234 protein-coding genes and 3 tRNA genes (1 of these 237 running past the window's edge) are annotated in these 230,686 nt (G+C 36.2%); 64 read left to right on the top strand and 173 right to left on the bottom strand.

Translation table 11 applies throughout. The annotated features are described in order from the left end of the window. Nucleotides 1–19: 19 nt before the first annotated feature. The 11 genes from ACWPKD_RS04010 (at nucleotide 20) to ACWPKD_RS03960 (ending at nucleotide 15,051) form a co-directional block, all read left to right on the top strand. Nucleotides 20–835, top strand: coding sequence for a M48 family metallopeptidase (locus ACWPKD_RS04010; protein ID WP_455411391.1), 816 nt, complete (start codon nucleotides 20–22; stop codon nucleotides 833–835). Between the two features lie 59 nt (nucleotides 836–894). Further along, a complete protein-coding gene (locus ACWPKD_RS04005) occupies nucleotides 895–2,184 on the top strand; it encodes an MFS transporter (RefSeq protein WP_455411390.1) in 1,290 nt (429 codons plus the stop codon). Between the two features lie 62 nt (nucleotides 2,185–2,246). Next, nucleotides 2,247–3,014, top strand: a complete 768-nt coding sequence (locus ACWPKD_RS04000) for a hypothetical protein (RefSeq protein ID WP_455411389.1) — start codon at nucleotides 2,247–2,249, stop codon at nucleotides 3,012–3,014. A 192-nt stretch (nucleotides 3,015–3,206) separates the two neighbouring features. Beyond that, on the top strand, nucleotides 3,207–5,660 hold the full coding sequence (gene lon, locus ACWPKD_RS03995) for an endopeptidase La (protein WP_455411388.1): 2,454 nt from the start codon (nucleotides 3,207–3,209) through the stop codon (nucleotides 5,658–5,660). A gap of 120 nt (nucleotides 5,661–5,780) precedes the next feature. Next, a complete protein-coding gene (porQ, locus tag ACWPKD_RS03990; protein WP_455411387.1) occupies nucleotides 5,781–6,800 on the top strand; it encodes a type IX secretion system protein PorQ in 1,020 nt (339 codons plus the stop codon). A 5-nt stretch (nucleotides 6,801–6,805) separates the two neighbouring features. Next, a complete protein-coding gene (gene cmk, locus ACWPKD_RS03985; RefSeq protein WP_455411386.1) occupies nucleotides 6,806–7,492 on the top strand; it encodes a (d)CMP kinase in 687 nt (228 codons plus the stop codon). Between the two features lie 187 nt (nucleotides 7,493–7,679). Further along, a complete protein-coding gene (locus tag ACWPKD_RS03980; protein WP_455411385.1) occupies nucleotides 7,680–8,933 on the top strand; it encodes a nucleoside permease in 1,254 nt (417 codons plus the stop codon). Nucleotides 8,934–9,300: 367 nt separating this feature from the next. After that, nucleotides 9,301–11,064: a 30S ribosomal protein S1 gene (gene rpsA / locus ACWPKD_RS03975; RefSeq protein ID WP_455411384.1), complete on the top strand. Its 1,764-nt coding sequence runs from the start codon at nucleotides 9,301–9,303 to the stop codon at nucleotides 11,062–11,064. A gap of 160 nt (nucleotides 11,065–11,224) precedes the next feature. Next, complete coding sequence (locus ACWPKD_RS03970) at nucleotides 11,225–13,180, top strand: DUF7619 domain-containing protein (protein WP_455411383.1); 1,956 nt, start codon at nucleotides 11,225–11,227, stop codon at nucleotides 13,178–13,180. Between the two features lie 142 nt (nucleotides 13,181–13,322). After that, nucleotides 13,323–14,360, top strand: a complete 1,038-nt coding sequence (locus ACWPKD_RS03965) for a T9SS type A sorting domain-containing protein (protein ID WP_455411382.1) — start codon at nucleotides 13,323–13,325, stop codon at nucleotides 14,358–14,360. Between the two features lie 124 nt (nucleotides 14,361–14,484). Next, entirely contained in the window at nucleotides 14,485–15,051 is a 567-nt protein-coding gene (locus ACWPKD_RS03960; RefSeq protein WP_455411381.1) for a fasciclin domain-containing protein, read from the top strand. A gap of 49 nt (nucleotides 15,052–15,100) precedes the next feature. Here the strand turns inward: ACWPKD_RS03960 and ACWPKD_RS03955 are convergent, their stop codons facing one another. The 6 genes from ACWPKD_RS03955 to ACWPKD_RS03930 form a co-directional block, all read right to left on the bottom strand. Beyond that, on the bottom strand, nucleotides 15,101–15,817 hold the full coding sequence (locus tag ACWPKD_RS03955; RefSeq protein ID WP_455411380.1) for a hypothetical protein: 717 nt from the start codon (nucleotides 15,815–15,817) through the stop codon (nucleotides 15,101–15,103). 137 nt (nucleotides 15,818–15,954) lie between these two features. After that, complete coding sequence (gene pheT, locus ACWPKD_RS03950) at nucleotides 15,955–18,381, bottom strand: phenylalanine--tRNA ligase subunit beta (protein WP_455411379.1); 2,427 nt, start codon at nucleotides 18,379–18,381, stop codon at nucleotides 15,955–15,957. A gap of 138 nt (nucleotides 18,382–18,519) precedes the next feature. Then, a complete protein-coding gene (locus ACWPKD_RS03945) occupies nucleotides 18,520–19,551 on the bottom strand; it encodes a proline iminopeptidase-family hydrolase (RefSeq protein WP_455411378.1) in 1,032 nt (343 codons plus the stop codon). Nucleotides 19,552–19,573: 22 nt separating this feature from the next. Beyond that, nucleotides 19,574–20,437: a bestrophin family protein gene (locus ACWPKD_RS03940; protein ID WP_455411377.1), complete on the bottom strand. Its 864-nt coding sequence runs from the start codon at nucleotides 20,435–20,437 to the stop codon at nucleotides 19,574–19,576. Nucleotides 20,438–20,522: 85 nt separating this feature from the next. Beyond that, a complete protein-coding gene (recG, locus tag ACWPKD_RS03935; RefSeq protein WP_455411376.1) occupies nucleotides 20,523–22,625 on the bottom strand; it encodes an ATP-dependent DNA helicase RecG in 2,103 nt (700 codons plus the stop codon). A gap of 51 nt (nucleotides 22,626–22,676) precedes the next feature. After that, on the bottom strand, nucleotides 22,677–23,411 hold the full coding sequence (locus tag ACWPKD_RS03930) for a Dph6-related ATP pyrophosphatase (protein WP_455411375.1): 735 nt from the start codon (nucleotides 23,409–23,411) through the stop codon (nucleotides 22,677–22,679). A 104-nt stretch (nucleotides 23,412–23,515) separates the two neighbouring features. Between ACWPKD_RS03930 and ACWPKD_RS03925 the strand changes: the two genes are divergently transcribed. Next, nucleotides 23,516–25,582: a M1 family metallopeptidase gene (locus tag ACWPKD_RS03925; RefSeq protein ID WP_455411374.1), complete on the top strand. Its 2,067-nt coding sequence runs from the start codon at nucleotides 23,516–23,518 to the stop codon at nucleotides 25,580–25,582. A 69-nt stretch (nucleotides 25,583–25,651) separates the two neighbouring features. After that, complete coding sequence (locus tag ACWPKD_RS03920) at nucleotides 25,652–27,409, top strand: hypothetical protein (protein WP_455411373.1); 1,758 nt, start codon at nucleotides 25,652–25,654, stop codon at nucleotides 27,407–27,409. A 36-nt stretch (nucleotides 27,410–27,445) separates the two neighbouring features. Here the strand turns inward: ACWPKD_RS03920 and ACWPKD_RS03915 are convergent, their stop codons facing one another. Continuing rightward, nucleotides 27,446–27,964 (bottom strand): DUF7935 family protein, encoded by a 519-nt coding sequence (locus ACWPKD_RS03915; protein WP_455411372.1) that lies wholly within the window; start codon nucleotides 27,962–27,964, stop codon nucleotides 27,446–27,448. Nucleotides 27,965–28,059: 95 nt separating this feature from the next. Between ACWPKD_RS03915 and ACWPKD_RS03910 the strand changes: the two genes are divergently transcribed. From ACWPKD_RS03910 to ACWPKD_RS03895, 4 genes are all read left to right on the top strand, one after another. Beyond that, nucleotides 28,060–29,232: a carboxypeptidase-like regulatory domain-containing protein gene (locus ACWPKD_RS03910; RefSeq protein WP_455411371.1), complete on the top strand. Its 1,173-nt coding sequence runs from the start codon at nucleotides 28,060–28,062 to the stop codon at nucleotides 29,230–29,232. 31 nt (nucleotides 29,233–29,263) lie between these two features. Beyond that, nucleotides 29,264–30,442 carry a carboxypeptidase-like regulatory domain-containing protein gene (locus ACWPKD_RS03905; protein ID WP_455411370.1) on the top strand — a complete coding sequence of 393 codons (1,179 nt, stop codon included), beginning with the start codon at nucleotides 29,264–29,266 and terminating at the stop codon, nucleotides 30,440–30,442. 126 nt (nucleotides 30,443–30,568) lie between these two features. Next, on the top strand, nucleotides 30,569–32,899 hold the full coding sequence (locus tag ACWPKD_RS03900; RefSeq protein WP_455411369.1) for an ATP-dependent helicase: 2,331 nt from the start codon (nucleotides 30,569–30,571) through the stop codon (nucleotides 32,897–32,899). A 249-nt stretch (nucleotides 32,900–33,148) separates the two neighbouring features. Continuing rightward, entirely contained in the window at nucleotides 33,149–33,769 is a 621-nt protein-coding gene (locus ACWPKD_RS03895) for an L-threonylcarbamoyladenylate synthase (protein WP_455411368.1), read from the top strand. Between the two features lie 106 nt (nucleotides 33,770–33,875). On the opposite strand, the gene ACWPKD_RS03890 is transcribed toward ACWPKD_RS03895, so the two are convergent. The 3 genes from ACWPKD_RS03890 to ACWPKD_RS03880 form a co-directional block, all read right to left on the bottom strand. After that, complete coding sequence (locus tag ACWPKD_RS03890) at nucleotides 33,876–34,709, bottom strand: OmpA/MotB family protein (RefSeq protein ID WP_455411367.1); 834 nt, start codon at nucleotides 34,707–34,709, stop codon at nucleotides 33,876–33,878. A gap of 78 nt (nucleotides 34,710–34,787) precedes the next feature. Further along, nucleotides 34,788–35,783 carry a glycosyltransferase family 2 protein gene (locus ACWPKD_RS03885; RefSeq protein WP_455411366.1) on the bottom strand — a complete coding sequence of 332 codons (996 nt, stop codon included), beginning with the start codon at nucleotides 35,781–35,783 and terminating at the stop codon, nucleotides 34,788–34,790. A gap of 29 nt (nucleotides 35,784–35,812) precedes the next feature. After that, nucleotides 35,813–36,262, bottom strand: coding sequence for a type I restriction enzyme HsdR N-terminal domain-containing protein (locus ACWPKD_RS03880; protein ID WP_455411365.1), 450 nt, complete (start codon nucleotides 36,260–36,262; stop codon nucleotides 35,813–35,815). A 45-nt stretch (nucleotides 36,263–36,307) separates the two neighbouring features. On the opposite strand from ACWPKD_RS03880, the gene holA reads away from it, so the two are divergent. The 4 genes from holA to ACWPKD_RS03860 all read left to right on the top strand — a co-directional run bounded on the left by holA (nucleotide 36,308) and on the right by ACWPKD_RS03860 (nucleotide 39,159). Then, a complete protein-coding gene (gene holA / locus ACWPKD_RS03875) occupies nucleotides 36,308–37,312 on the top strand; it encodes a DNA polymerase III subunit delta (RefSeq protein WP_455411364.1) in 1,005 nt (334 codons plus the stop codon). 27 nt (nucleotides 37,313–37,339) lie between these two features. Continuing rightward, nucleotides 37,340–38,401, top strand: a complete 1,062-nt coding sequence (locus ACWPKD_RS03870; RefSeq protein WP_455411363.1) for a tetratricopeptide repeat protein — start codon at nucleotides 37,340–37,342, stop codon at nucleotides 38,399–38,401. A gap of 80 nt (nucleotides 38,402–38,481) precedes the next feature. Then, nucleotides 38,482–38,910 (top strand): hypothetical protein, encoded by a 429-nt coding sequence (locus tag ACWPKD_RS03865; RefSeq protein WP_455411362.1) that lies wholly within the window; start codon nucleotides 38,482–38,484, stop codon nucleotides 38,908–38,910. A gap of 72 nt (nucleotides 38,911–38,982) precedes the next feature. Continuing rightward, the gene (locus ACWPKD_RS03860; protein ID WP_367230457.1) at nucleotides 38,983–39,159 is read left to right on the top strand and encodes a CAL67264 family membrane protein; all 177 of its coding nucleotides are present in this window, start codon (nucleotides 38,983–38,985) and stop codon (nucleotides 39,157–39,159) included. A 59-nt stretch (nucleotides 39,160–39,218) separates the two neighbouring features. Here the strand turns inward: ACWPKD_RS03860 and ACWPKD_RS03855 are convergent, their stop codons facing one another. The 3 genes from ACWPKD_RS03855 to ACWPKD_RS03845 form a co-directional block, all read right to left on the bottom strand. Further along, nucleotides 39,219–40,739, bottom strand: a complete 1,521-nt coding sequence (locus ACWPKD_RS03855; protein ID WP_455411361.1) for a carboxypeptidase-like regulatory domain-containing protein — start codon at nucleotides 40,737–40,739, stop codon at nucleotides 39,219–39,221. Nucleotides 40,740–40,824: 85 nt separating this feature from the next. Beyond that, nucleotides 40,825–41,214, bottom strand: a complete 390-nt coding sequence (locus ACWPKD_RS03850) for a ribosomal maturation YjgA family protein (protein ID WP_455411360.1) — start codon at nucleotides 41,212–41,214, stop codon at nucleotides 40,825–40,827. Between the two features lie 67 nt (nucleotides 41,215–41,281). Further along, on the bottom strand, nucleotides 41,282–41,566 hold the full coding sequence (locus ACWPKD_RS03845) for a hypothetical protein (protein ID WP_455411359.1): 285 nt from the start codon (nucleotides 41,564–41,566) through the stop codon (nucleotides 41,282–41,284). Between the two features lie 119 nt (nucleotides 41,567–41,685). Here ACWPKD_RS03845 and ACWPKD_RS03840 point away from each other — a divergent pair, with 119 nt between their 5' ends. Continuing rightward, entirely contained in the window at nucleotides 41,686–42,459 is a 774-nt protein-coding gene (locus ACWPKD_RS03840) for an oxygenase MpaB family protein (protein ID WP_455411358.1), read from the top strand. Here the strand turns inward: ACWPKD_RS03840 and ACWPKD_RS03835 are convergent. The 92 genes from ACWPKD_RS03835 to ACWPKD_RS03380 form a co-directional block, all read right to left on the bottom strand. After that, on the bottom strand, nucleotides 42,449–42,946 hold the full coding sequence (locus tag ACWPKD_RS03835; RefSeq protein ID WP_455411357.1) for an SRPBCC family protein: 498 nt from the start codon (nucleotides 42,944–42,946) through the stop codon (nucleotides 42,449–42,451). The genes ACWPKD_RS03840 and ACWPKD_RS03835 overlap by 11 nt on opposite strands. A 151-nt stretch (nucleotides 42,947–43,097) precedes the next feature. Continuing rightward, nucleotides 43,098–44,195: a serine hydrolase domain-containing protein gene (locus ACWPKD_RS03830; RefSeq protein ID WP_455411356.1), complete on the bottom strand. Its 1,098-nt coding sequence runs from the start codon at nucleotides 44,193–44,195 to the stop codon at nucleotides 43,098–43,100. A 159-nt stretch (nucleotides 44,196–44,354) separates the two neighbouring features. Continuing rightward, on the bottom strand, nucleotides 44,355–44,963 hold the full coding sequence (locus ACWPKD_RS03825; RefSeq protein WP_455411355.1) for a hypothetical protein: 609 nt from the start codon (nucleotides 44,961–44,963) through the stop codon (nucleotides 44,355–44,357). Nucleotides 44,964–45,022: 59 nt separating this feature from the next. Continuing rightward, nucleotides 45,023–46,081, bottom strand: a complete 1,059-nt coding sequence (locus ACWPKD_RS03820) for an outer membrane protein assembly factor BamB family protein (protein ID WP_455411354.1) — start codon at nucleotides 46,079–46,081, stop codon at nucleotides 45,023–45,025. A gap of 26 nt (nucleotides 46,082–46,107) precedes the next feature. Then, entirely contained in the window at nucleotides 46,108–46,437 is a 330-nt protein-coding gene (locus ACWPKD_RS03815) for a hypothetical protein (RefSeq protein ID WP_455411353.1), read from the bottom strand. A gap of 59 nt (nucleotides 46,438–46,496) precedes the next feature. Beyond that, nucleotides 46,497–47,288, bottom strand: a complete 792-nt coding sequence (locus tag ACWPKD_RS03810; RefSeq protein ID WP_455411352.1) for a hypothetical protein — start codon at nucleotides 47,286–47,288, stop codon at nucleotides 46,497–46,499. A gap of 28 nt (nucleotides 47,289–47,316) precedes the next feature. Then, nucleotides 47,317–48,099 (bottom strand): fatty acid desaturase family protein, encoded by a 783-nt coding sequence (locus tag ACWPKD_RS03805; protein WP_455411351.1) that lies wholly within the window; start codon nucleotides 48,097–48,099, stop codon nucleotides 47,317–47,319. A 48-nt stretch (nucleotides 48,100–48,147) separates the two neighbouring features. After that, entirely contained in the window at nucleotides 48,148–48,723 is a 576-nt protein-coding gene (locus ACWPKD_RS03800; RefSeq protein WP_455411350.1) for a hypothetical protein, read from the bottom strand. 422 nt (nucleotides 48,724–49,145) lie between these two features. Next, nucleotides 49,146–49,895: a hypothetical protein gene (locus ACWPKD_RS03795; RefSeq protein WP_455411349.1), complete on the bottom strand. Its 750-nt coding sequence runs from the start codon at nucleotides 49,893–49,895 to the stop codon at nucleotides 49,146–49,148. Nucleotides 49,896–50,040: 145 nt separating this feature from the next. Further along, nucleotides 50,041–50,484, bottom strand: a complete 444-nt coding sequence (locus ACWPKD_RS03790) for a DUF4262 domain-containing protein (protein WP_455411348.1) — start codon at nucleotides 50,482–50,484, stop codon at nucleotides 50,041–50,043. Between the two features lie 60 nt (nucleotides 50,485–50,544). Next, on the bottom strand, nucleotides 50,545–51,498 hold the full coding sequence (locus ACWPKD_RS03785) for an alpha/beta fold hydrolase (protein WP_455411347.1): 954 nt from the start codon (nucleotides 51,496–51,498) through the stop codon (nucleotides 50,545–50,547). A gap of 169 nt (nucleotides 51,499–51,667) precedes the next feature. Further along, entirely contained in the window at nucleotides 51,668–52,168 is a 501-nt protein-coding gene (locus ACWPKD_RS03780; protein ID WP_455411346.1) for a hypothetical protein, read from the bottom strand. Nucleotides 52,169–52,207: 39 nt separating this feature from the next. Next, complete coding sequence (locus ACWPKD_RS03775) at nucleotides 52,208–52,762, bottom strand: SMI1/KNR4 family protein (protein ID WP_455411345.1); 555 nt, start codon at nucleotides 52,760–52,762, stop codon at nucleotides 52,208–52,210. A gap of 9 nt (nucleotides 52,763–52,771) precedes the next feature. Continuing rightward, complete coding sequence (locus ACWPKD_RS03770) at nucleotides 52,772–53,089, bottom strand: hypothetical protein (RefSeq protein ID WP_455411344.1); 318 nt, start codon at nucleotides 53,087–53,089, stop codon at nucleotides 52,772–52,774. 63 nt (nucleotides 53,090–53,152) lie between these two features. Further along, nucleotides 53,153–53,716 carry a hypothetical protein gene (locus ACWPKD_RS03765; protein ID WP_455411343.1) on the bottom strand — a complete coding sequence of 188 codons (564 nt, stop codon included), beginning with the start codon at nucleotides 53,714–53,716 and terminating at the stop codon, nucleotides 53,153–53,155. Between the two features lie 63 nt (nucleotides 53,717–53,779). Continuing rightward, nucleotides 53,780–54,517, bottom strand: a complete 738-nt coding sequence (locus tag ACWPKD_RS03760; protein ID WP_455411342.1) for a hypothetical protein — start codon at nucleotides 54,515–54,517, stop codon at nucleotides 53,780–53,782. 106 nt (nucleotides 54,518–54,623) lie between these two features. Then, nucleotides 54,624–55,343, bottom strand: a complete 720-nt coding sequence (locus tag ACWPKD_RS03755) for a hypothetical protein (RefSeq protein WP_455411341.1) — start codon at nucleotides 55,341–55,343, stop codon at nucleotides 54,624–54,626. A gap of 26 nt (nucleotides 55,344–55,369) precedes the next feature. Beyond that, the gene (locus ACWPKD_RS03750; RefSeq protein ID WP_455411340.1) at nucleotides 55,370–55,708 is read right to left on the bottom strand and encodes a c-type cytochrome; all 339 of its coding nucleotides are present in this window, start codon (nucleotides 55,706–55,708) and stop codon (nucleotides 55,370–55,372) included. A gap of 194 nt (nucleotides 55,709–55,902) precedes the next feature. Beyond that, nucleotides 55,903–56,418: a hypothetical protein gene (locus tag ACWPKD_RS03745; RefSeq protein WP_455411339.1), complete on the bottom strand. Its 516-nt coding sequence runs from the start codon at nucleotides 56,416–56,418 to the stop codon at nucleotides 55,903–55,905. 33 nt (nucleotides 56,419–56,451) lie between these two features. Then, nucleotides 56,452–56,895, bottom strand: a complete 444-nt coding sequence (locus ACWPKD_RS03740; protein ID WP_455411338.1) for a hypothetical protein — start codon at nucleotides 56,893–56,895, stop codon at nucleotides 56,452–56,454. 31 nt (nucleotides 56,896–56,926) lie between these two features. Further along, nucleotides 56,927–57,577, bottom strand: coding sequence for a murein L,D-transpeptidase catalytic domain-containing protein (locus tag ACWPKD_RS03735; protein WP_455411337.1), 651 nt, complete (start codon nucleotides 57,575–57,577; stop codon nucleotides 56,927–56,929). A 61-nt stretch (nucleotides 57,578–57,638) separates the two neighbouring features. Continuing rightward, entirely contained in the window at nucleotides 57,639–59,252 is a 1,614-nt protein-coding gene (locus tag ACWPKD_RS03730) for a hypothetical protein (RefSeq protein WP_455411336.1), read from the bottom strand. A 21-nt stretch (nucleotides 59,253–59,273) separates the two neighbouring features. Beyond that, complete coding sequence (locus ACWPKD_RS03725) at nucleotides 59,274–59,870, bottom strand: hypothetical protein (protein ID WP_455411335.1); 597 nt, start codon at nucleotides 59,868–59,870, stop codon at nucleotides 59,274–59,276. Nucleotides 59,871–59,929: 59 nt separating this feature from the next. Continuing rightward, nucleotides 59,930–60,229: a hypothetical protein gene (locus tag ACWPKD_RS03720; RefSeq protein ID WP_455411334.1), complete on the bottom strand. Its 300-nt coding sequence runs from the start codon at nucleotides 60,227–60,229 to the stop codon at nucleotides 59,930–59,932. Nucleotides 60,230–60,389: 160 nt separating this feature from the next. Further along, nucleotides 60,390–61,022: a hypothetical protein gene (locus ACWPKD_RS03715; protein ID WP_455411333.1), complete on the bottom strand. Its 633-nt coding sequence runs from the start codon at nucleotides 61,020–61,022 to the stop codon at nucleotides 60,390–60,392. Between the two features lie 70 nt (nucleotides 61,023–61,092). Then, nucleotides 61,093–62,028, bottom strand: a complete 936-nt coding sequence (locus ACWPKD_RS03710) for a leucine-rich repeat domain-containing protein (RefSeq protein ID WP_455411332.1) — start codon at nucleotides 62,026–62,028, stop codon at nucleotides 61,093–61,095. A gap of 61 nt (nucleotides 62,029–62,089) precedes the next feature. Then, nucleotides 62,090–62,584, bottom strand: coding sequence for a hypothetical protein (locus ACWPKD_RS03705; protein ID WP_455411331.1), 495 nt, complete (start codon nucleotides 62,582–62,584; stop codon nucleotides 62,090–62,092). A gap of 49 nt (nucleotides 62,585–62,633) precedes the next feature. Beyond that, nucleotides 62,634–63,470: a hypothetical protein gene (locus ACWPKD_RS03700; RefSeq protein WP_455411330.1), complete on the bottom strand. Its 837-nt coding sequence runs from the start codon at nucleotides 63,468–63,470 to the stop codon at nucleotides 62,634–62,636. Nucleotides 63,471–63,670: 200 nt separating this feature from the next. Continuing rightward, entirely contained in the window at nucleotides 63,671–64,072 is a 402-nt protein-coding gene (locus tag ACWPKD_RS03695) for an OsmC family protein (RefSeq protein ID WP_455411329.1), read from the bottom strand. An 89-nt stretch (nucleotides 64,073–64,161) separates the two neighbouring features. Beyond that, complete coding sequence (locus ACWPKD_RS03690) at nucleotides 64,162–64,569, bottom strand: hypothetical protein (RefSeq protein ID WP_455411328.1); 408 nt, start codon at nucleotides 64,567–64,569, stop codon at nucleotides 64,162–64,164. A 138-nt stretch (nucleotides 64,570–64,707) separates the two neighbouring features. Next, on the bottom strand, nucleotides 64,708–65,250 hold the full coding sequence (locus ACWPKD_RS03685) for a hypothetical protein (protein WP_455411327.1): 543 nt from the start codon (nucleotides 65,248–65,250) through the stop codon (nucleotides 64,708–64,710). Between the two features lie 27 nt (nucleotides 65,251–65,277). After that, on the bottom strand, nucleotides 65,278–66,240 hold the full coding sequence (locus tag ACWPKD_RS03680) for a hypothetical protein (RefSeq protein WP_455411326.1): 963 nt from the start codon (nucleotides 66,238–66,240) through the stop codon (nucleotides 65,278–65,280). 19 nt (nucleotides 66,241–66,259) lie between these two features. Then, a complete protein-coding gene (locus tag ACWPKD_RS03675) occupies nucleotides 66,260–66,667 on the bottom strand; it encodes a carboxypeptidase-like regulatory domain-containing protein (protein ID WP_455411325.1) in 408 nt (135 codons plus the stop codon). A 2-nt stretch (nucleotides 66,668–66,669) separates the two neighbouring features. Further along, on the bottom strand, nucleotides 66,670–67,242 hold the full coding sequence (locus tag ACWPKD_RS03670; RefSeq protein ID WP_455411324.1) for a hypothetical protein: 573 nt from the start codon (nucleotides 67,240–67,242) through the stop codon (nucleotides 66,670–66,672). A gap of 15 nt (nucleotides 67,243–67,257) precedes the next feature. Next, the gene (locus ACWPKD_RS03665) at nucleotides 67,258–68,373 is read right to left on the bottom strand and encodes a hypothetical protein (protein WP_455411323.1); all 1,116 of its coding nucleotides are present in this window, start codon (nucleotides 68,371–68,373) and stop codon (nucleotides 67,258–67,260) included. Between the two features lie 37 nt (nucleotides 68,374–68,410). Next, on the bottom strand, nucleotides 68,411–69,061 hold the full coding sequence (locus ACWPKD_RS03660; protein ID WP_455411322.1) for a hypothetical protein: 651 nt from the start codon (nucleotides 69,059–69,061) through the stop codon (nucleotides 68,411–68,413). Nucleotides 69,062–69,084: 23 nt separating this feature from the next. Beyond that, nucleotides 69,085–69,417 carry a hypothetical protein gene (locus tag ACWPKD_RS03655; RefSeq protein ID WP_455411321.1) on the bottom strand — a complete coding sequence of 111 codons (333 nt, stop codon included), beginning with the start codon at nucleotides 69,415–69,417 and terminating at the stop codon, nucleotides 69,085–69,087. Nucleotides 69,418–69,788: 371 nt separating this feature from the next. Then, nucleotides 69,789–70,235 carry a VOC family protein gene (locus ACWPKD_RS03650; protein ID WP_455411320.1) on the bottom strand — a complete coding sequence of 149 codons (447 nt, stop codon included), beginning with the start codon at nucleotides 70,233–70,235 and terminating at the stop codon, nucleotides 69,789–69,791. A gap of 132 nt (nucleotides 70,236–70,367) precedes the next feature. Then, entirely contained in the window at nucleotides 70,368–71,129 is a 762-nt protein-coding gene (locus ACWPKD_RS03645; protein ID WP_455411319.1) for a hypothetical protein, read from the bottom strand. A gap of 13 nt (nucleotides 71,130–71,142) precedes the next feature. Beyond that, the gene (locus ACWPKD_RS03640) at nucleotides 71,143–71,757 is read right to left on the bottom strand and encodes a hypothetical protein (RefSeq protein ID WP_455411318.1); all 615 of its coding nucleotides are present in this window, start codon (nucleotides 71,755–71,757) and stop codon (nucleotides 71,143–71,145) included. Between the two features lie 128 nt (nucleotides 71,758–71,885). Next, nucleotides 71,886–72,446 (bottom strand): hypothetical protein, encoded by a 561-nt coding sequence (locus ACWPKD_RS03635; RefSeq protein ID WP_455411317.1) that lies wholly within the window; start codon nucleotides 72,444–72,446, stop codon nucleotides 71,886–71,888. Between the two features lie 136 nt (nucleotides 72,447–72,582). Further along, nucleotides 72,583–73,194: a hypothetical protein gene (locus ACWPKD_RS03630; RefSeq protein ID WP_455411316.1), complete on the bottom strand. Its 612-nt coding sequence runs from the start codon at nucleotides 73,192–73,194 to the stop codon at nucleotides 72,583–72,585. Between the two features lie 141 nt (nucleotides 73,195–73,335). After that, the gene (locus ACWPKD_RS03625; RefSeq protein WP_455411315.1) at nucleotides 73,336–73,902 is read right to left on the bottom strand and encodes a hypothetical protein; all 567 of its coding nucleotides are present in this window, start codon (nucleotides 73,900–73,902) and stop codon (nucleotides 73,336–73,338) included. Between the two features lie 10 nt (nucleotides 73,903–73,912). Next, a complete protein-coding gene (locus ACWPKD_RS03620) occupies nucleotides 73,913–74,359 on the bottom strand; it encodes a DUF6438 domain-containing protein (RefSeq protein ID WP_455411314.1) in 447 nt (148 codons plus the stop codon). Nucleotides 74,360–74,368: 9 nt separating this feature from the next. Then, a complete protein-coding gene (locus ACWPKD_RS03615; RefSeq protein WP_455411313.1) occupies nucleotides 74,369–75,166 on the bottom strand; it encodes a DUF6896 domain-containing protein in 798 nt (265 codons plus the stop codon). A 96-nt stretch (nucleotides 75,167–75,262) separates the two neighbouring features. Then, a complete protein-coding gene (locus ACWPKD_RS03610) occupies nucleotides 75,263–76,414 on the bottom strand; it encodes a hypothetical protein (RefSeq protein ID WP_455411312.1) in 1,152 nt (383 codons plus the stop codon). A 165-nt stretch (nucleotides 76,415–76,579) separates the two neighbouring features. Continuing rightward, nucleotides 76,580–76,969, bottom strand: coding sequence for a hypothetical protein (locus ACWPKD_RS03605; RefSeq protein ID WP_455411311.1), 390 nt, complete (start codon nucleotides 76,967–76,969; stop codon nucleotides 76,580–76,582). Between the two features lie 69 nt (nucleotides 76,970–77,038). Continuing rightward, entirely contained in the window at nucleotides 77,039–77,764 is a 726-nt protein-coding gene (locus ACWPKD_RS03600; protein ID WP_455411310.1) for a hypothetical protein, read from the bottom strand. Between the two features lie 41 nt (nucleotides 77,765–77,805). Further along, nucleotides 77,806–78,561, bottom strand: a complete 756-nt coding sequence (locus ACWPKD_RS03595) for an XAC2610-related protein (RefSeq protein WP_455411309.1) — start codon at nucleotides 78,559–78,561, stop codon at nucleotides 77,806–77,808. A 61-nt stretch (nucleotides 78,562–78,622) separates the two neighbouring features. Beyond that, complete coding sequence (locus ACWPKD_RS03590) at nucleotides 78,623–79,048, bottom strand: cytochrome c oxidase assembly factor Coa1 family protein (protein WP_455411308.1); 426 nt, start codon at nucleotides 79,046–79,048, stop codon at nucleotides 78,623–78,625. Nucleotides 79,049–79,168: 120 nt separating this feature from the next. Next, nucleotides 79,169–79,726 (bottom strand): hypothetical protein, encoded by a 558-nt coding sequence (locus tag ACWPKD_RS03585; RefSeq protein WP_455411307.1) that lies wholly within the window; start codon nucleotides 79,724–79,726, stop codon nucleotides 79,169–79,171. A 160-nt stretch (nucleotides 79,727–79,886) separates the two neighbouring features. After that, nucleotides 79,887–80,261 (bottom strand): hypothetical protein, encoded by a 375-nt coding sequence (locus ACWPKD_RS03580; RefSeq protein ID WP_455411306.1) that lies wholly within the window; start codon nucleotides 80,259–80,261, stop codon nucleotides 79,887–79,889. 121 nt (nucleotides 80,262–80,382) lie between these two features. Continuing rightward, nucleotides 80,383–80,946, bottom strand: coding sequence for a dihydrofolate reductase family protein (locus ACWPKD_RS03575; RefSeq protein ID WP_455411305.1), 564 nt, complete (start codon nucleotides 80,944–80,946; stop codon nucleotides 80,383–80,385). A 215-nt stretch (nucleotides 80,947–81,161) separates the two neighbouring features. Continuing rightward, nucleotides 81,162–81,869, bottom strand: a complete 708-nt coding sequence (locus ACWPKD_RS03570; protein WP_455411304.1) for an SIMPL domain-containing protein — start codon at nucleotides 81,867–81,869, stop codon at nucleotides 81,162–81,164. Nucleotides 81,870–82,126: 257 nt separating this feature from the next. Further along, entirely contained in the window at nucleotides 82,127–82,663 is a 537-nt protein-coding gene (locus tag ACWPKD_RS03565) for a GNAT family N-acetyltransferase (RefSeq protein ID WP_455411303.1), read from the bottom strand. A 153-nt stretch (nucleotides 82,664–82,816) separates the two neighbouring features. Then, a complete protein-coding gene (locus ACWPKD_RS03560; protein WP_455411302.1) occupies nucleotides 82,817–83,332 on the bottom strand; it encodes a DUF4199 domain-containing protein in 516 nt (171 codons plus the stop codon). A gap of 91 nt (nucleotides 83,333–83,423) precedes the next feature. Beyond that, nucleotides 83,424–83,834 (bottom strand): DUF1801 domain-containing protein, encoded by a 411-nt coding sequence (locus tag ACWPKD_RS03555; RefSeq protein WP_455411301.1) that lies wholly within the window; start codon nucleotides 83,832–83,834, stop codon nucleotides 83,424–83,426. Between the two features lie 96 nt (nucleotides 83,835–83,930). Then, complete coding sequence (locus ACWPKD_RS03550; protein ID WP_455411300.1) at nucleotides 83,931–84,569, bottom strand: hypothetical protein; 639 nt, start codon at nucleotides 84,567–84,569, stop codon at nucleotides 83,931–83,933. Nucleotides 84,570–84,657: 88 nt separating this feature from the next. Next, complete coding sequence (locus ACWPKD_RS03545) at nucleotides 84,658–85,113, bottom strand: glycosyl-4,4'-diaponeurosporenoate acyltransferase CrtO family protein (protein ID WP_455411299.1); 456 nt, start codon at nucleotides 85,111–85,113, stop codon at nucleotides 84,658–84,660. Between the two features lie 128 nt (nucleotides 85,114–85,241). Then, on the bottom strand, nucleotides 85,242–85,562 hold the full coding sequence (locus tag ACWPKD_RS03540; protein WP_455411298.1) for a hypothetical protein: 321 nt from the start codon (nucleotides 85,560–85,562) through the stop codon (nucleotides 85,242–85,244). Between the two features lie 142 nt (nucleotides 85,563–85,704). Continuing rightward, the gene (locus tag ACWPKD_RS03535; protein WP_455411297.1) at nucleotides 85,705–86,415 is read right to left on the bottom strand and encodes an XAC2610-related protein; all 711 of its coding nucleotides are present in this window, start codon (nucleotides 86,413–86,415) and stop codon (nucleotides 85,705–85,707) included. Nucleotides 86,416–86,575: 160 nt separating this feature from the next. After that, the gene (locus ACWPKD_RS03530) at nucleotides 86,576–87,166 is read right to left on the bottom strand and encodes a hypothetical protein (protein ID WP_455411296.1); all 591 of its coding nucleotides are present in this window, start codon (nucleotides 87,164–87,166) and stop codon (nucleotides 86,576–86,578) included. A gap of 89 nt (nucleotides 87,167–87,255) precedes the next feature. Continuing rightward, nucleotides 87,256–87,951, bottom strand: a complete 696-nt coding sequence (locus tag ACWPKD_RS03525; RefSeq protein ID WP_455411295.1) for a cyclase family protein — start codon at nucleotides 87,949–87,951, stop codon at nucleotides 87,256–87,258. Between the two features lie 123 nt (nucleotides 87,952–88,074). After that, the gene (locus ACWPKD_RS03520; protein ID WP_455411294.1) at nucleotides 88,075–88,545 is read right to left on the bottom strand and encodes a hypothetical protein; all 471 of its coding nucleotides are present in this window, start codon (nucleotides 88,543–88,545) and stop codon (nucleotides 88,075–88,077) included. A 168-nt stretch (nucleotides 88,546–88,713) separates the two neighbouring features. Further along, nucleotides 88,714–89,283, bottom strand: coding sequence for a hypothetical protein (locus ACWPKD_RS03515; RefSeq protein ID WP_455411293.1), 570 nt, complete (start codon nucleotides 89,281–89,283; stop codon nucleotides 88,714–88,716). A gap of 103 nt (nucleotides 89,284–89,386) precedes the next feature. After that, entirely contained in the window at nucleotides 89,387–90,280 is an 894-nt protein-coding gene (locus ACWPKD_RS03510; protein ID WP_455411292.1) for a carboxypeptidase-like regulatory domain-containing protein, read from the bottom strand. Nucleotides 90,281–90,331: 51 nt separating this feature from the next. Next, complete coding sequence (locus ACWPKD_RS03505) at nucleotides 90,332–90,724, bottom strand: hypothetical protein (protein WP_455411291.1); 393 nt, start codon at nucleotides 90,722–90,724, stop codon at nucleotides 90,332–90,334. A 129-nt stretch (nucleotides 90,725–90,853) separates the two neighbouring features. Continuing rightward, nucleotides 90,854–91,537: a DUF4919 domain-containing protein gene (locus tag ACWPKD_RS03500; protein ID WP_455411290.1), complete on the bottom strand. Its 684-nt coding sequence runs from the start codon at nucleotides 91,535–91,537 to the stop codon at nucleotides 90,854–90,856. 159 nt (nucleotides 91,538–91,696) lie between these two features. Then, nucleotides 91,697–92,323 carry a DUF4304 domain-containing protein gene (locus ACWPKD_RS03495; protein ID WP_455411289.1) on the bottom strand — a complete coding sequence of 209 codons (627 nt, stop codon included), beginning with the start codon at nucleotides 92,321–92,323 and terminating at the stop codon, nucleotides 91,697–91,699. 138 nt (nucleotides 92,324–92,461) lie between these two features. Then, entirely contained in the window at nucleotides 92,462–93,091 is a 630-nt protein-coding gene (locus tag ACWPKD_RS03490) for a hypothetical protein (RefSeq protein ID WP_455411288.1), read from the bottom strand. 134 nt (nucleotides 93,092–93,225) lie between these two features. Next, nucleotides 93,226–93,723 (bottom strand): hypothetical protein, encoded by a 498-nt coding sequence (locus tag ACWPKD_RS03485; protein WP_455411287.1) that lies wholly within the window; start codon nucleotides 93,721–93,723, stop codon nucleotides 93,226–93,228. Between the two features lie 195 nt (nucleotides 93,724–93,918). Then, nucleotides 93,919–94,566 carry a hypothetical protein gene (locus ACWPKD_RS03480; protein WP_455411286.1) on the bottom strand — a complete coding sequence of 216 codons (648 nt, stop codon included), beginning with the start codon at nucleotides 94,564–94,566 and terminating at the stop codon, nucleotides 93,919–93,921. 153 nt (nucleotides 94,567–94,719) lie between these two features. Then, entirely contained in the window at nucleotides 94,720–95,499 is a 780-nt protein-coding gene (locus ACWPKD_RS03475; protein WP_455411285.1) for a DUF3667 domain-containing protein, read from the bottom strand. Between the two features lie 17 nt (nucleotides 95,500–95,516). Then, nucleotides 95,517–95,885, bottom strand: a complete 369-nt coding sequence (locus tag ACWPKD_RS03470) for a hypothetical protein (RefSeq protein WP_455411284.1) — start codon at nucleotides 95,883–95,885, stop codon at nucleotides 95,517–95,519. 140 nt (nucleotides 95,886–96,025) lie between these two features. Beyond that, entirely contained in the window at nucleotides 96,026–96,385 is a 360-nt protein-coding gene (locus ACWPKD_RS03465) for a TfoX/Sxy family protein (protein WP_455411283.1), read from the bottom strand. Nucleotides 96,386–96,411: 26 nt separating this feature from the next. Next, on the bottom strand, nucleotides 96,412–96,816 hold the full coding sequence (locus tag ACWPKD_RS03460; RefSeq protein ID WP_455411282.1) for a hypothetical protein: 405 nt from the start codon (nucleotides 96,814–96,816) through the stop codon (nucleotides 96,412–96,414). Between the two features lie 32 nt (nucleotides 96,817–96,848). Beyond that, nucleotides 96,849–97,151 carry a hypothetical protein gene (locus ACWPKD_RS03455; RefSeq protein ID WP_455411281.1) on the bottom strand — a complete coding sequence of 101 codons (303 nt, stop codon included), beginning with the start codon at nucleotides 97,149–97,151 and terminating at the stop codon, nucleotides 96,849–96,851. A 66-nt stretch (nucleotides 97,152–97,217) separates the two neighbouring features. Continuing rightward, nucleotides 97,218–98,279, bottom strand: coding sequence for a hypothetical protein (locus tag ACWPKD_RS03450; RefSeq protein ID WP_455411280.1), 1,062 nt, complete (start codon nucleotides 98,277–98,279; stop codon nucleotides 97,218–97,220). A 230-nt stretch (nucleotides 98,280–98,509) separates the two neighbouring features. Next, nucleotides 98,510–98,866, bottom strand: a complete 357-nt coding sequence (locus ACWPKD_RS03445) for a hypothetical protein (protein ID WP_455411279.1) — start codon at nucleotides 98,864–98,866, stop codon at nucleotides 98,510–98,512. Nucleotides 98,867–99,062: 196 nt separating this feature from the next. Beyond that, nucleotides 99,063–99,542, bottom strand: coding sequence for a hypothetical protein (locus ACWPKD_RS03440; protein ID WP_455411278.1), 480 nt, complete (start codon nucleotides 99,540–99,542; stop codon nucleotides 99,063–99,065). 164 nt (nucleotides 99,543–99,706) lie between these two features. Next, nucleotides 99,707–100,342 (bottom strand): Pr6Pr family membrane protein, encoded by a 636-nt coding sequence (locus ACWPKD_RS03435; RefSeq protein ID WP_455411277.1) that lies wholly within the window; start codon nucleotides 100,340–100,342, stop codon nucleotides 99,707–99,709. Nucleotides 100,343–100,358: 16 nt separating this feature from the next. Further along, nucleotides 100,359–100,844, bottom strand: coding sequence for a hypothetical protein (locus ACWPKD_RS03430; protein WP_455411276.1), 486 nt, complete (start codon nucleotides 100,842–100,844; stop codon nucleotides 100,359–100,361). Nucleotides 100,845–100,996: 152 nt separating this feature from the next. Next, complete coding sequence (locus tag ACWPKD_RS03425; RefSeq protein WP_455411275.1) at nucleotides 100,997–101,500, bottom strand: hypothetical protein; 504 nt, start codon at nucleotides 101,498–101,500, stop codon at nucleotides 100,997–100,999. 195 nt (nucleotides 101,501–101,695) lie between these two features. Then, the gene (locus tag ACWPKD_RS03420) at nucleotides 101,696–102,160 is read right to left on the bottom strand and encodes a DUF1772 domain-containing protein (protein WP_455411274.1); all 465 of its coding nucleotides are present in this window, start codon (nucleotides 102,158–102,160) and stop codon (nucleotides 101,696–101,698) included. Nucleotides 102,161–102,165: 5 nt separating this feature from the next. Beyond that, nucleotides 102,166–102,843: an O-methyltransferase gene (locus tag ACWPKD_RS03415; RefSeq protein WP_455411273.1), complete on the bottom strand. Its 678-nt coding sequence runs from the start codon at nucleotides 102,841–102,843 to the stop codon at nucleotides 102,166–102,168. A gap of 225 nt (nucleotides 102,844–103,068) precedes the next feature. Further along, on the bottom strand, nucleotides 103,069–103,680 hold the full coding sequence (locus ACWPKD_RS03410; RefSeq protein ID WP_455411272.1) for a YdeI/OmpD-associated family protein: 612 nt from the start codon (nucleotides 103,678–103,680) through the stop codon (nucleotides 103,069–103,071). After that, a complete protein-coding gene (locus ACWPKD_RS03405; protein ID WP_455411271.1) occupies nucleotides 103,667–104,047 on the bottom strand; it encodes a DoxX family protein in 381 nt (126 codons plus the stop codon). The genes ACWPKD_RS03410 and ACWPKD_RS03405 overlap by 14 nt, the downstream gene beginning before the upstream one ends. 27 nt (nucleotides 104,048–104,074) lie before the next feature. After that, a complete protein-coding gene (locus ACWPKD_RS03400) occupies nucleotides 104,075–104,482 on the bottom strand; it encodes a VOC family protein (RefSeq protein ID WP_455411270.1) in 408 nt (135 codons plus the stop codon). Between the two features lie 89 nt (nucleotides 104,483–104,571). Further along, on the bottom strand, nucleotides 104,572–105,150 hold the full coding sequence (locus ACWPKD_RS03395) for a Crp/Fnr family transcriptional regulator (RefSeq protein WP_455411269.1): 579 nt from the start codon (nucleotides 105,148–105,150) through the stop codon (nucleotides 104,572–104,574). 165 nt (nucleotides 105,151–105,315) lie between these two features. Next, on the bottom strand, nucleotides 105,316–105,813 hold the full coding sequence (locus tag ACWPKD_RS03390) for a hypothetical protein (protein WP_455411268.1): 498 nt from the start codon (nucleotides 105,811–105,813) through the stop codon (nucleotides 105,316–105,318). 120 nt (nucleotides 105,814–105,933) lie between these two features. Then, on the bottom strand, nucleotides 105,934–106,560 hold the full coding sequence (locus ACWPKD_RS03385) for a hypothetical protein (protein ID WP_455411267.1): 627 nt from the start codon (nucleotides 106,558–106,560) through the stop codon (nucleotides 105,934–105,936). A gap of 82 nt (nucleotides 106,561–106,642) precedes the next feature. Beyond that, nucleotides 106,643–107,224, bottom strand: a complete 582-nt coding sequence (locus ACWPKD_RS03380) for a Crp/Fnr family transcriptional regulator (protein WP_455411266.1) — start codon at nucleotides 107,222–107,224, stop codon at nucleotides 106,643–106,645. Nucleotides 107,225–107,603: 379 nt separating this feature from the next. On the opposite strand from ACWPKD_RS03380, the gene ACWPKD_RS03375 reads away from it, so the two are divergent. Beyond that, nucleotides 107,604–108,341, top strand: a complete 738-nt coding sequence (locus tag ACWPKD_RS03375) for a hypothetical protein (protein WP_455411265.1) — start codon at nucleotides 107,604–107,606, stop codon at nucleotides 108,339–108,341. Between the two features lie 452 nt (nucleotides 108,342–108,793). Further along, a complete protein-coding gene (locus tag ACWPKD_RS03370) occupies nucleotides 108,794–110,341 on the top strand; it encodes a hypothetical protein (protein ID WP_455411264.1) in 1,548 nt (515 codons plus the stop codon). A 229-nt stretch (nucleotides 110,342–110,570) separates the two neighbouring features. Here the strand turns inward: ACWPKD_RS03370 and ACWPKD_RS03365 are convergent, their stop codons facing one another. The 5 genes from ACWPKD_RS03365 to ACWPKD_RS03345 form a co-directional block, all read right to left on the bottom strand. Continuing rightward, nucleotides 110,571–111,059 carry a phosphoribosylaminoimidazolesuccinocarboxamide synthase gene (locus tag ACWPKD_RS03365; protein ID WP_455411263.1) on the bottom strand — a complete coding sequence of 163 codons (489 nt, stop codon included), beginning with the start codon at nucleotides 111,057–111,059 and terminating at the stop codon, nucleotides 110,571–110,573. A gap of 168 nt (nucleotides 111,060–111,227) precedes the next feature. Next, on the bottom strand, nucleotides 111,228–112,478 hold the full coding sequence (locus tag ACWPKD_RS03360; RefSeq protein WP_455411262.1) for an erythromycin esterase family protein: 1,251 nt from the start codon (nucleotides 112,476–112,478) through the stop codon (nucleotides 111,228–111,230). A gap of 160 nt (nucleotides 112,479–112,638) precedes the next feature. Next, nucleotides 112,639–113,100, bottom strand: coding sequence for a GNAT family N-acetyltransferase (locus ACWPKD_RS03355; protein WP_455411261.1), 462 nt, complete (start codon nucleotides 113,098–113,100; stop codon nucleotides 112,639–112,641). Nucleotides 113,101–113,874: 774 nt separating this feature from the next. Then, nucleotides 113,875–114,564, bottom strand: coding sequence for a hypothetical protein (locus ACWPKD_RS03350; RefSeq protein ID WP_455411260.1), 690 nt, complete (start codon nucleotides 114,562–114,564; stop codon nucleotides 113,875–113,877). Nucleotides 114,565–114,751: 187 nt separating this feature from the next. Continuing rightward, nucleotides 114,752–115,168 carry a winged helix-turn-helix transcriptional regulator gene (locus ACWPKD_RS03345; protein WP_455411259.1) on the bottom strand — a complete coding sequence of 139 codons (417 nt, stop codon included), beginning with the start codon at nucleotides 115,166–115,168 and terminating at the stop codon, nucleotides 114,752–114,754. Between the two features lie 53 nt (nucleotides 115,169–115,221). Between ACWPKD_RS03345 and ACWPKD_RS03340 the strand changes: the two genes are divergently transcribed. Together ACWPKD_RS03340 and ACWPKD_RS03335 are read left to right on the top strand one after the other, a co-directional pair. After that, nucleotides 115,222–116,034, top strand: a complete 813-nt coding sequence (locus ACWPKD_RS03340) for an SDR family oxidoreductase (protein WP_455411258.1) — start codon at nucleotides 115,222–115,224, stop codon at nucleotides 116,032–116,034. Between the two features lie 12 nt (nucleotides 116,035–116,046). Further along, complete coding sequence (locus tag ACWPKD_RS03335) at nucleotides 116,047–117,048, top strand: NADP-dependent oxidoreductase (protein ID WP_455411257.1); 1,002 nt, start codon at nucleotides 116,047–116,049, stop codon at nucleotides 117,046–117,048. A gap of 167 nt (nucleotides 117,049–117,215) precedes the next feature. Here the strand turns inward: ACWPKD_RS03335 and ACWPKD_RS03330 are convergent, their stop codons facing one another. The 11 genes from ACWPKD_RS03330 to ACWPKD_RS03280 all read right to left on the bottom strand — a co-directional run bounded on the left by ACWPKD_RS03330 (nucleotide 117,216) and on the right by ACWPKD_RS03280 (nucleotide 126,879). Then, nucleotides 117,216–117,635 carry a hypothetical protein gene (locus ACWPKD_RS03330; protein WP_455411256.1) on the bottom strand — a complete coding sequence of 140 codons (420 nt, stop codon included), beginning with the start codon at nucleotides 117,633–117,635 and terminating at the stop codon, nucleotides 117,216–117,218. A gap of 187 nt (nucleotides 117,636–117,822) precedes the next feature. Beyond that, nucleotides 117,823–118,176: a hypothetical protein gene (locus ACWPKD_RS03325; protein ID WP_455411255.1), complete on the bottom strand. Its 354-nt coding sequence runs from the start codon at nucleotides 118,174–118,176 to the stop codon at nucleotides 117,823–117,825. A gap of 10 nt (nucleotides 118,177–118,186) precedes the next feature. Continuing rightward, the gene (locus tag ACWPKD_RS03320) at nucleotides 118,187–119,647 is read right to left on the bottom strand and encodes a DUF6973 domain-containing protein (RefSeq protein WP_455411254.1); all 1,461 of its coding nucleotides are present in this window, start codon (nucleotides 119,645–119,647) and stop codon (nucleotides 118,187–118,189) included. Nucleotides 119,648–119,934: 287 nt separating this feature from the next. Next, complete coding sequence (locus ACWPKD_RS03315; RefSeq protein ID WP_455411253.1) at nucleotides 119,935–120,303, bottom strand: hypothetical protein; 369 nt, start codon at nucleotides 120,301–120,303, stop codon at nucleotides 119,935–119,937. Between the two features lie 223 nt (nucleotides 120,304–120,526). Continuing rightward, on the bottom strand, nucleotides 120,527–121,624 hold the full coding sequence (locus ACWPKD_RS03310; protein ID WP_455411252.1) for a hypothetical protein: 1,098 nt from the start codon (nucleotides 121,622–121,624) through the stop codon (nucleotides 120,527–120,529). Between the two features lie 668 nt (nucleotides 121,625–122,292). Then, nucleotides 122,293–122,976 carry a hypothetical protein gene (locus ACWPKD_RS03305; protein ID WP_455411251.1) on the bottom strand — a complete coding sequence of 228 codons (684 nt, stop codon included), beginning with the start codon at nucleotides 122,974–122,976 and terminating at the stop codon, nucleotides 122,293–122,295. Nucleotides 122,977–123,160: 184 nt separating this feature from the next. Then, nucleotides 123,161–123,688 carry a DUF2199 domain-containing protein gene (locus ACWPKD_RS03300; RefSeq protein ID WP_455411250.1) on the bottom strand — a complete coding sequence of 176 codons (528 nt, stop codon included), beginning with the start codon at nucleotides 123,686–123,688 and terminating at the stop codon, nucleotides 123,161–123,163. Between the two features lie 220 nt (nucleotides 123,689–123,908). After that, nucleotides 123,909–124,517 (bottom strand): hypothetical protein, encoded by a 609-nt coding sequence (locus tag ACWPKD_RS03295; protein ID WP_455411249.1) that lies wholly within the window; start codon nucleotides 124,515–124,517, stop codon nucleotides 123,909–123,911. Between the two features lie 180 nt (nucleotides 124,518–124,697). After that, nucleotides 124,698–125,261: a DUF6843 domain-containing protein gene (locus ACWPKD_RS03290; RefSeq protein ID WP_455411248.1), complete on the bottom strand. Its 564-nt coding sequence runs from the start codon at nucleotides 125,259–125,261 to the stop codon at nucleotides 124,698–124,700. Nucleotides 125,262–125,432: 171 nt separating this feature from the next. Beyond that, nucleotides 125,433–125,882 (bottom strand): ankyrin repeat domain-containing protein, encoded by a 450-nt coding sequence (locus ACWPKD_RS03285; RefSeq protein ID WP_455411247.1) that lies wholly within the window; start codon nucleotides 125,880–125,882, stop codon nucleotides 125,433–125,435. A 226-nt stretch (nucleotides 125,883–126,108) separates the two neighbouring features. Continuing rightward, nucleotides 126,109–126,879: a hypothetical protein gene (locus ACWPKD_RS03280; RefSeq protein ID WP_455411246.1), complete on the bottom strand. Its 771-nt coding sequence runs from the start codon at nucleotides 126,877–126,879 to the stop codon at nucleotides 126,109–126,111. A gap of 454 nt (nucleotides 126,880–127,333) precedes the next feature. On the opposite strand from ACWPKD_RS03280, the gene ettA reads away from it, so the two are divergent. Together ettA and ACWPKD_RS03270 are read left to right on the top strand one after the other, a co-directional pair. Further along, the gene (ettA, locus tag ACWPKD_RS03275) at nucleotides 127,334–129,025 is read left to right on the top strand and encodes an energy-dependent translational throttle protein EttA (RefSeq protein ID WP_455411245.1); all 1,692 of its coding nucleotides are present in this window, start codon (nucleotides 127,334–127,336) and stop codon (nucleotides 129,023–129,025) included. A 129-nt stretch (nucleotides 129,026–129,154) separates the two neighbouring features. Continuing rightward, complete coding sequence (locus tag ACWPKD_RS03270; RefSeq protein WP_455411244.1) at nucleotides 129,155–131,392, top strand: response regulator; 2,238 nt, start codon at nucleotides 129,155–129,157, stop codon at nucleotides 131,390–131,392. A 51-nt stretch (nucleotides 131,393–131,443) separates the two neighbouring features. Here ACWPKD_RS03270 and ACWPKD_RS03265 read toward each other — a convergent pair whose 3' ends face one another. From ACWPKD_RS03265 to ACWPKD_RS03255, 3 genes are all read right to left on the bottom strand, one after another. Continuing rightward, complete coding sequence (locus ACWPKD_RS03265) at nucleotides 131,444–131,896, bottom strand: Hsp20/alpha crystallin family protein (RefSeq protein WP_455411243.1); 453 nt, start codon at nucleotides 131,894–131,896, stop codon at nucleotides 131,444–131,446. A gap of 95 nt (nucleotides 131,897–131,991) precedes the next feature. Then, entirely contained in the window at nucleotides 131,992–133,278 is a 1,287-nt protein-coding gene (locus ACWPKD_RS03260; RefSeq protein ID WP_455411242.1) for a DEAD/DEAH box helicase, read from the bottom strand. 61 nt (nucleotides 133,279–133,339) lie between these two features. Further along, nucleotides 133,340–134,374, bottom strand: coding sequence for a formimidoylglutamase (locus ACWPKD_RS03255; protein ID WP_455411241.1), 1,035 nt, complete (start codon nucleotides 134,372–134,374; stop codon nucleotides 133,340–133,342). 107 nt (nucleotides 134,375–134,481) lie between these two features. Here ACWPKD_RS03255 and ACWPKD_RS03250 point away from each other — a divergent pair, with 107 nt between their 5' ends. Further along, the gene (locus ACWPKD_RS03250; RefSeq protein ID WP_455411240.1) at nucleotides 134,482–135,357 is read left to right on the top strand and encodes a hypothetical protein; all 876 of its coding nucleotides are present in this window, start codon (nucleotides 134,482–134,484) and stop codon (nucleotides 135,355–135,357) included. Between the two features lie 74 nt (nucleotides 135,358–135,431). Here the strand turns inward: ACWPKD_RS03250 and hutI are convergent, their stop codons facing one another. Further along, on the bottom strand, nucleotides 135,432–136,667 hold the full coding sequence (hutI, locus tag ACWPKD_RS03245; RefSeq protein WP_455411239.1) for an imidazolonepropionase: 1,236 nt from the start codon (nucleotides 136,665–136,667) through the stop codon (nucleotides 135,432–135,434). A 70-nt stretch (nucleotides 136,668–136,737) separates the two neighbouring features. Between hutI and corA the strand changes: the two genes are divergently transcribed. Both corA and ACWPKD_RS03235 read left to right on the top strand, forming a co-directional pair. Continuing rightward, complete coding sequence (gene corA / locus ACWPKD_RS03240) at nucleotides 136,738–137,820, top strand: magnesium/cobalt transporter CorA (RefSeq protein WP_455411401.1); 1,083 nt, start codon at nucleotides 136,738–136,740, stop codon at nucleotides 137,818–137,820. Nucleotides 137,821–137,832: 12 nt separating this feature from the next. Further along, a complete protein-coding gene (locus ACWPKD_RS03235) occupies nucleotides 137,833–138,528 on the top strand; it encodes a DUF1003 domain-containing protein (RefSeq protein ID WP_455411238.1) in 696 nt (231 codons plus the stop codon). Nucleotides 138,529–138,858: 330 nt separating this feature from the next. On the opposite strand, the gene fumC is transcribed toward ACWPKD_RS03235, so the two are convergent. After that, entirely contained in the window at nucleotides 138,859–140,241 is a 1,383-nt protein-coding gene (fumC, locus tag ACWPKD_RS03230) for a class II fumarate hydratase (RefSeq protein ID WP_455411237.1), read from the bottom strand. Nucleotides 140,242–140,380: 139 nt separating this feature from the next. On the opposite strand from fumC, the gene ACWPKD_RS03225 reads away from it, so the two are divergent. Further along, on the top strand, nucleotides 140,381–140,545 hold the full coding sequence (locus ACWPKD_RS03225; RefSeq protein ID WP_455411236.1) for a hypothetical protein: 165 nt from the start codon (nucleotides 140,381–140,383) through the stop codon (nucleotides 140,543–140,545). 56 nt (nucleotides 140,546–140,601) lie between these two features. Here the strand turns inward: ACWPKD_RS03225 and ACWPKD_RS03220 are convergent, their stop codons facing one another. Together ACWPKD_RS03220 and arsC are read right to left on the bottom strand one after the other, a co-directional pair. Further along, the gene (locus ACWPKD_RS03220; RefSeq protein ID WP_455411235.1) at nucleotides 140,602–143,106 is read right to left on the bottom strand and encodes a TonB-dependent receptor domain-containing protein; all 2,505 of its coding nucleotides are present in this window, start codon (nucleotides 143,104–143,106) and stop codon (nucleotides 140,602–140,604) included. 95 nt (nucleotides 143,107–143,201) lie between these two features. Next, nucleotides 143,202–143,543, bottom strand: a complete 342-nt coding sequence (arsC, locus tag ACWPKD_RS03215; protein WP_455411234.1) for an arsenate reductase (glutaredoxin) — start codon at nucleotides 143,541–143,543, stop codon at nucleotides 143,202–143,204. 81 nt (nucleotides 143,544–143,624) lie between these two features. Between arsC and ACWPKD_RS03210 the strand changes: the two genes are divergently transcribed. Next, nucleotides 143,625–144,554, top strand: a complete 930-nt coding sequence (locus tag ACWPKD_RS03210; RefSeq protein WP_455411233.1) for a CPBP family intramembrane glutamic endopeptidase — start codon at nucleotides 143,625–143,627, stop codon at nucleotides 144,552–144,554. Continuing rightward, nucleotides 144,554–145,591: an AMP-binding protein gene (locus ACWPKD_RS03205; RefSeq protein WP_455411232.1), complete on the top strand. Its 1,038-nt coding sequence runs from the start codon at nucleotides 144,554–144,556 to the stop codon at nucleotides 145,589–145,591. Before ACWPKD_RS03210 ends, ACWPKD_RS03205 begins: the two co-directional genes overlap by 1 nt. Before the next feature lie 92 nt (nucleotides 145,592–145,683). On the opposite strand, the gene ACWPKD_RS03200 is transcribed toward ACWPKD_RS03205, so the two are convergent. The 4 genes from ACWPKD_RS03200 to ACWPKD_RS03185 all read right to left on the bottom strand — a co-directional run bounded on the left by ACWPKD_RS03200 (nucleotide 145,684) and on the right by ACWPKD_RS03185 (nucleotide 150,093). Beyond that, on the bottom strand, nucleotides 145,684–146,106 hold the full coding sequence (locus tag ACWPKD_RS03200; protein WP_455411400.1) for a DoxX family protein: 423 nt from the start codon (nucleotides 146,104–146,106) through the stop codon (nucleotides 145,684–145,686). Between the two features lie 96 nt (nucleotides 146,107–146,202). Further along, complete coding sequence (locus ACWPKD_RS03195) at nucleotides 146,203–147,822, bottom strand: M1 family metallopeptidase (protein ID WP_455411231.1); 1,620 nt, start codon at nucleotides 147,820–147,822, stop codon at nucleotides 146,203–146,205. Nucleotides 147,823–147,972: 150 nt separating this feature from the next. Beyond that, nucleotides 147,973–148,419 (bottom strand): hypothetical protein, encoded by a 447-nt coding sequence (locus ACWPKD_RS03190; protein WP_455411230.1) that lies wholly within the window; start codon nucleotides 148,417–148,419, stop codon nucleotides 147,973–147,975. Nucleotides 148,420–148,449: 30 nt separating this feature from the next. Then, complete coding sequence (locus tag ACWPKD_RS03185) at nucleotides 148,450–150,093, bottom strand: acyl-CoA carboxylase subunit beta (protein WP_455411229.1); 1,644 nt, start codon at nucleotides 150,091–150,093, stop codon at nucleotides 148,450–148,452. Nucleotides 150,094–150,275: 182 nt separating this feature from the next. Here ACWPKD_RS03185 and ACWPKD_RS03180 point away from each other — a divergent pair, with 182 nt between their 5' ends. Next, nucleotides 150,276–150,920, top strand: a complete 645-nt coding sequence (locus tag ACWPKD_RS03180; RefSeq protein ID WP_455411228.1) for a DUF47 domain-containing protein — start codon at nucleotides 150,276–150,278, stop codon at nucleotides 150,918–150,920. Nucleotides 150,921–150,932: 12 nt separating this feature from the next. Then, nucleotides 150,933–152,375, top strand: coding sequence for an anion permease (locus ACWPKD_RS03175; protein WP_455411227.1), 1,443 nt, complete (start codon nucleotides 150,933–150,935; stop codon nucleotides 152,373–152,375). 66 nt (nucleotides 152,376–152,441) lie between these two features. Here ACWPKD_RS03175 and ACWPKD_RS03170 read toward each other — a convergent pair whose 3' ends face one another. Both ACWPKD_RS03170 and prfB read right to left on the bottom strand, forming a co-directional pair. Then, entirely contained in the window at nucleotides 152,442–153,689 is a 1,248-nt protein-coding gene (locus ACWPKD_RS03170; RefSeq protein WP_455411226.1) for a hypothetical protein, read from the bottom strand. A 31-nt stretch (nucleotides 153,690–153,720) separates the two neighbouring features. After that, nucleotides 153,721–154,819 (bottom strand): peptide chain release factor 2 gene (prfB, locus tag ACWPKD_RS03165; protein WP_455411225.1). Its coding sequence is split into 2 segments (ribosomal slippage): nucleotides 153,721–154,755 and nucleotides 154,757–154,819, totalling 1,098 coding nucleotides; the frame shifts between segments, so codons are not numbered across the junction. A 48-nt stretch (nucleotides 154,820–154,867) separates the two neighbouring features. Here prfB and ACWPKD_RS03160 point away from each other — a divergent pair. Further along, nucleotides 154,868–155,893 (top strand): threonine aldolase family protein, encoded by a 1,026-nt coding sequence (locus ACWPKD_RS03160; RefSeq protein ID WP_455411224.1) that lies wholly within the window; start codon nucleotides 154,868–154,870, stop codon nucleotides 155,891–155,893. On the opposite strand, the gene ACWPKD_RS03155 is transcribed toward ACWPKD_RS03160, so the two are convergent. Together ACWPKD_RS03155 and ACWPKD_RS03150 are read right to left on the bottom strand one after the other, a co-directional pair. Beyond that, a complete protein-coding gene (locus tag ACWPKD_RS03155) occupies nucleotides 155,890–157,584 on the bottom strand; it encodes an RluA family pseudouridine synthase (protein WP_455411223.1) in 1,695 nt (564 codons plus the stop codon). The genes ACWPKD_RS03160 and ACWPKD_RS03155 overlap by 4 nt on opposite strands. 263 nt (nucleotides 157,585–157,847) lie before the next feature. Beyond that, nucleotides 157,848–158,171, bottom strand: a complete 324-nt coding sequence (locus tag ACWPKD_RS03150) for a YbaB/EbfC family nucleoid-associated protein (protein WP_455411222.1) — start codon at nucleotides 158,169–158,171, stop codon at nucleotides 157,848–157,850. 144 nt (nucleotides 158,172–158,315) lie between these two features. On the opposite strand from ACWPKD_RS03150, the gene ACWPKD_RS03145 reads away from it, so the two are divergent. Beyond that, nucleotides 158,316–160,376 carry a S9 family peptidase gene (locus tag ACWPKD_RS03145; protein ID WP_455411221.1) on the top strand — a complete coding sequence of 687 codons (2,061 nt, stop codon included), beginning with the start codon at nucleotides 158,316–158,318 and terminating at the stop codon, nucleotides 160,374–160,376. 81 nt (nucleotides 160,377–160,457) lie between these two features. Continuing rightward, complete coding sequence (locus ACWPKD_RS03140) at nucleotides 160,458–161,498, top strand: PLP-dependent cysteine synthase family protein (RefSeq protein ID WP_455411220.1); 1,041 nt, start codon at nucleotides 160,458–160,460, stop codon at nucleotides 161,496–161,498. A gap of 77 nt (nucleotides 161,499–161,575) precedes the next feature. On the opposite strand, the gene ACWPKD_RS03135 is transcribed toward ACWPKD_RS03140, so the two are convergent. Further along, a complete protein-coding gene (locus ACWPKD_RS03135) occupies nucleotides 161,576–162,019 on the bottom strand; it encodes a hypothetical protein (protein WP_455411219.1) in 444 nt (147 codons plus the stop codon). A gap of 371 nt (nucleotides 162,020–162,390) precedes the next feature. Beyond that, the gene (locus ACWPKD_RS03130; RefSeq protein ID WP_455411218.1) at nucleotides 162,391–163,101 is read right to left on the bottom strand and encodes a YebC/PmpR family DNA-binding transcriptional regulator; all 711 of its coding nucleotides are present in this window, start codon (nucleotides 163,099–163,101) and stop codon (nucleotides 162,391–162,393) included. A 121-nt stretch (nucleotides 163,102–163,222) separates the two neighbouring features. Between ACWPKD_RS03130 and ACWPKD_RS03125 the strand changes: the two genes are divergently transcribed. Next, on the top strand, nucleotides 163,223–163,804 hold the full coding sequence (locus ACWPKD_RS03125; protein ID WP_455411217.1) for a porin family protein: 582 nt from the start codon (nucleotides 163,223–163,225) through the stop codon (nucleotides 163,802–163,804). Nucleotides 163,805–163,867: 63 nt separating this feature from the next. On the opposite strand, the gene ACWPKD_RS03120 is transcribed toward ACWPKD_RS03125, so the two are convergent. The 6 genes from ACWPKD_RS03120 to thrA all read right to left on the bottom strand — a co-directional run bounded on the left by ACWPKD_RS03120 (nucleotide 163,868) and on the right by thrA (nucleotide 172,772). Beyond that, entirely contained in the window at nucleotides 163,868–164,905 is a 1,038-nt protein-coding gene (locus ACWPKD_RS03120) for an LIC11966 family surface protein (protein WP_455411216.1), read from the bottom strand. A gap of 4 nt (nucleotides 164,906–164,909) precedes the next feature. Next, the gene (locus tag ACWPKD_RS03115) at nucleotides 164,910–166,931 is read right to left on the bottom strand and encodes a S41 family peptidase (protein WP_455411215.1); all 2,022 of its coding nucleotides are present in this window, start codon (nucleotides 166,929–166,931) and stop codon (nucleotides 164,910–164,912) included. A gap of 6 nt (nucleotides 166,932–166,937) precedes the next feature. Then, the gene (gene gcvT, locus ACWPKD_RS03110; RefSeq protein WP_455411214.1) at nucleotides 166,938–168,020 is read right to left on the bottom strand and encodes a glycine cleavage system aminomethyltransferase GcvT; all 1,083 of its coding nucleotides are present in this window, start codon (nucleotides 168,018–168,020) and stop codon (nucleotides 166,938–166,940) included. 75 nt (nucleotides 168,021–168,095) lie between these two features. Next, on the bottom strand, nucleotides 168,096–169,385 hold the full coding sequence (gene thrC, locus ACWPKD_RS03105; protein WP_455411213.1) for a threonine synthase: 1,290 nt from the start codon (nucleotides 169,383–169,385) through the stop codon (nucleotides 168,096–168,098). A gap of 11 nt (nucleotides 169,386–169,396) precedes the next feature. After that, on the bottom strand, nucleotides 169,397–170,320 hold the full coding sequence (locus ACWPKD_RS03100; RefSeq protein WP_455411212.1) for a homoserine kinase: 924 nt from the start codon (nucleotides 170,318–170,320) through the stop codon (nucleotides 169,397–169,399). 10 nt (nucleotides 170,321–170,330) lie between these two features. Continuing rightward, entirely contained in the window at nucleotides 170,331–172,772 is a 2,442-nt protein-coding gene (thrA, locus tag ACWPKD_RS03095; RefSeq protein WP_455411211.1) for a bifunctional aspartate kinase/homoserine dehydrogenase I, read from the bottom strand. 357 nt (nucleotides 172,773–173,129) lie between these two features. Here thrA and ACWPKD_RS03090 point away from each other — a divergent pair, with 357 nt between their 5' ends. Continuing rightward, a complete protein-coding gene (locus tag ACWPKD_RS03090) occupies nucleotides 173,130–173,978 on the top strand; it encodes an NAD(P)H-hydrate dehydratase (RefSeq protein WP_455411210.1) in 849 nt (282 codons plus the stop codon). Nucleotides 173,979–174,035: 57 nt separating this feature from the next. On the opposite strand, the gene ACWPKD_RS03085 is transcribed toward ACWPKD_RS03090, so the two are convergent. Next, entirely contained in the window at nucleotides 174,036–175,400 is a 1,365-nt protein-coding gene (locus ACWPKD_RS03085; protein WP_455411209.1) for a redoxin domain-containing protein, read from the bottom strand. A gap of 130 nt (nucleotides 175,401–175,530) precedes the next feature. Between ACWPKD_RS03085 and hutH the strand changes: the two genes are divergently transcribed. Continuing rightward, nucleotides 175,531–177,039: a histidine ammonia-lyase gene (gene hutH, locus ACWPKD_RS03080; RefSeq protein WP_455411208.1), complete on the top strand. Its 1,509-nt coding sequence runs from the start codon at nucleotides 175,531–175,533 to the stop codon at nucleotides 177,037–177,039. A gap of 60 nt (nucleotides 177,040–177,099) precedes the next feature. Here hutH and ACWPKD_RS03075 read toward each other — a convergent pair whose 3' ends face one another. The 10 genes from ACWPKD_RS03075 to ACWPKD_RS03030 form a co-directional block, all read right to left on the bottom strand. Next, the gene (locus ACWPKD_RS03075; protein ID WP_455411207.1) at nucleotides 177,100–178,461 is read right to left on the bottom strand and encodes a WG repeat-containing protein; all 1,362 of its coding nucleotides are present in this window, start codon (nucleotides 178,459–178,461) and stop codon (nucleotides 177,100–177,102) included. 40 nt (nucleotides 178,462–178,501) lie between these two features. Continuing rightward, complete coding sequence (locus ACWPKD_RS03070; RefSeq protein ID WP_455411206.1) at nucleotides 178,502–179,401, bottom strand: TolB family protein; 900 nt, start codon at nucleotides 179,399–179,401, stop codon at nucleotides 178,502–178,504. 6 nt (nucleotides 179,402–179,407) lie between these two features. After that, the gene (locus tag ACWPKD_RS03065) at nucleotides 179,408–179,773 is read right to left on the bottom strand and encodes a DUF1304 domain-containing protein (protein WP_455411205.1); all 366 of its coding nucleotides are present in this window, start codon (nucleotides 179,771–179,773) and stop codon (nucleotides 179,408–179,410) included. 20 nt (nucleotides 179,774–179,793) lie between these two features. Then, the gene (locus tag ACWPKD_RS03060; RefSeq protein ID WP_455411204.1) at nucleotides 179,794–180,840 is read right to left on the bottom strand and encodes a methyltransferase; all 1,047 of its coding nucleotides are present in this window, start codon (nucleotides 180,838–180,840) and stop codon (nucleotides 179,794–179,796) included. Between the two features lie 170 nt (nucleotides 180,841–181,010). Beyond that, entirely contained in the window at nucleotides 181,011–181,202 is a 192-nt protein-coding gene (locus tag ACWPKD_RS03055) for a GldL-related protein (RefSeq protein ID WP_455411203.1), read from the bottom strand. Nucleotides 181,203–181,204: 2 nt separating this feature from the next. After that, the gene (locus ACWPKD_RS03050; protein WP_455411202.1) at nucleotides 181,205–181,633 is read right to left on the bottom strand and encodes an SRPBCC family protein; all 429 of its coding nucleotides are present in this window, start codon (nucleotides 181,631–181,633) and stop codon (nucleotides 181,205–181,207) included. 6 nt (nucleotides 181,634–181,639) lie between these two features. Next, nucleotides 181,640–182,221, bottom strand: a complete 582-nt coding sequence (locus tag ACWPKD_RS03045; RefSeq protein ID WP_455411201.1) for a TMEM175 family protein — start codon at nucleotides 182,219–182,221, stop codon at nucleotides 181,640–181,642. A gap of 4 nt (nucleotides 182,222–182,225) precedes the next feature. Then, nucleotides 182,226–182,729, bottom strand: coding sequence for a DUF421 domain-containing protein (locus ACWPKD_RS03040; RefSeq protein WP_455411200.1), 504 nt, complete (start codon nucleotides 182,727–182,729; stop codon nucleotides 182,226–182,228). An 86-nt stretch (nucleotides 182,730–182,815) separates the two neighbouring features. Then, the gene (gene rimK, locus ACWPKD_RS03035) at nucleotides 182,816–184,183 is read right to left on the bottom strand and encodes a 30S ribosomal protein S6--L-glutamate ligase (protein ID WP_455411199.1); all 1,368 of its coding nucleotides are present in this window, start codon (nucleotides 184,181–184,183) and stop codon (nucleotides 182,816–182,818) included. Nucleotides 184,184–184,259: 76 nt separating this feature from the next. Further along, entirely contained in the window at nucleotides 184,260–186,809 is a 2,550-nt protein-coding gene (locus ACWPKD_RS03030) for an ATP-dependent Clp protease ATP-binding subunit (RefSeq protein ID WP_455411198.1), read from the bottom strand. Between the two features lie 263 nt (nucleotides 186,810–187,072). Here ACWPKD_RS03030 and gyrA point away from each other — a divergent pair, with 263 nt between their 5' ends. Continuing rightward, nucleotides 187,073–189,616 carry a DNA gyrase subunit A gene (gene gyrA, locus ACWPKD_RS03025; protein ID WP_455411197.1) on the top strand — a complete coding sequence of 848 codons (2,544 nt, stop codon included), beginning with the start codon at nucleotides 187,073–187,075 and terminating at the stop codon, nucleotides 189,614–189,616. 16 nt (nucleotides 189,617–189,632) lie between these two features. Beyond that, nucleotides 189,633–190,952 carry a tetratricopeptide repeat protein gene (locus ACWPKD_RS03020; protein ID WP_455411196.1) on the top strand — a complete coding sequence of 440 codons (1,320 nt, stop codon included), beginning with the start codon at nucleotides 189,633–189,635 and terminating at the stop codon, nucleotides 190,950–190,952. Nucleotides 190,953–190,999: 47 nt separating this feature from the next. Here the strand turns inward: ACWPKD_RS03020 and ACWPKD_RS03015 are convergent, their stop codons facing one another. After that, on the bottom strand, nucleotides 191,000–191,761 hold the full coding sequence (locus ACWPKD_RS03015) for a C40 family peptidase (RefSeq protein WP_455411195.1): 762 nt from the start codon (nucleotides 191,759–191,761) through the stop codon (nucleotides 191,000–191,002). A gap of 89 nt (nucleotides 191,762–191,850) precedes the next feature. Next, on the bottom strand, nucleotides 191,851–193,029 hold the full coding sequence (locus ACWPKD_RS03010; RefSeq protein ID WP_455411194.1) for an acetyl-CoA C-acyltransferase: 1,179 nt from the start codon (nucleotides 193,027–193,029) through the stop codon (nucleotides 191,851–191,853). Nucleotides 193,030–193,307: 278 nt separating this feature from the next. Here ACWPKD_RS03010 and ACWPKD_RS03005 point away from each other — a divergent pair. The 3 genes from ACWPKD_RS03005 (at nucleotide 193,308) to ACWPKD_RS02995 (ending at nucleotide 193,692) form a co-directional block, all read left to right on the top strand. Next, nucleotides 193,308–193,391, top strand: a tRNA-Ser gene (locus ACWPKD_RS03005). 12 nt (nucleotides 193,392–193,403) lie between these two features. Next, nucleotides 193,404–193,478: transfer RNA gene (locus ACWPKD_RS03000), tRNA-Pro, on the top strand. A 140-nt stretch (nucleotides 193,479–193,618) separates the two neighbouring features. Then, nucleotides 193,619–193,692, top strand: a tRNA-Arg gene (locus ACWPKD_RS02995). 178 nt (nucleotides 193,693–193,870) lie between these two features. Here ACWPKD_RS02995 and ACWPKD_RS02990 read toward each other — a convergent pair. The 11 genes from ACWPKD_RS02990 to tsaD form a co-directional block, all read right to left on the bottom strand. Further along, a complete protein-coding gene (locus tag ACWPKD_RS02990) occupies nucleotides 193,871–194,632 on the bottom strand; it encodes a hypothetical protein (RefSeq protein WP_455411193.1) in 762 nt (253 codons plus the stop codon). A 346-nt stretch (nucleotides 194,633–194,978) separates the two neighbouring features. After that, nucleotides 194,979–195,545: a hypothetical protein gene (locus tag ACWPKD_RS02985; RefSeq protein WP_455411192.1), complete on the bottom strand. Its 567-nt coding sequence runs from the start codon at nucleotides 195,543–195,545 to the stop codon at nucleotides 194,979–194,981. Between the two features lie 2 nt (nucleotides 195,546–195,547). Next, nucleotides 195,548–196,726, bottom strand: a complete 1,179-nt coding sequence (locus ACWPKD_RS02980; protein WP_455411191.1) for a THUMP-like domain-containing protein — start codon at nucleotides 196,724–196,726, stop codon at nucleotides 195,548–195,550. 1 nt (nucleotide 196,727) lies between these two features. Then, nucleotides 196,728–197,816 carry an AI-2E family transporter gene (locus ACWPKD_RS02975; protein WP_455411190.1) on the bottom strand — a complete coding sequence of 363 codons (1,089 nt, stop codon included), beginning with the start codon at nucleotides 197,814–197,816 and terminating at the stop codon, nucleotides 196,728–196,730. 83 nt (nucleotides 197,817–197,899) lie between these two features. After that, nucleotides 197,900–198,853, bottom strand: coding sequence for a zinc metalloprotease (locus ACWPKD_RS02970; protein WP_455411189.1), 954 nt, complete (start codon nucleotides 198,851–198,853; stop codon nucleotides 197,900–197,902). Between the two features lie 290 nt (nucleotides 198,854–199,143). Continuing rightward, nucleotides 199,144–200,094, bottom strand: a complete 951-nt coding sequence (locus tag ACWPKD_RS02965) for a zinc metalloprotease (protein ID WP_455411188.1) — start codon at nucleotides 200,092–200,094, stop codon at nucleotides 199,144–199,146. 278 nt (nucleotides 200,095–200,372) lie between these two features. Further along, nucleotides 200,373–201,320 carry a zinc metalloprotease gene (locus ACWPKD_RS02960; RefSeq protein WP_455411187.1) on the bottom strand — a complete coding sequence of 316 codons (948 nt, stop codon included), beginning with the start codon at nucleotides 201,318–201,320 and terminating at the stop codon, nucleotides 200,373–200,375. A 168-nt stretch (nucleotides 201,321–201,488) separates the two neighbouring features. Beyond that, nucleotides 201,489–202,130 (bottom strand): DUF4159 domain-containing protein, encoded by a 642-nt coding sequence (locus tag ACWPKD_RS02955; protein ID WP_455411186.1) that lies wholly within the window; start codon nucleotides 202,128–202,130, stop codon nucleotides 201,489–201,491. A 1-nt stretch (nucleotide 202,131) separates the two neighbouring features. Beyond that, nucleotides 202,132–202,836 carry a 16S rRNA (uracil(1498)-N(3))-methyltransferase gene (locus ACWPKD_RS02950; protein WP_455411185.1) on the bottom strand — a complete coding sequence of 235 codons (705 nt, stop codon included), beginning with the start codon at nucleotides 202,834–202,836 and terminating at the stop codon, nucleotides 202,132–202,134. A gap of 7 nt (nucleotides 202,837–202,843) precedes the next feature. Next, on the bottom strand, nucleotides 202,844–203,818 hold the full coding sequence (locus ACWPKD_RS02945) for an alpha/beta hydrolase family protein (RefSeq protein WP_455411184.1): 975 nt from the start codon (nucleotides 203,816–203,818) through the stop codon (nucleotides 202,844–202,846). Nucleotides 203,819–203,821: 3 nt separating this feature from the next. Next, nucleotides 203,822–204,844: a tRNA (adenosine(37)-N6)-threonylcarbamoyltransferase complex transferase subunit TsaD gene (tsaD, locus tag ACWPKD_RS02940; protein WP_455411183.1), complete on the bottom strand. Its 1,023-nt coding sequence runs from the start codon at nucleotides 204,842–204,844 to the stop codon at nucleotides 203,822–203,824. 217 nt (nucleotides 204,845–205,061) lie between these two features. On the opposite strand from tsaD, the gene ACWPKD_RS02935 reads away from it, so the two are divergent. The 5 genes from ACWPKD_RS02935 (at nucleotide 205,062) to ACWPKD_RS02915 (ending at nucleotide 212,996) form a co-directional block, all read left to right on the top strand. Further along, entirely contained in the window at nucleotides 205,062–209,477 is a 4,416-nt protein-coding gene (locus ACWPKD_RS02935) for a translocation/assembly module TamB domain-containing protein (protein ID WP_455411182.1), read from the top strand. A gap of 136 nt (nucleotides 209,478–209,613) precedes the next feature. Continuing rightward, nucleotides 209,614–210,600: a 6-phosphofructokinase gene (gene pfkA, locus ACWPKD_RS02930; RefSeq protein ID WP_455411181.1), complete on the top strand. Its 987-nt coding sequence runs from the start codon at nucleotides 209,614–209,616 to the stop codon at nucleotides 210,598–210,600. Between the two features lie 111 nt (nucleotides 210,601–210,711). After that, nucleotides 210,712–211,713: a type I glyceraldehyde-3-phosphate dehydrogenase gene (gene gap / locus ACWPKD_RS02925; protein WP_455411180.1), complete on the top strand. Its 1,002-nt coding sequence runs from the start codon at nucleotides 210,712–210,714 to the stop codon at nucleotides 211,711–211,713. A gap of 61 nt (nucleotides 211,714–211,774) precedes the next feature. Continuing rightward, a complete protein-coding gene (locus ACWPKD_RS02920) occupies nucleotides 211,775–212,626 on the top strand; it encodes a BadF/BadG/BcrA/BcrD ATPase family protein (RefSeq protein WP_455411179.1) in 852 nt (283 codons plus the stop codon). Between the two features lies 1 nt (nucleotide 212,627). Continuing rightward, nucleotides 212,628–212,996, top strand: coding sequence for a methylglyoxal synthase (locus ACWPKD_RS02915; RefSeq protein WP_455411178.1), 369 nt, complete (start codon nucleotides 212,628–212,630; stop codon nucleotides 212,994–212,996). On the opposite strand, the gene ACWPKD_RS02910 is transcribed toward ACWPKD_RS02915, so the two are convergent. Together ACWPKD_RS02910 and ACWPKD_RS02905 are read right to left on the bottom strand one after the other, a co-directional pair. Beyond that, nucleotides 212,989–213,369 carry a RidA family protein gene (locus ACWPKD_RS02910; RefSeq protein WP_455411177.1) on the bottom strand — a complete coding sequence of 127 codons (381 nt, stop codon included), beginning with the start codon at nucleotides 213,367–213,369 and terminating at the stop codon, nucleotides 212,989–212,991. The genes ACWPKD_RS02915 and ACWPKD_RS02910 overlap by 8 nt on opposite strands. A 46-nt stretch (nucleotides 213,370–213,415) precedes the next feature. Beyond that, nucleotides 213,416–216,088, bottom strand: coding sequence for a putative LPS assembly protein LptD (locus ACWPKD_RS02905; protein WP_455411176.1), 2,673 nt, complete (start codon nucleotides 216,086–216,088; stop codon nucleotides 213,416–213,418). 122 nt (nucleotides 216,089–216,210) lie between these two features. On the opposite strand from ACWPKD_RS02905, the gene ACWPKD_RS02900 reads away from it, so the two are divergent. The 12 genes from ACWPKD_RS02900 (at nucleotide 216,211) to ACWPKD_RS02845 (ending at nucleotide 228,813) form a co-directional block, all read left to right on the top strand. Further along, entirely contained in the window at nucleotides 216,211–217,275 is a 1,065-nt protein-coding gene (locus ACWPKD_RS02900) for an N-acetylmuramoyl-L-alanine amidase family protein (RefSeq protein ID WP_455411175.1), read from the top strand. Between the two features lie 23 nt (nucleotides 217,276–217,298). Beyond that, nucleotides 217,299–218,414 (top strand): N-acetylmuramoyl-L-alanine amidase family protein, encoded by a 1,116-nt coding sequence (locus ACWPKD_RS02895; RefSeq protein WP_455411174.1) that lies wholly within the window; start codon nucleotides 217,299–217,301, stop codon nucleotides 218,412–218,414. Nucleotides 218,415–218,469: 55 nt separating this feature from the next. Continuing rightward, nucleotides 218,470–219,435 carry an MlaD family protein gene (locus ACWPKD_RS02890; RefSeq protein WP_455411173.1) on the top strand — a complete coding sequence of 322 codons (966 nt, stop codon included), beginning with the start codon at nucleotides 218,470–218,472 and terminating at the stop codon, nucleotides 219,433–219,435. A gap of 19 nt (nucleotides 219,436–219,454) precedes the next feature. After that, nucleotides 219,455–220,789 (top strand): 4Fe-4S dicluster domain-containing protein, encoded by a 1,335-nt coding sequence (locus tag ACWPKD_RS02885; protein WP_455411172.1) that lies wholly within the window; start codon nucleotides 219,455–219,457, stop codon nucleotides 220,787–220,789. A 68-nt stretch (nucleotides 220,790–220,857) separates the two neighbouring features. Further along, nucleotides 220,858–221,649 carry a (Fe-S)-binding protein gene (locus tag ACWPKD_RS02880; protein WP_455411171.1) on the top strand — a complete coding sequence of 264 codons (792 nt, stop codon included), beginning with the start codon at nucleotides 220,858–220,860 and terminating at the stop codon, nucleotides 221,647–221,649. Further along, complete coding sequence (locus ACWPKD_RS02875) at nucleotides 221,649–222,281, top strand: hypothetical protein (RefSeq protein WP_455411170.1); 633 nt, start codon at nucleotides 221,649–221,651, stop codon at nucleotides 222,279–222,281. The genes ACWPKD_RS02880 and ACWPKD_RS02875 overlap by 1 nt, the downstream gene beginning before the upstream one ends. A gap of 175 nt (nucleotides 222,282–222,456) precedes the next feature. Further along, nucleotides 222,457–223,071 carry a hypothetical protein gene (locus tag ACWPKD_RS02870; RefSeq protein WP_455411169.1) on the top strand — a complete coding sequence of 205 codons (615 nt, stop codon included), beginning with the start codon at nucleotides 222,457–222,459 and terminating at the stop codon, nucleotides 223,069–223,071. Between the two features lie 163 nt (nucleotides 223,072–223,234). Continuing rightward, entirely contained in the window at nucleotides 223,235–223,717 is a 483-nt protein-coding gene (locus ACWPKD_RS02865) for an ABC transporter ATPase (RefSeq protein ID WP_455411168.1), read from the top strand. Nucleotides 223,718–223,754: 37 nt separating this feature from the next. Beyond that, complete coding sequence (locus ACWPKD_RS02860) at nucleotides 223,755–226,664, top strand: glycoside hydrolase family 3 N-terminal domain-containing protein (protein WP_455411167.1); 2,910 nt, start codon at nucleotides 223,755–223,757, stop codon at nucleotides 226,662–226,664. Nucleotides 226,665–226,696: 32 nt separating this feature from the next. Next, the gene (locus ACWPKD_RS02855) at nucleotides 226,697–227,167 is read left to right on the top strand and encodes a DUF1801 domain-containing protein (RefSeq protein WP_455411166.1); all 471 of its coding nucleotides are present in this window, start codon (nucleotides 226,697–226,699) and stop codon (nucleotides 227,165–227,167) included. Between the two features lie 67 nt (nucleotides 227,168–227,234). Further along, nucleotides 227,235–228,386 (top strand): N-acetyl-alpha-D-glucosaminyl L-malate synthase BshA, encoded by a 1,152-nt coding sequence (bshA, locus tag ACWPKD_RS02850; protein WP_455411165.1) that lies wholly within the window; start codon nucleotides 227,235–227,237, stop codon nucleotides 228,384–228,386. Then, complete coding sequence (locus ACWPKD_RS02845; protein WP_455411164.1) at nucleotides 228,361–228,813, top strand: protease complex subunit PrcB family protein; 453 nt, start codon at nucleotides 228,361–228,363, stop codon at nucleotides 228,811–228,813. The genes bshA and ACWPKD_RS02845 overlap by 26 nt, the downstream gene beginning before the upstream one ends. Before the next feature lie 34 nt (nucleotides 228,814–228,847). On the opposite strand, the gene ACWPKD_RS02840 is transcribed toward ACWPKD_RS02845, so the two are convergent. From ACWPKD_RS02840 to ACWPKD_RS02830, 3 genes are all read right to left on the bottom strand, one after another. After that, on the bottom strand, nucleotides 228,848–229,351 hold the full coding sequence (locus tag ACWPKD_RS02840) for a hypothetical protein (protein ID WP_455411163.1): 504 nt from the start codon (nucleotides 229,349–229,351) through the stop codon (nucleotides 228,848–228,850). A 105-nt stretch (nucleotides 229,352–229,456) separates the two neighbouring features. After that, nucleotides 229,457–230,254: a hypothetical protein gene (locus tag ACWPKD_RS02835; protein ID WP_455411162.1), complete on the bottom strand. Its 798-nt coding sequence runs from the start codon at nucleotides 230,252–230,254 to the stop codon at nucleotides 229,457–229,459. 53 nt (nucleotides 230,255–230,307) lie between these two features. Then, nucleotides 230,308–230,686 carry the end of a UDP-2,3-diacylglucosamine diphosphatase gene (locus tag ACWPKD_RS02830; RefSeq protein ID WP_455411161.1) on the bottom strand. Its footprint extends 452 nt past the window's final position, so 379 of the gene's 831 nt are visible here — the last part of the coding sequence; the start codon falls outside the window, past its right edge — the gene reads right to left on this strand; it ends in the stop codon at nucleotides 230,308–230,310.

Here is a 230,686-nt window from a genome sequence, read left to right as displayed (position 1 = left end):
TTACTAAAAATCTTACGTTATGAATTTAAAAACCGCTTTAATAGTTGCAGGTTCATTGGCGCTGGTAATGTCCTGTGCGAAGAATCCGTTTACAGGTAAAAGTACGATGGCTTTGGTGTCCAACAGTGAAATTTTCCCTTCTTCTTTTCAGCAATACAACAAGTTTATTGGAGAAAACAAGGTGATAAAAGGTACTAAAGATGCACAACGGGTAGAATCGGTGGGAATCAAAATCAAAGTAGCCGCTGAAAAGTGGTTGAATGCCAATGGTTATCAGGGGTATTTGAAAGATTATAAATGGGAATACAATCTGGTTGATAGTAAAGAAGTGAATGCCTGGTGTATGCCCGGAGGTAAGATTGTTTTCTATTCGGGGATTTTACCTATTTGTAAAGATGATGCCGGAATGGCAACCGTAATGGGGCACGAGGTGGCTCACGCTTTGGCCAATCATGGTCAGCAGCGCATGAGTGCCGGAATGTTGCAACAATTGGGTGCTGTAGGTGTAGGAGTTGCAACGGGTGGAAAAAGTGAAGAAACTCAACAAATAGCAATGACTGCTTACGGAGCTACTACTCAATTAGGAGGAATGTTACCGTTTAGCCGTTCCCATGAAAGTGAAGCGGATATGATTGGGTTGACCTTAATGGCGATTGCCGGTTATAACCCGGATACAGCTGTTGCGTTTTGGGAAAGAATGTCGGCTAATGCAGGAGGACAGAAACCACCGGAATTCATGAGTACACACCCATCCGATCAAACCAGGATTGCTAAAATCAAGGAGTTAATTCCGCAAGCAAAAGCCGAAGCTGCCAAATTTGGAGTTAAGTTTTAAGTAAGAAAAAATATGTATATTCGAGCCGCACTTAGGTGCGGCTTTTTATTTTATATTCTATGAAACAACTTGAAAAAGGTAGCTCAAAACTTTTAAATGCATGGGCGTCTTACGATTGGGCGAATTCTGTTTACAGTCTGGTAATCGCATCGGCAGTTTTCCCGATTTATTATGGTCATTTATTTAAAGATAGAGGAATCCAGGAAATTGAAGTTTTCGGAATGGTTCTGAAAAATACGGCTTTGATAAGTTTTGTCACCGCCATTGCTTTTTTGGTTGTTGCCTTTATTTCTCCATTATTATCCGGAATAGCCGACTTTGTTGGGAATAAGAAGAATTTCATGCGTTTTTTCTGTTATTTAGGCGCTTCTTCCTGTATCGGATTGTATTGGTTTAATCTGGATAACATTTATTTCAGCTTAACTTGTTATTTCTTTGGGTTGATTGGTTTCTGGGGCAGTCTTGTTTTTTACAATTCGTATTTGCCGGACATCGCTTTTCCGGAGCAGCAGGACCGCATTAGTGCCAGAGGGTATTCTATGGGTTATATAGGAAGTGTGGTTTTACTAATTATTTGTCTTGTAATGGTTTTAACCAATAAGGGACAAGGATCGATTGATGCAATGAAACTTTCTTTTGTTTTGGTAGGAATCTGGTGGATTGTATTCAGTCAGTATGCTTTTTATCATTTGCCGGCCGGAAATGAAAATAAGGGAAAAGTACATTCGGGAGTTATTTTTAACGGCTTTAAAGAATTGCGAAAAGTTTGGTCGCAGCTAAAAGACAATCTTCGTTTAAAACGTTACTTGGGAAGTTTTTTCGTTTACAGTATGGCGGTTCAAACCGTGATGTTGGCCGCAACGTATTTCGGTGAACAGGAAATTGCATGGAGCAGCGATGATGAAAAAACAAAAGGTTTGATTATAAGTATTCTGGTTATTCAATTGGTTGCAGTTTTAGGAGCTGTAATTACTTCAAGGGCATCAGAGAAATTTGGAAATATTAGAACATTGATTGTAATTAACTGTATTTGGGTGGTTATCTGTATCGCAGCTTTTTTTGTAACGTTACCGGTTCATTTTTATGCAACTGCTGCATTTGTAGGTTTGGTAATGGGAGGAATACAGTCACTTTCGAGATCTACTTATTCTAAATTTTTGCCTGAAACACAGGATACTGCTTCCTTTTTTAGTTTTTATGATGTTTCTGAAAAAATAGGAATCGTTATCGGTATGGGATTGTACGGATTTATCGATCAGATTACCGGAAGTATGAGGAATTCAATTGTGTTTTTGGCTGTTTTTTTTATAACAGGAGTTATTCTATTAGTTAGAGTTCCAAAAAAATAAATATGAAAGAAAAATAATAGTATATTTGGCAAAATTTGAAAACAACAACTAACCTTATTTAAATGAGAACAATAAAATTATTTGCATTAGTTGCAATTATGATTTCTGCATTTTCAATCGTATCCTGTGAGGAGATTGAACCATTAGATCCTGCCTTGGTTGGTAATGATGGTGGAGGAAGTGGGAACGGAAACGGAAACGGTAATGGAAACGGAAACGGAGGCGGAACTTCTACAGGAGATTATTGGCCAACTGCGGTTAATAACCAGTGGGTTTTCAGTCAGAACGGTGTTCCACAATCACCTATGAAAATTATCGGTACCGATACTTTCGGAGGAGCTACTTACTACAAATTTAATCAAATGGCAGGTCAGGGAAGTACAGTTGGTGGAGCCGGTACTACATGGATTAAAAAGAGCAACGGTAACTATTATATCAAAATGGGTGATTTGGATATCAGCGGAGGCGGTATGACAGGAACCATGACCGGATACGAGTTTATCGTGTTGAAAGATTATCTGACAGCTAATCAGACTTGGGATGGTACTTATTCACAGACAACGACTTATACAGGTGTTCCGGCTATCACAACTAATACAGCTTATACAGGTAAGATATTAGAAAGAGACGCTACTGTAACGATAAACGGAGTTAGCTATACAAACGTTATTAAAGTTAGAATTCACCAGGTTGTTTCCATGATGGGGCAGGTTGCTTCAACAGCAGATACTGATTATTGGTTTTCTAAAAACGTTGGTCCTGTAAAAACGATATCAAGTATGCAAGGTTCGACCTTTACATCTGAATTGGATTCTTATATTCTACACTAAGAATATTTTCAAAAGATAATAAAAACCCGAAATATACTTCGGGTTTTTTTATTGGCATAAAGATTGACTAATACTAAGAAAGAATAGCAATAAAACGTAAATTTGTATTGATATTCAGTCTTCTAGCGGTTAGATTTATTCTTACAGCTAGTGGATTATTATTGTTTAATGACAAAAAGTCTTAAAAATACTATGTCAAATCAAAAAATACTTACTCTTGACAACTTGTCACTTCAGGAAATCGATACGGATGCAGAATTAATCCCGCTTCTTACCCCTGAAGATGAAGAAGAAATGAATAACGAATTGCTGCCGGCTGATTTAGCGATTCTTCCGTTGCGCAATACTGTTTTGTTTCCCGGTGTGGTAATCCCGATTACTGCAGGAAGGGATAAATCCATAAAACTGATTAACGATGCGAATTCAAGCGGAAAAGTGATCGGTGTGGTGTCTCAAATAGATGAGGAAATCGAAGATCCGACGCTTAACGACATCAACAGAATTGGAACGGTAGCTAGAATTTTAAGAGTTTTAAAACTACCGGACGGAAATACCACTGTTATTCTTCAGGGGAAAAAACGATTTGAGATTGATGAAATCACAACTGATGAGCCTTATTTGCGTGCAACCGTTAAAGAAGTTCCGGAAGTAAGACCCACTGAAAAAGATAAAGAATTTGCAGCAATCATAGATTCCATTAAGGAACTGGCGATTCAGATTATCAGGGAAAGTCCAAACATTCCTACCGAAGCTACTTTTGCGATCAAGAATATTGAAAGCAATCCTTTCCTGATCAATTTCGTATCCTCGAATATGAACCTGAATGTTCATGAAAAACAGGCGTTACTTTCCGTAAACAACCTTAAAGAAAGAGCTCTAGAGACGCTTCGTTTTATGAACGTGGAACACCAAAAGCTGGAGTTAAAAAATGATATTCAGTCGAAAGTGCGTTTTGATCTGGATCAGCAGCAACGCGAATATTTCCTGCACCAGCAAATGAAAACTATTCAGGAAGAATTGGGTGGCGTTTCGCACGATCAGGAAATCGAAGACATGCGCATCAAAGCCAAATCCAAAAAATGGGACGATAAAGCCAGTAAACATTTCGATAAGGAAATCAGTAAGTTACAGCGCATGAACCCGCAATCACCTGATTTTTCTATTCAGAGAAATTATTTGGAGTTGTTTTTGGAATTACCTTGGAACGATTATTCGAAAGATAAATTCGATTTAAAAAATGCCCAGAAAATATTAGACCGAGATCATTTCGGTTTAGAAGATGTTAAAAAACGCATCATCGAACATTTAGCCGTGCTGAAATTACGTAATGATATGAAATCGCCAATCATCTGTTTGTATGGCCCTCCCGGAGTTGGTAAAACTTCCATCGGAAAATCCATCGCAGAAGCATTGGGAAGACAATACGTAAGAATGTCATTGGGAGGTTTACGCGATGAAGCGGAAATCCGAGGTCACCGTAAAACGTATATTGGAGCTTTGCCTGGCAGAATTCTGCAGAACATCAAAAAAGCAGGAACTTCCAATCCGGTTTTTGTGTTGGATGAAATTGATAAATTGTCGTCAAGCCATAGTGGTGATCCGTCTTCTGCCTTATTGGAAGTACTGGATCCGGAGCAAAATTCAGACTTTTACGATAACTTCCTTGAAATGGGATACGACTTGTCGAAAGTAATGTTCATTGCCACAACTAATAGTCTTTCCAGTATTCAGCCGGCCTTACGAGACCGTATGGAAATTATCAATGTTAATGGTTATACGATTGAAGAAAAGATAGAAATTGCCAAACAGCATTTACTGCCGAAACAGTTGAAAGAACACGGTCTGACTTCGAAGGAATTACAAATCAGCAAAAAGGAGCTTGAAAAAATTGTAGTTGGTTATACGCGTGAATCAGGTGTTAGGGGCTTAGAGAAGAAAATTGCTTCGATGGTTCGAAATGCCGCGAAATCCATTGCGTTGGAAGAAGAGTACAATAAAAAAGTTACTACCGAAGATATTATAAAAGTATTAGGCGCACCACGATTAGAGCGTGACAAATACGAGAACAACGAAACGGCAGGTGTGGTTACGGGTTTAGCCTGGACAAGTGTCGGTGGCGATATATTGTTTATCGAATCCATTATTTCCAAAGGGAAAGGTAGTATGACTATGACCGGAAATTTAGGAACTGTAATGAAAGAATCGGTAACGATCGCTTTGGAATATATTAAAGCCAATGCCGAGGCCTTGGGAATTGATCCTGAAGTTTTAGCGAATAATAACGTACACATTCACGTACCGGAAGGTGCAACACCAAAAGACGGACCGAGTGCCGGAGTAGCGATGCTAACTTCATTGGTTTCCAGCTTTACACAAAGAAGGGTGAAAAAGAGTTTAGCCATGACAGGCGAGATTACCCTTCGTGGAAAAGTGTTGCCGGTAGGAGGGATCAAAGAAAAAATCCTTGCCGCAAAACGTGCGAACATCAAAGAGATCATCTTATGCCATGAAAACAAAAGAGATATCGATGAAATCAAAGTGGAATATCTGGAAGGACTAACGTTCCATTACGTGGATAAAATGAGTGAAGTGCTGGAAATCGCCATAACTTCGCAGAAAGTTAAGAATGCAAAGAAATTAAACTAATAAGAGTTTTTAATAGCCGATTCCAATTTAGCAATAAGTTGGAATCGCTTTTTTTGTGAAATACCATTTATAATTTTATCTTCGCAAGTGCGTTATATAGTCAGAAACGAAAAACCTAAAATGTCCAAAAAACCACTGATTCTGTTTTTTTTGCTTATTTGTGCCTTCAGTCATAGCCAAATAGGAGGAAAGTATACCTATCAGTTTCTGAATTTAGTAACCTCACCCCGTCAGGCTGCCCTTGGCGGAAAAATCCTAACGATACACGATCAGGATGTGAATCAGGCGATTTACAATCCGGCGACCATCAATCCGGAGATGGACAACCATCTATCAGTGAATTACGGAAGTTATTTCGGGGAAGTCACTTATGGAACCGCAGCCTACGCTTATACCTGGGACCGACATGTGAATACGCTTCACGCAGGTGTAAATTATGTGAATTACGGAACTTTTGAAGGTTATGATGAAATGGGTAAGCCGACTTCTGATTTTACGGGAAGCGAAATTGCCTTGTCTTTAGGATATGCCTATAATATTCCCTGGACACCGATTCATGTCGGAGCTAATATGAAATTTATTTCCTCCACGCTGGAAACCTATAATTCGTTTGGTGCCGCTGTAGATTTGGGAGCGTTGTATATTGATGAGGCGAACGATATCAACATTGCTCTCGCAGTAAGGAATGTCGGAACACAGATTACTACGTATGCCGGGCAACGTGAAAAACTGCCTATGGAAGTAATGGCAGGAATATCCCAGGAATTGGAAAATGTGCCTTTGCGTTGGCATCTTACTTTGGAAAATCTTCAGGAGTGGGATATTGCTTTTGCAAACCCGAACAGAACCGAACAATCTCTTGAAGGTGAGGGGAAAAAAGAAAAAGTGAATTTCGTTAAGAATGCCATCCGTCACGTAATTATAGGAGCAGAATTGTTTCCAAAGAAGAGTTTCAATGTGCGTTTAAGTTATAATTTCAGAAGAGGGGAAGAGTTGCGAATTGTAGACCAACGGAACTTCTCCGGTATTTCTGCCGGGTTCGGATTGCGTTTTAATAAAATTAAATTCGATTATTCGTATTCGCGATATACAATTGCGGCCAACATGAGCTTGTTCGGCTTAACCATTAATTTACAATAATAGTTTTGAAAAAAATTACCATAGCAATAGACGGTTTTTCTTCAACCGGAAAGAGTACCCTGGCTAAACAGCTGGCTGCGGCGTTAGGATATGTTTATGTGGATACAGGAGCCATGTACCGTGCCGTGACTTTGTTTGCGATGCAGCATGATTTTGTATCGGAAAGTAATTTAAACAAAGAAAGTCTTATTACGAGTTTGCCTCAGGTAAATCTAGAATTTCATTTTAATCCCAATTTAGGATTTGCAGAAATGTATCTGAACAAGGTAAATGTGGAAAATGAAATCAGAACATTGGAAGTGTCCCGTTTGGTAAGCAAAGTGGCTGAGATTTCCGAAGTTCGTGCCAAATTGGTGGAGCAGCAGCAGCAAATGGGAAATAACAAAGCCATTGTAATGGACGGTCGTGATATCGGAACCGTTGTTTTCCCGGATGCCGAACTGAAGATTTTCATGACAGCCAGTCCGGAAACCAGAGCAAAGCGCCGATTCGATGAGCTTTTAGAGAAAGGCCAATCGGTTTCTTTTGCAGATGTTTTGCAAAATGTAAAGGAGCGTGATTATATTGACACTAACCGAGAAGACTCGCCGTTAGTCCAGGCGGAGGATGCGATTGTAGTAGATAATTCTTCCATGACCCGCGAAGAACAGTTTGAATTGGTACTGACTATGGCAAAACAAAAAATCAATTAAGCTGTAACTGAAATTTTGATAAAAAAGTGGTTTGAAAACAATGTTTTAAAATCATATATTCTTCAAAAGCTGTAATATTTAATTAAAATCTTAAAACCAAAGTAAGTTCTGTCACAAAACCGGAATTTATTTTGGTTTTTTTGTTTTTAGTGTTAGATTTACCGGCTTTTTATTTACCAAAAACACTATGAATATTAAAATTAGATTGACTTTAATGAGCTTCCTGCAATTCTTTGTTTGGGGAGCATGGTTGATAACTGTTGGGAATTATTGGTTTGGGACCAAGCAGTGGAGTGGCGCAGAATTTGGAGCCATTTTTTCCACTTTGGGGATCTCTTCCATTATTATGCCGGCACTTACCGGAATTGTAGCTGATCGTTGGATAAATGCGGAACGTTTGTATGGCGTATTACATATTTTAGGAGGATTGGCATTGGCTTATATTCCTCAGGTTGATAATCCAACCACTTTCTTCTGGGTGATTTTTGCTTCGATGCTGTGTTATATGCCGACTATTTCACTTTCCAATTCGATTGGTTATACCATTTTAAAGAACAATAATTTTGATGTGGTTAAAGTGTTTCCTCCGATACGCGTTTGGGGAACTGTAGGTTTTATTGTTGCAATGTGGATCACTAATTTATCCGGGAACAAAGCTTCGGCTAATATGTTTTATATTTCTGCAATAGCGGCTGTTATATTAGGTTTGTATTCCTTTACCTTGCCGGCTTGCGAACCGCAAAACAAAACTTCTAAGGATGCTTCATTGGTGCAGTCGTTAGGTTTGAACGCTTTCAAGCTTTTTGCAGATTATAAAATGGCGTTATTCTTTATTTTCTCTATGTTTTTGGGAGGCGCTTTGCAATTGACTAATATGTATGGAGATACTTATTTGTCAGAATTTGAAAAAATCCCGCAATATGCCAATTCGTTTGTGGTGAAATATTCCACTATTATCATGTCGATTTCACAGATTTCGGAAACCTTGTTCATTTTGGCAATTCCGTTCTTTTTGAAACGTTTTGGAATCAAACAGGTAATGCTGATCAGTATGTTGGCTTGGGTATTGCGTTTTGGCTTGTTTGCTTTTGGTAACCCGGAAGGCGGCTTGTGGATGATTATCCTTTCCTGTGTCGTTTATGGTATGGCTTTCGATTTCTTTAATATTTCCGGTTCACTTTTCGTTGAGACCACTACGGATTCTAAAATACGTTCTTCTGCGCAGGGATTGTTCATGATGATGTCGAATGGTTTCGGGGCCTTCTTCGGAGGTTTAATCAGCGGATATGTGATTGATACGTATTTTACAGTTAACGGACAAAGAGACTGGCACAACATATGGTTGGCTTTTGCGGCCTACGCTTTAGTGATTGCGATTGCTTTTGCAGTGTTGTTCAAGCACAAACACAATCCGAAAGATGTAGAGAATATAGCTCATTAATGTACAAAACCCGATGTCTCATCGGGTTTTTTGTTGGCTGAAAATCAATACCGTTCCTCTAATAGCCCCGATGGGAGCAAGCTACCGTGTAGCGCGGACAGCGGGAATTACGTTTCCAAAAATGCCGGAACCACTCGCTTCAAAATTTTCTAAAATCTTTCCTCTTTGCTCTTGCTTCTTTGTTCTTGCTTCTTTTCTCTATTCTCTTTCTCAAAACTTTGGTAATTAAAGAATTATTTGTACTTTTGCACACCTTTTGGCGGGAAGTGTTTCCTTTAGGTATCAATAATTTATATGTAAAACGCTTCTGTTTTTTCTAACGCATTACGAAACACGAGAGAAACAGAATACAAATTTTTTATCAGACATGTCTGAAATTAATAAAACACAAGAAGAGTTTTTAGCGAATTTTAACTGGCACAACTTCGAAGAAGGTATTGATGCTGTAGATGCTCAGAACTTAAAAGAATTCGAAGATTTAGTTGCTAAAACTTTCATCTCTACAGATGCTGAAGAAGTAGTAGAAGGTGTAGTGGTTAGAATCACTGAAAGAGACGCTATCGTTGACATCAACGCTAAATCTGAAGGTGTTATCTCTTTAAACGAGTTCCGTTACAACCCGAACTTAAAAGTTGGTGACAAAGTTGAAGTATTAATCGACGTTCGTGAGGACAAATCAGGTCAGTTAGTATTATCACACAGAAAAGCACGTACAATCAAAGCTTGGGATAGAGTTATCGCTGCTAATGAGTCTGGAGAAATCGTTAACGGTTTCGTTAAATGCAGAACTAAAGGTGGTATGATCGTTGACGTATTCGGAATCGAGGCTTTCTTGCCAGGTTCTCAAATCGACGTGAAACCTATCCGTGATTACGATCAATATGTAAACAAAACTATGGAGTTCAAAGTTGTGAAAATCAACCACGAATTCAAAAACGTTGTTGTTTCTCACAAAGCGCTTATCGAAGCTGATATTGAAGTACAGAAAAAAGAAATCATCGGTCAATTAGAAAAAGGACAGGTATTAGAAGGTGTTGTTAAAAACATTACTTCTTACGGTGTATTCATCGACTTAGGAGGTGTAGACGGATTAATCCACATCACTGACTTATCTTGGTCTAGAATCAACCACCCGTCTGAAGTTCTTGAATTAGATCAGAAATTGAACGTGGTTATCCTTGATTTCGATGATGAGAAAACAAGAATCCAATTAGGTTTAAAACAATTAAACGCTCACCCTTGGGATGCTTTAGATGCTAACTTAGCTGTTGGTGATAAAGTAAAAGGTAAAGTAGTAGTTCTTGCTGACTACGGTGCTTTCATCGAGGTTGCTGAAGGTGTTGAAGGTTTAATCCACGTTTCTGAAATGTCTTGGTCTACGCACTTGCGTTCGGCTCAGGATTTCGTAAAAGTTGGAGATGTTGTTGAGGCAGTTATCTTAACTTTAGACAGAGACGAAAGAAAAATGTCTTTAGGTATCAAACAATTATCGCAAGATCCTTGGACTGACATTACTTCTAAATACCCAGTAGGTTCTAAACATACAGGTATCGTTAGAAACTTTACTAACTTCGGTATTTTCGTTGAGTTAGAAGAAGGAATCGACGGTTTAGTATACATCTCTGACCTTTCTTGGACTAAGAAAATCAAACACCCATCTGAATTCGTTAACGTTGGTGACAAATTAGATGTAGTTGTATTAGAATTAGACGTAGAAGGACGTAAATTGTCTTTAGGTCACAAACAAACTACTGCTAACCCTTGGGATCAGTATGAGGATGCTTTCGCTGTTGGAACTGTTCACAACGGAACAATCTCTGAAATCGTAGACAAAGGTGCTACTGTAGAGTTTGGTGATGATATCGTTGCTTTCATTCCTACCCGTCACTTAGAAAAAGAAGACGGTAAGAAATTGAAAAAAGGTGATACTGCAGACTTCAAAGTAATTGAGTTCAACAAAGAATTCAAAAGAGTAGTTGCTTCTCACACTGCTATCTTCCGTGAAGAAGAAGAGAAAAACGTGAAAGCTTCTGAGTCTACACAATCTACTTCTACTCAAGCTGAGAAAACCACTTTAGGTGATATCGACGCTTTAGCAGAATTGAAAGCTAAAATGGATAAAGGAGAGTAATCTTTAATATTCTTAAATATTCAAAATCCCAATCGGAAACGGTTGGGATTTTTTTGTTGATTTATTTAACAAAATACCGTGAAGGCATGATTTTATTTCTTTGTAAGAAAAAAGAATTTATTTTCTAATAAGATATATTTGTAGGTCTAAATCTTGCTAAATGAAGAAATTCTACTTTCTGGTAATAGCTTTTTGCCTTTTTAATGTATCAGGTGCACAAATTATTAACTTCCCGGATGCTAATTTTAAGGCGAAATTATTACAGGCCAATTTGACTAATGATATTGCTAAAGATAGTAATCTTAATAGTATTGTTGTTGATATAAATAATGATAATGAAATTCAAATTAATGAAGCGCTTTTGGTTTATTATTTGGATTTAACTTCTTCAAACATTAATTCAGTTGAAGGGATTAATAATTTTATTAATTTAAGATATTTATATGGCGGGAATAATTTATTGACCTCTTTTAATTCTCAAGGGTTAGTTAATCTTAAGTATTTATATCTTTTCAATAACCAATTCACTTCACTGGATGTTTCACATTTAATTAGCCTTTTGGATTTCGATTGTTCAAGTAATAACCTTTTGAATAGTTTGATTATAAAAAACGGAAGACAGGAAGTTATTTATTTTAATTATAATCCTAATTTAAGATATATATGTTCTGATTTAAGTGAGACTGCATACATTAATCAAAGAATATCGGAATACGGCTATTCGAATTGTTATATAAACACTTACTGTTCCTTTACACCTGGTGGAACCTTCTATACTATTCAGGGGAATACTAAATTTGACGCTAATAATGACGGTTGTGATATGGCAGATGTTTCAATTCCAAATTTAAAATATTCAATTTCCAGCGGAACTTCAAGCGGACTGTTAATTTCTAATACTTCAGGGAATTATTCCATTCCTGTGAATGCAGGAACACATACCGTAACTCCGGTTTTTGAAATCCCTGCTTATTTCAATGTAACACCTGCTTCCGTTTCGGTTGCATTCCCCGCACAGGCAAGTCCTTTTACACAGGACTTTTGTTTGACAGCAAACGGAAACCATCCGGACCTGGAAGTGGTTTTGCTTCCTGTTTCTCCTGCCAGACCCGGTTTTGATGCTCCATACAGATTAATCTACAGGAACAAAGGTACTAACGTCCAATCCGGAACTTTGAATTTGAATTATAGCGAAGCAGTTGTAGATTTTGTTTCAGCTAATCCAGTTACAACAAATCAAACTGTAAATAATCTTTCTTGGGATTTTACAAACCTGTTGCCTTTTGAAACAAGGGAAATAAGTGTTATGTTAAATATAAATTCCCCAACGGAAACTCCTGCTGTTAACGGAGGAGATTTTTTGCAATATAATGCAACAATTACATCAGCCGCAACAGATGAAACACCAGGTGATAATGGATTTTCATTCAAGCAGTTTGTGGTAAACTCTTTCGATCCGAATGATAAAACCTGTTTAGAAGGTACAACCATTCCACCAAGCGAAGTAGGGAAGTACGTGCATTACATAATCCGTTTTGAAAATACCGGAACTTTCCCTGCAGAAAATATTGTGGTAAAAGACATGATCGATGCTGCTAAATTCGATATCAATTCTCTAGTACCAATTGATGGGAGTCATAGTTTTGTTACGAAAATAGAGGGTAATAAAGTGGAATTCATCTTTGAGAACATTAACCTTCCTTTTGATAATGCAACTAATGACGGTTATGTGGCTTTCAAAATCAAAACGATACCGACTTTGGTAGCAGGCAATACCTTCAGTAATTCGGCAAGCATTTATTTCGATTATAACTTCCCGATTGTTACCAATACGGCAACTACAACTATTCAAGCTTTGAGTACTCATGATTTTGAGTTCGGACAGTATTTTAGTTTGTATCCGAATCCGGTGAACAATGTTTTGACGGTTGAAACAAAGCAAATGATTGAGGTTTCTTCCATTAGTATTTATAATCAGTTAGGGCAATTGGTTTTGGTGATTCCGAATGCAGAAAATATAGCAACTGTTGATGTTTCAGGTTTGGCTTCCGGAAATTATTTCATTAAGATTAATTCGGATAAAGGGACATCCAATGCGAAGTTTATTAAGCTTTAAGTTTTGAAAATACTTTATCAAAATCCCAACCGTTTCCGGTTGGGATTTTTTGTTTTTGAACTGTTATTTCTTCGTAAGAAAATTTAAATCAAATCTGAATTCGTAGTGTTTTATTTATCTTTGCGCCACAAAATTTTCCCAAATGAAGAAACTGTACTTTTTACTACTGGTTTTATTTGCCTCAGTTACTGTTAAGGCACAAATTATTACTTTTCCGGATGCGAATTTTAAAGCTAAACTATTACAAGCCAGTCCAGCAAATCAAATTGCAAGGGATATGTATGGTTTGTTGATTAAAATAGATGCAAACAATAACAGCGAAATTGAAATTAATGAAGCTCTTCTTGTATTTAGTTTAAATATTAATAATTCTTCTATCAATTCTTTACAAGGTATTTCATATTTTACTAACCTGCGTGGTCTGAATTGTGATTCTAATGCTATTAATTCAGTTGATTTGAGCAGTCTTGTTAATTTGAGAGATTTGAGATGCGCATATAATCATCTTACGATGCTAAATCTTAACGGATTAATTAATTTGGATAGGTTGTGGTGTAATAATAATTTATTGACAAGCCTTGATTTGAGTTTTGCACCAATGCTGAATGTTTTAAATTGTGACAATAATCAAATTTCATCACTTAGTACGATTGATTTAACAAATATGCAGTATTTAGCATGTGCTTATAATAATTTGCAGGTTTTAGACTTAAGCGGATTAGAGAATTTTCAATCTTTTGATTGTAGTAATAATCAACTTGTTACTTTAAATATTAAAAACGGTAGTAATGAAGGGTTTATGTTATTTCCGAATAATCCAACATTACAAAGTGTTTGTGCTGATGCAAGTCAATTGACAACAGTGCAAAATCTTGTTAATCAATATGGGTATACGAATTGTAATATTACTGAAAATTGTGGTTTAAATATTCAGGATTTTAATGAGTTTTTGTTTGTACTATACCCAAATCCGGTAAACAATATTTTGAATATTCAAACAAAGCAAACGATTGAGGTTTCTTCCATTAGTATTTATAATCAGTTAGGGCAATTGGTTTTGGTGGTTCCGAATGCTCAGGATATAAAAACGGTTGATGTTTCAGGATTGGCTGCGGGGAATTATTTCATTAAGATTAATTCGGATAAAGGGACTTCGAATGCGAAATTTATAAAGCAATAACTGCTTATCCTAATAGTTTTGATCCCGATTGCAAAAATTGTAATCGGGATTTTTTTTATTTTTTTAAAACCAAGAACAAAGTTCTCTCGTAAATGAAACTATAAACACATAAAAACTATCATTTATGAAAACTTCAAAAATTTTATCGGTTGCTTTGCTTGCTTTTTCGATGTTCGTAGGAACTTCGACTTTTGCCCAAAAAGAGAAAACAGTAATGGTTGGCGGAGCAGCAATGTATCCTTCCAAAAATATTGTGGATAATGCCGTAAATTCTAAAGATCACACCACTTTGGTTGCAGCGGTTAAAGCAGCGGGATTGGTGGAAACCTTGCAATCGGCCGGGCCATTCACCGTTTTTGCTCCAACCAACGATGCTTTTGCAAAACTTCCGAAAGGTACAGTTGAAACCTTATTGAAACCTGAAAACCTGAAAATGTTGCAAGCAATCTTAACCTATCATGTTGTGGCCGGAAGAATGAATGCTAAAGACATAGATAAGGCGATTAAAGCCGGAAACGGAAAAGCAGTATTGAAAACCGTAAGCGGCGGCACATTAACAGCCTGGATGAAAGGTAAAGATTTATACATCACAGACGAAAACGGAAACAGTTCCAAAGTTACCATTGCCGATGTAAACCAGTCTAACGGAGTCATTCACGTTGTGGATACCGTGGTTTTGCCAAAATCGTAATTGGTGATTATTTGATTGATGATAAAGCTGCGCTTCTGCGTGGCTTTTTTTATCCGCCAAAAGTACTGTTCCAAATGGCTGTGTTGAAGTTTTTTCCTTTTGAAACAAAATAGTAGATAGCAATGGCACACCAATATTTGAAGATGAACAAAAAGGAAATCAATCGCATGGAGGAAGTTTCTGCTTTGCCGTAAAAGTTTTCCGGTAGAGCAAAACTGCAAATCAAACTCAGAAGAAAAATGGAAACCAGTAACGTGCCTAAATTTCTGAAAGGCAGTACCAGCCATTTTCGTAAAGGCTGTAAATCGTCACCCCATTTATGAATCAGATAGTAATAGTCATTTCCGATAGGCGCGAACAAAATCGGGTCGTTGTATTTTTTTAACTGAAACACTTTGGAAGGTGCCATCAGTTTAAATCCGCTTAATTGCGTGTTATGTTCTCTTTCAAGGTATTTGATTTTGGTGACCACTTCTTCGGGAAACGGAACTTTATACAAATGGCTGTCCAGAAAGCGAAGACGGTAATCAATACAGATTTCTTTTATTTGATTGATGTGGAAAATATTCCCGGTCTCCATGAGGTCGAACACGAAATCATTCTCAGAAACAGGCGTTTTGGATTTTAACTGTTTGCGGATGGCTTGGCGTAGCATTTCGTCTTTGGCCAAAATTTCCTTAACAGATGCAAGCTGATCTGCCATTTCCCCCGATTGTTTTCTTTTCAAAATCAGTTTGTCATGAATATTTGTTCCTTTGAGTAACATTTCATGATGGTTTTGGTAACAGTCTCTAAGTTAGTTATTTATGAGCGTATAATCAAGCTATTGTTGTTAATTTTAGCAATAAAAAATCCTGTAAAACATTGTCTTACAGGATTCTAATTTATTTTGATAAAGGAAGATTATCGTAATGTTGCCCCGATTTCCTTTTCAAAACTCTGTTGCAGTTTGCTCATGATTTTGTCAATCTGAGCATCCGTTAAGGTTTTTGAACTGTCCTGAATCGTGAAACTTACCGCATATGATTTTTTGCCTTCCGGTAAATTATTGCCTTCATACACATCGAACAGGTTAACATCTTTCAATAACGATTTCTCCGATTGTTTAGCGATAGAGAATATTTGCTCGAACTGAACGGCGGAATCAACCAATAAAGCCAAATCACGTCTTACTTCCGGATATTTTGGAATATCTGTAAATTTTATTTTAGTGGAAATCAGTTTTAAAATCGCACTCCAGTTGAAATCGGCAAACAAAACTTCCTGTTTGATGTCGAAATGTTTCAGGATGGATTTTTTAACCGTTCCGAATTCCACTATGGTTTCTTTTCCAATCGAATAGCCGATACCTTCAGCAAAAACGTCATTTTCCAAAGGTTGGGTAGTGGTTTTATCTAATCCTAAACGTGATAAGATCGCATTTATATGGCCTTTGAATAAAAAGAAATCCGAAGGTTTCTGTGCTGTTGTCCAGTTTTCCATCAATCGGTTACCGGAAACAAAAAGCGTTAAGTGCTTGATCTCGTCATAACCGGACGGCATTTTGTGGTAGCTCTTTCCGAATTCAAACAATTTCAAATCCGAGTTCTTACGGTTGATGTTATACGAAACAGCTTCCAATCCGCTGAACAACAAGGATTGGCGCATAGCCGATAAATCATTGCTCAAAGGATTCAGCATTACTACGTTGAAGTCTTCTTTTAATTTCTCCGATAACTTAACGTACTCCGGAGACGTTAAGGAATTGGCCATCATTTCATTAAAGCCTTGTGAAACCAATTGATTTGCAATCACATTCTGAACTTTATAATCTTCCGTTCTTGACGAATTCGAGATAGAAGCATTAAGCTTTGTAGTGAAATTGATGTTGTTATAGCCGTAAATACGTAAAATTTCTTCAATTACGTCGATTTCTCTTTGTACGTCCACACGGTACGCCGGAATAGTCAATCCTAAACCTGCATCGGAAACACTGTTCACTTTAATGTCTAAAGACACCAAAATCTTCTTGATCGTTTCTTTCGGGATTTCCTGACCAATGATTCGGTTTACATTGTTGAAATTAAGTAAAACGGAAAAATCCTCAACCTTTTTAGGATATAAATCAACAGGATCTGAAGTGATTTCTCCACCGGCCACTTCCTGAATCAATAAAGCTGCACGTTTTAAAGCATATTCGGTAATAGTAGGATCGATACCTCTTTCAAAACGGAAAGATGCATCTGTGCTCAACGTATGGCGCTTAGCGGTTTTACGTACGGAAACCGGATTGAAATAAGCACTTTCAAGGAAAATAGCCGTAGTGTTTTCAGTAACTCCGGAATTTTTTCCACCGAAAACACCTGCAATACACATTGGCCCGTTTTCGTCACAGATCATTAAATCTTCTTCGTGAAGTGTTCTTTCCACTTCGTCAAGCGTAATGAATTTAGTTCCGGCCGGTAATGTTTTTACGATTACTTTATTGCCTTTTATTTTTGCTGCATCAAACGCGTGTAATGGTTGTCCTAATTCGTGTAAAACGTAATTGGTAACGTCTACAATATTGTTTTTCGGAGTTAATCCGATGGCTTTCAGACGGTTTTGCAACCAGCTTGGAGATGGTTTTACGGTAATCCCTGAAATGGTAACCCCACAATATCTTGGTGCTAATTTGATATCTTCGACTTTTATGTCAATTTTCAGCGTTCGTTTTTCAACTTTGAATTTACTAACGGACGGCGTCATCAATTCCGAATGGTTAATGCCTTTCTGAATCAATCCGGCACGTAAATCGCGCGCTACGCCCCAATGGCTCATCGCATCGGCACGGTTTGGCGTTAATCCGATTTCGAAAGCCTCATCTGTTTCGATATTGAAAACTTTGGAAGCCGGTGTTCCCGGAACCAGTTTTTCGTCTAAAACCATGATGCCGTCATGACCTTCACCCAAGCCTAATTCGTCTTCGGCACAAATCATTCCGTGGCTTTCTTCCCCGCGGATTTTTCCTTTTTTGATTTCGAATGCGTTACCTTCTTTGTCATACAATTTCGTTCCGATAGTCGCTACGGGAACTTTCTGTCCAACGGCAACATTCGGAGCACCACAAACAATCTGAACCGGAGCTTCAGCACCGATATCCACAGTGGTTACGCGTAACTTATCGGCATTGGAATGTTGCACGCAGGTTAGTACATGACCAACCACAACGCCTTCAAGGCCACCTTTTAAGCTTTCGTACTTATCAACACCTTCCACTTCCAGGCCTAAATCTGTAAGTAAAGCAGAAGTATCTTCCGAATTCCAGTCTAATTTTATGAATTGTTTTAACCAATTGTAGGATATGCGCATTTCTATATCTTTTTATAAGTCTGCAAAGATAATAAATGTCATGGACTTTCAGTGTCTTTTTGCGGTTTTCTGGTTCAGTTTTTTGCTAAAAAAAGCAATCATTTTTGGTTTGATTGCTTTTGGATTATAGTCGGTATTTTAGTGTGTTTTTTTAAAGAAAGCGAGTAAACCGTCGAAATAGTTTTTCTGGTCGTCGTACATACTCATGTGGCTGCCGTTCGGGCAATAGAGATAACTGCCTTTCGGAAGTTCTTTAGACATGGATTCCATGTGGTTGGGATCCATCGTATCGTATTTTGCACCAACGACTAAGGTTGGGATTGGGATTGTTTTCAGTCTGTCCCAACAAGTCCATTTTTCTAATTTCCCTGAAATCCCGAATTCACTTGGACCTTGCATGGTTACGTAAAGCGATTGGTTCATTTTTGCAAAAGAACGATTCATGGGCTCCGGCCAGTTGTTAAGCGGGATTCTGCAAATGTGTTTGTTGTAGAAATTCGGCAGCAATAATTCCATGTATTTCGGATTCGAAAAATCTTTCTTTTCTTCAATATCACGGATTTGTTTAAGCGCTGATGGATCCATTTGTTTAGCTAAAACGTCATTGGCATATTTGCCATAAGCGGGCGCATCTGACATCATGTTGGAAATGATTAGCCCTTTCATATTGTTTTGGTATTTCAATGCATATTCCATGGCTAAAATACCGCCCCAGGAATGCCCAAGCAGATAGAAGTTGTCTTTGTTTAAGCCAAGAGCTTTGCGAACCTGTTCCACTTCTTCCACATAGCGCGGCAAATCCCACATGGCAACATCATTAGGATTGTCGGAATTTCCACAGCCTAACTGATCGTAATAAATGAATTCGATGCCTTCTGCCGGTAGAAAACTTTCAAAGCATTCGAAATATTCGTGCGTGCAACCGGGCCCTCCGTTAAGTAATAAAACTTTGGTTTTAGGGTTGTTACCGATTCGTTTTGTCCATACGTTGAATTTGCCTTTAGGCGTTTCAATCGGAATTACTATTATCCCACCGGTCTGAATAGAATCGTCTGTTTTCTGAAAGTAATCCTGTTTTTCAGCAACTTCTTCAGTAGCTTTTTCTTTGCAATTGATCATGAACAATGATGCCAGCAAAGTAACCAGTATGATTGAGGATTTTCGTAACATGATGTGTCTTTTTTCTTTAAAATTAAAGAATTTCCGTCACATGTTTTTTAATATTCTCAGATATTTTCTTGGTTGGTAAATCGTTTTCGTCATTTCCGAAAGGATCTTCAATCTCTTCTGCAATCAATTCCAAACTGGCTAAAACATAAAAGATGAATACTACAACCGGAACGACATAATACCCTAATGAAAATGCATACCCAAACGGTAATGTCATCACATAGAAGAAAATGAATTTTTTAAGGAATGCACTGTACGAGTAAGGAATAGGCGTGTTTTTGATTCGTTCACAAGCACCGCAAATATCGGTAAACGACTGGATCTCTGCATTTAAAATAATAAGTTGATCGCCGGTTATTTTTCCTTCGGTATATAAATCGTTCAGTTTTTGAAACAGCATTTTTGCCACCTGGTTCGGACGGTGTTTTTCATGATCGATTTTTAAATCCAGGCCGTCGAAAAGCATAAGGCCGGTTTCCTCATTTTTAAGATGTTTGTTTAAGATAGAAGCATAACTAGGGATGGTTTTGCGGAAGAATGCCCTGTCGTTTTCATCTTTTAAAATGGCAGCCAGTTTTAAGGCGAAATTTCGACTGTTGTTTACTAAGCTTCCCCACATTTTTCGGCCTTCCCACCAGCGGTCATAAGCTGTGTTTGTTCTGAAAACTAGTAATAAGGAAATTACAAAACCCAACATACCGTGCATCGTACCAAGATTTCGGACGTAGCTGTTTTCAGGTAAATCAAAAACTTCGACTTCCAAAAAACCGACCAATCCGGAATAAAGACCAATGAAAAACATAATCGGTAATAATTGTCGAAACGTATCCGATTTGTGAAAACGAAAAATGAAAGTTATCCAGTCTTTGGTGTTGTATTGTACCATTTTGTGAGTTATGAATTATGAGTTTTAAGTTATAAGTTATGAGTTGAAAGTGTTTGCTCGATGCGTTTTTTAATTTTGCTTACTGCTAGCTTATATAATTCCAGATGTTCTTCTTCTTGCTGAGTTCTATAAATACTCTTCTCAGGGTTTGATGCTCCGGTTTTTCCATTGGGGCATCGTCTTTTAAAAGCTTAATGGCCTGATGTCTGGCATATTGTAATATCTCGCGGTCTTTCACCAAATCGGCAATCTGTAAATTTAAAACGCCGCTTTGCTGAGTACCCATAATGTCACCGGGGCCGCGTAGTTTTAAATCGACTTCGGCTATTTCGAAACCGTCATTAGTGGCACACATGGTTTCGATTCTGGTTTTTGTATCGTTGCTGAGTTTATGACCTGTCATTAGAATACAGTAACTCTGTTCTGCACCACGACCGACACGACCGCGCAACTGATGCAATTGAGATAAACCGAAACGTTCTGCGCTTTCAATAATCATTACGCTCGCATTCGGGACGTTAACCCCAACTTCGATAACGGTTGTGGCAACCATGATATTGGTTTTTCCTTCGGAAAAGCGTTGCATCTCGGCATCTTTTTCCACAGGTTTCATTTGGCCGTGTAATATAGAAACGGAGTATTGTGGCAAAGGGAAATCTCTTGTAATACCGTTATATCCGTCCATTAAATCTTTGTAATCCATTTTTTCAGATTCCTGAATTAACGGATATACGATGTAAATCTGTCTACCTTTGGCAATTTCTTCACGAATGAATTTCCACACTTTCAATCGGTTGTTGTCGTAACGATGTACCGTTGTGATAGGTTTTCTTCCGGGCGGCAATTCATCGATTACGGAAATATCTAAATCACCATATAAACTCATAGCAAGTGTACGCGGAATAGGGGTGGCGGTCATCACCAAAACATGAGGCGGCACTTCATTTTTCTTCCACAATTTGCTTCGCTGTTCTACACCAAAACGATGTTGTTCGTCAATAATGGCCAATCCTAAATTCTTGAATTGCACCTTATCTTCTAACAAAGCATGCGTTCCGATGATGATATGCAAACTACCGTTTTCAAGCTCTTCATGAATGATTTTTCTATCTGCAGTTTTAGTTGAGCCTGTTAATAGTTTTATGTTGATATTTAAGTCTTTAGCCAGTTCGGTAATTCCGTTGAAATGTTGCGTGGCGAGGATTTCTGTCGGTGCCATTAAACAAGCCTGAAAACCGTTATCCAAAGCCAAAAGCATGCTCATTAAGCCGACGATGGTTTTTCCGGAACCCACATCGCCCTGAAGCAAACGGTTCATTTGAGCGTTGCTGCCTAAATCGTTTCGGATTTCTTTCAACACCTTTTTCTGGGCATTGGTTAAATCGAACGGTAAATGATTGTTGTAGAAAGTCGAAAAATACTCGCCAACCTTATCAAACGGATGGCCTTTTATTTTATGCTTGCGAATCAGGTTTTTGGTAATCAGTTGCAGTTGAATGAAGAATAACTCTTCAAACTTCAATCGAAATTGTGCTTTTGCCAAGAGCTCCTGACTCTTCGGAAAATGAATGTTGAACAGTGCCGCATTTTTCGGAATCAATTTTGCTTCTTCCAGTAAATATCCCGGCAACGTTTCGGTAAACAACGATTGCGTTTCCATGAACAATTGCTGCATCATTTTTCCGATCACTTTGTTGGAAATGCCTTTGTTCGTTAGTTTTTCCGTACTTGGATATACCGGTTGCATGGCGCTTCGTAAGCTGGCTTTGTGTTCTTCCAGCAGTTCCATTTCCGGATGCGCCATGTTGAAAACGCCGTTAAATGAAGTGGTTTTTCCGAAAATCACATAACCCACATTTACTTTCAGGCTTTCCCGAATCCATTTATGCCCTTGAAACCAAACGAGTTCCATCTGACCTGTATCGTCAACAAATGTCGCCACCAAACGTTTCCCTTTTTTTTGTTCAACGGTTTTGATGTGGATGATTTTGCCGACAATCTGAACTTCTGAATTGCTGTTCTGCAGTTCGTTGATTTTGTAGTACCGTGTCCGGTCGATGTATCGGTTGGGATAAAGGCTGATTAAATCGCCATAACGATGAATGTTGAGCTCCTTGCGCAACAAATCCCCGCGTTGAGGGCCAACGCCTTTTAGGTATTCTATTGGAGTGTCGAGCAGGTTGTTCATTTTGGCTTGTAAATCGTAAGGCTAATATAAAATATAATTTTGAAATGATTTCTATTTCGGAATCAAATCACAGTACCAGAATCCGTAATTAAAAGCATCGGAATCGTTGGTATCGCAGGCAGTATTTGAGGAATCCGTTTTAGGTTTTTCGTATTTGCGGTACACGATTTCACCAATTTCGAAATCGATGGGTTTGGAGAAAATCGGGCCATCAAAGGTGAAGGTATGGAATTCACCATTTTCCCCGCAAACATCTACCGTATCGGGTAAATCATTAATGAATTGTTCGTCGATGATTCTTCCGACAAAACTTTTATCCAGATTGCGCTCGTTAACACAGGTTACAATGGTTTTAAAGCCCAAATCTAAAAACTCTCTGATTAAATCTTTAGTGTCTGTTTTCCAAAGTGGAAAGATACCTTTGAGTTGCATTTCGGCTAATTTGTCTTCACGGTATTTGCGTAAATCCTCCAGGAAAATATCACCGAAAATGGAGTGTGTAACGCCTTTATCTGTGTATTGTTTCAGGGTTTGTCGCATCACGTCTTCGTAAACTTCCATGGTAGGCATTTCGGGAATTTCCATTTTATGAAGCGGTAAGCCAATGCTTTCGGCTTGTTGTTCCAGTAATTCTGCACGGACACCATGCATGGAAATACGGTTGTATTGTTTGTTTACACTCGTTAAAAGCGAAACAATTTCAATATCAGGGTTTTGTAGTGTTTTATATAATGCCAGAGCCGAATCTTTACCGCTGCTCCAGTTGAAAATGGCTTTTGTTTTCACGAAAATTAATTTGAGTGTAAACTTACAAACTATTTAAAACATATAAGTCATATAAGTTTTTTGTGTGTATTAGTTTGTATTTTTGAAGTACTGATTTGTAAAACATGAAATATTTTTTCCTTCTACTCTCTACATTCGTTTTTGCCCAGCAAACCAAGAAAGTTGATTTTACAACGATGCAGGCTCAACTTGATCCAAATGCAGCTGAAAAGTCAATCCGTGGGAAAGTAACGTATGACTTTGTCGTGAAATCAAAAATTGATACCATTAGGATCGACGCCATAAAAATGGAATTCTCGGAAGTAAAGATTAACGGGAAATCGGTTGTTTTTAAAAACTCCGGAAAGTCGCTTAATCTGTATAAAGGTTTTAAGAAAGGGAAAAATAAGCTGGAGTTTAGGTACGCTGCAAAACCAAGGCAAACTATGTATTTTGTTGGTGAGCCTTCCACAGGCGCAGGACAAATCTGGACACAAGGACAAGGGAAGTATACATCGCATTGGTTGCCGAGTTTCGACGATATGAATGAGAAAGTGGTTTTTGATATTTCAGTTGAATACAGAAACGATTATACCGTACTGTCAAATGGTGTTTTGAAGGGAACAAGCAGCAATTCAAAAGGAAATCTGAAAACTTGGGAATATAAGATGCAAAAACCAATGAGCTCCTACTTGGTGATGCTTGCCATCGGGAAATTTGTCCATCAAAAGGAAACTTCATCTACAGGTACTCCGTTGGAATTTTATCTGAGGGAAGAAGACAAAGACAAATTTGGAGCTACTTATAAATATTCCAAAGAGATATTTGATTTCTTAGAAACGGAAATCGGGGTAAAATATCCCTGGGAAGTGTATCGTCAGACACCGGTGATGGATTTTTTGTATTTAGGAATGGAGAACACATCTTCGACACTTTTTGCTCAGGACTATGTGGTAGATGAGATTGGTTATAACGACCGAAACTATATCAGGATTAATGCCCATGAACTGGCACATCAATGGTTCGGGGATTTAATTACGGAAGAATCCGGTAAACATCACTGGCTGCAGGAAGGTTTTGCTACCTATTATGCTTTATTGGCTGAGAAAAAACTCTTCGGGGAAGATCATTTTAATTATGAATTGTACCAAACGGCCACTGCTTTACAACAAGCTTCCAAAACAGATACCATCCCGCTTATGAACGGAAAGGCGAGCTCTTTGACTTTTTATGAAAAAGGCGCCTGGGCGTTGCATTACCTGAGGGAAAACATTGGTGAAGATAATTTCAGAAAAGCGGTTAAAAGCTATCTGAACCAATACGGATTTAAAAATGTAAAGACCGACGATTTTCTTAATGAAATTAAGAAAGTTTCAAAATTCGATACTGAAGCTTTTAAGAAAACGTGGCTGGAAAAACCAGGTTTTGAAATTCAGGAAGCGATTGGTATTCTGAAAAAAAATAAGTTCATATCGGATTATCTTTCCTTAACAGAGCAATATGAAAAACCATTATCCGAAAAGAAAACCCAGCTGGAGGCCATCTTAAAATCGGATGCTTTTGAACCGTTGAAAGAAGAAGTGGTTTTACAATTGCAGGAAGTTCCCTTTGAAGAAAAGAAAGACTTGCTTCGTCTGGCCATGCAAACGGGTAACCTCAAAGTCAGACAGGCTTTGGCAGCAACATTAAAACAAATCCCAGTAGATTTTAAAGAAGAATTCAAATCGATGTTAAGCGACAATTCCTATGTTACTAAAGAAATTGTGCTTAAAAGTTTATGGGTGCAATTTCCGGATGAGCGGATCGATTTACTCAATAAAACAAATAGTTGGATAGGACTTAATGACCGAAACTTAAGGATAACCTGGCTGACTTTGGCTTTAGCTACCAAGGATTATGAAAAGGATAAAAAAGTTAATTTTTACGATGAGCTTTTGGGGTATTCGACTTCCAGGTATGAAGCAGGCACCCGTCAGTATGCGATTGTAAATCTTCTGTTTTTGAATAAAATGGATCAGAATGTGTTGCCGAATCTGGTAAACGCATTAGTGCATCATAAATGGCAGTTTACAAAATTTGCAAGGGATAAAATCCGCGAACTTGCCAAGCAGGAAGTCTTTAAGAAATATTTTCAGGAATTGCTTCCGAAATTGCCCGATAACGAGAAATTACAATTGCAGGGATTGTTGTAAGAATTTTGAGGTTTTAACGCAACTAAAAGGGATTTTTACCATCTTTAATTATAACAGATATCTTCATTTATGAAAAAGAACTTTTGGCAATTTGCACTGCTGTTACTTAGCCTTATTGTAATAAGCTGTAATCAGAACGATGATGTTTCAGTCGATAACCCTTCTGAATTTTCACAAAACTTTGGTAATCAGGTTTCCCGCGATTTTATCGGTCAGGTTGTGGATGAAAGCAATCAGCCGATTCAGGGCGCTACGGTAAAAATCGGAACATCGACAGTACAAACCGATGTTAACGGTGTTTTTATTATATACAGTGCCGTTGTCTACGAGAAATTTGCTTATATCACGGCAAAAAAATCCGGATTTATTGATGGTTCAAGAGCCATGGTTCCGACTTCCGGGAAGAACAACGTAAAAATTATGATGATTTCCAATGCGCCGGTTCAGACCGTTCAATCAGGAGAGGCTAGTGAAGTAGTATTGCCAAACGGTACGAAAGTAAATTTCGACGGTGCTTTTCAGGATGAAAACGGCGTAGCGTATTCCGGTTCGGTTCAGGTATCGATGTACCATTTGGAAGCTTTCGATGATAATCTGAGCAGTTTAATGCCAGGAATGTTATATGCCGAAGACCAAAATGGTAATGAAAGACTTCTGGAAACTTACGGTATGATGAATGTCGAACTGAAAGGAACAGGAGGTCAGAAATTACAGCTTGCCAACGGACACGTGGCGCAAATCAGAATGCCTATTGATAATGCTCAGTTGGCAACCGCTCCAAGTACTATTCCGTTATGGCATTTTGATGAGGTAAACGGTTACTGGAAAGAAGAAGGAAGTGCTCAAAAAGTCGGGAATCTCTATGTAGGAGCTGTTTCGCATTTTTCTTGGTGGAATTGTGATGCTCAGTTTCCTGTGGTTAATTTAACCGTAAATGTTACGGATCCTAATGGTAATCCTGTTTCAAATGTTGCTGTTCAAATTGTGAGAACTGCCAGTTTTGGTTCTATCAGTACCGCTGGTTTTACAGATAATAACGGACATGTCTCCGGATTAGTACCTTCAAATGAAGTGTTAACCCTGAATATTTTTGAAGCATTTGGGCAATGTAGTGTATACAGTGCAAACATTGGGCCGTTTAGTTCCAATACTGTCTTACCGACAATTGTTCTAAATAATTCCACTACCGTATTTAATACTCAGGTGGTTGGGGTATTAAAGAAATGTGATAATTCCAATGTGACAAACGGTTATGTAATGATGAGCAGAACCGGTAATTCATCCGCTTTTTGTCCGGTAAGCAATGGAGCCTTTACTTTTAATACAGTTTATTGCAATAATGATACAGGTTTTACCTTAAAAGGAGTCGATTATGATAACCTTCAAACGACCGGTTCCATAAATTATACGTTCACGGCACCTGTAACGAATATTGGTAATCTGACGGCTTGTACCGCGGTAACGGAATTCATTTCGTATCAGGTTGATAATGGAAATACCGTACTGATTTTAGAAAATCTGAATGGTAGTATAGGAGCAAACGGGCTACCAGGAGGGATGAGCGTCAACGGATCAAGTCAGAATGGAGCCATTTATATTTGGGGAAGTACCAATACACCTGGGATTTACACCACAAATGAGTTTTCAATTGAAGGACAGCATGTTGGTGTTATAACAAATGGTGTAACAAACACTGTTTCTTTTAATTTAAGTGCTTTTGGTGCAGTTGGCCAATACATCGATATGACATTCAACGGTACTTATAATGATGGGGCAGGTGTAGTTCACACTATAAATGGTGTAGCTCACGTAATCAGAGATAATTAGCAATAAAAAAAGCCCTGAAATTTCAGGGCTTTAAATTTATCCAATGATTTCGGTTATTTCGTTCTTTAGATAAGAAAGTGCTAAAACAGTTGGCGATTGTTTTTCCACCATTTCGGTTAGAATCTGTTCGCGCAGTTTGTCTGCATTTTCAGCTGTGATGGCATTTTTACGTATGGTTTGGATGATGGTGTTTTTTGCGGTTAAGATAACACCCCAACATTCATCACTTACATAAACCTGTTGGGTTAAGTTGTGTTCAAATTCCTGTTCGATCGTATGAATCAAAAGACTTTCGTAATCTTTAGCTTCAGAGGAAATCGGCGAAATACGAACCAACAATTTCCCGAGGTTGATTCGCTCTAAAAACAAAGCCATACGCTCGTAGGCATGTAAGCGAAGCGGTAACGAGTTTTTCTGTGCTTCTTTGTGCAGCAGGTAGCGTCTTCGGCTTTTTTCGTTCTTTATAAAACCATTAAAAAAATAATAAGCAACCGCTCCGGTTACCAAAGAAGGCAGCGTGTAGGCGGCAATATCAATAAGCTTTGTATAGTCCATTTTTGATCAAGTTTATGCAAATGTAAAATATTATTAGTATTTTTAATCATAAGTTCAATAGGCTTTACATATTTTTCAATTAACCTGTAAGGTGTATGAATAAACTATTACTTACTTTTTTACTGTTGTTTTCTTTAAGCGTTTTTTCGCAAAATACAGAGATAACAGTACTGTTAAAAGATTACCAGACCAATCTGCCTGTTGAGGGAGCTACCATTACAGTGTTGAATACCAACCAGGGTTTGGTAAGTAACGAAGAAGGTATTTTCAGGATTTCACTTGATAAACCTTCCAAAATACAGATTTCCCACACTTCTTATAAAACCTTGACGGTGAATTCCAGTGCTTTAAAGCTGAAAGAGAATATCATTTATCTGGAAAGTAGTACAAAAACATTGGAAGAAATTATCATCACCAAAAACCATCCGCAGGAAATCCTTAAAAAGCTGGTGGAAAATTCCTCGCAGAAACTTTCCGTTCCCATCAATCTGAAAATTTATGTTAGGGAATTTTTCAAAAGCAACAATAAGTATACTTCTTTCAACGACGGATTGCTTAATTTCTATGTTCAGGGTTCCCATAAAAACATTAAAGCTGATATCCTTGTAGAGCAGAACCGTTTCTATGGTTTAACAGAAGATATCGTTTATAAAGATATTTTGGGGTATAATTTAAACGATCTGATTCATAACTATTACGAATTCAAGTATCTGGAGAAAGTAATGGAGGCGTATTCCAAGAAAAAATACGAATACGAAATCAAAACTTTTCCCGGTAATGAAGATTATTACATGATGAACATCCGCCCGGTTGCAGGAATTGATGAATACCTACCGGATTATTTTGTGTTATATGATTATAAGAAAAATGTAATCATTGAAATCAATTCGTCTGTATTAACGGAACGCTATGATTTTAAAGGCGTAACCGATTTTGTTGTGATCAAAGGAAAAGTGTTTACCTCGGTTTTCAGTGCCACTTATAAATTTGACGGTGAAAATTATTATCTGTCCAATTCAAAAGAGGAAATCGGTTTTATCATCAGCAACAAGAAAAGAGCGGATGAACGCATAGAGGTTAAAAACAGTCTTGTGGTAACCAATTACAGCAACAAACCGGTGCCTTACGATAAAACAGATGTTTATAAAGACAAATCGCTTTTCAACAAAGAGAATACTGTTTTAACCAACTACTGGGAGTTTGATTCCGGACTGACACCTACCGATGAAGAAAAGAAAATTATTGAAAGTCTTGCCGATAAGCTGTAAAAAGTATTTATTTGTGCGAAAATAAACATAAATGAAATACTGTTTCTTTTTGCTTACGATGTTCTTGTGTGTAAGCAATCTACAAGCCCAGGAGAAAAATATTGAAGTAATCCTTAAAAATGCCGCTACTAAAGAAGCTATTTTCGGTGCTTCCGTTAGTGTGAAGAATTCCAATCAGGGAGCCGTTAGTAATGAAGAAGGACTTTTTAAACTGACGATTGCTTCTCCTTCAGAAATCCTGATTACCCATTTAACCTATAAAGCAATGGTTATTTCTTCAGGCGAATTAAAGCCGGGAGTGAATACCGTTTATATGGAAGTGAATGATGTAACGATGGAGGAAATGATCATTTCCAAAACTCCTATTTATGAAGTATTGGCTGCTTTGGTCGAAAACTCAAGATTGCATTTGTCCAATCCGATTCATTTGAATACCTATTGCCGTGAGTTTGTAAAGAATCATGGAAAATATACCCGTTTTACTGATGGTTTGGTTGATTTGCACATAAAGGGTAAACCGAAGAATATCGATGTTGATGCCATTGCGCTTCAAAACCGTTCTTACGGACTGAATGAAGAAGATAATACCTCTGAAATGCTTATTGGTTTCAGACTGGATGATATAATTGAAAAAACATACGAATTCGGTGTATTGAAAAAATTCTGCAATAAAAGCAGTACGGAAAACTATGATTTTGAAATCAAGAGCAATCCGTCAAACGAAAACATGTATGTCATCCATATCACTCCTAAAAAAGAAGTAGCGGAATTGCTTTATGAAATTAAAGTGGCCTACGACATCAACAAAAAAGTAATTCTTGCCATCGATTATAAAATAGCCGATTCTCACTTACAGTATTCAAAAGAAGTGAATTTGCTGATTGCAAGAGTATTGATCAAAAAGAATACTTTTAAAGCCAATTTCAGGTTTGAGAATGGCAAATATTTCCTTTCCAGCACTTTGGTTGATGCACATTTCAAATTCTGGAACAAGCGAAAAATCAATTACGATATGGAAGCTAAAAACGCTTTAATCGTGACAAATGCTTCGGATGAAACGTTTACTTACGATAAGAAACAGGTTATGCGAAAAGGCTTGTTGGTCAAGCGGGAAAACAATATAAAAACCAATTATTGGGAATTCGATTCCGGACTTACACCAACCGCAGAAGAACAGCAGGTTATCGAAAAACTGAGAACGAAATCATAATTATCAACAATTCTATACATAAAGGCATTCAAAACTTGAATGTCTTTTTTTTATGGTTATTTTTGTCCATTCGAATTCAGTAACATAAGTTAATCAGATATTTCAGGAGTGGCGACAAAAGATCAAATGCAGCAGATAATTAACCAGCTTAACGAGGCACAGCGCGCGCCGGTTTTACAGAAAGACGGCCCCATGATAGTAATTGCGGGTGCCGGTTCCGGAAAAACGCGTGTACTTACCGTTCGTATTGCCAATTTAATTCATTTAGGTGTCGATGCGTTCAACATCCTTTCACTAACGTTTACCAACAAAGCGGCCCGTGAAATGAAAAAGCGTATTACCGATATCGTAGGCGCCGAAGCCAAGAACCTTTGGATGGGAACCTTCCACTCGGTATTTGCGAAGATTCTGCGTATTGAAGCCGATAAATTGGGATACCCGAGCAATTTTACCATTTATGATTCTCAGGATTCCGTGCGTTTGATTGGCCAGATTATCAAGGAAATGCAGTTGGATAAGGATATCTACAAACCGAAGCAGGTTTTCGGAAGGATATCATCGTATAAAAACAGTCTGATTACCGTAAGAGCCTATTTAAACAATCCGGAACTTATTGAAGCCGATGCGATGAGCAAAAAGCCACGTATGGGGGAAATTTATCAGAATTATGTAGAGCGTTGTTTCAAATCCGGCGCGATGGATTTCGATGATTTGTTATTGAAGACCAATGAACTGTTAAATCGTTTTCCGGATGTTTTAGCGAAATACCAGGACCGTTTCCGATACATATTGGTAGATGAGTATCAGGATACGAACCATTCGCAATACCTGATTGTCCGTGCCTTGTCGGATCGTTTTCAGAACATTTGTGTGGTAGGGGATGATGCGCAGAGTATTTATGCTTTCCGAGGGGCGAACATCAATAACATCCTGAATTTTCAGAAGGATTACGAAGGCGTACAGACCTATCGACTGGAGCAGAATTACCGTTCGACCAAAAACATTGTAGAAGCAGCAAATACTATTATCGATAAAAATAAAGTAAAGCTTGAAAAAGTAGTTTGGACCGCAAACGATTTCGGACCAAAGATCAAAATACACCGAAGCCTGACCGATGGGGAAGAAGGCCGTTTCATTGCATCAACCATTTTTGAAGAAAAGATGCAACAGCAGATGCACAACGGTCAATTCGCGGTTTTATACAGAACCAATGCCCAATCCCGTGCCATAGAAGATGCTTTGCGTAAGCGCGACATTCCGTACAGGATTTACGGTGGTTTGTCGTTCTATCAGCGTAAGGAGATTAAAGACGTTTTGTGTTACCTGCGATTGGTTATCAATCCGAAAGATGAAGAAGCCTTGGTACGTGTTATCAATTATCCGGCAAGAGGGATTGGTAATTCGACCATTGAAAAATTAACGGTAGCGGCGAATCATTACAAGCGTTCCATTTTTGAAGTGATGGAACATATTGAGAAAATCGATTTAAAACTGAATGCCGGTACCAAAAACAAGTTGCAGGATTTCGTTACGATGATCAAGAGTTTCCAGATTATCAATGAGAATCAGGACGCTTTCTTTTTAACCGATCACGTTACCAAGAAAACCGGTTTAATTCAGGAGCTGAAGAAAGACGGTACGCCGGAAGGAATCGCCCGTTTGGAAAATATTGAAGAATTACTGAACGGTATCAAAGATTTCACCGAAGGACAAAAAGAAGTCGACGGCGCAAGAGGAGCTTTAGCAGAATTCCTTGAAGACGTAGCCTTAGCCACCGATTTGGATAACGATACCGGAGACGACGACCGCGTAGCATTAATGACCATTCACCTGGCTAAAGGTTTGGAATTCCCGACGGTTTTCATCGTTGGTATGGAAGAAGATTTATTCCCAAGTGCCATGAGTATGAATACCCGAAGCGAGCTGGAAGAAGAACGCCGTTTGTTTTACGTAGCGCTTACCCGTGCGGAACATCAGGCGTATTTAACCTATGCGCAATCGCGTTACCGTTGGGGGAAACTGGTTGACAGCGAACCTTCCCGTTTTATAGAAGAAATCGATCCGCAGTATCTGGAATATCTTACACCGGTAGAAACCAATTACCGCTACAAACCAATGATCAATGCCGATATTTTTGGTGATGTGGATAAATCGAAATTGCGTTTGTCTAAACCGGTTGCCGGAACACCTCCAAAATATATTACGGATAATGAGCCGAAGCCTAATTTAGACATCAGAAGATTAAAGCCGGTTTCAGGTTCTTCTCCAAACAGTAAAACGAATTTGTTTGATTCGAATTTAACTGTTGGCAATATTGTGATGCACGAACGTTTTGGAAAAGGACAAATCCTTAATCTGGAAGGAGCAGGAGCCGATAAGAAAGCGGAAATTAAGTTTGATGTAGGAGGTATTAAGAAACTTTTGCTACGTTTTGCTAAGTTGGATGTTATAGGGTAATGATGAGCAGGTCATTCAGAAAAACAAAAATATTCGGATATACTTTTGCAAAAACAGAAAAGGAAGAGAAAAGATTTGCAAACAGAAAACTTAGGAGAGTTGTTCGTCAAAAGATAAAAATCAGAAAAGATGAAGTTTTACCTAAACTGAGAGAAGTATCCAACGTTTGGGCTTTCAGTAAAGACGGTAAACGATATTTATCGAACATTGAAGATAAATATTTAAGAAAATAGTTTGTAACTTTAGAATATGGCACAATTCATTAAAATATATCCCGAAAACCCAAACGAAAAGGAAATCGCTAAAGTGATAAAAGTACTTCGTGATGGTGGTTTAATCATTTATCCGACAGATACGGTTTATGGTCTGGGCTGCGATATTACCAATACGAAAGCGCTGGAGCGAATTGCTAAGATAAAAGGAGTGAAGTTGGAGAAAGCCAATTTTTCCTTCGTTTGCCACGATTTAAGCAACCTTTCCGATTATGTGAAGCAGATTGATACTTCTACCTTTAAAATTCTTAAAAGAGCTTTACCGGGGCCTTATACGTTCATCTTGCCGGGGAACAATAATCTTCCGAAAGAATTCAAAAAGAAAACGACTGTTGGTATTCGTGTGCCGGATAACAATATTGCATTGGAAATAGTACGTCAGTTAGGCAACCCGATTGTTTCCACATCCATTCACGATGAAGATGAGGTAATTGAGTATACCACCGATCCCGAATTAATTTTCGAGAAATGGCAGAATCTTGTAGACTTGGTTATCGATGGCGGATATGGAGACAATCATGCATCCACGATAATTGATTTATCCGAAGGAGAACCTGTTGTTGTCCGTGAAGGAAAAGGAAGTTTGGATATTCTATAGTTTTCAGTCACAGTCGCAGTAAATGGTATAATAAAAAAGCGCCTTGAATTATCAAGGCGCTTTTTTATTAGTATATTCTTTCTGAAAAACTGCGACTGCAAACTGATTATTTACTCAAGCCCTTCATCTCTTTCTCAATCATATCATAGAACTGATCTATTTTCGGCATGATGATGATTCGCGTTCTTCTGTTTTTAGCTCTGTTGGCCGGAGAATCGTTATCGGCTAAAGGAATATAGTAACTTCTTCCCGCCGGAATCAACTGTTTAGGGTTTACGCCTAAGTCTTTCTGTAAAACACGTACAATAGAAGTAGCACGTTTTACGGATAAATCCCAGTTGTCTAACAATACTGCATTTTTAATCGGCACATTATCGGTATGACCTTCCACCATGCATTCAAAGTCAGGTTTGCTGTTGATTACTTTAGCAACTTTGCTTAAAACACCTTTAGCGCGGTCACTTACTTCATAACTTCCGGATTTGAATAAAAGATTGTCTGCAATAGAAATCATTACAACACCTTTTTCCACATTGATGTTGATGTCCGGATCGTCAATACCTACTTCGCGTTTTAAACTGGTCACCAAAGCTAAGGTAACACTGTCTTTTTTGGTTAAAGCATCCTGAAGGCGAGAGATTTTTAAGTCTTTTTCTTTTAAACTCTCTAATGATTTTTCAAGGTTTTGAGCGCCTTTTGTTGTTAAAACGGTAAGTTCTTTAGAGCTGTTAATTAAGTCGGAATTGTTCTTTTTAAGATATTCGTTCTGGCTGCTCAAAGCCTCTTTCTCTGTTAAGCAAGAGTTCAGTTTAACAGTACAGGTGTTAAGCAAATCCTGAATTTCTTTGTTTTTGGCTTCTAATTCGGCAATTTTCTTTTTGCTTCCGCAAGAAGTTAATGTAATTGCTACGGCTGAAAGGATAATAAATAATCGTCTCATGAGTAATGATTTTGATAAATAAGATACAAAGTTACTAAGTTCTGTAAGGGTTAAATAGTTTTAAACGATAAACTAATGTTAAAAATTAACATCAAAAATCTTACCGCTTTTTACAAAGTAACGATAAACAATGGAATTTAGTCTGAAGTAATTTTTGCCCTGATGATGGTTTCGTTTGCCTAAAAACTTGAAAATGTGATAGTAAAACGAAAAATGAGAGGTCAAAACCGCCCATAAATGTTTTGGTCTTCCCTGTGTTAAAAAACGTAAACCGGCAATTCCGTCTAAAACCAAACGGATAAAAAGTACCGGAAATAATTGCCCTTTAGGCAGATTTTTTAACAGCATCCAAAGGGAATTACGGAAATTCAGGTACGTTTTTTTAGGATTTCCGGCGTCCAGTGTAGCGCCACCTACGTGATATACCGTTGAGGTTCCGCAATATTTCGCAATATATCCTTTGTTGAAAGCTCGCCAGCATAAATCAATTTCTTCCTGATGTGCAAAGAAATCGGCGTCGAAACCTTCCAATTCCCGGTAAGCTTCTTTACGGATAAAGAAACAGGCTCCGGAAGCCCAGAAAATAGGCGTGATGTCGTTGTATTGTCCGTTGTCTTTTTCAATGGTTTCGAAAATACGTCCGCGACAGAACGGAAACCCGAATTTGTCGATAAAACCACCGCCGGCACCGGCATATTCGAAATAGTCTTTGTTTTTAAAATCGAGAATTTTAGGCTGAATAATGGCAGTTTCCGGTTCTTTTTCAAATAAGGAAAGGATTGGCTGTAACCAGTTTTCCGTCACTTCAATATCGGAATTTACCAAAGCATAAATATCTTCCTCAACAAATCGTAACGCTTCGTTATAACCTTTGGCATAACCAAAATTCCCCTTGTTTTCAATAATCCTGACAGTAGGGAAGTGCTCTGTAACATAAGCCACAGAGGTATCGGTCGAAGCATTATCAGCCACATAAATCGTAGCACCTTCTGAATGCTTCAGGACAGATGGTAAGAATTGTTCAAGCAATTTTACACCGTTCCAGTTTAATATGACAACTGCTATCTTGTTCAATGTAATGATTTGGTTATTCGGTAATTTGTTTATTTGGTTATGAAATCCGGAAGTTCTCTTAGAAACTGATATTGTTCCTTTTCGAAATCCATTTGGCAAAAATAATGATTTAGCCCGTTGGTCACCATTAAAAATTTGGCTTCTAAAGTCATGTTGTAGCGGGCAATCTGATCGAAGGTATTTTGCGAAATCTTAACTTCCGGGGCTTTGCATTCTACTAATAAATATATAGAGCCATTTGGTTGAAAAACAACAACATCATATCGTTTAATTAAACCGTTAATTTTAATGGATTTTTCAACGTTGATATATGATTTAGGATATTTTTTATCAAGTAGAAGAAACTGAACCACATGCTGACGTACCCATTCTTCCGGAGTAAGCACCACAAACTTTTTACGGATTTCGTCAAAAATCAAGACTTTATTTTCGCTATTTTTGAACCGAAAGGAATAAGCAGGGAAATTCAGTTTTTGCATTTAGCAAAGCTATCATCAAATAACCAAATAACCAAATAACCAATTTTGGACGAAGTACTAAGAATCATAAAGGATATACAAGCCGGTAACATTAAACCTATTTATTTTTTAATGGGGGAAGAGCCTTATTATATTGATAAACTGGCGGATTACATAGAAGATAACATCCTTCAGGAACATGAAAGGGATTTTAACCAAACGGTTTTATACGGACGTGACGTTTCCATCGAAGAAGTGATTGGGAATGCCAAACGATTTCCTATGATGGCCGACAGGCAGGTAGTAATTGTCAAAGAAGCCCAGGAATTGTCGAGAACAATTGATAAACTTGAATCGTATGCCGAGAACCCACAGCCATCCACGGTTTTGGTTATTTGCTACAAATACAAAACGCTTGACAAACGCAAGAAAGTCACCAAAGTGTTAGAGAAAAACGGTTTGGTCTTTGAAAGCAAAAAAATGTATGAAAATCAGGTAGGCACATGGCTTACGAGGGTTTTACAAGGCAAGAAACTGAATATTGAACCTAAAGCTTCCGCAATGTTTGTAGATTTTTTGGGTACTGATTTAAGCCGAATCGCCAATGAAATAGACAAACTGGCCATAATTCTGAAGCCCGGCGACACTATTACACCGGCCATAATCGAAGAAAATATCGGTTTCAGTAAAGATTTCAATCCGTTTGAATTGCGCAAAGCGATTGGGGAAAGGAATCAGCTTAAAGCGTACCAAATCGCCGATCATTTTGCCAAAAACCCGAAAGACAATCCAATTGTACTCACTATCGGACTTGTATTCAGTTTCTTTTCTCAATTATTGCAGTACCACGGTTTAAAAGATAAAAGCCAGGCGAATGTTGCAAAAACTTTAAAGGTGAATCCTTTTTTCGTTAAAGATTATGAAGCGGCGGCCAGAAATTTTCCAATGAAGAAAGTAAGCGCTATCGTAGGTTCATTGCGTGATATTGATGTTAAAAGCAAAGGAGTTGGTGCCAACAATTTAAAAGAAGACGATCTTCTGAAAGAGATGTTGGTTAAGATTTTTAATTAGTATTCAATAACCTTAAAAAAATAAGTAATGGTAAATAGGATTTCTGTACTGCTGTTGTTTTTATTGGGAATTTCAGTAAACGCACAAAATGTAGACGAGGCCCATAACCTTGTAGAAGAAGGCATTGTTCTGCACGATAAAGGCGATTTTAAAGGCGCAATTGCGCTTTACGATAAAGCGCTATCCGCGGATGTGAATAATTTATTTGCAATGGCAGAAAAAGTGATGACACTGAATGCCATGAGCCAATTTAAGGAATCAATAGAATTGGCAGAAAAAGCCATTAAGCTCTATCCCGGAAAAAACGATCTGAAGAATATTTACGTTAGTTGTGGCAATTCATACGACGCCCTCGGGATGCCGGACAAATCCGTTAAGATATACGAAAAAGGTATGAAGGAATTCCCTAACTACTACCAACTGTATTATAACAAAGGGATAACATTGGCTAAAACCAATAAAATAGAGGAGTCTGTCAAATGTTTTGAAAAATCGATTTCCCTGAATCCAAATCATCCGGGTTCGCATAATGCGCTGGCACGATTGTCGGATCAAAGCGAAACAAGGGTAAGAGCATTGCTGGCGTATTACCGATTTATGGTTCTGGAGCCGAAAAGCACACGTGGTAAAGAAAATATGAAATCAATTGTCAGAATAATGTCTGCCAATGTGAAGAAAACGGATGAGAACAGTATTACACTCAATTTAGATCCTGACATTCTGAAAGGGATTGATAAAAAACAGAAACCAAACAGTTTTAAAACCACGGATATGATATTATCTATGGATGCGGCACTGGATTTTGACGACAAATACAAAGATGAAACCGAAGTGGAACGATTCATCCGAAAATCATCCACCTTTTTTTCCTCATTGGCAGAAAGCCAGAAGGAGAACAGTGGTTTTTACTGGGAGTATTATGCACCTTATTTTATTGAAATGAAAAACAAGAATTTCCTGGAAACATTTGCTTACATAGCTTACTCAGGAACTGAAAACAATGAAATCCAACAATGGTTGAAATCCCACGAGAAAGAAGTTACTAATTTTAATAATTGGAGTAAAGAATTTATCTGGAAAGGATTGTAGGTTGAAAGAGAGCAAAATAGCGTTTGTGACAACCGTTGGAAAATCCTATATTGCATACCAACCAACCAAAAACAAAAACTATGAATCCAATCGTAAAAAACATTTTAGCTGTTGTAACCGGATTTGTTGTAGGCTCGGTCGTTAACGGAGCGCTTATTTCATTAGGGCATACAGTTATTCCTTTGCCGGAAGGCGCAGATGTATCGACTTATGAGAAGATGAAAGAATCCATGCATCTTTTCGGATCCGAACAGTTTATTTTTCCTTTCCTGGCTCATGCTCTGGGAACATTGGTAGGGGCTTTCGCAGCCGCCAGACTCGCAGCTACAAGTAAAATGAGAATCGCAATGGGTATCGGAATATTTTTCCTTTTAGGAGGTATAACGAACTGCTTTTTATTACCGGCTCCCATTTGGTTTATCATATTGGATGTGGTAGCAGCTTATATTCCAATGGGATATCTTGGCGGTAAATTAGGCTTGGGTGCTTCCGGAAATTCTCAATCTTAACAAAGGTGATTTTTCCAAAAGAATTAAAATGCTGATATTTGCACACCTGAATTTAAAACCGAAATCAAAATGATGAATAAGAATACCGTATTAGGATGGGCAACACTGATCATGATTATCATGGGAATTTTAATCGTAGGCTTAGCAGTTTACCGTTATGATGATGTAGCAGGATGGGGGTTTGGAGCTGTGGGAATCGGTTTCTTTGCCATTGCCTGGGTATTTAATGCTTTAAAAGGAAGAGTGTAAAAAGCATATAACACAAAAAAGCCGAATCATTATGATTCGGCTTTTTTGTTTGATAACTATCAATCCATAGCGCGGTACTCTTTCATGGCTTCCAAGGGTTCAATGGAAATGTGATTTTGCCAGACGGAAGGATCGTATCGTTTGAGTTGAATGTACTCGAAGTCAACTTCTTTATATGTATTAAAAGTTTCGTCCGATATATCGTTTTGTGCGATGTTCAGTAATTCTGATTTTTTTATAGAATTGCCTTCCACTTTTATATCCAAGGCAACGATGTCTTTATCTTCATTTGTAAGTTCAATGAATTTTAAAGGTCTGTTTACATAAAAATACATTCCGGTTTCTTCAAATGCGTAGTGGAGGTTGTAATGTTTCTTTTCAGGATCTTTTTTGAAAATGAGGGTTCCTGAGCTTACGTTTTCAGATGCCTTAACGCCTAACAATAGTCGTAGGTTGAAGCTGTTGACTTTTTTATCTTCTGCCAAAGTATAGTTGCATTTCAGCACTGCATAGTCGGTCTCTGATACATAGAGTGTTCCTGTATATATGGCACTTCTTTTCTTAGGTGAAAATTTGATAATGTAAACAACTTCATTTTCGGTATCGTCATAAAGTCGTTTCTCAAGTTGATAGGAATACAACTCCGGTGAATTGATGAATTCAAACTTTTCACTGCTCAATCGCTGCTCAAGTAAAAATGACTGAATGCTGCTCCTGCTGTTTGCGAGTTTACTGTTATCCTTTTTTTTGTTCTTCTTTTTGTTGTAGTTTTTATTTAAAGAGACTGTGTCGCGGGAGCCGAAAAGTCCACTTTTTATGCGATAAAATTTTGTGGTATCAAGATGTTTCAGAATAATTGAAGTTCCCACATCCTGCATATCATCCACAGAAGCAGTACTTTCATTTCCCCGGATGCTTGTTGCTTTAATTACTTCAAGTTTTGAAAGGAGATTAGTTTTATTGTCTTTTACCGTTTTGCCGTTATAATAGTTGCAAAGAATATCATTAAATTGTTGTGATGGATTATTAATGATCTTAGTTGTGAATTTTTCTAAATCAGTATTGGCTTCTTTTAATTGTTTTTTACTGAAACCGGTTGATTTATCGATTTCAATATTCATTTTAGAAGCTTTAAAGGCGGAGGATTCCCTAAAAAACAACTTCCTTTGCGAAGTGTTCTGATCGGTTTTGTAGTTCTCTTTAAGATGTTTTTTTACTTCAGCAATAATTTTATACGGATCAGGTTTGCTGTTGCTTATGGTCATGTTTTCGAGTTCGTAAACACCCGGAGTAAGTTTAATTGTTAAGTTTTGGTTTTTTAAATCAGCAATTGAAAGTTGCTTGCTGGTATACCCTAAAAATGAAACAGTTATGCTGCCGGATTCCCCTGATTGCTTTTCATTAAAATTGAAATAACCATCGTTGTTCGCGATCAGTTCGGTGGTACCGTTGATTTTGACTGTTGCATTTGGGAGAGGTTCACCGGTTTGTGAATCAGTCACTCTAGCTGTAATGTTTTGAGCGAAAACATAAGTTTGAACCGCAATAAGCAGTAAAGTGAAAATAGTTTTAAGCTTCATTTATTATTTTATAAGGTATTGTGTTTTTTGCTATTATTCTTACATACACGCAAACTTATAAAATAACTCATGCAAAAAAGAAAGCTTAAGTTTTTTTTATGATTTTTTGGGAAATCTTAACCTTCTCTACCAGTAAAGTTAAGCAGGCACCAGCTGTATAGGCGACCAGATCAAGCCATTCGAATGAACTTCCTATAACGATCCGGGCTACTTTTGAATGTCCCAGATTCAGTACTTCTACAATGTTAAAATACTGAAGCATTTCAATCAGGTAGGAGAAAAGCAAAACGCTAACGACAGCAGGCAGTACAGGTATTTTCAGAAATGATTTTACAAAACAATAGATCAGGATTACTACAAGTACATCGCCAAAATAGGGCCTGATAAAAGTATCTTTTACAAATAAAGCTATCATTACTTCAGTGTTGAAAATAAGCGTTGCAAGCAGGAAATAAGTTCTGTTAAAAGTCAGCATAATGTTCAAATGTTTTTTATCAGTTCCGCAAGTAATAATAGCTATTAATGAATCAGTTGTAAAGTTATTAAGATCCGGCTATTGGTGTTCCGAATATTCCTACTGCCAATTCTGCCCAAATCAAGAAAAGAGCCAAAAGTAATAATGCTATTAAAACTATTCGATTCCTTTTATTTGTAATTTTTCGCATTACAAATTCACACGTTAAGCCTGTTGCAAAAAGTAAAATACCAGCTATAATAAAGTCGAATGGTTTCCAGTCTACTTCATTGGTAAATTGCATGGCTATAAGCGGTATCGATAATAAAACCAATATTGTTGTTATGATTACTATCAGTCTTTTGTTTTTCATAATTGTTTGTTTTTAAGATTGATAAATGTTATTTCTTCGACAAATATATAAAACTTTGAAATGCAAAGTACTTTTTAAATGAAATTTATTTGTAATTTAGCCAAAACAATTTTTACGTTATGGATTACTTTGTAAATGAGAATTCGATTGTCAGAAAGATATGGGGAAAGAGCGATACAGTGCTTTTCATTTTTGCAGGCGCTTCCGCTGAATTTGCGCTTAACAAAGCCGTGGATTGGTTATACTTTACGGGCAAATTGCCTTCAGATCCGTTGGGACGGCTGTTTTCAACGGTTGGCTATGCGAGGAAGATAGTGTTTGCACCAAAAGAAGATGCCCATAAAGCAATAGACATGATGCGCCATATTCATTCCGCTGTAGAACAAAGCCGCGGGACATCCATTCCGGATTGGGCTTATCGTGACGTTTTGTTTATGCTTATCTATTATTCGATATCGGCTTATGAGTTGCTGGAAAAGAAATTAAACGATCAAGAGAAAGAGGAAGTATACAATGTGTTTTACAGAGTAGGGGTTCGAATGGGTTTAAAGGAATTGCCCGAAACTTATAAGGATTGGCTTCCGGTTCGGGATACCCATTTGCAGGATAATCTGGAGAAAGGCCATTATACCACAGATCTGTTCAGACAATACAAAAAACATCTTGGACCTTCACGCTACAAAGTATTGGTGGAAGGACAGAAATTAGTTGTGCCCAAAAGGGTGAAAGAATTAATGGATTTTAATGATTTTTCATTGCTTACTCCAATAGTTCCGATGTATAAAATGAGCAGAAAGATAAAGATGGATACACTGGTAAAAAGTATATTACTTCCATCCGAATACAAACAGCAAATTGACGATCTGGATTTATACAGGAAGATTAAACGCTAACCAAATGCAGCAAATCAAACAGCTGATTTAAAGCAATTCGGTAGCCTTCTTCAAAACCCATTTCCAGAATTTTGTTCAGGTCTTCAGTTTTTTCGAAAGACAAAGTGTTGGTAACTGTCGTAATCCCATTTTCATAGGAAAAGGTGTTTTGCCATGTCATTCTCGGAAAGTCATTGTTGATTACACGGTTTTCATCACAAAAAGCATCCAGAACCTGATACGATTTTAACGGCTCAATCTTGCTGTATTCGGCGATACAATAATGTTTTTCACCTTCCGGGGAAAGCATGTAATAATGCATGTACTTTCCGTTTTCAAACGTATTGGTTAAAACAATTGCTTTGTAAGGTTCCGGTGCCCACCATTGTTCAAGCATTTCGGTTTTGGTGAAAGCATCCCATACCGTTTCCGGAGTAGTCGGATAACTGTGTGTTACAATTATCTTTTTTTGCTCCGGTAATTTCTGAAATTCGATTGTCGTGTTCATACCGATATAGTTTAAAAGTTAGTACTCAGGTTGTCGGTACAAAATTACTTAACTTTCTGTAAATGAGGTTGCTGAAATGGTGTTTTAACGGCTTTATAACGTATGTGTTAACAAATGCCAAAAAGCTGGTTTTTCTGTAGCAGAACTGTTTTTAATTATCTTTTTTTAAGGATTTCAAAGTTAAGGTGGCAATATCTTTTACCAATTGCGTAGGGGAATTGCAGTCACAATTGCTCAATCCGATAACGTAAACATCTTCACCGGGAATATAAACACCCATTGTTTTAAAGCCGAATATACTGCCGCCATGTTCTCTTGACGGTTTTCCGTTCATATCTTTTAGATGCCAACCGTAGCCATAGGTGAATTCTTCGCCGGAATTTAATTTATATTTAGTGAAGGCTTTTTTTATGGTTTGACCGTTTACCAATACATTCTGATTTAAAGCCGTTTGCCATTTCAGCATATCTGTAGCGGTTGACATTAAAGCACCGGATGAGAAAGGAACACTGAAACTGATAGCCGTCTTATTCACATACCCGCTTTCTTTTTTCTGGTAACCGTACGCTCTTTTATTGATGATTTCCCGATCGCTTGCATAATACGATTGCTTCATGCCCGCTTTTTCAAAAAGGTTTTTCTCTATAAAATTTTCATAGGTTTCCCCGGAAACGATTTCAATGATATGACCAAGAACTACATAGCCGGAATTGTTATAGTCGAATTTTTCCCCGGGCTTGAAATCCACCGGTTCGTTTTTGAAGAAATCGACCATCATTTTAGGAGTCATTTCTTTTTGGGCAATATCCCGCAACGATTTCATTTTTGTAAAATCTTTGATGCCGGAAGTGTGTGTCAACAAATGATGAATAGTTATCTGATCTCCAGAAGGATAATCCGGAATGTATTTCGAAATCGGATGCATGACGTCTAATTTCTTTTGTTCTTCCAGCATTAGTATGGCTACGGCCGTAAATTGTTTTGTTATGGACCCTAACTGGAAAACATTGTCTGTAGTTAAAGCAGTATTCAGTTCCAGATTGGCTTTTCCAAAAGCTTTTTGGTAAATAGGTTTTCCTTTTTTTGCAACCAGAAAGACACCACCCGGACCGTTTTCGTCTTTAAATTCAGTTTTAATAAGACTGTCGATTTTCGTGTCAAGATTTTGTGCAACGGCTAAGTGTAAAGGATTGCAAACAATGAGGAATAACAGGAATGCCTCAAAAAGAAGTTGTTTTTTGATTGTCATTTTGATTGATTTAATTTCATAAAAGTGTTTAACCTTCTATGAAAGATTGATGATTATGACAAATATATAGAAAATGGTGAGAAATTACCTATTTAGAGAATAATGGTTTTAAAAATTATTTGTGGAACTGTTCTACCATTATCAGACAGGCAAGTAAATTTAATAAAACTTGTTTAAGTCTGTAATTTTCATCCAGCCTTGTGTGGTTTTCTTTCCATAATAATAGCAGTAAGCCCATTCGCCATCGAATTTTTCAATATAGACCACATCGCCTTTAACCAGATAGGATTTAAGTTTTTGGTCGCTTGATTTTTCTTTATGGAAATAAGATTTCTCAGAATTTATGTAGCGTACCTGAATCCAGTTATTGCTTTTTTCAAGCTCGAATTTTACCGGACTAGTCTTAAAATGCTGAACATTCCAGCAGCCACCATGATCTTCACCTAATTTAATCTCAACTGTTTTGTTACCGGTCACTTTTAAATAACCGTCAACCATATCTGAATCCATATCGTCAGTATAATACGTATGGATCAGCGCCACATCCTTATCAAGGGTTCCTTCAATATAGAAGAGGCACGAGAATCTCGGGTTTCCGTTTGCATCTTCCTCACCTACATAACTTTCAAAGAAGCCGGTAATTAATTTGGAATCAGGATCGTAAGCCAGATTTAAACCATCGTAATAGGTGCCTGAGGTAATACTCTGCTGACTAGACGCAACATTTGTAAACAATATTGAAAATAACGCAATAAATAGATTTTTCATTCCTTTGATTGATTTATGTTTTAAGAACAAATTAAACAACTTTTACTTTAAAAACGAAGTTAACGTAATTCATTTATCCGAAACAATCTCCCGTTTCCGTCGTTAATATAAACCTTGTCTTTGTATACAAACGGATTACCGATCCCATATTCAAAGTCAGTTTTAAAAATGATTTTTCCATCGGTAGAAATCCCGATCAGTTGTCTGTTTTGAGTTCCGAAAAAGATAATGTTTTTATAAAGAAGGAATTCTGTATCAGCTACATAAGATTTGTTTTTTAAAGACCAGACTGCTTTACCCGTAGTAGTATCTATGCAGGTAATCCCATTGTTATAGGAATTGATGAAAAGTCTGTTTTTATAAAGTAACGGCTTAAAAAATATCTCAGGATTTGTAGCAGTTTTCCAGAGTTGTTTCCCTGTTGAAAGCTCAATTTTATGCGTAAATCCTTTTGCATAAGATGAATCGGAATTAATGTAAACATAATTGTCCTCGAGCAATGCTTCACTGTACAAATAATTACTGTTCAGGATTTCCCATTTAAGTTTATTATGGTTGATATCGATGCAGGAAATGTCATTACCGTTTTTGGAATCATCTAAATTTGAAATTATTAGCAGGTTGTCTTTAATATTAGGCTTTGTTGTTGAAAGCAATTGTTCGGCTGGCTGAATTTTCCAGATAAGTTTGCCGGTTTCAAGGTCGTTTGCAAACAATCCGACGCCACTTCTGGAATTGAATACCACCGAATCGAATACAATCAGGTTGTTGGTTTTGGTATCGGTAACGTCTTCCCAGATTAAATTACCCTGCAAATCAAAAGCCTTTAAAGTTTCGCTTCCTCCAAAATAAATTTTGTTATTAAACACCAAGGGTTGCAATTTGGTGTAGTTTCCGGCAGAATATCTTTTCCACGCGACTTTTCCATTGGCGATATTCAGCTTAAAAATGCTGTCATCCATGGAATGGCCATATATAAAATTATCCTTTTCTACCAGTGAATTGGTGCTCCAGTTTATTTTTTTGTTCTCCCAAACCAGCTCTAATCCTTTGTGGTATTCGGTTTTTTTATCACAGGCAAGTAAGGATAAGAATAAAAGAAGGAGTAATTTTCTCATTGTTGAACTTATCGTTTGTTTCGCTTTTAATCGAAATACGTTGTTAGTAAACTTAGGATTGATAGACTTGAAATTGTTGCAGCGATGAGTATAATTTCTCTTTTGAGATGCTTCAGTACGTTTTCTTTTTTCAGCTTCAGATATACCGCAATTCCTGTTATGGTTGGGATGGAAAACAGTAATATAAATATTGTACTCATTACAGAAAAATAATTAAAGCCGTGAGCCTCTATTGCTCCGGATAGTAAAGTGATCAGACAGCTAAGAAAGACAAACCCAATTGAAAAACTAAGTAAAGCTCTTGTTACGTATTTCATTACTTCAAAGTCACGCACTTTATTTATCTGTTGTGTCATATTTTGAATTAGGTTGCTTAATAAATCGGTCTATCTGAGTATTGTAAAAGCCATTTCTTTTATTTATCGGTATTTTTAATCAACTTATTAATAACGTCTCTTTCAAAAATCTTCTTTAATAATTCTTTATTTTCTTCATCCAGTCCATCATCCTGATTAAAGATGTCTTCATCATATTGTATCGAAATGAGTTCTATAGCGGTTTGTCCGTTCTTGGTTTCATGTATATCGATGTCGAAAAATTCGATGGAATCATTATCAGAAAAAAGCCTGCAAAATTTGTACGGAGGCAAATTTTTATTTTCAGAATCAATACATTCCGCTTCTCCTGTGCTTTCCAGTTTTTTGACAATTGCCTGTTGCGTTTCCCGGACATGATAATATTCAAAATAGTGTTCTTCCGGTTCTACTTTTGCCCTGCTTGTTGCCATAAAAGCGAATGAAGCAGCCACAATGGGAATTATCGGATGTAACTGTATCGTTTTCAGGTTGTCTTTCTGGTTTTCAAACCAATAAGCAACAGGTAAAACCGTCAGTGCAATTAGGTCGAAATAGTCAACGGTTCGGTTTACATTCAGAAGGCCAAGACTATTCCACAGGTTTATTAATTCCTGACTAAATGGCGATTTCCAAAAAATAAACAATAACCCTGTCAGTGTAAATATTTTGTTTTTATGTGTCGGAAACAGTGCAGTCCAAAACAAAGAAAAAATGAAAAGCCCGGCAAAATCAGACAGTTTACCCGTGATGAAGTTTCCAAAGATTCCTTTTAGTACCAAATCGTTCAAAAGCAGCACAGTTAAAGCGATTATAAACCAAAGTGTCGTGAAGATTTTTAAATTTCGTTTCATTAGATGAAAGTTGTCAATGTAAAACGTGTTAAAAGGTTTGTTTCTTTTCAATATCCGGTAATGCCTGGTCAATCCGTTTGGCAAGTTCCGGAAGTTTGATTGTCGGAACCGCCGGAAATAAATGATGCTCCAGATGGTAAAACATGCTGAATGTAATTTTGTTTTTCCAGCCGCTTCTTTGTGTTCTTGCATATTCAGGACTGTCCTCAGTGTGGTGATGTACGGTCCAAACAGCAAAGAAAGCCATTAAAAATTCCCCGAAGATCATCACAATAATGTGATAAATCAGGAAATCAATTCTGAAGTAAAAAGCAAGAGTTACAACAATCGCAATGGAAATGAGTTCCAGCATGACATTCCGTTTGTAGTTTTTATTTCCAAGCTGAAAAGTGACCTTGTGGATCAGGAACATGTGCATCGGTCCGTATAAAATTGCGCCGTACCAGGTCATTCCAGCTGATTTGCCTTCGTAATCTTCATCAGACAAGCAATATTTATGATGTCTTATGTGGTTGAATTTAACGGCGTGAATCGACACCATCATTAAAATACTGTTTATGTACAGGGATAACCAGGTTAAAAACTTATTTGTCCCAAGGGAATTATGAAAACCGTTGTGAACCTGCCTAAGTCCGGTCAAAAAGAAAAATGCCGAAAAGGGTAAAGCAAGAATATAATAGCCGAAATAGGCGAGGGTCATTGAGATCAGAAACCAGGGGATTGTTAGATTGTTTTCAATTAACATTTCCCTGAAAGACAGGTTTTTCAGGTCTTTCCACTCAACTTTTTTTACTATTTCCTGATGTATCATTTTGGTTATCGGTTAAGGATGCTTGATGCATAGGGTTAACGGACTTTTCTATTTAAAATCGATGGATGATAAAATATCATCTCTAATTATTTTGGTTTCACGGTTCTGAATATTGTAAAGCATGAAGATATAAACTTCGCCTACAGTATCTTTTCGTATGGCAAACACTTCACAGTTTTTATAGCCTTCCCCAAATTTAGATTTCGGCTCGAAATAGGACCATAAACCGTAATCGGCATTGAAATCGTCTTTCATGATCTCCGGGCCGAACTTTTTGACATCGGGATAATTTGGCAGCACAAACCCTGATGTGTTTAATAAGGCGGAAACAAAGAAATTATAGGTTAAAGGGTCTTTATCATAGGAAGGATCATTCTGATAGAAAATCTTATAAGGCTTCACATAAAACCGGGCTTCAAAACCCGTAGTCGAATCTTTTATGGCATATTGGTATAAATGCCCGTTGTCACTAATGACAGGTGTTTCATTGAATCCGCGTGGTGTTTTATAGGTAATATTGCACTCCGTCAACAGTTCCTTAAAATTATATTTTCTGAATTCTTTCTTTTGGGAATAGGAGGTAAGTGATCCAAAAAACAATAAGGCTATTGCGAGATATTTCATAGTGAGGTTTTAGCAGTTAAGCATGTTATAATGAGGCTTTGTGCATTTGATGCAATTTACGAAAAATATGCTTTGCGAAACAGGAATTTGGTAAGAAGAAAAGTTATTCAAATTGAGCGTAATACAGGACCCAATACAATGTAAACAAGCTAATTGCAAAGCTAAGATGAATTATAAGTGCGCCTCTATTATATTCACCATCCTTACGGGCTAACATGCTTATCAGGTGATAGAAGGTCATTCCGAAGCTGAGGATAAACACAAGAAGCAAAAATAAATGATTCAGTCCTGGAGCATGTCTTGGTTCTTCCAGAAATACCGTCAATGCTCCATAAATTAGGGAACAGATTCCGTAGTAAATTAAAGTATGCTGAATTCCTTTTTTCAATGTGACGGGATGGTATTTATAGTGTTTTTCAGGATTAATAGTATTCGTAATGTCTGTAATGAAATTCCTGTGCTCTTCGTAAATAAAAATTGTCTGTGATTAGTTCATTGAGTTCATCAACAGTTTTGTTCAACTCTTTGTTTCGTTCTGTTTTCTCTTTTCCTAATGTATTATAGTCAATTTTGCTTTCGTCGGCTATAAGTTGTCGGAGTGATTTTATATAAAGCTCTTTTTGTTTTGTTATATCATACGTTTTTTCAATGTGGTTTCTGCTTTGTGAATAGAGATAAACGGAATATTCGGCATAACCTAAAATTCTTGAATGCTGATGTCCAAAGTATGTTCCACCGTATTGAAATCGTTGAAAAAGAGAATTTATATTTTGATAGATGCCGATTAGCTTTTTCCTCACGGCGCTGTTGTTGTCAATTCCATTCTTTTGTTTAAGGAAATAGGCATACAAACCATAGTACGAGTCTTGACCAACTTCACTTCCAAAGTCACCACTATTTGCATTGCAATAATACAATTGGTTAGGTTCCTGAGTATATTCACTGTATAATTCCGGATGATTGTCAACTATAGCATTAAACTCGTCTTTGCCATATTTTAAAGTGTCACCATTTTCCGAAACAATCAATAAGGTGTCTTTGGTTGTGTAGTATTTTTTTGAAGCTGAAGAGGTTTCTTCTGTATTGGCTTCAGGAATAGTTTCCTCAGATTGATTAGTCTGATTTTTGCATCCTAATGTAGCCAAAAGTACTATATAGATAATGTTCTTCATAAAATTGCCAATAATGTCACGCCGGCTTTATAAATCGACTTATTTTTATTGCTGATTTTCAAATTTAGCGAAAAGTTTGATTGATTCCAGTTGGTTCTATTATGGACTGGCGCTAATCATTTTATAAAACCGCTGTTGTGCGCGGTTATATCAATTCCCCAAATATTTCTTGATTATATAAATACCCGCTTTCGTTTGGGAAATTACCCTTTGTATCTGGATAGATTAGTTGTAAATATTTGTAATCGTCACCGTCATAAAACCTATCAGTTGCGTAAACATGTTCACTCAGATTTTTGTTGTCAATTTCAATAAAATAGATTGGAAAATTAAAGTCCTCTGAGAACGAATCTAACTTTTTATTAATCGGGACAATAATATTCTTGAATTTCTTTGCATAGTCACCAACCATAGTGAATGATAAGTTTTGAGGCAAACCAGAAATAAAAATTTCAGGAATATTATAATTCTTGTAAAGACCAGTTGAGTAACAAAAAGAGGGACCCGCTTCATCTTCTAATACATAAGTAATATGAAACCCATACTTGGCTACGTTTTCTTCAACTTTAGAATGATATTTTTCAGACATAGTTTTTTAATAATCGCGTACAACCCACAAATATACCGAAATGTTAATCAGTGTTTTATTTTAAAGATTTTTGTTCAGCCATTTTTCAATTCCCTTAAACGTTTCTTCCGGATTTTCAATCCAGGGGAAATGTCCGGCTTTGTCGATCAAAAGCAATGCGGATTTGGGTAACGCTTTCTGTAATCGCTCTGCAAATTCCGGCGGATTGTTTGTATCGTAAATTCCGTTAACAATAAGCGTTTTTACTTTGATTGAAGGAAACTTTTCCTGAAAGTTCAAATACTGTAAGCGGTCATTTTCAGTTTCAGCAGGGAATTTTCCATTTATGGGTTTTCTTCGTCCGGCCGCTGCAATCTGTCTGACAACCGGTATTACTTTTTGAAAGCTTTTTTCATCGTAACACCACCACTTTACGGGCGCTTCGGAAATGTCTTTTCCGGTTGGGTCTGTTTTTGTTTTATGTTCGTTCATATAATCCCAGTCTTTAATAACCTGGGCGAACCACTTCGATTCTTTAACTCTTTTTGCTTCGGAAGTTCTTCTGCGCCGGATACTTTCTTCTTGTGTGCTAACATAACTTGTTCCGGTCAAAATCAAGCCTTCCACATTTTTAGGATACTTTAGTGCAAATTCCAAAGCAATGGCACTCTGGTCTGAATGGCCGAAAATCCAAATTTTATCAGCATTTAAATGTTTTCTCAGGTTCTCAATTTCATACACAACCGAATCTTGTTTGTAACCGTCAAGACTGTTTGGTGTCTGAGATTTTCCGGTTCCGCGCGGATCGTAATACACCATGGTGAATTTATCTTCCAAACGTTTTAATGTGGTTTGATACCCGATTTTTCCGGAGTTTAAATGTCCGGCAATCATAATTGGGCCTTTTCCGCGAATGGAATAACTGATTTTTAACCCGCCGATGGTTTCAAAGTAATCTCCTTTTTTTAAATTTTGAGCCTTTGAAATGGAGAAAAAGAGGAAAAACAGAATAAGGCTTAATGCTTTAGTTTTCAATTGAATATGGGTTTTGTAATGGCTTGTAATGTTCAGAAAACTTTGTGTCAGTCTATAGATGCTGCTGACACCTACAAATATACAGAAAATGCTGAAATATTTTTTAGACCACGGAAGCCAATCGTCAGTTTCAAAAAGGAAAAGAAATTGTTTAACGGTCTGGCCGAAGTTATTTTTTGAGTATTGAAACGGCAAGTGATTCTTTATTTAAGATATGCGAAAACCAAATCCCTTTGCCCCATGTGTTTTTTCCGAAATATTCATTTGGGTATTTTAAACTTAAAAGAGTGGCGGTTCTGCTTTTTAACCGTGCAATTTTTTGCTCAATGGAAGTTACATTTGATGACACAAGCATTTCTACGGAACTCTCGTCAATATGGAGCATTTCTATTTTTAAACCATCAATAATACGGTCACTGTTTTCCAGACACAGTTCTTCAATATCTTTTTTTAATTGTTTTCTTGCATTATCATTGAGCTGTAATCGATTGGTTTTAGGTTTTTTGTTTAAATAATTGGTTTGTAATTCATGTGAAAAGGTACAAGTGATATCATGGTTTTTTAATTCCAGATAGCAGTTCCTGATTTTTTCCCAATTACCATTTTTATCCCAAACCGGGTATTCTTCAAAAGTTGTCCAAATGATATGGAATAATTGATTGTTATGCATAAGATAGTGGTAAAAAAAACAGCAGTCAGAAGTCGACGGTTATTTAACTATAAATCGTTTTGGGAATTTCTGTGGCGCTTCAACTTCAAAATAGTCGTCAAAATCTTCCTCAGGTGTTGTTTCGTAGTAGTTGTTTAACTGAATCAGGAAGCTTTCAAGATTGGGAGCAATTACATTTCGATCGTTATCGCTTTTCCAGAATTCGAGTAATTGTCCTTTCTCGCCGGTAAAAATTCCGCTTAAATCATAACAGATATAACTGCCGCCGTCGTTGTCAAAAACCGGAAGCCAGTTTTCATTCCACCAGTTTTCGATTTCAAAATCGGTCCCGATCATGGCAGTAAGCTCTTTAGCGATTGCAAGCGACTGATTTAAAGGAATAAACATTGAATTGTTTACAAACGAGTCATAGCAATCGTCGCTTTGTCCGTTTTTCCATTGGTAAAGTGCTTTTAAATCATCAGGAATCTGAACCTTGAATTTTTCTTCCAGTTTCGTAATCGCAGTTTCGTCCAAAGGTTTTTTCAAACAGTTATAAAAATCAGGTCTTAACGTTGAAATATTGTTGTCCAGTTTTTGGATTGTTTTTGTCATATTGGGTAACTATTCATTTTCAAATGCATTATTTCTGAAGTTCAGCTTTTTAAAAGTATTCGCAGCATCAATGTTCCATCCTAAAGCAATAGCGTTTTCAATGGATTTCCTGATGAAAGCCGGAGTAATGCTTTTAGGTTCAAAATCTTCGGGTTTGTTTTCCGGGTCATTCGCATAAAACCAGGGATCAAAATGTCCAAAATCGATTTCCAGTCTGTTCGAATGGTTGTGTTCGGGCTTGATTTCGATTATAGTTGAAAACCGCCAATAGTATACCTTTTCAGCAACAACAATTTTTCGGAAGCCTTTTTTCTTTTTTGGAATCATTTGGATTGTGTTAAAACCGTTATTGTATCGGTTACTTGTTTACATATCTGACCACTTCATTTTTTAATTGTTTAAACCGTTGGAGGTGTTTTTCCGATGCCAGGCTTCCACAATTCCTAAAAGAACGATTCCTAAAAGAAATCCCTGAAGCACAATCAAAAGTAAACCGGTCGGGAAATAATCAAGCCATTCGTTGCTGTTGCCCGGAAAATAATCCCTGTGCAGGCTTGTGACATAGATTACAAACATTTCAAAATACCTTCCTATTTTTAAAAAAACTGCAATGCACAGTAAATACAAAGGATTTAAGCCAAGTTTTTTAAAGAACAACGTGTAGGGTAACAATACCGCACCGCTGAACATCAGCCAATATGACCACCAGTAAGGGCCTGTTGCACGTGAGGTATAATCGTATTCATCGGAATGCAACAAGAAGCCGACCAGGGAAACTAACAGATACAATGTGGTGTAACTAATTATGGTATATCGGACAACGTTGAATGCTTTACCGGTTTGAAATCTGTTTTTGAAAAATAAATTGGTTAGCAGTAACGTCACTATCAGGGAAGGCAGACAAAAAATTATATTAACATCTATGATATTTATTATTCTGTTGATGGTTTCCATGTTGTGAATCGGTATGTGAATTTTGTAAAGCTGTTAATTGTCAGGTTCTTGTGGAAATGTTTGTTATTCCGGAACACGAAATTCATCAAAATCTTTAATTTCTGAAAGGTCGACCAGTTTGCTTGTTTTTACATCACTCCATGTCTCTTTAAAGATGTCCGTTTCATCACTTTCGAAAGTGTTTTGCTGGCGTAATCGTTTCTTAGTTAAATAATTAACACTAACTGTACTTTCCACAGTGCCCCCCATATTATCGCTGGAATCATAACCGATAAGTTTAAAGCCAGGTTTTTGAAATCTGAAAGTGTACGTCCAATAGCCATTTCTGCCGTGTGCGTAATGGATGTACAGATTTCCTTTTTCAATGCTAACGGATAATTCAGGAGCATAATACGCGCCACCTTCTTCGTTTTCAGAAGCAAAGCAGTCCTCATTTTTTTCCGCCAGTTCGTAGTTGTTGTTTTTGTTGAACAAAACGATTAAACCTCTTCGGTTGCGGTCTAACAGGCCTCTGCGTTCATCATTGACGAATTTGGTTTTATCAGTGCCTTTAATGATAATGATACAATCTTCCGTTTTGTCTTTATTCAGGTCGCCGTAAATTTTTTCAAAAACCACATAACCGCTCGGGATAAAATCAGTTATGGTTTTTCTTTGGTGCGCTTCATTTTCAGGTTCTTCAGCGGTGTTTTGCGGAATGTTTTTATCGTGAGTTGCTGTTTGTTCAGTCTTTTGGTTACTGCAACTTGTGGTTCCGATTAACAGCAATAGTGTTGCTATTTTGAGGATGTGTTTATTCATGTAAACTATCGAATTGGACTTTTTTATCGTTGAAGTATCAGGTGTTTTTGGTTTATTGTTTCCGAAAAGTTTCGTTAATATTCCCATTTATAAAGGCTTGCGGTAGTTAGTTGAATTTTTTAAAGTTCTTGGTCCAATATTTTTCAATAAAGTCCCATTTATCCTCAAATGTAGGAATATGTTTTAAATAGGGAAGGGTTTTCACTAACGTCATTTCTTCCTTATCGGAATTAACAACTTTGTAGATTTTTATCACCTGTGGATTTTCTTTTATTGCCTCATCACAGCCTTGCCCGGAGATATAACCGTAATCGACTAATTTATTGTTTTCAATCTTGCTTAAATTGCTTTCCCAGTTCATATCTGCGCATCCGGCCCGATTGTACGAATAATAGAAGTTGGTTCCCTTTATCTTACGGACGTCAAGCCAACAGTCCTCAATGATTTTAAAAGTTTTTTGTTTGCTGTCGAATAAATAATTGTCACAGGCATTGGGGATTTTGCCCATAAAGAAAAAAACGCGGATATCCTGAAAACCATCTTCATTGATATCTAAAATTTCTGCTTCAGAGTAATAATCTTCTGCTTTCACGATGGTGTCGCCTTTCAGTGAAACTAAAGATATGAAGTGATCGTCCTCTATTGTCTGAAGATATTTTTGATTGTTGATGCGCAAAGTATCGGTTCTAATAACAGCTGTTTGTTTTTGAGTTTTCTCTTTAGATACTGTCTTGTTAACCGGAACTGCATCAACAGTTTTGTTAGCTGTTTTTGAGGTGCAGGCGATTAAAAGTGATGTTAGGAATAATAATAATAATATCTTCATGAAATGATTGTGCCTCGTTAGTAAAATTATTCGCTTAAGTAAGTATAAATGCTTTTTAAATCTGTGATTTTAAAGTTTTGTCTGGATAAAGTTAAATGATAATCAATTCCTAACTTTTCTAGTTTTGTTGTGTCAATTTTTACATTTTGATAATAAAGCCATTTATGCAAAAGAACTGAATCTTTGTTTCGCAATGCCGGGCCGGTCGTGGCAGCATCCAATTTATGACAGGCGGCACAACTACTGTTGAAAAGCTGCTTTCCCCTGAGTGTCATTTCGGATGATTTTTTTGTACCGCAAAATGTTCCGACAGATGTTGTTTCACCGACAATTTGTTCAGACTCATCAGAATAATTCCAAAACAAAACGCAAAATACGGTTACCGTAAAGAGTAAGAAGACACTGGACAGAAGCAGGATTCGGGTTGATAGTTTCTTGAATAATTTCATTAGTACCGTGTTTGTAAATTTGCTGTTGAATCTTGTCGTATCAGATCAGGATTAGCTTTTTCATTGTTTCTGGTTGTATTAAAGCTTTGGCGGTTTATATTGTTATCAGGTTAATCATTTTTATACCCGTAATAATCTGCATAATATTCTAAGCTGTCAATAATGTCCTGATCAATATCTTTTTGAGATTTTATATATTGCATCACATTTGAATAGCCATTGTAAAAAAGCCGGTCTTTATATAATCCGCAATTTGCATCAAAACTACTGTCATCATTTGCTGAAAGCAGCAGCAGTATATCTTCCAGGTTTTTATAAGTAGCCAGATAGTCATAACAATTGTGTAGCGTAGTGCTTAAAAATTCAGCTTCAGAGCAGTTCTCGATTTCCTGTTTAAGTAAATAGCGCAATATTTCAAGGTAATCGGTATCTTTTTTTTCAAAATTCGGATACAAAGACACAGCAATTTCTGCTCTTGTTTTTTCATTGAGATCGAACCCGCCATCCCAAGTGGTTAATTCGTCATCATTCCATTTGAATTCGATGAGTGACAGGATTTCCTGATTTGGAAGCGATGGCTTGGCGTTGTTTATTTCGGCTATTATTTTCTCTGACATTGGTTCCATAATTCGATTAATTAAATGTTGAGGGCGAAGGCTTTATAATAAACTTTCAGGAACTTCATACGTTGCTGCGTAAAGCAGGTTTTTCTTTTCTTTTTTGAAATCTTCAAATGCTTTGGTGTACCAGTCAGGATTAAACGGATCGTTCCCAAAATCTTCAAAGTTTGCAGCATTACTGAACTCGCCATCAGACCAGGGTTTAATACTGCATATGCCAAGATTTGAACTTTCAACTCTTTGTAAAACCGTTTGAAAATCATCTTCTGAAAAGTACGTTATGGCATCAGCATCAAAACCGGTGTTGCGATTCTTTAGTCCGAAAAAAACATGATTATCCAAATAGTTCTGTTTTGTCTGGGAATTATCTTCTGCTTTGTTTTGCTGAAACCTTTCGATATCGGATTTCGCCTTTTTCCCGTTTTGATACGCGTAGAAGGCCCCGATGAGTATTACAATTATAAAGAGGATTTGTTGTGTCATGTTTTACGATGTTGTCTAATGTTCCGGATGTTTATTTTATAACCCACATCAGCACATTTTTGTTTGACATTTTGAGCATTTCATCAATAACTTTCATGGAAGCATTTGAAACGGCAGGGCAGCCCCAACCTTCGGCGGTTCCGGCAGGATAAATTTCTTCGTCGGTTACTTCTTCCCATGAATGCAGCACGATCTGGCGTTGTTGGGCATTACTGTTGGTCAGGTCTTTTCCGTGCAGAAGATAATTGACGTTTATGCCCCAATTGCTGTAACCTCTTTTCCCGATTACATATTTCCCGACAGAAGAAGCATGCGATCCGTTTGTATTGCTTATTTCGGGATTTTCCTTTGAATAGTCTCTTCCCCAGGGATTATTTCCGCAGCCATGACTTACCATGAAAGCGTTGGTAATGGTGTCTTTTTTGAAGTCCCACACATAAAACCTTTTTAATCCGGAGTGTTTTTTCAGATCAATCAGGAAATAGAAATCGGTATTTAGTTTTTTGGCCTCACAAAATTTCTTTGCCTCTTCTGATTTCCTTTTTAAATGGGAAATGCTTACTTCGTTTTTCGGCTCGTTAAGTGCAACCAACTTCGCAGGCTCTTTTTCATTGTTGGGAATACAGGCTACTATCACCAGAAGTGACGCCACAAATCCTAATATAACCACTGCTTTTTTCATAAAGAAGGATTGGGTATTCTTTTAAATTTTGTAAAGTTTTCCGGTCTGTGGAACTGCTGTTTTATTCCAATTCCTGTCCGTTAATCAGTCTTTTAATATTGTCTCTGGTTTCGTTGTTAGGTTCAATATTTTTCAGATGATTTACTTCTTTTTCAATTACTGCAGACCAGTTTTCTTTTGTCCATTTATCTAAAACGCTGATAGCCATATTTCTATTACGTGTAACCGGACAACGGAGTCCGGTCAAGATTATTTTTTCTCCTTTCCCGGGATGGTTTTCCAGAAAAGTGATAGCATAATCTAAGCACATGAATTTGCCATAATTCTCGCCAATTCCCATGGAATCTTTAGGGCCTGTTCCCAACTCATCGTGCGGTAACTCCTTAACGGCAAAATCAATAATAAGATCGGCATGTTCCGGTTTTCCGTAAAATGTAACATCATACCACGCTGTACTGTCCAATGGGGTTTCCTGAAGTTTTTGCCACACGGTGTCCCAAAGGTCAATGCCAAGTAGTTCAGCCGCTTGTTTCGCTTCCCAGTAAAGCATTCCGTTTTTACTTTTTAAGCCATCATAAACTAAAGGTTTCCAGTCTCTGCCGTTCAGGATTTCCACAATATCAATTAGGCAGTTTGAAATTAAATCCTGGTTCCAGCCGTTATTGTTTTGTGCGTCTGCATCATTAAGCAAGTCCGTTAAAAACTCCTTGACTTTATGTAATAAATTAAAATCAGAGATGTCACTTAGGTGTTGTTTGGCATGTCGGACAAAATTTTCTATAACATTAGCCGCTTCGGTGTAATCGTAAATATCACCGGACGGACTGTGTTCAACCACAAGCGCACCAAGAATATCAACTGTTGATTTAAAAAGTTTGTAATCGATTTGTTCCGCTTCAAGTTTTGTATGTAATTCTCCGTAAACAGCACAGGTCATGGCTAAATACTCATACATAATGTTGTTTTTATAGCCATCGGTAAGCAGCCAGCTTTTAATGGGTTCTGCTACTTCCGGATGGGCTAATCTGTCGACGATTTGGATTTTTCCCCAGCCGTCAACTTTTTTGGCTAATTCCCAAAGGTCGTTTACCGGATCGTCAGATAAATTAATAATTGAAATGGCTGAATAAACTGTAAATTCATCATGCAACCCTAAAATCTTTATATCATCCAGAACCGTTTTATTCTGACATAACCCTAATATTGCGATACCTAATTTGACGGCGTTCCTGTTATCGGTCCTTATGGTTAAATCTTTCGCAAATTTGAATAAGTAAGGTTCTGTCGGTAAGGCTTCATCAACGATTGTATCCATAAATTGATCAATTATCCCAATCACGTTTTCGTTGTTGGAAACAATTTGATAAAACTCCTGTTCACTGAACTGATCTCCGCTTTTGGCAATGTTTTTCATGAGTTTTGACAGTTCTTTGATTCTCTTTTTTGAATCGTCTGAATCGTCTGCTCCAAAAAGGGAATCCATAAGGCCCGGTGCAAATCCTATTTTGTTTTCGTCTCTTTTTTCGTCCGGCAGGTCTTCGATATCGGCTTTTAAACAGTTGTTGCTGTCCAGGTTCGAAATAAGGAATTTCAGAATCGAGTCGTCTGTTCTCCATTCCTTAAATTCATAGGTTTCTTTTTTTTCAAATATATCTTGTAACCACTTTTTAATCATAAGTAATTGTCTTTATAGCGTTTATGGCTTTATTTTTTTATAATAATTACGGTTATGCCAGGTTTTTGAATCCCCAAAGATAAAGAGTAAAGCGCCCGAACTATGATAGACTTCTTCAATTATCAGGTTTTCTGCAGGGTCCATTCCCAGTCTGATTTTTTTAATGTCAACGCCTCCGAAAAGATAGGGAATCCCTTGATAGAGACGATTTTTATTTTCTAAATATAAATAACCGTCGGGTTTTATCTCATAGGGCAGTTTTAATTGCTTTATTATGTTTTTGTTTTTCAGATATTTTAACTCGATTTCCGCTTCGTTTTTTATTTCCAGTTTTAAGGAATAGTCGTGTAATTTGCTTAATTTTAATGTATCACGTACTACACGTCCATATTTTCTGTAAAACTTTATAAACGCATTATTAAACTCATTATTAAACTCATTATCGGAAAAAGAACCAGTAGAATCTATTGGATAAATACTGTATTCTCCATTGATTCTGCTTATTGACTGCTTATCAAATTTAGTTGGGTTTTTATACGATTGATGAAATTTTGTCGCGCATCCGATAAAAAAGAAGGATGTTATGGAAATGACCAATAAGCATAATTTTTTTTTCATTTTGTTTCGTCGGGTTACTGCAAAATACTGCATAACGTTTAAATTCGGTTGCTACTGTTTTATTCCTGACAGTCTGATAGTTGATAGGTAATGTTTTCATTATCCAAATAATTCTTCAGTTTATCAAGATATGCAAATGGATGAGGGCTTTCATACTGGCAGATATAAATTCCATCGGCTTCAAAAATGATACCCGTATTCGGCATTTTTCCTTTATTGGTGTCTTTTCGTAATTCCCAAATTTCCTGACCGTTGCATTCGTATTTCTTATCAAAAGTCTTTTCGTTCTGCACGATGTTTTTGATTGTTTTTACTTGTTCCGCGGTTAACCGTGTTACTATTTTATATTCAAATCCCATGCCGATTTTTTAAATATTTTTTTGTTTTGGTCGGGCAATCTTTTTGCTTTTCGTTAAAGAAATTATCCTGAATCGTTTTTAGTGTTATTTAAATTTCATTGGATTTGGCGTGTTTGTTACTGTTAAAACCATGGTCAGAGCGGTTTTATTGTCTGGTTTCTTAATTATTCCATGCTTCCGTTAAATAATGGTTGAATTTGCGTAACGTCTCTTTTTGGGAGGCATTACAGTCGGCACATTTCTGATTCAGTTTTGAAACAAAAGTGTTCACGATATTCCTGTCGTTTTCGTTTTCAAATTGCAGGGAAAATTCGAGCAGTACTATTTTGGACCAGGTTTTGAGATCATTGTCGGTGAAGCATTTTTTATTCTCGAAATAAGCAATAAAGTCCAAAGTGTTTGTTTCCACATAATTAAGCCCTGAATAGCCAAGGCCTTCTGCATAAGCGCCGTCCGCAATATTATAGGAATTGGTAATGACTTTGAAATAAAAGCTTCGTTCGTTTGTGTCTGAACTTTTTAATTTTTCAAAGTAGGCCAGAGCCGCATCATCATTTTTGGCTTTATTCTCGAATAACGCTTTTGCCAGTTTTGGTGTTTTTGGATCGTTCAGGAATTTTAGCAGGTCACAGTCATCCTGTAAAGCCGGAGTTGTTTCAGTCTGGATCTTTTTATCCTCAACAGTTTTCATTTCAGCTGAAGTGCTTTTTCCCTGCTCTTTGGTGTAAACCTGTTCGTTGTTTTTGCAACTGATCATGGAAGCTAAAAGTCCTAAAACTATAAATTTGGTCATTTCTTATAAGGTTGCTATTGTTGTTGAAAGTACATTTTGGATTGTTCTGAAACCGTCGATTTTACAAGTATCAGTCTAAATACAACGGGATTTTTTTAAACTTTTTTTTTAGTTTCCGCTTAATTTTTCTTTTGAATTTATTTCCTTTCAAATGTAAATCGCCCAATGATTTCATAGTGAAAAAGGAGTCGGGCAGTAGTATCATATTATTGTTTTCAATAGTCAAACCATGTAAACTGGTTAAGTTGCCAAAAGTATCAGGTAAAGATGAGAATTTATTGTTACTGAGATTTAAGTACCCCAGATTTGACAGTTTTGTGAATGTTGCCGGTAAAGACGCAATTAAATTGTTTTCGGCATATAACCATGAAAGCTTTTCCAGATTATCGATTCGTTCTGATAATCGTATTATAGTATTGTTATTAAGCCGAAGGGTTACTAAGTTGTTGCAGTCCCAGAATGTTTCCGGAAGTACTTCCAGTTTATTGGAGGAAGCATCAAGAAAGTACAGGTTTTTCAGATTGCCGATGGATTCCGGGAAATACTTTATTTTGTTGCCGTTAAGCCTTACCTGAACCAAATTACGGAGCACGCCAAAGTTTTCAGGAAGCTTTTCAAGTTTATTTAGACTTAACCCCAAATGAGTCAGGTTTACCAAATCACAGAAATTATCCGGTAAATGTTCAATATTATTGTAGTCTAAGTTAAGCTCAACCAGATTTTTCAGTTTGCAAACGGCTTCCGGTAAATATTTTAAATCTTTTGAAGATAAATTCAGCGATTGTAAATTTTCCAATTCTTCCAAACCTTTGAAATCCGTAACGGTTTTATCCCTTGACAGATTTAATTTCCGAACCTCTTTTGGGTTTTTTAACGCTTCCGCTAATGAGGTAAATTCTTCTAAATCGTTAGGAAGTGAGCTTCCTTTGGACATAGTTACCTGAGAATACAGCGAAGTGGTTGCTGCAAAAAACAGTGTGATTATATAAAAGAATGTTTTTTTCATTTCTGAATTACATGCGTGTAAATTATTAGGGAACTTTCTGAAGGTTATTCAACAATAAACACTAGCAAATGTTTTTGGTTTTTAAAAACGAGCGAACCTCAATTTCATTGTTCTTAAGACGATTCATCTCCTGTTGAAATTCTTTTTCATTCAATACTTGTAAATCAACATCAGTAATTCCCACAGGACCTGAATTCGTTTCCGTGATATAATACCCATTTGATAATTTTATATAAGCCGAAAATTCAAAATCAATTTCGTTATCGTAGTAGCAGAATAAAAAGTCTTCGATCTTTTGTCCGATGATTAAATTTCGCCATGCAGTATTATTCAGGAAACTCCCTGTATTGAACTTTGTGGTGTAGTATTCTAAAACCTCCGGGTTTAATTCCAGATAGTCATCATCGTCAAATTTTGGAATACCGATAAGTTTCCCGTTCGCCAGTTTTATAAACGAATCAAATGTCTGCAAACCATATTCATTCTCCTGAACATAATGAAATTTAAGTTCAGCAATTTCCTGGCCTATTACGTTTGATAATTTTAGTATTTCCATTTGATGTTGGTTTTTTGGACTGATGATAAAACCTGATTTACAGCTGAAGTTATTGTTTTATAAGCTCATATCTCAGTTCTCCGGGTTCTGTTGAGTACTCACCATCTTCCGTTTCTTTTATGTCGAATAGTTTTATGGTAGTGCCATTTATCCGGTAAGTGTAACAACTTTGTTTGTCGGTTTGATTGTTAAAGCAAATAAGATCGGGGTAATTTTCTGGGCCGGCAACAAAATCGGTGATTACCTCATATTTTTTGTGGTTTTCAAAACCGGTTACAGCTCCGTTATCTGAAAAGGTCAAAGTCATTTTCTGGCCGGAATTTTCGATTGTTTCGTATGTTCCCGAAAATAAAGTTTTGTTAACCATATATTTTAAAACATCATCAGCGCCTTTAGGTGCTTTTTTGTATTTTACCTGTTTAAGCAGTTTTTTGTTTTTGTTGTAGCGATTGATTATCAGTGTGGTATCGCGGTTTGAAATGTCGTAACCCAGTTCAAAAAAGTCCGTTTCGCTATCATAATTGATAATGTTCGTCTTAACTGAATTTTTGGTCAGCCCTTGTTTAAACAGGATTTTGAAACCATAACCTTCATGAATACCCGGTGCACTAACTTCAAGTGAATCGCCGGTTATTTGTGCTGTATCAATGTCCAGTTGAACCATCCAGGCCAGCGCATTTTGGGACTGAAAAGGGGATTTCGTTTTTTTAAGATCTTCGATATAACCTGTTTCATACCATTCTCCGTTAATTATGGATTTGATTTCTTTATGCAGATCTTCTGCAGTGTTGCTTTTCTGTTGTGCTAGGTTGTCTGTTTTGGGTTCGTTCTTCTGACAGGAAATCAGAAAAAGAAAAGCGGCAAGGATTGAAAAGGTATGTTTCATTGTTTTGTTGATGCTAATGTACCGCGACTTTAAAGCGTTGTGATTTTAATTACTTTGCTTACAAATATACCGAAAAGTTGAAAAGAGAAAGTTGAAAAAAGGAGTAAAGGTTTACAACCAACTGTCCTATGTTAATAGCTTTATTTACTGATATTTTAGCCTACATTGTTGTTGTAAATACTAATAAACGTTTAATCTCTTTACTGATTTAACACAACGTTGATTCCTTTGCGCAAAGTAGCATGGATTTCTGCGATTGAGTCAACAAATTGTATGAGTTCCGCTATTTCACTTTCGGAATGATTATCGGCTTTTACATTAGCAGTATAGGAGATATTGACTGCCGGTTCACCTTCTTTTCCAAAAGTTCCCGAAACCGTAACGTCAACAGCATCTAAGGTCATTTTCCTTTTAGCAGCTTCCCTGTACAAATCATTGCAAAAGCAAGTGGCTAAAGCTAAAAAAAGCATTTCCCCACCATTAACCGATGATCCGAATCCTTCAGCTTTTGACGGTATTGTGATGCTTTTTTCAGCATTCTCGGTTTTTACAGTAATGTCATTTCTTTGAAATGAATTTTTCAATGTAGCGGATATATTCATAAACTTAGGATTTATGGCTTATTAAATCTGTTAAGCGGTTGTAATCTTTCCCAAACTTGCTTTCAACCTCTGCCACAGTCATAATAGTTTTATTTTACCCTGGCCAGTTTGATAATCGCCTCTTTATTATTTGGGATATTTGCTTTTCCTGACAAAGAATCTTTGGAGGTGATTTTGAGTTTGTAATACAGATAAAAGTTATCGGTATTCAGGTTTTGCATTTGAAATTGTAAAGAGTCATTTCTTAGAATGATATTGGAATACTTATAATTCTTTCTGTTTATACATTTAATCACAATGTTTTTTTGGCTGTCTATATCAATTTTGAGTGTATCAAGATAATCTACATCATTCGTGTCATCAATAATTGATACCCAGCTCTCCGTCCAGATACCGGTGATTTTTTTAGGATCGGTTCCGTTTGTTTTTTTTGTGGAAGTACAACTTAGGATTGCCAGACAAAAAAGGATTGTGATAAGGTTTTTCAAATTGATCATCTAAAAGTGGTTATGGGGTCCGATAGCCGTTACACCTTTGGTTTTTTAGCATTAACAGTAACAAATATACCGAAAATTCCGTAAGAAAAACAGGGTAGAAGTAAAGGGTTTTTTTGAATCAGTTTGGGTAATAAAACATTAATAGTCGGTGGGAACGGTTTTCTTTGTTTTGACTGATTTTATAAATTCAAACTGCTTTGTTTTTTCATTCCAGATGTTCACAAAGTATTCTTTTTGCTGAATATCCTTTTCATCTGTGTCATTGCTCTGAACGCAATACTGGGTTATAAAAAGCCTGCTGTCATCCTGAAATTCCAGGCAATCTTCACCTTCGTCAAATACACAACCATAAAAGTATCTGGATTCTCCCATTGGAACGTTATAGACCTTACCATTAGTAACATCAACCATTGCACCGTCAAGACAGCCTGTTCCGCAACCCCAGGTGCAAATTATGTAATGTCCTGCAAAATTTACTTTCCCCGATGTGTATTCATCCGCAATTGCCGTTTTATATCTTTTTGCGGTTTTATTACTGTTGAAATCTATTTTTGCTTTCTTTTTGTTAGTTGTTTTTTTGACCTTGTAATCACTAAACAAGAAGCCTTCAATGCTTTGTGCAGAAAGGAAATTTGTGGTCAATACTATAAACAGAAGCAGTGTGAAATTTCTAATCCTCATTTCTGATGTGTTGTTTGTGCTGTTGTATTATTTTTGTCCGAAGACTTTTTTAAAACCAATTTTCAATTTGTCAACTAAGGATTTTTTAGGTTTGACATTGTCGAAAAAGGCCGGGTTAAATTCAACATCGGTATTTTCCTGTTTGATGAATTCCGCCAGTTCAAAGGGATTGAAATTGTCATCATTTTGAACCATTTCTGCAAATTGCGCTTCAATTTCCTCTTTCGGTAACAATAGTTCTGAAGTGTCGATGCCCGCAAGTCTTAATGCTTCAATATAACCAAAGTCACCAAATACAAGGTCATAATCACTCCAAAAATCTTTACAGGATTCTGATAAGCCCAATGAACTCTCAGTGATGAAGACTTTTCTTTTTTCCTGATCAATAACGATGCATTGATAGCTTCCGTTTTCACCTTCTTTTGGTAAATCGTAGTTCTTTTTGTTTTTGATTTCTGGAATAATCTCCTGGCCGTAACTGATAATCTTTTCGAGGTTAAAATTCCCGATCATCGTTATGAACAGAGATAATTCTTCTTTTATAATTACGGATGTTGTGCACCAGTCAACCGGTTTGTCAACAAGTATTTCTTCTTTTGAAGCTCTGTCAATCGGTTTAAATTCCTGTTTTGAAATGTAATCAATGCCTAATACCTGTTCAGCATCGTACATTCTGTTTTTCAAAATATTGAGTTTCCAGCCGCTCCATTTTTTTGAAAGCTGATTCAGATAGTATTCAATCACTGAGGTATCCCTTGAGAATTCAAAAGACCAAAAATGTAACGCTTTATTGGTTTGGTCTATAATGACGCAGCCTTCAATCCAGGGCTCATCGATAATCTCATCGTCAAGTTGGCATTCCTGTACAAATTCTAAAAATTTTTTCTCTCCGAGGTAGAGGTCAGGTGCAATGCAATTCGCTCTCCAGTGATTGTAATGGATTGTCAGTTGATTACCGTCTTTTAGGATATAATTTGCTCTTTGGCCCATTTCTGTGTGTTACTTAAATTTATTTGGAACGTCCCTTCGGCTTGTCTGTATTTTTTATTTCTTCAGCCGTTATTTCTCTTGCGGGTGAGCTAATAGGGTTTCTTTTAGGAGGTCTGATAGGAGGGCCGAATTCTTCTTTCAGAAGATTCTCTTCATATATCAGTTTTACATCTATTACATTTTTAGTTGCGGCAATTTTTTGGGTCTTCATTCCGATGAAATTAAAAACCAAAGTATCGCTCGGTTTCGCTGATAAAGAATACTTTCCGTCAAAATCTGTAGTCGTTCCTTTTGATCGGTCAATTAGGATTCCGGCACCATATATCGGATTACCGGTTTCATCAGTAACTTTTCCGGAAACGATTCTTTCCTGTCCAAAGGAGAAAAAAGAAAAAAGAAAAAACGGTATGTAAAAAATAGGTTTCATTTTTACTTAATTGCAATTTTGATTTCTGCGTCAGTTTTTGTTATTCGGTCAGTTGTATAATCGCGGTCTTCAACAGTAAACGTAATGTGAGCCAAGTTATTTACTACATTGATTTCACAATTTTCTAAATCCTCATTATACTCACGGTTTTTGAATTCAGCCAGCCTCCTTTCAAAAATAAAGTATTTATGTTCCGTTAGTTCAAACTCGTTCGGCAGATTCAAGGGGCCACTGGATTTTGCGTATAAAATATAATTGTTTGAATTTGAAATCTCACTTTTAGGCCATATAAGAGCAATCATCATGAAGATAAAAACTATTCCGGCAAGGCCAAACAGTAAACTTAACAATGCAACTATCGGGGAAAAGATATAGATTGAAAAGTAGGCCTTAAGTTTTCTATTCACCAGAAAAAATAAAACAACTCCGGAAATCAGAAAACAATATTTAATGATTTGGGAATAAGCAAAATAGAGGGTAACCCCACAAACTTTATTTGAAACGAAATTCAATAAAAGAAGAATCCCGCAACTGATATGTAACGTAATCAGGATTTTCTTCAAAGGATACTTCATGATAAATTGTTGTTGTTAGTTTAAATCAAATAACTTTTCTATTTCATCCTGACTTGTTTCCTTAAGTGTCAGTTTAATGCTTTCCTTTGGTTTGATTGTCAACGCAGTTTTGTAAGCGTAAGTCTTTCCGTTTTTGATTGAAAATGCAATGAGTTGTGTCTTTGCACCAACAGGAATATCCCTAAATACTGAATTGTAATTTTTGTTTTTAACCGAAATGAAACTGTTTTGCATTACACTGTTCATGTCTTTAAAAATCAGATAAACAGTAGCATTTGAAACACTCTCCTTTTCATCGAAAGCGTATAGTAAATCCGTTTTTTTTGGGATGTCGTAAAATCTGTCGCAATTGATCCAACCGAATTGTTTTAAATTAATGGCTTTATAAACTTTGTTTTCAAGTATAGAATTTTTCTTATTGTCTCGAGCCGCTTTCTTTTCTTCTTTGGTCAAAGGCCTCTTATTATCTTTTTTCAGGTACGCATATAAATCGTCCATCTCCGGTTCAGTCAGTAGTGAATCTACTTCTGCTGGAGCCGTTTCAGCTGGCTGTTTTGGTTTGCTCACAAAATTCTGTCCGGCACTTTGCCAGTTGAGTTGCCTTAAAGAATCTCGCTCACCGTAAAATAAAGCCATCTCCTTTGAAGTGATCTTAGGGAATTCTACCGATAAGGTTTTACCTTCTTTTAGTTTTAGCTGTTCCCCGCCGGAAGTAATGTTGATATAGTAAGCACCACCGGACACAAGCAATTTTCCGTTTGAAGTGGTTGGTGCATTAGTCCGGAAAAGTTGTTCCTGATTGGTCAGTTCTTTTAATTCCACTTCAATGTTTTTCCCGATTGCCTGACCGTTTTCCATTACTAAGTCGGCAGGATTTATAGAAATAATTGTTCCTTGTTTGCCTATTACTTTTGTGGGTTTACCAGCCGTCACTTTGAAAACCTGTGACGGTTCTTCGTACTGCTTCAGAAAGTCATTGATTTTTTTAGATTCAGCTTTAAAATCGGCTGTTGCGACGTTGTTATCCGATGTTTCAATTTCGGATGTTTCTTTTTCGGAAACCGCTTGATTCTTGGTACAACTTACCAATGTGAACGTTACAAGGAGAAAAAGTCTGAAAATGTTTTTCATTATCGGTTGTCTTTTTGTTTTGAATTAGGGTGTTATTTTATTCTGACCTAAGTGTCGGACAATCATCTAAATTTAAAGCCGGCTTATTTTTATCTTCACAACCGTAATTAAGCTTTGCTCGTTGTTTTCCATTATCATCCAACTCGAATCCGATTCTTATGGAAAACCAGCAGTCGCCCGTTTTGTACCAATATTCCGAGCTTCCGTAACCGTCACCTGATTCGTCATCGGTGTCAATTTCTGAGGCAAAGAAAAACAACGAACCCAATATGGCTTTTCCCGATTTAGAATCAATAATTTTATTCTCCTTGTCCAAGAGCTGAAACTCGAAGTTTAGGTTTGTCAGATTACTTCTTGTAACGGCCAGTATGAATTTATTATTGTCTTTAGTTCCCTGGAAAACAGTTTTTTTGTTTAGGATAAGGTCAGTAGGGAAGTAGGTAGTGTCATTACTGGTTAGAATGTAGTTGTCAACGAGTTTGATTGGTTGGGTGTAGCTTGCAAGGCCTTTAATAAATTCCGGGTCATATTGTGATTTGTCTTTTATGTAAATGTCCTGCGGTTGCTCTTTAGTCGATACAATCTGTGTAGCAGAAACTGGTTTTTTGTTCGTTGTACTTTTTGTTGACTGTTTTTCACAGCTCCAAAAGACAAATGTTATTGTTACTGCGTAAAATAGGTATTTCATAGTAGTTTTTAAAATTGGCTGTTTTAGTAACGGGATTCTAAGTTCAATAGTAACTTCTCAAGTTTTTCAGTGATGATTTTTTGGGACTTTGAAGCTTCAGTAATAACTGGATTTTCCCAATCCTGATTTTCTATTACATATAATTTGAAGGTTCCTTTATTGCTGTATATTTCCCCGTACCAACCTAAATCAATTATTAAATTGAGCTTTTCATTTTTTAACTGTAATAAATCTTCGGAAAGATACAGTAGGTTTTCATTTTCACTGTAATCAGTTTCCGGATCATAGGTAAAAAAAACATTTTGTACGACTTTATAATTATCAGGAACAGTAAGCTTTTGCAATTCGTATTTCATGTTGTTTATTGATCCGTTTTGTGTTTGGGTAAATCGGTGTTTTTAGATTTTAAAATAAACTTGTGGTAAATAAAAATAATTACGGTTGCTGTAATCCAATAATACAAAGAAAAAACCCAAAAGTATAGCAAAAACCAAACGAACCACAGACCGATATATTCAAGCCAATGTTCCGGCCAATAATTTTCAATTAATACCCAATCATCTATGATGATGTAAATCCAATACACTACCGTAAATAAAATAGTCAGGTATTTGAAAATGTATGCCGCTTTTTTAAATCCTTTTTTCATATCGCCAAAACTGTCGATTTTTATTGCTGTTGCATACAAATATACAGAAAATAGCTACCGCTTAAACCAAGCCATAAGTTACTTAAGCGGCTGAGCAATTCCGATTAAAATCCCTTCCGGGCCACGAATGTAACAAAGTCTGTAAGCGTCTTGGTATTGCACTACTTCTTCAACAAGTTGTGCACCGTGTTTGTAAAGTCTGGCAAGTGTGTCGTCTATGTCTGCAACCGCAAACATAACGCGTAAATAGCCTAAAGCATTCACCGGCGCATTGCGATGGTCTTCAATAACTTTCGGGTTGATGAATCTTGATAACTCCAGCCGGCTGTTTCCGTCCGGTGTAACCATCATGGCAATTTCCACTGATTGATTAGCAACTCCAGTAACACGACTGGCCCATTCGCCCTCAATCATAGCTCTTCCTTCTAATTCCAGACCGAGTTCAAGAAAAAAAGCGATGGCATCGTCAAGCGATTCCACCACAATTCCGACATTGTCCATCCGAAGCAAATTATGTTTTGTCATGACCTGAAGTTTAGGGTTTAACGGATTTTAGTGCTGATACTTACAAATTTACCGAAAAGTTTCAAAGAAAAGCCGCATAGGAGTGAAGACTTTAAAGCGGAATTCTCTAATTCACACCTGTCTGAAAGTTATTTAATCCAGTAGCAGCGTTCCGTCTTCGGTTAAGATTACTTTTCCGTTTTTTTCAACTTCAAGTGTAATATCCGGAGCATCATCCGCTCCGATTATATTCCTGTAAATGTTGTATTTGTACTTGCCACTTTTGAAAGTGATCACATGATTTCCGCCGCTTCCCTGGATCTCCAATTCACCATTGGTTAAAATCAGGTCTGGTTTTGAAGATTCGTCCTGTACCGATTTCCAGGAAGCATATCGGTATTTGTCATTTGCCAGTTCGTCAATCCTGATCAGATAATTTTTGCTCTTTATTTTATAGGTAGGAGTTTTAAAAACTTTTAAGGATGGATGTACGCTTTCTATTTCTTTGGCAATTAAACCTTCTCTTAGTTTTTTTTCAGCCCTGCTCTCATAATTGACGCGGATTATTTTTCCTTTTTCACTGTCAATCCAAATAACACCATTATCTAACATGATTCCTCTCCAGCCAACTTCAGACCATTGTTCCGTTTTTGAATTGGCAATCGTGCTGATGATAACGCTGTCAAAAACATCATTGAACCGCTGCTTGAATTCTGCTTCGTTTTTAATGCTTTTTAACGGATATTCTCTGTATAACGGATAACGAATTATAGCTGAAATACCTTTGATGTTTTTCTGTTTGAATAATGCTATTATGTTTCGGATGTTTTCCGTTTTATACTCGTCAAGTTTTTCATTTTGACTATAACTCAGGTTGAATAGGAAAAACAGTAAAACCAATATTTTGAATTTCATTATGACGTAAATGTTATTTAAGTTTCACTTCAACTTTATATTCTTGATCATCGCCATCCACGAATTCCAATCCTTTCAGATAATATTTATTCTTGATTTTTATGACATGTGATTTTAAGGGTTCATCACTACATCGTCTGTAAGTAACTTTTGTAATTGGTTTCCATTCCTTTCCATTAAAACTGTATAGATAGAGACTTCCCCAACAACTTGTAAACCAATTTGGCGAAAAAATCAGTTCATTATAACCATCCTTGTTTAAGTCGCCTGCGTTGTCTACAGCTCCCCAAACGGAACCTTCAAAATAGATTTCAGGTATTTTACAGGAAAAGGTAATCTTGTTGAAACAATTGTTATCCACACAACCGAACTGGTATAGTATTTCCCCGTTTTCATCTACATGTTTAATAGTTGGCGGTGTGTAAATAAAAGCAGTATCTGTAATCTTGTCATTATTGATATCACCTAAAAGAACAGTATCGGTCATAGCCGCTTCGATCTCTTCTTTTTCTTTAACGGTATCTGTTGTTTTGGTAATTGTTTGAATTTCACTATTTCTGCCTTTCGATTTTGGGAAAAAACCAAAGATTACAACTAATACGATTATGAAGGCTAAGTACTTTTTCATGGTAGTTTTTATCGTCCGGCCGTTTTTTATATTGTGGTGAAAAGTTTGTTGGTGATGTTACAAATGTACCTAAAAGATTAATGAAAGGAGAGAAGGTCTGTCGAAAGTGTTTTTCTAATGTTTTTTCATTATTCACATTTTAACTTTCCATCAAAATAATTTTCGACAAAATATTTCATGTCAATTTTAGATTCTTTTCCAAATTGGCTGTTAAAACTTTTCAGACTTCTATTGATTTCTTTATTACAGATAAACGGTTTCGTATTTAAACCACCTGTATTAATGATTCCAAAAGACTTGATAAACCATTCTTTTTCGAATTTAAAATCCAAATAGCATATATCCGGACTGAAATCAGTATTTCGTTGTATTATTCTAAATCCTTTTTCATTAGTTTGAATGTTGTTAGCTTCTAAATAAACATTTTCAACACTTGGAGTTTTAGTTACAAAATCAGGATTATCGGTGCAATCAATACTGCAAATTTTTACTTTTTCATTACCGTGAAAAATATAAATATTTTTTATTTTTTTTGTTTGTAAATCGCTTTCAACTGATAAGGTTTCCAAAGCAGAATCATCTAAGACATCAAATAAATATTTAGGCTCTTTATCAATTGTCTGCTTATCTTTATTGTCGCATGAAATACAGACTAATAATAGAAATGATAACGTTATAAATGTTTTCATTTTATGTGTTTAATTTAAGCTAGTTTTTCTGAAAATAGTTACCAACGTTTCGCAGGCTTTACAAAGTGGAAGATTTTCCATTAATCACCAAGCTCCGCCATTTTATAAAACCGCCGTTAGCAGCTGGCTTTGATAATTAAGCTATTTTTTCAATTCGACAATTTTCACATTCCGGATTTGTTTTTACAAAATCCTCTATTGATTCTTTTATTTTTTCAAACGATTCACCATAAAAATATAAAGCTGTCTCAGTATTCCCTTGCCAGTATCGTATTATGTCAGTATCAATATCTGCTAATCTTTTGATTTCTAAAGCAATTGCTTCTGAATCAGAATTTTTATAAACTTCATCCGATAAGTTTATTCCGTCTAAGTATATCGCAAGACCTTCTTTCTTTCCAAATGAAAAGGTTTCTTTGGTTTTTTCTATCAATAAACTCGATCCTTTTGGTGCACCAAGTTCTTCTAATTTATCAATAATTTTATTTACAATTTCTGTATCAAATTTATCAGAATTAATGAATATTTCAATGTCGCAAAATTCAATTTCACCAGTTTCAAGTTGCATTGTTCCACCACCTGTTACTTCTCCATAATTGTTTATTTTTAAATAATCATCTAATGGATCCTCGTAAATATTTCCTCCATCTATAGGCATGATTTTGTCATTTAGTGTTGCCACTAAAAACATTCCTGAATTTTCACTTGCTTCTCTTTTAAAAATTTTTTTGAATAGATTTTTCAACATAATGTGAGGTTCTTTAAGCTTGCTGTTAACTCACAAATATACCTAAAACCCGCAAAGAAAAAGCAGAATAGGAGTGAAGACCTTAAACCGTAATCACCCCCAAATACCTAATCACGCTTCAATGAAACTATTGAGGGCTTTTTAGGCTTCTTTTAAAGCCCTTTCCAAAACATTTAGGTTTTCGATGTATTCACTTCTGTCTTCCCAATCCGTGGAAAGTTCTGCCCAGATTTTTTGCCTGTTGATTGCTAATTGTAGTAATGGTTTGTTTTTGGCGTCAATTATGCCTTCGTCTGCAAGTTGTGCAAATCCGGTTGCAATAACTGAAATGTCAACTGTAAAAATGTAGTGCTGATCGTCAAAAGAGTCGTCTTCTATTTTTTCTTTAATTGCTGTCCGGTCAAGTATTCTTTCGTTGTATTCGGATATAGCTTCTTCCGAAACGCCTTCAAGAGTCCATTTTAAACAGTCATATGTTTCTTTGTTTGGATTCTTTTTTCTCCAATCACGGAATTCAGACAAAGCCATATCGCCTTCATCTGATCCAAAAGGTGCCAGTTCATCAATGCAGGACCAAAAGAAATCTTCAGGAATTAATTTTACAGCTCTCGGGTGAGCATTTTCTTTGACAATTCCATAGGATTCTGCCTCTAAGTCTTGAGGGTTTTCTATGTTCTTTTTTCCAAATAGTTTTTTAAAAAAATTCATAAGCTGTGGGTCAAAATTTATACACTATTCTGTAAAGTTCTTTCAACGGATAGTCGCCTTCAAGGCCATAGTCATTAATCTCATATTTTGCATGGGTAGTATAAATAACGGCTCTGGAACTTGGCTGATCCGGCATTGTAACGTTGTATTCTGGTTTTAATTTTTGCACGTCCGAAATCTTAAGCAAGTGTATTATTTTTGTCATTTCTGTCTTGCTGAGCGAATAGGTCGAACCTTTATATTCCGGGTTGTAATAGGACTTCACACAAACACTTGTGCCTTTTGTAAAGTCAATATCAGCTTCTATGGAAGGAAAGCTGTCTGATTCCACGCCGAAAGCACTCAAATTCATTTCAATCTTCTCGATGACCTCAGTCTCAGATCGTGAATTTTGGCCACAACCGAATAAAGTCGTCAATACGATAAATATTGTTGGGATGAGTAATTTTCTTGTCATGGTAAAATGTTACTGCTGTTTTTTATTTAGTAATCCGATGATAAACTTCCAAAGGTTAAATTTTGATTTTACCGGTATTGGAGTAATCTGATCGAATGTTTTTATTTCCACTTTATTTCTATCGGTTACGACTATTCCGTAATGGTTATCAAAATTCGAATGAATTCGCTCAAATTTCCCAAGGGCCAGCATTTTTTCATTGATTCTTACTCCATCAGCATAGTCTTCATAGATATTTACTGGTAAAGGCTGATATTTTGAAGTAGACTTTATGTAAATGGAAAAGAAATAAGGATCTAAATCCCCAAATTCAAGGCTGAAAACAAGAGGGACTTCAATTTTTTGTTTTGTTTTTTTATTGCTGAACCTACAATGAAAACCATGCAGGAAATAGTTCCAATTTTCAAGAGTACCTGTTTGGTAATCATTGCCTAAGAATTTAGTAAATGTCATCCAAGGGCACTCTGGATTTATTTTTTTTCCAAGTTTATCGGCTAATTTATAAATCAGTATTTCGCCTAATTCCCTGTAATCTTTTGCACACTGTTCGAAGAATTTTTGATTCGCTTCAATTTCTTCATCGGTGATTAGTTTTGTAATATTTATTTCAGGTTCCAAAGTGTGTACGCCAATTTGAAAACCTTCAAGTTTGTCTTTTAAAAACGCGCCAATTCTTTCCCTTTGGTTTTCTAAAGCATCACTAAAAACAATTTTTAAGTTTTTTTCTCTTGGAATTGCTTTAATAGCTTCAATACTTGGGATTTCGTCTGTTGAATTTATTGAAATTATTTCAGTTGTTATTAGCACGATACTTTTGTTGTATATGATTATTGGTGTTCAGCTGTCTTTAATTAGTATTAACGCTAGGAGTAAAATATAATTTTATAATACAGTAATTTATAATCAGTATTCTAAATATTCTTTTAAATCATCATCGTTAAAAAGTATTTTATGATCCGGATTTTTGATGTAATTTTTTTGTTCCGATTCGCAGCGCTCGCCATCATCTGAAGCCCAGTCAATTTGCCTGAATTTAATGTGTTCGTGTTTTTTTTCGGCAGTGTTTTCTTCGCTTTTCCAATTTTCTAAATAACCTTGCCAGGTTTCGTTTTCGCAGCATTCACATTCCTCATTATAAACGGCCTGATAACCGCAAATTTCACAAAACGCCACCTCTTCAAACTTTCGGATATAACTATGAGCAGAGCTGTAAAAGTTTTTGGAAAGATGACTCAGCAAATTCCCGAATCCGATGGTGTTTTTTGAGATATACAATTTGTTATCACTCCATCCGGCATGTTTAACAATGCTTTTGTTTAATTCAATCAGCAAGAATCTATATCTCCCGTAATGGTCCGGATCTTCGAATGACCGCTCTTTAATTTCATCCCAATGATAATAAGTCCCGTTGTGGTTAAAGCCTTTGCTGTCAACGGTAATTTTGCCTCTGTTTTCTAAATAATGCTTTCTGCATGCTACATAATCCCATCCTGAATTATGCCTGATTTCTCCTTTCTCTCCGCAGGTTTCACAAACAGTTTGGGATTTGTATTCGTAACCATCAATAATTTTGTGAATATTGTCTCCATATTCACAATGCGTATAAAATCTCAGAGAAGCGTATTTTTCTTTAATACAGGTAACTTTTTTATCCCAGCCGTTAGCGTTTAACTCTTTGATGAGTTCCAGGGTCATCGGGTACCATGCCGGTGAAATCTGCAGACTGATTCCGTTTAGATCGGCAAGTTTTCTTAAATCAAAAGCGGTTATATCGTCATTGATTATAAATTCCTCAACGGTTTTACAATCTTTATTGATAAATTCTGCATCTTTATAAAAATCAGTTACTTGTTGATTCTCAAGTGAAAAATGCTCAATTGTTGCGCCATTGGATTTTGCAATTCTGGAGTGGATACTGTCAATCAAATCCTGATGCTCATAATTTCTTCGATACCTGTTTCGTTGTCTCGGTTCAGAAAGACCGATGTTTAAAACTAAAATTATGGCTGTCAGCGCTATAAAAATCCCAAATATAACTACGGCTGTTACTGTCATCTGCTTATTAAATTCAATTTTTTAATTTAAGCTAACGTCCCGCCGGCTTTAAAAAGGCGGAAATTTGTTGTTGATGTTCAAATATAGGGAAAGTTTGAATGATTCCGGCTTGTTCCCTTGTGAAGCGACACTTGCCATTTAATAAAATTGCTGTTTTATGCTGCTTTAATTTTTCAGATAATATAAAATAGATTTTATTTCATTATCATTTAATTTAAACTTATGTCTATAGGGAAAGTTGTTATATTCCTCATTCATCTTTATAGCAGTCTCATTACCATTTTTAATTAAACTGTCTTGATTGTTAATAAATGCTCTTAAAAAAACAAATTTGTATTTATCATTTTTAATTCCATAAACTAGGAAATTATCAGTTCCGTATTTATTATGACAGCCTTTACAATTATTTTCAAAATACACTTTGCCAATATTGAAAAGAAGCTTTTCTTTTTTCTCTTTTTCAAGATTTTCATAGAAGTCATTCCTTTCAATCTCTTTTTTACAAGAAATAGAAAGTAATAATAGAATCAGATATTTTAGATGTAGATTTTTCAAAAGTTGTGTGCAATTCCCAAATATACCTAAAGATTGTTCCGTTTCATAGCATATTAAGTACCATTTCTTTTATTTCCACCAATTTGCTTTTGGTTTTTTCTGCCATCCATTCATTTGGTATTTTTCGGAAACACTGAATTCTCCGGCGCCAATATCAAAATCACAATCTGAATTTGGAACACGATAATCGCCCCAGTTGCATTTTAAAATTTTATTGGCAGCATAACTTTTCCAGGTTCCCGTGAAACCATTATTGAAATAGCCGTCTGCAGCTATTCCAATGTCGTTATATTTTATACTGTTATCGTTATCTGTGTAAAATTTTGTTTCCAGTTTTCCTTTAAATGCCCCCGCATTTTTTTGCCCCCGGATTTCATAGAATACATACTCAGCCGTTAGTAAATATTGGTTTTTAATTTTTCCCTGATATTCATTATCTACTCCAAATCCGGCGTTTTTTACTTCTTTGATTTCTTGCAAAGTTATCATGCCTTTAAAATCGCAGTTATTCCCGTTCACGCTGGATTTTCCAACTATATAATATTCCTGGGAATTTAATTCATTCTTTTTAATTGAAATGAATTTTATTAGAAGTCTTCGGTTATTCTTCCCGATGACACCATAAATGTTTTGATTGTCTGTCTTTAACCAAAGACCGGAAAAGTTCTCTTTTTGAAATGCTGCAAGTAGGTTTTTTGAATCTGCTTTTCCTTCTTTTAGTATTTCTGTGTGACAGTTTTGGGAAAATAGATTTACAAAGAAAAGGAGTGTAAAGATTAGAAATTTTCCATTCATGGGAGCGTTCATTTTAGGATTGTGGCTAATAGCTATTTTCCTTATCGTTCAACTAAGGTGTCTTTTTGAATTAATTTACCGTTTGCATCAAACCTGGAAACTTCAACTTTATTTTCAAGTTCCATAATTCCGGTTGTTTTGCCAAGGTCAATTCTTTTTTCAATTAGTTTGAATTTATACTTGTCAATAGAATAAGTATGACTTTGCATGCTTGAATGACTGGTTATGTGCCGGTTTTTTAGCGATGGTTCAATATTTCTCAGTTCGGTCTTTTTATCATAAACCAGCGATTTTGTATCCGGATCATAAAATAAACAGAAATACGCAGATCCGTAAAACCCGCCGCTCGGAACTTCGATTAAAATGTCTTTGTAGCCATCCGTATTTATATCGGTTTTTTGAAGTTTAATTCCGTTTACACCAAGGTTACAGTCAATGCTTTGTATTTTCTTGTAGTGCTTGTTTGTGAACTTAAACGCCTTTACCGTTGAAGAATCAATAATTATTGAAAATTTCTCTCGGTTCAATTGAAAAATTGAAAAGTAAACCTGATCATAAACTTGTTTTTCCAACGAATCAATTTCCTCATAGAGTTCTAACGATTTTTCAAAACTGGAACTATAGATCTTTAAGGAATCATCCGGCAAATTTGATTCATCATCAGACTCACGATTATAGATGTAAAGTTGAAGTATACTGTCACTTTGGTTCTTATTCTTAGCAGCATTATTTTTGTCATTTGAGCTGCAGGCAGTCAAAAGGAGCAGTAGGAATGATATGAATATTGGTTGATTCACTTTGATATTTTGGTATTGCGGCTATGATCTGCAATATTGTTTTAAACCGATGGAAATTTAATTATTGTATAATTTTTATTTCTTCACCGGTTTTTTTTATTCTTATTCTGATATTTTTATATTCCCATTTTTCACCATTCTTATCGGCTGAAATATCCATTTTTCCGTTTCCATTTTTTCCAGAAACCCTAAATGTAGCAGTAACAGTTTTATTGTTGTTGGAATATACTGAATTGCCTTCCATAATTGCAAGCTTATCAATTGGTTCTAATTTTCCTAAACGTAGAATTACCTGATTGTTTTTATTTGCTTCATCAATGGCATTTTGGCAAAGGGAAGGATCGGCATAAGTTTGAGCAAAATCACTTAAACCACTTAGATTTGAATTGATTATAAGGATAAAAATTAAGACAAATCCAGACAGTGGGATAAACCATTTCCAGTTTTTTTTCCACCAATTTTTTTCAGTAATCAATTCGTTATCCATTTCTAAATTTTATTTTACAATCCAGGTTTATATTCAATTTTGGCTCACTTGCAGTTAATTCCCAAATATACCAATAAACACCTAAACGCCCTTGCATAAAACCGCTGTTGTGCGTAGTTTTTATTTCTTATTTAAGTAAATATATTTCAAATCACATTCAGCCAATTGGACATAGTAATTCATTGAATTTCCGGTGTTTTGAATTACTATTTGGTTTTCATAAAGTATTCCTTTAAGATCTTTTGGAAGTTCATACTCATTTTCAATTTCTTCACCATTTTCGTCGTATTCAATGGTGCCTTCATATTCACTCCATTGTATCCCTTTTAAACTTAAATAATAACCATCTTTTTTTTCATTTAGACTTACGGAAACCTCACCTGTCAAATCTTTTTTCGGTGTTTTGAATTTATATTTAAGAGTTTCATTTTCCTTGAAAATCTCAAGTTTGATTTGACATTCAATTTCATTTTCTGTGGTCAAATAAATTCCTTCGATGTTAAACAAAAATCCATTTTCACTTAAAAGCGGTTTTGTTTTAGGTTTTTCTTGAGCTTTCTTTTGTGTGTCAATTTGGGTAATAGCGCTATTTGAATTTTCGAATTTATTTTTTTCATTGGTACCGTTGCACGAAATCAAAATTAAAAACAAGATGAGTGTTGGGTTTAGTTTTAGCATTTTTCTTAGAATTATGTACAACGTCCCGCCGGCTTTAAGAAGTTGGGGATTTTTGTTCCCAAACCATTCCATTAAGACTGAAGCCAAATATACAAAAAGCTCTTTCCATTAAACACCGAAACCCCAATTTCTTAAAACCGCTGTTAGTGGCAGTCGTTAATTAATACAAATCGGCAACTTTAGTTTCAATTTTATCACAGTGAATAATTTCAGTCATTCTGTAACCACCTTCAATATATGATCCATTAGACTTAACTGTTTGCCCATCTTCAAAAATGACTATAATTCTGTATGAACTTTCTCCAGGAGAGTTAAAGGCAACATTAGCATTTTCATTATCAGCTAAATTTGTCATTTCAGTTTTGCCTCGTTCATGTTTTACCTCTATCGATTTTATGTTTTTTCCACTTCGATTTTTTAAAATTATACAAACATCTCCTTTTGATAAATTCTCACAAGAAGAGTTTGCCTTGTCACAAGAAAATAATACTAAGCAATTAATTATTAAAAGAGAAACGAATGCTTTTAAGTTCATATAGTTATATTTCTTAAGTATGGTTTTTCGCAACGTATTATACGATTGCCACTAACTCCCAAATATACCCAAAAACATCAAAAGAAGCTATTGGAATAAGTGAGAAGTAAATTCTGTAGAGTTACTTACTATCTCCATTCTCAGCAGGTTCATAATAAAGTAACATCGCTCCAGAATCAAATGGTTTTGACTTTATAAGTTTAAGAACGATCCTTTCGCTGATTTTTTTAAACAGGGGCAAGCCGCTTCCTGCGATTACCGGGTGAACACAAAGCTGGTATTCGTCTATTAAATTAAGCTTCGTCAATGCTGTAATTAAACTCGGGCTGCACACGAAAATGTCTTTACCGGCTTGTTGTTTAAGGGCAGAAACTTCTTCTTTAAGACCTTGCGTGGCCAATCTTGCACTTTTCCAATCTACTTGTTTCATAGTGTGGGAAAAAACGATTTTGGGCACCTTGTCCATTGCTACGGCAAATTCATCCATTGCTTTATCGCCGGTTGGATTTTGTACTATAGGCCTCCAATACTCCATTAGCTGATAAGTGATCCTTCCATAGAGAACAACGCCAGCTTTTTCTAACAGTTCGGCATAATAGCGATGTATTTCTTCATCCGGGTCAATTACGGTATGGTCGCAATAACCGTCAAGAGTCATGTTGATGGCAGCAATTACTTTTCTCATGGTGTCTTTTTTAAAGTCCTGTCGTTTGCTTGAGCGAGTGTTGTAACGTCCCGCCGGCTTTGTGTCAGACAAGGATTTTTGTTACTGATGTTTACAAATATACCTAAAAGTTTGAAGAGAAAAAGTGAAAATTAGGAGAGAAGTGCAAACACTGACCTTTACCAATAAATCCTAAAACTCCACTTGCACAAACCAACTGTTATAGCCAGTTTTTGTTATTCAAGCGTAAATCTGACACTAACTTGTGATTCAAATTTCAATTTTTGAAAATCCACTAAAATTGGTTCTGCTGCTCTACTGCCATAAATACTTGCTGCTCCTCTGATTTGTATACCAACTACTTGTCCCTGAAGTTGAGAAAGCACAGTGGCAGAATTATCAGATATAAAAATTGCTTTTCCTGCTTTTTGGCCGATTGGATTCGCAAGTTTGTTGGCATATTTTTTTGCTTTCAATATTGCTGAAGATTTTAAATTTTCAATCAGTTCTTCAGCTTTTGAGTATTCAGTTTTAGCAATTTCCACATTTGAAATGCCTACATTTTCAAGTTCAACCAAAACTTTTCCAGCTGTAACTGCATCATGAACCAATAATGAGTAATTTTTTACCTTTAAGATATTTTGACCTTTGAAAAAGTACTTTTTGAAATCACTATTATAATCAAGTAAACTAAGGTTTTTCTGTGTATTTATATTCAACTTTTTTAGGGTTTGCTCTAGTGTGATTTCTAACTCTTCAGTTGATTTTTTATTTTTACTATCATTTTCGTTGAGTATAATTGTTATATAGATATTGTCAGGAACAACTAAAGTATCTGATTTCGCTGTTGTTTCTATATAAGGATGATCAATAAAGTTTTTTTCTTGACTAAATACATTATAAGTTGTTAATAATGAGATTGCAATTAAAGAAAGTGTTTTCATAAATTTCATTTGATTAGTTTATTATAACTAAAGATGCTAATTTTTAGCAAAAGGTTGGGAGCAAGGTAAAAAAAATACCTATAACGTCCCGCCGGCTTTGTGTCAGGCAGGGATTTTTGTTACTGATTTTCAGATATACCTAAATGTTTAAAGAGAAAAAGTGAAATTAGAGCAAAGACTTTAAAGCGGAATCGTTCCATTAAGCACCGGGCTCTGCCATTTTATAAATCCGCTGTTAGCAGTAGTTATTATTGATTTTATTTAAAATTCTCGTTTTCTAAATTCCAATATTTCATTCCATTTTCCGTCTTTAATTCTATAAAATTAAATTTTGTCAGTAGATTTATGGAATTTGTATTTTCTGTCAAACAGTTTGCAGTGATTTCTTTTACCATTTCATTTGAGAAAGCCCACTTTATAATTTCTTTTACAGCTTCTTCAGCGTATCCTTTTCGTCTTTCTTCTTTAATTATTCCATAGCCAATATCAATGTTTCCTGCGTTATAATTGAATCCTTTAAAACCCAAATCTCCAATTATTTCTAACGTTTCTTTTTTGATTATCATCCAAGATTCGTAGCCTGTTGGATTTTTAACTTTTGATAAGTTATTAATTATTTTTGGCAATGTTTCAATGACATCATTGTCTGGCCAACTTTTTCCTTTTTTTAGATTCAAAATTTCCAAATCACTATAGTCGTCATTTAATAAATTCCTACAAATTTGTAATGTAAATGGAATGAGTATTAATCGGTCAGTTACTAATTTATCAATTTCAAGACTTTTAATTTTCACTATTTTGGCTTATTTATTTCTATTTAGGATTTTGTTGTGCTAAAATTACTGCTAACACACAAATATACCCAAAAGAGTAAAAGATGAAAGTTGAAAAGGAACGAAAGTTTTATTCCTTTCAACGTTACTTAGTGTAGTTAGCGGTTACTGTGATTAATGTTTAAGTCTTTTCGCAACAATTGTACCAATAAACGAATAAACAATGCCGGAAGTCATGCATACTAAGGTGTAAATTAATCCCCTTAAAGCAGGATTCATTTTTACGGATATTAACGAGTTGTCAATTTCTTCCTTTGACAATCCCGGGTTGTCTGAAAGAAGGGCCTGTTCACTAAATTGGGCTATTTTGGCAGTAAGCTCCGGATCAATATAATTATTAAGGATCACAATGTAGACGGTATATAGCAAACCGCTCAGTAAACCGGCAAACAGTCCAATTTTAACAGTTCGGTTAAATGAAAATGATGAAGAATCCAGCCTTTTAAACCGGAGAACGGCCAAGAATACCGTTATGGCAAAAATCATCCAGTAGACATAGCTTAGCGATTGATCACCTCTAAGTATCATCCCTGTTTTATATCTTATGATTCCGATACTGACTACTACAACTCCTAAAGAAGCACCACAGATCAAGCCCATTTTTAAAGGCAGGTTTTTATTTTGACTCATCTTATTTTCTTTTTTAAAGTAAGACGATAACGGGTGCCAAAATGTTACAGAAATTTATAAGATTTGTCTTAGAAGTCTTTCCTAACTTCATTTATTCAATTTTACTCCAACCCGGTAAATCCTTTGCTTGGGTTAACCACGAACGTAACTGCTCCTCATCAAACTCGGAGTCGTTATGGATATCGATTCTTCGTGCCTTATAGTCTGAGGTTCTGTTCCAGGGACCTGCCATTTTTGCCACCGGAGGTTCCGGGTTCAAAAGTGTTCCGGCAATAAAACCAACGCCAACAGAGTCTTTAAACGACCACATGGCAAACATCCAGCCTTTATCAGGAAGTCCGTAAAAAGGGATGCCAAGTGGTTGTGAAGGCTTATGCCACTTTGTGGTACATACTATGTCCGGAAGAATTTCCCGGATAAGTGTATCAACACGTATTACTGTTAAACTATGCTCAGGTTTTACACTGTCAATCCAGGCTTGAACACTTTTATTACCTTCCATGGTTTTTTAGATGTTTTATTTTAATAATTGGTGTTAACTCCGAAACATTTCTAAAAGTTCAAAAGAAGAAAACATTTAAATGGTACAGTAATACCATTACTGAGAATTCTTCCAATTGTTGTATTCAAGAACAACTGAAACGATTTCGTAATACGTCACTTTTTTAGATTCAATTTTGGCCGCAAGTTCCGGAAAATCTGCAAAGTATCTTGGTGCGCACAACCTAAAAACCACGTTGGGGTTTACTTGACCGTTAACGTAACTTGAAAGCACTGATGCAGCTGGCTCATCCATTCTTTTACCATAGTAAGTAACCCCTGTGGAAAAATAACTCATGCCGGCACCCATAGCGTGGGTTACATCCTGATAAGTGTCGTAATATAACGTTACCGGGCCGCGCATGCTGACCATCATAAAACGTGGTGACTTAGCAATTTTAGCCTGTCTTGGGCTTTTATAATAGGTTACGTTGTCAAAGGAAAGAGGAATGCCACTGTCGGTTTTTAGCACAATACCTTTTACGTCAATATTTGGAATTACTTCTTCGTTACCGTTTGCATCAATAAGGACTATCTTTTTATTCAGATTGAAGGGATGTTTAATTTTTCCTTCTTTGGTTGATCCGTCTTTCATCACAACAGTAAGTTCGCTGAATTTAGGGCCGGAGTTAGCGAAGGACTTCTGAAACCCTATAGATAAAATAGAAATCAATAAAAAGAATGCAATTCGTTTCATGTGTTTGGCATTGTGTTAATTGGTTTGTTATTGTTGTTGACTGGTTATTTCTGTTTGAAAATTAAAAGAGAAAAGGTTTTATTCGAAATCACTGCAACCCGAGTTTTTTCATCATTTTATCAATACGTCTTTTATTCTCTTGTTGCAATAGTGACGGGTACAAATTCATCAGGATGTTTATGATCATGATAGTGAACCCGAATAAGTACTGGGAATTATAACATTTTATGAAAACAAAAATGCTTACGAAAGCAAAACCGATTAAATGATCGATTTCTGAAATCGTCATTTCGGCACGTAATTTAGTTATATCCGCTTTTTCGACTTTCTTTTTCAGTTTCAGTTTTTGATTGAAAAATTTAAAGAATGTATTTTTTACGATCCACTTAAAAAGGTCCAGTCCGATAATTTTATTCAGTTTATGACTTTTGATAAAATTTAAATTGGATAAGTTATTGTGGTAGAACGCTGTTTTTCGCAATACAGCATTAATAATCATTCCAACCATCCAGGAAATAATGGCTATTGAAATGCTAAAGGACATATATTTATAAATCATGACAGACACTTATGACTAGCCACAAATATACCGAAAAGATTGAAAGAAAAAACTGAAAATAAAGGCTTTGTTTGATGGTGCAAGCAGGGCTAAGCCATTTTATAAAACCGCTGTTAGCTGCTGACTTTAATCATTAGAACTGTTTTTATATAAAGTTGAATTCCCATTATAATAAACATTAATAAAGTTACTATAAAACTTATACCAATAATCATAAACGGTGCTATTCCGCATTCAAATCCTCTAGCCTCTAAACTTTTTGAAGTGATATTAAATCCTAAAAAGGTTAAGAATATTTGAAATATAAAACTCAAAAAACAAACTTCTCTAAAACTTAAATCAGCAGTATTGGAAATAGTTTTTTTTTCATAGAAAATTTGAAAAATTATCGGTAAGATTATCAGTAAAAAAGATAAAATTATAAAGAAATCCATTGCTAAATATTGTTTTAAGCGTCTGTTTATTAAAATTACTGCTAACTCCCAAATATACCAAAAGTCTGGAAGAAGATTGTGATTAAATAGGAGAGAAGTGTTAGACTTGGTTCTTCAATTCCCCTTCATTTATAAAACCGTTTTATTGGCCCTTTTTCTCTTTCGCTAATATTTCTTTAATAGCCTTTTTGTAGTCAGCTTCGTAGGTGACTTTTCCGTTTTCATCTTCGCCATCATAGATTACAATATTAAAGTCTTTTATGGTATCGCCTACAATTTTGTAAAAGCTTGTCCAATTTCGGCCAGACATGACCATATTGTCAATAAGGTCATACTTGGGAAGGTAATTAGGGTTTTTTATTTCTTGAAAGCCTTTAATTTTTTTTATTGACGCTGAGTTTTTGTCGACAAGATATAAGTTGTAAGTCCAGTTACTTCTAACGTCGGAGATATTTTGAATTAGAATGTCTTTCACATTGTCATTGTTAAAGTCAGCAAACCTGACTTCCTGAACGGTGCTATCAATGGTGTCCCGATAGATTTCAGATTTTTTAGCATTTTGCTGCCTGTTTACAATAAAGATAAACTGATATCTTGGTTGGTGAAGCTTGTTCGTGTCCAGCGGAATTAGTTTTAATGATATTCCTTTATCTTTATAAACGGAATCACAATTTATTTCTTGTATTTCAGAATCGTTAACCGGATTATTTGTCAAACTATTTTGATATGTTTTTGTAGTGTCTATTTTTGTTTTTACACTGTCGATTTTGGAGGTTTCCGTATTTTCTCTGACTTTATTACAACTGGTTATCGTGGCAAGTAGTGTCAATATGAAGATTGATTTTGTAAACATTGTTGTTGGTTTTAAAATAGCTATAACGTCCCGACGGCTTTACTAAGTTTGGATTTTTGTTGCCAAAGCAATCCATTAGGACTGAAGCCAAATATACAAAAAGCGCATTCCACTAAACACCTAAGTCTTAATTTCTTAAAACAGCAGTTAGCCACAGTTTTTATCTCCAGGAAATCACTTTATACTTATTGTAATTGATATCCATATCATGCATTCTTTCATTTAAGGCAGAAATACCATTTTTTAAATAATTTACCTGCTCCTCATTTGTCAATTGATGAAAAATATCAACGCCAACAGCGATGTCTTTTGAAATCGAAATTTCATAAGTCAAATCTGGATTTTTGTATATCACGTATTCTAATCCTTTATAATCTATAACGATTCGATGTTTAGGTTTAATCCCATCAATGTTGATAAGTTCTCTACGAATTAGCCGATATTTTTCTTCTTCTTTCTGATTGATTGATTCTGTATAATGAAAAAAGAGAGTATTGCATTTTTTGCATTGAAAAATATCACAGCGATAATAAGGGTAAAAATCTAAATCAATCAGTGAGTTGGTTTCTGAATAAGTGAAATTTTCTGCTTGATTTCCATTTGCTTTAACGTATCCAAATTTAATGAGAGATGATTTAAAGTGCTCATTTCCATTATTCCATTCTAAATATTCAGAATGATCACAGCTACCAGAAGCAGTTTTATTTGATGCTAAAAAATGTAATAGGTTGTTTGAATCAATTATTTCCATAAAATTGTGGCTAACGTCACGCCGGCTTTCCTTCAGCAGTTGCTACGCTTGTGCATTGTATCGATATGTAAATTTAATTTTGCTGCTAATTATTTTTTCAGCTTAGCCATTGCTCTAACAGGAAATGTTCCGACACCTTTAAATTTTGGTGGAATTGCACTAAAAGTGAAACCGTCTTTTGGTAATAAAAAAAGATTGCAAAGATGTTCAACAATTAATATTTCAGCTCCTAAAAGTGTTGTATGAACGGGCCTTGTTTTACCTAATGTACTGTCAATATTATGAGAGTCGATCCCAACTAATTTAGCACCGGAATCTCTTAAATATTTGGCCGCTCCTTCTGTCAGGTAAGGATGATTCTCATAATACTTTTCGGTGTTCCAATTGCTGTCCCAACCTGTATGAATCAAAACGGCTCTGTTTTTAACTTCGTGATTTATTAAATGGGCTTCCGTTATTTCCAACGTTTCTGAATACGGTACACTAATTACAATTGCATCAAGATCCGTGAAGCTTTCTAAGCCAATTTCCGAAAGGTCTTTCCCGTGTTCAAATCTGTGAAAAGGACAATCGATATAAGTTCCGGTGTTTGCTACCATTTCAATTTTACCAATTTGAAATTGAGTTCCTTCGGCATAAAATTTCTTTGAGTCTTCTCTGCTCAAATAATCACAAATAATTGGTGCCGGTAAGCCTTTGTATGTTACAAGACCGTGTTCTATTGTATGGCTTAAATCAATCAATAGGCCAGTTTCTGTATGCTCAGATTTTACTGTTTTGTCCATTTTTCTCTTTTTTTGTTTGTGAGTTATGACTTAGATGCCGCTCTACAATGACCGTTACTACTCAAATATACAAAAAGATTAAAAGAATAGTGTAAAAGAGGGAAGGTTTTGTTTAAACCGTTGTTAGCAAAGGTTCGATTTTATTTTTTCAATATCTATATCGTTTACCCCGCTGATACTTAGGCCATATTTTACGCCAATAAAATATTTATGTTTAAAGTGTATTTTTAAATCACTTCCAATAAACTGAAGTTTTGTAATATAAAACTTTGTTAGGTATGAATAATTACTGCTTTCATTTGCTTTAAGAACAAAAGGACCAACATAAGTTTTAGGTAAAGAATTTCTTAAGTAAATATATACTTCATCATTTGTAAAAGTAAATTTTGCGTACTGATAATTTTCTCCAAAATCTATTATGAAGGTTCTTCTATACATTGCCCAGATTCTTAGGTCACTGGTTTCTATATAGTTTAATCCGAGTTTAGTCTTTATTTTTCTTCTGTCTTTATTTAAAAGTATAAGCCACTTTATTACAAAATAGAAAATTGTAATTGTAAAGATCAAAGAAAATAGTAATTGTAAGTATTTCATTTTTAGTTATCTGTGATGAATTTCTGCAAACTCCCAAATATACCAAAAAGTTAGAAAGAGGAATAGAGGCAAAGACTTTAAAACCTAATCACACCGGTTCCACAATTGTTTAAACCGCTGTTATTCGTTGGAGCTTTTATTTCTGAGTTGATGTTTTGAAGTTCAGCTTTAGTCAAGGATGTCTCTAACGTAAACTTTTGTGCTGTCTAAAGTAGTCCAAATAGTTTGAATATTTCTACTGTCAATTGTAGCGTATTCGTAAACCATAATTGTGTCGCCTAATTTCGTCGGGTTAAACCAGTCTAAAGTTTCACTGTGTGGAATTTTTCCATCCAATTTTGCCGTAGCGAGTTTTACTGCCGTGAATTCGTGTCTTGATAAAATTCGCTTTAATTCATTTGGGCAGGTTTCAAAATGCAGCCAGATTGCATAGTCAATTTTAGGAACAACCTGGTCTTGATAGTTTAAAATCTTAATGCAGTTCGTTTGTCGTTGGTCAAATAGTGCGTCATAAATTTCGTCACCCGTTCTTGGTTTTAAAGTTTCTGTCACTTTGTTGTAGGACTTATTTACAAACGTAAATACCGTCCAACCTGTCAAACCGATAAAAATAAAAAAGCATAAAAATGAAGTCACAATAAGTTTCTTTTTCTTTTTGGTCACCCCCAAAATAAATGTCACGAGGAAGAGCAGAAAACTCAGTCCTGAAATACTTATCAATAGTATTAATTCCTTCATCTTTTGTTTTGTGTTGTTGTCTGATTGCGTGTCGCAGTTGCCTGACCACTACCCCTCAAATATACTGAAACGTCACACTTCAAACTGCTGTCGTATAAAGTATTTAATCGGTTAGTGTTAATTCTACAGCCAAAACACCATAATTGTTTAAGTAGGGGGTTGGGGTGTTTCCGGCTAAGATTGCTTCTTTTTGCCATACGCCATTTTTATAAGTCCAGCTATTCATATTGGTTTTAGCAGGTAAAAGACCAACTTTTGGTTCGTATAGGCTTATTTCTTTTCTTTCCTTTGAATTTGGCATTTGAAAAGATGCTTTAAATTCGTTTTCATCTATAATCAACCATTCATAGCTTACGAAAAGTCCTTCTTTGGGGAACATTATATTTAAATCAGACAAATCAATTTCTATGTTATTCACTCCCTTTTTTACAATTCCGATTATATTTTGTTCGCTTAAAGTATAACCTGGCATGCCAAGTGAGTCGCAGGAATACAAACGGATATTGAATTTGGCGTTTTTTATGTCACTATAAATACGCAGTTTGATTTTATTTAAAAAAGGAGTTTTTAAGAGTGTGGGATCAAAAGGAAAAAATCTGGCTTTTATTTCAGGATTATTGTTAGCGGCATAATAATAGCTAATTTCAGAATCTTCAAATTTCCCAATTACATTTTTAGTTTTTCCTTTTTTTGAAGCAATGATTATTTCATTGAGTTCTACTACTTTGGGAGTTAGTTTAATTAAAGAGGGAATATCAGTTATGTTTATTTTTTTAGTTTCATATCCTACCGAAGATAATACGATTGTCTTTCCAATTGGGGTATTGATTATAAATTCACCTTTTTCATTAGCTGTTGTTCCAATTTGAGTATTCTCAACCCATATATTTACGAAAGGTATTCCGAGTAATGAATTTTGATCAACAACTTTTGCTTTTATTTGTCCTAAGCTAATAGTTGTTTTTAAAATAAATATAAATAGAATTAGTTGTTTCATACTATTGTGTACAACGTCCCGCCGGCTTTATAAAGTGGGAACCGTTTTTGTTTATTCTTTTTCGCAATTATTTTGAACCCAATTTACATCACTATAATCGGAGATTATTTTACCTTTTTGATTTAGACGCACGTAAATGTTTTTTTGATGATTGCTGTCAGTTTCCAATTGGGTTTTATAAACATCGACTGGCTCTGTGTGTAGTATATAACTATATTGATAAGTTGTATTCTCAAACAAATTTTGGGTATTGATGATTTTTACATCAGAACTTTTTTTCCATTTGTCAATTTTTATCTGAAGTACTGTTTCATAGGATTTGTTTAGCAGGATAGGTTTTACTTTAATCAATTTATCTAATCTGCCTTCACAACTATCAGGGATAAAATTTCCGTTTTGAACATATTCGGAAACATCAATCATTTCAGGAACCATATTGTTCATTTCATATTTTTTCTTCCCGTTACAGGACGAAATGAATAGAAAGACGGATAAGATCAATATTGATAATTTCATTATGCTGTGCTCAGTTTGTAAAATGGTAGTTAAACTCACGATGGCTTTAAACTGGTATTAATCAAACATTTTACTTGTTGCGTGTTGAATAATAAAATATAGGGTAATCGTTTGTTTGTCGCTAAGTTTAGCTTCAAGAATGTCAAGAAAGTTATTGTTTTTATCTCTGCCAGAACCCATAGTTCCGATTTTAGCTTTAACAAATTTGCGTATAAAATCCTGCCCATCTGCCGGGCCTAAAGCAAATGTAGGTGTTTCCGGAGTCGTACCATTACCACTGTAATACATTGCCTCAAATATTCTATATCCTTTATAGGCATAGTGTTCAGCTTTTCCTTCGTCACCAAGTTTATGGTAAGAATAGGCTATTTCAAAAAGCGTTTTAACACTAAATGGATGTGACTTGATAAATTTTAAACCTTCATCAAGTGCTTTTTGGTAATTATTCTCATCATTCAGATCATAAATTTCCCTTTCTTTATGAATGTCTTTGTAAGGTTTGTATTCAGATTTATTTGTGTAGCCAATTAGTAATGCTAAAACTTGATGATCAGTTAGTGTAGTGTCATTTACAAAAAAACGTTTTTGAAGATTGTCATAAAACAATTCGCTTTTTGGATCTTTTGTTTTTTCCAGAATGCTTTTAAAATCATTATGATAATTAAAAGTTGTTTGCCCGTAAAGAAATTGTCCAAAAGCTATGAACAAAAGAAGAGTTAATGTCTTGATTTTCTTTATCATTATGTTTGTTTTAAAATGGCTTCCAACGTCCCGCAGGCTTTATACAGTGATTGATTTTTGTTATTGAATTTCAAATATACCGAAAAGATTGATTGATTTCAGCTCGTTCTATCATGAACCGACGTTAGTTATTGTTTAAAACCGCCTTTAGCTTTAGTTTTATTCATTGTTTAATATGTCAATAATTGTTTCTTTTCGAGCATTTTCTTTTAGCAGTTCTGTTAGATTGCTTTCGAATATCGTCCAACGTTTTTCATTTCCAAAAGTGATATGGAGATGTTTGACAAAACGTTTTATGTCAGTTTGGTTATCTGTTAACAATAAATATTCAAATAATTCTTTGTAGTTATTCAGCCCATTTTTATCAATCATTAAATCTGTCAAATCGCTTGTCTGTTTTACATTTTCAAACATAACAATGACTGCTTTTAAGTCCTTATTAATTGTCAGGTTTAAAGGATGCAAGTCTGTTTCCTCTGTGATAATGTAACCGTCATTTGGCGATTTTGTAATTGAAGAAATTCTAGTCCCAAAATAACAGTCATACTCTTTAGGCTCTAAAAGTTCACCCCTGCCAATTACTTTGTCAATATTAGTTGAATGAATACCACAATTAACATAGAACTCTGTTTGGTCAAAAGTGTTACCATGACTATTTTGGAAATTTATCAAAAAAATTAAGTCATCTTTCCTTTTATAGAAATTCATTCCTTTTTTAGTAAAGCCATTTTGTTTTAGTAATGGTTTTACAACATCCGCAATTAGTTGATTAAATTTTTCCTTCATGTGTTTGGTCTGACAAAATTACCGCTAAAGTCCCGACAGCTTTAAGAAGTTAGGGATTTTTGTTTCCGAAGCATTCGATTAAGACTGAAGCTAAAAGTACGAAAAGATTGTTCTGTTAAACATTGAAACTTCAATTTTTTAAAACCGCTTAAATTTAGACTTTAATCTATTCCAGAAGGAATTACTACTTTGCTTCTGATTATCTTCTTGAGCATCTTTGGTTATGTTAAAAGTTATTGAAGATACTCTTCCATCAATATATTCAACTTTATCTGCTATTTCGGCACCTGCATCTAAAAATTCTTGAACAAGTTTTTCCGATATTTCTCTTGCGCCTTCCCAATCTTTGGAATCGTAAACTAAATCTCTACCTTCCGACAGGTTTATATTGAATTTATTTTTTAGCAACCTCATGGTTTCAATTGGGGAAGCTCCCAAAACTTTTAAGTCTGTTATAAAATCAGAATATTTATAAAATTCAGGATTGGTTTCTGTATTGATAAGTTTATCTTTCAGATATCTTTTAGCTATTTCTTCGGCTTTATTTCTCGACGCATTTCCTCCAATAAATCTTTGGTCATATTCATTGGAACTATCAATTTGGTTTTCGTCATCTAACATATCATAAACACACCACCACCAATAATCATCATCCATCCATTCGGCACGAAGTAATAAGCCAGCCCAATTTGCGGTGCAATCATCATTCAAATCACCTTTCCAAATGATAGGTTGGTGAAAATCCCTATTTAATATGTTTGTTTTCATCGTTTTCTGAAATGACATACAACCCCAAATATGCCCAAAAGTTCATAACAATGAAGCTGAAAGGTGGGAGGGCGTTGTTAAAACCGCTGCTATGGGCTGTCTTTCTTGTTTACCTGTTTGTAAATGTCCGGTTATTACTCACCCCACAAATGATAAATTTTCAATTCCGTTCCGTCTGTACTTAATACTGCAAAACCGTTTTCAAAAGTCTCACGGGTATTTCCCGGCTCAACTGCTAACCAAGTCGTTTTGAAAATAAATATTTTATTATCGCTTGATGTCAGTTTTGGTAAAATGTTATCGTTGAATAGGTCGAGTGAATAGTCGTCATTTTTCAGTTTAGAAAAACTGCTTTTGGTTAAAGTGTCTGCCGAAAACGAAATGCTGTCTAAAAGTTTCCAGTCATTTTTATCTGCAAATGCAATTAGTTCTTTATCAGTAAAAGTATTGTTTGTTTCACTTTCCCAGTTTATTTCTCTGTATCCGCCCCAAGGTCCCTGGTTGCTGTTATTAGTCAACATTAAGTCTTTATGAAAGTCTGTCCAGAAACCAGCAGGCATTGTCTTGCTGCAAGAAGTTACTAAAACTGACAAGCCAATGATGGTCAGTATATGTTTTATTGTCCGTTTCAAGATTGTCTGTCTTTTTAGGGTTGTGTCGTCTTTAAGGGAGGTGCTAATGTCCCACCGCCATTACGAAGTTGGGGGTTTTTGTCCCGAAACATTCGATTAGGATTGAAGTAAAATGTACAAATTAAACACTGAAACCTCAATTTATTAAAACCGTTGTTTGCGGCTGTTATTTTTTATTAATTCATTTAAAACTACTTATTTAATCAAAAGTAAATATTGAGCATCATCATGTAATCCAATTGTAAATATAAATCCTTTGTCATAATTGATAATCTCAAAAGCTCCTTCATTGTCTAGTTCCAGGAGTACTTCATGCACTGCATAATAACCTGCAAAAGTGTAGGCATTGTCAACTTCTATATATCCATCTATTCCATATTCTCCCTCATCTTCTAGTGTTTCTTGATATTCTTCGGGTAAATTATCATAATCTAATTGCTCAAGATTATCATAAAATGATAAGGTAATAGGGTTAGGGCCATAATAATCATAAACTACTTCATAAGTTTCTCCAAAGTCAATCTGTCCTAATTCAATTTCTATAGGTTCATCCGTAATAATTCCATAGGGGTTTGCTTGTGTATCTTTTTCATGATAAAAACTGCCATATTCAAAATGAATAGCATTTAATTTTCTCGGATCATCAGTGCTATGTTTTAAAGAATATTGTATGCCATCTAAAATCTCCTGTTTTAATTTTTTTTTGTATTTATCAAAATCATAATCTTTTAGTTGGTCAAAAATTTTTTTAAAAAAATCATCAACATTTTCAGTTGATTCAAAATCTGAATAACACTGATACTTTAAATTTCTAAGATGATTCGTTATGTCATTATTTGTCATTTTTTTAAGGTTTTGTTATAATTGAAGTTTGTGACCTGCCGGCTTTATAAAGTGACGGACTTTCCTTACTGATGTTCACAAATATACCGAAAAGTTAGGTAGAAAAAAGTTGAATAGAAGCAAAGACTTAAAAGTGAATCGTTCCATTAAGCACTAGCTCTGCCATTGTATAAAAGCCTGTAACATGATGTTACAACCCGAATGGTTCATGATGCAGATAATAATTAAACTAACTATTGCCATACTGATTAAGAAAATAATATGACTCATTAAAGAGAGAAAAATAGTTTTCCATCTTGGAAGCATATTGAAAAACTGAATATTTGTGACAAAATCAAAGACAATATCAAGTACATATATGAAAAAAATTATTTTTTTTATTTCTGTAGGTTCGTTAAAGTATAGAAGCAACGGAAGCGTTATAATGTGTATGAATAATCTTTGTGATGCTTTAAAGGTATTAAGTGTAAGAAATTCGACCAGGTTATATTTTGATCTGTGAAAACAAATATAAGTGCCTAAAGTGTAAAACAGGATGGTTCCAAGGGTAATCCAGGAAAAGTGAGTTGAAACCCATTCATTATAAGCTTCATAGTTAAACAAGTCATTTTGTTGATTAACAAATGGTTTTACATTGTCAACTTTGAAAGAATGATAAAGTAAACCATAAAAAACAGCGAGAACAATGGCTAATGAAACTGGCTTAAAATGTTTAACTCTCTTACCTTCAATGAATTCTCTGATGGAATGTCCGGGTCGCGTGAATAATTCTTTAAAAGAGTAAAGAATCCCCTTATCAAAATGAAAAAGCCCATGACATAAATCATGCCACAAGAAATGAAAGTCAAGACACTCACTATCAAACGGTTGTCCACATTTATTGCAAAAGTTTCCTTCGAAAATGTTTCCGCAATTTTTGCACTTGACTTTCATGAGCTGTCTTGTTGAATTTAATTTTCTGCTTTTTGATATTCTAATGTTCCCATTATGTCAGAAGTTATCACTCGCTTTTGAGTATCAAAATAGTCAATATGAAATTTTATGGGAATAATAAGTGTTGAGATAATAGTTAATTCTGAGTTGTCTTTCGAAAGTTTCCATTTACTTTTATGAATTTCATCACCAACAATGCTTTGGAATTCACCATTAGCTAAAAATAACTGGAAGACTTGATCGGATTTAAAGGTAGATTTAATATCTTTCTCTTTGCCGTGTTGTGTCCATTTTACCAATTTCCACTTTCCAATAAGTTCTTTAGAAGTTTGTGCAGTTGATGTAAATCCTACAAGGCAAACTAACAATAATAGAATTTTTTTCATTGTAGCGTTGTTTAAAGTTACAACATAAAGGTAAGATTTTTTTTCAATTTAAGCTAACTCCCAAAAATATCCAAAAGTTCAAAACAATGAAGCTGAAAGGAGGGAAGGCTTTGTTAAAAACGGTGTCACTTCTTACTGATTTATCGCTTCTTACTCGCTTTAGCTTCTGGATTAAAGTCGAGGCAAAGTTGTAGCCAATAATTTAAATCTTTAGTGCTTTTGTGTCCGTTTTCAGTAACGAAGACATAGCCTTTCATTGCTTTTCCGGTAAACGCCATCGGAATTACGTTTTCCATTTCCAGTGCTTTGGCGTAAACCTCTTCACCGATTCTGCAAAGCAAAAAATCTTCACCGCTTTCCTTGTCAATATGGGTTCCGCAACACATTTTATCATCGACCATGAAACAGACACCGCTAAACATTTTCTTCTCGTAAAAGTCAGCGTTCTTTTGTTGGAAGAATTCCCGAATCCGCTGAACGGTATTTTCGTTGAAAGCCATATTCCTTGGTTAATTATCTCATTATCTTAATCCTCCCCAATCTGCAAAGTCATTGCACTTTCTTCAGTAGGGTAAACCATTACTGCACGTTTATTTTTATCCAGTTTGCTTTCGTCCTCAATAATAATCTCGAAATCCAGCTTTCCGATTGTATATTTTGTTTCGTTGCCACAAATCATGGGTTTTTTTATCAGGGTATCTTTTGCAGTTATTACTTCAGCATAACAATACTGGTAAGTTTCTTCAAGTTTCAGCGGTGCTGTTGTTTCCCCTTTTTGTAAAGATTCGAAGTTAAATTCTTTATCGGCAATAATGACTTTAAGCTTTTTAATTTCTTCATTGCTCCGGTTTGTAAATTTTACTTCAACATGTGGCTTACAGGAAAAAAACAGGAAACTTAGAAGGAGTAAGAAGGGAAGGTTTCTTTTCATAAGATTGGGGAGTAGTGTCTAATTATCTCGTTTTATTTATAAATCTTTATGCCTAATCCGGCGACATTATAAACTTCATTATCACTTATCATTTTCCAAAAGTTTGTATTATCCTGCAATTTCGGCCTTTTCTTTATAAAATCCATTTGTTCGTTTTCTTCCTGTTCCCATATTTCGACCCCATTTAAAAATCGTGGTATTTCTATATAGGACATTCCCTGAAATTCAACTACAATATTTTCGTTGTCAAGTCCTTTGAATCGTAAGGTAGAATGTCCAAAATCAAATGATTCGAGTATTAGGATTTCAGGGGTTTTAAAAATTAAATTTTTCATATGGTTGAGCAGTATTGTCACATTATCTCATTGTTTTCAGCGAAAGGTATGCCGACATAATTTTCCTTATTTCAAATATTCAATCTTACGAATATACCTGCTTTTAGATTCTTTTTTTTCTTTTTGATTTGGATACGATTCCGTTACAGTTAATTCGATCCATTTTTTTTTAGCGTCAAATACATACTCCAACTGGTGGGTTATAAAATTGACATTATTTTCAAATAACCCTTCACTTATGAGAAATCCATTTTCATCATACTTTTTTTCTTTTTTTCTAGTTGAAGTGCCTATTATAGAATATTCATTAGTCTGAATTACTTTTTTTTCAGTGTTGAAAAATGTTTCTGTATTTGTACTTTTCTCTTTTTTCAGCATGTCATATTCAAAAACATCTTCCTTGTTCAGGCTTTTTGTTTTTGCGTAGGTGTAATGCGTTTTAAGAACAGTGTCGTTATAGGATTTACTTTCATATTGAAAATTACTTTCGTCGTATTTGTATAAATCTGTAATGGTTATAGGATGTTTCAAGTTTTTTGTAACTCTTTTAGTCAAATTTCCGTTCTTGTCATACTCGTACGATTCATCTATGGTTTGTGTATCATCGAAGTCGAACATTTTTACGCCGGTTATCTTATTCTGTTTGTTGAAAGTATTTTTGATTTCTGAAAGTTTATAACCTGATTCTGAAAATCTGGAAGAGGTTACAATATTTCCGCTTTTATCCAGATACTTGTAGGTGGCAAACTTGTTGGGTGCATTTCCTGTCCCGGCACCGTTACTGTTTTTTAATTCTGCCTTGTCTCTGATAACGAAATGGGTTATAAAATCATTTATATCGGCGCACCTGCATTCATAAGTTATGGTCAAGTCTTGTTTATAAATGTTTTTTTCCAGTTTGGTGCTCCCTCTTTGATTGTTTGTCTTTTTGCTTATGAGCCTGTTGGTCTTATCATAAACAGAAGCCTCAATTAAAATTTTTCCTTCAGTTGAATTTTCTCCAATTACTTTAAAAGTTTCAACAGATTTTACTTTGCCTTTTATCGGAACCAAATTCAGATACTCATTTTGGCCAAAGATGAAGTTAGATAGTAAAAAAGAGAATAGTAAAAATGCTTTTGTTTTCATTTTGTCTAATGTTGAATTAATACTACTTACTACCGTTTCTGAAGTATTTGTAAAACCATTTCGTCTCAACGGCTTTAAACAGCGTCGAAGTTTATCTTACTGTTACTTACAAATATACTGAAAAGTTGGGAAGAAAAACCCCACTTCGAAGAAGAATATTCCGTGAACATTAGTGATTAACACTGTAGCAGTTAATAGTACAAAACCGCTGTTAGCAGTAGTGATTGTATTTAATTCACAAAATCTAAATACCGTTTTCCTTTTTCGTCAGTATAGATTTTCAATTTCATATTCAGCTTCCCTGAGTTATGATATTTTTCTCCCATGTAATCGATAGGCATAAATGTTATTGTGTCTTTTTTGGTTATTACTTGAGCAAAACAATATGAGAATGAACCTGGGAGTTTTAAATATGTTGTTGATTCACCACTTTCTATATTTTCGAAGATTATATATTTTTTACCAGCATTAACCTTTAATGTTTTAAATTTCTCATTGCTTTGGTTTGTAAAAGTAACTTCAACTCCAGTTTTGCATGATGTTGTTATAATGAAAATTACAAATAGAATTATAGCGTTCTTTTTCATACTTAAGTTCTTGAATCATTACTGCTAACGTCCCGACGGCTTTATGCTGTGGCGGATTTTTTGTTACTGATGTTTACAAATATACCGAAAAGTTTGAAAGAGAAAAGTTGAAAAATTAGGAGAGAAGTGCAAGCACTGGCCAATCCAAAAAATCCCAAGCCCCGCCATAGCATAAAACCGCTGTTGTGCACAGTGACTAATTATTTTCAAAGTATGATCCAATTATTATTTCGTCCTTGGTGATTATTCCTCTAATACTTGAATTCCATTCAATTAACCATTCTGCAGCATAGCTTCCAGCTCCATCAGAAAATTGTGCTTTTAGTATATGGTAATTATCTCCGCTGTGAATAATTTTAAAAAACTTCTCGTTGATACCGTCACCAAACCAAGGATTATACATATTGTCAATTTGTAAATTATATGTCTTTTTCCCAATTTTTAATATGGCTTTTGATAATTTGAATTTAGGAATTTCTCCATCTGTCCCAAATAATGGTGTGTTATCTATCGATATAACAAAGTTATTGTTGTATTCTATATTGTGTTGCTTAGGATTAAAAACTTCTCTAAAGATTTCCAAGGAACAATTTTCATCAAGTATAATTTTTGCTGAATCTTTTTGACTCCAAGACGACAATGTAAAGAACAATAATATTAAGGATAATATTTTCATAGGTTTAGTTTTTTCGGCATTGTGCACAACTCACAAATATACCCAAAAGTTAGAAAGAAAAAAGTTGAATAGGAGCAAAGGCTTTAAAGCGAGCTCGTTCTATTATTAACCGGTGCTAGCCATTTTATAACCCGAGCGGAGCGAACTGACGAAGTAAACCGCTGTTAAGGGCTGGTTTTTATTTTTCTATTTTTTGTTGTCCATTTAGCAATCCAAATAAATAACATTGAGATGATAGTAAAAAGAGTTGTCATGATAATAATGTTTACTACTACTTTAATCAATCCAATGTTGGTTAGGTTTAGAAAAGGGTATGGAAAGAAATTGGAATAGTACCCTCGAATTAAAACATAAATTAAATATACTAAAGGGAATAGTAGCCAAGAAGGGATTTGTTGGTATTTTAGCGTGCTATTTTTTTGGTTTAAAAACCAGTAGACAATAACCAAAATTGGATTTACTGAATGAAGGAGTTCATCTACGATTTTTTGAGTTCCTGTTGGATTCCAAGTATGTCTTAAAATAATCTGATAAACCAATCCAACTATTGTTATATAAACTGTTATCGCGGTCAAAGTCCCCAAACTACTATGGATAGCCTTTTTATTTTTCAGGTAATTGTAAGTGAGATACGAAAAATAGACTGCAACAATACTATTCGTTAAAATGGTAAAGAAACTGAAAAAGCGAATGGTCGTTTCTAAAACGGAATTTGCCCTATTTGCCAACATTAAATCGTATTGAATAATAACGGCAAGCCAAGATGAAATAGCAATACAAAAAATCAGTATTTTACTCATTTTAGGTTGTTACTAATTATTTTATTTGGAATTGGATATCATTGTCAACACAATTTATTCGACTAAATTTTATTCCTTTTGAAAAATCAATGTTTGATTTATTTTTAAAGACAAATTTTCCATTTTTTTCTTCCATTTCACCAAAACCTTCTATTGCATTATTTTCGTTGAGAAGAAATGCTACTTCCCTAACTGATTCTTTGCCTTCAGAGGTAAAAGTATAGTCTGCAAATAGTTTATTGCCTTCTAACTTCCCTTCAAGGGTCCCTGTATTCTTATCTTTTCCTGAAATTTGATATTTTAATATTCCTGTTGCCACATTCTGAAACAGTTCAACTTTAAGCCAAATACTGTCTTTGTCCGATAACGAAGCAAAACAGTTGCTTTTGGGAATCATAATTTTTTGGGTTTCCGCAGAAGTGTTTTTGTCGGATTTATCCTGTTTCGTAACGCAGGAAAAAATGGAGAAGCTCAATCCTATAAATAAAATAATATTTCTCATGGTTTTAATGTTTTGTTTGTTCGCGTTATTTTAAACTTGCTGTTAACTCACAAATATACCGAAAATTTTGAAAGAAAAAACTGAATAGTAGCAAAGCTTTTAAAGAGAAATTGTTCGATTAAGCACTATTCCTGCCATTTAAAAAACCGCTGTTAGCCAACGTTTCTTTGAATCAGTATCTTTTCTAACTTCAATATATTTCTATAACATAGATACAGAAGAGCAAATCCAAAAACACCAAATGAACAATCGATTACTTGCCAATAGAAAGGAATTTCTCTTAGAGGTCCGGCAATAAATGCCAATGGAAAAACCATAAAACATGAAATCATTCCAAATTGAATTACCCAAATGTTTTTCAAAGGATCTCTCAAAGGTCCAATAAATGCAACTGCAATTACAATATGTGCAAAAGCAAGCCAATCCGTTCCATAACTTAAGTAAGGATAATTGTCATTGGTACTTTTTACGGCAACATAAACCTGGTTAATCCAGTTTTGGAAATATTGAGGGAAAGAAGAAATATTTGCATTGACTATTTCTAACTCTGTTTCGATAGGAAAAGCGGTAACGCCACTAAGCACCAGACTGATAATAAAAAATATGATTAAAAGTTTTATTCGCTTTCTTAATCTGCTTTCACTTTGCTCTGTCATAGCTATTCGATGTTTTGGTTCGCGTTGTTTTGAAATGTTGGCTAACACACAAATATACCGAAAAGTTGAAAGAAAAAACCTTACTTCGGAGAAGAATACTATGCACTGACCATTACCGATTAACACTGAACTTAGCCATAGCTCAAAAACTGTTGTTCGCTACCGTTTTCAATGTTTATATGAAGTCGTGTTCTTTTACTTTTTGTGTTGCATTGTTACTGAAGTCCATGCGATAATTACCAATGCAATTAGTTCAACAACTGTCCGCAAGATGTGAAACGTCCACCATTTGTCACGCATCTCAGTCCAATTGTCAGGTGGTGAAGCAATACTCCAGGAAAGTATCTCCGTTTGAATAGGCAAATTGCCGAACCGGGAAATAACTATACATGATGCAAGAAAAAAGGCTGCGGTGAGTAAAGAGACGAATGTAAACTTTTCTTGCCGTTGAAGAAAAGCGGAAACGATTGTAACAAGTGTAGCAATTACTACAAGTGCAGTCATTAAGGTGTTGAGTGAAGCAATAAGATGCTGTTGTTGTTCAATGTATGTAGATGCAGAATAGTTTAATGGATTGAAACCAACCCATATTCCAAAACTTGTCCCGGCAAGTAGGGCTACTAGAAGGATGTTGCAAAAGCGAATAATTGTTGCTGTCATATTCTTCAATAGTCAATTCTGTTTACTACCGCAATCGCCATTCCATCATATTCTTTCACGCCAACTGTGTGTAAAATTGTCGCTGTGACTTTCGTGTTTTCGCTAAGCATTTTGTTTAGTCGTTGTACACCTTGCACTTTTTCGTCAGTACTATTATTGTCAAGTACTTTGCCTTCTCTAATTACATTGTCACAGATAATTAGAGTTCCTGGCCTTGCAAGTTTTAAGGCATAGTCAAAATATTCTGTGTACGGTGGTTTATCTGCATCAATGAAAATCATATCAAAAGGTTTTCCATTTTCTGCAATGATTTGAGGTAAAATATCTAATGCCTTACCAACTCTTAAATCTACTTTTTCAGTAAGTCCTGCATTGTCAATATTTTTTTGAGCAACTTCTCCGTGTTGTTTGTCAACCTCAATAGTTATAACTTTTCCATCCTTAGGTAAAGCTCTTGCAATCCAAATAGTACTATAAGCACCCAAAGTTCCCAATTCCAAAACTTTAGTAGCGTTACAAGCTATCATCATTACTTGCAAAAATTTTCCTTGGTTTGCTGAAACACTATGTTGAGGCAGTCCTTCCGTGTCAAGTGATTTAATTGTGTCGGTTAATGCCTTGTCCTCTGGTGCAAGTAAACCACTAATGTATTTGTCAACCTGTGAAAATAATTCCGTGTCCATAAATAAATATCATTTGATTAGGTGTTGTTAAATGGTTGCGGCTAACGTTCCGACGGTCTTAAACTGTTGCGGACATTTTGTTACTGATGTATACAAATATACCGAAAAGTTAGAAAGAAAAAGTTGAATAGGAGCAAAGGCTTTAAAGACGAATCTTATCATTTAAAACGAAAGTGTCGCCATTTTATAAAACCGCTGTTACCTGCTGGCGTTTTTGTTCACCGATTATTTTTTGCCGTATTGCCAAAATCTTCCTTTTCCGTCTGCCACCCATTCCAAAGTTTGGTCAATTCTTTTTTGTCTCGTTGCGTCTGTTTTTGCATCAATAATCCAAACTAAATAGTCCTTACGAAATGCGTCAGATTTTGCGTCCCAAATAGCTTTTGCTTTTTTGTCTGCATTTAGTGCTTTTGCTAAATAGTCTGGTGTCTCTATAACTTTTGGTTTGTCGGAAACTGGAATTACTTTTTTAATTCCTTGCTCATTAATTGTCATTGCTTCTTTGATTAAAGAAACTAAAACTTTCTTTGAAGGCAATTCGCTAACAGATTTCAATTTGTCCATATAGCCAAATTTTTTGCCTGCTTTCACACTTTCGGCAATTTCTTTGTCTTTCAAAAACTCTGCTTTGTAAATGCTAAACGAACAATGATTTTTGAAACTTCCTAACATCAACAAATGGTCATCTTTGTAGGCATAGTGTGGTGTTCCCCATTTAATGTCTTCTTCTATTTGAGGACAAGTTTCAAAAATAATTTCTCTCAAAAACTCTAAAATTGGTTTTGCAAATTCTTGTGATTTAGCAATGTATTCATCTACTTTTTTATTTTGTGCCATAATAGTTTATTTTTTGGTTATAAATATATGAAACAGCAAGAATGCCTAAAAAAGCCAATGGCATAATCATATAGCCAATGTTTTTATCTACACAAGTATGACTTATAAATGCAAAAATGAATGTAAATCCAAGTCCTGCATAAGCCCATTCTTTGACATTTGTTGGTGTTTTGGGATATACAATAGCTATCACACCAAACACTTTTGCAATTACGAGTGAGTATGCAAAATAGTCTGGGTAAGAAAGTGCTTTTGTTCCAAAAGTCATATACTCTGGTGCAATAATCCAAGTGCTAATTGGCATTACTGCTTCCATTAAAGCAATAATGATGGTTGCTGTCCAAAAGATTATTTTATTCTTTTTCATTTTCTTGAAATTTTAAATGTTAAACAATTATTCTGTTGGAAATTTAGTAATGTCCATATACAAAACTTCCCATAGGTGTCCGTCTAAATCTTCGAAACTGTGTTGTTGCATAAAGCCATAATCTTTTGGCTCGTTGGTTTCTTTTCCACCTGATTTTAGTGCTTGTTCTATCATTGTATTTACTTCCTCTATACTATCTACAGAAACTGAATTGATAACAGAAGCTGTTGAATTTGTGTTGCTAATTTCTTTTTTGGTAAATTCTCTGAACTTTGGGAAAGTCAAAAGCATAACATAAATTTCTTCAGTCAGTACCATACAGGCAGCCGTTTCATCTGTAAATTGTGGATTGTTTATAAACCCAATTGCTGTGTAAAAGGTCATTGCCTTTTGTAAATCTGCTACAGGCAGATTGATAAAAATTTTCTTTGCCATTTTATTACTTTTTAAATTATTAATTAATGATGCAAAGATGAAGTAACCATTTCTACAAAACTTTTACATATGTTGAGAAAATGAAAAATTTATTTATTGATTAAGAAAATTCTGCTCAATTGAGTTGGTGTAATACCTAAATAAGATGCGATATGATGCTTTTTTAGCCGTTTAACAAGCATGGGATATTTATTTAAAAAGTCGTCATATCGTTTTGCTGAGGTTTCTGTACGTATTGCAATTTCTAAAGGTTCTTTTTCAATTATCCAATGACGTTCGTTGTATGCAATATAGAATTGGGCTATATCTGGGTGTTGTTTGAAGAGATTTTTAAATTCAAAAAAGTCGTATTCTAAAACAGTGGTATCTTCAATGGCTGTTATATAAAAGTCGCTTGGCTTGTTTGTCAGCATTGCAACCAAAGAAGCTGCAAATTTTTGTTCGGGGAAAAAGTGTTTTATAACAACACTTCCATCATCCAAAATAGCGTTCTGCGAAAAAAGTCCACTTATTACAAAAGCAACTTTCTTGGGATGTTGCCCAATTAAAATAAAATTGTCGTTTTTGCTGTACTTTTTCTTTTGTAAAAGATTTGTCCACGCTAATTCTGCCTGTTCAGAAATATTGTGATAAGTTCTAACTTTTTGAAAAAATATTTCTGTAATCATCTTGTCAACTATGTCAGTTTATTTTTTATAGGATGTATCTTACCCTTGCAGATAACTCACAAATATACCGAAAAGCCAGAAATATAAGTGCTGAATAGGAGCAAAGGCTTTAAAGACGAATCTTATCATTTAAAACGAAAGTGTCGCCATTTTATAAAACCGCTGTTATGCAACGCATTTAATTATTCCTTCTTTAAAATCTTCCATAATAAAATAGATAGAATCGTAGCCTTTATTGCTTGTCCATTTTTCGTCATTGTATAAAAGTGAAATATATTCACCGATAAAGGGTCTGGAATATTTACCCTTAATGCCGGCGATTACATATTCAAGTTCAATTATAAGTTCATCATTTTGCTTTGGTTCATATGCAAAATCAAAAACGGTAGTATTGTTTAGAAATTTTAGGATGCTTTCAGCGGTCATTTCATTTTTTAATTCTTGAGCTGCTCCTTGATATACCCAATCAATACCACTATTATTATCTTCTCTTATTCCAATAAACTTTCTGAGTTTCCACTTGATTACAATCGCTTCATATTCCTCCCTGCTTACTGTAATTTTAGTTTTATTACGACGGGAATTTTTGTTATGAGTTATAGGTTTGATCGCATCAACTTGAACTTTTTTTTGCTCAATTGTGATAAATTCAATTTGACTCATATAATTAGTTATAGTATTTGTAATATGTTGTCTAACGGTTTGCAGCTATGCGCAGGTGTTGTTGGTGGCAGGTGTTACATCTTTACTGTTTCAGTCCCATTTCTAACCTACGTAAAATTACTAAAAATTATACCCAAAATGAAGCCCAGGTTCATAACCAAAGTATTTTGGCCATTTACTTTCTTTTAATTCAAAAGATTGTGGTGTATTGGTTTTTACAGGCCAATGCGTCAAACCAATAGAGGGTTCTATAAAGAAACGGTTTTTAAATAGTTTAACCTGGTAACCCAAACGGTAGGTTATAAATAAGGTGTATCCTTTTGCAATCTTATTATTATCCTCATCATAATATTTTTGAAAAGCATTCATGGCATGAACGCCTGTGTAGAATCCTTTCCACCAAAAGCGATTGTATGCCAATCCAATAACATTTTGGCGTATATGTCCGGGATAGTTTTCTCCCGGTGCATCAAATGAGTCACCCCAAGGGATACCTAACGGGTAAGCAAACCTGGATTTTTTTAATTCTAAGAAAACAACATCTTTAGGTGTTATCCTGTATCCGAGATTTACTTGTATAAAATGAGGTGGATTTCGGTCATTAGGAATAAAATTTCCTAACATCAGGAAGGTACTTCCAACAAAATACTTTTTATAAGTACTGTCTTGTTCGGTATATTGGGCTTTAACATGTAGTGTACTTGCCATCATTAAAATCAAGGCGAACCATAAAAACTTCTTTTGCATGTCTTTTTCTAGTGTTAGATGATACAGCAAAAGTAGATTGGCAGGTAACTTAAATACGTTCACTAAAGTTAAGAAATCACGCTTAACCTTTATCTTTCTCCAAAATCCTTGCCCTTAACCTGCTTAAGGATTGTGGTTTTATACCAAGATAACTTGCTAACTGGTGTTGTGGTACACGTTGAACAAGGTCTGGTCGTGATTGCAATAAATTCAAATAGCGCTGTTCAGGGGAAGAAGTCTTAAACGCGTCAAAGTCTATTTGTTGTTTAGCTAAAAGTTCTTCGGATAATATTCTGCACAAGGTTTCAAATTTTGGAAATTTACTGTTTATTTCTGCTTCCATTTCAGAATTTGAAACGGTAAGAATACTGTCTTCAACACAACTGATGAAATATTCTGAAGGCGCTTTATTGATAACACAATGTGGTGTTAAGGCGTCCATTTCGGTGTAGAAAGCTGTTGTTTTTTCTTCTCCGTCTATTATGTAATACGTCCGGATACAGCCTTTTAAAACAAAGTAGCTGTCTTTCGAGGTTTGTCCTTCTTTGAGTAAAGTCGTACCTTTCTTTACCGAGCGAAACAGGTCTAACGAAAGTATTGCGTTCTTCTCCTCTTCTGTCAGAGAAACGTATTTTGATATAAAGTCAAATAATAAATCCTGCATTGTTTTTATGTTGTTACTGTCGTCTGTTGCACTTGTTATCAATTTCCCACCGGCTTAAAAAAGTGACGGAATTTTAGTACTGATTTTCAAATGTAGGGAAAAGTTTAAAGAGAAAAGTTAAATTAAAGCAAAGACTTTAAAGCGGAATTGTTCCATTAAACACAGAATCCTAACTTTCACAAAATCGCAGTTAGCGGAGTTTTAAATTTTTGAATTGTTTTTTTTCTTCAGGATTTTTATGTAAAGTTGTATTTCCATTATAATAGTAAAAAAACACGAGCTGTTTGTTTTTAAAATAATAGGGGATAACCTCTTTTCAGAAATACATTAGACGAATAGTAAAATTCCGTTAGTATTATTTTAATTTTAAGCAACCAAAATGAAAAAACATACAGAATCGACTTATTCAATACTAAAAGTGAATCATTCAAAACCCAATAGCCGAATAACAGCTGCCGATTTCTTACCTGATCCGGAATCTCGTTTAGATTCTGCACAGATGAAGTATAAGCCAATGTCAGCCTTTGATATTCCTTACAGAGACTTAACTGATGCTAAGACTAAACGAGAAAGCATTGGCCAATTAATTGACAAACTGGATGTTGTTAAAAACATTAGATACCAAAGAACAATAGAAGACACCTATTGTAATGTTTACTCTTACGATTATTGTCGTTTCTGCAAAGTGTATCTTCCTACTGTTTGGTGGACAGATCAGGCTCTGGAAAAAATATTGGAAGGACAGGAAGTAGAACCTATTATGGGAGAAACTGTAGATCACATTTATTCCAGTGCCATACACGATTGGTTTTTAAAATGGGGAGAAGATTTTGGATGGAAAAGAATGTTTACTGCCGAGGAAATTCAAAATAAAGTGAACACCGATGGTGGTGTCGGAATTATTTGTGCCAAAAGAAAAGAAAAAGGGCTCTCCGGACACATCGTTCCTGTTGTCCCGGAAACGAGCGAACATCAAGCCTACAGAGAGAATGGCATTGTAATATACCCATTGCAGTCGCAAGCGGGAAAGGTGAATTACAATTATTTTTCAGAAGTTAAAAAAGATTGGTGGAATGACGAACTATATTCCTCTTACGTGTTTTATTACCATGATTAAACGATATCTGAAACCAATTAATTCCAATAATAAATCAGACAATTAAAAGATTTTGTATTATTATTTGATTTTCAATGAATTAACCATATGAAATAAGATAATAATGAGTACCTTCGCAACCTGGAAAAAATAAGGACAGTAAAAGCTGTAACAGGGCAAATTTATCTGCTTAAATTATTGATATGAAGGTGATTAATGATAGCAGTGATTTTATAACTCCATTACAAAATTTTGCTTTTTATCAATCGTTCAGTCGATTCAAATGCAAAATTTCTGAGACTGAAATATAAATTCCTATAATTTAAAAATAAGAGAATGGATTTAATAATTTGTTTAATCCGTTTGAAGGATTGCTTTTGTTTTGATTTCTAGTAGATTAAACTTCATGCTTCCGAATAAAAAATAATGACTTTAAAAAGTTCAAAATAACCATAAAAAGAAAACTAGTATAAATGAAAGACAATCAGACAAAAAAATATTATTGGGGAATTGGATTAGAAAACGAAACCTACATGCAATTTGAAGAATCCCTAATAGTTTCTGGTGCGTTTATACAAGAAAAAATTGGTTTTGAGCGATACAGCATTGATTATAGAAAATGCTATAAACCCGAAAGCTTGACCCCTTTATTAAAAAAGGCTTTTGGTGGTAACAAAAACTACAAAGTGAGCAGAATGATTAATAGTCATTCGCTGGAAAAACTCGACATAAACTATCAGCACAAAACCTTACCGGAAGTTAAATCATTAGTAGGAAACACCGGAATAGATGAGGTGAAGCCAAAACCAGTTTCAAATCCGGAATATTTGGGGAAATCCATTATGGAACTTTTTCTTGAGGATCAACCGTACAATATTCAAAGTATGATTACCCAAAGAAATAAAACGATGGGATCTGTACATTTTGATGGGGATTCTATCGAATTTGTAACCAAATATTTTGAAAACAGAACAATTTCAGATTCCTGTAAAGAGTTGGAAGCCACCAAAAAGTTATTTCTGGATAAAATTAATGAATCGTCCGTACTAAATGGGAAATTAAACTTTCCGGATTACAATAACGGTCTTAATATGTTCATGACCAATCAGGAAAATCTTGTTTTGTTTAATAATGGCACCTATCATTTTCATATCACATTACCCTCACTAACAGAAAACAGTAGGATTGTAGATTATATTGATTTTGATAAAACGCACGCAAATGCCATTTATTTGTTGCAATGGTTTGAGCCTTTTTTTATAGCAACTCTTGGCAGTCCCGACATTATGGGAGTAATAAGCGATAAATATAGCTTAGACAAAAAATTTACTTTAGGTTCTATGAGAAATGCCATGTCCCGATACATAGGGGTAGGGACTTTTAACAAAGCGATGCCTAAGGGAAAAATTCTAACTTGCAAAGTGGATGATTTCAGAAAGTTGCTAAAGTTTGAAAAAGAAGAAAACATTTGGTGGCGAGATCAGATTGAATTAGAAATGGAATATGAATTGCTTTCTGAAGTGGGTCTCGATTTTAATCAGGAAAAAATGTACCAAAGCGGCTTTGAATTCAGAAGTTTTGATGAATTTCCTGCAGCGTATTTAAATGACGTTCTTTTTTCAATTATCTTAATTTGTGAGCATTCTTTAAATCTGCCGGATGTACAATGGGGACATGACAGTGTGGCTTGGAATAATTTAGTTTTTAAAACCTTAAAATATGGTTATTTAACGGAAATTAATGCCCTCGAAAAGAAAGAGGTTTTAGACCTGTTACAAATAATAACTCCCTCAGACAGCAACTACGATACGCTCAAAACAGAATTTGAAGCTATTGTAATGTTGGACGAATTTTTCTTTAAAATTTTGGCTGTTTTACATGAAAAGTACAAAGACCACAACGTATGTCTCGATGCTATGTATGGGCAAAAAACCAGTTTTCCTCCAAAATGGGATAACTTCAATAAATACCAAACAGAGCAACATCTGCAACAAATAGGAGCTTTCTCCACGATTCAATAAAGAGAAATTGTATCATTTGGTGCATTAAGTTATTGAAGTCTCCTTATTGGTACAAAATTACCGCTAACGTCCCGCCGGCTTTAATAAGTTGGGAATTTTTATTACTGATGTTTACAAATATACCGAAAAGAATGAATGAAAAAAGTTGAAATAAAAGAAGAAATCTAAGCCTGAACTCTTTCAATTACACACTGTCTCCGTCATTTTATAAAACCGCTGTTAGCAGTCGTTAAGTTATCAAGCCTTCGTTTTTCATTATTTGTAATGCTCTTTCAGTTTCTTTTTCTCCATCATTTAAAGAACCCGGAAGCATAATTAATCGTTTTTTTAATTTCCCGTTTTCATCGTTAAACATTACTTCGAATCTCGCGCGCGTTAACCCTTTTTTTCCGTCAAAGAATTTTATATGTGTTATTCTATTTCTCTCAATTATTGGAGTTGCAGAATTGTTTATACTTTTTACTATTCCATAGATTAAAAAAACAGTTAGTAAACTATAAAAAATGAAAGTCGGATTATCTTCTTTTTGAAAGCTTTTGTACGCATTGTAGATTAGAAAAATAGAAAGTAATGAATAAACTATTAATATTCTTGAAATTCCATTTCCTAAAGTGATTTTTGAAACATTTCCAATTATACCGTCTCTGGTTAAAATTATTTTCTCTGGTAAAATATGACAAAAACCGGTTTTAGTTTTAAATGTATTTTCGCTTTCCATTTCGTTTTAGAATGTTTTTTCGCATCGTTAGATTAATGACTGCTAACTCACAAATATACCGAAAAGAATGAAAGAAAAAAGTTGAAAAATAGGAGAGAAGTTCAAACACCGGCTCTTCCCGATAAACACCGAAACCCCACTTGCTCAAAACCGCTGTTAGCAGATGTTTTATTGTAGCGGCGTACCCCTTGTCAACTTTTTTACATAAATTAATCCATCAAACATTTCTGAATATTTTTCTGATGCTATCTGAAATTTCACATATTTAGGATTGAAGCCATAACCACCTATAACAACATAGTTTCGTTTTTGCTCAATAAAATTCTTCATCGAAAGATTCAATTTTGCAATATTGAAATCGAAATAAAATACTTCAGGTTCGGCGGTAAATAAAAATTCTGAATTGGTATTTTTTACGGGTTCATTAAGTACATTATTCTCCCACTTTTTTTCTTTTTGATTATAACCCAATAAAGTTCCAATTCCAAATTCAAAACCCATCGAATAGTAGTTGCTGCTGTATTTTTTAGAAAGATGATTTCCCATTGATGGAACATTCTCTTTGAATAATGAAGTTTTTTTTATGTGTTCATTATGTGCCCAGATGAATATTTTTTCACCACTTTTTTCATGGATTTTTTCTATTAATCTGGCCATACACTTATCTCTTGTAATTTGTGTAGGATTTACTATAAAGTCTAAATAGTTTGAAAAGCTTTCGACAACCAGAATTAAATCACTGTTAGCGTTTGAATTTGATTTTATTTCAGATACTAATTTTCTAGCTTGTGAAATTGTAGAATTATCGAAGTTTGAATAATCTTTAAGCGAGAATATCTCCTTTGAAAAATATTCCAGGACTTCATTTTGCTGCCCATCTGTTGCTATTTTACATTCCTGAAGTTTTTCTTTGATGATTGTTGCCAATCTATAATTGAACATGCAGTCGTTTCCATAAAAACAGATCCGGTTGTTTGATGGTTGGGAAGAATTGTAGTTTTTCATCCACTCAATAAGTGCATACATTTCTTCTGTTTTCCAAATATGCTGACGCAAATCTTTTATTAAGTTCCTGAGATTACTTTCTTTTCCGTTTATATATTCGTTAATGTCATGAGTCGAGCCAAAACTTTCTTCTAGAACAAATATTTTTACTCCTTGATGAAGTACTAGATATTTAAAAAATATGGACTTGAGATCGAAAAATTCTTTGTTATGATGCGTTGCTTCACCAAAGCCAAAAATTTTTGCATTACGGAATTCCAGACTCAATAAATTTCCGTCAATTCTGAACTCTTGATTTACGTTCAATTGTTCAAGATTGATAGAATTTTGATTCAACCAATCTTTTACATCTTTATTTTGAGCATCAGCAAAAAAGTTTATGAATAATAGGGAAATTGTAAGTAAAACTTTCATTTTGGTTTGTAGAGTTTAAAAATATCTGCTAACCCACAAATATACCGAAAAGTTGGAAAGGAAAAACCTCACTTCTTAGAAGAAGAATATTTACTGACCATTACCGATTAACACTGAACAAAGCCATAGCTCAAAACCGCTGTTAGTGGCTGGCATTATTTTAGATGTTAAACTGATAATATAGATATCCTGGTAAATATTCTTGCTTTACAAAACCAAAGCTTTCATAAAGTTTTTGGGCAGAATAATTGTCAGTTGCAGTGTTTAACGAAATGAAATTTGCGCCATCATTTTTTGCGAAATTTAAAGCTGTATTTAGTAATTTTTCTCCAATACCTTTTTTTCTTTGGTCTATTTCAACATATAAATCTCCGATATGCCAATTCTTTTTGGCGGAAACGGAAGAAAATTTTGGATACAACAGAGTAAAACCTATTGGCTTTGGATTTTCCTTTACGTATGCAACATAGATTTGTGCTTCATTTTGTTCTAAACGTTCTTTTATATATGTTTTTGCGAGTTCAATATCCGAAGGTTGTTTGTAAAATATTCGATATTTATCAAATAGTTCAATTACGATTTCGTTTTCTGAGGAATTAATTTTTTTGATTTCAATATCCATAATATAATTTTCTCGATGTTTTTCCGTCTCGTTTGGTATGCTTGCCACTAACGTCCCGCCGGCTTTAAACTGTGGCGGCGGATTTATCACTGATGTTTACAAATATAACCGAAAAGATTGAAAGAAAAAACCTTACTTCGGAGAAGAAATATAAGCACTGACCATTCCAAATACACACTTAACTTAGTCATTGTTTAAAACCGCTGTTGTACGCAGTTTTTATATGCATAATGTTTAATACTATAAATATCAAATAGGTAATTATAAAAATTGTTAGCGGAATTTGGAATGCTAAATAATCAAACATTTCAATAGGAACTTGTATCAATCTACTTATTATTGGAGTTAACATTAATATAAAGCTAACAATTGTTAGAGTTATGTTGTTTTTCCATTTACTTAGATTTATAACGACTCCAATAATTCCAAGTATTGCAAATAATTGGTCAATATTTCCAAAATCAAAAGACGCAAAAATTAGCCAACAGATGAATGGGAGTCCAATCATTTGTCCGGCAAGAATTATCAAGAAATAAGAAGTTATTGATATTATTCGAATTATGTTATTCATTTTTTGTCCGGTTTGTTGGGAGAAAATTGCGTACAACGTCCCGCCGGCTTTATAAAGTGGCGGAATTTTGTTACTGATGTTTACAAATATAACCGAAAAGATTGAAAGAAAAAACCTCACTTCGAAGAAGAAAGTGCGAGCACCGGCTCTTCCCGATAAACACCGAAACCCCACTTGCTCAAAACCGCTGTTGTGCGTTGTTTTTAAAATTTATATATTATTTTAAAATCAAGATTAAAATTAAAGGCATTAGAAATCCCATTATCTTTAATGAATCCATTCGTACGAATTATACCTCCATCGGGTTCTTCAAAATTTGGGCTCTCAGATTTGTTAATTATATTTGAATATTCCACGTTCCTTTTTCTAAAACCGATACCAACTTTTTGCATAAATGCAATTTTTTTGCCTAAATAATAAATAAGGTTATAGTTAATATTTGTTCCATATTTTATCCTTTTATAATTAGCAAAATCATATTCATAATATTTTTTTTCGTTTAAGTCGTAATACCAATTATCTTCAAATTCATCTTTATGATATATATAAAATAATTCGACTGATATTAAATGTTTCAATTTAGATTTTGGTCTTAAATCATAATAAATTTCTGGACGAATTTCAATTAATTTATAACTGTCAGTTATCCAACCGCCTTCTTCTGCAGGATTTATTGAAATCTTATTATTGCCATAACCAAAATCAAGACCTATCCAATATCTCTCATTCAATTTCCTCATGTAACCGATATTCCATCTTGGAGCATAACTTGCGGTAGGTGTTAAAAGGCTTAAAGAAATTATAGATTTGGGTTCGTTATTTAATTGTTCTTGGCTATTACACATTAGGGTAAATAATGTACTTATGCAAAATAATAATTTCTTTAATTTCATTTTAAGTTTCTGTTTGGACAAAATAACGCACAACGTCCCGCCGGCTTTCTGTCAGTGGCGGTTTATTATTACTGGCGTTCACAAATATACCGAAAAGTAGTAAAGAAAAAACTTCTATTTAAAGAAGAAATGCAAACACTAACCATCCCAAATAAATCCCTAAACCCGCCATTGCAGAAAACCGCTGTTAGCTGCTGCTTTTTTTCAAGTCTTTGGTTGCTGCTTTAATAAATTTTTCTTTGTCCTTTTTCACTTCTTTCAACATTGCTTTTCTTTCGGCTGGTAAGTCATAATACTTTTCCGCCCACAAATTTATTTCAATCATTAAAGGCAATAAATCAATTCCTTTTTGTGTCAGTTTGTATAAAACTTTCGCTTTACTTTCTGGATGGTCTGATTTTGTAATGATTTTGTTTTCTTCAAGCGTTTGAAGTCGTGAAGCCAAAATATTGGTCGCAATTTTTTCGTCTGATTTCAAAAAGTCACCATAAGTGCATTGTTTTGCGAACATTAAATCTCTCACAATTAGTAACGACCACTTGTCGCCCCAAATGTCAAGGGAACAACTAACGGGACAATCTGACCTTTTTTTACTGTCTTTCATAATTTATTTTTAAAAATCACTTGCAAATTAAAAGTTGTTTAATATCTTTGTACTTGCAAATTGCAAGCAAATTTACAAAAAAAATAAACTCAAAGCAAAATATGGACCTAAGAAACAAAACAATATTGATTACTGGTGGTAGTGCTGGTATTGGGCTTGAAGCCACGAAACAATTCTTAGAAATTGGTGCAAAAGTTATAATAACAGGCAGAAATCAAGACAAATTAGATACGGCAAAAAAACTGTATCCGAATGTAATTGCGATAAAAAGCGATGTTGCTAATGAAGAAGATGCAATTTCGCTTTTCAATCAAGTTAAGAGTTTGGGCGGAATTGATATTTTATACAACAACGCAGGTGTTGGCGTAATGCCATCAAATTTGGGCGTTGCAAGCGACAAACATTTTGAAGGGGCGGAATACGAAATGAACATAAATTATTTGGCAATTATTCGTCTGAACAATCTTTTTTTGGATATGTTGAAATCAAAAAGAGAAAGTGCGATTATCAACACAACTTCCGTTTTAAGTTATGTTCCGTCATTGCTTGAAGCAACTTATTCTGCAACAAAAACGGCTTTGGCGTTTTACACAAAGTCGCTTCGTGAACATTTGCGAATTGCAAACAGTAATGTAAAAGTATTTGAGTTGTTGCCACCTGCGGTAGAAACCGAACTAATCGCACACAGAAAGATTAAAAAAATGAGCGCTGAAAAATTGATAAAAGGATTGATTGCAGGATTGCAAAAAGACCAATACACAATTCGTATGGGCTATACAGGTACTTTTTATTACCTTAATCGCATTTTCCCAAAATTAGCTTTCAGCTTGGTTAATCCAAAAAAAGCAGAAAAATACTTACGATAAAAAATGAACAAGATGAAAGCATACACAATAAATCGTTACAGCAAGGAAGACAAACTTCAACTAACGGAAGTTTCAAAACCTGTTGCAAAAGAAAACGAAGTTTTAATTCAAATCCATTCGGTAAGTATCAATCAGTTAGATGCCAAACTAAAAAGTGGCGAATTTAAGTTGTTGTTGCCTTACAAATTTCCATTGATTTTGGGACACGATGTTGCGGGAACGGTTATTGGCGTTGGCTCTAAAGTCAGTCGTTTCAAGATGGGCGATGACGTTTTTGCTCGTCCTGCCGATTTTCGTATCGGTACATTTGCCGAATTCATTGCTGTCAATGAAAATGATGTTGCGTTAAAACCAAAAAATATTTCAATGGAACAAGCGGCTTCAATTCCATTGGTCGCTTTAACTGTTTGGCAAGCGTTTGTTGAAAAAGCAAAACTCAAGAAAGGCCATAAAGTATTTATACAAGCAGGTTCAGGTGGTGTCGGAACGATTGCCATTCAGATGGCGAAACATTTGGGTGCAACTGTCGCCACAACTACAAGTGCCGATAATTTTGAGTTGGTAAAAAGTCTTGGCGCTGATATTGTGATTGATTACAAAACGCAAGATTTTGAAACCATTTTGAAAGATTACGATTTGGTGTTGAACAGTCAAGACGAAAAAACGCTTGAAAAGTCGTTGCGAATTTTGAAGTCAGGCGGAAAAGTCATTTCTATTTCAGGTCCACCTGACACTGCTTTTGCAAAAGAAATTGGTTTGTCATGGTTTATGAAAACAGTAATTTTCTTTTTAAGCTACAAGGTCAGGAAACAAGCGAAAAAACTCAATGTTGATTATTCGTTTCTGTTTATGCAAGCAAATGGGAAACAGTTGTCAGAAATTGGGAAATTGATTGAAAAGGGTGTCATTCGCCCTGTTGTTGATAAAGTATTTCCGTTTGAGCAAATGAACGAAGCAATGTCCTACGTTTCAAGTGGTCGTGCTAAAGGAAAAGTCATTGTTAACCTATTTTAGGACGTCGCGATCGGTAAAGTTGCAGCTAACGTCCCGCCGGCTTTATAAAGGCGAGGACTTTTGTTACTGAAGTTTCAAATATACCGAAAAGTTTAATTGACTCCAGCTCGTTCTATTATGAACCGGCGCTAGCCATTTTATAAAACCGCTGTTAGTGGCTGGTATTATTAATAGGCGCCACTTTCATAGCTTAGTAATTCATTCTTTCCATTAAAGTTCATGATCATCATCCCGTTTGTTTGAATATTTAAAAAATGCAGTTTGTATATATTTTTACTCTTTTCAAATTTATGCAGCACAATTTTATTTTCTTTTGGAGTAACTGAATTAACATCAATTTCTATTACACTTTTCCTTATAACAATTGTTTTATTACAACCAATATTTATTGAAGGACAGTTTCTAAATTCTTCAGTATTATTATAAACATAAATTGTATCTTCTTCTTTTCTACATAATGCATAGAATTTTTTAAACTTCTCCGTGCTAACACTTGTTATCAATATTTTATTTTCATCAAGTTTTCGATGACTTGAGCAACTAATTAAAAATACAAGAAGTAACCACACGCAATACTTATAAAACATATATTATAGTTTAGTTCTGTTATACGCAAACTGAGAAATACTTGCCACTAACGTCCCGCCGGCTTTATAAAGTGGCGGACATTTTGTTACTGATGTTTACAAATATACCGAAAAGATTGATTCATGCCAGCTCTTCCTATTATAAACCGGCGCTAGCCATTTTATAAAACCGCTGTTGTAGGCTGTATTATTTTTCCTCTATAATTTCTATATAGACTGTATCTACAATGCTATTATTAAATTGAATTGTTAAAAAATAATACTTTGGATACAAAATCCCTTTGTAGTCTAGTAAATACTTCCATTTATTATCAACAATTTCTTCATTAGATTTGCCTAGATTAGTTAAAATAAATGTACTGTCTTTTCCAATAAATTTTTTGTTTTTGAGAATATCATCAACCATTTTAATTCTATCTCCAGGTGTACGGTTCCATTCAATTGTACTGAATTCTTTATCTGAATACTCATTTCTAGATGTTATAATAAAAACAATAATAAGTATAACTAGCAGGACTGATGCGGCTATAATTTTTCTCATTTCTTTAAAATTAGTCTGTAGGGGTTAAAACACCATTATTAATATAAACAAGGTTGCCAATGTTAACTTCAATTAAAATTGAATCAGCAATTATATCATCATTTGTTAAAAAATTGAAGGACATACGTATAGCTTTGTCTCTACCTTTCTTATTATTAAATAAATCCATTTGTTTTGGTAAACCGCTTGAAAATGCTTCATGAGCATGTGTGAATATTTCAGTAACTACCGAACCAATTTCTGCAGTTCCTAAAGCATTCCAATAAGCGTGTCTAAAAGCATCTGCTCTTCCGTCTTCAATGCCGGTTAAGGTATTGTTTTGAACTAGTTGTACAGTTTTATTTAAAGCTGTTGTTGAGTTTTCAATATGAAATAGAGCTTTGTCGGGCATTAGACTAAAAACGATTAATTCAGCAGGATTTGGTGTTTGATTAAAAATTTGAAAATTAGAAATCATGTATTGGTTATCTTTCCACCATTCAAAAGGCCTACCACCATTTTTTCCAGGATAATCATCAACTGAGAATTCAGGTATTATTATACCGTTTTGACAGATTGTATCGATTAACTGATTTGTGAACTCTATACTTTCATCTGTCCAATTTTGAGAAATTAAGTAATTAATAATTTTATTGTAAGAATCTCTGTTTTCATTAGCCCAAACTTGTTGAGCGTAAGATAGATTACTAAAAAAGTGTTGCGCTTTAATTGCATTGATATAATTTGGATCATCGTAAACAGGGTTATCAAACATATTTGGGGTAAACTCAAAAGGATTTGTAGGGATGTAACCAGAACCTCCAGGGTTATTTGGATCTCCAGGATCAGAAACTCCTCCGCCACCTGTTGAACAATCAACAACTGTAGTTTCAATATATCTGTAACATTCACCTGTTGGACAGCCACTACTTGAAGAAGCATCACATCTGTCTGTACAGGCAGATGTTCCAGAACAATAAGTTACAGGAGTTGTACTTGTGCATACAGTTGACTGTCTGTTAGTTGTGTCCAAATAACTATGCTTACTGTCGAAAATTAAGTTGATTGTATCAAATTCATAATTTGAGTTTTGGTTTAATAAGAAAATAGATTTTTCCCAAATGTTATTTTCTTTCCTATACACCAAATTATATATTTGATTTGGTTGCGTGCTTTCTGAAAAAGGATATATTCTGAAGGAATAAGTTGTTTCGTTGGTCTGGCTTATATGTCTTTGTATTGCCAAAGTGTCAATAAAAAAATCAGATATTTCAACGTCTTTATTTGTGGATTTTAAATCAGACAAAGATGATTTTACAATAGTTTTGAAATTTTTTATTCCGGTTTCTTTTTTGAATTGGAACAAAGAAATTTTGTTTTTGTTTTCGGTATGATCATTATGTGAGTTAATGATCTCATCGTTACAACTTATTAAAGAAACAAAAGTCGCGATTAAAAAGAATTTTAGAATACTTCTTGTTTTTTGTTTCATAAACGTTGTTTTTTAATTATGACTAAATATTAGCTCTACTATTTAAGATAAATTAATTAGAGACTACTAATTTCGGATGTGGAAAAACCGCAAAAACTGTTAAAACTCATACTCATTTTTTCAAATATAGCCTACAACGTCCCGCCGGCTTTATAAAGTGGCGGAATTTTTATTACTGATTTTCAAATATAGCTAAAAGTTTGATTGATTCCAGCTCGTTCTATTATGAACCGGCGCCAGCCATTTTATAAAACCGCTGTTAGCAGCAGGATATTACTGAATTAATTTCATAAAATTATTATATTGCTCATGTTCGCATTGTAATTTATAAATTCTTTATTACCATTAGTTCTACAAATGCTTGCTGACGGATATGAATTTGCATAAGTAGAAAATATTTTAGGTATTACATTTTGCGTTTCCAAAGCATGTTTTTCAATGGAGAAGAAATACTCGACAAAACAATAATCATAATCAATTTTATCGTAGTATATTGACTCTAATACTTCAATACCAATATTTTTCTTTATCCATTTTTCTAAATTTTCCAGTTCTGTAAATTCTCCTTCTAATATTATTGAATATTTATATTGAGATAATAATTGATTTCTTTCTTCTTCGTAAGAGTTTAAATTATCCCCGTATTCAATTAACATTTTTTGATACGAACTGTTTCTCATAGTTATGTTTATCTTGCTGCTAACGTCCCGCCGGCTTTGAGCTGGCGAGGATTTTTATTACTGATGTTTACAAATATACCGAAAAGATTGGAAGAAAAAACCTCACTTCGGAGAAGAAAGTGCCAACACCGGCTCTTCCCGATACACACCGAAACCTCGCTTGCTCAAAACCGCTGTTAGCAGCAGTTTATTTGACATGCTAATCTTTTTTTAATTCATCAGGGAAGTCAACATATTTTAGTTTCATAAAATAGCGATTGTATGGAAAAGATAAATTTTTTAGCTCATTAGTTTTATGAGCACAATATTTATTTACTGAACAAGCTGCACACTTATTTGGATTTACGTTATTTGTTAAATCGATAGATTTAGTCGTTATAAAATTCTTTAATTCATCAACCGTTTTGTTTAAAATTTCTGAATTTTCTCCCTTTCTGATTATCTTTAAAGATACGCTATGAACATTTGGAAGTTCATATTCGAAATCATAAAACCAATATATAAGGATTCCATATTCTATATTGTATTCTTTTATGTTTTCGATATATGATTGTAGCTGCAATATGTGGTTTTCGAAAAAATGATTTTTAATTTTCTCCCTTTTTTTTATGATTTTTTCATAATCAAAATTTTGCTCATCAATATAATTATTTAAAAATTTGAATTTTTCTTCAACTACAAAATACTTGTTATTAGTATCTCTAAAAATGTAGTCTGGTTGACCTATGTAATTTTTTTCTTGATTTACAAAATAGAAATTTTCATTAGAATGACCCGAAAATACAACTTCACAATTCTTTATTTTCTTTATCTTTTCATTATTTAAAACATCAGAATCAAAAAATGATGATTCAGAGCAATTAGGAGGTAGTTTTTTGTCTATAAGTCTTAATGATTCATGCAAATTGATTCCTGTAAGTCTTTTGTCTTCATTTGTAGGGTGTTCTATTTCAAATGATTTTGATATAGAATAACTTACAGGACAAAAATTAAAACTTGAAATATCAGTTGCACTTATTGATTTTTTTTCAGAAATGCTTTTCAGAATTATTGAACCTAGATTTTTTTTAATTTCTATTTCTTTGAGTAATTCTTCAATACACTCAGAGTTTGAATATTTAAGAACCCAATAGTCTCTTAAATAACCACTTGGATACTTTTCTTGTCTCCATTCTTTATAAAATTTACCATATATTAATTCTAATTTAACCAAATAAATTCTAATTAAATTTGAATCTAAGTAGCCAATTTTTTTTAGTAAATATTCAGCAAAAAGTTGTTGTTTTTCACTTAACATTCTTATATGGTATTAAATTGCTGCTAACGGTTTGGGGCTTTGCAAAGGCAGGGCTTCCTTGCACCAAACTTTGATTTTTCCCTGATGTTCAAATATAGTAAAAAGTTTGTATTATCACTTTTGCCCTGCTTTTGCAAAACCCCTGTTGTACGTAGTTATTGATTTATTCTCATTCCAAGGTTTTTATCAATAACGGAGTTGGAAGACCTCCTCCAAAAAAGAATTCCACGTTATCCACTTCTTTATGAACCTAAATTGAATTGATTATATGTTTGATATGATCTGTTCAATTTAGGCTTCCTCTAGTTTTTTTGTTCCGCAATAAAAAGTCAGTAAAAGATATTTCTCGTTATTGATTTATAGGATTTTTTTTACTAACTTAGCCAAGTCTTTTACGCTGTCAAGCGTTTGAAAGTAAAACTTTCCACGATGCCAATCGCAAAGACTTGCGGTTAACACCTTACTTATTTCTACACAAAAAAACTAGAGGATTCATAAACGTAAAACTTCGGAGGGCGTGCCAATTACGTACAACGTCCCGCCGGCTTGGCGAGGTTTGGGACTAAATTAAGATTTATTTTTCAGTTAAGCACAAATTTCGCAAATACAAAACCAACTCTAAATTAAGACCAAAACCCAAATCTTGCCAAACCGCTGTTAGCAAACGTTTATTGCAATTCACTAATATTAATTGAATTGTTTTTCCATAAAATTATATCGCCATTATCTGTTTTTGGAAAGTTAGGGTCAATTTTCTTAAATACATATTGCCCTTCGTTATCTTGAGATAGACAAATTGAATGTCTTCCCTCATCGTTCTTTTTAATTCTAATTGATTCTGTCCAAGAATTGTTGTCTGATTTAAAATAGATTATAACTACAGTTTCTTCAGTCTTTGTTTCAACTAGAATACTTTGCATTTCAAAAGGTCTTAATGTTCCAAAATTTATTGGGTCAATTCCAAAACCAGGAATTCTAAAATCCATTCCATCTACTTCTGAATAATTTGGTATTACTACAAATTTTGCTGTTAAATTGGGTATAGCAAATTCCCCTTTTAGTCCTATAACGATTTGTGTTTGATTGCCATTGTCTTGACCACCACCTAAAGTAGCAATTGGATAACTTCCTTCACCAGTAATTTGATTTGTTTGTTTAATTATCTTTTCTGCTAATTCAATATTTTTTGAATTAAGTGTTTTTATCTCTTTTGTTTGATCGGTTATAGTTTGCTTTAGTTTATCTTCAGTTTCTTGACCATCTTTTTTTGCAGCTAAATAACTGAAAACCATAGCAGCAACTGTGCAAACTATGGCTAGGATATAATATATATTCATGTTTTTAACTTTCATGTAGTTTTAAATGTTTGCTAACGTCCCGCCGGCTTTAAGAAGTGGCGGATGTTTTATTACTGATGCTTACAAATATACCGAAAAGATTGGAAGAAAAAATTGAAAAATACTGCCGGCGTTTTATGCTGGTTCGTTCCATTAGGCACAGGCTCCGACATTTCTTAAAACCGCTGTTAACCGCCGTTTAAATTATTTTTTCAATTCTGTTTTCAGCTTCCTCAATTGTAATTCCATTTTCCCAATCAGAAACTAATTTATGTTCTGAATTGTGAGGAATTATTTCAGGACGTAAACCTTCTCTTTGAGTTTCTATATTTACATGAAGATTAAGTGTAGATTCTTCATAATCTATTATATCATTACAAAGCATTCCAAAGTAAGTTTTTGGTTCTGAATCTTTTTTAAAATTTGATTCATACTTATTAAAAGTTTTTTCGCTCACAGAAACCCAAACTCCATAATCTAAACTTTCACAAGTGTCATTAATTTGGAAACTCAAAACAGTTCTTATAAACCTATCTGTTTGTTCTGGATAAGATATGACACAAAAATCATCTGAAATTTCCGCAATTTCATTTTTATCTTTTTCACTTAAAGCATCGTAATGAAATGGAGCTTTAAATACAATTGCAGGTAATTCTTTATGGACTTTTCCACAAGTTTCGCATTTAAACTCTTTCTTTTTATTTCCTCTGAATTTATCCCAAAACATTGTATTCTATATTTTTAAGTTTCAGTTGTGGCTAAATGGCGGTTAACGTCCCGCCGGCTTTAAGAAGTGGCGGATGTTTTATCACTGATGCTTACAAATATACCGAAAAGATTGGAAGAAAGAACCTTGCTTCGCAGAAGAAAAGAAATCACTGGCTCCTCCAATTATACACCGGGCACCGCCATTTCTTAAAACCGCTGTTAGCCGTTGTTTTTTATTTTCACCAAAATTTCCACCATTTTTTTTCGGCAACAAAATTTTCTTTCTTTTCGTTGATTTTTGAATATAAAGAATCAAATTTTGATGCAATTTCTAAATATTCTTCTCCCCAACCATTTGATATAGATAATTCTTGATAAGTTGAAGTTGGTAAAAAATCTACTTTGACTTTTTCCAAAGTTTCGTAATCACAAAATTCAATTTTTTCAATATCAAGAATTATTTCTGATTTTAGTTTTTCTGAGCTGTCAAATCCAGCCCAAACAGTATCGGTTTCTGAATTTATTTTGTCCTTAACTCTTTGTAAAAGTTCTGAAATTGGTTTAAAATATTCATAATCACTGATTTTTGACATGAAAATTTCAAAAGTGTCTCCATCGCAAACTTCTTTTAAGTCTCGTAAGCTATTTATTGAATATTCTTTGGAGCAAAGTTTTTCATTTATAAGTTTTATGTCTTGTAGTTTATTTGTGATAACGTTCCAAATGATATCAATTTTATTCTCAAAAACTTCAATATCTGATTTTTCGTTTACTCTTAACAAGCCATCAACGTCACCAATGTATTTTTCGTAAACTTTTAATTGTCTTTTATTTATAACGTTTTTCATAAAATAACGGCTAACGTCCCGCCGGCTTTATAAAGTGGCGGAAATTTTGTTACTGATGCTTACAAATATAACCGAAAAGTTTGAAAGAAAAAAGCTGAAAGAAAAGAAGAAATCTAAGCCCGAACTCCTCCAATTACACACTGTCCCCGCCATTTTATAAAACCGCTGTTAGCGGCAGTATCATTTACACTCTTTTATTTTAGCTTCCAAAATAGAATCAAATTTCCTCTCATATTTAAAATCAAATTTCTCACTTAAATCATTGTAAGTTCCAATATAAAATTCCAAGAAAGTATACTGTTCGTCTTTGTTTATTTCTTTCCCGTTTTCATCTAGCACTTTTCCTGTTGTTCCAGTTCTTCCCCAATGAAAAACACCCAGCTTATTTCTTGACGGCTCGTTAGCGTTTTTTTCTAAAGTCCATTCTTCATTAAAATCTCTTACATCCATTTTCGGTAACTTAAGTCTCTTACCGTTTTTGTCAACTAAAAAATATTCATGATTAATTGTTCCATATTCCTGTTCATTGTCAACTATGAGTATTCCATTACTAGGGATTTGATAAACTAGTCCTTCATTAGTTTTCTCAAGATGTAGCCCGCAATTTTTCTTGTGAATGATATTTACTTTTCCACGATACTTTTCTGGAATTAAAAAAACTTCAGGCTCTACAGTTTTATAACATGAAGAAACAATAACGCCGCAAAATATGACAGAGAGTAAGAATAATATTTTTTTTGACATGTTTTCTGGTGTAAATGTTTTTTCGGTTTGGCTGGATATTGCCGCTAACGTCCCGCCAGCTTGCTGCAGGTGGGGGATTGTTATCCCAAAAGTATCACTTTAAGATTAAGTTTACAAATACAAAACCAACTTTAAATTTTGCCCTAAAGTCCCACTTGCTGCAAACTGCTGTTAGCGGTTCGTTGTTATTTCTGTCAGTTTTTTAATTAATGTTTTATCATCAATTTTTACAGCAAATTTTAGCGGAGTGTTGTCAGCATTATTTACCGAATTCGGATTTGCATTATATGATAAAAGAAGGTCAACCATTTCATATTTTCCTTTTGCATTAAAAACTGCTATCCATAAAGGTGTGTTTCCATAAATATTCTTTTCCTCAATATTTATGTGTCTTTCAAGCAATTCTTTAGCCAATCGAATATTATTGTATTCACAAGCAAAATGAAGAAGGTTAAGTCCCTTTTGATATTTCTTATTCACATTTTTCAGTTCTCTCACTTTTTGCAAAAACATTTCGCTATGAATATCATATTCAAACAAGTTAATTTCTTTTTCTTCGTCGAGCGTTGGTTTTTTTTCTGTCTTTATTTCGCTCTTCTTAAAATAGTTGAATATTTTCATAAGTCAATTGGTTTTTTTGGTACGGTCTTGTCTGGTTACAATGACCGCTAACTAGTAAATATACACACCTCCCGGCAATATTTACTATAGATTAATTTGTTTAAAATCAAGTGATTGAAAAAATATATTTAAAAAACAACAATACTTGTTTTTGTATATATAAAAAATATATTTTCTCAATCCTTTTTTCAAAAGTAGTAATATTTTTCAAAAGTAAAATGATGAATTAAGGTGATGGGACGTTTGGTGTTGTAACTCCAAAACATTCAACCGCAATTTTCGTATCCGTTTTAAGTTCATAGAGGTCGTTGTTTATTTGTTGGTAAAACTGCACTCCTGCAAAAGCCATTAGCGTTTTGGCTGTATCGGGAATGGATTCCGGGCTTAAGGAAAACGTTGAGTCGGTATTGTTTTTATCCAGATACAAAGGATTACTCAGGTGTAGCTTGGTCGTCAGCGAATCAAAATCAAAAGCGAGAACCCCAAACTGTATTTGCATATGGGTAGCCGCAACCGGAAAGCTTATTTTGGTTATGTCAAACCGATTTGCGGTAAAGGTAAAATCGTCTGGATTGTATTTACATTCACATGTAAGGGCTTGCTGTACATTACGGCTAAGTGTAAACGGGAAATCCATAAGCAGCTTTTGTCCTGCGGTAGTATGCAAACCGTTAGCAACTGTGCGTTTACCGCGATCGGATAAAGCGTCATAGGTTTTTATTTCCTGGAACAAACGCATCATTCTGCCATGTAAGGCAGCTTCAGTGTAGTTGTTATAAAAGGGGAAGAGCGCAATCCGCAACTGTTTTTTAACCTTCGAACAATGCCCGAATTCACTGCTGTTTTCCCGAACTCTAACCATCGAAGCTTTGGTTTTTATTGCATTGCCGTCGAAACCTCCACCTGCTTTACGGGCAACCGGAACGCCTTTTCTGTAATAAAAATTGATGCCTTCTAATGTTCCTTCCAGAGGCACTATACTTTTTTGTTTTGCCACTTGTTATAGTTTTATTCTTACAAATATAATCTTTTTAAATTTAATCTTGCTAAAGGATTAGTCTGAATGTAAATTGTATATATACAGTAATTACAAAGTATGTATTGCATATATATAGCATATTTATAGCATATTTATAGCATATTTATAGCATATTTATAGCGTATATATAGCGTATATATAGCGTATATATAGCGTATTCAAAACCTTAATAGCTTATCCTGATTATAATATAGTACCATTGTAATATCGTTATAGTTCCATTATAGTTTTATTATTGTACCGTTATAGTGTCATTGTGGTGTCATTATAGTGTCATTATAGTGTCATTATAGTAGTATTATAAAACCGTTTGTTCCCCATTGTAGTATTTTCAGTGCTGTAAGTTTTTCATATTATGTATATTTGTACACTTTAGTAAAAAAAGCAGTTATAAACGACAAATAAATACAGTATGTCAGATGATAAGAAAGTGATATTTTCCATGTCACGCGTGAGTAAAACGTACTCCTCCACAAACAAACAGGTCTTAAAGGACATTTACCTTAGTTTCTTCTACGGAGCCAAAATCGGTATCTTAGGTTTGAACGGTTCGGGTAAATCGTCTTTATTAAAAATCATTGCCGGGGTAGACAAGAACTACCAGGGGGATGTGGTTTTCGCTCCGGGATATACCGTAGGATATTTAGAGCAGGAACCGCAATTGGACGAAAACAAAACGGTTATAGAAATCGTTCGTGAAGGTGTTGCCGAAACTATGGCGATCCTGGACGAATTCAATAAGATCAACGATATGTTTGGTGATCCCGATGTATACGAAGATGCCGATAAGATGCAGAAGCTTATGGACCGTCAGGCGGATTTACAGGATAAAATCGACGCAGCCGGTGCCTGGGAAATCGATACCAAATTAGAAATCGCAATGGACGCTTTACGTTGTCCGGATGCTGATACGCCAATCAAGGTATTATCTGGAGGAGAGCGTCGTCGTGTGGCGTTATGCCGTTTGTTGTTACAACAGCCGGACGTATTGTTACTGGATGAGCCTACCAACCACTTGGATGCTGAGTCGGTACACTGGTTAGAGCAACACTTACAACAATACCAGGGAACAATTATCGCCGTAACGCACGACCGTTATTTCCTTGATAATGTTGCAGGATGGATTCTTGAGTTAGACCGCGGGGAAGGTATTCCATGGAAAGGAAACTATTCGTCTTGGTTAGACCAGAAATCAAAACGTATGGAGCAGGAAGAGAAAGTGGCTTCCAAACGACGTAAAACCTTAGAACGTGAGTTGGAGTGGGTAAGACAGGGTGCCAAAGGCCGTCAGACCAAACAGAAAGCCCGTTTACAAAACTACGACCGTTTATTGAACGAAGATCAGAAAGAGCTTGACGAAAAATTAGAGTTGTACATCCCTAACGGCCCGCGTTTGGGAACTAATGTAATCGACGCTAAGAATGTTGCCAAGTCTTATGGTGAAAAAATATTATACGATAACTTAAACTTCACTTTACCACAAGCGGGTATCGTGGGAATCATCGGGCCGAACGGTGCCGGTAAAACCACCATCTTCAAAATGATCATGGATGAGTTACAACCGGACAGCGGGGAATTCCATACGGGTGATACCGTAAAAATCGCTTACGTAGACCAAACGCACGCCAATATCGATCCTAACAAATCCATTTGGGAAAACTTCTGTGACGGTCAGGAACTGATCATGATGGGCGGCCGTCAGGTAAACTCAAGAGCATATTTATCACGTTTCAACTTCGGAGGAAGCGACCAGAACAAGAAGGTAAATACCTTATCAGGAGGTGAGCGTAACCGACTTCACTTAGCGATGACCTTAAAAGAAGAAGGAAACGTATTGTTATTGGATGAGCCTACGAATGACTTGGACATCAACACCCTTCGTGCTTTGGAAGAAGGTTTGGAGAACTTCGCAGGTTGTGCTGTAGTAATTTCTCACGACCGATGGTTTTTAGACAGAATCTGTACGCATATTCTTGCTTTTGAAGGCGATTCACAGGTATATTTCTTCGAAGGAGGCTTCTCGGATTACGAAGAGAACCGAAAGAAACGTTTAGGAGATGTAGCGCCTACACGATTGAAATACAAGAAGTTAATCAGAGGTTAACAAGAGAATACAAATTGAGCGTCCGTTTTTACGGACGCTTTTTTTTAACAAAAAATCCGGATAATCACACTTTTAAAACATTGTAAAGTGAAATGTCTTTTATATATTGTGCTGTTATAAAAAGACTTAATGATAAAGGATGTTGTTAAAATACTGATACTGTTTTTTCTTACCGGAATGCAATCGGCAAACGCCCATGATGTACACCTGTCTGAAAAAGAAATTTCCGATTTAATCAGGAAGGCAGGCAGTCATTTAATGAACCTTGAATGCTCACAATCGCTCAGAGTAGCGCAACAGGCACTGACAGAAGCACATAAAAACAAAAACAACGTCCAGATTGCCAAATCCTACAACCTGATCGGGCTCAACTTCGAAGAATTCTCAGACTATCAAAAGGCAATAGATTTCTACAAGAAAGGACTTGAATATGCACTTCATAGCGATAACGATACAATCAAAGACTTCCTTTATAACAATCTTGGTAATGTGTATACGTACCGTAAGGTTAATTTCCGCAAAGGTATTGAGAGCTATAAGAAAGCCCTTTTTTATTCGAAGAAGATCGACTATGCATACGAAATCATGTATACCAATTTAAATATTGCTATAGCCTATTTCGCCATAGAAGATTATAAATCCGGATTGCCTTACCTGAAAGCAGCAGAAGCCTATGTTCGTAAAAGCGATGAGTTAGAGGCTAAAATATCCCTGAATTCCCTTTATGGTTCCTATTATGCTTCCATAAAACAATACGATAAAGCCAAAGACCATTTCGATGCCGCCCTGTTGCTTTGCAATGAAGACAAACCGGAATTACTCGAAACTAACGCAGTAGAAGTGTACGACGACGTTGCTGCATTTTATTCCCAGATCGGGGATTATAAAAACGCGTACGCCTATCTGGATAAGTACAATACGTTAAAGGATAAACTCTACAACGAAAACCGTTCCAACAGTACCAAACTGGCAGGAAGCAGTGTTGAGTTGCAGGATTATCAGCTACAGATTGACAAGATAGAATCCGAAAAGAATAAGTTTGAAAGATCACTGCGCCAGTCTAAAGCGATAGTGGTTTTATTCATCATCATTTTCATAGTAGTTGGGTTGTATGCTTATGCGCTTTATAAAAACAACAAGCGCCGTATCAAATACAACCGCGAACTGAAACAGGCCAACGAAGAGCTTTTAGCGGCAAAAGAAAAAGCAGAAGAAGCCTCCCGTTTAAAATCCCAGTTCATTTCCACCATCAGCCACGAGTTGCGTACTCCGCTGTACGGTGTAGTGGGAATCACCAACATCCTGATTGACGAACATAAAGAGTTAGCTAAAAGCAATTACATCAAATCACTTAAGTTTTCGGCGAAATACCTGTTGTCTTTGGTGAACGATATCCTTCAGGTCTACAAGATAGAGGAGAACAAGATTACATTGGAAAATACAGTCTTCAACCTTGCCGATGAATTAAACTCCATCATGGACAGTTTACAGTTCATGGCCGTTAAGAACAACAACGAGCTGGTGTTGGATATAGACGAAAACATTCCGGAGTATTTAATCGGGGACAAAGTACGACTGTCACAGATTTTCATGAACCTGGCCAGCAACTCCCTGAAATTTACCAACGATGGGGAAGTGAAGATAACCGCAAAAGTAGTGCGTAATGAAGCCACTTTCAGTTTCATTAGGTTTGAAGTGATCGATAACGGTATTGGTATTAAGAAAGAAGACCAGGCGCGTATTTTCGAGAAGTTCGTACAGATCGAGCGCCGTGAAGACGACTATCAGGGAACAGGTTTAGGTTTATCCATCGTGAAAAAACTATTGCACCTTTTCGGAAGCGATATTGAAATTTGCAGTGAAGTGAATAAAGGTACCAAAATGTCTTTCATTATCGGTTTTGATACAGATGAAGTGAAACGCAACGAAGTCCTTAAAAACCTTGATGTAGATTTTTCACTGGAGCATACTTACAAGATTCTTGTAGTGGAAGACAATAAGATCAACCAGATTGTAACCAAAAAATTCCTTGATGTGCGCCACTTCGAAAGCACTATCGTAGACGACGGCTATCAGGCATTGGAATTGCTCGAAACGGAAACCTTCGATATCATTCTTATGGACATCAACATGCCTAAGATAAACGGTTTTGAGACCTCTAAACTCATCCGTGAGAAAGGTATCAACACTCCGATTATCGCATTAACGGCCTTCAACGTTCAGGAAATCGCCGATCAGATAAAAGAGTCGGACATCAACGATATCATCATCAAACCATTCCAACCGAACCAGCTGTACAAGATGATAGTAAACCTGAGCAACAAAAACGAGATCATCCAGAAAATAGCCGAGAAGCGCTTAAACTAAACACAAATAAAAAAACGGATTACTTTCAAAGTAATCCGTTTTTTGTTGTTGTTAATGTATTTCAATCCTTTTAGATCTCGAACCACGACCGTTAGTCTGTTTCTGGATTTCCACATGCAGGATGCCATCTTTGTAGGTAGCATCAATGGTTTCTTTTTTTACATTGTCCGGTAAATAAAAAGAACGGCAAAAAGACTGGTAACTGAACTCTTTACGCATATAATTGTCTTTTTCGCTCTTTTCTTCGTTTTCGTATTTTCTCTCAGAAGAAATGGTAAGCATGTCGTTTTTGAGTTCAATGTTGAAATCTTTTTTCTGCATTCCCGGGGCCGCTAAATCAATTTTAATCTGCGTCTCGTTTTCCATCAAATTTACCGAAGGCAACGTACTACCGAGACTGGAATAGTTCTTGTCGTTCCAGTCAAAAAAATCTTTTGCAAAAACATCATCAAAGAAAGAATTCATTGATGGGAAAAGATTCTTTTTGTTTGCTAAAGTTCCCATAATTATAATCTTTTTTATGATTAAACGCACTACAAATTTAGCCATTAATCAATTTTAATAAACTATAATTAACACATACTTAGCGTGTTGTATTCTTAATACCAGCGTTTTTTATTCTTCTTGGAACCTTCTGATTTTCTGGACTTGTTAGCTGCATCACCGGATGGTTTATTCTTAGAACCGGAAGCATGAGGTTTCTTCTTATTTCTAAGATCAGGTTTCGCATCAGGGTTTTTCACTTCCTCTTTCCATGGGAATGGGTGATCGGTCACCACTTTTACCTTCTGACGGGTAAGTTTTTCAATATCCTGCCAATAGGTTTTCTCGTCTTTTCCACAGAAGGAAATTGCCAATCCGCTGTTTCCGGCGCGTCCTGTACGGCCAATACGGTGTACATACGTTTCCGGAATATTAGGCAAATCAAAATTGATTACATAAGGCAGCATTTCAATATCAATACCACGGGCAGCAATATCGGTAGCCACTAATACAGAGGTTTCCTTGTTTTTAAAGCTCTCTAAGACACGTTGTCTCGCCGATTGGGATTTGTCCCCATGAATCGCTTCCGCGTGGATATTTTGCTTCTTAAGCGCTTTTACCACATTATCAGCGCCGTGTTTTGTACGGACAAAGACCAATACATTCTCCAGTTTATCTTCTTCAATGATATGGTAAAGCAGTTTTCGTTTGTCTTCTTTGTCTACAAAATAAACTTTCTGGTTCACTTTCTCCGCAGTACTCGACACAGGGGTTACCGAAACATACTCCGGTTTGGTCAGGAACGTATCCGCCAATTCACGGATAGCAAACGGCATCGTCGCGGAAAACAACAACGTCTGACGGTTATCCGGTGTCAGTTTGATAATCTTTCTCACATCGTTAATGAAACCCATGTCCAGCATCAGATCCGCTTCATCCAAAACCAAATGATGCAAATGATTCAGATCAATAAAGCCTTGCTTGTGTAGATCCAGCAAACGTCCGGGTGTAGCCACTAAAACATCAATACCTTCTTTCAATTCATTAACCTGCGGCACTTGGTTTACACCTCCGAAAATTACCAGCGTTTTTACATTGGTATACTTTCCGTAAGTGTCAAAACTCTCACCAACCTGTATCGCTAATTCACGGGTAGGTGTAACCACCAGCGTACGAATGTGTTTAGCCTTTTTAGCAGAACCCACAATACGGTGCAGCAAATTAAGAATAGGAATCGCAAAGGCTGCAGTTTTACCGGTACCGGTTTGTGCACAGCCAACTAAGTCAGTTCCTTCCAGAATAATCGGTATGGATTGTTCCTGAATAGGTGTGGGGTTCGTATAGCCTTCTTCCGTGATGGCTTCCTGTATATTTTTAAGTAGATTAAGATCGTGAAATTGCATAAAAAAAGACGATAGTGATTTGGCTATCGTCTTGCAAAAGTACTCTAAAATATTGAGATTCTTAATTGTTGGATTTTGCTTTCATGAAATCGGTAATAAGATAGGCATTCAGTTTACCGATTAAGTGATTGTTTTTTTCATAGGCCAAATCAGGCGCTCCTTCACAGATATGCAGGTAAGAAGCATTAGGGTTTTGCCCGAAAACATGAAGGAACTGTCGCAGTTGTTCCACCGAAAAACCGCTTAACGTCATGGCACTGCTCGGGATATTGGGTATTGCATCCAAATCGATTTCAATACCAAACGGATCTTCAGTAATATGCTTTTGAGCAGCCTCCATTTCTGTTTTGAAGTCTTTTTCAAGTCGAACCGCTATTTGCTCGTAAGTATTGTAAAGCACTTTCCCTTCCGTCTTTTTAATGCTTTCCAGGATACTCTTCGAAGTATAACTTTCATGAAGCCCAAAGATGAAGTATTTCTTAAGGAAGCCTTCTTCAAAAGCATAGGAGAAGCCGTTACCGCTGTGTCTTCCTTCCAATGCCCTGAAATCAGTATGTGCATCAAAGTTGATGGCATTTACCGGTTTTCCTTTGGCCAGTGCTAGCCCTTTGATGTTCCCGTAAGCATTATTGTGTCCGCCACCAATGATAATAGGTGTTTTACCGGCTTTAATGATTTGACATACGATATGGGAAACCTCTTTGTCAATTTTGTCCACCAGTTTAAAGAACTTTTTTTTGTCGTCCTTATTCTTGATGTTCAGTTCTTGGATAGCATCCATTTCTTCCGTCACATTCACCGTGCCTAAAATCATCAGTCGGCTTCCTTTACAAAAACGGTTGTTCTGTATGTTTACGATGCTCTTAAGGGTACTTTCCCATGCAGAAGCTGCCCCGGGACGCCCTAAATTAGCTCTTACACCAATATCTTCAGGAATACCGAAGAGTACGAATTCGGCATCACTGGCTTCTAAAAATTCAAGGGTGTCCATCTCTTTGGGAACGGTTTGAATACGCTCTCCAAATTTAATCTCAGTACTGCGATGGTTAGTTATTTTAGTTAAATCGCTTAACGAAAAACGAATAAGTTTGTCCATATAAAATGAAATTCGAGTACTCAAAAATACTATTTTCCCTAAAACTTTCGTTTAGTAATTAGGTTTAAATGAAAAAAAAATTAAATTTGAAAAAAAACTAATTACCTATGGAAAATCAAAAAAGTAATTCAACTCTAAAAGCTATCATTATTGTATTAGCATTATTATTATTAGGAAGTTTAGGTTATATGTACAAAATGAGTGCTGATAATCAGACTTCTGAGAATAAATTAATGTCTGACAAAGAAAAACTAAGTGAAGAATTACAAGCCTCAATTGCCAAATATGATGAAGCTATTGCTGAAAACACTTCACTTTCAGACGAGCTTTCTGCCGAAAGAGAAAAGCTTGTTCAGTTAAAAGCAGAGTTGGACAAATCAAAAGGGGATGTAGCTGCAATGGCTAAATTCAAGAATGATTATTTACGTTTAAAACGTGAAATGGACAACTTAATGAAGGAGAACGACGTTTTGAAAAAACAAAATGTAGTGCTTACTTCACAGCGTGACAGTACTCAAGTAGTTTTGGAAGATACCAGAAAAGTAAGAGATACATTAATCGCAAGCAATGATAATTTATCAAAAACAGTAGAAAAAGGTTCAAAACTTTCCGTATTGAATTTACAGACAACTGCTGTTAAACAAAGAAGCTCAGGGAAACAGATCGATACAGACAAAGCCAGCCGTGCAGATGTATTGAAAATCAGTTTCATGATCGCTGAAAACCAAATTGCAAAATCAGGAGACAAAACGTATTATGTTCAGGTTATTGATGCTAAAAACAATGTTTTAGGTGATAAGAAAACTGAAATCTTCGGTGACAAATCATTAACATACAGCTTTACAAAAACCGTTAAATACGAAAATAAAACTGTAAAAGTTGAGCAGGATTTACCGGTAAAAGATATTGCAGGAGGTTCTTACTTCGTAAACATCTTCGATAAAGGCGAATTGGTTTCTAAAACGTCATTCACTTTAAGATAATTATTTTCTTAAGATAAAAAATAAAAGGCTGTCATATCGACAGCCTTTTTTATTTCGCTTTAATTTTTTTAAAATTATATCAGCTTTCCGCCAATAATTACCTGATCAATCAGATTGCTTCCAAAAGCGTAAGGCAACTGATAATAGGAGGTAAGCGGCTTGGTAATGATAACACTAGCCGATTTACCTTTGGTAATACTTCCGTGTGTTTCGGAAAGCCCCATAGCGTAGGCACCATTAATAGTAGCAGCGTTTATGGCTTCTTCCGGAGTCATTTTCATTTTGATGCAGGCCGTTGCCACTACAAAGTTCATATTTCCTGACGGTGTTGTCCCTGGGTTAAAATCGGTAGCCAAAGCTAATGGCAATCCCGCTGCCATCATTTTACGGGCCGGCGTATAAGGAATACTGATGAAATACGAACAACTAGGTAACGCTACCGGCATGGTTATACTGCCTTTCAGTACTTCAATATCTTCATCGGTTACAATTTCCAAATGATCGACCGAAAGCGCTCCGTGTTTAACGCAAGCCTCAATTCCGTTAATAGCTGTAAACTGGTTCACATGAATTTTTGGGGTTAAGCCGTATTGTTTTCCGGCTTCCATAATCTTTTCAGTTTCTTTCACAGAGAAATAACCGGTTTCCAGAAAGGCATCGATATATTCGGCTAAGTTTTCCGCCGCTATTTTAGGAAGCATTTCGTTGATGATCAAATCAATATAAGCAGCATGGTCCTCTTTATATTCCTTTGGAAAAGCATGCGCACCCAAAAAAGTGGCTTTAATTTTAATCGGATAGTTTTCCGCTAATTTCTTGATTACACGAAGCATTTTAAGTTCGCCTTCTACAGTTAAACCATAGCCTGACTTGATTTCCACAGCGCCGGTTCCCTGTTGCATTACTTCTTCCAGCCTTGCTTTGGATTGGTTGTAGATTTCCTCCTCAGAGGTTTCATTAAGCTTTTTAGCCGAATTCAGGATCCCTCCGCCACGATTGGCAATTTCTTCGTAGCTCAACCCGTTGATGCGGTCCACAAACTCCTGCTCGCGGTTGCCGGCATACACAATATGCGTGTGGCTGTCTACCCATGTAGGCAAAACCGTTTTTCCGGTAGCATCGATTATTTGATCATAAGTTCCGGCAGGGCAGTTGTCCATTGTTCCGAAATCTGCAATCCATTCATTTTCAATTACTAAATAAGCATTGTCAATTTTAGGTAATACAGCCATTTCCGAACCTGAAACTTTAGCGGTATTTCCTTCGCGAACCTGTAAAAGTTCTTTTATGTTTTTAATAAGGATTTTCATTACTTGAAATTTTCCGTAAAAGTAAAATGGAAATTCAAAAACTCCTATCTTTATGACAAATTATTCGGTTTTGAGAAAGATTAAATACAAGAAAGGTCGAAAAGTACAGCCCAATTTTTACGAATATACAGGTATTCATAAAACGGAATCTGTGGAAATGCAGTTATTCGTTTATAATGAAAACCGCTACGAAGAATACAAGAATGTCCATCTGAATAAAGTAGAAGGAGAACTTAATGATAAGAATCAGGTAAATGATATTAAGTGGCTGAACGTTCATGGATTACATGATGTAGAACTAATAAAAAACATTGGTGACCTGCTTAACCTTGAACCATATATCATTGGTGATATACTGAATACAACCAGACGTACAAAAATGGAAGAGTTGCATAATATGCTTTTCTTTAATATCAAATCAATTTTACCGGATGAAGATTTAAGCAGCATCCGTATCGAACAGATCAGTTTTATTTTAAAGGATAACCTTTTGGTTTCTTTTCAGGAGAAGAAGAGTGACTTTTTTACCCATATCCGCGAACGAATCAGAAGCAACGGAGGAATTGTCTGTAAAAAGAAAAACGATTATTTACTTTACCTGTTGCTGGATGCCATCATGGAAAATTTCTACATCACCATTGAAAGTTATGAAGACCGCATCGAAGCCTTAATGGTAGAGGCCAAAACCAACCATCGTCAGGATGTGCTCGTTCGTATCGAAAACAACCGGGAAAACCTTAATTATTTAAAGCGTGCCATTATTCCATTACGAGACGCATTGTTTAGTTTAAAAAGTTTTCAGGATGATGAGGAATACGACGGAATCGAATCGGTTAATTATACTTTTTTTGTCCGATTGCACCAGAAATGTCTGGAGCTTTTGGAGCAGATTGATTATGATCTGAATTCCCTTGACAGTGCTTCCCATTTTCATTTTTCGGCACAAAGCCAGCGGATGAATGAAATCATGAAGACCCTTACGGTGGTTTCGGTAGTGTTTATTCCGTTAACCTTTATAGTTGGGGTGTACGGTATGAATTTCGACTATATGCCCGAGCTTCGTTGGCCAAACGGTTATTTTGGTATCATGGGACTGATGTTCCTGCTGGTTGTCGGAATGATCGTGTATTTTAAAAAGAAAAAATGGTTTTAAAACCCTATTGATATGAAAACGTTCATCAGTTCCATTTCAGGTGAGGAATTTCCAATGGCAGATTGTGTTCATGCCAAAATGATCCGCAGATCGATCTTTGACTGCATAAAGGATGAATATCCGAATTTTGATCTGGAAAGTGTGCTGTCCATCAGTGAATTAAATTTTTTCAGGGAGAAATATATTTCCAGTTTTTTACTCAAAGAAGTTGATGAGCTCAGCGAATTGGAAAAAACGGTAATCAGTTCACTTAAGGAAAAACAATCCCTGTTACCCAAACTGGAGGAAGACGATACACAATACTCTTTTGGGCAAAAAGTAGCCGATAAAGTAGCCGAGTTTGGCGGTAGCTGGACGTTCATCATTTCGTTCATGCTTTTTCTGGTTTTGTGGATTTTGGCTAATGTTTTCATACTGCTCAACAAAGGATTTGATCCGTATCCGTTCATATTGCTGAACCTGATTCTTTCCTGTATTGCTGCGCTTCAGGCTCCGGTAATCATGATGAGCCAAAACCGGCAGGAAGAAAAAGACCGCAAACGTTCCAAAAACGATTACATGATCAATCTGAAATCGGAACTTGAAATCAGAATGCTGCATGAAAAATTAGACCATTTGATCATGCACCAGGAACAATCCCTGATCGAGCTTCAGAAGGTCCAGATTGACATGATGAAAGATATCATCAGTAAAATTGAGAAGAAATAGTAATAAGTTAACTACAGAACATACTGCGGAAATTTCAATTGTTTAATTTATGAAGCTCATCCTAACACATGTTTTACTTATTGCGTTTGCTTTTTTTGCGATTTATTTCGGCTTTAGAAAAATGATAAAGTATGTAAAAAAAGCTCAAGAATATAAAAGTGATAAAATGAGAGTAACTATATGCATAGCAATGCTTATTCTGGCGCTTTTCGTAATGCTATGCGGTCTATATTTCATATACGCCGAAATGGACAGCTTTATTTAAGTCAATAATATTTAAGCGAATTCAGCCTGCCCATAACAATAACCAAGTTCAATACCGGTGTGATATTACACCATGTCCTCCGGTTTCACCCAGGCATCGAAATCTTCTGCGGAAACATATCCTAAACGAATTGCTTCTTCTTTTAATGTTGTACCGTTTTTATGAGCCGTTTGTGCAATTTCAGCTGCTTTGTAGTATCCGATTTTCGTATTTAAAGCCGTTACCAGCATTAAGGAGTTGTCCACCAATTCTTTGATGCGTCTGTAATTAGGTTCGATTCCCTGTGCGCAATGTTCGTCAAAGGATACACAGGCGTCTCCCAATAATCTTGCTGATTGTAAAAAGTTGGCAGCAATCATCGGTTTGAATACATTCAGTTCATAATGCCCTTGGGTAGCGCCAACTGTTATTGCAACGTCATTCCCCATCACCTGAGCACAAACCATCGTTAATGCTTCGCATTGTGTTGGATTCACTTTTCCGGGCATAATGGAAGAGCCGGGTTCGTTTTCGGGAATTAGGATTTCCCCGATTCCGCTTCGTGGTCCTGAGGCCATCATACGGATGTCGTTGGCAATTTTGTTTAAGGAAACCGCCAGTTGTTTTAAAGCTCCGTGTGTTTCCACCATGGCATCATGTGCCGCTAAAGCTTCAAACTTGTTGTCAGCTGTTTTAAAAGGCAGATTAGTGAATTGGGCAATATATTCCGCTACTTTTACATCGTAACCTTTTGGTGCGTTTAAGCCGGTTCCAACTGCAGTTCCGCCAAGCGCCAGCTCCGATAAATGAGGCAAGGTGTTTTTGATCGCTTTCAACCCGTGATTCAGTTGTGCCACATAACCTGAAATTTCCTGACCGAGTGTAAGAGGAGTGGCGTCCATTAAATGGGTTCTGCCTATTTTGACCACATCTTTAAAGGCTTCTGCTTTTTGATGTAAGGTATCCCGAAGTTGTTCAATTCCCGGTATAGTGGTTTCGATTACCATTTTGTAAGCTGCAATGTGCATCGCAGTAGGGAAGGTGTCGTTGGAAGACTGGGATTTGTTCACATCGTCATTAGCCTTGATGAAGGATTCTTCCCCAATTTTTTTACCTTCTAAAACCTGTGCACGGTTAGCAATCACTTCGTTTACATTCATGTTGCTTTGAGTGCCGGATCCGGTTTGCCAGATTACCAAAGGGAATTCGTCGCTTAGTTTTCCGGCGAGGATTTCATCACAAACCGCAGCAATTGCATTTCGTTTCTCAGATGGTAAAACATTTAAATCGTTGTTAGCAAATGCTGCGGCCTTTTTTAAATAGGCGAAAGCTTCGATTATTTCTTTCGGCATGGAAGCTTTTTCGCCAATTTTGAAATTATTACGGGAGCGTTCGGTTTGAGCGCCCCAATAGTTGTCGGCTGGGACTTTAACCTCGCCCATGGTGTCTTTTTCGATTCTGAATTCCATTTTTATGTTGGATTAGGAACATTAAAATTAATCAATATCAAACGGTTATGAAAGTCTGTTAAAATAAATTTAAGAGAAGTATTGTCGAAGCAGATTTTTACGCGTATATTTGGCCTGAATTCATAAAATTCCGGAAAACATGTTTGAATTTCAACAGTATTTAGGCTTTTTACTTTTCTTAGGAATCTTCTTAACCGGTTTCTGGTTGATGATCTTCCTTATCAACTTCGTAATGTACTGGGTTGGTGGAGCTCTTTGGGAAATGTTCAAAGAGAAGAGAGCAGCAAAAGCAATGAATAAATAATTTTATTCATAAAAATAAAAAAGTCCCGAATTCGGGACTTTTTTTATGTTTAATGCTTAACCTCCAAAGTACTCATCGCCTCCGTTTTCATCACGTTTCGGCTGTTTTTCTTTTTCGTTTTTCTTCTTGTTGAATCTATACGTGAAAGAAAGGTTGATTTGTCTTTCTCTCCACTGCATTTCGCTGTAAGAGTTCAATACGTTTTCTAAATTCGTTTCTGTAATTCTTTTGCGGGAATTGAAAACGTCACTTACGTTAAGCGCCAATGTTGCTTTCTCTTTCAGGAAATCCTTGCTCAACGCTAAGTTAGCCGATAAAACACCTTTGCTGGTTCCTTGGGCATTTTTTTGCGGAGCGTTGTAAGTTCCGTTGGTTTGCCAGTCAATACCGTAAGGTAAAGAGATTTTTGAGCTAATACGGGAGAACCAGGAAAGCGCGATATTGTCGAAATTCTGGTTTACTTCGTTACCCTCGAAATTGATATAGCTGTAATCTCCCTGTGTTTCATTACGGAAGAAGTTAAAGTTACCGTTTAAGCGCCACCATTTGAACGGATTGTAGTTTAAAGTGAATTCAAATCCGAAACGGTATTCAGTAGCCAAGTTGATTGGGGTACTGACAATTACAGGTACTTCAATTTCCTCACCATCAACAATTGTAGTTACAAATTCCCCGGATTCTTTACGGATGAACTGATAAGCATCGGTTGTTCTGTTGAAATACGCAGAAGTATTGAAAGTCAGCTTTTGCCATTTTCTCATGTAACCTAAATCAAAAGCATCTGTTTTGGCAGGATTGATGTCGGGATTACCCTGAAACAAGTTAATATTACTCGAGTAATTGGAGAATGGGTTCAGGAAACGGCCTCTAGGACGGTTGATCCTTTTACTGTAGCTGATGCTTGCGTTTGATTTATCAGAAATCTCATAAGTCAGGAAAACGCTTGGGAAAAAGTTGTTGTACGTTTTTGTATTGTAATCTTCAGTAGTTCGCTGATTAACATTGATTTTAGTATCTTCAAATCGTAGCCCTAGCAAATACGAGAACTTATTGATTTTAGAACCAAACTGTGTATATAAGGCGTTTACTTTTTCAATATATTCCAACGTGTTGGTGTAAGTGGCATTGTTTACCCAATTTCCGCTGTCATCCAAAGCATCAATCTGGAACGGGGTATAAAGATTGGTAAATGTTCCTTTGTAACCGGCTTCAAATTGTGTGTTTTCTTTGATTGGTAACACGTAATCCGCCTGGATAAGATTTCTTCTTTGTTTGTTTTTGTTCAGGGTTCTTTCAATGGTCACATCGGCTTCATCCCCAATAATATAATCGGAAATGATGGAATTGTCATTGTCCCTGTTCATTGAAAAAGCTGCATCAACGGTTAATTTGTGCCCGTCTTTTTTGAAATTCTTGATAAGATTGGTTGTGTATTCAAAATCAAGATTGTCATTGGTCTGATCATTAAAACGGTTGCGTACGTATGTAGGCGCGTAGTTTTCATCAAAATTGTAGAAGAAAACATTATCAGGATTGCTTCCTTTGTTTTTTCTTATGGAAAGCGCATTGGTCCAAGTGGTCGATTTATCTAAAAACCATTCCAAACCGAAATTGGTATTGAAACCTTCACGGGCGCGTTCGTTGTTTCTTCTTTCGTTGATGTAACCGGTTGTAGCTCCGGTGTCTCTGTCCAAATATTCCGTATCAGTCATTGAATTTCCAGGACTTTTACTGTTGGTATACCCTGAAGTGGTAAATAAATTGAAATTTTCACTTCTTAAATTGATGTTCCCGTTAAGACCATAATTTTTAGGATCTCCAATGGTTCCCGTAATGCTTCCGTTGATTCCCTGAGCTTTTCCCTTTCTCAGGATAATGTTCACGATACCACCGCCACCTTCAGCTTCGTAACGTGAAGAAGGGTTAGTGATTACTTCAACTTTTTCCACCGCATCTGCCGGTAACATACGTAAAGCATCTGCAATGTTTCCTGCCATACCGGATGGTTTTCCGTCGATTAAAACACGAACGTTTTCATTTCCTCTTAAGCTCACATTTCCGTCCGTATCAACAGAAACCGATGGGACATTATCCAAAACATCGCTCGCGGTTCCGCCTTTAACCATCATGTCCTGTCCAACATTGTAAACTTTTTTGTCCAGTTTGATATCAACAGTCGAACGCTCAGCAATAACAACAACTTCATCCAATTGCTTGGAATCTTCGGTTACCGAAATCGTTCCTAAATTGGTATCAGTATTGATGGCTTTGTCTTTAATTTCAACGGTTTTGAAACCAAGGAATTCAATTTTGATGTAGTAAACACCGGCCGGGACTTCAAATGAGAATTCTCCTTTACTGTCCGACATTCCGCCCGAAACAATTTTAGGGTTTTGGGTGTTTTGAGCATAAATATTCGCATATTCAAGTGGCTGATTTGTCGACTTTTCGATTACTTTTCCACTGATTTTTACTTTAGTTCCTTGTGGTCTTTGTTGCGCAAAGGAGAAAAAAGTAGATAGCAATAAGAATAAAACTGCTATTTTTTGAAGCTTTTTCATGAATGATTTATTTGATTTCTGCTTATGACAGCAAAATTACTCCGTGGTTTAAGCGTAAAATCACAAATCTTTGTTAAATGTAACTTGTAACAGTTCTAAATAATCTCCAATATTCTTTCAATAGGACGGCCAATTACGGCTTTTCTTCCGTTTATTATTATTGGTCTTTCGATCAAAACATGGTTCTTTAGCATGATGGCAATTACTTCATCATCAGTAAGTTCCATGCCTGCATAATTGTCTTTCCAGAGTTGTTCTTTCGTTCTTACCAGTTCAATCGGTTTTATTTTTAGTTTTTTGATGATGGAAACGAGCTCACGTTTGGTGATTTTTTCATCAAGATATTTGAAGGTTTCAAATTCAATTCCTTTTTCTTCCAGAAAGCAAACACCTTCTCTTGATTTGCTGCATTTTGGGTTGTGGTAAATGGTAATCATTTAATATTTTTTTGCAAAAGTAGCTTTATCCAATCAAAAATGAAGTATTTTCGAAGTTACAATTTTCTAATACGTTAAACCATGCAGTATATAGAGCAACTCAAAGCCAAAAAGTTTGATTATACCTTTCAACTGATACTTTATCTGATTGTTTTTCTTGGGTTTTCAGGAATGATGTTGTTTAATTTCATTATGACTTCGGATGTAAATACCGACGATATGATTGCACAAATGGTTAGCCAATTCGGAGCCAATGTTACGTTTGTAATGATGGTTTTGCCTTTGTCGTTAATGCTTTTAGGATTATTGTTTTGGGTTAAATTCCTTCACAATCAAAGTATAAGGAGTTTAACAACCGCAAGGAAAAAGGTCGATTGGAGCCGTATTTTATTTGCTTTTTTACTTTGGGGAAGCATCACGGCACTTATGACGATAGCCGCTTATTTTTCGGCACCTGAGAACTTTGTAGTCAATTTTGATCCGGCAGCATTTTTCCCGTTCCTGATTCTGGCTTTGATCTTAATACCGATGCAAACCAGTTTTGAGGAATACCTGTTTAGAGGCTATCTGATGCAGGGCTTCGGGATTTTTACCAATAGCCGACTGATCCCTTTTATGGTAACTTCTGTTCTTTTCGGACTGATGCACATTGCAAATCCGGAAGTTGGAAAAATGGGCATGGTGATTATGGTTTATTACATAGGAACCGGTTTTTTCCTTGGACTGATTACGTTGATGGATGAAGGTTTGGAATTAGCCCTTGGTTTTCATGCGGCCAATAACCTTGTAGGCGCTTTGCTGGTAACGGCGGATTGGACTGCTTTTCAGACGAATTCGGTTTTAAAAGATATTTCAGAGCCTAATGCCGGTTTTGATGTGATGGTGCCAATTTTTATAATCTTTCCGATATTGATCTTCATTTTCGCTAAAAAATATAAATGGTCCGGCTGGAAAGAAAAGCTTTTCGGAAGATTAGCCGAAGCCGATACCGTTAATGAACCAGGCCAATAATGATGAAATCCTACGAATTTGTCCATCAGGCTTTTACATTGAACGGCATTCCTCATGACAAAGATGCATTGTTGGAACTGGCTAAAGTGTGGGCACAGTCTGAAGAAGAACACAAAGTCATTTTTGCACGATTTCTGACGGAATGGTTTGACGATAAGGACTTTATCGAATTAACAACTTCCGGAACAACAGGAATCCCCAAACTGATTCGCCTGAAAAAAGAGGCCATGGTCAATTCCGCATTGGCAACCACAAAATTTTTTGATCTGAGAACGGGTTGTTCAGCTTTGCATTGCATGTCGACACAATATGTTGCAGGAAAAATGATGTTGGTACGGGCATTACTATCCGGTTGGCAACTTGATGTGGTTAAACCGGTCTCCAATCCGCTTGACGGAAGTACTAAAACGTATGATTTTGCGGCCATGGTACCAATGCAGGTCGAAAATTCACTGGAGGAACTGCATCGGGTTAAAAAACTGATTATTGGCGGTGCCAAAGTAAATCCAGTATTGGTGGAAAAGTTAAAAAAACTGCCTTCTGAATTTTTTGAGACTTACGGTATGACGGAAACCATTACGCATATCGCGGCCAAAAGAATTCAGGATATGGCTTTTAAAGCTTTGCCAAATGTTACTTTTTCTGTTGATGAAAGAAATTGTCTGGTAATTGAAGCACCTTTAATTTCAGGAGAAAAACTGATTACAAACGATATTGTCGAACTCATCAGTGAAAACGAATTTATCTGGAAGGGACGTTTTGATAATGTAATCAACAGCGGAGGCATAAAGTTATTTCCGGAACAGATAGAGGAGAAGCTAGCCGGTAAAATAGCCAATCGGTTTTTTGTTATAGGCAAGCCGGATGAAGTGCTCGGAGAAAAAATAGTTTTGGTAATTGAAGGGAATCCATTTGAAATAGAAAGAATTATTTTTGATGCGTTGGGAAAATACGAAAAACCGAAAGAAATTCTTTTTGTGCCTAAATTTGAAGAAACAGCAACCGGAAAAATCAAAAGAGAAGCCTCTTTAAAATAAAAGAACCACAAAGCTGCTTTTTTGTTCACATCGCCCCAATGACGAAGGTTAGCCTGCTTTGTGGTAGAGTATAATCTAAAAAAAGTTGTTGTCTATTGTTGCATTTTAAAGTAATAATCGGCTGAATGTTTACCGCTTCCGTAAAACAGGAAGAAAACACAAACGATTAAAGTTATTGATGCCAGAATAAAATTCTGCGTATGGAAAGCACCAATGAAATTCACTGCAACAGCTCCTATCAGGATTGGTAATTGTGCTGCTATCGACCATCTTGTCAATAAACCGAAAGCAATCATTAAACCTCCCATCATGTGTGCAGCTCCAATATAATGTATTAGCAAGAGTTCGCCGCCAAAATTTCCAGCCTGACTCATGATCTCTTGCAGATACTGTCTGTTGGTGATAAAAGATATTCCTTTAATGATAAGAAATATTCCAAGCGCAATACGCAACAAATCCAGAGGATAACTGGTATGTGCGTTGGCCCATTTGTTTAAATTTTTTACAGTATCCATAGCCTTGTCGATTTGATTTGAAACTAAATTACTCATAACGAATTATTTATGGTAATTTTTTCGTTGAATCGATTCGTAATCTCGACAAAGTGAAATTTACTGTGCTTTTGAAGTCTTAAAGTACATTTTTTTCGTGTTAAATTCCATTTTATCCACGGTAGATTTCTGTGGTAGCTTTTGCCAGTTATTTGAAGCATTGCTTCTATACGAATTACCGTTGATTGTATATTCTACTGGCATTGAAAAGTTTTTAACGTCTGTTTTCCAGCGTATTTCCACATTTTTTTTGTGTTGACGGATTTCTAACACCGGAATGTTTTTATAACGCAGATATTGGTCAAATACCGGTGTCAGGTTGATACCACTTTCTTTATTGAAAAAGTCTACAACGTTTTGTGTTTCGATAATTTTATGGCGATAGGTTTCAGAGTACTTCAAAATAAGTTTCCACCATTTTGCATCATCGTTGATAATATGACGGATCGTGTTCAGCATTAGGGCACCTTTGTCATACATATCACCGGAACCTTCTTGGTTTACACCGTAGTGTCCAATTATCGGTTCATTATTACCGACATTCATTTTCTGTCCGTTGATGTATTGAATCGCTTTATCATACCCTAAAGTACATTCCACAAATACTGATTCGGAATAAGTGGTAAAGCCTTCATGGATCCACATATCGGCAATATCTTTTGAAGTTACGCTGTTACCGAACCATTCGTGGCCTGTTTCATGGATGGTGATGTAATCGAATGTCATTCCGATTCCGGTATAACTTCTGTCCATTCCCAAATAACCTTTCAGATATTTATTTCCATAAGCCACAGCACTTTGGTGCTCCATACCTAAATAAGGGGTTTCAACCAATTTGTATCCGTCTTCTTTAAAAGGATAGGTTCCGAACTTCGACTGGAAACAATCCATCATCGGTTTTACTTCTTCGAAATGTTTACGGGCCTTAGCTTCGTTTTCTCTTAAAACATAATAATCCAAATCCAGGCCTTTGTGGTTGTCATGGATATGAACGTAATCTGCAATATTTACCGTTACATCATAAGTGTTGATAGGACTTTTTACTTCCCAATCCCAACGGGTATAACCGTTTTTTAAATCTTCACTGCCCAGGAATCGTCCGTTGGAAACATTCATCAAACCATTTGGAACGGCTACTTTAACAGAAGCTCCAAAATCCGGTTCATCGCTTTGTGTATCTTTTACGGGATACCATAAACTTGCGCCGGTTCCCTGTACGGCTACACCAATCCAGGGTTTGTTTTGAGTGTCGGTTGTGAATACAAAACCACCATCCCAGGGTGCTCTTCTTGCTATGATCGGTTTACCGGAATAATAAAAACGGATTTTAGCATCGTTTCCGGCCTGCATCTCAGTTGGGAAATCGATGAAAACGGCATGATGGTCTCTTTTGTATTGCAGCTGTTTTTTATTGTAAACAATACTGTCGATCTTCATGTTATCAAACAGGTCGATCTGGATTTTCTTTGTAGGATGAACCACTTTGAAAGCAATGTCGTTATAACCTGTAATGGTTTTTTCTTCAGGGTTGATCTTGATATTCAAATCGTAACGCTGAACATCAAAACTGACACGTTCCGGACGCAATCCTCCCTGTAACGAATCTTTACGGGTAAATTGTTGTGCTGAAACCGATTGGACACCTAAAAGCAATAAAGTAGAATACAGTATGGTTTTCATAATTGGCTGAATAAAAAAAAAATCTGCTACAAACAGTTAGTAGCAGATTTTAATTTTTTGTTACTGAAAATTGTATAGTGTTTTAACTGTATATCGATTATCAGTTTCAAACAGCTTGTTTCATAATCAGTTGACGAAACAAATCGGATTTTATCGTACGGTTCTTTCCGTTACATTTTCATCATATTTTTGAACAAAAGCCTCCAGTTTCTCTGGATTGATTGTTCCGTCAGCATTTATAACTTTATCCTTTACCAACCATTTGATTAGTTTTTCACAATTTTTACGTGAATTCATAAATGCTATGATTCTGCTGAAATCTGTAGATTCAACTTTTATCTTTTCATTAATGAAATTTAACGCATAATAATCATCATCCAAAAATTGAGGTGTTTCGTTGTCGAAAGTTCTGTAATTCAGGATTTCATCATCATTCATATTGAAAAACGAATGATTGATAAGATTTATTTTTTCATATTTCAGAAATTGCTTTCCGTCTAAAAGTATTTTGTCTTTAACAATTTCAACTTCTTGTGCTTTTACAGCAAAAGAAGACAGAAGCACGGCTCCTAAAAAAAGTAATCCTTTTTTCTTCATCTGTTTATTGAGGTTTGGTTAATGTGAATATTAAACTTGAATTACACCCAAATTAAAAGGCTTCTGGATAGGAGCGTGGTCAGCCGCCTCAATTCCCATGGAAATCCATTTTCTGGTGTCTAAAGGATCGATGATGGCGTCAGTCCATAAACGGGATGCCGCATAGTATGGGGAAACCTGCTCGTCGTATCTTGATTTAATTTTGTTGAATAGTTCTTCTTCTTTTTCAGGGGTGATTTCCTCACCACGGGCTTTCATGGAAGATTCTTCGATCTGTAATAAAACTTTGGCTGCCTGAGCACCGCCCATTACCGCTAATTCTGCAGATGGCCATGCGAAAATCAAACGCGGATCGTACGCTTTTCCACACATCGCATAATTTCCGGCACCGTAGGAGTTACCTACAACAACAGTAAATTTAGGCACAACCGAATTGGACACCGCATTTACCATTTTAGCACCGTCTTTAATGATACCGCCATGTTCGGATTTTGAACCTACCATGAAACCGGTAACGTCGTGTACAAACACCAAAGGAATTTTCTTCTGGTTACAGTTAGCAATAAAACGCGTGGCTTTATCCGCTGAATCCGAATAGATTACTCCACCAAACTGCATTTCACTCGGTTTGGTTTTGGAACCTGTTGTTTTAACAATTTTTCTCTGATTAGCTACGATACCAACTGCCCAACCGTCAATTCTGGCATAGGCAGTAATAATGGATTGACCGTAACCGGCTTTGTATTCATCTACTTCTGAATTGTCTACCAAACGTTTGATGATTTCCATCATATCGTATTGTTCGGCTCTTGATTTTGGTAAAATCCCGAAGATTTCGTTTTCATCCAATGCTGGTTTTTCCGCTTTGATTCTGTTGAAACCGGCTTTTTCGTAATCACCTATTTTTCCAACAATATTTCGGATAGTGCCCAGAGCATCTTTGTCGTCTTTTGCTTTGTAATCGGTTACACCTGAAATTTCACAATGTGTGGTTGCACCTCCCAAAGTTTCATTATCTATAGATTCACCGATGGCGGCTTTAACCAAGTAACTTCCGGCAAGGAAAATACTTCCGGTTTTATCAACAATAAGCGCTTCATCACTCATAATAGGTAAGTAAGCACCTCCGGCTACACAACTTCCCATAACCGCAGCAATTTGTGTAATGCCCATGCTGCTCATGATAGCGTTGTTTCGGAAAATACGTCCGAAGTGTTCTTTGTCCGGGAAAATTTCGTCCTGCATTGGCAGATATACACCGGCGGAATCCACTAAGTAGATAATCGGAAGTCTGTTCTCCATCGCAATTTCCTGCGCACGAAGATTCTTTTTGGCTGTAATGGGGAACCAGGCTCCGGCTTTTACGGTAGCGTCGTTAGCAACTACAACACATTGTTTTCCATTGACATACCCCACTTTTACCACTACACCTCCGGAAGGACATCCACCGTGTTCCTTGTACATTCCTTCACCAACGAAGGCTCCGATTTCGATACTTTTTGAGCCTTTGTCCAATAAATATTCAATGCGCTCACGTGCCGTCATTTTTCCTTCGGCATGCAGTTTTGCGATTCTTTTTTCGCCGCCTCCGAGTTTCACTTTGGCCAATCGCTGTTTTAAATCGGAAAGTAAAAGTTTGTTGTGGTCTTCGTTTTTGTTGAAGTTTAAGTCCATGGTTATGTTGTTGGTTTAGCTGTAAAGTTCTAATTTTGGTTGGCTAAAATACAAAACCTTTTGATACTTTGAAATACTCTTCCCACACGTTTTTTTAAGCAAATATTAAACTTGAATTATTGTTGGCTTAACATTAACTTAACATTGCAAAGATACTTTTGCACCGAATAAATAACCAAACTATGTCATTAAACAGTATTTTCCAATTTTTTGTACCGAAAGATAAAAAGTTCTTTCCATTATTCGAACAAGCTTCTTCAGACTTGATTGCTTTAGCAGAAACACTTCACGAGGCAGTTAACGCTCCAAAAGGAGAAAGAGAAAACTACTATAAGAAAATCGAAGAGCTTGAAGCGAATATCGAAGAAATCACGCATAAAACAAACTTGGAATTAAGCAGAAACTTCATCACACCATTTGACCGTGAAGATATCCACGCTTTAATTACTGCTATCGACGATGTTGCTAACAACATTCACGGTGCATCAAGCAGAATGCGTTTGTATCAGGTAGAAAAAATTACAAAATCCATCAGAAAATTAACGGAAATCAATCTTGAGGCTTGTCAGCAGATCAAACAAGGTGTGACTGAGCTAAAAGATATGAAGAACATGAAAAACATCATGGACGCCGTTAAACGTATCAACAAATTGGAAAGCAAATCCGATTCAGTTTTTGACAAGGCTGTAGCCGATATTTTCGAAAACGAAACCGATGCCAAAAATATTATTAAATATAAAGAGGTGTTGTCTTCTTTGGAAACTGCAACAGACAAATGTAAAGTAGTGGCCAAAACGCTTGAGGCAGTTGCAGTTAAACACTCTTAAATTTAGTAATACATGGATTTTACGGTATTAATTATAATCATAATCATTGCCTTATTATTTGATTTGGTAAATGGTTTTCACGATGCGGCAAATTCAATTGCTACAGTTGTGTCCACAAAAGTTCTTACTCCCGGACAGGCAGTAATTTGGGCAGCATTTTTTAACGTAGTCGCTTTCTGGGTTTTTGATATGAGTGTTGGTAACACTGTAGCAAAAACCGTTGATAACGGAGCGATTGATTTATGGGTTATCCTGGCAGGACTTATAGCTGCAACGATCTGGAACTTACTTACCTGGTGGTTGGGAATCCCTTCATCTTCTTCACATACTTTAATTGGAGGTTTTGCTGGAGCTGCTATTGCCCATGCTGGTTTTGATGTAGTGAACAGCGCAGAGATCTGGAAAGTTGTCGGATTTATCTTTTTAGCGCCGATAATTGGAGGTGTGATAGCCTATATTTTTACTCTCATAACCATTATTAGGAATGGTTTCAAAAAGGTGGGAGTAATGATTCTGATTACCTTAGGTATCTTGTATTTGATGCAATATATGGTCGAATACATGGATGTTAAACCTATCATGATGTGGATTGTTGCAGTAATGATGGGAATCATGATTCTTACTTACATATGGTATTACGCGGTACACGGGAAATCCCAGACTGCCATGAAAGAATCCAATATGTATAAGAAGTTACAGTTACTTTCTTCTGCAGCCTTTTCATTAGGTCACGGTGGTGCTGATTCCCAAAAAGTAATGGGTATCATCTGTGCAGCGTGCATGGTTTTTGCAAACATCAACAGAGAAGAAGGAAAAGAAAGCAGTATTCCGGAATTCTTAACGGTTTCTGAAGTAATGCAAATTGAATTTACTTCCCCGGAAGGTAAAAAAGAAAAATTCAAACCGGAACATGCCAATGGAGACAAGATGTTTGTCTACATGAAAGGTAAAGATGTATATGATGCAGATTCCAAAGAAGCGATTTTCTTCGATAAAAAAATCAATCCTGCTTATAAAGATGCTGCTCAGTTCAACGATTATCTTGTTGACGGAAAGTTGAAAGAAGGAAATAAAATCAAGACTAAAGTTCACTCTGATTCAATGCCTTGGTGGATTGCTTTCTCCTGTTACTTAATGATTGGTTTGGGAACTTTGATGGGAGGATGGAAAATTGTTAAAACAATGGGTACCAAAATCACAAAAGTGACACCGCTTGAAGGTGTTTGTGCTGAAACTGCCGGAGCTTTGACCTTATTCACGGTTTCCAATATGGGTATTCCGGTTTCCACTACGCACACCATTACAGGTTCGATTATTGGAGTAGGAGCCACGAAACGTTTAAGTGCGGTTCGTTGGGGGGTAACGATCAGCTTGTTATGGGCATGGATCCTTACGATTCCTGTATCCGCTCTTATCGCGAGTCTTATCTATTACTTAATGAAGTTATTTGTTTAAGATATTTTTTTCATGACATAAAAAATCCCGATGTTTTGCATCGGGATTTTTTTTATTTTCTTCTTCTTAATTTTTTAATTCTTTCTTTTTTGTTGAGAGTACCTCATATCTCAATGCCAAATGAAAATTAGAAGCATTAGTAGTGTAAATACTGTGTGGAGCCATATTGTTATTAAAGTAATATCGAAACTCACAAGATGCTTTTTTATAGTTATAACCGAATCCAATTCCAGGGAAAAAGTTACTTGATTTAATTTCACGTGCCGCTACTTGACTTTTTGGACTAAAGTCCCTTACTGAAGCTATTACGTTTGCGAAAATTTTTGAGTTATCGTTCAGGAAAAAATAATGTCTGAATCCAAAAGGAATTTCAACATATCTAACGTCGGCGGTATATTTTGTTGTTACGATGCCATCATTGTATTCAGTCTCATCTTTAAAATTGTGAAAACTTGGTTCTAAAATTAAAGCCCATTTTTTGTTGTTAAAAGGGAAAATTAATTCAAACTCAACTCCCAAAGTAAAATTATTGTCCTTAAAATTGAAATTTTGATTAACTGATCCGGATTTTCTGTGGAAATCTATTTTTGAGCTATTAAAAATGGCTCCACCTTTTATGTTAAAAGTATAGTTGTTCTTTCTGTAAGATGCTTTTTTTTCTTTATCAGTTCCTTCATTGGTAGCCCCATTGTATTCTTTAAAATAGGGTTCTAAACTGTCTTCGCTATAAGTTAATTTCTCTACTCTTTTTTGAGTTGTCTTCTCATTTTTTACAGACATCCAAAGTTGTCTTTTGTAAGTTTCACTGTGAATGATGCTTCCCGGTAACATGAAAGGGTTGTTCTTTAATGTTTCTTTATCGGCATAATATGGAATATTAAGTAATTGCTTGATAGGACTGTTGTCTACAGAGAAAAAATATCTTGTTATACTAGAGTCTACATATTTGTAAAGCATAGCTTTGCCGGAAACAATCTCTCTTAAAAACAGACGTTCGTTTGAAAATTTTGGTTCTTTAGATAAAGTGACATTATCCGTATTCGATCTTTCAATATCAATATCAACTCTGATATATTTACAGACATCTTCAATGGAAAATTCCGTAACAAAATTAATCGTAAGTGTTTTGGCAATTTCAGCTTCTGTTGTTTTGAATTCAAAAGAAACAGGGTTGTAGGCCCAATCAAGATTTTTAATATAGCCTTCAATTTTATTGCCACCGTTATCTATATAATACCCTTTTTCAAAGTTGTTTTGGGCATAAGTTAAATTAGTAAGAATTAATAAAAGTAGTAGGTAAAGTTTATTCTTCATTGTGTTTAAAATATCAATAATAATAATAATTTTATTCGTCTTCTTTTTGTCCCATCATCATCAGATAGGCTTTCAGGAATTCGTCAAGGTTTCCGTTCATCACGCCGTCTACATCGCTGGTTTCGTAACTGGTTCGTACATCTTTGATTAATTTGTACGGATGCATTACATAGTTACGGATTTGGGATCCCCATTCGATTTTCATCTTACCGGCTTCGATATCGGCACGTTGCTCCAATTGTTTTTTCAGTTCGATTTCGTATAATTGGGAACGTAGCATTTGCATAGCTCTGGTTCTGTTATCTTGCTGGGAACGCGTTTCCGAACACTGAATCTGAATCCCGGTTGGTTTGTGAAACAACTGAACTTTGGTTTCCACCTTATTAACATTCTGTCCGCCGGCTCCACTGGAACGGGAAGTTGTAATTTCAATATCCGCCGGATTGATTTCAATTTCAATAGTATCATCAACTAACGGATACACATAAACGGAAGCAAACGAGGTATGGCGTTTCGCATTACTGTCAAAAGGAGAAATACGTACCAATCGATGTACGCCGTTTTCACCTTTCAGATAACCGAAAGCATAATCGCCTTCAAATTCAAGGGTTACGGTTTTAATTCCGGCTACATCGCCTTCCTGAAAGTTCAGTTCTTTGATTTTATAACCTTGCTTTTCACCCCACATTAAATACATTCGCATCAGCATGGAAGCCCAGTCGCAGCTTTCTGTTCCTCCGGCTCCGGCTGTAATCTGTAATACGGCACTCATGCTGTCTCCTTCATCGGATAGCATGTTTTTGAATTCCAGATTCTCGATATGTAAAATGGTGTTGTGATATTGCTGGTCGAGTTCGTCTTCAGTAGCTTCGCCTTCCCTGAAAAACTCATAAATAATCTGAAGTTCTTCGGCCATGTTGTTACCTTTTTCATAATCTTCCACCCACTTTTTCTTTGATCGCAGGTTTCGTACAATGATTTCGGCTTCTTTTGCATTGTTCCAAAAGTCAGGAGCGAATGTTTTTTCTTCCTCGTTAGTTATCTCGATAAGTTTCTTATCAACGTCAAAGATACCTCCTTAACGCACCAAGGCGCTCAATAATATCCTTAATCTGTTCGGTATTTACCATAAAAAGTATAATTTTATAGCCACAAAAATAGACATTCCTTTCAAGAATATGGAAATTAATTTAGTTAGCGATACGGTTACCAAACCAACCCCTGAAATGTTACAGTATATGTTTCGTGCCAAAGTAGGTGATGATGTTTACAGGCAAGATCCTACAGCTGTGGAGTTTGAGGAAACCGTAGCCGATTTATTCGGAATGGAAGCAGCCTTATTTTTTCCGTCGGGAACTATGGCTAACCAGGCCGCAATTAAACTTCATACGCAGCCGGGCGACCAGTTGATTTGTGACAAATGGGCACATGTTTATTTATATGAAGCAGGGGGAGCCTCTTTCAATAGTGGCGTTTCCTGTTCGTTAGTGGATGGAAACAGAGGAATGATTACTTCATTGCAAGTTGAGGAACATTTAACAGATCCTGAATTTTATCACAATCCGAAAACTTCTTTGGTTTGTATTGAAAATACTACCAATAAAGGTGGAGGTGCTTGTTACGATATCGAAGAATTAAAAAGAATAAAACAGGTTTGTACCGATAATAATCTGAAATACCATTTAGACGGCGCCCGTTTGTGGAACGCTTTGGTGGCCAAACGTCAGCATCCGAAACAATATGGGGAATTGTTCGACACGATTTCGGTTTGTTTTTCTAAAGGAATGGGAGCGCCGGTTGGTTCTTTGCTTTTAGGAGATAAAGAAACCATTCACAGAGCCTTAAGAATCCGTAAAGTATTAGGAGGCGGAATGCGTCAGATTGGTTATTTGGCTGCAGCCGGATTATACGCTTTGCAGCATAATGTCGGAAGATTGGAAGAAGATCACCGCAGGGCTAAGGAATTAGGAGCTCTCCTTCAACAGTTATATTGGGTGGATAAAGTGGAACCGATTGAAACCAATATTCTTATTTTCTCCGTAAAACCACAATTTGATGAAAATCAGTTAATGGAAAAATTGAAGCAGAAAAATATCTTTATCAGTTCTATGGGAAGAGGCAAATTACGTATTGTTACACATCTGGATTACAAGCAGGTGATGCACGATTACGTGATGGAAGCGTTACAGAAAATAGAACTCTAAAATTCCGCTGGAACTTCAAAAGTAACCATTTCCCTGGTGGCCGGATGCTTGAATTCAATCCATTCGGCGTGAAGGTGTAAACGATCGGCTTTGGTTCCATATAAATCATCGCCTACAATCGGGCAATTCAATCCTAAAGAATGAGAAGCATGAACGCGCAATTGATGCGTGCGTCCTGTTATTGGCCAGAAATGGATTTTAGTTTGGTTGTTGTTTTGGGAAATGACTTTCCATTGTGTTTTAGCCGGTTTTCCGTATTCATAGCAAACCAACTGACGCGGGCGGTCTTCTAAATCTACGCGTAAAGGCAAATCAATTTCACCTTCATTAAGTTGAACTAATCCATTAAGTAAAGCAGCATAACGTTTTTTTACAGTTCGCTTTATGAATTGACTTTGAAGGATTTTATGCGTGTCTTTATCTTTTGCAATTACCATCAATCCGGAAGTCGACATGTCAAGCCTGTGAACAATTAACGGGCCGGTTGCATTCGGATATTTTAGTTTCATACGCTCGTAAACGGAATCGGTAATGCTGATGCCCGGAACCGATAAAAACTCTGCGGGTTTGTTTACGATTACCAGAAAATCGTCTTCATAAACGGTTTCGAGTTCGACACCATCAGCGGGGTTTACAAGCATCGGATTGTCATCCACTTTTAAACCTTCCAGCATATGGCCTAAAATTGGTTCGCATTTTCCACGGCAGGCAGGGTAGAAGTGGCCGTGTTTTCGAATTTCCGATTTAGGCGATTGTCCCCACCAGAATTCGGCCATGCATACAGGCTCCAGTTGCTGTTGATAGGCGTAATGCAATAACTTTGGTGCGGCACATTCTCCGGCAGCTGCAGGCGGTTTTCCCTGAACCGTGTTTTTAAAAATGTCGAATAAACTTTTCGTCTGATTGTTTGCATTCAGAAAATTGTATTGTTCGAAAAGCTGTTGCTGTAACGCATTGGATTTGTTTTTACGGTCTTCTTTCAGAAAGGTGATTCTGTTGCTGAAAACAGCAACTTTTTCTTGAGTCGCTTCTAAACGGACTTCCCACTGGCGGGTGAAATCTTTTAAGAAATAAGCCTGTTTTAGGCTTTCTTTTCGGAGTTCTTCAAGTAAAATATCCATTGCTTCGGAATCAATTCCTTCTGAAATGGCTTTTTCCCGTTGGGCTTTTCTTTCCTTTTTGGAGGCTTTTATTCTTTTCTTGTAATCTTCCAATTCAACATTGAAAGTTTGTGTTTCTTCGGCAAATTGCTTTTCTAAGGCAATGTAATCAGTGCTTTTTTCAAGGGTTTCAATTTCAGCATTGATCTGATTGAGGATTTCTTCTTCTTTCTTGAAAAAACCGTCTTCCGTAAGCATGTCAAAAACCGGTGGAACAAATAATGAATGATGATTCTGCCCAGCCAGTTTTCCTGAAAAAGCCGCCAAATAGCCAAGCTCATTAGCTGAATTCCGGACCACTAACACTCCAAACATTTTCCCGATGACCAAACCTTCCTGATTTTCCTCTAAACCAAAGTTATGCTCCCATTCCTTTTGATTCTCGAGATGCTGTTGCAATTCTTTTGCTGCTAAAAGTGCCAACGGGTGAGGTTCATAATAAAAAGGGAAAGTAAACCTTTCGGGAAAGCTGAATTTATCAGTATTTTCCTTAAAAGAAATGAAATGTTTATGTATTTTATTATGACTCATTGTTAATCAATAGTTAAAAAACTTCGCGTTCGTCCCTGAATATATCGCTTATGTCCCAGATAAATAAAAAAGTTGTTATGAATTTGGGAAGTTATGGCTTTTATTGTTTGATTTGCGGCACAAAATAACTGAAGGACTACTACTAAAGTTAATTTTTTTTGTATAATGCAGTAAAGAATTGAGCAACACAAGAGTTTATTCTGAACTGAAGTTTATTTTTTAAAATTGGGGTATAAAGGCTGTTGAAAAACAGCCTTTGTTTTTTATTTAAACATATCCATACCCGGAATACTCGGCATTCCTTCTTTTGCTACGGCTCCTAATTCGGCTTCGTTTACATTGGTGGCTTTTTCGATGGCTTTGTTCATAACTAGCACCAAATAATCTTCCAACTGCTCTTTGTCTTCTAATAAACTATCATCAATAGTGATACTTTTTACTTTTCGGTTAGCCGTTAAAGTTACTTTTAAAAGCCCGTCATTACTTTGTTCGTCTATTAAAACCGTGTCTAATCTTTTTTTTGTTTCTTCAATTTTTTGCTGGGTTTCTTTAAGTTTGCCCATCATGCCCATAATATCTCCAAACATGTTAATAAAATTAATGGTTAATCCTTGGCAAAATTAGTAAATTGCCCAGAGATAATACTATCATAAATAATGAAAAAACAATTTCTTTTAAGTTGTGTTTGCCTTATTTTTGCAGGCTCAAATGCGCAAAATAATTCACCAAAAATGACAAATAAAATTACTCCTCCCGTTGCGGCGGTAAAAACCAAAAAACTGGAGAAACACGGGAATATAAGAACCGATAACTATTATTGGTTAAATGAAAGGGAAAACCCGGAAGTAATTGATTATCTTAATAAAGAGAACGAATATTATAATGCAATGACGGCTCATACCAAGCAGTTCCAGAAGGATTTGTTTGAGGAGATGAAGTCTAGAATTAAGGAAGATGACAGTTCGGTACCGTATCTTTATAACGGTTATTATTATATCACCCGCTACGAAAAAGGAAAAGATTATCCGATTTACGCCCGTAAAAAAGGAAGCTTGGAGGCAAAAGAGGAAATCATGTTTGACTGTAACGAAATGGCAAAAGGACATGCATATTTCCAGTTGGGCGGATTAAATGTCAGTGAAGACAACAAATGGTGTGCTTTTGGTGTGGATATGGTTTCAAGAAGAGAATACACTATTCAGATCAAAAACCTGGAAACCGGCGAAATCCTTCCGGTGAAACTTGAAAAAACAACCGGCGGATCCACTTGGGCGGCGGATAACAAAACGTTGTTTTACACCCGAAAAGATTTGGTAACCTTGCGTTCTGAAAAAATCTACAAGCATAAATTGGGTTCGGAAGCAAAGGATGATACATTGGTTTATAATGAAAAAGACGATACATTTTCAGTATACATTTATAAAGAAAAATCAAAAAAATATCTGGTAATTGGTTCGAATAGTACCATGACAACGGAATACCAGATCCTTGAAGCTAACAATCCGGACGGACAATTCCGTGTTTTCCAGAAGAGAACCAGAGGTTTAGAATACAATATTTCGCATTTCGGAGACAGTTTTTATGTGGTAACTAATAAAGACAAGGCGACCAATTTCAAAGTGATGAAAACGTCTGAAACAGCCACTTCAAAAGAGAATTGGACAGATTTAATCCCACACAGAAAAGAAACGCTGGTAGAAGGAATTGAAATTTTCAAGGATTATTTGGTAGTGGAGGAACGCAACGATGGTTTGAATAAAATTCGAATCATGCCTTGGAGCGGAAAAGGCGAATATTACCTGCCATTTGAAATTGAAACTTATACAGCTTATACGACTACCAATGTTGATTTCGATACGGAAATCTTACGCTATAACTATCAGTCGATGGCGACACCTTCTTCGGTAATCGATTTCAATATGAGAACCAAGGAGAAAACGATTTTGAAAGAACAGGAAGTCCTTGGCGGTAAATTTGACAAAAACAATTATACGGAAGAGCGCGTTTGGGCTACTGCAAAAGACGGAACCAAAGTGCCGATCTCGATTGTATACCGCAAAGGAATCAAGAAAGACGGTAAAAATCCCTTCCTTTTATATGCTTACGGTTCTTACGGTTCGTCCATGGATCCTTATTTTTCATCAATCCGTCTGAGCTTATTGGACAGAGGTTTCGTTTACGGAATTGCCCATATTCGTGGTGGAGAAGATTTAGGCCGTGAATGGTATGATAACGGGAAGTTACTGAAAAAGAAAAACACGTTTACGGATTTTATTGATTGTTCTAAATATGTAATCGATCAGAAATATACGTCCGCGAATCATTTATATGCTGAAGGAGGTTCTGCCGGAGGATTGTTAATGGGAGCAATTATCAATATGGCGCCTGAATTGTACAATGGAGTGATAGCACAGGTTCCGTTTGTGGATGTGGTTACGACCATGTTGGACGATTCCATTCCGCTGACCACAGGTGAGTATGACGAATGGGGAAATCCGAACGATAAAAAATATTATGACTATATGTTATCGTATTCCCCTTATGATAACGTAAAAAAACAAAAATACCCTAATTTGTTGGTTACGACAGGTTTGCATGATTCACAGGTACAATATTGGGAACCTGCCAAGTGGGTTGCTAAATTAAGAACCATGAAAGAAGGGAACAGCCAGTTGTTTTTGGATATTAACATGGACACCGGACATGGCGGGGCTTCCGGTCGATTTGAAGCTATTAAGGAAGTGACAAAAGAATATACTTTTTTATTAGATTTAGAAGGAATTAAAAAGTAGATAAAGTTTTTTTTATACATTTGCAAGGTTGTGAGTATACCTAAAAATGTTTATATTCACATATTGAGTAATTTATTTTTTATGAAAGAAGAAATAAAAGCCTATAATAACGTATTGGAATTAATAGGAAATACACCCCTAATAAAACTAAATACGATAACCGAAGGACTAAAAGGAAATTTCTATGCAAAAGTAGAGGCCTTTAATCCGGGACATTCCACAAAAGACAGAATTGCTCTTTATATTATAGAAGAAGCTGAAAAAAGAGGGATTCTTAAACCGGGAGATACTATCATTGAAACCACTTCCGGCAATACAGGTTTCAGCTTGGCAATGGTAAGCATTATTAAAGGCTACGATTGTGTACTTGCAGTTAGTTCAAAATCTTCGAAAGATAAAATCGATATGTTGCGTGCTATGGGAGCAAAAGTTTATGTTTGTCCTGCTCACGTATCTGCAGATGATCCGCGTTCGTATTATAACGTTGCAAAACGCTTGCACGAGGAAACTAAAGGTTCTGTTTACATCAATCAATATTTCAATGAATTGAATGTTGATGCACATTATAAAACCACTGGCCCTGAGATCTGGGAACAAACCAATGGTAGAATCACGCATTTTATCGCTTGTAGCGGAACCGGTGGAACTATTTCCGGAACGGCCCGTTATCTAAAAGAGCAAAATCCAGCAGTCAGAATTTTGGGAGTTGACGCTTTTGGTTCGGTATTGAAAAAATATCACGAAACAAGAGAGTTCGACAACGAAGAAATCTATCCTTACAGAATTGAAGGTTTAGGGAAGAATCTTATTCCTACGGCCACAGATTTCGATTCCATCGATAAATTTACCAAGGTAACAGACGAAGAAAGTGCTCATACAGCAAGAGAAATTGCTAAGAAAGAAGGTTTATTCGTTGGTTATACATCCGGAGCTGCTATGCAGGCTATCAAGCAGTTTGCAGAAGAAGGAGAGTTTAACGAAAACAGCAATGTTGTAGTTATCTTCCCGGATCACGGATCACGTTACATGAGTAAAGTATTCAGTGATGAGTGGATGAACGAGCAAGGATTCTTTGACAGTATCAATGCTGAAGAAGCTCAGAAAATTGAATTCATAAAGTAAATATTGAATTGCAGATATAAAAAACTCCATCTTGTTCTAAAACGAGACGGAGTTTTTTGTTTTTATCTATTTTGATTTTAAGAAGTCAAATCGTGATATTTCCAGCCCGTAGCTACGTAAGCCGGCGAATCATTATCGTAGATAATATATCTGTAATCAAACTCTTTAGTGTTGATGAAAATTTGACCACCGGATAACCATGCGCTTCCAAATGTACCGGAACCTGTATGTATTACATTTATGCTGCTTGGCATAGGGCCTAAGTAAGGAATTGGAATATTAACGGAGCTGAAAACGGTTGATCCTGTTCTTGGTTTAATTTCAATATATGCGGAGGCTTCCGAATATGGGATAGTTAAGCCTAAATTCCATGTTATAATTCCATTGTAATTATTCGGAGGAGTGAAATTGTTAACACAATTTACCGACATAGAGGGAGGTCTGTTGGTTAACGTTTCAGTAAGAGGTTTTTTCTCTTCGTTTTGTGCCTCATCATTTACTGAACATGAGGCTGCTAACATTGATAATGTAAATAGCAAGAATATTTTTTTCATTGTTTTTACTTTTCCCTTTGTTTTAAGCGATTATTTTCGCAGGACGATAACTTTAGGTACTTCTGTTTAGAAATTAGATGTACCGCCCTTGTATTTTTGAGAAATGCTCTATTCTTCGTATTTCTTTGTATGAATTCAATGTATCTACAAATGAGCCGTCCAATATCAATATTTCTGTAAATGAATACTTTCAAATATAAAAATATTTGAAAATTTATAAGAAAAAGGGTATGTTTTTAAAATAACAACGAATCATTAATTTGTTAGAAAATACTTACTAAAATAAAAAAGCCTCCGAATAATTTCCGGAGGCTTTTCTGTTATATGTAAGATGTAATTTATTCCTGCATGGTGTGGAAAACGTTCATTACATCGTCATCCTCTTCGATTTTCTCTAATAATTTCTCAACGTCGGCAACTTGCTCAGGCGTCAATTCTTTAGTTATCTGCGGAATTCTTTCAAAACCGGAAGATAAGATTTCCAAACCACGATTTTCCAATTCTTTCTGGATAGAACCGAAGCTTTCGAAAGGCGCATACATTACGATGCCGTCTTCATCAGCGAAAATCTCTTCTACACCGAAGTCGATCATTTCCAGTTCTAATTCCTCAACATCTTGTCCTTCGCTTGGAATACGGAAATTACAAGTATGGTCGAACATAAATTCTACAGAACCTTGTGTTCCTAAAGTTCCGTTACATTTGTTAAAATAACTTCTGATGTTGGCAACGGTTCTGTTGTTGTTATCGGTAGCGGTTTCAATCAGGATGGCAATTCCGTGCGGTGCATAGCCCTCGAACAATACTTCTTTGAAGTTCGCCGTATCTTTATCTGTCGCTTTTTTGATGGCACGCTCAACATTGTCTTTAGGCATGTTGGCTGCTTTTGCATTTTGCATAACAGCTCTCAAACGGGAGTTAGTTTCAGGACTTGGACCTCCTTCTTTAACTGCCATTACAATATCTTTACCAATTTTTGTAAACGTTTTAGCCATTGCAGACCAACGTTTCATTTTACGTGCTTTTCTAAATTCAAAGGCTCTTCCCATTTCTAAAAAACTTTATTTGAGAATGCAAAAATACTAAAACGAAAAAACATTTTTAATAATGATTCAATGTTTTTTATTTGTAAGATTTTAATGTAGTTTTGCGTAAATTTTAAAATTAATCATGAAAAGAATTTTTTGCTTAGGATTGCTGTTAAGCGGTCTTTTTGGTTTTTCACAACAAAGAGAAAAAGGAGCTATTGAGTTAACACCTTTAATCGGTTATAGCTCAGCTAATTATTATGGTGAAGATGATTTGTCAAACGACCCAATTTCTTCTGTGAATTTTGGAGCGGATGCGGATTATTTCTTTAATGACCGTTGGAGTTTGCGTTCAGGTTTGCTTTTTCAGACTATGGGAAGCGAAGTGTTTAACGGATATGAGGAAAAATTAACGTACCTGACAATCCCTGTTAATGCGAATTGGCATTTCGGAAGCACAAGAAAATGGAATTTAAATTTCGGTCCGAGTGCAGGGTTTCTTTTATCAGCAAAAGGAAACAGTGAAGATATTAAGGATATGGTTAACTCTTTTCAGTTAGGCTTAAATTACGGTATCGGATATAAAATTGAAGTTTCTGATAAATTCAGTATTTTAATTGATTACCAAGGAATGACTGGTTTAACAGAAATTGCTAAAGAGAGCGAATTCACTATTAAAAACGCTTATTCAAGCTTTAACGTAGGTGGCGTGATTAAGTTATAAGACACTATTCTTTATATAAAAAAGCCGATTAATTTTAATCGGCTTTTTTATTAGTTTGTCTGTTTAATCTACAGGAATATACTTTGAAATAAAGTTATCTGCAGTACTGTTCCAGTTGTTTATAGTTGTATTTTTTTCTTGAAAATTAAGTTGATTGGCTTTGTTGTAATTGTCGATTTCTTTATTCGCCTGCTTAACCATGGCGTTAAAATTGTTAATTTCCTCTTTGGTTCTGTCCTGTTCTTTTTTAGCCTCAAGTATTTTCTTGGCATTTTCGATTTTTTCGTTGAACATGAAGAAATCTACCACTTTCGGGGTATAAACCTGTGCCTGTTTTTTATAAAATTCCAATGCTTTTTTAGTACTGTTGATAAAGTCCGTATCTTTTTTGAAACTTGGAACTGATTTTAACTTTTCAAGTCCTTCATCAGCATAGAGTAAAAGGGTATTTGAATTTTGCTGGATTTCGGCAAGGTTTTTCATTTCAATAGCTTTGGTAAGTGTCAAATCTGTGAAATTAACTTTAAAGAAAATCAAGTATAATTTTGAGTGGTAATCAAAAACCAAATTAGAGATTTTCATTTTGTTGGCTAAAGCCGAATTGTTTTCAGTGATCGTGATATTGTATTTTAAGGCAAAGTTTTTCTGAGCCAGATTTACTTTTTCGTTTTCTTCGTCCATTTTCTTGTTGATCAAGTCACGGAAAGTAATGTAAGCCTCCATAAAATCGTAAGACTGCTCGGCAACTTCCTGCATGTTGATGATCTTATCGTATTCTTCATTGATGTTTTTTTCACTGATGCTCAGATAATCCAAAACCTGATTGCGGAATTCCAAATCACCGTTGTAACCATTGGTCACAGCAGTAATCTTTTTGGAAGCATCCTGTATACTTTTGATCAGTTGTTTTCTGGTATTGTCAATTCTTCTGGCGCTTTTTGAATGCGCAACTGCTGAAGTGTATTTCCACATGCTTTTAGAAATATTCTCCTGTTCTTTTCCGATGTAAGAAAGGTAAGCTACCGGAGTTTTAAATTGTTGGGCAAAAGCCTGTAAACCTGCAAACAGGATGATTGCAAAGAATAGCGGTTTTAATTTCATGGATTTAGTTTTTTTGTGTTCTTATATCGTTAATGATGTTAAGGGCTTCAAGGATATAAGGATTGCTTCTCAGTTGTTTTATTTTATCCGTATTACTGCTTTTTAAATACTCGTCAAATTGCTGGTATTCGATATCGGTACTGTTTCGCTGAATATTGAAGTCAACTTCTTTTTCACTATGGTTTTTGATTTCTTTCCAAAGCGTTTTCATTTTGGACATCTCAGCAAAAACGTTTTCAATATTTAACAAAATAGGAGGAAGATCGTTATCATACAACTGATCGATTTGGGTATTTAACTGTAATGTCTTGTTGTTGAATTCATTTTCAGAAACCCTTTTTCGGCTTTGTTCAATAATTGAAGGAAAAGAACTGTTTTCCATTTTTGGGTAACGGACAGTATTTGTCAAAACAGTATTCTGAAGTGCCGTTTTGTTATCGCTTTCGCGAGGCATTTGGTTTCTGAATAGCGTCGGAATCTGTACATCAGGCGTAATTCCGTTTTTCTGATTGCTCTTCCCGGTTACTCTGTAAAATGCTTCCTGGGTAAGTTTAATAAATTGATTGTCACTGTTTTCCAAAGGAAGAATCTGCTGCATGGAAGCTTTCCCAAACGAAGTGTCTCCAATTACGATCCCTCTGTTATAATCCTGAATTGCATTGGTTAGAAATTCACTGGCAGATGCAGAAAAACCGTTGATTAAAACCACCAGCGGCCCGGTATAAACCATTCCTCTGTTTAAATCTTTGATTATCTCAGTACCGGTTTTTTTGTTGTTCACCTGACCAACAGGGCCAATATCGATAAACATCCCGGCAATTCTGACCGCTTCTGTCATGGAGCCGCCGCCATTATTCTGAAGATCCAGAATCAACCCGGAAACCTGATCCCGCTGAAGTTTCAGAATTTCTTTTGTGAGATCAGTACTTACGTTGGAAGTGCCATTGTCAAAAGTGGCATAAAAACTTGGAATGGAAATGTACCCGGTTTTTGCACCATTTTTTTCAATAACATAACTGTAAAGATTGTTCTCGTAATTTTTTAAGTTCTTCTTGAATAAGGAAACATTGTAAACTTTTCCGCTCTGCTTTTTTAAGGTGAAATCAGCGGAAGTATATTTTTCAGACTGAAGAATTTCCTCAATTTTATCAATAGAAGTACAACTGATAAGGTATTCGTTATTCTGATTTGAAATCTTTATAATCTGGTCACCGGCGTCGATTTTTTCTGAATAATAGGCGGTACTTCCCGGAATGATTTGCTGTACAATGATTTCATTTTTCTCATTGAGCGATAAATCCATCCCGAACGAAAAGTTATTGTCTTCCAGATGGGAAAGAAAAGCGGATTTGGCAGCGTCTGAAAAATAAGCGGTATGCGGATCAAAATAAGAACAAAATACCGAAAGGAATACTTCTTCAAAATCACTTTTCGCTAATTTTTCATTTTGTATTTTACATTCGTAATTATCGAAAGCTTCTTTCTTTATCTTTTCGGAAATTTTGGTAAAATGCTGAAGAATGGAATCTTTATTCTCACTTAGCTCTGTAATATCCTGTAAGGTGTTGAATAACAGCCTTTTTTTATAATACAGTTTCAGCTCGTTTTCACTTTTCAGATGTGGCGCATTTTTCTTTATAAAATGGATTTTCTCCTTACTAGATAAAGGAAACGGCTCATTTTTGATGGCAATGATAACTTTCTTATAACGTTCGTACGCTGAAGAGTAGGATTTGTAGAAATCTTCAATGAAAGTGCAATTTTCTTTGGTAAGGTAATCGTCAATTTTTAACCGGTGGTTTTTCAGACTAACGATTTCAGATTCAAGGAATATTCGGTTGTTTTCGTCAAGTTTTTGTAGAAAAGAGTCGAAAACATACACCGATAAACTGTCGTCAACAGGTTTGGGTGTGTAATGATTCTGTTGAATAACTGCATTAATTTTAGTCCAGGTTGAACACAAATCATTTTTCTGTCCAAAAAGAGAAAAAGGAACTAATGCAGTTATCAGCAGAATGTATTTCAAAATAAGTTATTTTTTGTAAAACGGTAATTTCACTACCACGGCTTTCAGATCTTTATTTCTGATTCGGATATAAATTTCAGAATCCGGAGTAGCCAACGCAGTAGGAACGTATCCTAAACCGATTGCTTTTCCTAATGAAGGCGATTGCGTTCCGGAAGTTACAATTCCGATTACATTTCCGGCAGCATCAACGATTTCATAATCATGACGCGGTATTCCTCTTTCAATCAATTCAAAACCAACTAATTTGCGGGAAACACCAGCTTCTTTTTGGTTTTTAAGATTCGCTGAATTGGTGAATTCTTTGTCAAATTTGGTAATCCATCCTAAACCGGCTTCAAGTGGTGAAGTAGTATCGTTGATGTCGTTTCCGTACAAGCAGAAGCCCATTTCCAAACGTAATGTATCACGTGCTGCCAATCCGATTGGTTTGATACCGAATGTAGCTCCGGCTTCGAAAACTTTGTTCCAGATTACTTCCGCATCTTCATTTTTGAAGTAAATCTCAAAACCGCCTGAACCTGTATAGCCTGTTGCAGAAACGATTACGTCTTTCACACCGGCAAATTCCCCAATCTGGAAAGAATAATAAGGCATGTTCGCCAAATCGATAGCAGTTAAAGATTGCATAGCTTCAGCGGCTTTTGGCCCTTGGATAGCCAACAACGAATAATCATCCGAATTGTTGATCATTTCAACTCCCAAATCGTTGTGCGATGAAATCCAGTTCCAGTCTTTCTCAATATTGGAAGCATTTACCACCAACATGTAATGGTTGTCTGCAATTTTGTATACAATCAAATCATCCACGATTCCGCCGTCATTGTTCGGCAGGCAGGAATATTGAGCTTTTCCGTCTACTAATTTCGAAGCGTCGTTCGAAGTCACTTTCTGGATCAAAGCCAAAGCGTTTTCACCTTTTAAAAAGAATTCTCCCATGTGGGAAACGTCAAAAACACCTACGCCGCTGCGAACTGTTTCGTGCTCAATGTTAACTCCTTCATACTGCACAGGCATATTGTAACCTGCAAACGGAACCATTTTAGCTCCCAAACTTTCGTGAACGTGCGTTAATGCTGTATTTTTCATAGTGTGTTATAAAATTATTTTGAGGGCTAATTTATTGATTTTTTACCGAGTGACAAAGAGGTTTTAACAGTAAAATTACGATCGTAAGTAATCTTTAAGTTGATCATAAGTACTGATTTTTGTATTGACTTTTTCTTTGCCGAATAAACTTTTTATCTGCTGAGGAACGGTTAATTTAATATCCAGATTAGTTTCTACAATTTCAGAAAATTTAATCGGATGAGCTGTCTCAAGAAAAATGCCTATTGATTCAGGCTTCTTTTTTAATTCCTTCTGAAGTCCCAAATAACCCACAGCTCCGTGAGGTTCAGCAATATAGTTATGCTTTTCAAATAGAAATTTCATTGCAGCTTTCGTTTCGTCATCGGTAAAGGAATAAGCAGAAAAATCGTTTTTGAAGGCGTTTAAATCATGATTGTACAATTCCCTGATTCTGATAAAATTACTAGGATTACTTACGTCCATTGCGTTTGATAAAGTGGCAATTGTTTCTTTTGGCTGATAGGTTCCTTCCGTAAGAAATCTTGGAACTGTGTCATTTGCGTTAGTTGCAGCTACAAATTGATCGATTGGGATCCCCAATTTTTTGGCTAAAATTCCGGCACAAAGATTTCCGAAATTACCACTCGGACAGGAAAGAAGAATCGGTTTGTGAAACTTTTTCAGTTCGCGATAGGCAAAAAAGAAGTAAAACAGTTGTGGAAGCCAGCGCGCAATATTAATGGAATTCGCAGACGTCAGGTTTTTATCTTTTAAATCTGAATCTGAAAAGGCTTTTTTAACCATTGCCTGACAATCGTCAAAAGTTCCGTTTACTTCTAAAGCTGAAATGTTTTTTCTGAGCGTAGTCAGTTGTAATTCCTGAAAATCACTCACTTTTCCGCTTGGATAGAGAATCACAACATCAACATTTTTTACATCAAGAAAGCCATTGGCTACTGCGCCACCCGTATCTCCGGAAGTAGCTACCAAAACCGTAGTTCTTTTATCACTGTTCAGATTGAAATATCCTAAACAGCGCGACATGAATCGGGCGCCGACATCCTTAAAAGCCATAGTCGGGCCGTGATAAAGTTCAAGAGCATAACAGTTTTCGTTTATCGGAACTAAAGGAAAATCAAAGTTTAAGGTTTCTTTGATGATTTGTTTTAAAGTAGTTTCAGGGATTTCATTGCCGATGAATTGCCTGATAGCTTCAAAGGCGATTTCCTCATAATTCAGTTGCTCGATGGTTTCAAAAAAAGAGTAGGGAAGCGGCGTGATGGTTTCCGGAAAATACAAACCATTATCCGGAGCCAGACTATTGATCACGGCTTCTTGAAAAGTTGCCTTATGTGCTTTGTTATTTAGACTGTAATAGATCATTTCTTAATTTTCTAATTGATTATTCGAATGCCTTCAGCGTCAATTTTTGAAACATGGGTTTCAAAAGGAATGTTGGTTTTTGAAAATATTTCTGTCATAGCAACTTTAACTTTATTAGCAGTTTCAATACCTTTACTTAAAGTAAAAATTGATGGTCCTGAACCTGAAATCCCGCATCCTAAAGCGTTGTTTTCCAGTACCGCTTTTTTAATCGGATCAAAGTTAGGAATAAAAGGGCTTCGAAGCGGTTCAATGATTTCATCGTGTAAGGAACGCTGAATCAGATCATAATCATTAGTATATAATCCTGCAATCAGTCCGCCAAGGTTTCCCCATTGTGTTATGGCACTTTTTAAGGAAATATCAGGTTTTAAGACGGCTCGCATTTCCGAAGTTTTCAGTTCAATTTGAGGATGAATCACAGTGACATACAATTCAGAAGGACTTTCAATCCGAATAACATCTAAAGGTTTGTATCCGCGAACCAAAGTAAAACCGCCCAAAAGTGCCGGAGCGACATTATCCGCATGTTCACTGCCACTGGCTAAGGCTTCTCCTTTCATGGCAAAGTGGACCAATTCTTTTCTGGAGAAAGGTCTTCCTAGTAATTCATTGATGCCAAAAACTGCCCCGGAGGCACTGGCAGCCGAACTTCCGATACCACTGCCGGCTTTTATTTTTTTATGGATTTCGATGTCAAAGCCAAATTCTGTATTTATTTCTTTTAATAATGCTAAAGCAGCAACGCCGGCGACATTTTTTTCGGTTTCAAAAGGCAAATCGGCTCCGGTTATTTTGGTAATCCGGATTCCTTTTTCATTGGTTTTATGAATAATCATTTCGTCGCCAATAGTACTCAGGCAGAGTCCTAATACGTCAAATCCGCAGCAAATGTTGGCTACTGTGGCCGGGCAAAATAGTTTTATACTGTCCATGTTTCTTAAATTAAATGTTCCCGATTCTGATTACATCGGCAAAAATCCCTGAAGCAGTTACAGCAGCTCCGGCTCCGGCTCCTTTTATCAGTAGCGGCTGTTCGCTATAGCGTTCAGTATAAAACAAAACGATGTTGTCTTTTCCTTCCAAATTGTAAAAAGGATGCTCTTTTTCAATGAGTTGCAGGCCTACTTTTGCCTGACCGTTTTCAAATTCGGCTACATACTTCAAGCGGCAATTTTTATCCACTGCTTCCTGATACAACTTTTTGAAATGTGCCTCATGAAGTTCAAGATTTTTATAAAAATCTGCAAGCGAATCCGTTTCCATGACTTCATTTGGTAAAAAGTAATCGTTTTGAATCTGATCGATTTCCATCTCATAACCGCTTTCGCGAATCAGGATCAATATTTTACGCATTACATCAATGCCACTTAAATCGATTTTTGGATCGGGTTCGGTGTAACCTTCAATTCCGGCTTGTTTTACCACTTCATGAAAGCTGCATTGCTCATTAAAATTATTAAAAATGAAATTCAGGCTTCCGGACAAAACCGCTTGGATTTTATGTACTTTATCACCGGAAGCAATCAGGTTCTTGAGTGTGTCAATAATCGGTAAACCAGCACCAACATTGGTTTCAAACAAAAACGGAGCATTGTACTTCTTGGAAAGATATTTCAGGTTTTTATAGTTTTCGTATTGAGAAGAGCACGCGATTTTATTGCAGGTCACCACTGAAATATTTTGCTTTAAAAATCGGTCGTAAACCGATGCAATGCTTTCATTGGCAGTATTATCAATAAAAATGCTGTTGCGTAAATTTAATTCTTCTGCTTTGGAAATGAAATGGTTAATACAGGTTGGTTCGCCATTTTCCAAAAGTTCTTTCCAGTTTTCCAGCTGAATTCCGTCTTCGTTGAAATGCATTTTGGAAGAATTGGAAAGCGCTATGACACGAACATTAATTTTCAGATTGTCTTTCAGGTATTTTCGCTGCTGATGGATTTGTTCAATAAACTTGCTTCCCACATTACCTACACCGCTGATGAAAAGATTTAACTGCTTGATATTGTCTTCAAAGAACTTCTCATGTAAAGTGTTCAGTGCTTTTTTAACGTCTTTATTATCGATTACAGCGGATATGTTGCGTTCTGAAGCACCCTGGGCAATTGCTCTGATGTTCACATTGTTTTTTCCTAAGGCGCTAAACATTTTACCGCTCAATCCCTGATGGTTTTTCATGTTTTCCCCAACAACGGCAATAATGCTCAAATTGCTTTCTACAATGGCAGGTTTGATTTTAAATTGTTTTATTTCATAACTAAATTCTTCATCAATGGCATGTTTTGCTTTTTTGGCTTCATTTTCAGCAATACCAATACAAATTGAATGTTCTGAAGAAGCCTGTGTGATGAAAATCACATTGATTTTTTCTTTGGCAATGGCTCCGAAAAGACGTTTGGAAGCACCATAAATACCGATTAGCCCGGTGCCTTCCAAAGTAATCAAAGCAATATTTTCTATGTGACTGATTCCTTTTACAGGATTGTGATTAATATGGTTTTCACTGGAAATGAAAGTTCCCTGTGCTTCCGGTTCAAAAGTGTTTTTGATGAAAATGGGAATGTTTCGGTTCAGAACAGGCTGAATGGTTGGGGCATACAATACTTTTGCTCCAAAATGAGACAATTCCATTGCTTCTTTATAGGAAATCTGCGGGATTGGTTTGGCTTGTTTTACAATTTTAGGATTGGCTGTAAACATGCCGTTAACGTCTGTCCAGATTTCGAGTTGCTCGGCATCTAAGGCTGCGGCTATGATTGCAGCAGTATAGTCAGATCCGCCTCTGCCTAAAGTTGTAGTGTTTCCATTGGAATCTTCGGCAATAAATCCAGGCATAATGGTGATTTCCGCCTGATTTTTATCAAAATAATATTGAATCGAATAGTCCGTAATTTCGAAGTTCACCGCTGCATTTCCAAAATTGGAATTAGTGCTGATGAGCTGTCGGCTATCGATATAAACGACGTTCTTGGAATCCTGTTTCAGTTTCTCATAAATGATTCGGGACGAAAGTAATTCTCCAAAGGAAAGTAGGACATCTTTTGTTTTGTCAGACAGTTCGCCAAGCAGATAACAGCCTTCCAGTAAAGCCGCAATATTTGAAAAACATTCCTGAACATAAACAGAAATCTCTTTTTGATTTTCATTATCGAGAAGCCCTTCAATGGTTTCAAAATGCCTTTGTTCGATTTGCTTCAGCAGCTCTTTATAGGCAATATTTTTATTTTGTGCTTTAGCGACAGCATCCACTAAAACATCTGTAACACCTCCTAAGGCTGAAACGATTACTGCTTTTTTTCCCGCGATTCCATTGATTACTGAAATGCTCTGTGCTATGTTTTGTGGGTTGGCAACCGAAGTACCACCAAACTTTAAAACTTTCATATAATGTTGTTTTAGTTCTATTCGCTTAAAAATTGGTGATTTCTGTGACGAATTGAATTGTGATAAATAAAATGAGAGTTGTAAAAACAACCAGTGCCGTGTAAAAAATACACGTACGCAAACGGATTATATGAAATGATTATACCCCAAACGGGGTAGTCGTAGTTGTTGTAGTGGACGTTGATGTAACGGCAGCAGTATTCGCAACCAAAGAATCGGTTGTCGCTAAAATGCTGTATTGATAATTGTTACTCAACATGATACAAATATAAATCTTTTTCGGGAAACAAATCTTTTCTCACAAAAATAATTTTCAGGTGCGGTGAATTTCGTAAATTTATATATAAGGTTTATGTTATGGAAAATGCTGTATTAATTGATAAAAGTGAAGTTTTAAAACGCTTCAGAACAATCCCTGAAAACAGTCATAAAGGTATTCAGGGTCATGCGCTAATTGTTGGCGGAAGCTATGGAAAAATTGGCTCGATTTGCCTTGCCGCCAAAGCTTGCCTGAAGTCCGGTGCTGGTTTGGTTACGGCTTATATTCCTAAATGCGGTTACGAAATCGTGCAATCCGTCGTTCCTGAAGTGATGGTTTTAACGGATGATTATAATGAACATATCACTTCTGTTAATCATAAACTTGATTTGCAGGCGATTGGAGTAGGAATGGGGTTAGGACTTCATTCTGAAACGCAACAGGCCATGTTTCATTTTCTGAAATTAAATTCTGCGCCGATGGTTATTGATGCCGATGGGCTGAACATCCTTTCCGAAAATAAAGAATGGTTCGAAATGCTGCCCAAACAAACCGTTTTGACACCGCATTTAAAAGAATTGCAAAGATTGATAGGCGAATGGTCAACCGAGGATGAAATGCTTGAAAAAGTGAAATCCTTCTCAAAACAATTCAGCGTGATTGTGGTGGTTAAAGGCGCTCCGTCTTTAGTAGTTCATGAAGATAGGGTTTATCAGAATACGACTGGAAATCAGGCATTGGCTACAGCGGGCTCCGGCGATGTTTTGACCGGAATCATAACCGGATTATTGGCTCAGCAATACACTTCTGTAGATGCTGCCGTTTTAGGAGTTTACCTGCACGGATTGACAGCAGATTTAGCCGTTCCGGAAACGGGGTATCATTCTTTCATTGCTTCCGATATCATCGGTTATTTAGGAAAAGCTTTTTTGACGTTGACTAAATAAAAAAGACTGTCTCATTTACGAAACAGTCTTTTGTATATCAGATAATTAAAGTCTAATTTACTTGATTCCTAATTCCTCAAATTTAGCAACAAGCTTAGGATCAGACGGGCGAGGAGCATCAGCTGTAACGATGTTTCCGTTCGGGTCCACCAAAATAAATCTCGGAATACCTTCAATGGCATAATCAGTTACGAATTTTGAAGTCCAGTCGCTGTCGGCAAACAATTGGATTCCTCCAAGTTTTTTCTCTTCCACGAATTTTCTCCATTTTTCATAGTCTTTTTTCGTATCGATAGATAAACTTACGAACTCGATGTTTTTACCGTGATACTGCTCTTCAACTTTTTGTAAGCTAGGGATTTCGCGACGACATGGCCCACACCAAGTTGCCCAAACATCGATGTAAACGTATTTCCCTTTCAAGCTTTCCAAAGAAGTTTTTCCGCCTTTGAAATTTTCATAATCAAATTTAGGAGAAACGTTTCCTGGTGTTAAAGTTTTGATTTTGTTGAATTTAGTAGTCAGGTTTTCTTTGAATTTAGCATCAGTCGAAATGTTCATGATTTCATTGTAAAGTAAAGAAGCCTCTGGGTTTCCGGCACTAACTTCGTATGAAACATTCTGTAAATGCGCATTTCTGATCGCCTGGCTTTTTACTTTTTTAATTTCAGGAATAGCCAATTTATAAGTATATTCTTCATTCTCACCTAACTGTTTGTATAGGTTATTATTGAATTTTGTAGCCACCAATTGTTTGTAGGAAGAAGAGAATAAGAAATCCGATTCGTTATCTAAATCTGTTTTTTCATCATATTTAGGGAAGGTAGCAGATGGCTCGAATCCTTCTTTTTTAGCATAATGCGCATGATAAGAAGGGTAGTTCAAAAGTTGAAGCTGTTCGAAATAACCGATGCTTTTTACTTCGTTTTTCTTAAATGCTTCATCTGTAATTTTTGAGTTGTTCAATAAAACAGTCATTGCAGTTTTAACTTCTTTCAGTTTAGTAAGAAATGCTGTTTCCTCTAAACCATAAAATTCCTGCTGGCTAACCATTAACTTGTTAACTGCATTTGATTTTTCTGTAAAATATTGGTTTTCAGCCGCTCCTTTTCCGGAAAACTTCAAAGTAGGCATGAAATTTTTGTTATCCGCAGTAATTGTAAGTTTAGTGTTTTTACCTAAATACAACGAGGAACGGTTTCCTTTGGTCAATAAGTTATAACTTCCGACATAGTCGATCTGGAAAGTTTCTGAGAACGAACCGTCGGCCTTCAATGTGATTTCTTTTTCGAAGGATTCCCCTTTGATCATTACTTTCCCGTCATCCGTATTTGTGATTTTTCCCGAAACCGTTACTGTTTCCTTTGGTGTGGAAAAAGAAGCCAATACCATGACCATTAATAAATAAAGTGTGTTTTTCATGTTTAATAGTTATTTAGTTGCCCAAATGTAAAAAAAAATGATGATAAAAATTCATAACGAAATACTAATAAATAATCTTGCATTTTAAAGGCTTTTTACGGAATTTTGAGCCTGCAAACTAACAACCAGAATGGAAACAGTACATTATATCAGCTCCGATGTTTTTTCATTAGAGCTTCTGCATGAAATTATTTCACAACATCATACGCTAGAATTATCGGAAGAAGCGCGCATCAATATTGAGAAATGCCGTCTATATCTTGATAAAAAAATGGAAACCCACAGCGAACCTATCTACGGAATCAACACTGGTTTCGGATCGCTTTGCAATGTGAAGATTTCTAATGAAAACCTTTCCCAGTTACAGGAGAACTTAATGAAATCGCACGCGTGTGGTACCGGAGATGAAGTGCCGCATGAGATTGTGAAAATCATGTTGCTGCTGAAAATCAAATCGTTGAGTTATGGGAATTCAGGTGTTCAGTTGGCTACGGTTGAGCGTTTGATCGATTTTTACAATAACGATATCCTTCCGGTAGTTTATACACAAGGTTCCTTAGGGGCTTCAGGAGATTTGGCTCCGTTGGCCCATTTGTGTTTACCGTTAATTGGAGAAGGAGAGGTTTATGCAGACGGATTCCGTCAGCCGGCTATGAAAGTGTTGGAGAAAAATGGCTGGAAACCGGTTACGTTACAATCCAAAGAAGGGTTGGCATTGTTGAACGGAACGCAGTTCATGAGTTCCTACGGTTGTTACATTTTACTGAAAGCTTGTAAATATTCTTATTTAGCCGATGTAATCGGAGCGATTTCCTTAGAAGGTTTCGATGGAAGAATCGATCCGTTCAATGAATTGATTCACATTGTACGTCCGCACAAAGGACAAATCAATACGGCAAGACGTTTCAACGAATTGTTGGAAGACAGTGAAATTATCGCGCGCCCGAAAGCACATGTTCAGGATCCTTATTCGTTCCGTTGTATTCCGCAAGTACATGGTGCTTCGAAAGATACAATTGATTATGTGAAGAAAGTATTTAAGACAGAAATCAATTCGGTAACGGATAATCCTAATATTTTCATTAATGAAGATTTAATTGTTTCCGGAGGAAATTTCCACGGACAACCTCTTGCTTTAGCTTTAGACTTTTTAGGAATCGCTTTAGCAGAATTAGGAAGCATTTCTGAAAGAAGAACGTATCAGTTAATTTCCGGATTAAGAGAATTGCCTGCTTTCTTAGTTAGCAACCCAGGTTTGAATTCCGGTTTCATGATTCCTCAGTATACGGCAGCAAGTATTGTTAGCCAGAACAAACAATTGGCTACACCGTCAAGTATAGACAGTATTGTTTCCTCAAATGGTCAGGAAGATCATGTGAGTATGGGAGCAAACGGCGCTACGAAATGTTTGAAAATCATGGAGAATTTGGAGCGTATTTTGGCTATTGAGCTGATGAACGCGTCTCAGGCTATCGAATTCAGAAGGCCTTTAAAATCAAGTGAATTCATCGAAACCTTCTTGAAATCTTACCGCGAAGAAGTTCCGTTGGTGGAAGAAGACAGAATTTTGCATTATGACATCGAAAAATCAATTGCTTTCTTAAACAGTTTACAACTGGATAATGAAGTTTTGGAATAATATAAAAGCCTCAGAAATGAGGCTTTTTTTGTGTCTTAATTTTAAAGAAACAGACGTTTGTCAGTCTTCATAAAATTTAACGCCATTGATGCCGACAGGGCATAGTTTTCCATTTTTTACAAAATAATACACGTTGAAATTATTGTATTCGTAATCGTTTGACCTCACATATATTAAAGCTTTGAAATCATCATATAAAGGCTCTATTGCTGTAGATGTTTCTTTATCGCGATCGTCTTCAATCTCGAATAGTCCTATTTTATTCTTAATTTTTAAAATGATGAAATTCTCATAGCGTTTGTGAATTTCAAATGAATCGTATGCAATGGGAGCTATGAGTTTCATTTTGATATAATTGTAGATGCCCCATTTTTTATTTTTTCTCACCATGACAATTTCTTTGTTGAATTTCTCATCATAATTGTCTTTTAGGGCTTTTATTTCATCAAATTCTATGGAAGAGTTATTGAAACCTACTGAAATTCCATAGCTGTTTTTTTCTTTGAGTATAGTGAAAAACTTTGCATCTGTGTAATAAGTCCAATTGGTTTGATATCGCATGCCTTTTGTAAAATTCTCTCCGGTTACAGAAACAAATCTGGAATTCGAATTGCGGCTTATCGGGTGATCAACAGCTGTATAAGCAAAGTCTTCATTTTCGTCATTTTTTGGAAGTTCAAAAAAGTCTTCCTCTTTATTCAATTTAGTTGTGATGATAGTATATTCCTTTGTAAATAAGACAATTGTGTTGTTTTTAAAGCCAAAATACCCGATGTTGTTAAATTCCTTTTTAGGTCTGTAGAAGTCTTTGTAATCGAAAGGTTTGATCGAGTCATATTCCGGCTGAATTGTCCATTTTTTAGTAAGCGTATTGTAAATACCATACTTGCCATTTGTTTTAAGTTTATACTGCGCTCTGTGAAAATTTCTAAAAGTTTCAATCTCTTTCTCCAGAACATTTTTATTTTCATCTATTAAATCCCAATTACTTTCAGCACTTGATTTTACAAAAAACTTCATGCCGAATCTATTGAAAGTTTCGTCATCACATTTTATAATTTGATGGTAATCGGTTGCTAAGATAAACCTACCATTGATGTCTGAATATCCGGATTTACCATTTTTATAAACTAAAAATTCATTATTCTGACTATGAACAGGAATTCTGAAAATTGAATCGTATTCGACGGCAAGTCGCTCAATCCCTTCAGTGTTGATAATACCGGTTTTCCCATTTTTATAGACAAACCATCTGAAATTTTCCATATTTGGGTTTACAGAATCGTATTTTGGTTCGATTATGATTTTCCCGTTTTTATCTGCAAAACCCCATAAATTTCCTTTACGGTAAGGCACATTATAGGTTTGGGAAAAGCAAGAAAACGCAGTTAGAGCAACTAATAAAGAAAGAAGTTTGTTCATTCGGTTGTTTAATAATTGGTATTTTGTAAAGATATGTTTCTTATTTCATTTGACACCAAAACGGAGATTCATCTCTTTTAGGATTGTCGGTAAGTCGTTTGAGTTCTTTGGTTGCGATGTTGATGATCCAAATATCATAATTTTTGGAATCGCCACGGGTAAAAGCGATCCAATTTCCGTCCGGAGACCAGCTGGGTGAATAATCTTCTGGGGCATCATCCGTTAGTTTTTCAAGCTGACTTCCGTCAGGGTTCATAAGATATAAGTCATAAAACTTGGTTGTTTTGTCATATCCGTAAAAGGCAATTTTCTTTCCGTCCGGTGCATAAACCGCTCCGGAATCGTAACCTTCTTTATTGGTTAAGCGGGTTTCTTTCTTTGATTTTAAATCGATGCTGAAAATCTCACCGTTACCGGCTGCATTCGGATCATTCAAATCTTTCAGTTCTCTGGTAAACAGTAGTTTTCTACTGTTGTTGGAGAAGGAGGGTGATTCTTCAAAATAGGCGTTACTGGTAATCTGGACAGTGTTTTTTCCGTCGTGATCCATTATGAAAATATCGCCGTTTTTATCGTTTCGGTCGGACACAAATGCAATTTTACCGTTATCGTTTGAAAATACGGGGATTCTGTCATTTGCCTTATTATTGCTTAGATTTACCGGATTGGATCCATCGCCATTCATAATGTAAATCTGATCATTTCCCTCACGATTCGAATAAAACAATATTTTTCGGCAATCATATGACCATCCAAATCCATAATCGGTCTTTGGACTGTTGGAACGATTGGTTTGGTTACTGCCGTCAGTATTCATCGTATACACTTCATAATTGCCGTCTCTTGTGGAAGCAAAACCGATTTTTCCCGAATGCAGATTTTGAGCATCACTTAAACCGATACTTAACAGCGCCAGAGAACAAAAAACAATTCGTTTCATTTTCGCTTATTTCATAAAATGAATACTGATGATGGCCAGGATAGCCGGGACAGACTGCACATAAAATATGGATTTCTGAACCGTAATGGCACCGTAAACACCTGCGACAAAGACACAGCTAAGGAAAAATAAGGCTATATGAAAACTCCAATGAGGATCACAGATTAACAGTGACCAAATTAAACCTGCTGCCAAAAATCCGTTATACAATCCTTGATTACCAGCCATTTGTTTTGTTTTCTCGAACATTTCTTCCGGCACTTTCCGGAATACTTTTTTTGCATAGGTTGTCCAGGCAAACATTTCAAGCCATACGATATAAAGATGGATGAAGGCAACAAAGCCGATAAGGATTTTTGAGAGTAAGGTCATAGTGATCAGATGTTTGAATATTATTTATAAGCAATTGCAGCACTGGCCGGTCCGACAAGTGGAATGATTTCTACGCGTTTAAATCCGGCTTCTTTAACCCAAGATTCGAAATCGGCACCGGTATAATCAAAAGCGACACCAAATTCAATTAACATGTTAAGAGACATCATTAAACCGAAAGTGTTTTTTCTCCTGTCATCATCAATTAGTGATTCAATTGCTATGAAAGCGCCTCCTTCCGGTAATGCGTTGTATGCTTTTTTAATCAGCATTTTTTTGTTTTCCAGATCCCAATCGTGCAAAATCAATCCCATTGTAATCACGTCTGCCTTTGGAAACTCATCTGTAAAAAAATTAATTACGCCGGATTTTACCTGATTACTCACTCCATGTGCTGTAATAGTTTCATCTGTAATTGGTGCAACTTGAGGTAAATCAAGTGAAAGACAATTCATATGTGGGTTATGCGTAGCGACCTGAATGGAAAGTATTCCTGCAGCACCTCCAATATCACAAAGGGTTTTGTAAGGTGAAAAATCAAATTTCTGGGCAAGAGCAACAAAGTTTCCGGTTGAAATTCCCGACATGGCCTGAATAAATTGTTTAAGGCGAGTGGGATCTGCATACAACTCATCAAACATGGATTTGCCATTGCGTTTCAATTCATTTTGAGGTTGTCCGGTGATAAGCGCAGTATCTAAATCCGCCCAGAATCTGAACAAACGGTCGTTGGCCATTTCAAGGATTCCGCCTACATAGGAAGGTTTGTTTTTGTCAAGAAAAAATTCGGTTTCTTCGGTGTTACTGTATTCAGCAGTTTCAAGAAGGCCTGATCTGTTGAGAAATCCCATCGAAACCAGTCCGTCCAGAAAATCATAAACGCCGCGATCGTGCAGGCCTAATGCACTTTGAATTTGTTTACCGCTGAGTTTCTTATTTCCGCCAAGCGTTGTAAAAACGCCAAGTTTGACGGCTGTGAGTAAGGCTTTTGATGCAAAAAAAGCCATTCCGGTTTGCATTATGTATGCAGGGGTAATTTGGGTTTGCGGTACTGTTGTTGTTTCCATACTCATGGTTTATTTAATGTTAGTAAAACTTCGATAAAGACTGAGGCGAAAACAAACCTAAATTTATGAAATATTTTTTTACAAAATCAAACTATTTTGCAGGGTTTGTTTTTTTGTATAATGCTGATTTTAAAAATGTTACTAAGTAATTTAGTTTTAAAATTTGAAGTTTATTTTTTAAACAGACCGTTAGGGTTTTGGTCGTTGTAAATTTTGATGATCAGCTTAATTCCTGCAATTGCCAGACAAAACATTCCAAGAATCAATATAAGCGAAGCATAAGGCCATTGCATTACTTTGAACAGTAAACCGACTAATGCTATAACACAGCCTAAAATAAAGAGGTAACGTATATTTTTCATGATTAATTTCTTTCTTCAAATGGTGTAATGATTCCTTTTTCCAGGTATTGTTTCATTTGTCGTAAAAGATTTGCCCAGCAATAGCTCGCAATTCTGAATTCCTGACTGATTTCTTCCCAATCGCTATGATAAAACTGAACATAAGTTGTGTTTGGGGAAACTTCCGTTAATTTGAATCCGAAACTTGTTGGTAACCATTCTTTCTTGGCATGTTTTACGGAAAATTCTATTTCTTCATTTTCGATGAATTTCGAAACTGTCGCAAACCAGTTATATTCTTCTGCAAAATATAAATTGTATTCTTCGTTTAGTGCCGGCTTACCTGAACAGCGTAAAGTCCACCAGTTATTTAGCCCTTCCGGCGTACTGACAGCTTCAAACACCCGCTCTTTTGGGGTGCTGATAGTAAAATCGTGATAAATCGTATTCATGATCAATTACTTTTCGTTTTCAAATATTTTCTCAATTCGTTTGTCCGGAATTAACCACATCATGGCAACCAAAGCATATATAATTCCTGAAATTGCTTCGTGGTAATACGTTGAAAATATTGCGATTAAGTACAAAACAGGCGAGGCTTTTCCTTTGAAATCATTTCCGATGGCTCTTGACAGCAGTGAATCTTTTCCGTGGCTTTTGATGATCAGGTTTTGAAGAATGAAGTACGCAATCCCGCACATCAACAGCACAAAACCATATAAAAGCATAGGAATGGGGGCAAAGTGATGTTCGCCAATCCAGGCCGTGGAAAACGGAATCAGCGAAAGCCAAAACAATAAATGCAGGTTAGCCCATAAAATACCGCCGGTCACATGTTTTACGGTGTGCATCATATGATGATGGTTGTTCCAGTAAATACCTACATAAATAAAACTCAATACATAACTGATAAACACCGGAAACAACTTGAACAAAGATTTTAAATCCGTTCCTTCAGGGGTTTGGATCTCTAAAACCATGATGGTAATGATGATGGCTAAAACACCGTCACTAAAGGCTTCTAGTCGGTTTTTGTTCATAGAATCAGCTTAATGATTTATGGGTTCTTTTTTTGTGATGGGTTTGTCGTAATTCATTTTCACCACTGATGATGCTAATGTTTCCGTCTATTTCCAGCATTGCTAATCGGACATCTTTATAATGTTCAACACCATGTTCGCGCATAGCTTCCTGCAATTCATCTGAAGTAATCCCTAATTTGGATAGTGTGTCAAATTCCGCCTTACCGTTGTGGATTAAAATCTGCGGTTTATCATGCATCAAATTACCGAAAGACTTATACTTAAACATCAGTTTTTTAAGTATGAAATTGATCAGAAACAATACAAAAGCCGCAGTCAACCCGCCCCAAAGACTAGTGTCGCTCCCCACCATTGCATTCTGTACGGAGTTGCTGATCAGTAATATCAGAATAACATCCGATGTATTGAGTTGGGAAAGTTCTTTCTTGCCAAAAATCCGCAAAGCGGTAACCATAAAGAAATAAACGGCTACACTTCTGAGGATTATGTCAAGATAAGGGTTCATTTTTATAAATTACGAATTACGAATTACGAATTACGAATTACGAATTACGAATTACGAATTTCAAATCTAAAATCTAAAATCACCAATTATTTCCATTTAAAATTTTTCTCAATCGCTTTGATCATTTCTCCGGCGATATCTTTTTGGGTTGCGCCTTCGATACCTTCTAAACCAGGCGAGGAATTTACTTCCAACAACAAAGGGCCTTTAGAGGAACGGATAATGTCTACTCCGGCCACTTTCAGGTTCATGGCTTTTGCAGCTTTAATGGCGATTCGTTTTTCTTCCGCTGTTACTTTTACCACGGACGCTGTTCCGCCTAAGTGGATGTTTGCACGGAATTCTCCCGGAAGTGCCTCACGTTGCATGGCGGCTACTACTTTTCCGTCTACTACAAACAAACGCAAATCTTTACCATTGGCTTCTTTGATGAATTCCTGCACTAAGATGTTGGCATTCAAACTCTTGAAAGCATTGATTACAGATTCGGCCGCTTTTTTGGTTTCGGCTAAAACAACTCCTTTTCCTTGTGTTCCTTCCAGTAATTTTACAATTAGGGGAGAACCGCCCACCATTTTGATTAAGTCGTTTGTGTCAAGCGGGGAATTGGCAAAACCGGTTGTCGGAATGTCAACTCCATTATTCAGAAGCAATTGCAACGAAAACAGTTTGTCTCTCGACTGGCTGATTGCTGCCGAATTGTTCAAAGCAAATACTTTAAGCGCTTCAAACTGACGTGTTATCGCACAGCCGTAATAGGTCATGCTCGGGCGAATACGCGGAATTACCGCATCAAAATCATTTAAAACACGACCGCCGCGGTAATGGATTTCTGGTGTATCGGCATCGAGTTTCATGTAACAGTATTTCAGGTTCAGGAAATGCATTTCATGACCACGCATTTCACCAGCTTCCATAATTCTTTTGTTACTGTATAATTCCGGGTTACTGGCTAAAAGACCAATACGTAAACCTTTTTTACCGGTATCTTCTGTATAATAGTATTCCTTAATCTTTTCATTGGTAGGCTGTCCTAACAAGTATTTTTGTTCAGGATCCACCAAAATTCTGCCGGACATCGCTTCACGGCCTAACAGCATGCGGAATCCCATCGAATCACGATTGGTTAACGTAAGTTCTACTTCCCAAGTGCTTCCGCCAATTTCCAGAGGTGTACGGATTACATAACGCTGTTCGCGGTAACCGCTTGAACTTTTTACAACGCGTTTGTCAATCAAAAGGGTTTCGCAATGGATAACCGCTTTTAAATTATTCTGAATAGGATTGATGTCGAATTTTACCCAATTTTCACCGTTTCTTTCAAAAGGTGTGATATTGGTGGCGTGCAGTGCCGATGTTTTTGCGCCGGAATCCACACGTGCTTTGATTACAGGAATTCCAAGAGAAGGGAAGGAGCACCATTCTTCGCTCCCTACGATTACTTTGTCCAGCATTTGAAATGTTTTAATAAACTAATGTACTATTTTTTTCCAAATGCAAAACAAATTTGTTTAAAAAAGAAAAAGCCTACTAATTAGTAGGCTCTTCTGCTTTTTTGATGGTGACTTTCAGTTCTTGTTTTTCGTCGTCCAAATCCATGAAAATTTCATCACCCATGTTTATTTTGGAAGTAATGATTTCTTCTGCCAATTCGTCCTCAACATATTTCTGAATCGCACGTTTTAATGGTCTTGCACCGAATTGTTTGTCGAAACCTTTTTCGGCGATATAGTCTTTTGCTTTTTCGGATAATTTCAGTTTGTATCCTAAATCCGCAACGCGTTCATACAATTTGTCCATTTCGATATCGATAATCAGGTCGATATGTTCTTTTTCCAAAGCATTGAATACAATTACGTCATCAATACGGTTTAAGAATTCCGGAGCAAATGCTTTTTTCAATGCATTTTCGATAATTCCTTTAGAAACGTCATCTGCCTGAGCTTCTTTTGAAGCGGTTCCGAAACCAACCCCGGTTCCGAAATCTTTCAACTGACGTGCTCCAACATTAGAAGTCATGATGATGATCGTATTTCTGAAATCGATTTTACGGCCTAAACTGTCGGTTAAGTGCCCGTCGTCCAAAACCTGTAACATCATGTTGAATACATCCGGATGCGCTTTTTCGATCTCATCCAACAATACAACACAGTAAGGTTTTCTGCGGACTTTTTCAGTTAACTGACCGCCTTCTTCGTAACCAACATATCCCGGAGGCGCTCCGACTAATCTTGAAATTGCAAATTTTTCCATGTATTCACTCATGTCGATACGAACCAGTGCGTCTTCAGAATCGAATAATTCTTTAGCAATAACTTTAGCTAATTGAGTTTTACCCACACCGGTCTGACCTAAGAAAATAAACGAACCGATTGGTTTGTTCGGATCTTTTAATCCGGCACGGTTTCTTTGGATGGATTTGGCAATTTTTAATACTGCTTCATCTTGTCCAATTACCTTACCTTTAATTAGTTCCGGCAAGTGAGCTAACTTGTTACTTTCAGTTTGAGCAATACGGTTTACAGGGATTCCGGTCATCATGGAAACTACGTCTGCAACGTTGTCTTCCGTAACGGTGATTCTGTTGTTTTTAGAATCTTCTTCCCATTGTTCCTGAGCAATCGCCAAATCTTTTTCGATGCGTTTTTCATCATCTCTTAATTTGGCAGCTTCTTCATATTTCTGTTTCTTAACTACGGAATTTTTAAGCTCACGAACTTCTTCCAATTGTTTTTCTAATTCCAGAATTTGTTTAGGAACATCTATATTGGTAATGTGTACGCGTGAACCTGCTTCGTCTAAAGCGTCGATAGCTTTGTCCGGTAAGAAACGCTCGGTCATATAACGGTTGGTCAATTTTACACAAGCTTCGATTGCTTCCTGAGTATAAATTACGTTATGATGATCTTCGTATTTATTTTTGATGTTGTTCAGAATTGTAATGGTTTCTTCTACGGAAGTAGGCTCCACGATTACTTTCTGGAAACGTCTTTCCAAAGCACCGTCTTTTTCTATGTACTGGCGGTATTCATCAAGGGTTGTAGCACCAATACATTGGATTTCTCCACGCGCTAAAGCTGGTTTAAACATGTTAGATGCGTCCAGTGAACCTGTTGCTCCTCCAGCTCCAACAATAGTGTGAATCTCGTCAATGAAAAGGATAATGTCATCATTTTTCTCCAACTCGTTCATCACGGCTTTCATGCGTTCTTCAAACTGACCGCGGTATTTGGTTCCGGCTACTAAACTCGCCAAATCCAGCGTTACCACACGTTTGTTGAATAAAATACGGGATACTTTCTTCTGAATGATTCTAAGCGCTAAACCTTCCGCAATGGCAGATTTACCAACACCCGGTTCACCAATCAGTAACGGGTTGTTTTTCTTTCTTCGGCTCAAAATCTGGGATACGCGCTCAATTTCTTTTTCACGTCCCACTACCGGATCGAGTTTTCCTTCTTCGGCTAATTCGGTCAAATCTCGTCCGAAGTTATCCAAAACAGGAGTTTTCGATTTTTTATTAGCCTTACCTGGCGCGTTAGGGTTGTTGAAGCCGCCGTCACGCAAACTGTCATCTTGTCCGGAATCGTCGTTAAACGATTCGTTTTTAGGTAGGTTATCGATGTAATCTTCTTCGTTTGATGTCATAGCTATAAATTGTTCTTTAACGAGTTCGTAGTCGATTTTTAATTTGTTTAGGAGTTTTGTGGTCGGGTCGTTCTCGTTGCGGAGAATACACAACAACAAATGAGCGGTACTTATCGAAGTACTCTGGAAAACCTTTGCTTCCAGGAAAGTCGTGCGCAATGCTCGCTCTGCCTGGCGGGTTAAATGCAGGTTTTTCTTTTCGGTACTTCTGTCTGCATTAGGATTTGGGGGACTAACGATTTCGATTTTTCGGCGTAAATATTCTAAATCCACCGATAAATTGTTCAATATATTGATAGCGGTTCCGTTGCCGTCTCTTAAAATCCCGAGCATTAAATGTTCTGTACCAATGAAGTCGTGCCCCAGTCGTAAAGCTTCTTCTTTACTGTAGGTGATCACGTCTTTTACCCTTGGTGAAAAATTATCGTCCATTGCAAAAATCTTTATACTGTAAATTTACTAATTCTATTGTGGTTGTGCAAAAACCGTACCTGACAGATTTAGTATTCCTTATTTGCTAATAGACGAAAAAAAATCGAGAAAAAAAAGACAAAATAGCAGGTTTTATTAACTTTTTAAAGGTTTTTCAATGTTAATAAATCCTTTAAAATTGTGGATAAATTACTGTTGTGCTACTTTAAAAATATGTATATTGGCACGTTTAGAAAATAATATAATTTTAATTGTAAATACTTATGTCTGAAGGAGAAAAGTTAATTCCTATTAACATTGAGGATGAAATGAAATCAGCCTACATCGATTATTCGATGTCGGTAATTGTATCCAGAGCGCTTCCTGATGTTAGAGATGGCTTGAAACCAGTACACCGAAGAGTATTATTCGGGATGTATGAATTAGGAGTATTATCAAACAGAGCACATAAAAAGTCAGCGAGAATTGTAGGGGAGGTTCTTGGTAAGTACCACCCGCACGGTGACAGTTCAGTATACGATGCCATGGTTCGTATGGCACAGGATTGGAGTTTGCGTTATTTAATGGTTGACGGCCAGGGGAACTTCGGTTCCGTAGATGGTGACAGTCCGGCAGCAATGCGTTATACCGAGGCAAGAATGAAAAAGTTCTCCGAGGAAATGCTTGCAGACATCGATAAAGAAACCGTAGACTTCCAGTTAAACTTCGACGACACCTTAGAAGAGCCGAAAGTAATGCCGACTAAAGTTCCGAACCTATTGGTAAACGGTGCGTCCGGTATTGCAGTAGGTATGGCGACCAATATGGCACCGCACAACTTAACAGAAGTAATCGACGGAACGTTAGCTTACATTGATAACAACGATATTGAAATTGATGAATTAATCACACACGTTAAAGCACCGGATTTCCCGACAGGAGGAATTATTTACGGTATGGACGGCGTGCGTGAAGCTTTTAAAACAGGACGTGGACGTGTAGTAATGCGTGCTAAGGTTGGTTTTGAAGAAGTTGACGGTCGTGAATCGATTATTGTTACTGAAATTCCATACCAGGTAAATAAAGCAAGTATGATTAAACATACTGCAGATTTGGTTAACGAGAAAAAAATCGAAGGTATTTCAACTATCCGTGACGAATCTGACAGAAACGGTATGCGTATCGTTTACGTGTTAAAACGTGAAGCGGTTCCGAACGTTGTATTGAATACCTTATATAAGTATACGCAGTTGCAGTCTTCTTTCAGTGTGAACAATATCGCATTGGTAAAAGGACGTCCGCAAATGTTGAACCTTAAAGACCTGATCCACTATTTCGTGGAGCACCGTCATGAGGTGGTTACACGTCGTGCAGAATACGATTTAAGAAAAGCAGAAGAAAGAGCACACATTTTAGAAGGTTTAATCATTGCTTCTGATAACATCGATGAAGTAATTGCTTTGATCAGAGCTTCCAAAGACGGAGACGAGGCAAGATCTAAATTAATCGAGCGTTTCAACTTATCAGAAATCCAGGCTCGTGCCATTGTTGAGATGCGTTTGCGTCAGTTAACAGGTCTTGAGCAGGATAAACTACGCGCCGAGTACGAAGAAATCATGAAATTGATTGCTTATTTGAAAGAATTATTGGCAAGCAAAGAAATGAGAATGCAGGTCATCAAAGATGAGTTAAACGAAATCAGAGATAAATACGGTGATGAGCGTCGTTCAAGAATTGAATATTCCGGTGGTGATGTAAGTATCGAAGACTTAATTGCTGATGAGCAGGTTGTAATTACAATTTCTCACGCAGGTTATATCAAACGTACACCACTTTCTGAATACAAAACACAGAACAGAGGTGGAGTAGGTCAGAAATCAGCCGGAACACGTGATCAGGATTTCTTAGAGCATATGTACAGTGCAACAAACCACCAGTACATGTTGTTTTTCACTCAAAAAGGAAAATGTTTCTGGATGCGTGTTTATGAAATTCCGGAAGGAAGCAAAACCAGCAAAGGACGTGCAATACAAAACCTTATCAACATCGAAAATGATGATAAAGTAAAAGCGTTCATCTGTACACAAGACTTGAAAGACCAGGAGTACATCAACAACCATTATGTAATCATGGTGACTAAACAAGGTCAGGTGAAGAAAACTTCATTGGAGCAATATTCAAGACCACGTGTGAACGGAGTTGCGGCGATTACCATTAAAGAAGATGATGAACTATTAGAAGCAAAACTAACTACAGGAAACAGCCAGGTATTGATTGCGGTTAAGTCCGGTAAGTTGGTACGTTTTGAGGAAGAGAAAACCCGTCCGATGGGTAGAACGGCTTCCGGAGTTCGCGGGGTGACTTTAGCAGATGACAAGGATGAAGTAATCGGAATGGTTTCTATCGACAGAGATCATGTAAACGATTCACAGATTTTAGTTGTAACTGAAAACGGTTATGGTAAGCGTACGAAATTAGTTGACGACGACGGTGAAGATGTGTACCGTATTACAAACCGTGGTGGTAAAGGAGTTAAGACCTTAAATATTACTGAGAAAACTGGCTCGCTTATTGCTATCAACAATGTAACGGATGAAGATGATTTGATGATCATCAACAAATCCGGTTTGACTATCAGAATGCGTGTATCTGATTTGCGTGTTATGGGACGTGCCACACAAGGGGTTCGTTTGATCAACATCAAAGGAAATGACGGTATCGCAGCTGTTTGTAAAGTAATGCGTGAAGAAGAAACTGAAGAGAACGGCGAAGAGTTTGAAAACGAAAACCCGGATGATTCAGTGGAAACTAACGATGTTCAGGAATAACCAAAAACAAAATAGAATGAGAATTAAATATGTTTTAGCAACATCCGCCATGATGCTCTCAATGGCGACTTTCGCTCAGAAAGACGAATTAAAAACGTTGAAGAAACTTTATGCAAAAGATCAGTTGACTGCTGATGAGTTGTCTTCATATAAAGCAACGGTTACTAAGTTGACGGCTATGACCGGTTTGGCAGAGGCAGATTTGGTTTATGCAAATTTCTATAAATCAATGACTCCGATTTTAGATATGAATGAGGCAATGGCAAAAAATCCTAACGATTTGCAGGCATTGGCCAGAAACCTTTCCCCGGCTACCGTTACAGAACTTGCCAATGGGTTAAATGCTACTTTGGAATTTGAAAAAAAATCAGGTAAAGAAATTTACACGGATGACATTAATGAAACCATTAATAGCTATAAACCAACAATCCTTCAGTTTGCTTATGCTTTGAATGACAAACAGAAGTTTGCAGAAGCTTCTAAAATTTTTAATGCGGTTTACCTGTTAGACAAGAAAGATCAGGTTAATCTTTACAATGCATCAGTATTAGCTATGCAGGCAAAAGATTATGATTTAGCCTTGAAACAATTGGAAGAATTAAAAAACATCAATTATTCAGGGGAAGGGACTTCGTATTTAGCTGTAAATAAAGCAACTAAACAAGAAGAGCAGTTCGCGGATGCTACACAAAGAGATTTGTTTGTAAAAGGAGGCAGCCATGAAAAGCCTAGAAATGAAAAAATCCCTTCCAAAAGAGGTGAGATTTATAAAAACTACGCTAACATTTTAGTAAATCAGGGAAAAGCTGATGAAGCTAAAAAAGCAATTGCCGAGGCCAGAAAAATGAATCCTGATGACACCAATCTTATTATTACGGAAGCTAATTTAGCGTATGAATCTAAAGATATAGAAGGCTATAAAAAATTAGTTAACGAAGCATTAGAGAAAAGACCTAATGATGTAGAATTACTGTTTAATTTAGGTGTTGTGTCTTCTAATTCAGGCAACAAAGAAGAGGCAAAAAAGTTTTATCTGAGAACAATTGCAGCGGATCCGAAGTATTTCAATGCTTATAACAATTTGGGACTTCTTATTATTGAAGACGATCAGAAAATCGTGAAGGAGATGAATTCTTTAGGAATGTCTTCAAAAGAAGCTAAACGTTATGACGAATTGAAAGCTAAGAGAAAAAAGATGCTTGAAGAAGCAGTTCCGTATTTTGAAAAAGCACTTGAGCTAGAGCCTAAAAATGAAGGATTAAAAACACTTCTATTGGGGACTTATCAGTTTTTAGAGCAGGATGCTAAATACAATGCTCTGAAAGCAAAAAAATAATTTAGTTTGATACCATAAAAAAAGCCACACAAAGTGTGGCTTTTTTATTAAATGATTTTCTTTATAACCCTTAATTTATGGGTGTGTCTTCCGGTATCAACATTACAGATTCCCAAATGATCTAATCTGTCGATTCGTACTTTCCCGTGTGCGTGGATAATGTAGTTGTTTTCCATGATCATTCCTACGTGGATAATTCGTCCTTCTTCATTGTCAAAGAATGCTAAATCTCCAGGCTCACTTTCTTCAATAAAACTCAAAGCTTCTCCTTGTGTAGCCTGCTGTGAAGCATCACGAAGGATGGAATAACCGTTAAGTTTGTATACCATTTGTGTGAATCCGGAACAGTCAATTCCAAAAGGTGTCTTACCGCCCCACAAATAGGGTGCGTTTAAGTACATAAAAGCCGTTTTAAGCAGTTCTGATTTTGGTTTGGTACCGCAAACCTTTACACCTTCAAATGAATATTGTACAGTGTTTATTTCCGGATTATCGATAAAGGAAAGCGAACTCCCGATCGAAATCGGCATCAGGTAATTGTTTGGGGTAGTAATGTATTCCACCAAATCGGCATTCATAATCTGAGGTGATGAGGAAAGCAGATTGTAATTCGATTCGGAAATGATTTGAAATTGTTTGTTGTCAATCCAACCTTCATAACTATCAAAAGCCAACTGAATTCTGGACCATTTTTCAGTCTGTTCCAAAATTTTGAAGTGTTCACCGAATAAAACCTGTGAAACTAATTCACTTCGGTCACTCGGTTCAAAACGTAACGGTACGATTGCCAGATTACAGATTGCAAACATTTAAGGATATTATGAGTTATAAATTATGAGCTATAAGTGGAATTCTGAAACCCCAAACTCATAACTCATAATTCTTGATGTATAACTGATTAAGCTCTTTCAATAACGATAGCAGAAGCGCCACCACCACCATTACAGATAGCAGCTGCACCAACTTTTGCGTTGTTTTGCTCCAATACGTTAATTAAAGTAACCACGATTCTTGCTCCTGAACATCCAAGAGGGTGCCCTAAAGAAACCGCACCACCGTTTACGTTAACTTTATTGTTATCTAAACCTAAAATTTTAGCGTTTGCTAATCCTACTACAGAGAATGCTTCGTTAAATTCGAAGAAATCCACATCGGAAATTGATAAACCTGCTTTATCTAATGCTTTAGGTAAGGCTTTTGCCGGAGCTGTAGTAAACCATTTTGGTTCCTGAGCTGCATCAGCATATGATTTGATGTAAGCTAAAGGTTTTAATCCTAAAGCGTTTGCTTTTTCTTCACTCATTAATACCACAGCAGCAGCACCGTCATTGATTGTAGAGGCATTTGCAGCCGTTACGGTACCTTCTTTGGTAAATACAGCGTTTAATGCAGGAATCTTGTCTAATTTAACGTTTGTGTATTCTTCGTCTTTAGCAAAAACGATTGGATCACCTTTTCTTTGAGGAATAGAAACCGGAACTACTTCATTGTTGAATTTTCCAGCATCCCAAGCTTTTGCAGAACGCTCATACGATTGAATTGCGAAAGCATCTTGCTCCTCACGGGTAATTTTATATTCAGCAGCACATAAGTCCGCAGCAACGCCCATAGCATTGTTATCGTAAGCATCGGTTAAACCATCTTTCTGCATACCATCCAATAAAGATGCCGGACCAAATTTAGCTCCGTTTCTCATGTGAACGTAGTGAGGGATTAAACTCATGTTTTCCATACCACCTGCAACAACAACTTCTGCATCACCGGCCATAATAGCCTGAGCACCCTGCATAATTGCTTTCATTCCTGAAGCGCAAACTTTATTTACAGTAGTACAAGCAACAGTGTTTGGTAAACCTGCATAAATTGCAGCCTGACGGGCAGGAGCCTGACCAACACCAGCCTGAACTACGTTCCCCATTAAAACTTCATCAACTAAATTCGGGTCTAAATTGATTTTATTTAAAGCACCTTTAATTGCTGTAGCACCTAACTGTGAAGCTGTTACGGTTGACAAACTTCCCATAAAACTTCCTATTGGGGTTCTTACAGCCGAAACAATAACTACTTTTTTATTCATGACATTTATGTTGTTAGTTTGTTGAAGTTGCGAATTTAACCAAAATTGTGAAGATATTTTAATTATTAAAGATATTATTAAGACCGTTTTTTGAAATTATTAAGAAATGGCCTGTTTTGAGAAAAAAATGAATTTTTTATGTTTTTCTATTATCTTGACAATGAAACAGTTTTAAAATATATTCGGTTTAAAATGAAAAAAATGTAAAAAATAGTTGCAGAAAACATATCGTTAGTATACATTTGCAACCGCAAAAAAGGATAAGTTCTTTGCAATTAGGAGAGGTGCCGGAGTGGTAACGGAGCAGATTGCTAATCTGTCATCGGGTAACCGATGCCAGGGTTCGAATCCCTGTCTCTCCGCTTTTTTTGCCTCGGGGTGTAGCGTAGCCCGGTCATCGCGCCTGGTTTGGGACCAGGAGGTCGCAGGTTCGAATCCTGCCACCCCGACTTCAGGAGGTCGTCTCGTTTTAGAACGAGACCACCCCGACAAATAAAGCATCGGATTTTCATTGAAAGCTTACTTTCTTAAGAAAATTTAGAATAACCCGCTAACAGGATAGTTAATCCTGCCGACAAATAAAGTTTAAGGTCCCGTAGCTCAGCTGGATAGAGCAACTGCCTTCTAAGCAGTAGGTCTCAGGTTCGAATCCTGACGGGATCACAAAAAAGCCTAGTAATTTGCTAGGCTTTTTTGTTTTGTGTAATTTTCTTCAATTTAGATTTATCGGTTAAAATGATATGTTTTTAATGTGAAATTGCAGTTTTTTTGCGAATTATCAAGACTGTTTTTATACTTAAAGCATTGATACTAAAACAATCAGAGTTATTTGTTTAAATCGCTATTGTAATACAACAATATCCACGAGTTCAAGGATTTCAACCAGAACTTTTTTTTCAAATTTTTCCTCTTTTACTAATCCGACACCGGGAGCATAATATTTTAACTCATAAACTGTTGGCTCAAAACGACTGTAATCTTTTGTTACCAGACAGCCTTGATAGCTTCCATGCCCTGTGATAACATTCCCATCAATTGAAATAACTTCCGCCTGGTCTTCTGCAAATCCTTTATAAAATTCCTGATAATAAGATAACCCGACAGTAGGGTTTCCAGGAAGCCAATATCCGGGTAACGCCCCATCAATACCATATTCGAATGAACCGTCATTGTCTAGGAAATTACCTTCTTCGTCATAATTTTTTACGAATTCCCCCAAGTACCATAAATTCTGGTCACGATCCTGAGCCAGCCAATCTTCGGTGTCTTCAATTATAATGTTGTTTGAACTGACTATATCCCTTTGAATAATGCAGGTAATCCCCATAATCACTCTTTTGGCGGTTTGTCTTTCAATCCTTACCTCTTCTTCTGAATTTCCATCAATTTCACGACCTAAGTAGACATAAATCCTTCCTGTAGGAGGACCATAATAAATATTTGTGATTACTGTGGAATTTGCAAATTTTGCTTCTTCAATATTGGGTAATTTATGTCTTCTTTCAGTATCAAAATTTTGTACATCCGAATTTACAAAGGAATCGTGATCACAACTTATCAGCGCTAATGAACTGATTAATGCTGTGAAAAACATTCTTTTCATTTTGTTGAATTTAATTTTAACGGTAGTAAACAGAAATAAATAGATTCAAATCAGAAAATCTATACTATAAGCCTATTAAAAGAAACTTTGTTTAAAATTTCTTTTATTGTGATTCCCGAAAATACGTAAGATTTACTGTTTCAATCTCAAGTATTCAGCCAACTCAAAAGCATAAATTGGCCATTTACGGCAGGAGGATTCAGGGGATTGAAATTTTTAAAGCAATCCTGTAGTTATTTGCTCAGATTGCTCTAACAAAGTTAGTGAATAATAAAACGCCAACTCCAAATCGAGATTGGTTTCTGCGGATATATAATTATGGTTAGTTTAAGCGATGTACTTAAAACTATTCCACACACTTTAAATTTTTGATGAAATAATTCTCAGGGGAATATTCGCCTTTGAACGTCTTGGACTTCAATTCTTTAGTCATGACATAATCAACGGTTTCAGTTGAAAATTTGATGCGCACAAAACTTATCGGAGTATTTTTAAGTTCTTCGAAGTTATCTTTGCTAAACATAAAAAAACCTTTAAGAATCCTGATGTTGTTCTTTTCCTTTTGATCGTAAACCAATTGACTGTCACTGCTTTCAGAACATAACAGCGTGCATATTTTGCCGTTGGTTAACTGAATGAATATTTTAGAATTTTTGTCAAAAGATCTCGCCGAAACAAATTCTTTACTTTTTTGCAACAACGAAGGCTGCAGGTAAATTACACCGTCAGAGTTTAATAATGAAAAGGTTAGGTATTCTGAAGTATTGACAAAATCTTTTTCGTAGATCAGGTAATCGGTGGTTTTTTTCAGAAAAGTGGAATCTGTTTTTTCTTCAAGCTCATATTCACATTTTACCTGCGCATTTGCAGTTAAACCCATAAACAGTAAAAAGGCAACAATAATCTTATTCATTCTTAAATTTTTTCGCAAAGTAAAACTATTTTCTCGTTATTTAAATTAGTGGTGAAAAAACAATAGTCATTTCCACCGTCTTTGATTTTCCATTTCTTACGGATTTCTTCCACAGACATCGGAAAGTTTCTTGTGGTAATATTCACTTTATTTCCTTCAAAATGAGTCTTCATTTCCGATTTGTCAAACGGGATCGTTTTTTTAACAGCAAATTTTCTGCCAGGAAATTCTATTTCCCGTTCAGAAGTGTACAAATGGGAGTGCTGATGTAATTTTTCCAATCCATAAAACGCGGCAATTGCTTCAAAAGCACCGGTTTTCATCATGGCAGCATTTGGTTCGTATAAAAATTCTTTTGGTTCGGAATAGGGCACATTTTCAACAGATTCTCCATACACGGCGGAAAATACACTTGTTTTGTCTTTACTTAAGGATACGGCATTTAAAGTAACAGTTCCGTTATATCCTTTTTCAATTTCCCAAAGCAGTTCTTTAACTTCATTATCGATGGCGATGATATGTATTGCTTTTACAGCTTCCAATTCACTTAAACCTGAAGTAATATCGAGAATAGGAGAGGTCTTGATCAATAACGAATCAGTATATTCAAAATAAGTCGATTGCAATGCCGGAACATTTGGAAGGCAGTCTTTAAGCATAAAAACTTTTCCTTTCACATCGCTTCTTCTTGAAGGATCAATATAAATCCAACTCCATTTCAGGTTAAGCTTTTTTAAAATTTCCAGACTGTCGCCCTGATAACATTCAATATTCCTCTGGTTTAAAATATGATAGTTATGATCTACAATCGCAGAAAGTTCTTCGTTGATTTCACAATGCGCTACTTTGTTGAATTTCTGCGCAAAATAATAATCATCGATTCCAAATCCGCCAGTTAAATCAATTAGTGTCACGCCGTCAATGATGGAAGCTTTGTACTTAGCCGAAATCTCAGAAGAAGTCTGTTCAATTGAAATTTTAGACGGATACAACACACATTTATGACTGTACCAAGTTGGAAGCTTGTCTTTTGCCTTTGCTTTGGAAGCAATCTGGTTCAGAATATCATTCCAACGGATATCCGGAAAAGGGTTTTTCATCAGCGCAATTTTGGTAAAATTGGCCGTCATGGAATTGTTGATGAAGTCCTGAACTTCAGGTCTTAATATAGGAGAATCCAAATCAAATGTCTTTTGTTAAAATTTTCACGACTTTATTGTCCGGGAAGAATTCTTTGGTAATTACTTTTAAAACGGTGTAAGTTGGAATAGCGATAATCATTCCCGTTATTCCAAAAAGAAAGCCACACATTAATGTTATCAGGAATATTTCCAACGGATGGGATTTAATACTGTTGGAAAAAATAACCGGCTGGCTGATGTTATTGTCGATTAACTGAACCACCGTAAAACCGATAAATACATATAAAGCGGTGGGCAAAATTTCTGTTCTGAAATCGGTCCCTAATAATCCCATCATGGTTAACAATACAGCAAGTATGGTTCCGATCAGCGGGCCAACATAAGGGATGATGTTCAATATAGCGCAAATAAAAGCAATGGTAAAAGCGCTTTTTACACCAAAAATGAGCAGCACGATGAAATAAAGAACAAATACAATAAAAAGCTGTAATAAGATACCACTGAAATAGCGCGCCAATAAGAAATTGATTTTATCAACAGAAGCTAAGATTTTCTCTTCATGTGTATCTGGTAGAATTTTTCTGAAGATGTACTGAAACCGTACTTTATCTTTCATCAGAAAAAAGGAAATGAACGAAACAGAAGCCAATCCCATTCCGAAATTACTGATCACACCAAAAACCGAATTGAGAATAGTGGGCAAAAAATTAAAATTCAGTTTCGAGGACACATCCGCTTTTTCCATTAAAGCCAAAGCATCAATATTGTGATTAGTAAGATAGGTGTTAACCTGAAGCAGAACGTTATTGAAATTCCTTTGAATAGAGTGAGTGTCCAGCAAGGAAAGGTTATCGCTTTGTGAAACGATTAACGGGACAAACATCATTACAAAACCACCAATAAGACTTATAAAGAATAATAAAGTGGTGATTACGGCCAATGTATTTTTAAACTTGAGTTTTTGTTTTAAAAAATTAACAATCGGATTACCCATTAAAGTAATTATGATTGAAATCAGAAGATAAACGATCACAATACTTATTTTAGATAGAACAAAGAGCAGGAGAACTAATGCCGCGAGCGTAATAACTGCCCTGATAATTCCACCTGAAATTTCTTTTGAAGTCATCAGAATGTGTTTAAGTTTCAGACTTAAAAATATAAAAAAACCCGTTACTAAGAACGGGTTTTCTATATTATTTTGGTTTTTGATTATGGCTGAGCGAAAGAGTTTCTTGCACCACCAGAAGCGAAAACCGCTAACATTCTTGATTTCTGACCGTTAGAGAACATGTACATTCCTCTGTCATCAGTGTAATCCATGTAGTTCATGTACATTTCAAGTGGGGTACCAGTACAAGTACTTCTGTGACCTACAGCTGGAACACCGTAGTTAGCAGTATTGTGTAATGGAGTATCAGAAACCTGATCGTTTCCACAAGTTGCGTCTCCCCAGATGTGACGTAAGTTCATCCAGTGACCTATTTCGTGAGTAGCTGTTCTACCTAAGTTGAACGGATAAGTTGCAGTACCTGTTGTTCCTAAATATTTAGAATCGATAACAACACCGTCAGTTGAAGAAGAACCTCCAGGGAATTGCGCATATCCTAAGATTCCACCACCAATTGTACAAACCCAAAGGTTTAATTTAGTAGTTGGAGAAGTAGGGTTCATACCGCCTTGAGTTGATTTCTTCATAGCATCTGCTGTTCCCCAAGATGTTTTAGTAGTAGATTTTCTGTAAACAGCATCTAAAACGAAAGAGATTCCAACGTTTGCTCTTACTGAAGAGTAAGGGTTGTTTGCTGTGTTATAATCTGAATTTTGAGCATTGAAGTCTTTGTTTAAAACGTCAATCTGAGATTGGATTTGTGCCTGAGAAATGTTCTCGGCAGATGTTCTGTATAAAACGTTTACTACAACCGGGATTTGTACTTTCCCGTTTACTAAACGTCCTTCTGCGATAGCTCTTTCTGTAAATGATTCGATTTCATTCATTTTGATAGCCAACTCTGGGTTTTCTCTCATTTGACGATCTAAAACCTCGTTAGAAGCACATCCTCTGTGTGCAGCTGTTGCTGAGTTGTTAGCCTCTGAAACAGACTCTTCATTGTTACACGAAATTAGTGACATCACTAATGCGGCAGATAAAAGAATTTTTTTCATAAATTTTAATTGTTTTGTTAAATAGTTTATTGGTTAATTAGTTTGATGCAATTATATAACAAAAAAATAAATTACAAAATAGTTGAGAATAAAAAAGTTTTCAATTGCAATTTTTGACAAATGTTCAATAAAATTAAAAATTTGATATACATATGTCAATAAACAAATATCTTAGAAGAGGTGTATTGAGGATAATTCATAACTTTTTCTGTAAGATTTGTTCATCATAATTTAACAAAACAAAAAAAATCGCCTATTAGGCGATTTCTTCATCAATATCTGATATTTATTTATGGTTGAGCAAAAGAATTTCTTGCACCGCCTACAGCAAAAACTGCTGCCATTCTTGATTTTTGTCCTTCAGAGAACATATACATGGCTCTGTCGTCTGTGTAATCCATATAGTTCATTGTCATTTCGATTGGTGTTCCTGTACAAGTACTGTAGTGTGGATATGCAGGTGCACCGTAGTTAGCAGTATTGTGTAAAGGAGTATCCGCTACCTGATCGTTACCACACGTTGCATCTCCCCAGATGTGACGTAAGTTCATCCAGTGACCTACTTCGTGAGTAGCAGTTCTACCTAAGTTGTATGGATAGGTTGCTGTTCCTGTATCTCCAAAGTATCTAGAATCAATTACAACTCCGTCAGTTGAAGATGAACCTCCAGGGAATTGTGCATATCCTAAGATACCACCACCAATTGTACAAACCCATAAATTAAGTTTTGTAGTAGGTGAAGTAGGGGCTAAACCGCCTCTTGAAGTTTTTTTCATAGCATCTGCTGTTCCCCATGAAGTTTTATTTGTAGATTTTCGGATTACCTGATCCAATACAAATGAAATTCCAACATTGGCTTTAACCCCTGAAAATGCAGCAGGCACCTGATTGAAATCGGAATTTTGTGCATTGAAATCTTTATTTAAAACATCAATTTGCGATTGAATTTGTGCCAACGAAATGTTTTCGGCAGTAGTTTTGTACAATACGTTTACTACAACCGGAATTTCAATCTTGCCGTTTACAAGTCTTCCTTCACGGATAGCTCTTTCAGTAAACGATTCGATTTCATTCATTTTGATAGCCAACTCTGGGTTTTCTCTCATTTGACGGTCTAAAACCTCATTAGAAGCACATCCTCTGTGTGCATCTGTTGTGCGGTTAGCCTCTGAAGCAGAGTCTTCTTTGTTACACGAAATTAGTGACATCACTAATGCAGCTGATAAAAGAATTTTTTTCATAAAAATAATAATTTTCTTGTTAATAGTTTTTTAGTACTACAATTATATAACAAAAAAACAAACTGCCAAATAGTTAAGGATAAAAAAATAAAATCATTATTTTTTTACGAAAAACTTAAGTGTTTTAAATTATTATTGAATTAATGTCAAAAAACCAACTTTATAAAATTACTTGATTATTAAATTCTCATAACAATTCTGTAAGATTTTAGAAACATTATGTTAAAAATAAAAAAAAATCGCCTTTTGAGCGATTTTTCTTCTATAAAAGATATTTTTTATGGTTGAGCAAATGAATTTCTTGGACCGCCTGAAGCAAAAACTGCAAGCATTCTTGATTTCTGTCCTTCAGAGAACATATACATAGCTCTGTCGTCTGTATAATCCATATAGTTCATTGTCATTTCAATTGGTGTACCTGTACAAGTGCTGTAGTGTGGATATGCCGGTGCACCGTAATTTGCTGTATTATGTAAAGGAGTATCTGCAACCTGATCGTTTCCGCAAGTAGCATCACCCCAGATGTGACGTAAGTTCATCCAGTGACCCACTTCATGAGTGGCAGTTCTTCCTAAATTAAACGGATAAGCAGCTGTTCCGGTTGTTCCGAAGGCATTGTCATCAATCACAACTCCGTCTGTAGAAGATGGGCCTCCAGGGAATTGTGCATACCCTAAGATTCCTCCTCCCATATTACAGCACCATAAGTTTAATACTGTTGTCGGAGTAGTAGGAGCGATTCCTTTTGCAGCTTTTTTCATGGCATCGTTGGTGCTCCATGAAGTTGTGTTTGTTGATCTTCTTACTACGTTTTGCAATACGAAAGAAACCCCAACATTTGCTTTCACTCCTGAAAATTGTGCAGGAACCTGATTAAAATCAGAGTTTGTAGCATTAAAATCTTTGTTTAGCACATCTATTTGGGATTGTATTTGTGCCAAGGAAATGTTTTGCGCTGCAGTTCTGTATAAAACGTTAACTACAACTGGAATTTCGATTTTACCATTAACTAAGCGTCCTTCACGAATAGCTCTTTCGGTAAACGATTCGATTTCATTCATTGTAATAGCTAACTGAGGATTATTTTTTAATTGTTCTTGGAGAACTTCATTTGAGGCGCAACCTCTGTGCAAATCAGTGTTGTTTTCTGGTTGATTTGTGGAATCTTCATTGTTACATGAAGCAAATAACGCTATTGTAATAGCGGAGATGATAAGTTTTTTCATAATAAAGTTGTGTTTAAAGCGGTTGAAAAATGATAATGTCATAACAAATAGTTGACAATTTTAAGTATAAAACAGCTTTTTATGAAAAATATTGTATAATCGGTAGATATATCCGATTAAAGGCAGAAAATTAACATTTGAGATAAGTTGTTGTTTGCTGTAAATCAGTTAGTTAGTAAAAACGTAATTCAGAATATTCGCACCCATCTTTAAGGCTTTGGTTCTAACCTCTATAGGATCGTTATGTACTTCCTGGTTCTCCCATCCGTCACCTAAATCAGTTTCATAGGTGTAAAGAAGAACTAAACGGCCTTCAGAGAAAATTCCGTAAGCCTTTGGTGGTTTATTGTCATGCTCGTGAATCTTGGGGATTCCGCCCGGAAAAGAATAGGGCTTCTGAAAAATAGCATGATTGGAAGGGATTTCCATCAGTTCGGCATTCGGATAAATACGTTTTATTTCTTTACGGATATACTGATCCATTCCGTAGTTGTCGTCAATATGCAGAAAACCACCGGAATTAAGATAGTTTCTAAGGTTTACAATATCGTTGTCACTGAAAACCACATTTCCGTGCCCGGTCATATGCACAAAAGGGTAGGAGAACAAATCCGGGCTTCCTACTTCAACCGTTGGGATTTTTGTATTGATTTTTGTATTGATATTCTGATTGCAGAATTTCACCAGATTTGGTAAAGAAGTCGGGTTAGCATACCAATCCCCGCCACCGGAATATTTTAAAAGAGCAATTTCTTGGGAAAATCCCAAATTCCAAACCAATAAAATTCCAAGCAGAAATACTTTTTTCATATCATTCGTTACTGTAAACAATACTGTGACACGCTACAACAGCGGCTGTTTCTGTTCGCAAACGTGTATTTCCCAAAGATACAGGAATATAATTATTCTCTAACGCCGTTTTAATTTCTTTTTCTGAAAAATCGCCTTCCGGTCCAATCAATAACGTATATTTTTCATTTGGTCGTATGGCTTCTTTCAGGAGTTTTTTATCGGTTTCCTCGCAATGTGCTATGAATAAATTCCCTTCGTGCTTCTGATTGATGAATTCTTTAAAAGAAATCGGCTCGTTCAGTTTTGGCAGGAAATATTGCAGCGATTGTTTCATCGCAGATTGAATGATTTTATCAAAACGCTCGGTTTTAATCACTTTCCTTTCGGAATGGTCGCATATAATAGGTGTGATTTCGTGTATGCCTATTTCTGTGGCTTTTTCCAGAAACCACTCAAAACGATCGTTCATTTTAGTAGGAGCTACAGCAAGATGAAGATAAAATTCAGTTGCTTTTTCAGTTTTGGTTTCAACGATTTTAACGGTGCATTTTTTCTCGGAAGCCAAAATGATTTCTGTTTTAAATAAAAAACCTAAACCATTGGTTACGTGTAAAATATCACTTTCTTTTTTACGCAATACTTTAACGATGTGTTTGCTTTCTTCTTTATCAAAAGAAAACTCCGTCGAAGTAGAATTTATATCCGGATTATAGAATAACTGCATACAGATTTTAATTGTTGGTTAGCCATTTTGCCCATTCTTTTCCAACGGTTTCCCAATTATAAATTTCATGGTTGGGCTCCATTTTTTCATTCACCGGAAAATAGTTGTGTTCCAATCCGACGAAAGGAATAAAAGTAATGTTTTTTATTTTTTTACGAATGGATTCTGTGTAAAACATGTCATTATAAGGAGCATTCCAGTCTTTCGTTCCGTAACTGATAAGCGTTGGTTTTTTCAGTTTTTCAATTGTTTCGGCTACAGGCAAAGAAAAATCGTAGGTTGTTTTAAAACTATCGCCTTCTTCAATGGTGTGGTCATTTTTATTTTCAACGGCATCTTTCCAATAGTCAAAGATAGTATTGTCTGAATCGTAAAAGCGGCTTTGGGCAATAATACTCAGAATTCTCCCGTAAGGATTGCCTCCTGAATAGATCAAATGTGTGATTGAATTGTTTTTAATGGCCATTTTTGCAGCAATGGTGCTACCTTCTGAATGTCCCGCAACCACAAGTTTTTCTTTCGATACCCAAGATTCCTGGAGTAACTTTTTAATAATCCAGTTGTTTCGTTTTACATAAAAATCAGGATGATTGTTGTCTGAATATTTTTTTGGAGTTTTTCCAAGTGAATCTTTATAAGTGTAATCACGTTCTAATTTCTTCACGTCCGAAATCACCGGAATTCCGGGTTTGCCTACAATAACTAAATGATACTCCGATAAAAAATCATCTGTATTGAATGGAAAAGTGCCGAATAATCCTTTCTCGTCGTATTTGAGAACCGGTTGCGGCAAACTTCCCTGACACCAGAAAAACAAAGGTTTTGCTTTGTTTTCATCTCCTTTTTTGCTTTGGATCAGGACATCAGCAGCCTCTCCTTTGTATTCCAATTTTAAATGTTGGAAACCGAAATCCTCAGGCGTATTCTGAGCATAAAATGAATAACAGAGCAATAAGGTAACAATTGAAAACAGTTTTTTCATCCCTTAAAATTCAATTCGTGCTTTAGAAACTACCGAAGCATTTTCAAACTGTTTTTCCAAAAACTTATGATAGCCCACAATCCCGATCATGGCTGCATTATCAGTCGTATATTCAAATTTAGGGATAAATGTTTTCCAGCCATATTTGGTTTCAGCTTCTTTTAAAGTTGTTCGGATACCGGAATTAGCCGATACACCACCACCAATCGCAATCTGATTGATACCCGTTTCCGCAACAGCGATTTTCAGTTTATCCATTAAAATTTCGATAATTGTATGTTGGATGGACGCGCAAATATCATTCATGTTTTCCTGAATAAAATTCGGGTTTTCAGCCATTTTTTTCTGAACGAAATACAAAATCTGTGTTTTCAAACCACTGAAGCTGAAATCCAGGTGATCTACTTTCGGTTTTGTAAACGGAAATGCTTTCGGATTCCCTAATTGAGCGTATTTATCAATCAACGGGCCGCCAGGGTAGGGAAGACCTAGTATTTTTGCACTCTTATCGAAAGCTTCACCAATGGCATCATCGGTAGTTTCCCCAATAATTTCCATTTCAAAGAAACTTTTTACTTTAATAATCTGGGTATGTCCGCCGGAAATCGTCATGGCTAAAAAAGGAAATTCGGGTTTATCAAAACCTTCTTCTTCAATAAAATGTGCCAAAACATGTGCATGCATATGATGAACGGCAATCAGTGGAATATTCAGGGACATCGCCATCGATTTTGCAAAAGAACTTCCCACCAATAAAGATCCCATAAGTCCCGGACCTTGTGTAAAAGCAATGCCCGAAAGCTCTGATTTATCGATGTTTGCCTTTTTTAAAGCGACATCAATAACCGGAACAATATTCTGTTGATGGGCACGGGAAGCTAATTCGGGAACCACACCACCATATTCCTCATGAATTGCCTGTCGGGCAACAATATTTGATAAAACTTTATTATCTTTAAGTACTGCTGCAGCGGTATCATCACAAGAGCTTTCGATAGCAAGTATATAAATTGGCGGTTTTGTCATAAAAAAGGCACGGAATTTGAGTAAATATTCAAAACGACTGTATTATCTTTGAATTGTTAATTTTTTCAGCAACAAAATTTTTACTTTTGCTTGTTAACACTGACAATTTCACAGTCACTCCGACAAAATTAATATAAATACTACGGGTATCAAAAAATTTAGAAAAATACTGCTCCGAACCTTACTGGCGATTATTCTCCTGCTATTACTTTTAGGGGTGGCACTTTCTTTACCTGTAGTTCAGACTAAAATAGCCGAATATGCTACGGAAAGCATCAATAAAGACTACGGAACCAACATTAAAATAGATAAAGTAGCCATTTCCGTTTTCGGTGGGGTTAAACTGAAAGGCATTTATGTAGCCGATCACCATAAAGACACGCTTTTCTTTGTAAAACGATTGCAAACAAACATTCTCAGTTTTAAGGAAATCAAAGATTCACATTTATTTTTTGGAGAAGCCCGAATGGACGGTTTTAATTTTAAGCTGAAAAAATACAAAGGCGAAACCAAAACGAATCTTGACTTGTTTGTTGCTGCTTTTGATACAGGTAAACCGGGTTCAGGGAAATTCCGTCTTAAAGCAGACGATTTATATGTAACTAACAGCCGTTTCAGATTAATTGACGAAAACCTTAAAATACACAAAGTGCTTGATTTCACGAATCTGAATGGAGAACTGGAGGACTTTTATATTAAAGGGCCGAATGTGACAACGCTGATCAACAAATTATCGTTAAAGGACCACAGGGGTTTGGTTGTTGAAAACCTGTCGTCTGATTTCACCTATACCAAAAAGAACATCATTCTTAAGAAAATGGAGCTGAATACAGCTGAATCTACCATGTTCGGTGATGTGACACTTAAATATAATCCAAAAGATTTTACGGATTTCAATAATAAAGTTGTTTTCGATGTAGATATGGAAAAGGCTTCGGTTTCTTCCAATGAACTGAATTTCTTTTACAACGAATTCGGTAAAGAGCAGCGATTCTTTCTGAAAACCCACGCAAAAGGAACGCTGAACAACTTCGTTTTGCACAATCTGAAATTAGTAGATAAGAACCAGTCTGAAATTATCGGTAAAGTAAACTTCAAAAACCTTTTCAATAAAAAAGGGGAATTTTACATGAACGGAAATTTTGACAGAGTTACTTCCAATTATGATAATCTGAGTGCTATTCTGCCTAGAATTTTAGGTAAAAAATTACCACAGACACTAAAGAAATTAGGCAAGGTAGATTTAATAGGTGATGTTGAGCTTACCAAAACCTATATCAATGCCGATGTTTATATGATGACCTCACTTGGGGAATTGGATTCGAAACTTTCCATGACCAACATCAACAACATCAATAACGCTTCTTATAAAGGAACCATTTCCCTTCAGAATTTCGATATCGGTCATCTTACGGATCAGAAAAGTATTGACCGCACAACATTGGATTTAGAAGTAGACGGAAAAGGGTTTAATAAAAAATTCCTGGACACTTCCGTAAAAGGCCAGATCCACGATTTCACATACAACGGCTATACGTATCAGAACATTACGGTTGACGGTAAACTGAAAATGCCTTATTTTAAAGGATATTTCAACAGTAACGATCCGAACCTGAAGATGGATTTCAACGGTTTGGTGGATTTAAGTTCGACGGTTAAAAACTATGATTTTCAGGCGAATATTGATTATGCGGATTTACATTTGCTGAACTTCATGAAAAAGGATTCCATTGCTATTTTCAAAGGAAACCTGAGTTTCAAAGCAAAAGGAAATACAATCGATGATATCGACGGTAGACTAGATGTGTCCAATGCGGCTTACCAAAACTCGAAAGACAATTATTTCTTTGATGATTTCCAGGTGGAATCTACGTTTGATGCCCAACGTGTGAGAACAATAACCATCAATTCTCCGGATATCATTCAGGGTAAAGTTGTAGGTAAGTTCCAGGTAAGACAAGTAGAGGATATCGTTGAGAATGCCTTAGGAAGTTTATACGCCAACTATTCGCCAAATAAACTTAAACCAGGGCAATTCCTAGATTTTGATTTTGTTATTTACAACAAGATCATCGAAATCTTTAATCCGAACATCACGGTTGCCGAAAATACCGTTTTACGCGGGAAAATCAATGCCGATGAAGGAAACTTCAAAATGAATTTCACTTCCCCGAATGTAAAGGCTTATAACAATACTTTTGATAATATCAATGTTCAGATTGACAACAAGAATCCTTTGTACAATGCTTTCATCGAGTTAGACAGCATCAAAAACAAGAATTATAAAATTTCTGATTTCAGCCTGATCAACGTAACGATGAACGATACGCTTTTTGTACGTTCGGAGTTCAAAGGAGGTGAGAAGAATCAGGATTTCTATAACCTGAATCTGTACCACACTATTGATGAAGAAAACCGATCTGTAGTTGGATTGAAAAAATCGGAAGTGAATTTTAAAAATTACCTGTGGTTTTTAAATGAAAACGATTCCAAGGACAACAAAGTGGTTTTCAACAAAAAACTGACGGATTTCAACATAGAAAAAATAGGATTGTCGCATAACGGCCAGAAAATGGAACTTTCCGGAATTTTAAAAGGGAAAAAATACAAAGACATCCATCTTACTTTTGACAATGTGGATTTGGCCAAAGTCACGCCATCGCTCACGAACATGTCTTTTGCCGGTAATTTAAACGGAAAAGTTGATTTCAAACAGGATAACGATATTTTCCAGCCAACCTCCGAAGTAACTATCGATTCCCTGAAAATCAACGATTATAAACTGGGTAACATGGATTTAAAGGTTACCGGTGATAATTCCTTCAGGAAATTCAACGTGTATTCAACCATTGAAAACGAAAATGCGGAAAGCTTCAATTTAAAAGGAAATATCGAAGTGGTTGATAAACAAAGTTTATTGTCACTGGAAACGAATTTTTCAAAATTTAATATCGGCGCATTTGGACCGCTCTTGGGAACCATTTTCAAAGATGTGAGAGGATTTGCCACCGGACAGGCTTCGATCGTGGGAACTATGTCCGATCCTGAAATTGACGGAAGGTTATATCTGAATGATGCCGGTATGACGGTGCCCTATTTAGGAGTAGATTTTGTAATGGAACCGAATGCCATTGTAGATGTAACCGAGCATCAGTTCCTTTTCAGAAACATCAAAATCACGGATACGAAGTATAAAACCTCCGGACATTTAAACGGAAGTGTTAGACATAATAAGCTAAAAGACTGGTACCTGGATTTAGATGTTAAATCTGAAAATATGTTGGCGCTGGACACTAAAGACAGTGATGATGCTTTGTATTATGGAATCGCTTTTATTAAAGGGGAAGCTAATATTTCAGGACCAACCAACGCATTGGTTGTGAAAATGGATGCCAGTTCGAACAAAGGAACTTCCATTAAAATTCCGCTTAATGATGCTCAGGGTATCGGTAATAATTCGTTTATCCATTTTGTTACTGCTGAAGAAAAACTGAACAAAGAGAAAAAGGGCATTAAGCAATTTAAAAACTACAGAGGAATCGAACTGGATTTTGACTTCAGCATTACACCGGATGCGGAAATTGAAATCATCCTGGACCGAAATACCGGCCACGCCATGAAAGGAAGAGGAAACGGAACCATCAATATGGAAATAAACACCTTGGGTAAATTCAATATGGTTGGGGATTTCCAGGTGTATTCAGGAGAATATAACTTTAAAAACTACGGTTTAATTGATAAAAAATTCAAGGTAAAAGAATATGGGACCATTCGTTGGGACGGTGATCCGCTAAATGCTGCATTAAACTTAGAAGCGGTTTATAAAACGGAGTCTAATCCTGCTGTTATTTTAGACAATCCGTCGTTCAATAAAAAAGTGCCTACGGAAGTGGTAATTTCCATTAACGGAAATCTAAGCAATCCGGAACCGGATTTCAGGATTGAATTCCCTACGGTAAGCTCTGTATTGAAATCCGAAATTGAATATAAATTAAGTGATAAGGATGTCCGTCAGACACAGGCCATTGCCTTGCTTTCCGGAGGTGGTTTCCTAACACCTGAAAACGCATCGAATACCGTTTATGGTACTTTATTTGAGCGTGCAGGAAGTTTGTTTACTGATATATTTTCAGGTGATGATGATAAATTCAAAGTTAATCTGAATTATGTTCAGGCCGAAAGAAATCCTTTGTTGGAAAATAGCGGGGGACGTGTTGGCGTTACCTTATCCACTCAGATCAATGAAAAAATCACCATCAATGGTAAATTGGGTGTGCCGGTTGGCGGAACTACAGAATCCGTTATTGTCGGTGATGTGGAACTTCAACTTCGTTTAAACCAGGACGGAACTTTGAAAGCCCGTGTTTTCAACCGTGAAAACGACATCAACTACATTGGGGAAGGCATTGGTTATACACAAGGTGTAGGTTTGACCTATCAGGTAGATTTCGATACTTTTAAAGAATTGATCCGCAAAATTTTAAACAAAGAAGCCGAAAAAGAAAATAATAATCCGACAGATCAGCTACCGGATTCGGATTTGTCACCGGAATTTATTAAATTTATCGATAAAAAAAACAGGAAAGGTGAGGCACCTAAGAAAGAAACGCAAGCAATTCCTGAGGTCGATTAACTGCGACAGCCACAACACACACAAACAACAACACTTCTTTAGCGATTATTTTATTTGATTAAGAAAGAATTAAATATCTTTATCTTATAAGATTTTTCGTGTCGTATTCTTAAATTTATAATATAAATTAAAATTTATGTTGCATAACATTAAGAGAATTGGTGTGCTCACATCAGGAGGAGATGCACCGGGAATGAACGCCGCCATCAGGGCCGTGGTAAGAACCTGTGCCTATCACAATATTGAATGCATGGGGATTTACAGAGGTTTTGAAGGAATGATCGAAGGCGATATAGTGGAAATGGGGCCAAGAACTGTAAAAAACATTGTCAACAAAGGCGGAACAATTTTAAAATCAGCACGTTCCATGGAATTCAAAACTCCAGAAGGACGAAAAAAAGCCTTTGAGAGCCTAAAAAAATCACAGGTTGATGCTTTGGTTATTATAGGTGGCGACGGAAGTTTTACCGGCGGCATGATTTTCAACAAAGAATACGGATTTCCGGTAATGGGAATTCCGGGTACTATTGACAACGATATTTTCGGCACCACTTATACTTTGGGCTACGACACCGCTTTGAACACTGTAGTGGAAGCCATCGATAAAATCCGTGATACGGCCAATTCCCACAATCGATTGTTTTTTGTAGAAGTGATGGGACGTGATGCAGGCCATATCGCCCTGAATGCAGGAATCGGTGCTGGAGCGGAGGAAATCCTCATCCCTGAAGAAGATCTTGGTTTGGACAGACTTCTGGAATCCTTGCGTAGAAGTAAATTATCGGGTAAATCCTCAAGTATAGTAGTAGTTTCAGAAGGAGATAAAATCGGTAAAAATGTATTTGAACTGCGCGATTACGTAGAAGAAAACATGCCGGAATATGATGTTCGCGTATCCGTTCTCGGACATATGCAGCGCGGCGGATCACCTTCCTGCTTCGACAGGGTTTTGGCTTCTAGATTGGGTGTTAGGGCCGTTGAATCGATCTTAGAAGGTAAATCCAATTATATGGTAGGACTTATTGCAGATAAAATCGTTTTGACTCCATTAGAAAATGCGGTTAAAGGCAAATCGAAAATTGATGAGGAATTGTTGAGAGTATCAGACATCATGTCGACATAGAAACAAGAGTCAAGAAGAAAGAATATAGAGAATAGGAATTTAGAATGTTGAATTAAAGCAGTTGGAAAAAGCCTAAGGCATATTGCTTACTGCATAAAGCAAAGTAGAAAAATGACGAAAGTAAAATTAGGAATCAACGGATTCGGAAGAATCGGAAGAATTGTATTCAGGGAAAGTATCAAAAGAAATAATGTAGAAGTAGTGGCCATCAACGATTTGCTTGAAGTGGATCACTTGGCGTATCTGCTGAAATATGATTCGGTTCACGGACGTTTTGACGGAAAAGTAGAAGTGAAAGACGGTCAGTTATATGTTAACGATAAAATGATCCGCGTGACGGCGGAGAAAGATCCGTCGGTCTTAAAATGGGATGCTGTAGGCGTTGATGTGGTTGCGGAATGTACCGGTTTTTTCACCACAGTAGAAACGGCTTACGGACACATCAAAGGAGGAGCAAAGAAAGTTGTTATTTCAGCACCTTCCAACGATGCGCCAACATTTGTAATGGGCGTAAACCATGATAAAGTGAAGCCTTCCGATGTGATTGTTTCTAATGCGTCCTGCACCACAAACTGTTTAGCGCCTTTGGCAAAAGTATTACACGATAATTTCGAAATTGTTGAAGGTTTAATGACAACCATTCACGCAACAACAGCAACACAATTAACCGTAGACGGGCCATCCAGAAGAGATTTCCGTGGCGGACGTGCAGCTTTGTTAAACATCATTCCCGCATCTACCGGCGCTGCTAAAGCGGTTACAAAAGTAATTCCGTCTTTGGAAGGGAAATTGACAGGAATGTCCATGCGTGTTCCCGTTGCTGATGTTTCCGTAGTGGATTTAACGGTAAAACTGAAAAAATCAACTTCATACGATGAAATCATGGAAGTATTGAAAAACGCTTCTGAAACTACAATGAAAGGTATTATGTCGTTTACGGATGATGATGTGGTTTCACAGGATTTTGTATCTGATTCGCATACCTGTACCATCGATGCTAAAGCCGGAATCGGTCTGAATTCGACTTTTTATAAAATAGTGGCCTGGTATGATAACGAATACGGTTATTCCTCCAAACTGATTGATTTATCGGTGCATATTGCCAATTTATAAAAAAAGAGTATTTTTACTGAATCCCGATATCCGTCGGGATTTTTTTATAAACAACACACAAATGAAATTAATAGTTGACAGTGGCTCCACCAAAGCCGATTGGATTGCAATGGATGACAACGGAAACATCCAGTTTACCACCAGCACTTTAGGATTAAACCCGGAAGTGCTTACCAAAGAAGAAGTAATCAATCGTATCAATGATCGTTTTGACATTGTTCAGAATAAAGATATCGTAAAAGAGCTTTATTTCTATGGCGCCGGCTGCGGAACGGATCGCATGAAAAACCATCTTTCCGACATACTGCATGAATTGTTTCTGAATGCTCAAATCGAAGTAAAAGAAGATACTTACGCGGCTGTTTTCGCTACCACACCAAGAGGAGAGAAGGCAATTGTTTCCATTTTAGGAACGGGTTCAAATTGCAGTTACTTTGACGGACATGAGTTACATCAAAAAGTTCAGTCCTTAGGCTATCTGGCCATGGATGATTGCAGCGGAAACCAGTTTGGCCGTCATTTGATCCGTGCCTATTATTTCAATACGATGCCAAAAGAACTGGCCGAAGTTTTTGAAAAAGAATACGATTTGGATGCCGATGCCATTAAACACAACTTATACAAAGTTCCAAACCCGAATGCTTATCTGGCGACATTCGCTAAATTTCTGATACAACATAAAGAGCATGAATTCATTCAGAAAATCGTTTTGAACGATATGCAGAATTTCGTGGATCTTTATATCAAACAGTTTGAGAACTGCAAAGAAGTTCCGGTTCATTTTATCGGTTCTATCGCTTATTATTTAAAAGAGGAACTTGATATGGTGTTAACCAAAAACGGTATGAAATTAGGAAACGTATTCAGAAAACCGATTGACGGCTTAATTCATTATCACTCAGTATCTGTTTAAAATGGAAATAGCTATTATTGCACACGACGGTATGAAAGCCGATCTGGTTCAGTTCCTGAATCAGCATAAAGATTTTCTGCTTTCGGAAAACATTACTTTAATTGCCACCGGGACAACGGGAGGAAAGGCAGAAAATGCCGGTTTTAAAGTGATGAAGATGCTTTCCGGCCCCTTAGGAGGTGATGCTCAGATTGCTGCCAGGGTAGCGGAAGGGAAGTGCAATATGGTTTTGTTCTTCAAAGATCCTTTAGCAAAACACCCTCATGAACCTGATATTAACATGCTCATAAGGGTGTGTGATGTTCATAATGTTCCGCTGGCCACCAATCAGGCTACTGCAGAACTTTTATTGAAAGCGATTGCTATTTAACAGCAATCATCGATATTTCAACATTTACGTTTTTAGGCAAACAAGCCACCTGAACCGTTTCGCGTGCCGGAGCGGTTTTTTCGTCAAAGTAGCTTCCGTAAACACCGTTTATTTTAGCAAAGTCATTCATGTCGCTGATGAAAATCGTGGTCTTGAATACGTTTTCAAAAGTCATATCCGCAGCTTCCAAAACAGCTTTCATATTCTCCATTACCTGTTTGGTTTCCACTTCGATATTCTCCAGAACCAATTCTCCGTTTTCAGGGTTAATGGCAATTTGTCCGGAAGTGTATAACGTGTTGCCAACTAATACAGCCTGATTATATGGGCCGATAGGAGCAGGTGCTTTCTCTGTAAAAATAATTTTTTTCATATCGCTAATAGGTTATAGTCTATTTTCTTGGTTCTTTCCTCTAAATCTATCTCAAACGTCTGTCCGGTAAACTTCTCTTATCCCACTTGATATCACTAAGTGCCGAAGATTTGATTCCGATGAAGAAGCCCCAAGAGGTGTAAGTACCGATCGGCACCCAGTTAAAATCCATTCGCCAGCTTAACAAATCACGTTCAAAACGAAGTTGGGTAAACGTTACTCCTTTGTTCACAAAATCATATCCGGAAGCAAACCCCATTTTCCATCTTGGTGTCATCTCGATATTTCCGGACATCATTATGGAGTTACTTACTATTTTGCTTTCACGGTTATTGTTTGAAAAGGTAAGGGAGTAGGCCAAACGCAAATCCCAAGGGATTTTCAGGCTGTAGAATTCTGTTTTTTCTTCTTCGCCATCTTCATCCTTTTTATCAAAAAGACTTTGTCTTTGGTCGCTTAAATCCACACCACGTCCAAAAAGGTCATCGTTACGGCCGCCATTCATGGCTGTCTGATCTTGAGCGTTAGTCTTTTTTCCTTCCAGCTCACTGCTAGCAATGGAGTAATTCACCGTAATATTGGCAGTGGTCATTCTGAAAAGGCTTCCACCGTTGTCGATATTCCATTTATCGATTCTTCTTCCGCTGTTATCAATTGCGTAGGGATCCAATGTTGCCCCGAAATTAACATTCATCTTCTCCTTGAACAGATTTGTTCCCCCTGTAACCCTCACAGGTGACCATGGTAAGGAATCTGCGGCAACGTTATAACTGGTAGAAAAATTAAGGTTATTAAGAAGTGTTATTTTTCTCGGTTCGGTTTTGGTTTCGTCTTTATCACGGACTTTAGCTTCAAAAGTATTGCTTATTGACATCCCAACGTTGTTCGAGTAATTTTTTCCCGGAGCTCCGAAAATACCGTTATCGAATCGGGTATATTCAGCATAAGTTGTACCGGTTGCATCTAATGCATACGTTTCGTAATACTGATCAAAACTAGGGGTATAGCCGTAAGAAACTCCCGGACGCATGACGTGACGAATAGCCTGGATCTTTTTATCATCGCCAAAATTGAAAGTACCATAAATGGTTGTTCCTAAATTAGCATTAAAATTGTAAGTCCTGAAGGTATCAAAACCGTTTACTTCTTTCGTCTGAACGGAATTAGTACCGGTATCAAACCCTTTTCTGATAGTTTTAAAATACCAGGTTTCATTATAAGTAACACCTGTGGAAACACTCAAATATTTGAAAACCTTAAAATTCGTACTGATCGGAATGCTGTGCTGGAAACCGTTTTTGGCATCTCTGAACATTTCCGATTTGAAGAAAAGTGAATCTGTCGTACGGATTCTGTTTTCTCCTCTTAGATTATATTGAAAATTTAGATTATCAATAATACCTTTTTTTACACCGCTTTTAGGAGCAAATGGAAAAATACGGTCAACACTTGCCTGAAGGGTAGGCAAAGTCATATCGATTTGTTCTGAATTGGTATTTTGAGAATGTGTAGCTGTCAATGACATATTAACCTGCGGAACCGTCTGAAAGGTTTTGGCATATGAAATCGAGGAGCTTAAATTGTTGTTTATTGAAGAACCGATGTTCGTCTGATTTATCGATTGTCTGAAATACTGGCTGCTACCAAGGTTAACGGATGCCGAAAATCTTGAATTCGGATTTGCTTTCGGATCCTGCGTGTGTGACCACTGAATGTTGTATTGTCTAGATTTTGAATAATCCGGAAACCCTTTTTCACTGAAAATCTGATTTTCAAAGCGAAGGTTCACACGTCCGTTAAAACGATAGCGTTTGGCATAACTGCTTTCAAATCGCAGGGCATGGCTTCCGTTGGTGTAATAATCCCCTAAAATGGTTAAATCGTAATAATCGCTCAACGCAAAATAATATCCTCCGTTCTGAAGGAAATACCCACGCTGTCTGGTGTCCCCAAAGGTCGGTATGATAAAACCCGAAACCGATTTTTCGCTCATCGGGAAGTAAGCAAACGGCAATCCAAGCGGGGTAGGTACATCTTCAATAACCAAATTGGTCAGGCCTACAACTACTTTTTTACCGGGAACGAATTTGATTTTTCGCGCTAAAAAATAATACTCCGGATGGTCAATATTTGTTGAAGTTGTAAAACGCGCATTTTTCATGAAATAGACAGAGTCATTTTCACGTTTACTTATTTCGGCTTTAATCTTGAAATCTTGTTGCTCGGTTCTCGAATTCCATACAAGTGCTTTCTTGGTTTTGGTATTAAAGCGAATGGAATCCGGTTCGATTATGTTAGCCCCTTGCTTAAAAACAGGGTTTTGAGATAAATTTCCCAAACTGTCCCGTATCCTTCCGGCGTAAACTTCATTCTTTTCATAGTCGAAAACAATGATTCCGGATTTCAGTTCGAAGTCTTTATAATATAATTCTGCCTGATTGTATAAGGTTAAGCGTTTTTTCTTCTGATCGATTTTTTCGTAATCAACGGCCTTCCTCTTTACAATTCCTTCTAAAATAGGTTTCTTTTTTTTGACTGAATCTGTCTTCACCGAATCCTGGATCTTTGCCACATCCACAATGCCGATATTTACGCTATCTTTCTCTTTTTCAGCAGATATCGATACGTTTTTTTTTGGATTTTCCTGGGAGTACGATTTCAAATTCCCGAGTGTCAGGAAAATTGATAATAAAACGATATGAAATAAGTTTGTACGCAACGCTTTTAATACTATTTTTGTAAAAATCTGGCTTAATTTTTGACGGTTCAAACTTACATATATTTTTTGTCAAAAATAAGCATTTAGTAAAATTATAACCTTTGTAAATTTTTAACTCTTATATGCCAGATAAAGTTAAATTATATTTATACATATTCATATTGTTATCGTCTAATTTTCTGCTGTCGCAGTCTAAATCAAACTTTAAAGTTGTTTTGGATGCAGGTCATGGCGGAAAAGATTTCGGAGCTATCAAAAATGGCCTGAAGGAAAAAGATGTGGCGCTGGATGTTGTGTTGCGTATTGGTGAGATCCTGGACAAAAACAACGATATCGATATCCTTTATTCAAGAAAAACGGATGAGTTTGTGGAATTGCGTGAAAGAGCCGATAAAGCAAATAAAGCCAAAGCAAACCTGTTTGTTTCGGTACATTGTAATTCATCAACTTCTTCCAAACCATATGGATCGCTGACATTGGTTATGGGTATATCGCGAACTTCCACCAACTTAGAGATAGCAAAAACAGAAAATGCGGTAATTTTTCAGGAGGCCAATTACAAGAAAAATTATAAAGGATTTAATCCAAATAACCCTGAAACGTTAATCGGATTAAAGATTTTGCAGGAAGAGCAATTAAAATCTAGCATAGATTTTGCAAGTTCAATTCAGAATAAGTTTGGTAATAAGCTGAACAGAAAGAATAAAGGAGTTAGCCAGCAACCACTATGGGTTTTGGATGCTACCTGTATGCCGGGAGTATTAATTGAGCTAGGCTTTCTGTCAAACAAAAATGAGGCGCGGTATTTAGGATCAGAAAAAGGGAAACAGGAATTGGCAAAGGCAATAGCGGAATCTATAGTACAATTCAAGAATGAATATTTCTCGGCTTCAGATTACAGTACTATCCTGCAAGAGAATGCAAAAGAAGTTGTAAATTTAAATGACAAAAACAAGGCGGTAGGCAAATCGGTCTATAAAGTGCAGATCGGTACAGGCAAAAAGAAACTGGATACTATTCCGTCTAATTTTAAAGGATTAAAAAACATTACCAGGACCTATGAAAATGGGTTTTATAAATATTTTTACGGAAGTGTAAAAAACAATTCAGAATGTGAGAAACTATTGGCAGTCGCCAGAAATAAAGGCTATAAATCGGCTTTTATCGTGACTTCTTCCGATAATTAAACAATATAAAAAGGGGTATGAAAATGAATAATTTTTTTAAAGTAACTTTATTGACACTGTTGCTCAGCGCAGGAGCATCGTTCAGTCAGAACAACGCAAAATTCCGTGTGGTTCTCGATGCCGGTCACGGAGGGAACGATTTTGGGGCAACCTATCACGGTCATGTGGAAAAAAATAATGCTTTAAACGTTGTGCTTAAAGTAGGACAGCTTCTGGAAAAAGATCCTGGAACCGTGGTTATTTATACAAGAAAATCAGATGTTTTCATTCCTTTGGACGAACGTGCGGATATCGCCAATAAATCCAAAGCGGATATTTTCGTTTCCATTCACTGTAATGCCAACAAGAATACCGCAGCCAGCGGTTCTGAAACCTATGTAATGGGGGTTACGCGAAACGCTGCCAATCTTGAAGTGGCACGAAAAGAGAATGAGGTAGTTACTTTAGAGAAAGACTATAAAGTGAAATACGACGGTTACGATCCTAATTCACCGGAATCTGTTATCGGTATGACCGTTATTCAGGAACAATACCTTGATCAAAGTATTGAGTTGGCCGCCGGAATTCAGGAACAGTTTGATTCAAATGTAGGCAGAAAAAACAGAGGGGTTAAACAGGCAGGATTCCTGGTTTTAAGAAAAATCTATATGCCACGTATCCTTATAGAAATGGGGTTTGTTTCCAACAGGGAAGAAGGAGCATTTTTAAGTTCCGAAGAAGGCCAGATGAAAATCGCCGAAGGAATCGCGAATGCTATTTTAGATTATAAAAGAGAATATTTTGTTCCGGGAACTGAAGAATACGTTGCGCCGGAGCCGAAAAAAGTAGTTGATACCCCAAAAGTTAATACGCCAAAGGCAAACAATTCCCCTAATGCTGTAAACTCAAAAGGGATTGTATTTAAGGTACAGATTTCCGCGAGTGCTAAAAAAATGGAGTTAAAACCTTTCAACTTTAACGGACTTGACAATATTTCTGTGGAAGAGGGAAGTGTCAATAAATATTTCTATGGAAACACCAACGACTACAACGAATCCAAGAAGGATTTGGAAGCTGCCAAAGCAAAAGGCTATACGTCTGCTTTTATCGTAGCATACAAGAATGGTAAAAAAATGTCTGTAAAGGATGCTTTACGATAATATAAAACCATTCTAAACTATTTTGTTTTAATTTTGTTTTAAAAATATATTGATTTTGAAAATTACTAGAGAAGTAAAAACAGCCGTTTTAGTTATTAGTTCCATTTTATTGTTTTTTTGGGGATACAGTTTTCTGAAAGGAAAAAACCTATTTGACAATTCAAGAAAGTTTTACGTTGTTTATGACAATGTGGAAGGACTGGCTCCATCGGCACCCGTTACTATTAACGGATTAACGGTAGGGAAGGTAAATCAGATCACCATTCAGGAAAATACAGGAAAACTTTTGGTGGAAATCCAAATGAACAATGATTTCCCGGTTTCAAAATCGAGTACGGCAAGTATTTACGAGCCTGGGTTTATTGGTGGAAAACAAATCAGTATCAATCCTAACTTTAATGATAAGACTTTTGCCCAAACCGGGGATTTTCTTCAATCAGAAGTTAAATTGGGATTAACGGCTTCGTTAGAAAAAAACCTTGCACCGATTCAGGAAAAGCTTGATAAAGTGCTGCAAAATGCAGATGCTTTGATTTCCAATTTAAACGATGTTCTGGACGCCAATACCAAATCGAACTTAAAAAAGACAGTAGCCGAGTTAAACAAAACGATGACAAGTTTCAGTTCTGTTTCTGCTAATCTGGACAAAGTAATGATTGAAAACAAGGAGAAAATCGGAAGCGTTGTAACCAATCTTGATAAAACAACCGGAAACTTTGCCAAAATTTCAGATGATCTGGAAAAAGCACAATTAGGCAAAACCGTTGAGAATTTAGAAAAAACGTTAGCAAACGTAAACAAATTAATGGCCGACATGGAATCCGGAAAAGGAACCATGGGCAAATTAATGAAAGACGAGGCGATGTACAATAATCTTTCAAAAGCATCAAAAGAAATGGAGTTGCTTTTAGAGGATTTAAGACTTCACCCAACGCGTTATATTAATGTATCCCTTTTTGGAAAAAAAGAGAAACCATATACTGCGCCAAAAACAGATTCGCAAGCACAACCAAAAAAATAGAACTATTTAAACCAGCCATATGAGTATTCTACCAAATATTTTATTTGCAGTAATCCTTATTTTAGGAGGAGGGTATTTCGCTCAAAACGTAAAGAAACTAATCCGAAACATTAAGCTTGGTCAAAAAGTTGATCGTTCCGATAATCCTTCTGAGCGTTGGAAAAACATGACCATGATTGCTTTAGGACAATCTAAAATGGTTAGAAGACCTATTGCAGGGATACTTCATATATTCGTTTATATCGGCTTCGTTATCATCAACATAGAAGTTTTAGAAATTGTAATTGACGGACTTTTCGGAACCCACCGCGTGTTTTCTTTCTTAGGAGGTTTTTACGATTTCCTGATCGGTTCTTTTGAAATCCTTGCCTTGTTGGTTATCGTAGCGGTGGTTACCTTCTGGATCAGAAGAAACATTGTAAAACTAAAGCGTTTCATCCACGGCGATTTGAAAGGATGGCCAAGAAACGATGCCAACTACATTCTTTATTTCGAGACTGTATTGATGTTATTGTTCCTCTTCATGAATGCTGCCGATTTCCATTTACAGCAAGTTCCGGGTGGTTTCGGACATTACAATCAGGCGGGAGCGTTTCCTATTTCACAATATATTGCACCGTTTTTCGACGGAATGGACAATCATGTGGTTGAAATGATGGAAAGAGCTATATGGTGGTTACACATCTGTGGTATTTTAGTGTTCCTGAACTATTTATATTATTCAAAACATTTACACATCTTATTGGCGTTCCCGAATACGTATTTCGCGAACTTAAAACCTCAGGGGCAATTCGACAACTTAGAATCTGTTACCAATGAAGTTAAACTGATGATGGATCCAAACGCCGATCCTTTCGCAGCCCCGGCGCCTGATGCAGATGCTACTCCGGCTAAATTCGGAGCAAGCGATGTTCAGGATTTAAACTGGGTTCAGTTAATGAATGCTTATACTTGTACCGAGTGTGGTCGTTGTACTTCTTCATGTCCGGCCAATCAAACCGGTAAAATGTTATCGCCACGTAAAATCATGATGGATACCCGTGACCGTTTGGAAGAAGTGGGTAAAAACATTGACCAAAACAAAGGTGTATTTGTACCGGACGGAAAATCGCTTTTAAACGATTATATCACTCCGGAAGAATTATGGGCATGTACCTCATGTAACGCATGTGTGGAAGAATGTCCGGTAAACATCAGTCCGCTTTCCATCATTATGGATATGAGACGTTATTTAGTTATGGAGCAAAGTGCCGCGCCAACTGAATTAAACAATATGATGACTAACATCGAGAACAATGGAGCCCCTTGGCAGTACAACCAAATGGACCGTTTGAACTGGAAAGACGAAGCATAATTATAATAAGTAAACTAAAAACTTTGCAACTTTGTTTCTCTGCAATTTTGCAACTAATATAAAAAGATATGTCAGCAAATTTAACAGTACCTACAATGGCCGAAATGATGGCCCAGGGTAAACAACCGGAAGTTTTATTTTGGGTGGGTTGTTCAGGTAGTTTTGATGATAGAGCTAAAAAAATCACGAAAGCATTTGTAAAACTTTTAAATCAGGCCAATGTTCCGTTCGCGGTTTTGGGAACTGAAGAAAGTTGTACAGGAGATCCGGCCAAACGTGCAGGAAACGAATTTTTATTTCAGATGCAGGCGATGACAAACATCGAAGTAATGAATGCTTACGAAGTAAAAAAGATTGTAACGGCTTGTCCGCACTGTTTCAATACCATAAAAAATGAATATCCGGAATTAGGCGGAAAATACGAAGTGGTTCACCATACCGAATTTTTAAAATCGCTATTGGACGATGGAAGGCTTTCTATCGAAGGAGGGCAATTCAAAGGAAAACGAATCACTTTCCATGATCCATGTTATTTAGGAAGAGCTAATAATGTTTATGAAGCACCACGTGAACTGATCCAGAAATTAGACGCAGAATTGGTAGAGATGAAACGCTCTAAAAGAAACGGTCTTTGTTGTGGAGCAGGAGGAGCACAAATGTTTAAAGAGCCTGAAAAAGGAAACAAAGACGTAAACGTGGAAAGAACAGAAGACGCTTTGGAAACCCAACCGGAGATCATTGCTGCAGGATGTCCTTTCTGTAATACCATGTTAACGGATGGTATTAAATTCAAAGAAAAAGAAGGTGCCATAAAAGTATTGGATGTAGCTGAATTAATTGCTAACGCACAGGATTTATAATGAAAAACTTTTTTAAGTTATTCTTTTTATGCTTCATAACTGTTTCTTACGCACAGGAAATGGATCGTGAGCAATATTTAAAAATGCTGGCAAAAGAAGCCTGCGAATGCATCAAGAGCAAACAGGCAGCTAATCTTAATACCAAAGCTGATGTTCAGGCCGAACTCGGAATGTGTATCCTTAAAAAATACACCGAGAATTTAGAACTTAGTGAAAAAATGGTGGGCAAAGTCATTGGAAACAATGAAATGGCTGCCAAATTAGGTGAAGAAGTTGGTATGAAAATGGTAACCGAATGTCCGGACACTTTCAAAACTTTCATCAGCAGTTACATAGAAAACAGCGAGAATGCTGAAGGAGATAAAACCGAAGAAGTATTCACGCCGTCTCTTCTGGGTAAAGTAATCAGCATCAAAAAAGATCAGTTTCTTACGCTTTCCATTGAAGATTCATCCAAAAGGATTCACAATTTTATCTTTTTATTGCCTTTTGAAGGTGCAGATTTGCTCATAAATGACAAACTGAAAAAGAACGACAGCGTAGAGCTTAAATATTTCGAAGAAGAGTTTTACGATCCTAAACTGAAAGATTACAAGTATTATAAAGTACTTCAGGAAATCAAAAAGAAATAAATGAAAAGCCGGGTTTACAGCCTGGCTTTTTTTATTGAATATTTTCATCGATTTTAAGTGTTTTTTTATCGATTCTGATGTTTTTAAACAAATTTTATAGCATTTCAACGGATTATTTTAACAGAAGTGTACCGATGAAGTAACTTAGTTCTAGAATTAAAAAACAAGGGGTCAAATGGAAAAAAATTACGCACTAAGAGCAGTATGTGTGGCTATATTACTGTTCTTCCAACATAGCTATGCGCAAGTTGGAGTAGGAACAACCAATCCGCTGTCTACATTACATGTAAACGGAACAATGCGGGTTACAAATACTAACAACACTACCACTACAACTAAGTTGACAGGTACGTGTACACAAGGAATAGTATCCGATGTTACTATCGGACCAAATTTGAGTTTAGTTAATAATGTTTTAAGTGCTGGAGATGGAGACAATTCTGTCTATAAAGTTGCAGCAGTAAAAATGACAACACCAACTTCAAATTTTGTTTTTGATAATTTGAATTTAGATTTAAGCGGAGCCAATGACGGAGTTGTGGTTTTCAGGTTATACGGTTCTACTCAAAATTTTTCAATAAGAGGAATACAAGGTGGTGTGGACGGAAGACATATAGTTTTATACAATTCCTCACCGGTTAACATGAAAATGGACCATATGATGTCGTCAGTTCCGGCAAATAGAATTGATACTATTGGAGCATCGACATCAACTTCCGGAATTGGAACAGTGGATTTAGTTTACGACGGAGCCAATTCAAAGTGGATTGTTTTGGCAATCAGGGATTAGGAGTTAGTTATTTTTAGGTTAGTTATATTATTAAGGGGTTAATAATTGTGGCGATAAACCATCATGTTATTATACGTGATGGTTTATTTTTTTATGCTAAAATAGTTTTAAGAGTACTACAATCTAATTCTAAAGGCTTATTTTTGTGGTTTACTTTAAAATTATGTACGTAGATTTCAATACACTTCCGGAAGATTCAAAAATTTGGGTATATCAGTCCGACAGAAAATTCACAGACGATGAAATAACCGAAATAGAAGCGGCACTCGCTGTTTTCATTGAAGATTGGTCCGCTCACGGTACCGGTCTTGAAGCTTCCTTTCTTACGAAATACAATCGATTTGTAATTATCGCCATCAACCAGAATGTACAAAATGCAACAGGTTGTTCCATTGATGCTTCCGTGAACTTTATCCAAAGTCTTGAGAAAAAATACAATGTGGACATGCTTGACCGTATGAACGTAACCTTCCGTTTGGGCGATTACATTGCCTACAAGCCTTTAATCGATTTCAAAAAAATGGCTAAGGAAAAAGCAGTTTCCGAAAACACCATCGTTTTCAACAATTTGGTAAATACCGTTGGAGAATGGCAGGATTTTTGGGAAGTTCCCGCTAAAGAGAGTTGGCACAGCCGATTTTTCTAAAAACAACATTTTTTAATCCTTACCGTTTCTATAAGTAATGCGCAAAATCCTTTACATATTCCTATTACTGTCTCAATTAATCTGGTCCCAAACCGAGAAAAAAATTTCTTTGGATAAATACGAAGAAGTGTTTGAAAAAGCTTGGGTGGACAGTATTTACAATCAAATGACCTTTGAGGAGAAAGTAGGGCAATTGTTTATGGTGGCTGCCTATTCGAATAAAGATTCCGTTCATGTAAAATCCATTGAAAAACTGATTGACGATTATAAAATCGGAGGTTTGATTTTCTTTCAGGGCGGGCCGGTTCGTCAGGCTAAATTAACCAATAAATATCAGGCTAAATCGAAAGTGCCTCTATTTGTTGGAATTGACGCAGAATGGGGACTGAGTATGCGACTGGATTCAACCTATCGTTATCCTTGGAACATGACACTTGGTGCTGTTCAGGACTTGAAACTTATCGAAAAGATGGGAAAACAGATGGGAAAACAAGCTAAGCGATTAGGTTTGCAATTTAATTTCGCTCCGGTTTTGGACATCAATACCAATCCGTTAAATCCTATTATCGGAAACCGTTCCTTTGGGGAAAACAAAGAAAAGGTTACTGAAAGAGCTTTGGCTTTAATGAAAGGAATCCAAAGTGAAGGCATTTTCGCTACCGGTAAGCACTTTCCTGGACATGGTGATACGTCAACCGATTCCCATCATACGTTGCCAACGGTAAATTTCACCAAAGGACGTCTTGATGAAGTGGAATTATATCCGTACAGAAAGCTATTTAAAGAAGGCTTAGCCAGTGTAATGGTAGCGCATTTGAATGTCCCGAGTATAGAGCCGAGAGAAGGCTATCCAACATCGATTTCCGAAAATGTTGTAACGAATATCCTGAAAAAAGAACTGAATTTCAAAGGCTTGATTTTTACAGATGCCTTAAATATGAAAGGTGCGAGTAATTTCAAACAACCGGGAGACATCGATTTAGAAGCTTTTTTGGCAGGGAATGATGTTCTTTTGTTTGCAGAAAATGTTCCTGTTGCTTTGGAAAAATTCTGTCAGGCGTATAATGATACTTTATTTACGGATGAGCGTTTGGAACATTCTGTGAAAAAAATCCTGAAATACAAATATAAAGCCGGTTTAAACCGATACAGACCAATTGATTTAAACAACTTATACGAAGATTTGAATGCTCCTGAATGTGAGGATTTGAATTATCAGTTGTATGAAAGTGCTGTAACGGTTCTTAAAAAAGAAGAAGATAATTTTCCAATCACTAATGTGGCAAAAGAAACCATTGCCTATGTAAAATTAGGGGATGACGTAAATGACTCTTTCTTAAACGGAATCAAAACCTATGCTCAGATAACCGAAATTGAAAACGACAGTATCCACCTGATGCTGAAAGACCTGAAGAAGTTTTCAAAAGTAATTGTTGGTTTCCATAAAGCCGATGGTGCCTGGAAAAAGCATGATTTTAAACCTGCAGAATTAGAAGTTTTAGATTCGATTTCGAAATACCACAATGTAACTTTGGCTGTTTTTGCAAAGCCTTATACGTTGTTGCCTATTAAAGATTTCAATACTATTGAGAACGTCGTTGTGGCTTATCAGAACAATAATATTGCTCAAACCGTTGCTGCAGAAATCATTTTTGGAGCCGCCGGAGCTAAAGGAAAAACGCCGGTTTCCATAAACAGTTTCTTTAAAGTTGACGACGGAATCAAAACCAATAAAATCAATGTGTTGGCTTATGCTACCCCGCAAAGCGTTGGGATGAATGCAAAAACCCTGTCACAGATTGATGCTTTGGCCAATAAAGCCATCGAAGGGAAAATGACTCCCGGAATGCAGATTCTTGTGGCCCGAAAAGGAAAAATCGTTTATCAGAAATCGTTTGGGTATCACGATTATAAAAAAGACACGAAGGTTAACAATCAGGATGTTTATGATTTGGCCTCGCTTACCAAGATTTTGTCAACTTTACCTAACATGATGCAGTTGTACGACAAAGGGAAAGTGAAATTCGAAAGCAAATTAGGACAGATGGTGCCGCTTTTCCAAAACACGGATAAAAAAGACCTTACACTAAAAGAACTATTAGCACATCAGGCTGGTTTACAGGCCTGGATCCCGTTTTACCAGGCAACTTTGGACAGCACGAAGCATCCTTCTAAAAAGTATTACCGTAAAACGTATTCTGCTGAATTCCCGCTTCAGGTTTCCGAAAATCTGTTTTTGAGAAAAGATTATCGTGACACGATCATGAAAGCAATTGCCGACAGTAAATTATTGCCTAAGAAACAATACAAATACAGCGATTTTACTTTTATCATTTTAAAAGATTATCTTGAAAAAACGCACAATCAGTCTCTGGATGTAATCAGTTATGAAAACTTCTACAAACCGATGGGAATGCACTCGATGATGTACAATCCGCTGCATAAAATGGACATGTCTTATATTCCGCCAACGGAAAAAGATGCTTATTTCCGTTATACAACTGTTCAGGGTTATGTGCACGATATGGGTGCTGCCATGCAGGATGGAGTAGGCGGTCATGCCGGATTGTTTGCCAATGCTGTCGATGTCGCCAAAATGATGCAACTGTTTCTTCAGAAAGGAAATTACGGAGGAAAACAATATTTCACCGATAAGACTTTCGATGCGTTCAACAACTGCGCCTATTGCAATGTCGGAAACAGACGCGGTATGGGCTTCGATAAACCACAATTAAGCGGTGAAGGACCTACTTGCGGCTGTACCTCGATGACCAGTTTCGGACACACAGGATTTACCGGAACCATTGCCTGGGCCGATCCTGAAAAAGAACTGGTTTATGTGTTCTTATCCAACAGAACTTTCCCGGATAGCGCTGAGAATAAGCTTTCTAAGAATAATATTCGCGAAGACATCCAAAAAGTGATTTATCAGGCCATCATGAATTAATTTAATTCTTATTTTAGAATAAAAATTACACTATGCAGTCTACCGCAAAATCACCCGAAGAATATATAGAATCCTTACCGGATGACAGAAAACCGGCTATGGAGAAATTACGAAATACCATTATTAAAAATCTTCCTAAAGGATTTCAAGAAGGTATGGGTTATGGAATGTTAGGTTGGGTTGTGCCTCATTCTTTGTATCCAAAGGGTTATCATTGCGATCCTAAAACACCGCTTCCGTTTCTTGGGATTGCGTCCCAAAAGAACTTTATTGCAGTGTATCATATGGGGATTTATTCCGATCCTGATTTATTAAATTGGTTCACTTCCGAATATCCGAAACATGTGAAAACAAAATTGGATATGGGCAAGAGTTGCATCCGATTTAAAAAACCGGACCAGATCCCGTTTGAATTAATTGGTGAATTAGTGCAGAAAATGACTCCTGCCGATTGGATCTTAACCTATGAAACTGCACTGAGCAAAGGATTCAGACAAAGTTAATATTATCTAAAAGTAAGGCAAACCCTTACTTTTTTGATGTAAATTAGTGTCCACTTAAAACAAAAAAATGAAAATCGCCATCGTTTGTTACCCTACCTTTGGAGGTAGTGGAGTAGTGGCCACAGAATTAGGCCTTGAGCTAGCACGCCGCGGACACGAAATCCATTTTATTACTTACAGTCAGCCGGTGCGTCTCGCGCTTTTAAATCCTAATATCCATTACCACGAAGTTAATGTTCCGGAATATCCGTTATTCCACTATCAGCCTTATGAACTGGCACTTTCCAGTAAATTGGTCGATATGGTGAAATTACATAAAATTGAAATCCTGCACGTGCATTATGCGATTCCTCATGCTTATGCCGGCTATATGGCAAAACAAATGCTGAAAAGCGAAGGTATTAGGATTCCGATGATTACCACCTTACACGGAACCGACATCACTTTGGTTGGAAACCATCCTTTTTATAAGCCTGCTGTTTCGTTCAGTATTAATAAATCGGATTATGTTACTTCGGTTTCCCAGAGTTTAAAGGATGATACGTATAAACTTTTCGATATTAAAAAAGAGATAGAAGTGATCCCGAATTTTATTGAAATCGACAAGGAAAGCATCGATGTGAATTCGGCTTGTCATCGATCTTTGATGGCAACCCAGGATCAGAAAATCATCACACATATCAGTAACTTCAGAAAGGTAAAACGCATTCCGGACGTCATCAAGATTTTTTATGAAATCCAGAAACAGATTCCTTCCAAACTGATGATGGTGGGAGAGGGGCCTGAGAAAGAAATAGCCGAGAAAATGTGTGCCGATTTAAAGATTAACGACAAAGTGATCTTTTTTGGAAACAGTCATGAGATCAGTCAGATTCTTTGTTATTCAGATTTATTTCTTTTACCGTCTGAAACCGAGAGTTTCGGTTTGGCCGCTTTAGAAGCCATGGCTTCGGGAGTTCCTGTGATTTCAAGTAATTCAGGAGGATTGCCGGAAGTAAACAAGCAAGGTTTTTCCGGATACCTGAGTAATGTAGGCGATGTGGAAGATATGGCTAGAAACGCTATTTCCATTCTGTCAAATGATGAAAACCTGCTCAGATTTAAAAAGAATGCTCTTGAAGAAGCAAAAGAGTTCGATTTGCAGAAAATCATGCCTTTGTATGAAAACCTATATTTAAAAGCCCTTAAACAGTATGAAAATAAAAACCTTGTTCTTTAGTATTTGTGTCTCGGTTTTGGCATCCTGCAATTCTTCTAAAGAAATGACGCAAAAGAATTCCAACGATACAACTTTCAAAGTAATTTACAGCAGTGAATACGGCGGTGATGAAAAAGAAGGATTTGAAGTAATCGATTCCGAAGCAAAACTGAAATCATTTTATTCCAGAATTCAATTGGACAGTGAAGTAAGTTCTTCGTTTGAAAAAATTGATTTTGAAACGTCAAACATATTGGTACTTCATTTAGGCCAAAAAACGACCGGTGGCTACAACGTTAGTGTGGAAAGCATCGAATCGGTTGAAGATAAATTACAGGTTAAAAGAAAAATAATTGCTCCAAAGCAAGGGGAATTTGTAACCACAGCACTCACAAATCCTTATTGTATAGTCTCGTTACCCAAGAAATCTGAATATCTGATAAAATAAAAAAGTCCCGAATTACTCGGGACTTTTTGTTTTATTAGAAACGGTAACGGATACCTAAAGCGATGTCCGGTCCGAAGTTATCATAATCGTCAAAATCATTTCTGTTATCAGCAAAATATAACTCTGGTCTGAAGTCTAATGATAATTGAATTGGAACGTCAAAGTTGTACTCAATACCAATATCACCCGCAGCCAATAAGAAGATTCCACCATCCGGATCCGGATCTCCAGGTCCATTATAGCTCCAGCTTCCTATACCACCACCAACACCAGCGTACCAGTTGAATCCACCTTCAATATTCCATACCCATTGGTATAGACCAACTAATTTAACTGCATCAACATGTTTACTGTCTCTCCAGCCCAAATCTAACTCCAAACGGTTGTTTTTAGAAAGACCTCTCTGGTATGAAATTTCACCTCCAAAACCGTCGTTATCTCCTAAACGTAATCCTAGTGCGTTCTTTGAAATGTCCTGAGCCTGTGCGCTTAATGCTAAGCCTAGTAGCATAAAAGCTGATAAAATTATTTTCTTCATACTTTTTTAATTTTAACAAATATAAACTTAGCTTTTAAAGTAAACAACCAAATTTCAAAAAATTAACAATTTAATTTATTGCCTTAAGAGCCTTTTTTTTATTAACTAATTGTGTGTGTCCAAAAATTCTTGTTGGGTTTGTGTACCTGTTGCCGGAACTCCAAGAGTTGTTGCGATTGTAGGGTTCATTTGATACTGAGTAACCGTATTTACATATCCAACTCCTACATTATTGACAACATATTGTGTTGAAATCATTACATCTTGATCAGCCAAAACGGATTGTGTGATTGGAATTCCTGCAACCGTAACCACTGTGGTAATTGATGCTCGTAAAACAATTTTTGAAGTTTTAACATCGTTGTAAACATCACCGTTTGGAGACGTGAATGTTGGTAAACTCTCACCACCAAATGATTTTAGGGTGTAGTTTATTGTTATAGGATATCCGCCAAATTCCTGATTAATGGTTCCTGATTTACTGGAAAGCTGCTCATTGTTTGTTGCTGATTTTTTGAAAATAATAAAATCAGAAAGCACTAAATCCAAATCTACAGGAAGGTCTTGTCCTGCGGCTAAAGATAAATCACCTGATAATAACAATTTCCCGTCCGATTCACGAACACCATTGTTGCGTAAAGAAGAAGAATAGAATCCGGTTGCTACGTTATCTCGAACTTGAAATCGCTTGTAGGTTATACCATTGATTAGGGAATCGCCTTTAATGTATAGCGAATCTCTCGATTCCGTAGTACCATCATTCACATCGTAAGTCCAGTATTTACCGGTTTCCAAAGGAATTGCAAAGTTTGATGAGTTGTCATCCCCGCTACCGGAATCATCCGAAGAACACGAAAACAACAGACCAGAAGAGGCTAATAACAATAGTAATTTAGTTTTCATAGTTGTATAATAGGTTAGTAAATTTAAGCGAATATACAAAAATGAATTAATATTTAATTTTTTGTTAAAAAGCTGGATATAATTAATTGTTTGGATAAATCTTCTTCAATTTCTGAAAATTCCTCTTTATCATTTTCAGAACCTGTTTTCTCGTGCGTATAAAGCTTCCATTGCTTGTTATTGTATTCCAAAGCCGTAAGATTTTCAATCCAGTCACCGGAGTTTAAATAGACAGTTGATCCTTTTTTGTTACTTCTCTTTTCAATTTTAGGCTCATGGATATGTCCGCAGATAACAAAGTCAAATTCATTATCTATGGCCAGATCTACCGCAGCGGATTCAAAATCTGAAATAAATTTCACGGCTTTCTTTACGCTGGCCTTAATTTTTTTAGACAAGGAATAAGGTTCTTTTCCGATTTTGACCAGGCAC

The sequence above is a fragment of the Flavobacterium pedocola genome (assembly GCF_053764385.1).
The sequence above is the reverse complement of the archived record's forward strand: the minus strand, read 5'-3'. Positions and strand labels throughout refer to the sequence as shown.

Excerpts from the sequence above, each read along its gene's own strand:
- ACWPKD_RS03895 (WP_455411368.1), top strand. The coding sequence starts at position 33,149 with ATGGCACAATTCATTAAAATATATCCCGAAAACCCAAACGAAAAGGAA.
- ACWPKD_RS03820 (WP_455411354.1), bottom strand. The coding sequence starts at position 46,081 with ATGAGAAAATTACTCCTTCTTTTATTCTTATCCTTACTTGCCTGTGAT.
- ACWPKD_RS03175 (WP_455411227.1), top strand. The coding sequence starts at position 150,933 with ATGGATTTTACGGTATTAATTATAATCATAATCATTGCCTTATTATTT.
- ACWPKD_RS03900 (WP_455411369.1), top strand. The coding sequence starts at position 30,569 with ATGCAGCAGATAATTAACCAGCTTAACGAGGCACAGCGCGCGCCGGTT.
- ACWPKD_RS03715 (WP_455411333.1), bottom strand. The coding sequence starts at position 61,022 with ATGACCAAATTTATAGTTTTAGGACTTTTAGCTTCCATGATCAGTTGC.
- ACWPKD_RS03060 (WP_455411204.1), bottom strand. The coding sequence starts at position 180,840 with ATGGAAACAACAACAGTACCGCAAACCCAAATTACCCCTGCATACATA.
- ACWPKD_RS02955 (WP_455411186.1), bottom strand. The coding sequence starts at position 202,130 with ATGAAAAAAGTATTTCTGCTTGGAATTTTATTGGTTTGGAATTTGGGA.
- ACWPKD_RS03725 (WP_455411335.1), bottom strand. The coding sequence starts at position 59,870 with ATGAAAAAAAAATTATGCTTATTGGTCATTTCCATAACATCCTTCTTT.
- gcvT (WP_455411214.1), bottom strand. The coding sequence starts at position 168,020 with ATGAAAAATACAGCATTAACGCACGTTCACGAAAGTTTGGGAGCTAAA.
- pheT (WP_455411379.1), bottom strand. The coding sequence starts at position 18,381 with ATGCGCATATCCTACAATTGGTTAAAACAATTCATAAAATTAGACTGG.
- ACWPKD_RS03965 (WP_455411382.1), top strand. The coding sequence starts at position 13,323 with ATGAAGAAACTGTACTTTTTACTACTGGTTTTATTTGCCTCAGTTACT.
- ACWPKD_RS03285 (WP_455411247.1), bottom strand. The coding sequence starts at position 125,882 with ATGAAAATATTCAACTATTTTAAGAAGAGCGAAATAAAGACAGAAAAA.
- ACWPKD_RS02915 (WP_455411178.1), top strand. The coding sequence starts at position 212,628 with ATGGAAATAGCTATTATTGCACACGACGGTATGAAAGCCGATCTGGTT.
- ACWPKD_RS03195 (WP_455411231.1), bottom strand. The coding sequence starts at position 147,822 with ATGAAAACCATACTGTATTCTACTTTATTGCTTTTAGGTGTCCAATCG.
- ACWPKD_RS03540 (WP_455411298.1), bottom strand. The coding sequence starts at position 85,562 with ATGGATTTCTTTATAATTTTATCTTTTTTACTGATAATCTTACCGATA.
- ACWPKD_RS03205 (WP_455411232.1), top strand. The coding sequence starts at position 144,554 with ATGATGAAATCCTACGAATTTGTCCATCAGGCTTTTACATTGAACGGC.
- ACWPKD_RS03525 (WP_455411295.1), bottom strand. The coding sequence starts at position 87,951 with ATGGACAAAACAGTAAAATCTGAGCATACAGAAACTGGCCTATTGATT.
- ACWPKD_RS03415 (WP_455411273.1), bottom strand. The coding sequence starts at position 102,843 with ATGGACACGGAATTATTTTCACAGGTTGACAAATACATTAGTGGTTTA.
- ACWPKD_RS03970 (WP_455411383.1), top strand. The coding sequence starts at position 11,225 with ATGAAGAAATTCTACTTTCTGGTAATAGCTTTTTGCCTTTTTAATGTA.
- arsC (WP_455411234.1), bottom strand. The coding sequence starts at position 143,543 with ATGATTACCATTTACCACAACCCAAAATGCAGCAAATCAAGAGAAGGT.
- lon (WP_455411388.1), top strand. The coding sequence starts at position 3,207 with ATGTCAAATCAAAAAATACTTACTCTTGACAACTTGTCACTTCAGGAA.
- ACWPKD_RS03890 (WP_455411367.1), bottom strand. The coding sequence starts at position 34,709 with ATGAGACGATTATTTATTATCCTTTCAGCCGTAGCAATTACATTAACT.
- ACWPKD_RS03065 (WP_455411205.1), bottom strand. The coding sequence starts at position 179,773 with ATGACCTTACTCTCAAAAATCCTTATCGGCTTTGTTGCCTTCATCCAT.
- ettA (WP_455411245.1), top strand. The coding sequence starts at position 127,334 with ATGTCAGATGATAAGAAAGTGATATTTTCCATGTCACGCGTGAGTAAA.
- ACWPKD_RS02895 (WP_455411174.1), top strand. The coding sequence starts at position 217,299 with ATGAATAATTTTTTTAAAGTAACTTTATTGACACTGTTGCTCAGCGCA.
- ACWPKD_RS03410 (WP_455411272.1), bottom strand. The coding sequence starts at position 103,680 with ATGGCACAAAATAAAAAAGTAGATGAATACATTGCTAAATCACAAGAA.
- ACWPKD_RS03805 (WP_455411351.1), bottom strand. The coding sequence starts at position 48,099 with ATGATACATCAGGAAATAGTAAAAAAAGTTGAGTGGAAAGACCTGAAA.
- ACWPKD_RS03705 (WP_455411331.1), bottom strand. The coding sequence starts at position 62,584 with ATGGAAATACTAAAATTATCAAACGTAATAGGCCAGGAAATTGCTGAA.
- ACWPKD_RS03040 (WP_455411200.1), bottom strand. The coding sequence starts at position 182,729 with ATGAACCCTTATCTTGACATAATCCTCAGAAGTGTAGCCGTTTATTTC.
- ACWPKD_RS02960 (WP_455411187.1), bottom strand. The coding sequence starts at position 201,320 with ATGAAAAAACTTATCATCTCCGCTATTACAATAGCGTTATTTGCTTCA.
- ACWPKD_RS03495 (WP_455411289.1), bottom strand. The coding sequence starts at position 92,323 with ATGAAGGAAAAATTTAATCAACTAATTGCGGATGTTGTAAAACCATTA.
- ACWPKD_RS04010 (WP_455411391.1), top strand. The coding sequence starts at position 20 with ATGAATTTAAAAACCGCTTTAATAGTTGCAGGTTCATTGGCGCTGGTA.
- ACWPKD_RS03120 (WP_455411216.1), bottom strand. The coding sequence starts at position 164,905 with ATGAAATTAAAACCGCTATTCTTTGCAATCATCCTGTTTGCAGGTTTA.
- ACWPKD_RS03870 (WP_455411363.1), top strand. The coding sequence starts at position 37,340 with ATGGTAAATAGGATTTCTGTACTGCTGTTGTTTTTATTGGGAATTTCA.
- ACWPKD_RS03185 (WP_455411229.1), bottom strand. The coding sequence starts at position 150,093 with ATGGACTTAAACTTCAACAAAAACGAAGACCACAACAAACTTTTACTT.
- ACWPKD_RS03810 (WP_455411352.1), bottom strand. The coding sequence starts at position 47,288 with ATGAAACGAAATTTAAAAATCTTCACGACACTTTGGTTTATAATCGCT.
- ACWPKD_RS03840 (WP_455411358.1), top strand. The coding sequence starts at position 41,686 with ATGGATTACTTTGTAAATGAGAATTCGATTGTCAGAAAGATATGGGGA.
- ACWPKD_RS03445 (WP_455411279.1), bottom strand. The coding sequence starts at position 98,866 with ATGAAAAAGAACGCTATAATTCTATTTGTAATTTTCATTATAACAACA.
- ACWPKD_RS03850 (WP_455411360.1), bottom strand. The coding sequence starts at position 41,214 with ATGCTGACTTTTAACAGAACTTATTTCCTGCTTGCAACGCTTATTTTC.
- ACWPKD_RS03315 (WP_455411253.1), bottom strand. The coding sequence starts at position 120,303 with ATGTTAATTGAATACGGGGATAATTTAAACTCTTACGAAGAAGAAAGA.
- ACWPKD_RS03470 (WP_455411284.1), bottom strand. The coding sequence starts at position 95,885 with ATGAAAAAAATTCTATTATTGTTAGTTTGCCTTGTAGGATTTACATCA.
- ACWPKD_RS03405 (WP_455411271.1), bottom strand. The coding sequence starts at position 104,047 with ATGAAAAAGAATAAAATAATCTTTTGGACAGCAACCATCATTATTGCT.
- ACWPKD_RS03545 (WP_455411299.1), bottom strand. The coding sequence starts at position 85,113 with ATGTCCTTTAGCATTTCAATAGCCATTATTTCCTGGATGGTTGGAATG.
- thrA (WP_455411211.1), bottom strand. The coding sequence starts at position 172,772 with ATGAAAGTTTTAAAGTTTGGTGGTACTTCGGTTGCCAACCCACAAAAC.
- ACWPKD_RS02990 (WP_455411193.1), bottom strand. The coding sequence starts at position 194,632 with ATGAAAAGAATGTTTTTCACAGCATTAATCAGTTCATTAGCGCTGATA.
- ACWPKD_RS03130 (WP_455411218.1), bottom strand. The coding sequence starts at position 163,101 with ATGGGAAGAGCCTTTGAATTTAGAAAAGCACGTAAAATGAAACGTTGG.
- ACWPKD_RS02970 (WP_455411189.1), bottom strand. The coding sequence starts at position 198,853 with ATGAAAAAAATTCTTTTATCTGCCGCATTAGTGATGTCACTAATTTCG.
- ACWPKD_RS04000 (WP_455411389.1), top strand. The coding sequence starts at position 2,247 with ATGAGAACAATAAAATTATTTGCATTAGTTGCAATTATGATTTCTGCA.
- recG (WP_455411376.1), bottom strand. The coding sequence starts at position 22,625 with ATGAACAACCTGCTCGACACTCCAATAGAATACCTAAAAGGCGTTGGC.
- ACWPKD_RS03305 (WP_455411251.1), bottom strand. The coding sequence starts at position 122,976 with ATGAAAGTTAAAAACATGAATATATATTATATCCTAGCCATAGTTTGC.
- ACWPKD_RS03640 (WP_455411318.1), bottom strand. The coding sequence starts at position 71,757 with ATGAAAAAGTACTTAGCCTTCATAATCGTATTAGTTGTAATCTTTGGT.
- ACWPKD_RS03830 (WP_455411356.1), bottom strand. The coding sequence starts at position 44,195 with ATGACAATCAAAAAACAACTTCTTTTTGAGGCATTCCTGTTATTCCTC.
- ACWPKD_RS03090 (WP_455411210.1), top strand. The coding sequence starts at position 173,130 with ATGGAAAATGCTGTATTAATTGATAAAAGTGAAGTTTTAAAACGCTTC.
- ACWPKD_RS03610 (WP_455411312.1), bottom strand. The coding sequence starts at position 76,414 with ATGACAGTAACAGCCGTAGTTATATTTGGGATTTTTATAGCGCTGACA.
- ACWPKD_RS03670 (WP_455411324.1), bottom strand. The coding sequence starts at position 67,242 with ATGAAGTATCCTTTGAAGAAAATCCTGATTACGTTACATATCAGTTGC.
- ACWPKD_RS03015 (WP_455411195.1), bottom strand. The coding sequence starts at position 191,761 with ATGTTTGCAATCTGTAATCTGGCAATCGTACCGTTACGTTTTGAACCG.
- hutI (WP_455411239.1), bottom strand. The coding sequence starts at position 136,667 with ATGAAAATCCTTATTAAAAACATAAAAGAACTTTTACAGGTTCGCGAA.
- ACWPKD_RS03125 (WP_455411217.1), top strand. The coding sequence starts at position 163,223 with ATGAAAAGAATTTTTTGCTTAGGATTGCTGTTAAGCGGTCTTTTTGGT.
- ACWPKD_RS02945 (WP_455411184.1), bottom strand. The coding sequence starts at position 203,818 with ATGAAAAAACTGTTTTCAATTGTTACCTTATTGCTCTGTTATTCATTT.
- ACWPKD_RS03960 (WP_455411381.1), top strand. The coding sequence starts at position 14,485 with ATGAAAACTTCAAAAATTTTATCGGTTGCTTTGCTTGCTTTTTCGATG.
- ACWPKD_RS03695 (WP_455411329.1), bottom strand. The coding sequence starts at position 64,072 with ATGAATATATCCGCTACATTGAAAAATTCATTTCAAAGAAATGACATT.
- ACWPKD_RS03335 (WP_455411257.1), top strand. The coding sequence starts at position 116,047 with ATGAAAGCATACACAATAAATCGTTACAGCAAGGAAGACAAACTTCAA.
- ACWPKD_RS03925 (WP_455411374.1), top strand. The coding sequence starts at position 23,516 with ATGAAATATTTTTTCCTTCTACTCTCTACATTCGTTTTTGCCCAGCAA.
- ACWPKD_RS03435 (WP_455411277.1), bottom strand. The coding sequence starts at position 100,342 with ATGAGTAAAATACTGATTTTTTGTATTGCTATTTCATCTTGGCTTGCC.
- hutH (WP_455411208.1), top strand. The coding sequence starts at position 175,531 with ATGGAAACAGTACATTATATCAGCTCCGATGTTTTTTCATTAGAGCTT.
- ACWPKD_RS03135 (WP_455411219.1), bottom strand. The coding sequence starts at position 162,019 with ATGTTAGCAGCCTCATGTTCAGTAAATGATGAGGCACAAAACGAAGAG.
- ACWPKD_RS02920 (WP_455411179.1), top strand. The coding sequence starts at position 211,775 with ATGAAATTAATAGTTGACAGTGGCTCCACCAAAGCCGATTGGATTGCA.
- ACWPKD_RS03400 (WP_455411270.1), bottom strand. The coding sequence starts at position 104,482 with ATGGCAAAGAAAATTTTTATCAATCTGCCTGTAGCAGATTTACAAAAG.
- ACWPKD_RS03620 (WP_455411314.1), bottom strand. The coding sequence starts at position 74,359 with ATGACAAGAAAATTACTCATCCCAACAATATTTATCGTATTGACGACT.
- bshA (WP_455411165.1), top strand. The coding sequence starts at position 227,235 with ATGAAAATCGCCATCGTTTGTTACCCTACCTTTGGAGGTAGTGGAGTA.
- ACWPKD_RS03955 (WP_455411380.1), bottom strand. The coding sequence starts at position 15,817 with ATGTTACTCAAAGGAACAAATATTCATGACAAACTGATTTTGAAAAGA.
- ACWPKD_RS03360 (WP_455411262.1), bottom strand. The coding sequence starts at position 112,478 with ATGAAAGTTTTACTTACAATTTCCCTATTATTCATAAACTTTTTTGCT.
- ACWPKD_RS02865 (WP_455411168.1), top strand. The coding sequence starts at position 223,235 with ATGTACGTAGATTTCAATACACTTCCGGAAGATTCAAAAATTTGGGTA.
- ACWPKD_RS03845 (WP_455411359.1), bottom strand. The coding sequence starts at position 41,566 with ATGAAAAACAAAAGACTGATAGTAATCATAACAACAATATTGGTTTTA.
- ACWPKD_RS03575 (WP_455411305.1), bottom strand. The coding sequence starts at position 80,946 with ATGAGAAAAGTAATTGCTGCCATCAACATGACTCTTGACGGTTATTGC.
- ACWPKD_RS04005 (WP_455411390.1), top strand. The coding sequence starts at position 895 with ATGAAACAACTTGAAAAAGGTAGCTCAAAACTTTTAAATGCATGGGCG.
- ACWPKD_RS03500 (WP_455411290.1), bottom strand. The coding sequence starts at position 91,537 with ATGATAAAGAAAATCAAGACATTAACTCTTCTTTTGTTCATAGCTTTT.
- ACWPKD_RS03910 (WP_455411371.1), top strand. The coding sequence starts at position 28,060 with ATGAATAAACTATTACTTACTTTTTTACTGTTGTTTTCTTTAAGCGTT.
- ACWPKD_RS03835 (WP_455411357.1), bottom strand. The coding sequence starts at position 42,946 with ATGAACACGACAATCGAATTTCAGAAATTACCGGAGCAAAAAAAGATA.
- ACWPKD_RS03425 (WP_455411275.1), bottom strand. The coding sequence starts at position 101,500 with ATGACAGAGCAAAGTGAAAGCAGATTAAGAAAGCGAATAAAACTTTTA.
- ACWPKD_RS03650 (WP_455411320.1), bottom strand. The coding sequence starts at position 70,235 with ATGACAAAACATAATTTGCTTCGGATGGACAATGTCGGAATTGTGGTG.
- ACWPKD_RS03510 (WP_455411292.1), bottom strand. The coding sequence starts at position 90,280 with ATGAAACAACTAATTCTATTTATATTTATTTTAAAAACAACTATTAGC.
- ACWPKD_RS02950 (WP_455411185.1), bottom strand. The coding sequence starts at position 202,836 with ATGCAGTTATTCTATAATCCGGATATAAATTCTACTTCGACGGAGTTT.
- ACWPKD_RS03260 (WP_455411242.1), bottom strand. The coding sequence starts at position 133,278 with ATGCAATTTCACGATCTTAATCTACTTAAAAATATACAGGAAGCCATC.
- ACWPKD_RS03735 (WP_455411337.1), bottom strand. The coding sequence starts at position 57,577 with ATGAAAAAAGCAGTGGTTATATTAGGATTTGTGGCGTCACTTCTGGTG.
- ACWPKD_RS03590 (WP_455411308.1), bottom strand. The coding sequence starts at position 79,048 with ATGGATAACGAATTGATTACTGAAAAAAATTGGTGGAAAAAAAACTGG.
- ACWPKD_RS03365 (WP_455411263.1), bottom strand. The coding sequence starts at position 111,059 with ATGGAAAGCGAAAATACATTTAAAACTAAAACCGGTTTTTGTCATATT.
- ACWPKD_RS03085 (WP_455411209.1), bottom strand. The coding sequence starts at position 175,400 with ATGAAAAACACACTTTATTTATTAATGGTCATGGTATTGGCTTCTTTT.
- ACWPKD_RS03390 (WP_455411268.1), bottom strand. The coding sequence starts at position 105,813 with ATGAGTCAAATTGAATTTATCACAATTGAGCAAAAAAAAGTTCAAGTT.
- ACWPKD_RS03855 (WP_455411361.1), bottom strand. The coding sequence starts at position 40,739 with ATGAAGCTTAAAACTATTTTCACTTTACTGCTTATTGCGGTTCAAACT.
- ACWPKD_RS03940 (WP_455411377.1), bottom strand. The coding sequence starts at position 20,437 with ATGGTACAATACAACACCAAAGACTGGATAACTTTCATTTTTCGTTTT.
- ACWPKD_RS03865 (WP_455411362.1), top strand. The coding sequence starts at position 38,482 with ATGAATCCAATCGTAAAAAACATTTTAGCTGTTGTAACCGGATTTGTT.
- ACWPKD_RS03160 (WP_455411224.1), top strand. The coding sequence starts at position 154,868 with ATGGAAATTAATTTAGTTAGCGATACGGTTACCAAACCAACCCCTGAA.
- ACWPKD_RS03655 (WP_455411321.1), bottom strand. The coding sequence starts at position 69,417 with ATGAAATACGAATTGCAAAAGCTTACTGTTCCTGATAATTATAAAGTC.
- ACWPKD_RS03675 (WP_455411325.1), bottom strand. The coding sequence starts at position 66,667 with ATGAAACCTATTTTTTACATACCGTTTTTTCTTTTTTCTTTTTTCTCC.
- ACWPKD_RS03630 (WP_455411316.1), bottom strand. The coding sequence starts at position 73,194 with ATGTTGAAAAATCTATTCAAAAAAATTTTTAAAAGAGAAGCAAGTGAA.
- ACWPKD_RS03685 (WP_455411327.1), bottom strand. The coding sequence starts at position 65,250 with ATGAGGATTAGAAATTTCACACTGCTTCTGTTTATAGTATTGACCACA.
- ACWPKD_RS02965 (WP_455411188.1), bottom strand. The coding sequence starts at position 200,094 with ATGAAAAAAATTCTTTTATCAGCTGCATTAGTGATGTCACTAATTTCG.
- ACWPKD_RS03320 (WP_455411254.1), bottom strand. The coding sequence starts at position 119,647 with ATGAAACAAAAAACAAGAAGTATTCTAAAATTCTTTTTAATCGCGACT.
- ACWPKD_RS03200 (WP_455411400.1), bottom strand. The coding sequence starts at position 146,106 with ATGGATACTGTAAAAAATTTAAACAAATGGGCCAACGCACATACCAGT.
- ACWPKD_RS02880 (WP_455411171.1), top strand. The coding sequence starts at position 220,858 with ATGTCAGCAAATTTAACAGTACCTACAATGGCCGAAATGATGGCCCAG.
- ACWPKD_RS03030 (WP_455411198.1), bottom strand. The coding sequence starts at position 186,809 with ATGGACGATAATTTTTCACCAAGGGTAAAAGACGTGATCACCTACAGT.
- ACWPKD_RS03560 (WP_455411302.1), bottom strand. The coding sequence starts at position 83,332 with ATGAGTCAAAATAAAAACCTGCCTTTAAAAATGGGCTTGATCTGTGGT.
- ACWPKD_RS03250 (WP_455411240.1), top strand. The coding sequence starts at position 134,482 with ATGGAAAATCAAAAAAGTAATTCAACTCTAAAAGCTATCATTATTGTA.
- ACWPKD_RS03355 (WP_455411261.1), bottom strand. The coding sequence starts at position 113,100 with ATGGATATTGAAATCAAAAAAATTAATTCCTCAGAAAACGAAATCGTA.
- ACWPKD_RS03350 (WP_455411260.1), bottom strand. The coding sequence starts at position 114,564 with ATGAAATTAAAGAAATTATTATTTTGCATAAGTACATTATTTACCCTA.
- ACWPKD_RS03475 (WP_455411285.1), bottom strand. The coding sequence starts at position 95,499 with ATGAAAGTCAAGTGCAAAAATTGCGGAAACATTTTCGAAGGAAACTTT.
- ACWPKD_RS03155 (WP_455411223.1), bottom strand. The coding sequence starts at position 157,584 with ATGAGTCATAATAAAATACATAAACATTTCATTTCTTTTAAGGAAAAT.
- ACWPKD_RS03730 (WP_455411336.1), bottom strand. The coding sequence starts at position 59,252 with ATGATTAAAAAGTGGTTACAAGATATATTTGAAAAAAAAGAAACCTAT.
- ACWPKD_RS03180 (WP_455411228.1), top strand. The coding sequence starts at position 150,276 with ATGTCATTAAACAGTATTTTCCAATTTTTTGTACCGAAAGATAAAAAG.
- ACWPKD_RS02975 (WP_455411190.1), bottom strand. The coding sequence starts at position 197,816 with ATGACTTCAAAAGAAATTTCAGGTGGAATTATCAGGGCAGTTATTACG.
- ACWPKD_RS03210 (WP_455411233.1), top strand. The coding sequence starts at position 143,625 with ATGCAGTATATAGAGCAACTCAAAGCCAAAAAGTTTGATTATACCTTT.
- ACWPKD_RS03980 (WP_455411385.1), top strand. The coding sequence starts at position 7,680 with ATGAATATTAAAATTAGATTGACTTTAATGAGCTTCCTGCAATTCTTT.
- ACWPKD_RS02885 (WP_455411172.1), top strand. The coding sequence starts at position 219,455 with ATGAGTATTCTACCAAATATTTTATTTGCAGTAATCCTTATTTTAGGA.
- ACWPKD_RS02900 (WP_455411175.1), top strand. The coding sequence starts at position 216,211 with ATGCCAGATAAAGTTAAATTATATTTATACATATTCATATTGTTATCG.
- ACWPKD_RS03760 (WP_455411342.1), bottom strand. The coding sequence starts at position 54,517 with ATGAATAAACACATCCTCAAAATAGCAACACTATTGCTGTTAATCGGA.
- ACWPKD_RS03645 (WP_455411319.1), bottom strand. The coding sequence starts at position 71,129 with ATGAAATTCAAAATATTGGTTTTACTGTTTTTCCTATTCAACCTGAGT.
- ACWPKD_RS03310 (WP_455411252.1), bottom strand. The coding sequence starts at position 121,624 with ATGTTAAGTGAAAAACAACAACTTTTTGCTGAATATTTACTAAAAAAA.
- ACWPKD_RS02855 (WP_455411166.1), top strand. The coding sequence starts at position 226,697 with ATGCAGTCTACCGCAAAATCACCCGAAGAATATATAGAATCCTTACCG.
- ACWPKD_RS03255 (WP_455411241.1), bottom strand. The coding sequence starts at position 134,374 with ATGGACAAACTTATTCGTTTTTCGTTAAGCGATTTAACTAAAATAACT.
- ACWPKD_RS02845 (WP_455411164.1), top strand. The coding sequence starts at position 228,361 with ATGAAAATAAAAACCTTGTTCTTTAGTATTTGTGTCTCGGTTTTGGCA.
- ACWPKD_RS03150 (WP_455411222.1), bottom strand. The coding sequence starts at position 158,171 with ATGTTTGGAGATATTATGGGCATGATGGGCAAACTTAAAGAAACCCAG.
- ACWPKD_RS03600 (WP_455411310.1), bottom strand. The coding sequence starts at position 77,764 with ATGAATGGAAAATTTCTAATCTTTACACTCCTTTTCTTTGTAAATCTA.
- rpsA (WP_455411384.1), top strand. The coding sequence starts at position 9,301 with ATGTCTGAAATTAATAAAACACAAGAAGAGTTTTTAGCGAATTTTAAC.
- ACWPKD_RS03420 (WP_455411274.1), bottom strand. The coding sequence starts at position 102,160 with ATGACAGCAACAATTATTCGCTTTTGCAACATCCTTCTAGTAGCCCTA.
- ACWPKD_RS03055 (WP_455411203.1), bottom strand. The coding sequence starts at position 181,202 with ATGAAAAATATACGTTACCTCTTTATTTTAGGCTGTGTTATAGCATTA.
- gap (WP_455411180.1), top strand. The coding sequence starts at position 210,712 with ATGACGAAAGTAAAATTAGGAATCAACGGATTCGGAAGAATCGGAAGA.
- ACWPKD_RS03770 (WP_455411344.1), bottom strand. The coding sequence starts at position 53,089 with ATGATTCCAAAAAAGAAAAAAGGCTTCCGAAAAATTGTTGTTGCTGAA.
- ACWPKD_RS03140 (WP_455411220.1), top strand. The coding sequence starts at position 160,458 with ATGAAAGAAGAAATAAAAGCCTATAATAACGTATTGGAATTAATAGGA.
- ACWPKD_RS03635 (WP_455411317.1), bottom strand. The coding sequence starts at position 72,446 with ATGAAAACATTTATAACGTTATCATTTCTATTATTAGTCTGTATTTCA.
- ACWPKD_RS03505 (WP_455411291.1), bottom strand. The coding sequence starts at position 90,724 with ATGAACAATATGGTTCCTGAAATGATTGATGTTTCCGAATATGTTCAA.
- ACWPKD_RS03815 (WP_455411353.1), bottom strand. The coding sequence starts at position 46,437 with ATGACACAACAGATAAATAAAGTGCGTGACTTTGAAGTAATGAAATAC.
- ACWPKD_RS03800 (WP_455411350.1), bottom strand. The coding sequence starts at position 48,723 with ATGAAATATCTCGCAATAGCCTTATTGTTTTTTGGATCACTTACCTCC.
- ACWPKD_RS02840 (WP_455411163.1), bottom strand. The coding sequence starts at position 229,351 with ATGAAGAAAATAATTTTATCAGCTTTTATGCTACTAGGCTTAGCATTA.
- ACWPKD_RS03270 (WP_455411244.1), top strand. The coding sequence starts at position 129,155 with ATGATAAAGGATGTTGTTAAAATACTGATACTGTTTTTTCTTACCGGA.
- ACWPKD_RS03385 (WP_455411267.1), bottom strand. The coding sequence starts at position 106,560 with ATGCAAAAGAAGTTTTTATGGTTCGCCTTGATTTTAATGATGGCAAGT.
- ACWPKD_RS03020 (WP_455411196.1), top strand. The coding sequence starts at position 189,633 with ATGAGAATTAAATATGTTTTAGCAACATCCGCCATGATGCTCTCAATG.
- ACWPKD_RS03295 (WP_455411249.1), bottom strand. The coding sequence starts at position 124,517 with ATGAAAAACGTTATAAATAAAAGACAATTAAAAGTTTACGAAAAATAC.
- ACWPKD_RS03465 (WP_455411283.1), bottom strand. The coding sequence starts at position 96,385 with ATGGCTTTCAACGAAAATACCGTTCAGCGGATTCGGGAATTCTTCCAA.
- ACWPKD_RS03345 (WP_455411259.1), bottom strand. The coding sequence starts at position 115,168 with ATGAAAGACAGTAAAAAAAGGTCAGATTGTCCCGTTAGTTGTTCCCTT.
- ACWPKD_RS03075 (WP_455411207.1), bottom strand. The coding sequence starts at position 178,461 with ATGAACAAACTTCTTTCTTTATTAGTTGCTCTAACTGCGTTTTCTTGC.
- ACWPKD_RS03430 (WP_455411276.1), bottom strand. The coding sequence starts at position 100,844 with ATGAGAAATATTATTTTATTTATAGGATTGAGCTTCTCCATTTTTTCC.
- ACWPKD_RS03915 (WP_455411372.1), bottom strand. The coding sequence starts at position 27,964 with ATGGACTATACAAAGCTTATTGATATTGCCGCCTACACGCTGCCTTCT.
- ACWPKD_RS03395 (WP_455411269.1), bottom strand. The coding sequence starts at position 105,150 with ATGATTACAGAAATATTTTTTCAAAAAGTTAGAACTTATCACAATATT.
- ACWPKD_RS03050 (WP_455411202.1), bottom strand. The coding sequence starts at position 181,633 with ATGAATACGATTTATCACGATTTTACTATCAGCACCCCAAAAGAGCGG.
- ACWPKD_RS03780 (WP_455411346.1), bottom strand. The coding sequence starts at position 52,168 with ATGCATAACAATCAATTATTCCATATCATTTGGACAACTTTTGAAGAA.
- ACWPKD_RS03170 (WP_455411226.1), bottom strand. The coding sequence starts at position 153,689 with ATGAAGAATAAACTTTACCTACTACTTTTATTAATTCTTACTAATTTA.
- ACWPKD_RS02875 (WP_455411170.1), top strand. The coding sequence starts at position 221,649 with ATGAAAAACTTTTTTAAGTTATTCTTTTTATGCTTCATAACTGTTTCT.
- fumC (WP_455411237.1), bottom strand. The coding sequence starts at position 140,241 with ATGGAATTCAGAATCGAAAAAGACACCATGGGCGAGGTTAAAGTCCCA.
- ACWPKD_RS02860 (WP_455411167.1), top strand. The coding sequence starts at position 223,755 with ATGCGCAAAATCCTTTACATATTCCTATTACTGTCTCAATTAATCTGG.
- ACWPKD_RS03325 (WP_455411255.1), bottom strand. The coding sequence starts at position 118,176 with ATGAGAAAAATTATAGCCGCATCAGTCCTGCTAGTTATACTTATTATT.
- ACWPKD_RS03535 (WP_455411297.1), bottom strand. The coding sequence starts at position 86,415 with ATGTTTACAAAATCAATCTTCATATTGACACTACTTGCCACGATAACC.
- porQ (WP_455411387.1), top strand. The coding sequence starts at position 5,781 with ATGTCCAAAAAACCACTGATTCTGTTTTTTTTGCTTATTTGTGCCTTC.
- pfkA (WP_455411181.1), top strand. The coding sequence starts at position 209,614 with ATGTTGCATAACATTAAGAGAATTGGTGTGCTCACATCAGGAGGAGAT.
- ACWPKD_RS03265 (WP_455411243.1), bottom strand. The coding sequence starts at position 131,896 with ATGGGAACTTTAGCAAACAAAAAGAATCTTTTCCCATCAATGAATTCT.
- ACWPKD_RS03375 (WP_455411265.1), top strand. The coding sequence starts at position 107,604 with ATGAAAAAACATACAGAATCGACTTATTCAATACTAAAAGTGAATCAT.
- ACWPKD_RS03765 (WP_455411343.1), bottom strand. The coding sequence starts at position 53,716 with ATGGAAACCATCAACAGAATAATAAATATCATAGATGTTAATATAATT.
- ACWPKD_RS03530 (WP_455411296.1), bottom strand. The coding sequence starts at position 87,166 with ATGGAAATAATTGATTCAAACAACCTATTACATTTTTTAGCATCAAAT.
- gyrA (WP_455411197.1), top strand. The coding sequence starts at position 187,073 with ATGTCTGAAGGAGAAAAGTTAATTCCTATTAACATTGAGGATGAAATG.
- ACWPKD_RS03515 (WP_455411293.1), bottom strand. The coding sequence starts at position 89,283 with ATGAAGGAATTAATACTATTGATAAGTATTTCAGGACTGAGTTTTCTG.
- ACWPKD_RS03100 (WP_455411212.1), bottom strand. The coding sequence starts at position 170,320 with ATGGACAGTATAAAACTATTTTGCCCGGCCACAGTAGCCAACATTTGC.
- ACWPKD_RS03490 (WP_455411288.1), bottom strand. The coding sequence starts at position 93,091 with ATGAAAACAAACATATTAAATAGGGATTTTCACCAACCTATCATTTGG.
- ACWPKD_RS03920 (WP_455411373.1), top strand. The coding sequence starts at position 25,652 with ATGAAAAAGAACTTTTGGCAATTTGCACTGCTGTTACTTAGCCTTATT.
- ACWPKD_RS03790 (WP_455411348.1), bottom strand. The coding sequence starts at position 50,484 with ATGTCTGAAAAATATCATTCTAAAGTTGAAGAAAACGTAGCCAAGTAT.
- ACWPKD_RS03070 (WP_455411206.1), bottom strand. The coding sequence starts at position 179,401 with ATGAAACGAATTGTTTTTTGTTCTCTGGCGCTGTTAAGTATCGGTTTA.
- ACWPKD_RS02985 (WP_455411192.1), bottom strand. The coding sequence starts at position 195,545 with ATGAATAAGATTATTGTTGCCTTTTTACTGTTTATGGGTTTAACTGCA.
- ACWPKD_RS03235 (WP_455411238.1), top strand. The coding sequence starts at position 137,833 with ATGAAAACGTTCATCAGTTCCATTTCAGGTGAGGAATTTCCAATGGCA.
- ACWPKD_RS03440 (WP_455411278.1), bottom strand. The coding sequence starts at position 99,542 with ATGAAAATATTATCCTTAATATTATTGTTCTTTACATTGTCGTCTTGG.
- ACWPKD_RS03045 (WP_455411201.1), bottom strand. The coding sequence starts at position 182,221 with ATGAACAAAAACCGACTAGAAGCCTTTAGTGACGGTGTTTTAGCCATC.
- ACWPKD_RS02835 (WP_455411162.1), bottom strand. The coding sequence starts at position 230,254 with ATGAAAACTAAATTACTATTGTTATTAGCCTCTTCTGGTCTGTTGTTT.
- ACWPKD_RS03580 (WP_455411306.1), bottom strand. The coding sequence starts at position 80,261 with ATGAACTTAAAAGCATTCGTTTCTCTTTTAATAATTAATTGCTTAGTA.
- ACWPKD_RS03370 (WP_455411264.1), top strand. The coding sequence starts at position 108,794 with ATGAAAGACAATCAGACAAAAAAATATTATTGGGGAATTGGATTAGAA.
- ACWPKD_RS03550 (WP_455411300.1), bottom strand. The coding sequence starts at position 84,569 with ATGAAACGAATTGCATTCTTTTTATTGATTTCTATTTTATCTATAGGG.
- ACWPKD_RS03460 (WP_455411282.1), bottom strand. The coding sequence starts at position 96,816 with ATGAAAAGAAACCTTCCCTTCTTACTCCTTCTAAGTTTCCTGTTTTTT.
- ACWPKD_RS03710 (WP_455411332.1), bottom strand. The coding sequence starts at position 62,028 with ATGAAAAAAACATTCTTTTATATAATCACACTGTTTTTTGCAGCAACC.
- ACWPKD_RS03625 (WP_455411315.1), bottom strand. The coding sequence starts at position 73,902 with ATGAATTTTTTTAAAAAACTATTTGGAAAAAAGAACATAGAAAACCCT.
- ACWPKD_RS03450 (WP_455411280.1), bottom strand. The coding sequence starts at position 98,279 with ATGAAAACAAAAGCATTTTTACTATTCTCTTTTTTACTATCTAACTTC.
- ACWPKD_RS03225 (WP_455411236.1), top strand. The coding sequence starts at position 140,381 with ATGTTTGAATTTCAACAGTATTTAGGCTTTTTACTTTTCTTAGGAATC.
- ACWPKD_RS02910 (WP_455411177.1), bottom strand. The coding sequence starts at position 213,369 with ATGAAAAAAATTATTTTTACAGAGAAAGCACCTGCTCCTATCGGCCCA.
- ACWPKD_RS03010 (WP_455411194.1), bottom strand. The coding sequence starts at position 193,029 with ATGAATAAAAAAGTAGTTATTGTTTCGGCTGTAAGAACCCCAATAGGA.
- ACWPKD_RS03190 (WP_455411230.1), bottom strand. The coding sequence starts at position 148,419 with ATGAAGAAAAAAGGATTACTTTTTTTAGGAGCCGTGCTTCTGTCTTCT.
- ACWPKD_RS03740 (WP_455411338.1), bottom strand. The coding sequence starts at position 56,895 with ATGACACAACAAATCCTCTTTATAATTGTAATACTCATCGGGGCCTTC.
- tsaD (WP_455411183.1), bottom strand. The coding sequence starts at position 204,844 with ATGACAAAACCGCCAATTTATATACTTGCTATCGAAAGCTCTTGTGAT.
- ACWPKD_RS03300 (WP_455411250.1), bottom strand. The coding sequence starts at position 123,688 with ATGTTTTGGGATAAATTCAGAGGAAATAAAAAGAAAGAGTTTAAATGC.
- ACWPKD_RS03665 (WP_455411323.1), bottom strand. The coding sequence starts at position 68,373 with ATGAAAAACATTTTCAGACTTTTTCTCCTTGTAACGTTCACATTGGTA.
- ACWPKD_RS03720 (WP_455411334.1), bottom strand. The coding sequence starts at position 60,229 with ATGGGATTTGAATATAAAATAGTAACACGGTTAACCGCGGAACAAGTA.
- rimK (WP_455411199.1), bottom strand. The coding sequence starts at position 184,183 with ATGCTGGACAAAGTAATCGTAGGGAGCGAAGAATGGTGCTCCTTCCCT.
- ACWPKD_RS03745 (WP_455411339.1), bottom strand. The coding sequence starts at position 56,418 with ATGGAACCAATGTCAGAGAAAATAATAGCCGAAATAAACAACGCCAAG.
- ACWPKD_RS03825 (WP_455411355.1), bottom strand. The coding sequence starts at position 44,963 with ATGAAAAATCTATTTATTGCGTTATTTTCAATATTGTTTACAAATGTT.
- ACWPKD_RS03775 (WP_455411345.1), bottom strand. The coding sequence starts at position 52,762 with ATGACAAAAACAATCCAAAAACTGGACAACAATATTTCAACGTTAAGA.
- ACWPKD_RS02870 (WP_455411169.1), top strand. The coding sequence starts at position 222,457 with ATGGAAAAAAATTACGCACTAAGAGCAGTATGTGTGGCTATATTACTG.
- ACWPKD_RS03480 (WP_455411286.1), bottom strand. The coding sequence starts at position 94,566 with ATGACAAATAATGACATAACGAATCATCTTAGAAATTTAAAGTATCAG.
- ACWPKD_RS03455 (WP_455411281.1), bottom strand. The coding sequence starts at position 97,151 with ATGAAAAATTTAATTTTTAAAACCCCTGAAATCCTAATACTCGAATCA.
- ACWPKD_RS03520 (WP_455411294.1), bottom strand. The coding sequence starts at position 88,545 with ATGAAATACTTACAATTACTATTTTCTTTGATCTTTACAATTACAATT.
- ACWPKD_RS03680 (WP_455411326.1), bottom strand. The coding sequence starts at position 66,240 with ATGGGCCAAAGAGCAAATTATATCCTAAAAGACGGTAATCAACTGACA.
- ACWPKD_RS03555 (WP_455411301.1), bottom strand. The coding sequence starts at position 83,834 with ATGGAAGGTAATAAAAGTGTTCAAGCCTGGATTGACAGTGTAAAACCT.
- ACWPKD_RS03690 (WP_455411328.1), bottom strand. The coding sequence starts at position 64,569 with ATGATCAATTTGAAAAACCTTATCACAATCCTTTTTTGTCTGGCAATC.
- ACWPKD_RS03795 (WP_455411349.1), bottom strand. The coding sequence starts at position 49,895 with ATGAAGAACATTATCTATATAGTACTTTTGGCTACATTAGGATGCAAA.
- ACWPKD_RS03220 (WP_455411235.1), bottom strand. The coding sequence starts at position 143,106 with ATGAAAAAGCTTCAAAAAATAGCAGTTTTATTCTTATTGCTATCTACT.
- ACWPKD_RS03860 (WP_367230457.1), top strand. The coding sequence starts at position 38,983 with ATGAATAAGAATACCGTATTAGGATGGGCAACACTGATCATGATTATC.
- ACWPKD_RS03570 (WP_455411304.1), bottom strand. The coding sequence starts at position 81,869 with ATGAAAACACTTTCTTTAATTGCAATCTCATTATTAACAACTTATAAT.
- ACWPKD_RS03380 (WP_455411266.1), bottom strand. The coding sequence starts at position 107,224 with ATGCAGGATTTATTATTTGACTTTATATCAAAATACGTTTCTCTGACA.
- ACWPKD_RS03905 (WP_455411370.1), top strand. The coding sequence starts at position 29,264 with ATGAAATACTGTTTCTTTTTGCTTACGATGTTCTTGTGTGTAAGCAAT.
- ACWPKD_RS03145 (WP_455411221.1), top strand. The coding sequence starts at position 158,316 with ATGACAAATAAAATTACTCCTCCCGTTGCGGCGGTAAAAACCAAAAAA.
- ACWPKD_RS03330 (WP_455411256.1), bottom strand. The coding sequence starts at position 117,635 with ATGTTTTATAAGTATTGCGTGTGGTTACTTCTTGTATTTTTAATTAGT.
- ACWPKD_RS03880 (WP_455411365.1), bottom strand. The coding sequence starts at position 36,262 with ATGCAAAAACTGAATTTCCCTGCTTATTCCTTTCGGTTCAAAAATAGC.
- ACWPKD_RS03755 (WP_455411341.1), bottom strand. The coding sequence starts at position 55,343 with ATGAAGATATTATTATTATTATTCCTAACATCACTTTTAATCGCCTGC.
- ACWPKD_RS03945 (WP_455411378.1), bottom strand. The coding sequence starts at position 19,551 with ATGTTACGAAAATCCTCAATCATACTGGTTACTTTGCTGGCATCATTG.
- ACWPKD_RS03585 (WP_455411307.1), bottom strand. The coding sequence starts at position 79,726 with ATGCTAAAACTAAACCCAACACTCATCTTGTTTTTAATTTTGATTTCG.
- ACWPKD_RS03290 (WP_455411248.1), bottom strand. The coding sequence starts at position 125,261 with ATGTCAAAAAAAATATTATTCTTACTCTCTGTCATATTTTGCGGCGTT.
- ACWPKD_RS03700 (WP_455411330.1), bottom strand. The coding sequence starts at position 63,470 with ATGAAACATACCTTTTCAATCCTTGCCGCTTTTCTTTTTCTGATTTCC.
- ACWPKD_RS03660 (WP_455411322.1), bottom strand. The coding sequence starts at position 69,061 with ATGAAATACCTATTTTACGCAGTAACAATAACATTTGTCTTTTGGAGC.
- thrC (WP_455411213.1), bottom strand. The coding sequence starts at position 169,385 with ATGATCTATTACAGTCTAAATAACAAAGCACATAAGGCAACTTTTCAA.